Origin of the sequence: Streptomyces sp. NPDC058697 (assembly GCF_042715345.1) — a bacterium.
Lineage (GTDB): Bacteria > Actinomycetota > Actinomycetes > Streptomycetales > Streptomycetaceae > Streptomyces > Streptomyces liliifuscus.
Genome location: NZ_JBHXSU010000019.1, coordinates 1 through 173,529, shown reverse-complemented (window position 1 = coordinate 173,529; position 173,529 = coordinate 1). Strand labels below are relative to the sequence as shown.

Genomic DNA, 173,529 nt, shown 5'->3' with positions numbered 1-173,529 from the left:
GGTTCCCCGCGCCCCTAAAAGATAAAAGCCAGGGGCGCAGCCCCGCTTTTAGGGGCGCGGGGAACTGCGCGCTCAGCCCCCACGCACCCGCGCGTGACGAACCACACGGAACACCCACCCACCCCAGGGGCGCGGGGAACTGCGCGAGCAACCCCCTCCGGACCGTAGGAATTCCTCGGGTCGGCAGGCATAGCGGGGGCCCGTCCGGGACGTCAGTACGGGTGGGAGCGGGGGAGAGCCCGCTGGGGAAGAGAAGGTGACGATGGATGCCCAAGGGCACGAGCGGTTCCGGGAGTTCGTGGAGAACCGGTCATCGGCGCTGCTGAGGACCGCCGTGCTGCTCAGCGGCGGCGACCGCCACGCGGCCGAGGACCTGCTGCAGAACGCGCTGGTCAAGGCCGCAGGCCGATGGCAGCGCATCGACGAGCCGGAGGCGTACGTACGGCAGATCCTGTACCGCCAGCAGGTGAGCCGATGGCGGCTGAAGTGGCGCAGACGGGAGCTGACGGTCGCCGAACCGCCCGAGGGGACGGGCGGCACGGCCACGGCGGACGCCTCCTCCGCGGCCGACCTGCGGATCGTGATGCGCGGAGCGCTGGCGCGGCTGACCGCCCGGCAGCGGACCGTGCTCGTACTGCGCTACTTCGAGGACCTGCCGGAGGCCGACGTGGCCCGGATCCTCGGCTGCTCGGTGGGGACCGTGCGGTCCACCACCCACCGCTCGCTCGCCAGACTGCGGGCGCTCGCGCCGGAACTGGCCGCTCTGGGACCCGCCGACGCGGAACAGAGCCCGTCCCGCGACTTCTCACCGGTGGAGGTACGTCCGTGAACATGGATCAACTGGTGCGTGACGCCCTGCACGAGCAGGCCGCGGACACCATGACCACGCCGCCCGGCTTCGCGGGCCGCGTCCTCGCAGTCCGGCGCCGCCGCCGGACCCGTACGATCGCCGGCGCCGCGGTGGCCACCACGCTCGCCGTCGCCGTCGGGGTGGCGGTACCGATGCTGAGCGGCGGCAAGGACGAGCCCCGGCTGGCCAGCGAGATCAACCGGAGCGACATCATCGCCCACCCGGACCAGTCGCCGCCGCGCGACCTCGTCGCGGCGGGCAACACGGCGCTGGCCGCCTACTTCACGGCCAGGACCGTGAAGGAGACCGAGGACCGGGGCGTCTACCGGCGCATCTACCACCTCCTCGACCAGGAGACCGGCAAGTATGTGAAGACCACCAAGTGGTCCGTCCTCGACGTCGCTCCCGGTATGCGCACCGCCGCCGTCCTGGAGCGGAAGCTGCCGACCGAGCGGATCGGCCTGCTCGACCTGCTCACCGGCGAGGTCGAGCGCTGGATCCCGGTCGACCGCGGCGTCGCGGGAGTCAGGTTCTCGCCCGACGGCAGCAAGCTCGTCGCGACGACGTACGACGAGAACCCCGACCTGCAGACCCGGACGGACTATGACAGCGACGGCGACGGCAAGAAGAACGACTGGATGACGCGGTTCGGCGAGACGAGCCGGACCGGCTTCTACATCCTGGACGTCGACTCCGGCAAGGGCTCCTGGAGCAAGGCCGTCGGCGACGCCGACACCCTCAACGTCCGCCAGGACTTCGCCTTCAGCCACGACGGCACGCTGGTCTACTCCGGGCTCATGATGGAACCCCACATGCAGTACTACAACTTCGAGGGCAACAAGGTCCCCAAGCCCGCGAAGGAGAAGTACCTCCACTGGTCCGTCGAGGCGGGGCTGTCCCCGGACGGCAGGCTCGCCGCCGGTGACTTCGCGGGCGGTATCAAGACCACCGCCTCCGAGATCAACGACCCGGACACCGGCAAGCGGCTCTACAAGATCCCGGGACAGCAGCTGCTCGCCTGGGTCGACAACAAGCGGCTCATCGCCTTCGACATCGCGCCCGGCACGAACGAGTTCCACAACCGGCTCGTGCTCGTCACGATCGGCAGCGACAAGACCGTCCCGCTGAGCGGTTTCCGCAAGGGGAACGACGGTGCGGCGGGGCGCTGGGAACCGGTCTTCGCCGAACGCTGAGCACGCTCCGGTCACACGCCGGCCGAGGCGGCCACCAGCCGCTCGTACGCCGTCCGCAGCCCGTCGGCCGTCTCCCGGCCGGCGGGCCGCAGCGGTGCCCGGACCGGGCCTGCGGGCAGGCCGAGGGCACCCAGCAGGGCCTTCGCCGTCACCGTGCCGGGGAGGCCGGAGCCCATCATCAACTCCGTGAGCGGGATGGTGAGTTGCTGCAGCCGGATCGCCTCGTCCGGGTTGCCGCCGTCGAACGCGTCCAGGACGGCACGGAAGTGACGCGGGGTCACATTCGCCACCGTGCTGATGTATCCGGCACCGCCGATCGCGTACATCGCGAGCACGTACTCGTCGCAGCCCGTGTAGTACGCCAACTCCGAGGCGGCCAGCACCTTCTGGGTGCCGAGCAGGTCGTACGCGCAGTCCTTCACCGCCACGATCCGCGGATGCTCGGCCAGCCGCAGCATCGTCTCCGGCTCGATGCGCGTGCCCGTGCGGCCCGGGATGTCGTACAGCGCGAGCGGCAGTCCTGAGGCGTCCGCGATCGCGCGGAAGTGTGCCTCGACGGCGTCCTGCGGGGGCCTGCTGTAGTACGGCGTGACCACCAACAGGCCGTCCGCGCCCGCCTTTTCGGCCTCCAGCGCGAGCTCGGTGGTGTGGCGGGTGTCGGCCGTCCCGATGCCCGCGACGATCGCGGCACGGTCCCCTACGGCGTCCGCCACCGCCCGCACGAGCGCCGACTTCTCGGTGTCCGTCGTGGTCGGCGACTCCCCGGTCGTCCCGGACAGCACCAGCCCGTCGCAGCCCTCGGAGACCAGCCGGTCGGCCAGCCGCTGCGCACCGTCCAGGTCCAGCAGCCCCTCGTCGGTGAAAGGGGTGATCATCGCGCAGAGGGCGCGGCCGAAGGGCGGGGTACGTCGTGAGGTCATGGAGGTAGTCTCGGCACCCCCATCCTGAAGCTCCACTTAATTCTTCTACGGGATATGGGTAAGCAGTTCTTATCGGTTGCCGCATTCGAGGTGGCAGGGGCGCTCTAGGAACTCGCCCCCGTTTCGGTCACCATGGCGGGGACGGTAGAAGGTCGTCTGTCACGGGAGGCGTCATGAAGCTGGGCAAGGCACTCGCCACCGGAGTCGCGGAGGAGCAGCCGCACCGGGAAGAGGAGGAGCTCCGACTCCCCGAGCAGATCGAGGAGTTGGAGCCCGCGGCCGAAGAGGTTCCGGTCGCGCGATGAGGATGCGGCTCCCCGAGGAACGTCCGGCGGAGCCGCCGACCGGATTCAAGATCGCCCACCCGATGCTGTCCCAGGACGGCACCCGGGCCGGGTTCACCGGTGTGTCGCTGGGCGGCGCGCTGCCGTACGGAGTGCTCGACGAGGCGCACTGCGTCTACGGCCTGCGGCACCGGGCACCGCACCGCCGCTGCGACTGCGGCTTCCACTGCGTGCACGAGCGCACGGCGGCCGAGGCCATGCTGTGCACCGCCGAGCACCGCAGCGCCGTACTCCTCGAAGTGACGGTCCTCGGCGCCTACATCCGCTTCGAGCTCGGTTTCCGGTACGCGCGGCAGCGGGTGCGTACCGCCACGGTCGGCCCCTGCGCGTGCGGCGCCGTCGCCGTGGCGCTGGCCGACGCGGGATGGGGCAGGCCCGGCTGGCGGGGCTTCGCCGCCTCCTGCGCCGGGTGCGTCCGCGGCCGTACGGCGGTGTCGCTCGCGACCTTCGCCCGGCTGGGCGGAGAACGGCTGCGGGTACGGGCCGGGGGCGCCGCCGCACCGGGCGCCGGTGACGGTCTGCCCGAGGGGCTCGGGGTCTCCGAGCTCGTCGCCGAGGCGGCCCTGCTGCAGGCCCGGCTCGACTGGTTCCAGAGTCAGCTGGCCCGACTCGGCGATCACGGGTCCGGACAGGGGTGACAGCGGCCCGGCGGGGTACCCGGGCGTCCCGGACGAAAGGATGGGGACGCCATGACCGGAACCACGGACCGGCGGCCGGGCGAGCAGCACTCGGTCGGTGAACTCGTCGGACAGGCCACCGAACAGCTCTCCGAGCTCGTACGACAGGAAGTGCGGCTCGCGAAGGAGGAGCTGGCGCAGAAGGGCCGGCGCGTGGGACGCGGCGGCGGGCTGCTGGGCGCGGCCGGAGCCGTCGCCTACGTGGGGCTGATGGCCCTGTCGGCGACCGGTGCGGCCGCGCTCTCCCTCGTGCTGCCCGTGTGGGCGGCGGCACTCATCGTCACGGCCGTGCTCTTCGTGGTCGCGGGCGTGCTGGCGAGGACCGGCCGGGCCCAGCTCGGGCGCGCCGCCCCGCCGATGCCCGAGGAGGCGCTCGACAGCGTCCGGGCCGACGTCGACGAGATCAAGGAAAGGGCGCACCGATGAAGGACAGCAACGATCCCGTGGAGCCCGGCGAGGCGGCCGGCAAGGCGGCGGACAAGGCCGCCGGCGGCGCGAAGGGCCCGGACGAGCTGCGACGGCAGATCCAGGAGACCCGGGGGCAACTCGGCGATACCGTCGAGGAGTTGGCCGCCAAGGCCGACGTGAAGGGCCGCGCGCGGGCCCGGGGCGCCGAGCTGAAGGGCAAGGCGTCCGAGACCGGCCACGCCGTGCAGGACAAGGCGGCGCAGGCAGGCCACGCCGTGCAGGACAAGGCGGCGCAGGCAGGCCATGCCGTGCAGGACAAGGCCACCGAGGCCGGCCATGTCGTACAGGACAAGGCTGTTGAGGCCGGTCACGTCGTGCAGGACAAGGCCGTCCAGGCCGGGCACGTGGTGCAGAGCAAGGTCACGCGGGCCGGACACGCCGTCCAGGACAACGTGCCCCGGCCGGTGCGCACGGCCGTGACCAATGCCGTCCAGGCCGGAAAGCGGCACCCCCGGCCCGTACTGATCGCCGGGGCCGGAGCGGTGGTCGCGGCGGGCCTGCTGCTGCGGCGCCACAACGGACACCGCTGATACGCACCCCCGGCTCCGGTCACCGACCGGTGCCGTACGACGAGCGGCGGGGCCGATCCATTCGGCCCCGCCGCTCGGTCGTTTGCCCGTCGTCGCAGGTCGTCTGCCTGGTCGGTTCCGTCCTCGGGGGCGAACCCCCGTCCACGTCACCGGGCTTGACCTGAAGTCCGGTTGAGGTCCGAGGGTGGAGCCGTGGACACCGATCAGCGATCACTGGAGTTCGTGATGACCCGTCGTACCGACGCGCACCCCGCGATGACCCGCTCCGAGGTGGGAGCGTCCTTCTTCAGTACCTGGCGGGTGGGGACGCCCGCGCGGCAGAGGGAGACGGTCGAGGCGGTCGCCGCCACCTGGGAGCGCAGGGCGTGGCCGGCCGAGGGGCTGCTCGGGTACCACGTCTACACCGGGGAGGACGGCACGACCCTGCTGCACCACTCGCAGTGGCGCAGCGAGCAGGACTACGAGGCGTTCGTGAAGGTCCACCGGCAGGAGCGCGTGGACGAGGTCGATGTGGCCGTGCCCGGGATCGAACGGGAGGGGCTCGGCCGCTACCGGCGCCACCGCAGCGGCGCCCAGGAGGCGGAGACCCGGATCCCGGGGTGCATTGTGATCGTCGAGATCGAGTTCGAGGGGCCCGACCCCGACCGGCAACGCGCCTGGGTGGACGCCGTGTTCGAGGCCCTGGAGAGCGAGCCCGAGCTCAGTCCCGGCGGGATCTCCGCCCACTTCCATCTGAGCACCGACGGCACGAAGGTCCTCAACTACGCCGAGTGGGAGACCGCGCAGGCCCACATCGACGCGCTGGCCTCGCCGGGCGGCGGCGTCGGATCCCGTACGCCGCAGTGGGAGCGCGTACAGACGTACCCCGGCCTTAAGCAGTCCACGGTCCGCCGCTACACCCACGCCCTCGGACTCGTCCCCGAGTGATCACCGGCTCGCCGTGGACGAAGGGGCGGGCCGCCACGGAAATTCCCCGGGCACCACCCGACAACAAGAACCGTCTGGACAAAAAAAGTTTTCGGTGAGACGGTGGAGTCATGTTGGACGTGACCGTGATCGAGGACCCGGCGGCAGCCGCCGCCTCGCTGGACCCCATAAGGGGCCGGCTCCTGGCCGAGCTGGCGGCCGGCCCCGCGTCGGCCGCCATGCTGGCCGGCAAGGTCGGACTGCCGAGGCAGAAGGTGAACTACCACCTGAAGGCGCTGGAGCGGCACGGCCTGGTCGAGCTCGCGGGTGAGCGCCGCAAGGGGAACGTCACCGAGCGGCTGATGAGGGCGACCGCCGCGTCGTACGTCATCTCGCCGCTCGCCCTCTCCGCCGTGCAGCCCGATCCGGACCGCTTCCGGGACCAGCTCTCGGCGCGGTGGCTGCTCGCCCTCGGTGCCCGGCTTGTGCGGGACGTCGGCACGCTCATCACGGGCGCCACGAAGGCCCGCAAGCGCCTCGCCACGTACGCGCTGGACGGCGAGGTGCGCTTCGCCTCCGCCGCCGACCGGGCCGCGTTCATCCAGGAGCTGACGGCCGGTGTCGGCGCCCTGATCCGCAAGTACGACTCCGCCGACGCCGAGGGGGGCCGTGACCACCGGATAGTCGTGGCGGTCCATCCCACGGTCAAGCCCGAGACGTCCGGTGCGGCCGGTTCGGCCGGTTCGGCCGACGAGGCCGGCGCATCCGGTACGTCCGAGGGTCCCAAGGCTTCCGAGGCGTCCGCAGCGGCGCCCGAACTCACCGACTGACACGACTAGTTGACGCGCAGGAGCACACCATGTCCAAGGAATTCGAGATCGCCCGCGAGTTCGAGGTCGACGCCACACCGGACCAGGTGTGGGACGCCGTCACCAGCGGCACCGGCGGCTGGCTGTGGCCGATGGAGCCCCCGGAGCCGCGCGAGGGCGGCCGGGGCCCCTGGGGATCCACGGTCACCGCCTGGGACCCGCCGAACAAGTACACCAACCGGCTTGAGGGCGTCGACGAGAACTCCGAGCAGACCCTCAACCAGCTCGACTACACCGTCGAGCCGCGCGACGGCGGCCGGCGCGCCTGGGTGCGGTACGTGCACAGCGGGATCTTCGTCGACGACTGGGACAACCAGTACGACGGGGCGAACAGGCACACCGACTTCTACCTCCACACCCTGCGCGAGTACCTGACGAAGTTCGCGGCCAGGCCTGCCGCCTTCGCCACGTTCGACGGGCCCGAGGCGTCCAAGGGGGCCGACGCCTTCGCCGCCGTGGGCCGGGCCCTCGGCCTCGCGGACGACACCGCCGAGGGCACACGCGTGCAGGCTCAGGGTCCCGACGGCCAGGTCCTGGACGCCGTCGTCGACTTCCGCAACCCGTACTTCATCGGGCTGCGCACCGACGACGCCCTCATCCGCTTCTTCGGACGCAACCACTGGGGCGCGCCCGTCGGCATGAGCGTCCACGACTTCGCCCCGGGCGCCGACGCCAAGCGGAACGAAGCGGCCTGGCAGGGCTGGCTGAACCAGGCCTTCGGAGCCTGACGTTCTACGCGGACACCGGTGAGCCCGGCCCCCCTGACGTGGGGCCGGGCTCACCGGCGTGTTCGTGCGGCGACTACGGGCTTCCTGTGGTGACTACGGGCGGAACCGCAGCACCTGCGGGTCGTGGTCGCTGATCTGGTCGGAGAACTCCGAGTTGATGTGCACGCTGTCGTACGTGAAGTCGCAGTCCTTGCGGATCGACGGGCTGATCAGGATCTGGTCCAGGACCTGGCTGTTGCCCTGGTAGTCATAGCTGTAACGCTCGCTCTTCGGAAGGGACTTGACGGCCGACCACAGGGCGCCGTCGTCCTCCAGGAGCTTCGTCGTCGTCGAGAACTCGAAGTCGTTGATGTCGCCGAGCGTCACGACGTCCGCGTTCTTCTGCTTGGCGAGGATGTCCTTGACGAAGGCGTTCACCGCGGTCGCCTGGAGGTGGCGCTGGGTCTCCGAGCTGCGGGCCGGCGGCTGGAACTGCGAGTGCAGCGACTGGTCGCCGCCCTTCGACGCGAAGTGGTTCGCGATCACGAAGACCGACTTGCCGCGGAAGGTGAACTCGCCCGCGAGCGGCTTGCGGCTGTTCGTCCACGCGGTGTTCGCCGGGTCGATACGGCCCGGCGAGACCGTGAGCTGCGCCTTGCCGTGGACCTTCGTGACGCCGACGGCCGTCGTGGCGTCGCCGCCCGCGCGGTCCACGAACGACACGCGCTCCGGGTTGTAGAGGAACGCCTGACGGATGTTGCCGCCCGGCTCGCCGCCGTCCGCGAGGTTCACCGGGTCGATGGAGCGCCACTCGTACGCCGGGCCGCCCGCGGCGGCGATCGCGTCGATCAGCTTCTGCATCGTCTGGTCGGCGGCGACCGTGCCGTCGTTCTTCGCGCCGTTGTTGTCCTGGATCTCCTCCAGGGACAGGATGTCGGGCGACTGGAGGTTGTCCACGATCGCGGCCGCGTGGGCGGCGAACGTGGCGTCCGTCGGGTCGAGGTTCTCGACGTTGTACGTCGCCACCGCCAGCTCCGAACGCGACTGCCTGCGCGTCGTCTCGCGCTCCAGGCCGCCGGCCTTCACCGTGCCCAGGGTGCGGGCGGTCAGCGTGTAGCCGCCGAACTGGGTGTAGTCGAGCGGGCCTTCGGTGGTGCCCTTGAGCGTGTCACCGACGTTGGCCGTCGGGAACGGCTCGGTGGCGGTCGGGATCAGCGACTGGATCTGCAGCCGGCCGGTGTTCTGCGAGGAGTACGCGCCGTACACCGTGCCACCGCGGCGGTTCGGGTTCTCGTGCGGCTTGACCGTCACCCACAGCTCGGAGAACGGGTCGGTCGCGGTGACCACCCGCGAGGAGCCGATCGCGACGTTCATGCCCTCCAGCGACTCGTAGTAGTCGAGGGCGTACTTCTTCGGCCGCAGCGTCAGACCGTTGACCGAACCGCTCGCCGCCGCGTCGCCCTCGGGCGCGTACGCGTCCGGTACGGAACGGCTGTTGATGACGGTGGCCTTGGGCAGCGCGTTGCCGCTCGACACCACCGTCACCGTCGGCCGGGTGATCTCCGTGACCGACTGGTTGCCGGAGGAGGCGCCGCCCGGCACGAACTCCGTGACCGTGCCCGAGACGGTGACCGAGTCGCCGACGGCGACCTTCGGCGTGGAGCTGGTGAAGACGAAGATGCCCTCACTGGTGGCCGGGTTGTCGTCCGCGGACGGACCCTGGATCCAGAAACCGCGGGACGAACCGTAGGTTCTCGTGCCCGTCACGATGCCGGCCACGTCCGTGACCTGCTGACCCGCGAGCGGGGACGTACGGGTGGAGCCCTGGATGTCGTGGACGGCCACGGCATCCGCGTGGGCGGGCGAGGTGACGACCACAGCGGAGACCGTGGAACAGACGGCGGCGACGGTGAGCGCGGCTATGCGTGCGGAAGACTTGCTCGGCAACGGGATCCCTCCGGGGACATGCGTGGGCGCCGGGACGAGGGTGGCGCGGTGAACGGACGAGGGTGGAGCTGTGGAGCGAGGACGGACGAAAGCAGGGGTTGAGCCGTAACCGGTGGGGCGGTCCGTGACGCGCGTAGAAGCCGCGGCGGACTGCTACTCGCGAGTTTCTACGCGCGTCAATCTCGTGTCTGGCCACGGCACTTGTCAAGGTTTCCTGAGTTAACACTTCTGACAGGTTCATGAACCGGGCGGCATGGGTCCAAATCCGTCTAGGCTGAGGCTGCGTGTCCGGGGCGGCCGGCAGGCGTTTTCCCGGGCGGCCCGCGGGCCTCGTGTACGTCCGAGATGTACGCCCGAACGTTCGTCCTAGGAGAACCAGCCGATGTCAGACAGTTCCCCCCTGCCGCCGGTGCGTCTGCACTCCGAAGCGGAGCTCGCGCGGGACGCCCTCGCCACGCCGCTTCTCTCGCGTGCCGTGCGGCTCGCCCGCTGGGCCGGTCCGGAGACCAGGGTCGGGGCCGGCGGCGAACTCGTCGAGGAACAGCTGCCGGCCGCCGCCGCGGAGCTCCGCCTCGACGGCGGGGACGCCGCGGCCTACGCGAGCGAGGCCTGGCGGGTCGCCGTCGACACCGGGCTCGTCGAGGTCGTGGACGAGGAGGAGGGCACCGTCACCGCGGGCGCCGACCTGGCACTCGTCCTCTCCGGAGCACCGCAGGACGTACTGGGACTGTGGCTCGGCGCCCTGGAGACGGTGCTGGCCGACGCCAGTGTGCCCGACCTCGACGACCTCGTGGAGGCCATGGGCGAGGGCGGCGAGGTCGACTTCTCCCAGCTGGACTGGGATCCGGAGGCCGAGGCGGAGTTCCTCGACGGGGTCCTCGGCAACCTCTACCTGCTGACCTCCAGCGAGGACGGTCCCGGCGACGGCCCGGTGCCGCTGCCCGCGCTCGCCGCCTCGATGATCGTGCCGGACGACATGGGGGAGCCCACCAACGACGTCCTGGAGCAGGTGTCGGACGCGATGATGCGGCTCGACGACCAGTTCCGGCTCCTTGAGCCGATCGGGCTCGTCGACTTCCAGCCCGTCGACGAGGCCCTCATGGCCGACGCCGACGAGGAGCCCGCGGCGCCGGTCGACGACACGGACGTCTCGCGGTACGGGATGGTGCGGCTCACCCCCCTCGGGGTGTACGGGATCCGGGCGCGGCTCCTCGAAGCCGGGTTCGCGGCGCCCGCGGTGGGCGACCTCGCGGACAAGGGGGCGGACGTACTGCTCGACGGCACCTCCGCGTTTCCGCCGGCGGCCGCGCAGGCCGAGACCGAGCAGTGGCTCGACCGGCGTGAACCCCTTGCCGCGGCGCGGGAGTTGCTCGCGGCGGCGAAGGGTTCCGACGCGGGGGCGCCGCTGCGGCGGCTGCGCTGCCAGCAGGCCCTTTCGCTGGTCGGTGCGGAGGCCTCGCCCGCGCTCCGTGAGGTGCTCGACGATGCCGAGCTGGGTGGGCTCGCGCGGGTCTGGCTCACCGAGCGGGGGGCCTCGGACGTGCCCGCGCCTTCCGAGGGGATGGTGTTCTGGCTGACCGTCGACACGATTGCCGCGCAGCTGGCCGCGGAGGGGAATTCCGCGGAGTTGCAGGCGCTTGTCGAGGGGCTTGCGGCGCAGCACGGGTCGTTCTTCGCGGCGGCCTGGCGGGTGGATCACCCTGCTACGCCGGATGTGCTGGAGGCGATGGGGCGGCTGCATCCCGACAAGAAGGTCGCCAAGGAGGCCCGGAAGGCGGCGTTCAAGGCTCGGTCGCAGCAAGGGGGGTAGGGGGGTTTTCTTCGCCCCCGCCGCCCCTACCCATTCCCATCCCCTGGGGCTCCGCCCCAGACCCCGTGGGGTGCGTTTTCGGGCGCGGGCCGTCGTGGGTTGCTCGCGCAGTTCCCCGCGCCCCTAAAGGCCTAAAGACCCAGGGGCGCGGGGAACTGCGCAGTCTTTTGGGGGTTCGGGGGCGGAGCCCCTGAGTCAGTGACGGGAATGGGTAGGGGCGGCGGGGGCGAGGGGAAACCAGGGCGTCAGGGCTCGTCCTCGCCCATGGCCAGGACTCGGACCGGGATGCCCTCCAGTTCGTCGGGGACCACGTCCTCGGGGCGGAGCCGGTCGCGGGGAACCTTGCGGGTGACGAAGACGACGATGACGTCCTCGCCGGACTCCTCGTCGCGCCCACTGCCGACCCCGCTCACATTGGCCAGCGCCATCAGCCGTTCCTCATGGCGGTGGCTTGCCTGACGCGCGTCCACTTCGGCTCGCCTCCCATGGGTCGTACGGGTCCTTGGTATGGAGATTATTCCGGCCAACAGTTCGCATGCGAGGACTGATGGGCCGTACGGGGCGGCATTGCTCCGGACGGGCGGAAGCGGCTGGATCCCGCCGGATCCGGCCGGATCCAGCCGGATTCATGCAAGCGGGCCCTGGGAAGTCGGTCCGCGTTCAACCGGCGTTCAGTCACGGGCGGGACGGTGTGCCCGACAGTCGGGTCCGCCACCCCCACGCGTCACCGCCTCGCCACGGTCACACTCCACCGTCACAGGAGACAGCATGTCGCTCACCCGCAGGGACTTCGCCAGACGATCCGCGATCACCGGTGCCGGTGTCGCCCTGGTCGGCAGCGTCGGCGCACTCGCCACCGCGCCCGGCGCCCTCGCGTCCACGGACACCGAGACCACGGGCGATGCCGACGACGATGCCGACTATGCCGACCACGCCGACCGGCACGGCGGAGCCGTCGGCTACGGCCCGCTGCTGCCCGACCCCAAGGGCGTCCTCGCGCTGCCCGCCGGGTTCCGGTACCGCGTCATCACGTACAGCGGGAAGACCAAGCTGGAGTCGGGCGAGTTCACCCCCTCCAACCACGACGGCACGGCCACCTTCGACGGCCCGCGCGGCACGACCCTCCTCGTCAACAACCACGAGCTGAAGGGCCCGCGCGCCAACTGGAAGTACCCGGTCCCGCTGACCGAGGGCCTCGTCTACGACCCGGCCGCGTCCGGCGGCTGCACGGTCGTCGAGGTGCGTCCGGGCGGCGCGGTCGCCGAGTGGGTCGGCATCGCGGGCACCTCCACGAACTGCGCGGGCGGCAGCACCCCCTGGGGCACCTGGCTCACCTGCGAGGAGAACTCCGACCGCGCCGGCGTCAACGGCATGACCAAGGACCACGGCTACGTCTTCGAGGTCGACCCCTCCGACCGGCGCGCCAACCGCAACCCCAAGCCCCTGAAGTTCTTCGGCCGCTACGACCACGAGGCCGTCGTCATCGACCCCAAGCGCGGCCACGCCTACCTCACCGAGGACGCGGCCGGCCCCAACGGCCTCTTCTACCGCTGGACCCCGCCCAAGGGCTTCCACTACGGCCCCGGCAGGTTCCGTACCCTCGCCGACAACGCGGGCGTGCTCCAGGCGCCCAAGTGCTACGACTCCGGCGGCCGCCCGGTCGACGACCTCTCCCGCGCCACGAAGATCGGCACGGTGTACGGCGTCGACTGGGAGGACGTCCCCGACCGCGACGCGAAGACCGTCGACGTGCGCAAGCAGTTCGGCCCCGGCGAGGTCACCCGCGCCCGCAAGCTCGAAGGCATGTGGTGGGGCGACGGCGGCGCGTACATCGTCTCCTCGTACGCCCGTGAGGAGAGCCCCGTCCAGCACGACGGCCAGGTCTGGTTCTACGACCCCAAGCGCCGCACGCTGACCCTCAAGGTCCTCCTCGGCGTGAACCCCGACCCGTCCAAGGACGGCGCCTTCGACGGCCCCGACAACATCACCGTCTCCCCGTACGGCGGCCTCGTCATCGCCGAGGACGGCGAGGGCGTCTCGCACCTCTTCGGCGCGACCGACAGCGGCCGTACGTACCCCATCGCCCGCAACGACCTCAACATCGGCACCGAGGCGGAGCCCGAGTTCAGCGAGTTCACCGGCGTCACCTTCTCGCCCGACGGAAGGACGCTGTACGCCAACATCCAGGAGCCGGGCATCATGCTGGCGATCACCGGTCCCTGGCGGCGTCAGAAGCGCGGCTGAGCCCCGTCTCGTACGCAAGGCTCCTGGACGTGGAGTAAACCCGTCCCCTTCCGTGTTGTAACACCTATTACAACGTGGGAAACGTGGGAGGGGACGGGAGTCCATGAGCCTTCGTCAGTACGAGTACGCCCTGGCCGTTGCCGAGGAGGGCTCGGTGACGGCGGCGGCGGAGCTGTTGCACGTCGCTCAGCCGTCGGTGTCCCAGCAGATCCGCGGTCTGGAGCGGGAACTCGGCGTGCAGCTCTTCGCCCGCACGCCCACCGGACTGGTGCCCACCGTGGTCGGCCGCGCGTTCCTGCGGGAGGCGGAGGTCGCGGTCAGCGCGTCGCGGAGGGCGAGGGCGACGGCACGGGCCGGTGCCGACGAACTGGTGGGCGAGCTGGTGGTCGCGGCGCAGATGGGCTTCGGCACGCGGCAGCTGCCGGGCGCCCTGGGCACGCTGCGCCGCCGCTTCCCGCGGCTGGAGGTCACCGTCTTCGAGGAGCCGAGCTCCGCCGAGCTGGAGCGGCTGTGCCGCCGTGGCGTGTTGAACCTCGCCCTGATGGCGGCGTGCGAGCGGAGCCCCTCCGAGGCCCATCACCTCGGCGACGAGAAGTTCGTCGTGGTGCTGGGCGCCGGGCACCGGCTGCTCGCCGCGGACCGGGTCGACCTGCGCGAACTGGCGGGGGAGCCGTGGGTGAGGTTCGACCGCGACAGCGCGCTCGACGGCGTGCTGCTGAACGTGCTGCGGAACAACGATCTGACCCCGACCACGGCCGCCCGCGTGTCCCAGACCGCGACGGCCGTGCGCTGGGCCGCCCACGGGCTGGGAGTGACGCTCGTCCCGGCCTCCGCGGTGCCCCACGGCTACGAGCATCTCGTGCGTCCGGTGTTCCCGGTCGTGTCCCAGCCCGTCATCGCCGTGCTCCGGCACGGCGCGGGCCCGGCGGAGACGGCCCTGCTCGACCTCCTGCGCGAGGAGACCTGGTCCGAGTCCGCCTCCTTCTCACCTTCATTCCCACCCTCCGCCGCACCTGTGTCCTGACGGACGAAATTCGTCGGCGTCAGCCCCTGGGGAATTCGCCGCCGTCCATGACGAGATTGCTTCCCGTCATCCAGCTCGCCCGGTCGGACACGAGGAACAGCACCGCGTTGGCGATGTCGTCGGGCTGACCCTCGCGCCCCAGCGGCACCGTGCTGTCGTTCTGGCCCTGCGTCGGGTCCAGGCGCGCCCACTGCTCCCGCGTCAGTTCGCCGCCGGGGGTGGCGGTTCGGCCGGGCGTCACGGTGTTGACCCGGATCCCGGACGGGGCCAGCTCCAGGGCCAGGCCCCGGCTGTAGTTCTCCAGCGCCGCCTTCGCCGCCGTGTAGTGCAGGAACGGGGGCGGCGTGGCGGTGACCGCGGCCGAGGAGACGTGCACGATCACCCCGGAACGCCGTTCCCGCATCCCCGGTACCAGCAGCGAGTCCAGCCGCACCGAGGCCAGGTAGTTCAGGTCGAGCTGGTCCTGCCACTCCTCGTCGGGGATGGCGGAAGTGCTCGCGTACGGTTGCGCCCCGCCCGCGTTGTGGACCAGGACGTCCACCCCACCCAGCACCTCCTGCGCGGCCGCGGCGAGCGTCTCCGCGCCGGCCCGTGTCCGCACGTCGGCCGTCACGAAGGCGGCCCCCTCCGGCACCGTGCTCGTCGTCGACCTGGCGGTCGTGAGCACCTCGGCGCCCGCGTCCAGGAGTTGGCGCACGATGGCCGCTCCTATTCCGCGAGAACCACCTGTGACCAGGGCCCGCTTTCCCTTGAGTTCTTGCGTTCCCGATCCGTTTTCGATCGTGGTCATGCCGCCTGCTCTCTCGATTGTGTATTCGTCCGCTCGGTGAGCATCTCGTCGAGCTGTTTCACCGTACGTTCGGAAAAGAACGAGGAGCAAAGACCAAAAGTGAGCAGCTGCCATAGGGAGTTCCTATGGCAGCCCGCTCACCCCGGCGAACCTCGGGCCCCCTTCGGCTCGGGGACCCTGCCCGGAGGCGACCTGTCCGGTGCGCCCGTACGAAATAATCGTTCGCCCGGCTCGCGGTACGCGCCCTAGAGTGATGAACGTCCAGGTGCGAAGGCAGGACCTACTTCCACTGATAATGGGGCGGCCGCGGGTTCGAGTCCCGTCACCGGTACAACGCGCCGGTGTAGCTCAGGGGTTAGAGCACCTACGTCGGTTCCGCCGGCCTTGAACTCTGGACACCACAACTTCATGCACCTCCCGGTGCGATGGCGGCGGCTACTTCTCTTTCAAAGAATCCAGGCCGCCGCCGACTTGATCTCGGGAGGCGCAGCAAATGGTGTGTGCCCGGTGCGCAGGCTGCGGTTACTTCAGGGATCAGAGGGTTGCGGGTTCAAATCCCGTCATCGACTTCGGGTCGGTGTAGCTCAATCCGGTAGAGCATCCGATTAAGTCCGTCGCCGACTCCCGACCTCGGGCACGCTCCATTTGCTGTGTCTCCCTCCGAAACACCACTGAATTCGGGGGAATTCACCATGGCGCGATTCAACACCAAGGCGGCGAAGGCCCAGGGCACTTCGCGGGTCACCTCGACCGGGCGCGTACTGCGCACGTACGAGGGCGGCCGCGGCCGTGAGCGCGACGCACATTCCGAGCTCTTCCTGCTCGCGATCGCCAACCTCGTCTCGCAGAACACCTTCTACGAGACCGGCGACGCCCGGGACGACCGGTTCGCCGCGCTCGTCCGTGAGCTGGCCGTCGGTGACCCCTCGTGGACGGCGAGCATGCTGGCCTGGCTGCGCGGCGAGGGCAACATGCGGACCGCGTCCATCGTCGGCGCCGCCGAGTATGTCAAGGCGCGCCTCGACGCGGGCGCCACGGACGGCCCGGCGAACCGGCAGGTCGTCGCCTCCGTGCTGCGGCGCCCGGACGAGCCCGGCGAGCTGCTCGCGTACTGGACCGCGCGGTACGGCCGCAACATCCCCAAGCCCGTGAAGCGCGGCATCGCCGACGCCGTACGCCGGCTCTACAGCGGCAAGTCGCTGCTGAAGTACGACACGGCGTCCAAGGGCTACCGCTTCGGCGACATCCTCAACCTCGTGCACGCGGCACCGGACCCGGACAAGCCGTGGCAGGGCGACCTGTTCCAGTACGCGCTCGACCGGCGGCACAACCCGGACACCGCGGTCGTGCCCACGTCGCTGCCCGTCCTGGCGGCCCACCGTGACCTGATGGCACTGCGGCCCGCCAAGCGGCGCAAGGTGGTGACCGGTGCGCACGGCGCGCAGCGCCTCGCGGACGCGGGCATCACCTGGGAGGCGCTGGCCGGCTGGCTGCAGGGCCCGATGGACAAGGCGGCCTGGGAGGCCGTCATCCCGTCCATGGGTTCGATGGCCCTGGTGCGGAACCTGCGCAACTTCGACGAGGCGGGGGTCTCGGACGAGGTGGCCGCCCAGGTGGCCGCCCGGATCAGTGACCCCGCGGAGGTCGCGCGTTCTCGGCAGTTCCCGTTCCGGTACCTCGCCGCGTACCAGCACGCGCCTTCGCTGCGCTGGTCGTACCCGCTGGAGCAGGCGCTCGGTCACTCGCTGGCCAATGTGCCGGCGCTGGGTGGCAGGACGCTTGTGCTCGTCGACCGGTCCGGGTCGATGTTCTTTTCGCGGCTGTCCGACCGCTCGGAGCTCAACCGGGCCGACGCGGCGGCGATCTTCGGCACGGCGCTCGCGCTGCGGGCGGCGGACGCGGATCTCGTCGAGTTCGGCACGAGCAGCAAGCGGGTGAAGTTCCGTCAGGGCGAGTCGGTACTGAAGGTGCTGGAGCGTTTCGGCGACCTCGGCGGGACGGATACGACCGAGGCCGTCCGCAAGCACTACAAGAAGCACGACCGCGTGCTGATCGTCACGGACGAGCAGGCCACGTACAGCCACTACGGCGACCCGACCGAGCAGGTTCCGGCGCATGTTCCCGTCTACACCTGGAACCTCGCCGGATACCGGGCCGGCCACGGGCCGTCCGGCGCGGGGAACCGGCATGTCTTCGGTGGCCTCTCGGACGCCGCCTTCCGGATGGTCCCGCTGCTTGAGGGCGCCCGGGACGCGGAGTGGCCCTGGGCGGCCTGAGGGACGGCAAGGGGTGGGCTCACACTCAGGTGCGAGCCCACCCCGGGCAGGACCATGACCATGAGAGGGGCTGGAGCGTGGAGGAGCGGCAAGGCCCGTACTTCGAGACGTACGACGCCGATTTCGGGCTCAGCGGGCTGACCGAGAGGTTCGCCGACGCCGCGGTGCTCGACGGTGAGGAGGCGGCACTCGGGCTCGTCACGGCGAAGATCGTCGAACACGAGGACAAGACGCCCGTCGACATGTCGGGGATCGAGCGGCTCGGCGAGGACGAGCGACACAGACTCGGGTTCGACGTGTTCCACGACGACTGGGGGTATGCCGAGGAACTCCGTGCGGACCTGCGGAGACTCCTGGAGTCCCCGTTGCCCGACGAGGTACTCCGCGTGGTGTGGTCGGCCGCCACGGGGAACGCGTGGGACCCGGAGGTACATGGGATCGGCATACGGGACTGGCTTGTTCGGGTCGACGAGACGTGCGCGGCGCATCCGCCTCGGTCGATGGTCGGCCGGAAGCCGTCCCCGTCATGGCAGTTCTGGCGTCTTCCCGTCGCGGACGGCGCCGTACGGGACGCGGTCCTGGCGGAGATCCGGTCGTCCGCCGACGAACTCGCCGCTCCCGGTCTGGTGCCGGCGCTGGAGGAGATCGCCGGCCGGGCCGACCTCGATCTCGGGTTCAGGCTCTTCCTGCGGGCGTTGAAGACCGCCTCCGTGCCGGTCGCCGAGGAACGTTTCCACCGGTTCTGTGATCTCGGCGAGCCTTTCGGCTACCACATCGGAGTCATCCATGACGGGCTCACCATCGTGTGGCGGCCCCTGGACGTCGCCCGGCGTCTCTTCGAAGGAGACTTCGGGTTCTCCGAGCTGGCCGGGCAGTTCGACCCGATCTGGGAGCGGGACACCCCGACGGCCGAACTCCTCGGGACGACTGTCACCGCCGACGGATTTCGCACCCCCGGTGTCCAGGCGCTCGTTCTGTGGGAGGACACCGTCCGGCTGCTGCGGTCCCCGCTGTCCACCGGCACGATCACGACCCTCTGGTCGGCCGTGTCGAACGTGCACCCGGACCGCTTCGAATCCGGCGGAAGAGACTGGCTCCGGCGGATCGCCGATGCGTGCGCGGCCCGCCTCTCGGACGTCGCTCCCGCGCACCAGCCTGTCCTGCCGGCCGTGCGAGGCGACCTGGTGGACGCCGTACTGCACGAACTCCGGGAAGCTGCACCCCTGTTGACCGACCAGTCCGCCACGGTGCTGGAGGAGGTCGTCACCCAGGTCGACTCCGACCTGGGGTACCGACTGCTGCTCCGGCTTCTGCACACCGCTTCGGGGTCGCTCACCGCCGAGCAGTACGCCCGCTGCGCAGCGCTCGCCGAACGGTTCGGTTACGGCGAGGACCTTGTTTCGGAGGCGGTGGAGCACCTCGCAGGTCCTTCTGGTCTTGTGTGCCGACCTCTGTGACATCTAACATTTCAATTCATGGGGACCATTCGGCCAGTGCCGCGCACCTTGCTCAGGGACCAGGCCTACGCATCGATCCGGGACGCCATCGTGGCCGGGGAGATCGAGCCCGGCGCCGTGGTGCGCGATGGTGAGCTGGCCGAGCGGCTCGGGTTGTCGCGGGCGCCTGTGCGGGAGGCCTTCTCGCGGCTCGTCGACGAAGGGCTGCTGGAGAGCAAGCCGCAGAGTTATACGCGGGTGACCTCGGTGGTGGTTGGGGAAGTGCGGGATGCGGCTGCCGTCGTCGGGGCCATGCATGAGCTCGTCGTACGGGTCGCCGTGCCTCGGTTGCGGGGGGCGGATGTGAACGCGATGCGCTCTGCCAACGCGCGGTTCGCTCATGCCGTGCGGGCGGGGGATGTGGACGCCGCGCTGCGTGCCGATGACGAGCTGCACGATGTGTTGGTGAGGGCGGGTGGCAACGGGGCTGCCGCGGCCACCATTTCGCGTTATACGCCGTTGATCCGGCGGCTGGAGCGGCGGCGGTTCGGTGAGGGCGGCAACTGCCGTTCCGCCGGGCTGCACGAGCAGCTCATCGAGGCGTGTGCGGATGGTGACGTGGACGAGGCCGTCCGGGTCACCGCGGAGATCTGGCGGGGCCTTGAAGGCCTCGTCGACGGTGAATGAATCCGGGAGGCCTGGTCATGTCCCTTTCCTCGTACGAGCGTTACCCCCTGCTGTTCGGACCTTCGCCCGTTCATCCGCTGGAGCGGTTGACCCGGCATCTTGGCGGGGCCTCGCTGTGGGCCAAGCGGGAGGATTGCAACTCCGGGGTTGCCTATGGGGGGAACAAGACTCGCAAACTGGAGTATCTCGTCGCTGACGCGCTTGCGACGGGGTGCGACACGCTTGTTTCGATCGGGGGCGTGCAGTCCAATCACACTCGGCAGGTTGCCGCTGTCGCCGCGAAGGTTGGGCTCAAGTGTGTGCTTGTTCAGGAGAGTTGGGTGGAGTGGCCCGACTCTGTTTACGACAAGGTCGGGAACATTCTCATCAGCCGGCTTGCCGGGGCCGATGTGCGGCTTGTGCGGGCCGGGTTCGGGATCGGGTTCAAGGAGAGCTGGGAGCTGGCTCTGCGGGAGGTTGAGGAGGGGGGTGGGAAGCCGTACGCCATTCCCGCTGGGGCTTCCGATCATCCGCTGGGCGGGCTGGGGTTTGCTGGATGGGCTTATGAAGTCGCCGAGCAGGAGCGGGAGTTGGGGGTTTTCTTCGACACCGTGGTGGTTTGCTCGGTGACCGGGTCCACTCAGGCGGGGATGGTTGCCGGGTTCGCCTCGCTGGAGGAGAAGGGTGGGCGGTCGCGGCGCGTCATCGGGATCGACGCGTCGGCCGCGCCTGCTCGTACCCGGGAGCAGATTGCCCGGATTGCCCACGGGACGGGGCAACTCATCGGTGTGGAGAAAGAGTTGACCCAGGCGGACGTCGAGCTGGACGAGCGGTACCACGCCGGGACCTATGGCATTCCGGACGAGGCGACTCTCGAAGCGATGCGGCTTGCTGCTCGTACCGAGGGGATGGTGACTGACCCTGTGTATGAAGGGAAGTCGATGGCCGGGATGGTTGATCTCGTGGGGCGGGGGGAGATCGAGGGGGGCTCCACCGTGTTGTACGCGCATCTTGGGGGGCAGCCTGCCTTGAATGCCTACAGCGCGTTGTTCTGAGGTCTTGCGCCGGGGGTTTGTTTGTGGTGAGCGGGGCCGTGCCGGTATGTCACGTTCGCGACTGCCGTGCGTACTGCCCTGGGTTTTGTGGTGGGCGTTTCCAGCGGGAGCCGTACGTCGCGAACGTTGACATACCGGCACGGCCCCGCCCCCTGTGCGTTTGCGGCTGCGGGGGGTTTGGGGGTGTTCCCTCGGTGGGTGTGTCTTGGTGGGCGGTTACAGTGCACCTCGTGCGGGGTGATGAGCGGCTGGGGTCGAGTGGCGGGCAGGCTGGTGGGGGGCGCCGGCGGGCCACCATTCATGACGTTGCCCAGATGGCCGGGGTGTCGCGGCAGACGGTTTCGCGGGCCGTCAATGACAAGGGTGAGATCGATCCGGGCACCAAGGAGCGGGTGCTGGAGGCCGCTCGGGTGTTGGACTATCGGCCCAGCCGGTTCGCTCGGGGGCTGGTGCGGAAGGGGACCGTGACGGTCGGTCTGGTGATTCCGGACCTGATGAATCCGTTCTTTCCCGAGGTGGCCGCCGGGGTGCTTGAGGCTGCCGAGCTGCGTGGGTGGCAGGTTGTTGTTTGGGACTCCCGTACCGATGAGGCTCGGGAGCGGGAGGCGCTCGATGTGCTGTCCCATCAGGCCGATGCCGTTGTCGGGTACTTCAAGAACGAGGACGACGTGCTGGCGCGGCGGCTGGGTGGTGTGCCGTTGGTGCTTCTGGAGCGTGGGCCGCAGCGGACTCGGTTCGGGGCCGTCGGGATTGATGTTGCCGGTGGGATGGAGCAGGGGCTCGCTCATCTGGTCCGGGCCGGGCATCGGATGATCGGGTTTCTGGACGGGGAGCGGAGTGAGGGGCCCGGTGAGCGCCGGGAGGCGTTTCTGCGCGAGGTGCGGCGGCATGGGCTTGCTGTCGACGACAGTTGGGTTGTGTTGTGCCCGGAGCAGAGTGTGGCCGGTGGTGAGGCGGGTGCGGAGCAGTTGCTGCGTGTTCGGCCGGAGGTCACTGGCGTGGTGGGCTTCAACGATCTGATCGCCGTTGGGGCCATGCGTGCCGCTCGGCGTCGGGGGTTGCGGATGCCGGACGATCTGGCCGTTCTGGGCTTTGACGGGCTTTCCCTGGGGGAGTTGGTGGAGCCCGCCCTTACTACCTTGCACATCGACAAGCGGCGGTTGGGGCGGCTGGCCGTCGAGCAGGTGGCTCGGCTGCGGGGTGGCGAGGAGCCGCTGAGCGGTGCGGATGCCTGGGTCATTCCCGAGCTGGTGGTGCGGGCTTCCGCCTGAGTTTCTCCACTGCAACAGATAGCGCTTACGCATGTCTTGACACTCATTTTCGGACGCCTCGATACTCGACGGCAACGTTCACGTGAACGTTCACGGAGCCCGACATCGTTGTCCCTCCCGAAAGTGAGTGCGCGCCTATGCCACACCGAACGATGTCTCGCAGGGGGCTGCTGGGGGCCTCCCTCGGCGCCGCGCTGCTCGGTCTGCCGGGGTGCGGAGCGGGCGATGGCTCGGCCTCCGCGGGCACCGATCACCTGAGCCTCTGGTACTGGAAGGGCTCGCTGAGCGACAAGCTGCTCGCCACCGCTCGGCGTGCCGTGCCCGGTGTGCCGGGGCTGAAGGTGAAGGGCTCTCAGATACCCGACGGGGACATCGACTCGAAGGTCCGTACGAGTCTTGCCGCCCGTGCCTATGTGCCCGATCTGACGGTCGTGAACTCCGACAACCTCGCCACTTTCTTTCCCGACGAGAACGAGTTTCTTGACCTGCGGACGCTGGGTGCCGGAGGTGTACGGGACGAGTATCTCGACTGGAAGTGGAAGGGGTGCTTCGCTCCTTCGGGGCGGATGATCGGCTTCCCTCTTGATGCTGGGCCGACCGCGCTCTACTACCGGCGGGATCTCTTCCGGCGGGCCGGGCTGCCCGACGAGCCGCAAGCCGTTGCCGAGGAGGTCTCCACCTGGGAGAAGTACCTCGCCGCCGGGCGGACGCTCCGGAAGGGGCCCGGCAAGCCGTATCTGGTGAGCAATATCGGCAACGTCTTCCAGCAGGTGCTGCTCCAGAGCCCCAAGCAGTTCGTGGACGCCGACAACCGCTTCATCGGCGACCAGGCACACATCAAACGTGCCTGGGACCTGTCCGTGGAGATACTCCGGCAGGGGCTCAGCGCCCGGATCGTGGACGGCACGCCCGACTACAACGCCGCCATGAGCGGGGGACGCGTCGCCTCGATGACCACGGCGGTGTGGGCCATCAACGGACTGAAGGACACCGCGCCGAAGACGTCCGGGGCCTGGCGGCTGACCACCATGCCGGACGGGCCCGCCAACTACGGCGGCTCGTACGTCACCCTGACCCGCTACTGCCGCGACCCGGAGGGTGCCTTCGCCTTCGTCAAGTGGCTGCTCGGCCCGGCGAACCAGCTCAAGAGCTACCAGGAGATGGCCCTGTTCCCCACCACTCCGGCCGCCTACGCCGACCCCGCGATGCACAAGCCCGACCCCTTCTTCGGCGGTCAGCGGCCCATCGACGTCTTCGGCCCGGCCGCCCAGAAGGCTCCCGTCGTCTACTTCAGCCCGTACGAGGAGACCGCCAACACCCCGTTCTTCCAGGAGCTGACCAACGTGGAAGCGCTCGGCAAGAAGCCCGACCGGGCCTGGCGGGACGCGGTGAACACCGCCGAGACCACGCTGACGCGAATGGGGGTGAGCTGACATGGCCACAGTCGCAGACCCGGCGGAGGCCGGCACGCCCGCGGTCGGCGGCGGAATGCGGGCGGAAGGGCGTCGCTCTCGTGCTACCGCTCCGGGCGGGCGTCGGCGTCATGGGCCGCCTCTTCTCGCCATTTCGCCGTTCTATGTGCTCTTCGCCGTTTTTGGCGCTTTTCCCGTGGTCTTCTCGCTGTATCTGTCCTTTCAGGACTGGGACGGCATCGGTGACATGCGTTTCGTGGGGCTCAAGCAGTACGGCTGGTTGCTTGAGGACTCGGTGTTCTGGCACTCGGTGCTCAACACCTTCGAGATCTGGTTCCTGTCCACGGTGCCGATGCTGTTCCTGGCCCTGGTGCTCGCGTTCCTGCTGCACTCGCAGGTTCGGTTCACCGGCGCGTACCGGGTGGCGTACTTCATCCCCAACGTCACCTCGATGGTCGCCATGACCGTCGTCTTCGGGTCGGTCTTCGCCCAGACGGGCCTCGTCAACTCGGCGCTGAGGATGGTCGGGATGGACGGCGTCGGCTGGCTGTCCTCCGAGTGGGGGATCAAGGTGTCCCTCTCCATCATGATCATCTGGCGGTGGGTCGGCTACAACGCCCTGATCTTTCTGGCGGGTCTCCAGGCCATTCCCACCGAGCACTTCGAGGCCGCCCGCGTCGACGGGGCGAACAGCTGGCAGACCCTCTTCCGGGTCGTGCTGCCGCAGTTGAGGCCGGTGGTCCTCTTCGCCGCGGTCACGTCCACCATCAACGGCCTGCAGATCTTCACCGAGTCCCAGGTGCTGTTCCAGTCGACCGATGTCGGAACCATCGGCGGACCGGGCCAGGAAGGTATGACCGTCGTGCTCTATCTGTGGCAGAAGGCCTTCAAGGACCACCAGTTCGGCTACGGGGCCGCGATGGGCTGGCTCCTCTTCGCGATCATCGCGGTCTTCACCCTCATCAACTGGCGGCTGGTCTCCGGATCCGACCGCGAGGACCGCGCCGGGATCCGGTCACTGCTGCGACGCAAGGGGGCCGCCCGCAATGGCCGTTGACGAGAGGGAGCGGACTACCGGTAGTGCGGGGCTCGCCATCGGCTCCGGCAGTCGGCTCACCCGGATCTGTGTGCGGGTGGTGCTGCTGCTCGGTGTGCTGATCTCGCTGTTCCCCTTCTACTGGCTGGTGGTGATGGCCTCCGGCACCACCCAGGACATCTACAGCTATCCGCCCAAGCTGGTGCCGGGACCGCATCTCCTGGACAACATGGGGCGGGTGCTCGACACCGTCGACTTCTTCGGCTCGCTGTTCAACACCGTCGTCGTCGCCGTGGTCGGGACCGCGCTGGTGCTGTTCTTCGACTCGCTGGCCGCGTTCGCCTTCGCCAAGTACGAGTTCCCGGGCAAGAAGTTCCTCTTCGGCGGCCTGCTGGTCACGTACATGATCCCCGCGCAGCTCTCCCTGGTGCCGCAGTTCGTCACCATGGCGGAGTTCGGCTGGGCCGGCTCACTGAAGGCGCTGATCATTCCCGGTGCGGCCAACGCCTTCGGCATCTTCTGGATGCGCCAGTACGCGCAGAACTCGCTGCCCGACGAACTGCTCGACGCCGGACGGATCGACGGCGCCGGTTTCTTCCGGCTCTACTGGCAGGTCGCGATGCCGTTGTTCCGGCCCGCGCTGGCGTTCCTCGGCATCTTCACCTTCATCAGCATCTGGAACGACTACATCTGGCCGCTGGTCGTCATGATCGACCCGGACCGGGTCACTCTCCAGGTCGCCCTGGCGAACCTCAACGTCCTCTACAACACCGACTACTCTCTGGTGATGGCCGGTGCGTTGATGAGCGTCGTCCCGCTGATCATCGTGTTCCTGATCGGGGCGCGGCACTTCCTCCGGGACCTTGCCGCGGGGGCCACGAAGATGTGATCCGGCCACGGAAGATGTGACCCGGCCACGAACGTGCGGGGCGCCCCCCATCGATGGGGGGCGCCCCGCACGTTCGTGGTGAGGTGCGTTGGTCGACTACAGCGCCTGGGCCGACGGCTTCACCATGCCGCGGACCGTGCGGGACTTGACGAAGTTCCCGAGGGCCGTCATCTCCCACTCGCCGGAGAACTGCTTGATGAGCTTGGCCATCATCACGCCGGTCTGCGGCTCCGCGGTCGTGAGGTCGAAGCGGACCAGCTCCTCGCCCGTGGCGGCGTCCAGGAGGCGGCAGTAGGCCTTGGCGACCTCGGTGAACTTCTGGCCGGAGAAGGAGTTCACCGTGAAGACCAGGCCGGTGACCTCCTGGGGGAGCCGGCCGAGGTCCACGACGATCACCTCGTCGTCACCGCCGCCCTCGCCCGTGAGGTTGTCGCCGGAGTGCTTGATCGCGCCGTTCACGATCGAGAGCTTGCCGAAGTAGCAGCTGTCGATGTGGTTGCGCTGCGGGCCGTAGGCGATCACGGAGGCGTCGAGGTCGATGTCCTTGCCCCGGTACGCAGGCTCCCAGCCCAGGCCCATCTTCACCTGGGAGAGGAACGGGCGGCCGCCCTTGACCAGGGACACGGTCTGGTTCTTCTGGAGGCTTACGCGGCCCTTGTCGAGGTTGATCTTCCCGGCACCCGGGGCCGGGGCGGCAGGTGCCGCCGGGGGCGCGGGCGGGGCCGCCGGAGTGGTGACGGGCGGGGCCGGGGGTGCCACCGGGGTCTGGACCGTGGGGGCCGGCGGGGCGACCGGGGCCGCTGCCGGGGCCGGCGGCTCCTCGACCGTCACGCCGAAGTCCGTGGCGATGCCCGCCAGGCCGTTGGAGTACCCCTGGCCGACCGCTCGGGCCTTCCATGCGCCGTTGCGCAGGTAGACCTCGACGATCACCAGGGCCGTCTCCGAGCCGAGCTGGGGCGGGGTGAAGGAGGCCAGTACGGAGTTGTCGTCGGCGTTGCGGATCGTCGCTGTCGGCTCGACGCCCTGGAAGGTCTGGCCCGCGGCGTCCGGGCTCGCGGTGACGACGATCTTCTCGATGCCCGGGGGCACGGCCGTCGTGTCGACCGTGATCGAGTCGGGGCTGGTGCCGCCGCCGGAGCGGTAGGTCACGCCCTGGCCGGTCGGCTGGTTGTAGAAGATGAAGTCGTCGTCGGAGCGCACCTTGCCGTCGGCGGTGAGCAGCAGGCCCGATACGTCGAGCCGCACCGGGGCGGCGACGTCCACCGTCACGCGGGTGACGGGGAGAGGGATGTTCGAGCCGGGGGTCATAGCTGTCATGCCCCGTGAACGACCGGGCCCGCTTTACCGTTCCCTTACCTGCCCGCCAATTGGGTCAACGCGTGTCTGTGCAGGTCAGAGGTGGTCAGGGGTGGTCTAGCGGCGGTTTCTGGGGTGGTTGCGGGCCGTTCGTTCGTTGCCGCGCTTGTAGTTGCCCGTCCAGCGGGCCATGACCAGTTGGGGGTCGCCGGATTCCACTTCCGCGAGGAACTGGGTGGCCCGGGGGCCGCGGAGGGTTGTGGCGGGGTGGGTGCCGTGTGTGATCGTCACGGTGCCGTCGGGGTGGTGGGCGTAGGCGAAGCCGTTTGGGCGGGGCATGGGGGGATGGTAGGGCGGCGGGGTGGGGTCGGCCCAAGGGTTTTTCGCCCCCGCCGCCCCTACCCATTCCCGTCACTTACTCGGGGGCCAGCCCCCGAACCCCCGCTCCTCAAACGCCGGAGGGGCTGAGATACCCAGGGGCGCGGGGAACTGCGCGACCAGCCCCCACCGGGCCCGCACCCGAAATCGCTGCGGACGGGGTCTGGGGCGGAGCCCCAGGGGACGGGAATGGGTAGGGGCGGCGGGGGCGAAATCCTCCTACGGGACCACCACGATCTTTCGGCCGACGCCCGAGGCGAACTGGTCCAGGGCCTGGGGGTACTGGTCGAGCGGCAGACGGTCGCTGATGAAGATGTCCGGGTCCAGGACACCTGTTGCGAACAGCTCCGCCGCTCGCTCGAAGCTATGGAGAACGGCCATCGAGCCGGTGATGGTGATCTCCTGGTTGTAGATGCGGTACGGGTCGATCGTGACCCGCGTCGCATAGTCGGCCACGCCGAACTGAAGGAACGTACCGGCCTTGGCGACCCGCTCAAGCCCGTCCTGGATCGCCGCCGCGTTGCCGGTCGCGTCGACGACGAGGTCCCACCCCTGAGGCCGGTCCAGTTCGTCGGCCCCGGTGGCGGTCGCGGAGACACCGAGCCGCTCGGCCGTCTCCAGCCGCTGCGGATTGATGTCGACCACGTCGACGCTCGCCGCACCCGTCCGCTTCGCCAGTTCCAGCATCATCAGGCCCATGGTTCCGGAGCCGTAGATCAGGACGTGGGAGCCCAGCCGGGAGTTCAGTACGTCGTAGCCGCGGACGGCGCAGGAGAGGGGCTCGACGAGGGCCGCGTCCTGGGTGCGGATGTGGTCGGGGAGTTTGACGCAGTTCGCCACGGGGGCCACGGCGTACTGGGCCGCGCCGCCTGCCGTGGTGACTCCGATGGCCGCCCACCGTTCGCAGAGGTTGTTGTGGCCCGTACGGCAGAACCGGCACTCGTAGCAGTAGAGCGAGGGGTCCACGGCCACCCGGTCGCCCAGCGACAGCTCGGTGACCTGGGTGCCCACCCCGACCACCTCGCCCGCGAACTCGTGGCCCGGCACGATCGGCAGCTTGGGAGCGAACTCGCCCTGGAGGATGTGCAGGTCGGTGCCGCACAGGCCGCAGGCGGCGACCTCGACGACGACCTCGCGGGGGCCCGGCGTCGGATCCGGGACCTCGGCCACGACGGCACGGCCCACGGACTCGATGACTGCGGCCTTCATTTCACGGCTCCCAACGAAAGGCCCTGGACCAGTTTGTCCTGGGCGGCGAACCCCGCGGCGAGCACCGGCAGGGAGATGACGAGCGACGCGGCGCACACCTTCGCCAGGAACAGGCCCTGGCTGGTGATGAAGCCGGTGAGGAAGACGGGGGCCGTCTCCGCCACCACGCCCGTGAGCACCCGGGCGAACAGCAGCTCGTTCCAGCTGAAGATGAAGCAGATCAGGGCTGTGGCCGCGATGCCCGGCAGGGCGATGGGGGCTACGACCCGGCCGAGGATGGTCGGTAGTTTCGCGCCGTCTATCTGTGCCGCCTCGATGATCGCCACCGGGACTTCGGAGAGGAACGACTGCATCATCCACACCGCGATCGGCAGGTTCATCGAGGTGTAGAGGATGACCAGGAGCCAGATGTTGTCCAGCATTCCCGTGTTCTTCGCGAAGAGGTAGATCGGCAGAAGGCCCGCCACCACCGGGAGCATCTTCGTGGAGAGGAAGAAGAACAGGACGTCCGTCCACTTCTTCACCGGGCGGATGGAGAGTGCGTAGGCCGCGGGGAGGGCCAGCACGAGGACCAGGAGCGTCGACGTCAGCGATGCCACCGTCGAGTTGATCAGTGACGGCCAGGGGCTCGCCCCGCCGCCCGTGCCGAAGAACTCGCGGTAGCCGTCGAGGGTGAGCGCGGCCCCGAAGGACGGCGGGTTGGTCGCCGCGTCCTCCTCGGAGTGGAAGGACGTCAGGGCCATCCAGGCGATGGGCAGGAAGAAGACGATCCCGGCCAGCCAGGCGACCAGGCCGAGGCCCCTTCCCCTGGAGCGGCGGGGGCCGGGGTTGCCGGCTTCGGTACTACGGGGGCGTACACGGATCGCGGTGGCGCTCATGCGCGGCCCACCTCCTCGCGGAACAGGGACGAGACCACGCGCAGCGCGAAGGTCGCGATGATGATCGAGCCGATGACGACCAGGACGCCGGCCGCGGAGGCGAGGCCGTTCTCGTGGGCCTGGTAGAAGCTCTGGTAGACGGTGTAGGGCAGGTTCGCGGTGCCCAGGCCGCCGGATGTGATGGTGAAGACCGCGTCGAAGTTCTGGACGATGTAGATCGAGCCCAGCAGGGCGCCCAGTTCGAGGTAGCGGCGCAGGTGGGGCAGGGTCAGGTAGCGGAAGACCTGCCAGTCGCTCGCGCCGTCCACCTTCGCCGCCTCGATCTGCTGGTGGTCGCGGCTCTGCAGGCCGGCCAGCAGGATCAGCATCATGAAGGGCGTCCACTGCCAGACGAGGGACATCTCGACGGCGAGCAGCGGGGTGTTGGAGATCCAGTCCGGCTGTGGTCCGCCCACATAGTGCAACAACCCATTGAGCAGGCCGTATTCAGGGTTGTAGAGCACATGCTTCCAGAGCAGGGCCGCCGCCACGGGGACCACGAGGAACGGCGCGATCAGGAGCGTACGGACCACTCCGCGGCCCCGGAACTTCCGGTCCAGGAGGAGGGCGAGGCCCAGGCCCAGGATCAGGCTGGCCAGGACGACGGTGACCGTCAGCAGGATGGTCGTCCAGACCGACTTGCGCAGGGCCGCGTCGGTGAGGACCTCGGTGTAGTTGCCGAAGCCCGTGAAGCTCCGGGCGTCCGGGTAGAGGGAGTTCCAGTCGAAGAAGGAGATCACCAGCGTGGCCACGAACGGGAGCTGGGTCACGGCGATCATGAAGATCAGGGCGGGGAGGAGCGGGGCCCGGGTCGCCCAGGCGCGCATGCGGCCCGAGGGACGCTTCTCGGTGCGTACGGATGGTGCGGCTATGGGAGCCGTTGTTGTGGCGGTCATCGTCCCTCGTACTCCTCGGCGATCTCCTCGGCCAGCTTCTGGGACTTGTTCAGGGCCGACTCGACGGACTGGCGTCCGGCGATGGCCGCGCTGATCTCCTGCGAGACCTTGGTGCCGAGATCGGTGAACTCGGGGATGCCGACGAACTGGATGCCGGGTGCGGGCCGCGGCTGCACCCCGGGGTCGGTGGGCCGGGCGCCCTCGATGGCCTCCTTGGTCATCTCCTGGAAGGCGCCGGCCTCCTTGCGGTAGTCGGCGTTGGTGTACGTGGAGGCGCGCTTGCCGGCCGGGACGTTGGACCAGCCGATCTCGTCGCCGACCAGCTGCTCGTACTCCTTGCTGGACGCCCAGGAGACGAACTTCCAGGCCTTGTCGGGGTTCCGGGACGCGTCCTGGATGCCCCAGGCCCAGGTGTAGAGCCAGCCGGAGGACTCGGTCTTCTCGACGGGCGCCGGCACGTAGCCGATCTTGCCCTTGACCGGGGACTTGGCGGACTCCAGGGAGCCGGCCGCGGACGTGGCGTCGTACCACATGGCGACCTTGCCCTGGGTCATGTTGTTGAGGCACTCGGCGAAGCCGGCCTGGGGTGCGCCCGCCTCGCCGTGGTCGCGGACGAGGTCCACGTAGAACTTCACCGCCTGTTCCCACTCGGGGGAATCGAGCCGCGCCTTCCAGCTCTTGTCGAACCAGGTGCCGCCGAAGGTGTTCACGACCGTGGTGAGCGGGGCCATGACCTCGCCCCAGCCGGGCAGGCCGCGCAGACAGATGCCCTTCATGCCCGACTCGGCGCCGTCGGCCTTGGCGGCGAGGTCGGCCACCTGGGTCCAGGTCGGGCGATCGGGCATGGTGAGGCCCTTCGCCTCGAACACGTCCTTGCGGTACATCAGGAAGGACGACTCGCCGTAGAAGGGCTGTCCGTAGAGCTTGCCGTCGTCCGCGGTGAGGGACTGGCGCATGGGCTTGAGGACGTCCTGCTCGTCGTAGGCCGGGTCCTTCGCGACGTACGAGTCCATCTCGTGCAGCCAGTCGTTCTTGGCGTAGATCGGTATCTCGTAGTTGGACAGGGTGGCGACGTCGTACTGACCGGCCTGGTTGGCGAAGTCCTGGCTGATCTTGTCGCGGACGTCGTTCTCCGGCAGCACGGTGAAGTTCACCTTGATGCCGGTCTCCTTGGTGAAGTGGGCGGCGGTGAGCTTCTGCAGCTCCACCATCTGCGGGTTGTTGACCATGAGGACGTTGATGGAGTTGCCACCGGAGCCCGCTCCGCCCGCTCCGGCCCAGCAACCGGAGAGCAGCGGGGCGAGCAGCGTCCCTGCGGCGGCCGCGACGAGCGTCGCGCGCGGCCTCCGTCGGCTCTGGGTTCGCATGGATCGCTCCTGGATTTTTCAGTACATATGGGATGACGCGGGGAGTGTGGTGCCTCTGTAGTGGGTCAGTTGGTTTTTCGAACTCTTTGGGGACTGGGGTGCGGTCTCTGTTTCGGACCCGGATGATCAGACCCGGATGACCTGGGGGCCCTGCATCGAGTAGCGGTGGGCCTCGGACGTGGGCAGGAGGGTGCTGGTGACGATCGCCTCCAGTGCACTGATCTCCGCGAACCGGCAGAAGCTGACAGCGCCGAACTTGGTGTGCACCCCGGCGAACACCGTGCGCCGGGCGGCCCGGATGGCCTGTGACTTGACCTCGCTGACGGCCGGGTCGGGGGTGGTGAGGCCGTGTTCGCGCGAGATGCCGTTGGCGCCGATGAACGCCAGGTCGATGACGAACCCGGCGAGCATCTTCGTCGTCCAGTGGTCGACGGTCGCGAGGGTGCCGGGCCTGACCCGGCCGCCGAGCAGCAGCACCGTCGTGTTGTCGGCCTCGGCGAGCGCTCCCGCAGTGGCCAGGGACGCGGTGACCACGGTCAGCGGCCGGTCCCGGGGGAGCGATTCGGCGATGAGCTGCGGGGTGAACCCCTCGTCGACGAAGACCGTCTCGGCGTCCCCGAGCAGCTCGGCCGCGGCGGCCGCGATCCGGCGCTTCTCGGGCACATGGCTGGTGGCGCGGAAGGCGAGCGTCGTCTCGAAGCCGGCGCTCTCCACCGGATAGGCGCCGCCGTGCGTACGGCGGACGAGTCCGTGGTCCTCCAGGGCGCGCAGATCCCGTCGTACGGTCTCCTTGGCTACGCCCAGCTCGGCGGCGAGCTCGTTCACGTCGACGGCTCCGGTGCGGCGGGCGCTCTTCACGATCTCCCGCTGACGTTCTTCCGCGCTCATGCCCGACACCCGCTCTCCGTGCTCACTGCCCGTTCGGGCCCGGTGGGGCCCATGGGGGAAGTTCTACAGCGGGTGCGCGCCACTGACCAGGTCTGTTGCGGGCCCGATGGCGCCCGTATGTGACCGTAACGAGCGACGGCTGCCCGTGCCGGACCTGCGGTGCAGCGGAATTCGGGCAGTGGGCATGCCCGAAGGGCGGGGCGGGCGGGCCCGTTCGGTGCCCGCTCGGCCCGTGAGGCGGTCCGTGCGCGGTGGCCGGATGTGCCCGGCGGTGGCGGGTGCGGCCGAACGGGAGCCCCGGTACGGACGCGGGTGTCAGTACGGCCAGACCGGCGGGTTGGTCACGAAGTGGCCGCCCAGACGGGTGTGGTCCGGGTTCCGCGGGTCCAGCTCGCCCTGCTCCGCGATCAGCTTGTCGGCGTACTGCTCGGAGTCGTCCTGCGGCTCGTAGCCGAGGCTCCGGGCGGTGGTCAGGTCCCACCACAGGCGGGTGTTCGCGGAGGAGCCGTAGACGACGGTGTGCTCGACGTCCTCGGCGGTCAGGGCCGCGTGGAAGAGGCGGGCTCCGTCGCCGGGGCTCATCCAGACCGACAGCATGCGCACGCTGGTCGGCTCCATGAAGCAGGAGCCGATCCGCACGGAGACGGTCTCCAGGCCGTGCTTGTCCCAGTAGAACTGCGCCAGGTCCTCGCCGAACGACTTCGACAGCCCGTAGAAGGTGTCCGGGCGGCGCGGGGTGTCGATGGGGATGAGCGTGTCCGGGGCGTGCGGCGCCTCGCCCTCGGGGTGCGGGGCGAAGCCGACCGCGTGGTTCGAGGAGGCGAAGACGATGCGCCGGACGCCCTCCTCGCGCGCCGCCTCGTACAGGTTGTACGTGCCCTGGATGTTCGCCTTGAGAATCTTCTCGAAGGTGGACTCCAGGGATATGCCCGCGAGGTGGATGATCGCGTCCACGCCCCGCACGGCCTCGCGCAGGGCCTCCTTGTCGCCGAGGTCCGCGGTGACCGCGCCCGGCTCGCCCTCGATGGGGAGCAGATCCAGGAGCCGCAGCTCGTAGCCGTAGGCGGGCAGCAGCCCTCGCATCAGGGTGCCGAGACCGCCGGCGGCGCCGGTGAGCAGAACGGTGCGGGGAGCGGGCATCCTCGGGTCTCCTTGAATCGGCAGCCGTCACCGTGTACGGCATTCACATCCGTGGACACGCTAGGGATCGTCGACGGATCGCGTCAAGTGTCGCGCGGAGTGGTGGGATCCGCTCCCCTTCCGTGCTCCTTCTGCTCCCTTGTTGCTGCCGCAATGCACGCCGGTCCGCTTGACCGCCCCCAAGAGGGCGCCTTAGCGTGGAAGTGTTCAGGGATATGGACATGGATCAGAAACGTGCACGAGTCGGCGTGTGCGTGCATGCTCATGCTCTAGGGAGAGCCCGTGACGTCAGCCCCCCTTGCCAGTCGACTCAGTATCCCGAGCGGGCCGCTGTTCTTCCCCGTCACCGCGTACGACCGCGACGGGGCCGTCGACCTCGACGTCTACCGCGAGCACGTCCGGCGGGGCGTCGAGGCCGGGGCCGCCGCCGTCTTCGCCTGCTGCGGGACCGGGGAGTTCCACGCGCTCACACCCGAGGAGTTCCAGGAGTGCGTACGGGCGGCCGTCGAGGAGACCGCGGGCCGCGTCCCCGTCGTCGCGGGCGCCGGGTACGGCACCGCGCTCGCCGTGCGGTACGCGCGGCTCGCCGAGGAGGCCGGCGCGGACGGGCTGCTCGCCATGCCGCCCTATCTCGTCGTCGCCGGGCAGGAGGGGCTGCTGCGGCACTACACGGAACTGGCCGCCGCCACCTCCCTCGACGTCATCGTGTACCAGCGGGACAACGCCGTGTTCACGCCCGACACCGTCGTCTCGCTGGCCCGCGCCGAGGGGATCATCGGCCTCAAGGACGGCCTTGGCGACCTCGACCTGATGCAGCGCATCGTGAGCGCCGTGCGGTCCGAGTACCCGGGCGACTTCCTCTACTTCAACGGGCTGCCGACCGCCGAGCTCACCGGCCTCGCCTACCGCGGCATCGGCATCACGCTGTACTCCTCCGCCGTCTTCTGCTTCGCGCCCGAGATCGCCCTCGCCTTCCACCAGGCCCTGGGCTCCGGCGACGACGCCACCGTCAACCGGCTCCTCGACGGCTTCTACCGGCCGCTCGTCGAACTGCGCGCCCAGGGCCGCGGGTACGCAGTCTCGCTGGTCAAGGCGGGCGTACGGCTGCGGGGGCTCGACGTGGGCGAGGTGCGGCCGCCGCTGCACGAGCCGTCCGAGGACCACGTCAAGCAGCTCGCCCAGCTGATCGAGCGGGGCCACGCGCTTCTGGAGGAGGGCAAGTGAAGGCGTCGACCTTCGTCTATCCGTGGGACGTCAACGGCGACCCCGACGCGGCGGCACGCATCGCCGGACTCGGCGTACAGCAGGCGACGCTCGCCTCCGCCTACCACTCCACGCGCGCCCTGACCCCCCGCCACCCCCGGCACCGCATCGTCACCGCACAGCACGCCTCCGCGCTCTACCCGACGGACGCCGCACGATGGCAGGGCCGCAGGATCCGGCCGTACGCCGCCGGGGACTGGGCGCCCGGCGACGCGTACGGGGAGGCCGCGGCGGCTCTCGCGGGGGCGGGGCTCGATGTGCACACCTGGGTGGTGCTCGCACACAACTCCCGTATGGGCGTGGAGTTTCCGGACACCTCGGTGGTCAACGCCTACGGGGACCGCTACTCGTGGGCCCCTTGCATCGCTCAGCCCGACACGCGCGCGTACCTCGTCGATCTGGCCGTCGAGGCGGCGATCCGTCCCGGCGCCTCGGGCACGGAACTGGAGTCCCTCGGCTGGTACGGGCTCCCGCATCTGCACGCCCACGACAAGACGGCCGGCGTGGCACTCGGGGACGCCGGCACGTACCTGATGTCGCTGTGCTTCTGCCCCTCCTGCCGGGACGGATATACGCAACTGGGGCTCGACCCCGACGAGTTGGCGGCCTCGGTCCGGCGTGCCCTGGAGCCCGTGTGGCGGGGCGAGGCTCCCGTCGAGGGCTGGGAGGACGTGGAGAAACTGCTCGGCGCCGAACTCGCGACGGCCACGCGCGCGTGGCGTGACTCGGTCGCCCGGTCCCTCCAGACGGAGGCCGTCCTCGCCGTACGCGCGGCCGCGCCCGAGGGGTTCCAGATCCTGCTGCACGCGGACCCGGTCTCCTACCGCGTCGGTGCGAACGTCGGGGTGGACCCCGGGCACATCCTGTCGGTCGCCGACGGAGTGGTCGTACCGTGCGCCGCCGGGCCCGAGCCGCTGATCCCCTTCGCCGAGCAGGGAGTTGACGGGGCCGTACTGGCGGCCAACTTCACCGTGGTGAGCGGGATGGGCGGCCGTCCCGCGACACTCGTCGAGGACGTGACACGGGCGGTCGGGCTGGGAGCGACCGAAGTGCGGCTGTATCACGCGGGGTTGGCGTCCGACGCGGATCTGTCACTCGTGGCGGAGGCGCTCCGCTGAGAGCGCGGTGACTAGGCTGCGGGTTCGGTGGGGGCTGGGCGCGCCGTTCCCCGCGCCCCTGTCGGGGCGCGATGGCGCAGCCGCAGCAGAGGCGTGACCGTCACCAGTCGTACGAGCCCCAGTGCCGCCAACAGCACGCGATGGTCGACCAGTTCGACCAGGCCCGCGCCCAGCGCCAGCCCCACCGCCGTCGGGGCGAACAGCAGGGTGTTGGCGGTTGCCGTCGTACGGCCCAGCAGGGCGTCCGGGGTTTCGCGCTGGACCGCGGTGAGGGCCGCGATCAGTACGCAGGGGAGGCCGACGCCGACCGCCGCGGCCGAGGCGAGGACCACCGCGTCGTAAGGGAGCGCGCGAGCCGTCACGGCCACGGCGGTGAGCGCGATGCCGTATCCGGCGAACCGGCGTTCGCCCAGGCGGCGCAGGAGCGGGCCTGCGGCCAGGCCGACCGCCACCGAGCCGACGCCCTGGACGACGTACAGGACACCCACGTACGCGGGGGAGTGGCCGAGGCCCTCCACCACCGCGTAGATCAACGCGCCGTTGACGCCCGAGAAGAGCATGGTCGTGGCGCCCGCGAGGACGAGCGGGCGCAGGGTCGGGTGGCGCCACAAGTAGCGGGCGCCTTCGGCCGTTTGGGCGCGCCAGTCGGTCGGGAAGGGGGCCGTGAGCCGCTTCGGCTCGTGTACGCGCAGCAGCGTGTAGAGGCCCGCGGCCAGGGTGAAGGTGACCGCGTCCAGGAGTGCGACGCGGGCGCCCCCGTACGCCGCGTACAGGCCCGCTCCCGCGAGCGGGGCAAGGAGCTTCATGCCCTCGTTGGCCGTCATGCGCAGGCCGTTGAAGTCGCCGAGGAGCTGCTTGTCGACGGCCGTGGCCACCAGGGCCGACTCCGCCGCGTCGTGGACGACACCGGCCGCTCCGTAGACGAGGAGCACGGCGAAGAGGATCCACAGGGTGCCGGGCGAGTTGACCATGAAGAGGGGCAGCAGGAGTGCGGCCAGGCCCAGGTTCGTCCACACCAGCAGGGGCCGGCGGCGGGTGCGGTCCGCGAGGGTGCCGAGGGCCGGGCCGATCAGCGTGGGAGCCCAGAGCGCGAAGACGCAGAGGGCGGCCAGGCCGTCCGAGCCGGTCAGATCCTTCACCCAGATCCCGGACACCAGCCACATCGCCGACGAGCCGAACCCGGAGACCAGCACTCCGCCGAGGTACAGACCCGCGTTGCGGTCTCGCAGGACGCGGGTCACCGCCCATGTCTGTGTCGATGTCGTCATGCCTGGTCATCGTGGGGCTAAGGCCCCGGGCCGGGCATCGGGCAGTCGCCTTAGCGGGGACGCCGCGGGAGCGGCGGCGGGGCCGTCGGGATGAGGAGAAGCCTCGCCGGGAGCCCGCCGGGCTTCAGCCTGGCTCCCGCCCGGCCCAGACGATGAGGACGTTCAGATGGTGAGGACGATCTTGCCCCGGGGATGGCCCTTCTCCAGATGGCGGAGGGCGTCGGCGGCCTCGGCGAGGGGGTACGTACGGTCGATGGCCGGGGTGATCCTGTCCTGCTCGGCGAGGTCCTTGAGCGTCAGCAGGTCCTCGCGGCGCGCGACCGAGATGAGGTTGCGGAGGTTCTGGCCGACGAACGGCGAGAGCATGACGGCCCGCAGCCCGCGGCTCATACCGCCGAAGAAGCCGGTTCCGCCCTCGCCGCCGACGATGACGAGGGTGCCGCGCGGGGTGAGGGCGCGGCGGAGGACGGGCAGGGGGCGAAGGCCCGCGTTGTCGACGATGACGTCGTAGCGGTGCGGGCCGTCGGTGATGTCCTCGCGGGTGTAGTCGATGATGTGCGAGGCGCCCTGGGACCGTACGAAGTCCGCGCCCGTGGGGCCGCAGACGCCGGTGACCTCGGCGCCGTACATCGCGGCGAGCTGGACGGCGTAGCAGCCGACGCCGCCGGAGGCGCCGATGACGAGGACCTTCTGGCCCGGCTGCGGACGGCCCTTGCCGCTCAGGGCCTGGAGGGCGGTCATGCCGGAGACGGGTAGGGCGACGGCCTGTTCGAAGGTGAGGTTGGCCGGTTTGAGGGCGATCTTCGCGGCCGTGGCGCGCGCGTACTGGGCGAACGAGCCCTCGCAGTTGCCGAAGACCTCGTCGCCCGGCTTGAACTCGGTCACCTTCGCCCCGACGGCCTCGACCCGTCCGGCGCCGTCCCAGCCCCGTACCGGGTTCTTGGGCTTACGGAGCCCCAGGGCGACGCGTGCCACGTACGGCCGGCCCGTCATGAGGTGCCACACCTCGGGGCCGACACCGGCCGCGCGCACCTCGACGAGCACCTCGTCGTCGCCGGGCACGGGGCGGTCGATGTCGCGCAGTTCCAGGAGGTCCGCTGATCCGTAGGCATCCTGAACGATCGCCTTCATGGCGTGGCTCCCCTTCACGGTCCCCGGCACCGGATATCCCGGTGACATCCGGTTTCCCGGTGTGCACCGAGCATCTCGACGGCTCGAACGCCTGACCAGACTCCTGAGCATGATCTTGGGAGCGGGAGCGATGAGTTTTCGTACGGCCGACGGTCTACCCACTGAAGACCCCCTGACGAGAGGAGCCCGGCATGGGCGACGGCGGTACCACCCCCACCACCCTTGACCTGGGGCCGCAGGCCCTGATCGTGGCACGCCTCGCGGAGGAGGTGGGCGAGGAACAGCTGGACGCCGTGACACCGTGTCCGGAGTACGCGGTCCGCCATCTGCTCGGGCATCTGACCGGGCTGTCAGCGGCCTTCCGGGACGCCGGGCGCAAGGACCTCGGGGCCACGACGGACACGGACCCCACCTCCCAGCTGCCGGACGTGACGCCCGGCTGGCGCGCCGAACTTCCCAAGGTGCTCGGTGAGTTGGCCGAGGCCTGGCGCGATCCGGCCGCGTGGACGGGCGAGACCCGCGCGGGCGGTGTGGACCTGCCAGGAGAGGTCGCGGGCATCGTCGCCGCCGACGAACTCGTCGTGCACGGCTGGGACCTGGCCCGGGCGACCGGTCAGCCGTACGCCCCGGATGCGGCGGCCCTGCATGCGGCGTACGCGATGCTCGCGCCCTCGGTGGACGATCCGTCGCGCGGAACCATCTTCGGGCCGGTCGTGCCCGTGCCGGAGGGGGCTCCCCTGTTGGACCGGGTGATCGGGCTGAGCGGCCGGGACCCGGGGTGGGCGCCCACCGGCTGACAGGGCACACCATCGCTTCTTTCGCTTCTTTTGTGAGAAGCCTCGAACTTCTTTTGTCAGAAGCGTTGACGAAACACAGGGGCGCTCCTAGTTTCATCGCGTCGTACTTCGTACGTCATATATGAGACGCGATACGCGAGATCAGATACGCGAGCCCTCGATCGCTGGGGGCTCCGTTACCCCGAGAGGCGCGCATGACCTCTGTGCCCACGCCGATCCCCTCCCGCACGCAGTTCGTGCTGGAAGGGATCAAACACCGCATCCTCACCGGGCAGTTGACCCCGGGGCAGGCCCTGGTCGAGACCGAGCTCGCCGCCCAGTTCGGGGTGTCCAAGACCCCGGTGCGCGAGGCGCTCAAGACCCTGGCCGGCACCGGGCTCGTCGTGATGAACCAGTACAAGGGCGTCACGGTGCGCATGGTGGACGCGGACATGGCGCGCGAGGTGTACGACGTGCGGCTGCTCCTTGAACCGGAGGCGCTGCGGCGCTCCGTCCGGCGCGGCTCCTCCCTCGACACGGCGCGCGAGGCGCTCGAACGCGCCGACGCCGCCACCGACACCGCCCAACGCTCCCTCGCCAACCGCGAGTTCCACCGTTCCCTCTACGTCCGCTGCGGCAACCCGCTGCTCGGCCGGATGCTCGACGAGGTCCGGGACCAGGCCGCCCTGGTCTCCGCGGTCGCCTGGGCCGCCAACCCGTCCTGGGAGCGCGAGGCCACCGAGCACCGGGAGATCCTGCGGCTCGCGCTCGACGGTGACTCGGAGGGTGCGGCGCGCGCCCTGCACTCGCACATCGCCTCGTTCGTGCAACGGGCCTTCCCCGAGGCCCAGGGAGAGGGTGAGCAGGAATGACCGCGACCACGAATGCGACCACGACCGCGTTCGAGGCCGGCCGGGCCGCTCTCGCCGACGTGGTGGCGATCCCCGTGACCCCGTTCGCCGAGGACGGCTCCATCGACCAGGAGGTCCACCGCGTCCTGCTGCGCCGGGTGCTCGACGGCGGCGTGCGCATCCTCACGCCCAACGGCAACACCGGTGAGTTCTACGCCCTGAGCCCCGAAGAGCGGCGCACGGTGACGGAGTTGACCATCGAGGAGGCGGGGGACCGGGCGACGATCCTGGTCGGTGTCGGGCACGACGTGCCGACCGCCGTCGCCTCCGCCCGGCACGCCCGTGAGCTCGGGGCGCAGATGGTGATGGTCCATCAGCCCGTCCACCCGTACGTCTCGGAGGGCGGCTGGGTCGACTACCACCGGGCCATCGCGGAGGCGGTCCCCGAGCTGGGTGTCGTCCCGTACATCCGCAACCCGGTGCTCGCCGGCGCCCGGCTCGCCGAACTGGCCGACGCCTGCCCGAACGTCATCGGCGTGAAGTACGCCGTGCCGGACGCGGCCCGCTTCGCCGCGTTCGCGCGGGACGCCGGGCTCGAACGCTTCGTGTGGGTGGCCGGGCTCGCGGAGCCGTACGCGCCCTCGTACTTCTCGGCGGGCGCCACGGGCTTCACCTCGGGGCTTGTGAACGTCGCCCCGGCCGTTTCGCTGAACATGATCGAAGCGCTTCGATCCGGCGACTACGCGGGCGCCATGAAGGTCTGGGAGCAGATCCGCCGCTTCGAGGAGCTGCGCGCGGCCAACAACTCCGCCAACAACGTGACGGTCGTGAAGGAGGCCCTGGCCTCGCTCGGCCTGTGCCGCCGTGAGGTCCGCCCGCCGAGCAAGCAGCTCCCCGAGTCCGAACGTGCCGAGGTCGCCGCCATCGCCGCGGGGTGGTCGATATGACCGACGCCAACCCAGCAGTCCCCGGCGCGACCGGGTCCGGTTCGACAACGCCCTACAGCGATCAATCACCGGACGCGCCAAGGCAGTTGCGCAGCCACCAGTGGTACGGCACCGAGGGACTCCGATCCTTCAGCCACCGCGCCCGCACGCGCCAGCTCGGCTACCTCCCCGAGGAGCACCTCGGCAAGCCGGTCATCGCGATCCTCAACACCTGGTCCGACATCAACCCCTGCCACGTCCACCTCCGCGACCGTGCCCAGGCGGTCAAGCGGGGCGTGTGGCAGGCCGGCGGCTTCCCGCTGGAGTTCCCGGTGTCGACGCTGAGCGAGACCTTCCAGAAGCCGACCCCGATGCTCTACCGCAACATGCTCGCGATGGAGACCGAGGAACTGCTGCGCTCGTACCCGGTGGACGGGGCCGTCCTCATGGGCGGCTGCGACAAGTCGACGCCCGCGCTGCTCATGGGCGCCGCGTCCGTCGACCTGCCGGCGGTCTTCGTGCCCGCCGGGCCCATGCTGCCCGGCCACTGGCGCAACGAGGTCCTCGGCTCCGGCACCGACATGTGGAAGTACTGGGACGACAAGCGCGCCGGGCTCATCGGCGACTGCGAGATGACGGAGCTGGAGAGCGGCCTCGCGCGCTCGCCCGGTCACTGCATGACCATGGGTACGGCGTCCACGCTGACCGCGGCCGCCGAGGCCCTCGGGGTCACGGTCCCGGGTGCCTCCAGCATCCCCGCCGTCGACTCGGGGCACGACCGGATGGCCGCCGCCTCGGGCCTCAGGATCGTCGAACTCGTCCGCATGGACCGGAAGTTGTCCGAGATCCTCACGGCCGATGCCTTCGAGGACGCGGTGACGACGGTCCTCGGGCTCGGCGGCTCCACCAACGCCGTGATCCACCTCATCGCCATGGCCGGACGCGCCGGAGTCCGGCTCACCCTCGACGACTTCGACCGGATCGCCCGTACGGTGCCGGTCCTGGCGAACGTACGGCCCGGCGGCCGGACGTACCTGATGGAGGACTTCCACTTCGCCGGCGGACTGCCCGGGTTCCTGTCGCGGATCACCGATCTGCTGCACCTCGACCGGCCGACCGTCTCGCACGACAGTCTGCGCGAGCAGCTCGCCTCCGCGCAGGTGCACAACGACGACGTCATCCGCACCCGTCAGAACCCCGTCGCCGCCGAGGGAGGCGTCGCCGTCCTGCGCGGCAACCTCTGCCCCGACGGCGCGGTCATCAAGCACATCGCCGCCGAACCGCACCTGCTCAAGCACACCGGTCCCGCGGTCGTCTTCGACGACTACCGGACCATGCAACGCACCATCAACGACCCGGAGTTGGGCATCACGGCCGACACCGTGCTGGTGCTGCGCAACTCCGGACCCAAGGGCGGCCCGGGCATGCCCGAGTACGGGATGCTGCCCATCCCCGACCATCTGCTGAAGCAGGGCGTCCGGGACATGCTGCGGATCTCCGACGCCCGGATGAGTGGCACGAGTTACGGTGCCTGTGTGCTCCACGTGGCGCCCGAGTCGTACATCGGCGGGCCGCTCGCCCTGGTCCGCACCGGCGACACCATCACGCTCGACGTCGAGTCGCGTGCGCTCCAACTCAACGTGGACGACGAGGAGTTGGCGCGGCGCCGGGCGGAGTGGACCGCGCCGCCCGAGCGCTACGAGCGCGGCTACGGCGCGCTCTACAACGAACAGATCACCCAGGCGGACACCGGCTGCGACTTCGCGTTCCTCGCGCGGCCGGGCAAGGTGCAGGACCCGTACGCGGGCTGAGGGGCCGGCCCATCGGCGCTCTCTTCTGTCCGAGATCTCGAACAGTGTACGCGAAGCGCTTCACCAAGCACTGCCTGAATAGCAAGCGCTTCCACAAAAGCGAAGAAACGCACGGAACGAACGGAACGCACGGAACGAGCGCACGGCACCACCCGCACACCCCGAGAACGGAGAACAGTCATGGCCCAAGCCGCAGCCGTGGCGAAAAAGCCCGCGCCACCCCGGCGGCGCCGTGGCTCAGCGACGCCCCGCAGACTCCCGTATCTGCTGATCGCCCCGGCGGGACTGCTGATGCTGGGCTTCATCGCCTACCCGGTGCTCAGCGTCTTCTACTACAGCCTGCAGAACTACAACCCCACCAAGCCGTGGCGGAACGGCTTCGCGGGCTTCGACAACTTCGTGCACGCCTTCACCGAGGACCCGCAGTTCTGGGACACGCTGGTCTTCAGCGCCAAGTGGGTCGTCGTCGAGGTCGGGCTGCAGCTGCTGTTCGGTCTGGCGCTCGCACTGATCGTCAACCAGACCTTCGTGGGCCGCTCGCTCGGCCGCGCCCTGGTCTTCTCGCCCTGGGCCGTGTCCGGTGTGCTCACCTCCGCGATCTGGGTGCTGCTCTACAACTCCCAGACGGGAATCACCCGTTACCTCGCCGACATGGGCATCGGGGACTACGGCACGAGCTGGCTCTCCGACACCTCGACGGTCTTTCCCGCGGCGGTGGTCGCGGACCTCTGGCGGGGCGTTCCCTTCTTCGCGATCCTCATCCTCGCCGACCTCCAGTCAGTCTCGAAGGACCTGTACGAGGCCGCCGAGGTCGACGGCGCAAGCCGCTTCCGGCAGTTCGTGCACATCACGCTGCCGCACCTCAAGGACGCCATCATCCTCTCCACGCTGCTGCGCGCGGTCTGGGAGTTCAACAACGTCGACCTGCTCTACACCCTCACCGGCGGCGGACCCGCGGGCGAGACGACGACACTCCCGCTCTACATCGCCAACACCAGCGTCGACGCACACAACTTCGGCTACGCCTCGGCCCTGACCACGGTCGCGTTCGTGATCCTGCTCTTCTTCTCGATGGTCTATCTGCGGCTGAGCAAGTTCGGAGGCGGGGACAAGTGATCACCAAGGACATCGACACCATCGTTCCGGCCGTGCCCGCACCGGTGGCCGACGAGCCCCCGCAGCGCCCGGGGAGGCGCAGGCGCGCCTGGGACGAGGCCCCGCGCTGGCAGATCTACGTCCCGCTCGGCATCTACCTGCTCTTCACGCTCATCCCCTTCTACTGGATCCTGCTCTTCGCCCTGCGCAAGCCCGGCTCGACCTCGCTCGTGCCCTGGCCCATGACCTTCGAACACTTCGACAAGGTCTGGAACGACCGCAGCTTCGGCACGTACTTCGAGAACAGCGTCTACGTCGGCGTCGCCACGCTCTTCATGACCACGCTCGTCGCACTGGCCGGCGGCTACGCCCTCGCCCGCTTCGACTTCAGGATCAAGCGCGCCTTCATGCTGGCGCTGCTCTGCTCCCAGTTCGTGCCGGGCGCGCTGCTCCTGGTGCCGCTGTTCCAGATCTTCGCCGAGCTCCAGATGATCAACTCGCTGGGCAGCGTCATCATCGCCGAGACGGTCTTCCAACTGCCGCTGTCGATGATCCTGATCAGCGGCTTCATCCGGAACGTGCCGTACTCGCTCGAAGAGGCCGCCTGGGTCGACGGCTGCAACCGCTTCACGGGCTTCAGGGTCGTCGTCCTGCCGCTGCTGCGCCCCGGGTTGATCGCGGTGGGCTCCTTCGCCTTCGTGCACTCCTGGAACCACTTCCTGTTCGCCCTGATGTTCCTCAGCAACCAGGACAAGCAGACGATCCCCGTCGGCCTCAACAGCCTGATGAGCGCCGACAGCGTCGACCTCGGCGCGCTCGCCGCCGGCGGCATCATCGCGGCCGTGCCCGTCGTGATCGTCTTCGCCTTCATCCAGAAGTGGCTGATCACGGGCTTCAGCGCCGGGGCGGTGAAGGGATGAGATCTGTACGCACCTTTCTGCCGGGCACGACAAGAGGGCGCCGCGTCCTCCAAGTCGCCCTCGCCTGCGGGCTGTTGGCCGCACTCGGTGCACCGGCGAACGCCGAGTCGCGGGACATCAGCCGCGACACCCTGCCCGCGAACGACGGCTGGGCCGCCGCCGACGGAGGTACCACGGGGGGTTCCTCCGCGGACGACGCCCATGTCTTCACCGTACGGAACCGGGCCGAGCTGGTGCGCGCCCTCGACGGCGGCAGCGCGACCCCGAAGATCATCAAGATCGCGGGGACGATCGACGCCAACACCGACGACTCCGGGAAGCGGCTGGGCTGCGACGACTACGCGACCGGCGGCTACAGCCTGAGGAAGTACCTGGCCGCGTACGACCCGCGCACCTGGGGCGCCGCCAAGCCGTCCGGCCCGCAGGAGGAGGCCCGCCAGGCCTCGGCGGCGGCCCAGGCCTCGCGCGTGGAGCTCGCCGTCGGCTCCAACACCACCATCGTCGGGCTCGGCGACAGCGCCGTACTCAAGGGCGCGAGCCTCCAGGTCCGCGGTGCCGACAACGTCATCGTCCGCAACCTCGAACTCCGGGACGCCTACGACTGCTTCCCCGTCTGGCAGCCCAACACCGGCGGCCTCGGCGACTGGAAGACGGCGTACGACACGCTGTGGCTGCGCGGCGCCACCCATGTGTGGATCGACCATGTCACGGCGTCCGACGAGGGCCACCCCGACGAGGACGAGCCGACCCACTTCGGCCGCAACTACCTGCGCCACGACGGCCTGTTGGACATCACCAGCGCCTCCGACCTGGTGACCGTCTCCTGGAGCCGGTTCGCCGACCACGACAAGGCGATGCTGATCGGCAGCGGCGACACGGCCACCGGCGACCGGGGCAAGTTGCGCGTCACCCTGCACCACAACGAGTTCGAGTCCGTCGTCCAGCGCGCCCCGCGCGTCCGCTTCGGTCAGGTGCACGTCTACAACAACCGGTACGTCGTCCCGGCCGACGCCCACGACTACCGGTACTCGCTCGGGGTCTCCGTCGAGTCGGCGGTCTACGCGGAGAACAACGCGTTCACCACCCCCGGTCACGTCGAGGCCGCCGACCTGGTGAAGAGCTGGAACGGCACGGCCCTGCACCAGTCGGGCACGCTCTTCAACGGCTTCCCCGTGGACCTGCTGGCCATCTACAACGCCTACAACTCCGGCAGTGAACGCGACCTGACCTCCGACGTCGGCTGGACTCCCACGCTGCACGGCACGGTCGACAGCGCCGCGAAGGCCGACCGCGACGTCGAGCGCGGCGCGGGAGCGGGGAGGGTCCGATGAACGCCGCCACAGGCCCGATGAGCACCGCCACCGGGTCCGGAACCGCTTCGATAGGGCCCATGAACTCTTCCTCCGAGGCCCTGCCCTCGCACGCGTCCCCCCTCCCCGTCGTCCTCGCGGGCGCCCGCGGTCACGGCCACTGGCACCTCGCGAACATCCGCCGCCTCCAGGACAAGGGCCTGGTGCGCCTGGCCGGGATCTGTGAGCTGACTCCGCTCACCGAGGCGGAGCTGGGCGCCTTCACCGCGCCCGGCGAACTCCCCGAGCAGTCCGCCGACTTCGGGGCCCTGCTGGACTCCACGGGTGCCGCGATCGCGGTGATCTGCACGCCGATCCCGACCCACACCGACCTCGCGCTGACGGCCGCCGCCAGGGGCGTACACGTCCTGCTGGAGAAGCCGCCGGCTCCCTCGTACGCCGAGTTCCGCCGGATGGCCGACGGGGTCGCCGCGGCCGGGGTGGTCTGCCAGATCGGCTTCCAGTCGCTGGGCTCGCAGGCCGTGCCCGCGATCCGGGAGCTGGTCGCGCGGGGCACGATCGGCCGGGTGGACGGCATCGGCGGGGCCGGGGCCTGGGCGCGCGCCGAGGAGTACTACCACCGCGCACCCTGGGCCGGGCGGCGCCGGATGAACGGGGCCGACGTCGTCGACGGGGTCCTCACCAACCCTCTCGCGCACGCCGTCGCCACCGCCCTCGCGCTCGACGGAGCCACCCGCGCCGAGGACGTCACCGGCATCGAGACCGAGTTGCTGCGTGCCAACGACATCGAGTCCGACGACACCTCCTGCGTCCGCGTCACCACCGCGGCCGGCCACCGGATCACCGTCGCCGCGACCCTGTGCGCCGAGCACCCCGACGAGCCGTACGTCCTCGTGCACGGCACCAGCGGCCGGATCACCTTCTGGTACAAGCAGGACCGCGTCCTCGTCCAGCGGTCGGGACACGGCCCGCAGGAGATCACGTACGCCAGGACCGACCTGCTGGAGAACCTCGTCGAGCATCTCGAAGGCCGGGCCGGACTGCTGGTCGCGCCGGACTCGACGGGCGCCTTCATGAAGGTCGTTGAAGCGATTCGACAGGCGCCGGACCCCGTCGCGCTGCCCGCCGACGCCTGGTACCTGAAAGCCGACGAGAACCGCCGGGTCGTGCACGGGGTCGACGGACTCGTCGCGGCCGCCGCAGACACCCTCGCCCTCTACTCCGAGCTGGGCGCCTCCTGGGCGCTCCCGAAAGAGGTGAGTACCTGATGAACAACGAGTCGCTGGTCCTGCGTGTCGCGGGCCGCCCGGTCGGCCGTTACATCACCCGGCCCGAGCTTCCGCCGAAGCTGTCGCCGCGTCCGTACTTCCACCCCGTCACCACCCTGGCCGGTACGGCTGTCACGGAACTCAGCCCCGCCGACCACATCCACCACCTCGGCCTCGGTGTCGCCGTTCCCGACGTCGAGGGGTACAACTTCTGGGGCGGTCGCACGTACGTACGCGACCAGGGGCCGACCGAGCTGGACAACCACGGGGCCCAGCGGCACTCCACGTTCCAGCTGCGCGACCCCGACGGCTTCATGGAGGAGCTGCGCTGGATCGCGGCGGGAGCCGAGCTGCTGCGCGAGCGGCGAACAGCCGCGGCGACCGAACTCACCGACACCGCCTGGGCGTTGGACTTCACGTTCTCGCTCACCAACACCACCGCCGAACCCCTGTCGATCGGCAGCCCGGCGACCAACGGCAGGACCGGCGCGGCCTACGGCGGCTTCTTCTGGCGGGCCCGCAAGGAGGCAGAGACGCCCGCGGTGTTCACGGCCGGCACCGAGGGCGAGGAGACCGTGCACGGCACCCGCGCCGACTGGCTGGCGCTCGCGGGCGCCAACTGGACGCTGGTGTTCGCGGGGGCCACCGAGCGGACCCGCCGCGACCCGTGGTTCGTGCGCACCACCGAGTACCCGGGCGTCGGCTCGTCCCTGGCCCATCAGGAACGGCTGCCGATCCCGCCGGGGGAGACCGTCGTACGCCGGGTCGTCACCGTCGTCGCGGACGGCCGCCTCGACCGGGGCGAGGCCGCGGCCCTCGCCCGCAAGGCGGTGAGCCCATGAGCGGCCAGAGCACACCCGCCTTCACCGCCGACCTCGGCGACGGCACGTACCGCAACCCGGTCCTGAACGCCGACTGGTCCGACCCCGACCTCATCCGCGTCGGCGACGACTACTACCTGACCGCCTCCAGCTTCGGCCGCGTACCGGGCCTGCCGCTGCTGCACTCCCGCGACCTCGTCAACTGGACGCTCGTCGGCCACGCCTTACAACTCCTCGAACCGGCACGGGAGTTCAGGAAGCCACGCCACGACCGTGGTGTCTGGGCACCGTCGTTGCGCCATCACGACGACCGCTTCTGGATCTTCTGGGGCGACCCCGACCACGGTATCTACCAGGTCAACGCCCCTGAGATACGCGGCCCTTGGACCCGTCCCCACCTGGTCAAGGCGGGCAAGGGGCTCATCGACGCCTGCCCGCTGTGGGACGAGGAGACCGGCGAGGCGTATCTCGTGCACGCCTGGGCCAAGTCCCGTTCAGGCGTCAAGAACCGGCTCACCGGCCATCGGATGCGGCCCGACGCGACCGGCCTGCTCGACGACGGCAAGGTGATCGTCGACGGCGACCGCATACCCGGCTGGTTCACGCTCGAAGGGCCGAAGCTGTACCGGCACGACGGCTGGTTCTGGATCTTCGCCCCGGCCGGCGGCGTCCGGACCGGCTGGCAGGGCGCGTTGCGCTCCCGCGACTTCTTCGGGCCGTACGAGGAGAGGGTCGTCCTGGAGCAGGGCGACACCGACGTCAACGGCCCCCACCAGGGCGGCTGGGTGCGCACCCCGTCCGGCGAGCACTGGTTCGCGCACTTCCAGGAGAAGGGCGCGTACGGGAGGGTCGTCCACCTCCAGCCGATGCGGTGGGGCACGGACGGCTGGCCGGTCCTCGGGGACGAGGGCGCCCCCGTCGCCGTACACCGCAAGCCCGATCTGCCGCGGCAGCCGCTGTCGGCGCCCGCCACCGACGACGACTTCCCCGGCGGGCGGTTCGGACGGCAGTGGCAGTGGACCGCCAACCCGCAGGACGGCTGGGCGACCCAGCACTCGGGCGACGGCCTGCGGCTGGCCTGCGTACGGACGGTCGACGCGCAGGATCTGCGCAAGTTACCGAACGTGCTCACCCAGCGGCTGCCCGGGACCCCGTGCACCGTCGAGGTCGGGCTGCGGCTCGACGCCGAGGAGCCGGGCGCACGGGCCGGACTCGCCGTACTGGGTGACGCGTTCAGCTGGATCGGGCTCGAACGGGGGGCCGACGGGACGGTCCACCTCGTGCACCGGTTCGCCGAGTCGGTCGCCGAGCGCGAGCGGGACGCAGCGCATCCGCGGCTCGCGCCCGAGGGGCGGGTACGGCTGCGGATCGAGAGCGGCGCCGGGGTGCGCTGCCGGTTCTCCTGCGACCTCGGCAGCGGCTGGGAGCCCTCCGGCCAGGTCTTCGCCGCCACCCCCTGGCGCTGGGTCGGCGCCCTGCTCGGCCTTGTCGCACTCGCGCCGAACGGCGGGGGACACGCCGGGGCGGCCACGTTCACGCAGTTCCGCATCACGGCGCCATCTGCCTGACCGCTTCAAGTCATCACCGTTGTAAGCCTGTTGGGAGCCGCAATGACGCACTTCCGTAGCAGCAAGCGCTTGCCGAGACCGGGGTCCGGGGCAGGGCTCGGGCTGGGGTTCGGGTCCGGTTCCGGTTCCGGTCCTGGCCTCGGCCGGGTCCTGGTCACGGTCATCGCTCTGGTGGCCGTACTGGGGCTCGGGGTCATCGCCCCGGCCGAGGCGGTGTCCGAGAGTGCCGGCCGGACCGACGAGCCGCACGGTTTCGCCTCCCTCGAAGGCGGTACGACGGGAGGCGCCGGCGGCAAGGTCGTCACCGTGACCACCCAGGCCGGCCTGGAGCACTACGCGGCCGCCGAGGAGCCGTACGTCATCCGGGTCGCCGGGACGATCAAGGCCGAGCCGTTCGGCGCGAACGTCGTCGTGGCCTCGGACAAGACCATCATCGGCGTAGGTACGGCCGGGGAGCTCGTCCAGGGCGAGCTGCACCTCACGCCCGGCACCCACAACGTGATCATCCGCAACCTGACGATCCGCGACTCGTACGTCGAGGGCAACTGGGACTGCAAGGACACCGACTTCGACGGCGTCCAGATGGACACCGTCCACCACGTCTGGATCGACCACAACCGCTTCTCGCGGATCTGCGACGGTCAGCTCGACATCCGCAAGGACAGCGAGTACGTCACCGTCTCCTACAACCGCTTCGAGAACAACAACAAGACCTTCGGCATCGGCTGGACGCCGAACGTGAAGACGCAGATCACCATCGACCACAACTGGTTCCGCGGTACGAAGCAGCGCAACCCGTCGGCCGACAACTGCGCCTACGCACACCTCTACAACAACTACATGACCGCCCAGGCGGACCCCGGCGACCCCGTATGGACGTACGGCAACTGGTCGCGCGGCAAGACCAGGATGGTCATCGAGAACAGCTACTACCAGGACGTCCAGCACCCCTACCAGGCCGACGCCACGGCCGAGTTGGTGCAGCGCGGCTCGATCCTGAAGAACACCGGCGGGCGCCAGGAGACGTGGGGCGCGGCCTTCGACCCGCGGGACTTCTACGACTACCGGCTCGACCCGGCGGCGGCCGTCCCCGCGCTCGTGTCCAGGTTCTCCGGCCCGCAGAGGCGACTCGGCGCCGACAACCGGGTGCCACGCGCCCGCCACTGACCTCCACGGCTTTACAACGTCACAGCGACACACCCTCGTTGGATCCAGAAGAAGAGAGCCGATGATGAAGACCAGCATTCACAGGAGCAGCAGAGGCGGGCGCCGCTCGGCAGCCGCCGTCGCCCTGAGCGCGGTGCTCGCGCTGACCGCCACAGCCTGCGGCGACGACGGCAGCGGGGCCGCGGGCGACAAGGGCGCCGACGGCAGCGGCAAGGGCAAGGTCGTCTTCTGGGACAACAACGGCGGTGTCCGCACGGACATCTGGAAGGAGATCATCGCCGACTTCGAGAAGGCGAACCCCGACATCGAGGTCGAGTACGTCGGGATCGCCGCCACCGAGTACCAGTCCAAGGTCGACACCGCTCTCCAGGGCGGCGGGCTGCCGGACGTCGGCGGTGTCGGCGCCGCGATGCTCGCCGGGTTCGCCGCCCAGGACGCGCTGGAGCCGCTGGACGACCGCCTCGGCAAGTCCTCCCTCAACGGCAAGCTCAACGAGGACATGGTCAAGTCGCTGAAGGCCGCCGGCGGCCGGGACGACACGCTGTACTCGATCCCGACCTCCGCCAACAACGGCGTCCTCTACTACCGCACCGACCTGTTCGAGCAGGCGGGCCTGGACGAGCCGACCACCTGGGACACCTTCTACGAGGCCGCCGACAAGCTCACCGACAAGGGCAAGAACGAGTTCGGCTACACCATCCGCGGTGGCGCCGGCTCCATCGCCCAGGCCCTCGACGCGATGTACGGACAGTCCGGCATCACGTCCTTCTGGGACTCCGGCAACGAGAAGACCACGGTCAACGACCCGAAGAACGTGGCGGCCCTGGAGAAGTACGTGGGCCTCTTCAAGAAGGTCACCCCGGCCGCCGACCTCAACAACGACTTCACCAAGATGGTCGCCCAGTGGGACTCCGGCACGATCGGAATGCTCAACCACAACCTGGGCTCCTACCAGGACCATGTGAAGGCGCTCGGCGTCGACAAGTTCCGCGGTGTTCCGCAGCCGGTCGGACCCGGTGGCAAGCGGGTCCAGGTCTCCAACCCCGTCGACGGTCTTGGCCTGTTCAAGAGCTCCAAGAACAAGGACGCCGCCTGGAAGTTCATCGACTTCGCTACCTCGAAGGCGGAGAACTCCAAGTTCAACGAGGCCGCGGGGCAGGTGCCGTCGAACAACGACGCTGCGAAGGACGCGTGGGTCTCCAAGGCAGAGCCCACGAAGCTTGCCGCCGAGGCGCTGAGTGACGGTTCCACGACCATCGTTCAGTTGCCGTACTACCTGCCCGACTGGAACACCATTTCCAAGACGGACAATGAGCCGGCCTTCCAGAAGGTCATGAACGGGTCGATGAGTGCCAAGGAATTCTTGGACACCTTGGCCGATCAGCTCAATGAGGCCCAGACCGAGTGGAACGAGCAGAAGGGCTAGGCGAGCCTGCACTTCTCAGGCTGGGAATTGGATTGACCGTGGGGAACCGCGGGGCCGTTGTGGCTGGTCGCGCAGTTCCCCGCGCCCCTGAAGGGCGCGATTGGGCGCCGCCTCCTGTATCAACCGAAGCTCTTCCATGGCGTTTCCGTAGCTTTTCCATGTCTGAAAGGCACATCGTCGTGTCACTCACCCGCAGACAGGTCACCACCGCGGCGCTTGCCGCCGCTCCCCTCGCCGTCGCGGCAACGGGGCCCGCCACTGCCGCCTCCCCGTCGGGGCGGCCCCGTGAGCGCACTCTCTACATCGCCGGTGATTCCACCGCCGCCCAGAAATACGCCGATGCCGCGCCCGAGACCGGCTGGGGCATGGCGCTTCCGTTCTTTCTGCGGGAGCGGTTGGCTGTCGCCAACCATGCGGTGAACGGGCGCAGTTCGAAGAGTTTCATCGACGAAGGGCGTCTCGACGTCGTTCTCGCCGCGATTCGGCCCGGCGATCTCCTTCTCGTTCAGTTCGGGCACAACGACTCCAAGGTCGCCGATCCCACGCGGTACACCGAGCCGTGGACCACGTATCAGGACTATCTCCGTCAGTACGTCGACGGGGCGCGGGCGCGGGGGGCCCGGCCCGTGCTGGCCACGTCCGCGGAGCGGCGGAAGTTCGATGGTGACGGGAATGCCGTGGGGACCCATGGCGACTATCCCGCGGCCGTTCGGGTCCTCTCCGAGTCGGAGGGGGTGGCGTTGCTCGATATTCAGGCTCTGTCGATTGCGTTGTGGCAGGAGCTTGGTGTCGAGGAGACGAAGAAGTACTTCAACTGGACCGATGTCGAGCAGGACAATACGCATTTCAATCCGCCGGGGGCCGTTGCTGTGGCTCGGATGGTGGGTGCGGAGTTGCTGCGTCGGCGGGTTTTGGTGCGGCGGGATGTTCGGCGGCTTGACGAAGTGATTCCCGAGTCTTGGATCAGTTGGCCCGAGTCTTAGTGCTGCGGGTGAAGGTTCGTTTGTAGGTGCCGGTCGGTTGTGGCTGGTCGCGCAGTTCCCCGCGCCCCTAAAAGCAGGGGCGGTCCTCGCTCTCCCTGTTTGGAAGGAACCCCGCACTCATGCGTAGTCGTATGTGGCATGCCCATGCCATTGCATCCCTTGCTGGATGTACCGTTCTCGTCCTAGGTGTCACCGGGACCGTCGCCCATGCCCAGGCCGCACCCGTCGCCCAGGCCGCTCAAGGGCGTGACCTCGGACGTGAGACCCTCGCCGTCGGTGACGGCTGGGGGTCCGAGGGGACCGGCACCACCGGTGGTTCGACCGCCACCGCCGAGCACGTCTACACCGTCACCAACTGGGCCGAGTTCAAGGCCGCGTTGAAGGCCGGTGGGGACGCGCCGAAGATCATCAAGGTCGAGGGCATGATCGACGCCGTCTCCGAGGGGTGCGAGGCCTTCGTCGCCGGGGGCTACGACCTCCAGCAGTACCTCAAGGACTACGACCCGGCGGTCTGGGGCAACGACGAGGTCGCCAGCGGTCCGCAGGAGGACGCGCGGGTCGCGTCCGCCGCCAAGCAGGACTCGGAGATCAAGGCCAACATCCCCAGCAACACCACCATCGTCGGTGTCGGCAAGAACTCCGGCATCCTCGGCGGCAGCCTCCAGATCAAGGGCGTCTCGAACGTCATCATGCGCAACCTCACCATCGAGGCCCCGCTCGACTGCTTCCCGAAGTGGGACCCGACCGACGACAACAGGACCGGCAACTGGAACTCCGAGTACGACGCCGTGGTCGTCTACGGCACCGATCACGTGTGGATCGACCACAACACGTTCACCGACGGGCGCTACCCCGACAGCGAGCGGCCGGTCTACTTCGGCAAGGTCTTCCAGCAGCACGACGGGCTGACGGACATCGTGCGCGGCGCCAACCACGTGACGGTGTCCTGGAACCGCTTCCAGGATCACGACAAGAACATGCTGATCGGGAACAGCGACAGCACCGCCACCACGGACGCCGGCAAGCTCAAGGTCACCATGCACCACAACCGCTTCGACGGGATCCTTCAGCGCTCTCCGCGTGTGCGGTTCGGACAGGTCGACGTCTACAACAACCACTACGTCGTGACAGAGAACCAGAAGTCCGACTACTACATCTTCGGCGTCGGCATCTCATCGCAGCTCCACGCCAGTGACAACGCGATCTCGCTGCCGGCCGGAGCCGCCGTCGGCAAGGTCCTGAAGAAGTGGAACGAGGCGCCCCTCACCGCCGAGAACAACTACGTCAACGGCAAGCGGACGGACCTCATCGCCGTCCACAACGCGGAGATTCCCGAGGAGACCCTCCAGTCCGGCGCCGGCTGGAAGCCCACCCTCCGTAAGAAGGTCGACCCGCCGCGGGCCGTGCCGGGCATCGTCAACAGCCGCGCCGGTGCCGGAAAGGTCTGCTGACCATGACCCTTCCGGCACCGGTCAGCAGACGGTCGTTCGTCGCGGCGAGCGTGGGGGCCGCGCTCGCACTGGGGCTCTCCTCCCAGGCCCAGGCTCAGGCCCAGGCGCGTGGGCGGTTCCCCTTCGGGCGGTACGGCTCGCCCGTGGCCCGGTTGGACGAGCGCACCCTGTACGTCCACCCCGGTGGCCTCGGCGACCACACCACCGTCCAGGCCGCCGTCACCGCCGCGAGCGGGAGCGGGTACACGCTGGTCATCGCCCCGGGCACGTACAGGGAGACGGTCGGCGTGGGCGTCGCCCGTACGGAGATGACCTGGATCGGGGCCTCGGGTGAGGCCCGTGACGTCGTGGTCGTCTACGACAACGCGGCCGGTACTCCGAAGCCCGGCGGCGGCACGTACGGCACGACCGGGTCGGCGACCACGCTCGTGCAGGCCGACGGGTTCACCGCGCGGGACCTCACCTTCGCCAACGACTGGCTGCGCGCCGACCACCCCGGGATCAGCGGCACCCAGGCCGTCGCCATCAAGGTGCAGGGCGACAGGTCGGCGTTTCTGCGCTGCCGGTTCCTGGGCCACCAGGACACGCTGTTCGCGGACACCACCGCGCTGGGCGCCTTCGACCGGCAGTACTACCGCGACTGCTATGTCGAGGGCGACGTGGACTTCGTGTTCGGGCGGGCGCGGGCCGTCTTCGAGCGATGCCACTTCCACACCCTCGACCGGGACGTCACCTTCACGCCCAAGGGCATGGTGTTCGCCCCGGCCACGGCCCGCGCGAATCCGTACGGCTTCCTCGCCGAGCGGTGCCGGATCACCTCGGGCGCCGAGGACGCCGCGTACAGGATCGCCCGGCCGTGGGTGCCCTCGTACGAGACGACCGCCTGGCCCTCGCTCGTCGTGCGGGACACCTGGCTGGGGCCCGGCATCGACGCGGCGGAGCCCTACATCAACATGCGCGAGGCGTATCCGTGGCAGAGCATGCGGTTCCGCGAGTACGCCAACTCCGGTCCCGGCGCGGTGATTTCGGTGCCCGAGAACCGGCCGCAGCTCACGGACACGGAGGCCGAGTCGCACACCCGGGAGACGTATCTCGGGGACTGGAGCCCTTGCGAGCGCCGCCGCCCCTGAACGACTGCTACCGACCAACAGCCCCTGACGAAAGGTCCCCACACCCATGTCTCGTCGAACCGCTCTGTCCCTGGGCGCAGTTATCGCCCTCGGTGCCGGACTCGCCGTGATCCCCACCCAGGCCCAGGCCGCCACCGTGGTCGTCAGCAACTCCACCGACCTGTCCAACGCCATCAGGAACGCCACCGCGGGCACCACCATCCAGGTGCGCGCCGGCACCTACTACCCGACGGCCACCCTCCAGTCGACCGCCAACGGCACGTCCTCCAGCCGCATTTACCTCCAGCCGTACGGCTCCGAGACCGTGAAGATCGACGGCTCGAACCTCCCCGACGGCGACTGGATCTTCAAGCTGACCGCCGACTACTGGACCGTCTCGGGGATCACCTTCCAGAACTCCCCGGACAGCGCGGTCGTCTGCCAGTCCTGCGCCTCCACCGTCTGGGACAACATCAAGACGATCAACGGCGGCGACTCCGGCTTCACGCTCACCGGGGACAGCACCACCAACAACACCGTCCGGAACATCGACAGTTACGGCCACTACGACGCCGCCACCCACGGTGAGAACGCGGACGGCATCGCCATCAAGTTCGGCTCGGGCAGCGGCAACCTCGTCACCGGGGCGCGCCTCTACAACAACTCGGACGACGGCCTGGACTTCTGGTCGTTCTCGTCGCCGGTCACAGTCGAGCACACCTGGGCCATGGGCAACGGCAGGAACCGCTGGTCGGACTCGGCGTTCGCGGGCGACGGCAACGGCTACAAGCTCGGCGGCGACGGCGAGGTCGTCGCGCACGTCGTCAACAACTCCGCGGCCTGGGACAACGCCGGCAACGGCTTCACCGAGAACAGCAACAAGGGCGCCATCGTCATCAACCGCACGACCGCCTACGCCAACGCCAAGTGGGGCTACTACTTCGCCACCGGCGCCGCCAGGCTCGGCAAGAACCTGGCGGTGAGCAACAGCGGCGGCTCGGTGAGCAAGGGCGCCTCGGTCGTCTCGTCCGGCAACAACTGGGACTCGGGCATCTCGACGCCCGCCTTCCGGTCCACCAGCGCGACGACCACGTACAACGCCCGCCAGTCGAACGGCGCGCTGCCCGTGACCACGTTCCTGACCACGGGCAGCACCACCATCGGCGCGACGATGGACTGAGACGGAATGGACCGAGACCCAGCCGGGGCTAGTGCCGTACCGGCCTGATCGACTCAAGGGTCGGCACCACCGGCAGAATCGTGCCGTCGGCCGCGAACCTCATGCGGTCGACGGTCGTCTCCCTGTGCATGCCGTCCCCGCCCGCCAGGCCGGGCCCGTTCAGGCCGAACCGGTGGTAGACCATGTACCAGTCGTCCGTGCCGGGGGCCTTGACGACCGAGTGGTGGCCCGTGGCGAGGATGCCGTACTCCGGTCGCTTGGAGAGGATCGTGCCCTGCTTGGTCCACGGGCCGAGCGGGGACGGACCGGTCGCGTAGGCGACGTGGTAGTTCTCGCTGCGGGTGTCGTCCTCGGACCACATGAAGTAGTACGTGCCCTTGCGCTTGACCACGAAGGACCCCTCCCGGAAGTTGTCCGGGGTGATGTCCTGGATCTTCGACGCGTCGAACGACACCATGTCGTCGTTCAGCGGGACGACATAACCGCGGCCGTTGCCCCAGTAGAGGTACGACGTCCCGTCGTCGTCCGTGAAGACGGCAGGGTCGATCATCTGGCCCCGCAGCGAACCGCCCTTCGCCACCAGGGGTTTGCCGAGCGCGTCCTTGAAGGGGCCCGCGGGGGAGTCGGCCACCGCCACGCCGATCTGCTGCTCGGCGCAGAAGTAGAAGTAGTACTTGCCGTCGCGCTCGGCGATCGCCGGGGCCCACGCGTTCTTGTCCGCCCAGGACACATCGGGACCCAGGTCGAGGATCTCGCCGTGGTCCTTCCAGTGGACCAGGTCCTTCGACGAGAACGCCTTGAACTTCGTGCCGCTCCAGCCCGGGAAGCCGTCCGTGGTCGGGTAGATCCAGTAACGGCCGTCCAGGTACTGGATGTCGGGGTCCGCGTACAGCCCCGGCAGGACCGGGCTCCGGGTGGGCACGGCCTCGACGGTCCAGGTACGGGTCGTGCCGTCGGCCGAAGTCACCTCGTACTTCTGCGGCTTGCGGAAGTCGCGGCGCGTGCCGGACGCCGGGCTCACCGTGGCGCCCGCGCCGAGCCAGAGCTTCGGGGCGAGCCGTGAGAGGTTCTCGCCCGGCTTCATCGGCAGCACGACCTTGGAGGCCGCCTCGGTGACGATCGCGTACCCCTTCTGGTCCTTCACCGTCGCGTCCACCACCGAGGTACCGCTGACCGGATACGCGGCGAGCAGCCGGTCGTACTCCGCCTGCGTGACCGGCATGACCGTGCCGTGCCGCGGGCTCGCGGGCAGCTGGTAGTTCCTCGACATGGTCCACCGGCCCGAGTCCAGGTCGGTCGTCTCGAACGGCACGTAGCCGCGGCCGCCGTACTCGTCGATGAACAGGTACCACTTCTCCTCGGTGTTGGACTTGAAGACCGTCGGGCCCTCCCCGCGGTCGATCGAGCCACTGCCGATGCAGTCCGAGACGAAGTCGTACGAGGTGTCCGTGAGCGAGGTCGACTTCTCCGCGGTGATGAACTTCGAGCAGGGGCTGGAGGACGCCGGGTCCCGCTCATCCTTCGTATACCGGTAGTAAGTGCCCTTGTTCTTCACGACTGTTGAGTCGATCACCGAGTAGCCGGGGTCGTCCCAGACCTTGGGCGCGCTGAAGGTACGGAAGTCCTTCGTCGTCGCGTACATCATCTTGTTGTACGTCGAGCCGGTGTGGTCCGGGTCGTCGTCGGCGTACAGCTTGGACGCCCAGAAGACGACGAACTCACCGAGCGAGTCGTCCCAATAGGCCTCAGGGGCCCAGGTGTTGCCCGCGCTGTCCGGGGAGACCCTCACCAGGCGCTGGTCGGTCCAGTGGACCAGGTCGGTGGACTCCCAGACCATGATGGACTTGCTGCCGTGCCGCTGGACGTCGTCCCAACTGCCGCTGGAGTTCTGGTACATGCGCAGATCGGTCGCGATCATGTAGAACTTGTCGCCCTTGGGGGAGCGGATCACGAACGGGTCGCGCAGGCCCTTCTCGCCGGTCGTGGACGTGAGGACCGGCTTGCCGCCGTTCAACTCCCGCCAGTGCAACGGGTCGTTGCCACGGCTGAGGGCGTAGCGGATCTGCTCGCCGTCCGCCGTGCCCTCGCCGGTGAAGTAGGCGAAGAGATAGCCGGCGTACTTCTGTTTGGTCACGTGAGGTGCTCCGGACGGTGTTTCGGGCGGGGCCTGGGACTGGGCCGCCGGGCTCGGTGGGGCGGCCGGCAGGCTCAGGAGTAGGGCGAGGAAGGGGATCAGGAGCGTTCGCACGGTGCGGGGGCGCATGACACATCCTGTGGGGGTCTGGTGGATTCTGTTGGGATGGACTGCCCTCGGAGTGTCACCAGTGGCGTACGGGGCCGTCAATCGATGGAAGCGGACCCGGGGCGAGCGAAAGTTTCGATTCGTTTCGCGCGGTCCCGGCAACCTTTTCCGGGCAGGCGGCGACCAGGGATCAGAGGCGGGGCCGAGAAACGAAAGCGGCCCCGGCCCCGCCTCTCCCCCCGTTCCCCAGGAAAGGAACGCCCCCGTGCGTCTCGGCACCGGACGGCACCGCAGGACCGGCACCCTCTCCGTCGCCACGGCGGTGGTCGTCGCCTCCGGGGCGGGAGGCGTCTACCTCGGCCTCTCGCCCGACGGGGCGAGCGCCGCCGGCACGACGGTGACCGTGTCGACCGCTGCGCAGCTGGAGTCCGCGGTCAGGAACGCCGTGGCCGGCACCACCATCCAGGTGCGCGGCGGCACGTACTACCCGACGCGGACCCTCAAGTCGGCCGCGAACGGCACGAGTTCGGCCCGGATCACGCTCAGGGCCGTGGACGGCGAGAAGGTGCGGATCGACGGGGCGAAGCTGGCCGCCGGATCCTCGCTCGCCGGGATCGACGGCGACCACTGGACCGTCCAGGACATCACCTGGCAGAACTCGCCGGCCCTCGGATTCGTCGCCACCTCGTCCGTCGGAGGCGTCTTCGAGAACCTGGTCACCGCGGACAACGGCGACTCCGGGTTCACGCTGCGCGGGGACGGTACGACGGACAACCTCGTGCGGAACCTGCGCAGTTACGGCAACTACGACGCCGCGGGGCACGGCCGGAACGCGGACGGCATCGGCGTGAAGTTCGGCTCCGGCACCGGCAACAGGATCATCGGCGCCCGGCTCTACGACAACTCCGACGACGGCCTGGACCTCTGGCAGTTCTCCAGCCCGGTCACCGTCGCGCACTCGTCGGCGTACGGGAACGGGAAGAACCGCTGGAAGGACCGCGCCTTCGAGGGCGGCGGCCACGGGTTCGAACTCGGCGGAGGCGGTGCTTCGGTCGCTCATGTCCTCGACGACAACGAGGCCCACGGCAACAGCTCTGCCGGGTTCCACGCCCCCGGGGCGTGGTGGCGGCGCTCGCCGACGACGGCACGCCTCCGGCCGGCCCTGCGACGGTGACGTGCGCGGTGTTCCGGTTCCACGCGCCGCCCGTCGGAACTTTTCTTGCGAGTCGTCGTCTACGAGTCGCCGTCGTCGTCGGACGCGTCGCGTGCGAAGTCGCCTGCCACGCCCAGCTGTTGATCCCCGGCCTGCGCGCCGACGGCGTACGTGTCGTCTCCGGCGTCGCGTCCGCCGCGGTCGTGGTCGTACTGGCCTGCGAACACCCACTCGCCCGGCCACACCGTGCGGCCGGACTTGAGTACCCAGGTGTAGACGAGGAAGCCGTCCTTCTCGGCGACGGTCACCCTGAAGTCGTCCTCGGGCGCCGAGCGCCAGGCACCCGCGGAGGTGACCCCACCGGTCTGCTTGACCTTCAACTCGACGGTGAGCGCGGTGAGTTGCTCGCTCGTCTTCACGGTCACATTGCTCTGCGCCCAGAACTCGTTGCTGTGCGGGTCGACCGAGCCGTCCGACCACAGCGGGCCGTCCTCGTTGTCCGCCTTCGCGGGCGGGGCGACCGGCGCGGACCGTGTCGGCTTCGCCGTCGGGGAGCTCGGCGCGCTCGGTTTCTCCGGCGGGGGCGACGACTTGGCCGGGTCCGGCGGGACCGGGGCGCGGCTCGTGGCCTCCGGTGACGGCTCGGGGGTCGGGGAGACCGCGACCGTCTGGTCGGCCGCCTTGTCGTCCTTCACCGCGGACGCGACCGCGTAGCCGCCCACCGCGAGCACTCCGGCGGCGGCAGCCGTGGCGCCGACGACACGGAACCAGCCGAGCGGCGACGACCGCGGGGAGGGGTGCCGGGCACTCTCCGTGCCGGCCATGCCGCGTTCGACACGGGCCAGGATGTGCGCGCGGTCGGGCTCATGCGCCTCGGCCGCGTCCCGCAGCGTGGCGCGCAGCTCCTCGTGCACGTCCTTCATCGTTCCCTCCCTTCGGCTCCGGACGCACGCAGCACCGCCGCCTGCATCCGCCGCGGAGCCTCCTGGGACCCCAGCAACCGCTGCAGTTCCGCCATCCCCTTCGACGTCTGGCTCTTCACCGTACCGACCGAGATTCCGAGGGCGAGCGCGGTGTCCTTCTCCGAGAGGTCGAAAGCATGCCGCAGAACCACGCACGCCCGCTTGCGGAACGGCAGTCTGCGCAGGGCCTCCTGGACATCGACCATGCCCGGTATGTCAGGATTCTCGGTCTTGTCCTCGCGCTGCGACCAGAACAGCGTGATCCGTCTGCGCTCACGCACCGCGCTGCGGATCCGGCTCCTGGCCAGATTGGCGACCACGCCGCGCGCGTACGCCACCGGGTGGTCCGCCGCGCGCACCCGGTCCCAGCGGTGCCACAGCGCGAGCAGCGCGTCCGCCGCCAGATCGTCCGCGGCATCCGACTCGCCCGTCAACAGATGGGCCAGGCGCGCCAGTTCGGCGTAGTGGCGCTCGAAGAAATCGTGGAACTCCACGGAGGCGGCGTCGTCGACGACAGTGCCCACGGGCGACCTCTCCCTGTCGAATCCTGCGCGGAACGCCTGACGGCTCTCACGGGGTACGTGCGTATACGGCCCCTGCGTTGCGGGTGTGAAGGAACGGTGTCCTGTGGGGCGAGATCCGAGAGAGTATCAGGCGCTCGTACAGCGCTTCGAACATCGTGTGGCGGGCCGAACTCGATTCCGTAACACGGGGAAAACCTGAAAACGGTTCAACGAGGGAACAATCCAGCCAGCATCCGCACTCTGAACTCGCAGGTAACGAGGAGCATCAGCCATGTCCGAAACTGAGAAGGTGGCAGACCGGCCGAGCGCCGGACCACCCCCGGCGAACAGCGTCGACCGGTACTTCAAGATCTCCGCCAGGGGCTCCACCTTCGCCCGTGAAGTACGCGGCGGCTTCGCCACGTTCTTCACGATGGCCTACATCCTTGTCCTGAACCCCATCATCCTGGGCAGCGCCAAGGACAAGTTCGGTGACCAGCTCGACCCCGTCCAGCTCGTCACCGCCACCGCACTGGTGGCCGCCGTCATGACGGTCATCATGGGCGTCGGCGGCAATCTGCCGCTGGCGCTCGCCGCCGGGCTCGGCCTCAACGCCGTCGTCGCCTTCCAGATCGCCCCGCTGATGAGCTGGGACGACGCGATGGGCCTGATCGTCCTTGAGGGCCTGCTGATCTGCGTCCTGGTGGTGACGGGTCTGCGCGAGGCCGTCATGCACGCGATACCGCAGCCGCTCAAGCAGGCGATCAGCGTCGGCATCGGCCTGTTCATCGCCTTCATCGGCTTCGTCGACGCCGGGTTCGTCACCCGCATACCCGACGTCGCGAACACCACGGTCCCGGTGCAGCTCGGCGGCACCGGCGCACTGGCCGGCTGGCCGGTCCTGGTCTTCTGTCTCGGCGTGCTGCTGACCATCGGGCTGCTCGCCCGCAAGGTCAAGGGCGCGATCCTGATCAGCATCGTGACCATGACGATCGTCGCGATCATCATCAACGAGATCGCGGACATCACGAGCTGGGGCCTGACCACACCGAAGATCCCCGACGACATCGTGGCCTCGCCCGACTTCGGGCTGCTCGGCGACTTCAGCCTGTTCGGTGCCTTCGGTGAGGCGAGCGTGATCACCGTCGTGCTGCTGGTCTTCACGCTGGTCCTGTCGGACTTCTTCGACACCATGGGCACGGTCGTCGGCATCACCGCCGAGGCCGGACTCCTGGACGAGGAGGGCAAGGTCCCCAACCTCGGCCGCGTCCTGCTCATCGACGGCGCCGCGGCGGTCGCGGGCGGCGCGGCCTCCGCCTCCTCCTCGACCTCGTACATCGAGTCGGCGGCGGGCGTCGGCGAGGGTGCGCGCACGGGCTTCGCGAACCTCGTCACCGGCGGGCTCTTCGCCCTCGCCCTGTTCATGACCCCGCTGCTGACGATCGTCCCGCTCCAGGCGGCGGCCCCCGCGCTCGTCGCGGTGGGCTTCCTGATGATGACCCAGGTCAAGAACATCGACTGGGACCGCTACGAGATCGCCATCCCGGCGTTCCTGACGATCGCCGTGATGCCCTTCACCTACTCGATCACCAACGGCATCGGTGCGGGCTTCCTGGCGTACGTCCTGATCAAGACGGTGCTTGGGAAGGCGAAGGAGGTCCACTGGCTGCTGTGGGGCACGTCGGTGCTGTTCCTGATCTACTTCGCGATCGACCCGATCGAACAGGTTCTGGGCGTGAAGTGACCACCTTCCGGGGGTGATCGGTCGGCCGCGGGTCGTGTGTGGCCGGTCGCGCAGTTCCCCGCGCCCCTAAAAGATTGCGCAGTTCCCCGCGCCCCTTGCCAGGCCCGGGGAACCGCAGGCTTTTAAGGGGCGCGGGGAACTGCGCGACCAGCCCCCACCGGCCCGCACCCGACGAACCGGCCCACAGGAACCGTCAGTTCTGAAGCGCCGCCCGCATCATCGCCTTCGCAACCGGCGCAGCCAGACCATTGCCGCTGACCTCCGACCGAGCCGCATTCGACTGCTCGACCAACACGGCGACAGCCACTTCCTTGCCGCTGGAGTCGTCCTTCGCGTACGACGTGAACCACGCGTACGGCGTCTTGCTGTTGTTCTCGCCGTGCTGCGCCGTACCCGTCTTGCCACCCACCGTCGCCCCGGAGATCTGCGCGTTCGTGCCCGTGCCCTCCTCGACGACCGTCTGCATAGCCGACTGCAGTTGCTCGGCAGTGGACGAGCTGACGATCTCCTTCGAGTCCGTCGAGTCGTCGTAGTTCTCCAGCACGTTGCCGTCCGAGTCGCTGATCTGCGACACCATGTGCGGCGAGACCAGCTTTCCGCCGTTGGCGATGGCGGCCGACACCATGGCCATCTGCAACGGCGTCGCGGTCACGTCGAACTGGCCGATGCCCGTCAGCGCCGTGGACGACTTCTCCATGTCCGACGGATACACGCTCTCGTACGCCCGCACGGGCACGTCCTGCGACTTGTCGTTGAAGCCGAACTTCTCGGCCATCGCCTTCAGCTTGTCCTGGCCCAGGTCGACGGCCATCTTCGCGAAGACGTTGTTGCACGAGTACTGCAGGGCGACACGGATCGTCGCGTTCTCACAGGGCGCGGACTTGCTCTCGTTCTCCAGGACCCTGGTGGTGCCCGGCAGCGTGTACGGGTTCTCGCTGTCGGTCTTCGTGTCCACCGAGGAGTACAGGCCGTCCTCCAGCGCGGCGGCCGCGACGACCAGCTTGAACGTCGAGCCGGGCGGCAGCGGCTGGCGCAGCGCCCGGTTCGTCATCGGCTTCTCCGGGTCCTTGGTCAGCTTCGTCCAGGCGTCGGAGTCGCCGGCGCTGATCACCGAGGGGTCGTACGACGGGGTGGACACGACACCGAGGATCTTGCCCGTCTTCGGGTCGATCGCGACGGCGGCGCCCTTCTTGTCGCCGAGCGCCTCGTACGCGGCCTTCTGCACGGCCGGGTCGATCGTGGTGACCACGTCACCCGGGTCGGCGCGCTTGCCGGTGACCGTGTCGAGGGGGTTTTTCAGGCGGTTGTCCGTGCCGTCGAGCAGATCCTGGTAGATGCCCTCCAGCTGCGTCGCCCCGAACACCTGCGAGCTGTAGCCCGTGACAGCCGAATAGAGGCTGCCGTCGGTGTACGTGCGCTTGTACTTGAGGTCGCCGCCCTTCGTCTGCGCGGAACCGGTGATCGCGTCTCCGGCCACGATGATGTTCCCGAGCGGGTACGCGTACTGCTCGATCGCGTTCCGTCGGTTGTCCTTGCTGTCCGCGAGCGCCTGGCCTTCGTAGAACTGCACCCAGGTCGCCCGGACAAGCAGGGCGAGGACGAGCAGCAGGGTGAAGACGGAGGCGCGCCTGATCGTTTTGTTCATCCCGTTTGAAGGACGACCGGGACCGGGCCGATCGTTCCATTCCGCCCGGATTTCTCATGTGCCGTTCATGAAGCCCGCCTCGTACGCCGCGATCACCGCCTGTGTACGGTCCCGGGTCGCCGTTTTCGCCAGGACGGCCGCCACATGGGTCTTCACCGTCGCGGGCCCGACGCCCATGCGGCCCGCGATCTCGGCGTTGGTCAGCCCGGCGGCCATCAGCCGCAGGACCTCGCTCTCCCGGCCGGTGAGTCTCGCCACCCAGGCCGGCGGTGCCGCCTTCGCCCTCCCGTACTCGGTGGCGAGCGCACGCACCGCCGCGGGGAACAGCAGGCTGTCGCTGTGTGCGACCAGCCGCACGGCCTGGACCAGCGCGTCGGCGTCGGCCCGCTTGAGCAGAAACCCGGACGCTCCGGCGCGCAGCGCCTCGTACACGTACGCGTCGTTCTCGAAGGTGGTCACCACGACGATGCGTGGGGGATCGGGATGCGTCGCCAGGATCTGCTCGGTGGCGCGGATGCCGTCGATCCCGGGCATGCGGACGTCCATGAGGACGACGTCCGGCGTCAGCTCGCGGACGACGGACACGGCTTCGGCGCCCGTCGCCGCCTCGCCGACGACCTCCAGACCGGGCTCGGCCGTCAGGATCGCGCGCAGCGCGGTGCGCACCATGCGCTCGTCGTCGGCGAGGACGATCCGGATGGTCATACGGGTCCTTCCAGGGGGAGTCGTACGTGCAGGCGCCACACCCCGTCCACCGGCCCGCACTCCGTGGTGCCGCCCAGGAGCCGGGCCCGGTCGGCGATGCCGCGCAGACCGTGGCCGCCGCCGGGACGGGGGACCACGGCCGTCGGCGAGGGATTCTCGGCGGTGATGGCCAGCTCCCTGCCGTCGGGGACCACCCTGACCCGGAGGGCCACGGAGGTCCCGGGCCCGGCGTGCTTGAGGGCGTTGCTCAGCGCCTCCTGCACGATGCGGTACGCCTCCCGGGAGACGAGCGGGGGCAGCGCCTCGGGGTCGGCCTCCACGGCGGCGGTCACGCGAAGGCCGCCCGCGCGGGTGCGGCGGAGCAGACCGTCGAGGTCGGCGGCGAGAGTGGGCGAGGGAGCAGTGGGAACGGGGGTCGCGCCGGGGAAGTCCGGCGCCCCGCCGGGGGAGCCGGCATCACGCAACACGCCCAGTACGGCGTCGAGTTCGCCCACCGTGCGGCGCGCGGTGTCCTCGATCGCGGCCAGCGCCTCGCGCACGAACTCCGGGTCGCGGTCCAGGACCCGGCGGGCCGCGCCCGCCTGGAGCGTGACGGCGCTCAGCGCGTGGCCGACGGAGTCGTGCAGCTCGCGGGCCAGCCGGTTGCGTACGGCGAGGTCGGCGGCGCGGGCCTCGGCGGCGGCGAGCCGGTCCTCGGGCGTGGGCCCGAGCAGCTCCGGCGCCCAGCGGGCCAGCAGCGCGCCCGCGCCCGCCGCGCATCCCGCGAGGGCCGCCAGCATCGCCGCACCCGCGACCGGGGAGAGCGCCAACGCCCAGGTGTGGTCGAAGAGTTCGGGCAGATCGAGCCGGGAGTCGCGCAGCCCCGCGTAGAGCGGCAGCACGATCAGCACCACCGCGAAGGGCGGCGTCGCGAGGGACATCCCAGCGATCACCCCGCCGAACCCCAGGTGCAGCGCGAACCACACCGCCGTACGCCCCTTCGCCTGCCGGGTGCGCGCGGGCCCGTCGGCGAGGCGGTCGCCGTCGACCCCGCACAGGGCCCGCACCACGGCCACCGACATCGGCCGGGTCAGCGGGAACAGCCCGGTGACCGCGGCGAGGGGCAGCCCGGCACCGAAGGCGAGCAGCTGGTGGGGCAGCGAACTGAAGAGGTTCTGGGAGTTCGTGAACGGGCCGACGATCAGCTCGCCGACGAAGACGTACGGCATGGCGAGCGCGCCACCGAGGATCAGATGGATCCACCGACGACGCGTCCGCCTCCCGAACAGGCTCCGGACGACCGCGGTCACGTCGACCGCTTCATCAGGGCCGTCGGCTGCTCGGCGACGGTGCGCAACATCCGACGAAACGTCCGCGTCATGCCACCCACGCTCCCGCGCCACCCCACCCGGCCACGTCCTGCGCAACGACGATCCACCTCCGCCGCACGGGGGAGAGGGGGGCACGGCTCAGGCCCCGAAAGGGGCGCGGGGAACTGCGCGACCAGCCACACACAACCCGCACCCGGCAAAGATCCGCAACCCCAACGGCGCCCCACCGAAAAACCGCCGCGCGCTCACCCTTCCAGCGTCAGCACAACCTCGTCGATCTCCTCGCCCCGCGCATTCGCGAACCCCCGGTCCCGCCCGGAGACGCGAAACCCGCACTTCTCCAGCACCCGCAACGACCCCACGTTGTCCGCGGCAGCCCGGGCGGACAACGGACGCTCGGGCACGGCATCGAGCAGCGCCCGCAAGGCGCCCGTGGCGATGCCCCGCCCCCAGTACGCCCTGTCGATCCAGTACGTCACTTCGCGCTCGTCCGGCGGGCCGTACACCGCCGCGCTGCCGACCACGTCCCCGTCGACGAGGACCGTACGGTTGACGACGTCGGACGAGGAGCGGATCCGCTTCCAGTGGGCGTCGAACGCGTCCCGGTCCGTCGGATCCTTCGCGGTGAACGCGGCCATCCGCACCGACTCGGGATCCATCATCAGGCGGAAGAACACGGCCAGATCGCTGTCGTGGACCTCACGGAGCACGACCTCTCCGCCGGATACGCCAGGTGCACCAGGTACGCCAGAAAAGTCGGACATGTCAAAGCCTCCGCGTGGCGAGGGTCAGCCGGTCCCGCGCGTCGAACAGCGCGTCCTTCACCATCTGCTCGTGCGCGGGCGTCAGCCGCGCCACCGGCACCGAGCAGCTGATCGCGTCCCGGGCGGGCGTCCGGTAGGGGATCGCGACGCCGAAGCAGCGCAGCCCGAGCGTGTTCTCCTCGCGGTCCACCGCGAACCCCTGCTCCCGGACCTGGTGCAGCTCCTCGATGAGCTTCTCCCGGTCGGTGATGGTGTGTTCGGTCAGCGCGGGCAGCGTCTCCGGGAGCAGCTTCCGTACCTGCTCGTCGGTGTGTGTGGCGAGCAGCGCCTTGCCGAGCGACGTGGAGTGCGCGGGCAGCCTGCGCCCCACGCGCGTGAAGGGGCGGAGGTAGTGCTGGGACTGGCGGGTCGCGAGGTACACGACGTTCGTGCCGTCGAGGCGCGCCAGGTGGATCGTCTCCGTGGTGTCGTCGGAGAGCCGGTCCAGGGTCGGCCGCGCGGCCGCCACGACCTCGTCGCCGTCGATGTACGACGTACCGACGAGCAGGGCCCGTACGCCGATGCCGTACCGCGTGCCCGTCGCGTCCGTCTCGACCCAGCCGAGCTCGACGAGGGTCCGCAGCAGCATGTAGAGACTGGACTTGGGGTACCCGACGGCCTCCTGCACGGCGGCCAGGGAGTGCATGCCCGGGCGTCCGGCGAAGTACTCGAGCAATTCAACCGTCCGCACCGCGGACTTGACTTGTGCCCCGCCGCCCGTCTCGACTGCCGACATCGCCTTGACCCCCTAGTTGGCCGGGAAATAGTCTCCACAGCATATTCACCACCAGAGACAGCGTTCAGCATATCGAACGCCGCTGGTGAGTGGCACATGTACTGCGGCATTACATCTGGAGGGACCCGCGGTGGCAGCAGCACCAGTCTGGAGTGTCGACCCCCGAACCGGGAAGCAGCGCGAGCAGGTTGCGGTGGAAGCCACAGCCCAGGAGGTGGACGCGGCCGTCCGCGCGGCCCACGCCGCCCGGGGAGCACTCGCCGACCGCACCGTCCGCGCGGCCTTCCTGCGCTCCGCGGCCGACCAGCTCGAAGGCGCCAAGGACCACCTGGTCGAGGCCGCCGACGCGGAGACCGCGCTCGGTCCGGTCCGGCTCACCGGCGAGCTCGCCCGCACCTGCTACCAGTTGCGGGCCTTCGCGGACATCGTCGACGAGGGCGAGTTCCTCGGGGTCGTGATCAACCACCCCGACGACACCGCCACCCCGCCGATCCCGGACCTGCGCCGCTACAAGGTGCCGCTGGGCGTCGTCGCCGTCTACTCGGCCTCGAACTTCCCCTTCGCCTTCTCCGTCCCCGGCGGCGACACCGCGAGCGCGCTCGCCGCGGGCTGCCCGGTCGTCGTCAAGGCGCACCCCGACCACCCGGGCCTGTCCGAGCTGGTCGCGTCCGTCCTGCGCCGGGCCGCCGCCCAGCACGACATCCCGGACGGTGTCCTCGGCCTGGTGCACGGCTTCGACGCGGGCGTCGAGCTGGTCAGGCACCCGCTGGTCACGGCCGCCGGATTCACCGGTTCGGTACGCGGCGGACGCGCCCTCTTCGACGCGGCGGCCGCCCGCCCCGCGCCGATCCCCTTCCACGGCGAGCTGGGTTCCCTGAACCCCGTCGTCATCACCGAGGCCGCGGCCGCCGAGCGCGCCGAGGCGATCGGTACGGGCCTTGCGGGCTCCATGACGCTGGGCGTCGGCCAGTTCTGCGTGAAGCCGGGTCTGGTGCTGGCACCGGCCGGCGCGTCCGGTGACCGCCTGGTCAAGTCCCTCACGGACGCGGTGAGCGACACGGACGCGGGCGTTCTCCTCGACCACCGCATGCGCGACAACTTCGTCGCGGGGGTCGCCGAGCGGGCCGAACTCCCCGACGTGGACGCCCCGGTGACCCCGGGCGCGGGCAGCGAGCACACGGTGAGCCCCGGCTTCCTGACGGTTCCGGCCGGGCGGCTCGCGAGCGAGGGCGAGTACGACCTGCTTCTTGAGGAGTGCTTCGGGCCGGTCACCGTCGTCGCGCGCTACGAGGACGAGGCCGAGGCGAACGCGGTGCTCGCGCGGCTGCCCGGCAACCTCACCGCCACCGTCCACCTCTCCACGGAGGAGACCGCCGGTGAGGGGCGCGGCGCGGAGATCCTCGCCGAGCTGACGCCGCTCGCCGGTCGCGTCCTGGTCAACGCGTGGCCGACCGGTGTCGCCGTCGCGCCCGCCCAGCATCACGGGGGGCCGTACCCGGCGACCACCTCCACGTCCACGTCGGTCGGCGGTACGGCGATCGAGCGGTGGCTGCGGCCGGTCGCGTACCAGAACACGCCGGAGGCGCTGTTGCCTTTGGAGCTCCGCGATGACAATCCGCTGGGGTTGCCGCGGCGGTACGACGGGCGTCTGGAGCGGTAGCGCTCCGCTTGGAGCGCCGTTGGGCCCGTGGCCGGTTTGCGGCTGCGGGCCCGCTGTGGCTGATCGCGCAGTTCCCCGCGCCCCTTACGGGGCGTGGGGGTGGAGCTGACAGACTCGGGGGATGGACTTGGAACTTTCTGAACTTCCCTTTTCTCTTCGGACGTACGGGCCGGACGGGCACTGGTCGTACGAGGACGGGGTGCTCACCGGGTGGGCGGGCGCGCGGCAGGACCGGTTCGTGCCGCCGACCGACGAGGGCCTGGACCCCGCGTCCGACGCCCCCCGGCTGCTCGGGTCGCCGGAGGGGGACTTCCAGCTCATCGCCCGGGTCACGGTCGGTTTCGCCGGGGCCTTCGACGCGGGCGTGCTGTACGTGCATGTGGGCGAGCGGGCCTGGGCCAAGCTCTGCCTGGAGAACTCGCCGGACGTGCCCACCGTCTGCACGGTCGTCACCCGGGGCCACTCCGACGACGCCAACTCCTTCACCGTGGACGGCAGTTCGGTCTGGCTGAGGATCAGCCGCACCGGCCGCGCCTTCGCCTTCCACGCGTCGAAGGACGGCAAGCGCTGGACCTTCGTCCGCCTCTTCACCCTGGCCGACGAGAAGGAGACCGGCGCCGCCCTGATCGGCTTCATGACCCAGTCCCCGATGGGCGAGGGCTGCGTGGTCACCTACGACCACATCGAATACCGCCCGGACTGGCCGGCGGACCTCCGCGACGGCACCTGAGCCCCGGCCCCGTCACAGGCGTCCGACCAGCGGGGCCGTGGGGGATCGGGGAATTCCGGACCGGTTTATTCGGGTGGCTATTCCGGGCTCTTTTCGGGAGCTTATTCAGCACAGCTTCCCGTATTCTTCTGCCCGCTTTCTCCGAACCTAAACGCTAAGATTTCGCGAACGCCAACCTCTTAATTCGGGCAGATCTCGTGGTGATTACATGGCTGTGACGGAACACACAAGGTGCCCGGTTTGTCAGTTGTTGTCGGGATAAAGTGGCGCCTTCCGTCGGGTGCTACGCGGCGTCCGCGCCCGCGTGATAACACAACGGGCGCGTCGACGTAACCCCCTCCGGCGATGCAATTTGAACTTTCGCTGGGTAAATTCAATCCGCATGACCGCCGCACAAGCAGACCTGCAAGCGGAATTCCTGGAAATGCCGGAAGGGCTGCGGATCGACCGTCCGCACGTGGTGGACGGAGCCGCACTCTGGCGCATTGCCAAGGACTCCGGGAACCTCGACCTGAACTCCTCCTACAGCTACCTGCTGTGGTGCCGTGACTTCGCCGGCACCTCCGCGGTGGCGCGCACGGCCGACGGCGAGCCGGTCGCCTTCGTCACCGGCTACATCCGGCCCGAGCGCCCCCACACGCTTCTCGTGTGGCAGGTGGCCGTCGACGCGGAACAGCGCGGACGCGGCCTTGCCGCCGCGCTCCTCGACGGACTGACCCTGCGGATCGCCCGCACACACGAGCTGACCACCGTCGAGACCACCATCACCCCGGGCAACACCGCCTCCGAGCGGCTGTTCACGTCGTACGCCGGACGCCATGGAGCGACCGTCGAGCGCGAGGTCCTGTTCGACACAGCGCACTTCCCCGACGGACCGCACGACCCAGAGGTGCTGTACCGCATCGGCCCCCTGTCGCACTGACGAACCCCCCACGCCTTGAGGAGCAACACCGTGACCATCACCCAGCCCGACCTGAGCGTCTTCGAGACCCTGGAGTCCGAGGTGCGCAGCTACTGCCGTGCCTGGCCCACCGTCTTCGACCGCGCGCAGGGCAGCCGCATGTTCGACGAGGACGGCCATGAGTACCTCGACTTCTTCGCCGGCGCCGGATCACTCAACTACGGGCACAACAACCCCGTACTGAAACGCGCCCTCATCGACTACCTGGAACGCGACGGCGTCACGCACGGTCTCGACATGTCGACGACCGCGAAGCGCGGCTTCCTGGAATCGTTCCAGAACCTGGTGCTGCGGCCCCGCGACCTGCCGTACAAGGTCATGTTCCCGGGCCCGACCGGCACCAACGCCGTCGAGTCCGCGCTGAAGCTGGCCCGGAAGGTCAAGGGGCGGGAGTCGATCGTCTCCTTCACCAACGCCTTCCACGGCATGTCGCTCGGCTCGCTCGCGGTGACCGGCAACGCCTTCAAGCGGGCCGGCGCCGGCATCCCGCTGGTGCACGGCACGCCGATGCCCTTCGACAACTACTTCGAGGGCAAGGTCGAGGACTTCCTCTGGTTCGAGCGGCTCCTTGAGGACCAGGGCTCCGGTCTGAACAAGCCCGCCGCCGTGATCGTCGAGACCGTGCAGGGCGAGGGCGGCATCAACGTCGCCCGCCCGGAGTGGCTGCGTGCCCTCGCCGAGCTGTGCGAGCGCCAGGACATGCTGCTGATCGTCGACGACATCCAGATGGGCTGCGGCCGGACCGGGGCGTTCTTCTCCTTCGAGGAGGCGGGCATCACCCCCGACATCGTCACCGTCTCCAAGTCCATCAGCGGCTACGGACTGCCCATGTCCCTGTGCCTGTTCAAGCCGGAGCTGGACATCTGGGAGCCGGGCGAGCACAACGGCACCTTCCGCGGCAACAACCCCGCGTTCGTGACGGCCGCCGCCGCGCTGGAGACGTACTGGTCCGACGGCCCCGCCATGGAGAAGCAGACCCGCACCCGTGGCGAGCAGGTCGAGGAGGCGTTCATCTCGATCACCGAGGAGAACCTCGCCGACGTCAAGGAGTACCGCGGCCGGGGCCTGGTCTGGGGCATGGAGTTCCACGACAAGGCGCGCGCGGGCCTGATCGCCAGGCGTGCCTTCGAACTCGGCCTGCTCATCGAGACGTCGGGCCCGGAGAGCGAGGTCGTGAAACTCCTCCCGGCGCTCACCATCACCCCCGAGGAGCTGGACGAGGGCCTGCGCATCCTCGCCCGCGCCGTCCGCGAGACGGCCTGAACCACCCTGAACCACAGCGGCCACATCAACCGCACCGATCGCACCCACCGCACATCGGCCTGAAGGAGGCTTCGCAGCACCGTGATAGTCCGTTCGTTCAAGGAGATCGAAGGCACTGACCGACACGTGAAATCGGCGTCGGGTACCTGGGAGAGCAAGCGCATCGTCCTCGCCAAGGAGAGGGTCGGCTTCTCCGTGCACGAGACGATCCTCTACGCGGGTACCGAGACGTCGATGTGGTACGCGAACCACATCGAGGCCGTCGTCTGCGTCGAGGGCGAGGCCGAACTCACCGACGACGAGACCGGCGAGAAGTACACGATCACGCCGGGAACCATGTACCTCCTCGACGGGCACGAGAGGCACACGATGCGGATCAAGGAGGACTTCCGCTGCATCTGTGTCTTCAACCCGCCGGTGACCGGACGGGAGGACCATGACGAGAACGGCGTCTACCCCCTGCTGACCGAGCCCGAGGAGGTCTGAACCGATGACGACCATCACCGACCTGTATCCCAGCCGCGGCACCAGCGAGGTGTCGGTGCCCCGGCAGGACCCGGTCGTCTGGAGCGAGCCCGGCACACCGGGACCGATCCCCGGGGCCGACCTGCAGTCGTACGAGCGCGACGGTTTCCTCGCCGTCGACCAGATCATCGGCGACGACGAGGTCGCGCTCTACCACGCGGAGCTGGAGCGCCTGGTGACGGACCCGGCGATCCGTGCCGACGAGCGCTCGATCGTGGAGCCGAAGTCGCAGGAGATCCGCTCGGTCTTCGAGGTCCACAAGATCAGTGAGATCTTCGCCCAGCTCGTCCGCGACGAACGCGTGGTCGGCCGCGCCCGGCAGATCCTCGGCTCGGACGTGTACGTCCACCAGTCGCGGATCAACGTCAAGCCCGGCTTCGGCGCGAGCGGCTTCTACTGGCACTCGGACTTCGAGACCTGGCACGCCGAGGACGGTCTGCCGAACATGCGGACGGTGTCCGTCTCGATCGCTCTGACGGAGAACCACGACACCAACGGCGGCCTCATGATCATGCCGGGGTCGCACCACACGTTCCTCGGCTGTTCCGGAGCCACGCCGGAGGACAACTACAAGAAGTCGCTGCAGATGCAGGACGCGGGCACGCCCTCCGACGAGGCGCTCACCAAGTTCGCCTCCAAGCACGGCATCAAGCTCTTCACGGGCAAGGCAGGATCGGCCACCTGGTTCGACTGCAACTGCATGCACGGCTCGGGTGACAACATCACGCCGTTCCCGCGCTCGAACGTCTTCATCGTGTTCAACAGCGTGGAGAACACGGCGGTGGAGCCGTTCTCGGCACCGGTGCCCCGGCCCGAGTTCATCGGAGCGAGGGACTTCACCCCGGTGAAGTGACACCCGGTGAAGTGATACCAGGTGAAGTGACCTGCGCCCATGGGTGATCGGCCCGGTTCCAGTCTCGTACGAGACGGGAACCGGGCCAACTGCCTTACAGCGCCGGGTAGTCCGTGTAGCCCTTCGCGTCGCCGCCGAAGAAGGTTGCCCCGTCGGGCTCGTTGAACGGGCCGCCGGTCCGCAGGCGGGCGGGCAGGTCCGGGTTGGCCAGGAACAGCTGGCCGTACGCGACGAGATCGGCGACGCCGTCCTCGACGAGGGTCAGGGACTCCGGCCCGGTCGGCCCCTCGGTGGCCGGGTTCAGGACGAGGGTCCCGCTGAACCGCTTGCGCAGCGCGAGGGTCAGCTCACGCATCTCGACCGCCTCGGTGACGTGCAGATACGCGAGACCCAGCGGCTCCAGCTCGGCCACCAGCGCGGTGTACGTCGGCTCCGGCTCGGGCTCCTTCATGTCGTTGTACGGGTTGCCGGGCGAGAGCCGGATGGCGGTGCGCCCGGCACCGATCTCGTCGGCGACGGCCTTCACGGTCTCGACGGCGAACCGTATGCGGTTCTCGACGGAGCCGCCCCACTCGTCGGTGCGGTGGTTGGAACCGGGGGCGAGGAACTGATGAATCAAGTAGCCGTTGGCGCCGTGCAGTTCGACACCGTCGAAGCCCGCCTCGACGGCGCCCCGCGCGGCGGTCACGAACTCCCCGACGGTGGCGCGGACCTCGTCGCCCGTGAGCTCGCGCGGGGCGATGAAGTCGAGGGGACCCTCGTGCGTGTAGACCTGCCCCTGGGCCGGCACGGGTGACGCGCCGACGTTGACGAGTCCCTCGGGCAGCAGGCTGGGGTGGCCGATCCGGCCCGCGTGCATGAGCTGCGCGAAGATCCGGCCGCCGGCGGCGTGCACGGCGTCGGTCACCTTGCGCCAGGCGGCGATCTGCTCGGCGCTGTGCAGGCCCGGGGTGTCCGGGTAGCCCTGGCCGACCGCGGACGGCTGGATGCCCTCGGTGATGATCAGCCCCGCGGAGGCGCGCTGGGCGTAGTACTCGACGGTGAGGTCGGTGGGGGCGCCGCCCTCGCCCGCCCTGCTGCGGGTCATCGGCGCCATGGCGATGCGGTTGGCGAGGGGTGTGCCGGACAGGTCGATGGGGTCGTACGCAGTGGTCACAACAGCTCCCGGAAAAGATTTATGTGGTCGGCCAATAGTTGAACCGAGAGCCACCTTAAACCATTCCTTGGCCGACCAAGGTAATCTCGGTGGAGGAAGCCCGGAAGACGGTCGGCAGCGGCCGGGAGAGGGCGCGAGAGGGCGTGGGAGGCGGTGGGACGTACGGTGGACAGCACGTCCGCACGAACCGGGGAGTCGAGATGAGTGCCAGCCAGGAGGTCGCGGCCCCGCAGGCCGAGCCTGTCTGTACCGACAAGCTGCCCTCCGCCGCGCGCGGCGGCCCGGTCAGCCACGCCATCTCACGGGTCGCCCGGCTGCACCGCACGACCGCGGCCAGGCTGCTGCGCGGGGCCGGGCTCTACCCCGGGCAGGAGTTCGTGATGATGCACCTGTGGGACCAGGGCCCGGTGCGTCAGTCGGACCTCATCAAGGCGGTCGACCTCGATCCGTCCACGATCACGAAGATGCTCCAGCGCCTGGAGCAGTCCGGGCACGTCACCCGCAGCCCGGATCCGAAGGACCGGCGGGCGGTGCTCGTCGAGGCGACCGAGAAGAGCTGCGGACTGCTCGACGAGGTCACACTCGCCTGGGCCGGCCTTGAGGAACACGCCCTAGCGGGCCTGAGCCCGGCCGAGCGGACCCAGCTCGCCGGTCTCCTCTCCCGGGTCGAGGCGAACCTCTGCACCGAGACGGGCGGCTGCCCCGCCCCGGGCTCGTAGGAGCCGCAGCCAGGACGGCTACGGCTACAGCCAGGACAGCGCGGCCGCCCGCTCCAGTACGTCGCGTACGGCGCCCTCGTCGCCCGCCACTCCTCGCGGCACCTCGTCGGGTGTGTACCGGCCGCCCACGAGCAGGCAGAAGTCCACTGCGTCCAGGACGAGTTCACCCCGGACCGCCTCGTCCTCGGAGCCGAGCACCCACTCGGTGGAACTCTCGCCGGCGGTCACCGCGAACAGCACCGGCGGTGCCGTGGGCCCCAGCGCCATGCCGAGGATGCGGACGGCCAGCCGGACCAGCTGCCACAGATGGGCCTCCGGGGGCGGCGGCACGGCGAGACCGAGCGCGCGGCCGATGTCGTCCGAGTGGATCCACGCCTCGAAGGCACGCACGACGAAGTGGTCGGAGACCGGCAGCCGTACACCCATCAACGTCGTCGCGCGCGCGGCCCGTTCGGGATCCACGGCCTCGGGCGTGGCCAGCAGCGCGGCGGCCCGCGCGGCCCAGGCCGCGACCGTCTTCTGGGGGTCGCGTGTCCGCTCGTACGCGATGACGTCGGCGGTCCGGGTGTTCCAGGCCTCTTCCCACGGGGTGTCCTCGGTGATCCGCGAGGGCGGTGTGTGGGTCTCAAGGCCCAGCCGCACGGCCAGTTGCTCGTCGGCGGCGATCAGATGGCCGACGGTGTCGCGGACGTCCCAGTCGTGCACGACGGGCGTGCCCCACGGCCCGTGGCCGTCCACCTCCCGCAGCAGCGCGCGCAGTCCGGCGACGGCGGCCGCGTACGGGGCCGCGTGCGCGGCGACCCGCGGCACGGCGGGCCGGGACCGCAGGGCGAGGGCCAGCACACCATCCGCTCCGGCCGGAGCGCCGACGGACGCTCTCGCGGAACCGCCGCCCGTCACTCCGGGGGCCGAACCGTTCTGCGAGACCGCGGCCGAACCGTTCCGCGCGGCGGGCGATCCGTTGCCGGCCGCGGCCGACCCCGGTGACACGTCCAGCAGCCGTACGGTCTCGCGGAGCCGTTCCGCCTCCGCCGCGCAGCTCTCGCAGCCGGCCAGGTGCGCCGGTACCGCCTTCTCGTCCGCGGGCTGCAGCGCGCCGAAGGCCCAGGCGGCCAGCAGCTCGGGCACACCGTCGTGGTCATCGGTCACCGGACGCCTCCTTCCCCTGTCGCCATCATGCGCCCCTTTCCCACGCCGGATCCGGCGGCTCGGCCAAAGTCTCGGCCAACTTGCGCAGCGCGGACCGTAAGCGGGTCTTGGCGGTGCCTTCCGGGATGCCGAGCTCGACGGCGGCCTGGCGGTAGGTGCGGCCCGCGAAGTAGGCGAGGTGGACCACCTCCCGCTGCGGCTGCGGGAGTTCGGCCAGCGCGGAGTGCAGCAGCAGCGAGCGCTCGCGGTCGACGACCGCTTCGTCCGGCCCGGGCCCGGTGTCGGGGATGGCGTGCAGCGCGGAGTCGTCCGCCCCGGCGGCCTTGCGGTGCCGGGCCTCGCTGCGCACCCAGTCCACGGCCCGCCGGTGTGCGAGCACGGACAGCCAGGTGCGCAGCGAACCCCGGCGCGCGTCGAACGCGTACGGCCTGCTCCACAGCTGGGCGAAGACCTCCTGCGCCACGTCCTCGGCGGCCGCCGGGCTGTTCGTGACGCGCCCGGCGATCCGCCGCACGAGCCCGCCGTACGCCGCGTAGGCCTCGGACAGCGCGGACTCGTCGCCGTACACCAGCCGCCGATGCAACTCCGCATCCGCGGGCGGCCGTTCGGACTTGTGGAGAGTTGGCTCCACCGGCACCACCACCTCGTGATGCCCTTCCTAGCGTCCCCGAGGACCCCGCGCCAGTGGGTCCGGCAATCAGCCCGACAGGACGTCCAGCAGACGATCGACATCCGCGGCCGTGTTGTACAGGTGGAACGCGGCCCTCAGGTTGCCCGCGCGGTCGGAGACCTCGATCCCCGCCCGGCTCAGCTCCGGCTGCCTGTGGCCGAGTCCTGGCACGGAGACGATCGCAGAGCCCGGCGCCGGAACCGGCTCCTGCCCCAGGCCGGCCAGGCCCGCCCGGAAGCGGTCGGCGAGGGCGAGGTCATGGGCGTGCACGGCCTCCACGCCCAACTCCTCGATCAGCTCCAGCGAGTGACGGGCGCCCGCGTACGAGAAGAGGCTCGGGCTCTCGTCGAACCGCCGCGCGGAGTGGGCGAGTTCCTCGACCGGCCCGTAACAGCTGTCCCAGGGGTGCTCTCCCGCGACCCAGCCCGCGAAGATCGGGTTCAGTCCTCCCAGGTCCTCCGGAACGACCAGGAAAGCCACGCCCCGCGGGCAGACGAGCCACTTGAAGGCGACGGAGGACACATAGTCGTACGCGTCCGCCTCGATGGGCAGCCATCCGGTGGCCTGGGACGCGTCGATGTACGTACGGGCCCCGTGCTCGCGTGCCGCCTCGCGCAGCGCCGGCAGATCGACGATCCGGCCGTCCGCGGACTGCGCGGCGCTGACCGCGACGAGCGCGGTGCCGGGGCGCACCGACTCGGGGATCCGCTCCAGCGGCACCGTGCGCACCTTGAGGTCGCGGCGCATGTGGAAGGGGTTCACCACGGAGGTGAAGTCGGCCTCGGCGGTGAGGACTTCGGCGCCCTCGGGCAGCGAGGCGGCGATCAGTCCGCTGTAGACGGCGACGGACGCCCCGGCCGCGACCCGGCGGTCCGGGACTCCGACGAGGCGGGCGAAGGCGGCGCGGGCCGCCTCCACGTCGGCGAACATGTCCTGCGGCTGCCCGGCCGCCACGGACTCGACGCCGGCCCGCATGGCGTCGACCGCGCGGGCCGGGAGCAGCCCGGTGCTCGCGGTGTTGAGATAGGTGTTCTTCGCGGCGAACTCGGCTCGGACGAGGGTCTCGAAGGTCTCCATGGGACCACTCTGCGGCCCGGGGATCTCCCCGTCCATTGCCGACTTCTACGTGGTCTCGCCAAGCAATGCTTATGGATCCGCCCCGACCTGCGCTTTTGCCGCCCCCGTCAGTTCTGCGGCACCGCGCATCCGTCGGGGCCGCACGCCTCGGCGTCGTCCTGCTGGATCAGCTTCAGCGGCGAATGGCTGCCCCACGCCTGCTCCAGGGCCTGCGCGAAGACCTCGGCGGGCTGGGCGCCGGATACGCCGTACTTCCGGTCGAGGACGAAGAACGGCACGCCGTTCGCGCCCAGCTCGGCCGCCTCGCGCTCGTCGGCGCGGACCTCGTCGGCGTACGCGGCCGGGTCGGCGAGCACCTTGCGGGCCTCGTCGGCGTCGAGCCCGGCGGCCGCGGCCAGCTCCACGAGCCGCCCGTCGTCGCCGAAGACGGACCGCTCCTCGGCGAAGTTCGCCTTGTAGAAGATCTGGATCAGCTCGTCCTGCCGGCCCCGCTCCTTCGCCAGGTGCAGCAGCCGGTGCATGTCGAAGGTGTTGCCGTGGTCGCGGTCCCGCGTGCGGTACTCAAGCCCCTCGGCGGCGGCCTGCGTGCCGAGGTTCTCCTCACCGGCCTGCGCCTGCGCCTCGCTCATGCCGTACTTCTTGGTGAGCATCCTGATCACCGGCTGGATGTCGGTCTTGGCGCGCCCCGGGTCGAGCTCGAAGGAGCGGTGCACCACCTCGATGTCGTCGCGGTGCGGGAAGGCGTCGAGCGCCTTCTCGAAGCGGGCCTTGCCCACGTAGCACCAGGGGCAGGCGATGTCGCTCCAGATCTCGACGCGCATGTGTTCGGCTCTTTCGGCTCGTACGGACGGATACGGAGGTGGCCTCCGGCTTCGGTACGTCAACGTTCGATGGGCTTGGGGCATTCCCGTGCCAGCGGGTTCGTTGTGGCTGATCGCGCAGTTCCCCGCGCCCCTAAAACGGAGCTGCGCCCCTGCTTTTGTCCTTTAGGGGCGCGGGGAACTGCGCGACAAGCCCCCACCGGCCCGCAGGCGAGATCAGACCTCGGTCAACGCCGCGCGCAGCGCGGACAGGCAGGACCGGACGGAGTCCAAGGTCGCCGCGGGGCCGTAGTGGTTGACCCGGATCATCTCCTTGGCCAGGGCACCCCCACCCGCGGCGAGCGGCAACGCCGGGTCGGCGGCCAGCGCCCTGGCCACCACCGCGGAGGCATCGACCCCCACCGGCGTACGCAACGTCGTGGCGACCGGAGCCGCCGCCGAGTCGTCGTACACATACGGCTCGACACCCCCGCCCAGCGTGAGCGCCCCCGCCCGGGTGGCCGCCGCGGCCGCCGCATGGCGGGACATCACCGTGTCGAGCCCCTCCTCCTCGATACGCACTACGCACGCCTCCAGCGCGAGCATCTCCAACTGGGCCGGGGCGTGCAGAAGCGCCCGGCGCCCGGTGTCGATCCAGCGCTCCTTCCAGTCCAGGAGGGAGAGGTAGGAGCGGCGAGGAGCGTGCGGGTTGGCGGACATACGGGCCCAGGCCCGGGAGCTCACCGAGACCGCGGAGACCCCGGCCGGCCCGCCCATCGCCTTCTGGGCGCCGATCACACACAGGTCCACGCCCCACGCGTCCGGCAGCACCGGCTCCGCACCGATCGACGCCACCGCGTCCAGGTAGAACAGGGCACCGTGTGCCCGTACGACCTCGCCGATCTCCGCGACCGGGTTGGTGTTGCCGGTGGCCGCCTCCGCGTGGACGAGGGAGACGAAGTCGATCTCCGGATGCTCGGCGAAGGCCTCCTGGACCTGTGCCGCAGTGACCGCCGTGTGGAAGGGGACGGCGAGGTCGTACACCGTCGCGCCGCAGTCCCTCAGCCAGTCGCCGAACGTCTGCCCGTACGGACCGGTGATCACGTTGAGAGCCGTCGTGCCGGGCCCGGCGGCGCCGCGGATGGCGCCCTCCAGCGGCAGCAGCGCCTCGCCCTGGGTGATCAGCACGTCCTGCCCGGTGGAGAGCAGCCGCGCCACGCGGTCCTCGATCGACGCGAAGTGCGCGGCGCTCAGCGGCGCCAGGTCCAGGAAGGGGTGGGTCACGGCAGTGCTCTCTTCGTTCACGGATGGCGCTGTTCACGGATGGCGCTCACGGGGTAGACGCACACGAGCGTAACGGGCGGTACCCCGCCTGCCCCACCGATGACTTCTGAGGCCGGACGGCTCAATGGCCATGGGAATGGTTTGAGGGCCTCAAACCTTTCCTTATAATCAGAAGCCACAGTTCCCGCACAGGAGGTCAACCCCCGTGAAGATGGTCCTCGGGCGCCGGTCCCGCATCCTGGCCGCCACCACCGCGACGGCCGGGCTGCTGCTCGTCGCCGGCTGTTCTTCGGACGACGACGGGGGCAAGAAGACCACCGCGAACGGGGTCGAGCTGGTGAAGGGCGGGCAGCTCACCACCTGCACGCACCTGCCGTACCCGCCGTTCCAGTCGGAGATCGACGGCAAGGTGCAGGGCTTCGACGTCTCGGTCATCGACCTGGTCGCCAAGGACCTGGGCGTGAAGCAAGTGATCCTCGACCAGCCCTTCGAGAACTTCAAGACCGGCGGGTCCCTCAATGCCGGCCAGTGCGACCTCGCCGCGGCCGGTATGACGATCACCGACGAGCGCAAGAAGAACGTCGACTTCTCCGACCCGTACTTCGAGGCCACCCAGGGCGTCCTCGCCGACAAGAAGAGCGGCATCTCCTCCTTCGCCGACCTCAAGGGCAAGAAGGTCGGCGCCCAGGCGCAGACCACCGGCGAGGAGTACGCGAAGAGCAAGGGCCTCGACCCGGTCTCCTTCGAGTCCTCCGATGCCCTCCTCAACGGCCTGCGCACCGGCCAGGTCAAGGCCGTCGTCATCGACTACCCGGTCGTCCAGGGCTGGCTGAAGGACAAGGCCAACGCGGACGCCTTCGAGGTCGCCGACAACATCAACACCGGTGAGGAGTACGGCTTCACGGTGAAGAAGGGCAACACCAAGCTCGTCGACGCCATCAACAAGGCGCTGGCGGACGCGAAGTCCGACGGCACCTACAAGAAGCTGTACGAGAAGTGGATCGGCCCGTACGACGAGGACGCCGCCTCCGCTTCCCCGTCCGCCGCCTCATGAGTGGCACGGACACCGAAGTCCAGCCCCGCAGAAGCGGTCTGACCAGACGTCAGAAGCGGGCCGTGTCGCGCGGCATCCAGTACGCGGTGTTCGTCGCCGCCCTGGTCGCCCTCGGCGTCACGGCCGACTGGGAGCAGCTACAGAACCAGTTCGCCCAAGTCGACCTGGCCGAGCGGATGTTCCCGGACATCATCACGCTGGCGCTGAAGAACACCGTCCTCTACACGGTGTCCGGCTTCGTCTTCGGCCTCGCCCTCGGCGTGGTCGTCGCGTTGATGCGGCTGTCCTCGGTCGGCCCGTACCGCTGGCTGGCCGGTATCTACATCGAGATCTTCCGCGGGCTGCCCGCCCTGCTGATCTTCATCTTCGTGGGCGTCGCCGTGCCGTTGGCGTTCCCCGGCACGGAGATCCCCGGCGGCACGTACGGAAAGGTCGCCCTCGCGCTCGGCCTCGTCGCGGCCGCCTACATGGCGGAGACGATCCGCGCGGGCATCCAGGCCGTGCCCAAGGGGCAGATGGAGGCGGCCCGTTCGCTGGGCTTCTCGCATGCCCGGGCCATGGTCTCGATCATCATTCCGCAGGCGTTCCGCATCGTGATCCCGCCGCTCACCAACGAGTTGGTGCTCCTCTTCAAGGACTCCTCGCTGGTGCTGTTCCTCGGGGTCACCCTGGAGGAGCGCGAACTCTCCAAGTTCGGCCGCGACCTGGCCAGCGAGACCGCCAACTCGACACCGATCCTGGTGGCGGGCCTGTGCTACCTGCTGGTCACGATCCCGCTCGGTTTCGTCGTACGCCGCCTTGAGGCGAAGGCCGGGGAGGCCACCAAGTGAGCACTACGAGCAGTCCGGCCCTCACGAAGGACGCGAGCGGCACGCCGGAGATCCAGGTCCGCGGCCTGCACAAGTCGTTCGGCGACAACGAGGTGCTGCGCGGCATCGACTTGGAGGTCCGCTCCGGCGAGGTCGTGTGTGTCATCGGCCCGTCCGGCTCCGGCAAGTCCACGCTCCTGCGCTGCGTGAACCTCCTCGAAGAGCCCACCAAGGGCCAGGTCTTCGTCGGCGGCACCGAGGTGACCCACCCCGACGTGGACATCGACGCCGTACGCCGCCGGATCGGCATGGTCTTCCAGCAGTTCAACCTCTTCCCGCACCTGACGGTGACCGAGAACCTCACGCTGCCCCAGCGCCGGGTGCTCGGCCGCGACAAGGAGGCGGCCGCGAAGGTCGCCGCCGAGAACCTCCGGCGGGTCGGCCTCTCCGAGAAGGCGGACGCGTACCCCGCCTCCCTCTCCGGCGGCCAGCAGCAGCGCGTCGCCATCGCCCGCGCGCTCGCCATGGGCCCCGAGGTGATGCTCTTCGACGAGCCCACCTCCGCCCTCGACCCGGAACTCGTCGGCGACGTCCTCGCCGTCATGCGCATGCTCGCCGACGAGGGCATGACCATGATGGTCGTCACCCACGAGATGACCTTCGCCCGCGAGGTGGCCGACCGAGTCGTCTTCATGGACGCCGGCACCATCATCGAGGACGGCCCCCCGACCCAGGTCATCACCAACCCCACCCACGACCGAACCCGCCACTTCCTCTCCCGCCTACTGGACCCGGCAATGGCAGACGTGGAGGAAGAAAACCCGGACCAGCTGGGCAAGCCCCTTTAGGGGCGCGGGGAACTGCGCGACCAGCCACAACCAACCCGCAGCCGCCGAACTAAAGTGCACTCATGAGTGATCAGGCGGTACTGCACGTAAAGGGCCGTGTGCTCGTCGCCCCCGACGACATCCGGGACGAACTCTGGATCGTCGGCGGCAGAATCACCTACGAGCGCCCACAAGGCGCTCGTGACATCCGCACAGTGAACGGCTGGGCCCTGCCCGGACTCGTGGACGCCCACTGCCACGTGGGCCTGGGCCCCAGCGGCCCAGTCGCAGACGACATCGCGGAGAAGCAGGCCCTCACCGACCGCGAGGCCGGCACCCTGCTCATCCGCGACGCGGGCTCGCCCTCCGACACCCGCTGGATCGACGACCGCGCGGACCTCCCGAAGATCATCAGGGCAGGCCGCCACATCGCCCGCACCCGCCGCTACATCCGCGGCTACGCCCACGAGATCGAGCCCGACGACCTCGTCGCGTACGTCGCCCAGGAGGCCCGCCGGGGCGACGGCTGGGTGAAGCTCGTAGGGGACTGGCTCAACCGTGAGACGGGCGACCTCGGCGCCTGCTGGCCCCGCGCCGAGGTCGAGGCGGCGATCGCCGAGGCCCACCGCCTGGGCGCCCGCGTCACCGCGCACTGCTTCGCCGAGGAGTCCCTGCGGGACCTGGTGGAGGCCGGCATCGACTGCATCGAGCACGCCACCGGCCTGACCGAGGACACCATCCCGCTCTTCGCCGAACGCGGCGTCGCCATCGTCCCGACCCTCGTCAACATCGCCACCTTCCCGCAGCTCGCGGCCGGCGGCGAGGCCAAGTTCCCTCAGTGGTCGGCGCACATGCGACGGCTGCACGAGCGTCGCTACGACACCGTGCGCGCCGCGTACGACGCCGGTGTCCCCGTGTACGTCGGCACCGACGCGGGCGGCACGCTCGCGCACGGCCTGGTGGCGGGCGAGGTCGCCGAGCTGGTGACCGCCGGAATCCCGCCGGTCGAGGCGCTGTCGGCGACGGCGTGGGGCGCCCGGGCCTGGCTGGGACGGCCAGGACTGGACGAGGGAGCACCGGCCGACCTCGTCGTGTACGAGGGGGACCCGCGGGCGGACGTACGCGTGCTGGCGGCGCCCCGACGAGTGGTGCTGAACGGCAAGGTCGTCGGCTAGGACCTGTCCGGGGGCGGGCGGCGAGTTGACGGAGCGTAACCGTCCGCCGGGCCCGCTCGTTCTGCACCTTCCGCGCATGCTCCGGCGCGTCAACCGGCGCGTTCGAGCCGGTTCGGGCATCCGGGTGGACATGAGGAACGCGCGTGCCGTGAGATTCGAAGACGCGCACGGAAACTCCACGTATGAGTGAACTCCCGTCAGCTTGCTGACTGTTCACTCTCCGTGCGTAAGGATTCCCGCATCGACGCCGTCGGTGCTGCTCCCCACAGGTCCCCGTGAGCGGAGCGTCCGGCGGCGTCGCGTCTCCAGTTCTGTCTCCCGTGGGGGTCCCACCACCTTGAACAGCAACGCTTTCCGCATGCCCGCACGCATGCCCGCACGCAGGTTCGCCGTCACCGCGGCGGCCACCGTCCTGGCCGCAGGTCCCGCGGTCCTGGCCGGCGCGGGTCCGGCCCAGGCGACCGAGGGCCACGGCCGTGCCAGTGCCGTCGTCCTGCGTACCGGGCTCGACGTCTCCCTGCTCAACAAGTCCGTGAACGTCCCGCTCACGGTCTCGCTCAACGACGTACAGGCACCGCGCAGCGCCGAAAAGACCGCGCTCACCGCCAAGTTGGACGGAGTCGACGGCGGGCGGCCGTTCACCGTACTGGGCGCGGAGGTGGCCCGGTCGAGCGCGAAGGTCTCCGCGAAGAAGGCCGAAGGCTCGGTGAACCTCGCCCATGCGAAGGTGCATGTGCCGGGGCTGCCCCTGCTGTCCCTGATCGAGATCGAGCAGGTCAGCGCGAAGGCGGTCTGCGCGGCGGGTGAGGAGCCGGTCGCCACCGCCAACCCGTTGGGCGCCGTGACGGTCCTCGGCAAGAAGACCACGGTGACCGCCGGTGGCCCGACCGAGGTGAAGGTGCCCGGCGTCGGCGAGGTGCGTCTCGACCTGGCGTCGACCCGCACCACCTCGCGCACGGCCGCCGCCACCGCGCTCCAACTCAAGGTGTCCATCAACCCGTTGAAGCTGAACGTCGCCGAGGTCGAGGGCACGGTCACCCTCGCCGAGGCCACCTGCGAGGCACCGGACGCACCGGACGCACCCGCGTCCGCGGACCCCGTCGAGCCGGCGACCGAGGTGAAGCCGCAGGGCGCGCCCGTCGACGAGGCCAACCTCGCCGAGACCGGCGGCAGTTCGGCGACACCGTACGTCGCCACCGGCGCGGTCGCCCTCCTGGCGGCGGGAGGCGGAGCCGTCGTACTGGCCCGCCGCAAGAGGGGCTGAGCACGCCCTCGACGACCCGGACGCGCGCGCTCGGCGGTCGGATGCGCACGGCGGTCCGGGACGTGCTCGGCCGTCGGACGCGCCCAGCGGCTCGGGTGCGCGAACTCACCAGCGACAAGCAGGAGTTCGCGCGCTCGGTTGCGTCCGGTGCGTCTGCGGGAGGTCAGCGGTCCCGCAGGCTCACTGCCTGGTCCAGTGCCTGGAGGAAGCGGTTGACCGTCGAGCGGTCGCGTACCGCCAGGCGCAGCCAGGTGTCGTCGAGTCCCGGGAAGGTGTCGCCGCGCCGCACGGCGAAGCCCAGGCGGCGCAGCCGGGCGCGGACGGCCGCCGCCCCGGGGAGCCCGATGAGGACGAAGGGGCCCTCGGCGGGCTCCGCGACACGGACGCCGTCGGAGGCGAACTCCCTGAGTCCGGCGACCAGATGGGCCCGGTCGATCGCCGCGCGACGGGCCGCGTGCTCCTGTTCCGCCAGCGCACGCGGAGTCATACAGGCCTCGGCGGCCGCGAGCGCGGGCGTGGACACCGGCCAGAGCGGCTGGGCCCGTTCGAGCTCGGCGATCGTCTCGGGGGAGGCCAGGACGTACCCGATGCGCAGCCCCGCGAGGCCCCATGTCTTGGTGAGGCTGCGCAGCACCACAAGACCCGGCACGTCGGTGCGCCCCGCGAGGGCCTCCCGCTCGTCCGGAACCGCGTCCATGAACGCCTCGTCGACCACCAACGTCCGCCCGGGACGGGCGAGTCCGGCGATCAGGGCGGCCGGGTGGAGGACGGACGTCGGGTTGGTCGGGTTGCCGATCACGACCAGATCCGCGTCCTCGGGGACGGCCGACGGGTCGAGCCGGAAGCCGTCCTCGGCCCGCAGGAGCACCCGGTCCACGGTGTGCCCCGCGTCCCGCAGCGCCGCCTCCGGCTCGGTGAACTGCGGGTGCACGACCACGGGTTGACGGACCTTCAGGGCGCGCGCCAGCAGCACGAAGGCCTCGGCCGCGCCCGCCGTGAGCAGCACCCGCTCCACGGGGAGCCCGTGCCGCGCCGCCACCGCGGCCCGCGCGGCGCGCCCGTCCGGGTAGGCGGCGAGCCCGGACAGGGACTCGGCGATCCGCTCGCGCAGCCAGGCGGGCGGAGTGTCCGCGCGGACGTTCACCGCGAGGTCGACGAGCGCCGATCCGTCGTCGCGCACCTCGGCGTCGCCGTGGTGCCGGAGGTCGTGCGCGTCACCGTGTCCGCCGGAGCCCCGTCCGCCGGTGGCCTGTGCCCCGACGCTCTGCCCGCCGCCGGGGCGGCGGTGCCCGCCCGGGCCGTCTCTGTCGCCCCCGTCAGTGTGCATGGGAGGGTGTGTGGCCGTCGTGATGGTGATGCCCGTGGTGGTGCCCGTCGTGGTGGTGCCCGTCGTCGTCCGGGTGGAAGTGCGGCTGCTGGGGGAGCCCCACCTTGTCCTCGAACCCGGGCAGCGCGATGCGGTAGACGCAGGAGTCGCAGTTCATCCGCAGATCACCCTCGACCGCCTCCCGGTAGCGCTCCATGACCAGGTCGAGCAGCTCCGGCTCCGGCCCGATGACATCGGCGGAGACCACGTCGGTCTCCGGATGCGCGGCCGCCCACCCCTCGGTCTGCTGCCGCACCCGGTTCGGGAGGATACCCGTGAAGAGGAAGTAGGGGAGCACCACGATCCGGCGCGCACCCAGCTTCACACAGCGGTCCAGGCCCGACGGCACGTCCGGCGCGGCCAGCGACACGAACGCCGTCTCCACGCCCGCGTAACCCCGCCCCTCCCACAACAGCCGCGCCGCCTTGTGCACTTCGGCGTTGGCGTCCGGGTCGGTCGAGCCGCGCCCGACGAGCAGGACGGTCACCTCGGCACGGTCCGCGGGGGTCCGCGCCGAACCGCCGAGCGCCTCGTCGAGCCGCCGCTCCAGCACGGTCAGCAACGCCGGGTGCGGGCCCAGCGGACGCCCGTACGTGTACGAGATCCCGGGGTGCCGCTCCTTCTCGCGGCTCAGCGCGGCCGGGATGTCGCCCTTGGCGTGCCCGGCGGACACCAGCATCAGCGGGACGGCCGCGAACCGGCGCACACCCTGCTCGACCAGTTCGGTCACGGCGTCGCCGAGCGGCGGCGGGGAGAGCTCGATGAAGCCGCCCGCGACGGGGAGTCCGGGGTTGTGGCGGCCCAGTTCCCGTACGAAGTCGCGGAAGGCCTCGGCACCCGCGTCGTCCCGGGTGCCGTGTCCGGCGATGAGCAGGGCGGGGGCGGGGGTGGTCACGATTTCTCCTTGGACTTGGACGGTGAACCGGCCCGGGACTCGGCCTCGGGCGCGGGGTGGGACACGGCGTCGGGCATTGGGCGGGAAACAGGGTGGCTTGGGCGGGAAACAGGGTGGTACAGCAGGGCGTTGAGCGCGGCCGCGGCGACCGCCGAGCCGCCCTTCTCGGAGACGTTGCTCACGGCGGGCAGCCCGCTGTCGCGGAGCGCGGCCTTGGACTCGGCCGCGCCGACGAAGCCGACGGGCAGCCCGATGACGAGCGCCGGGGCCGCGTCCAGGGTGAGCAGTTCCTCCAGCGCGGTCGGGGCACAGCCGATCACCCAGAGCGCGCCGGGCCCGACCTGCTCGTAGGCGAGCCGGATCGCGTGGGCCGAGCGGGTCAGCCCCGGACCGGACACGGCGTCCTTGAGACGGCAGACGGTGTCGCGCCGGGTGATGCCGGCCGCGACCATCTCCACGTCCACCACGACGGGCGCCCCGTCGTGCAGCGCCCGGTGGGCCTTCTCAAGGGCGACCTCGTCGGTCACCAGATCGCTCGCGTAGTCGAGGTCGGCCGCGGAGTGGATCACCCGCTCCACGACGGCCCGGGTCAGCGGCGGGAAGTGCGAGGTGTCCAGGCGGGTTCGCAGCCGCCGGAAGGACTCCTCCTCGATGGGGTGCACGATCCGGCTCTCCGGGAACACCCGGCCGACTGCGCTCACTTGGGTTCCTCCTGCCAGCGGTAGCCGCGGGGCGTCACCATGCGGCCGGCGATCTCACGGGTCGCCGTGTTGCCCACGGTCACTACCGTCATCATGTCCACCGTCGCCGGGTCGAGTCCCGCGAGGGTGGTGACACGGCTGGATTCGTCCGGCCGCGAGGCATTGCGTACGACTCCCACGGGCGTCGTCGGCTTCCGGTGCTGGGCGAGGATCGTGAGCGCCTTCGGGAGCTGCCAGTCGCGGCCCCGGCTGCGCGGGTTGTAGAAGGTGACGACGATGTCGGCCTCGGCCGCCGCGCGCACCCGCCGCTCGATGATCTCCCACGGTGTGTGCAGGTCGGAGAGGCTGATCGACACATGGTCGTGGCCCAGCGGCGCGCCCAGGATCGCCCCGGCCGCGAGCGCGGCCGTCACCCCCGGCACCCCGACCACGTCGATGTCGTCGGACGCCTCCGCGAGCGCGGGCGACGCCATCGCGTACACGCCCGCGTCACCGCTGCCGATCAGCGCGACCGCCTGCCCGAGCCGGGCCTCGGCCACGGCGGTCCTGGCCCGCTCCTCCTCGGCCCCGAGCCCCGACTCCAGGATCCGGGTGCCCGGCAGGAGCAGGTCGCGGATCTGGTCGACGTACTGGTCGAGCCCGACGAGCACGGAGGCCCGGCGCAGCTCGTCCTTCGCGCGGGGCGTCAGCAGGTCCCGGGCGCCCGGACCGAGTCCGACCACCGCGAGCCGCCCGCGCCCCGGCCGGCGTACGACCGCGCAGGTCGCCATCGCGGGCCGCGCGGCCGACTTGCGCTTGGGTACGAGGAGTTCGCCGCCGTGCACGAGGGCGGCGGCCTCCGCCACCGACGGGGTGCCGACGGCGGCTAGGGGCGCGTCCGAGGGGTTCGGCACGTCGACCGCCGCCAACTCCTCGGCGCCGTACGTGACTACGGGCACCCCGAGCCGCTCGGCCGCCCCGAGAATGCCGGGCTCCTCCGCCTTGGCGTCCACCGTGGCGAGCTCGGCGACGGACTTCACCGAAAGACCGGCGTCCCGGAGCGCGTCCTGGACGAGCCCGAGCACCTCGTCGACGGGGGCACCCTTGGAGGCGCCGACGCCCACGACGAGCGAGGGCGGCCGGAGGACGACTTCCCGCTCGGCGGGCTCAACATCCCTGTCACTGACGCGAATTGAGTACGCTCCGGTCTCGGCGACCCGAAGCGGCGGAAGCGGCCAGGCCACGTCGGCCTTCAGCGCAACCGCTTCCCCGTCGAGCATGGCCCGGGACACCCCGGCCACATCCCCTTCGACGGGCAGGCCGAGCGTGTCGAGCCCCGGTACTCCCACGGAGTCGGTGGCCGTCGTCACCACAGGCTCGGCACCGAGCAACTCGCCCACCTCGCGGGCGAGTTCATTGGCGCCTCCGCCGTGGCCCCCGACCAGGGACACCGCGAACCGCCCGCCCTCGTCGACGCACACGATCCCGGGGTCGGACGCCTTGTCGACGAGCAGCGGCGCGACGAGCCGCACCACGGCCCCCGTGGCGAGGAAGCACACGAGCTGCTCACACTCCGCGAAGGCCCGCCGTACGGCGTCCCCCACGGGGCCCTCGTACACACGGGTACGGCCCGGCCAGGCCGAGGCCACCCGCCGGCAGCCGGCCGAACCGGCGGCCGTCGCGGAAATCAGGCCGATCACTGAGCAGCTCCTTCACTACGTACCGGAGGCCGGACGCCCCACAGCAGAAAAACGGGGTTGGTCGCCGCGAGCCGGGTGACGTCCCCCGGCAGCGGCGCCAGCCGGGACGACTGCAGCAGTACGCCGTCACAGTCGAGCCCGGCCGCGACCAGCGCGTCCCGGACCGCCGGAACCCGGTCCAGGGCGGCCATCGCCACGACGACCGACCGCCGCGCCCGCCGGGCACAGGCGGTCACGATGGCGGGCAGTTCCCGCCCGCCCCCGCCGATGAACACGGCGTCGGGGTCGGGCAGGTCGGACAGCACGGTCGGCGCGGCGCCGTGCACGGCGGTCACGTCGACCCCGTGCGCGGCGGCGTTGGCGCGCACCCGCTCCACACCGTCCAGGGTCTTCTCCACGGCGGTCACGGCGGCCCCGAGCCGTGCGCACTCCACGGCGACCGAGCCTGAGCCCGCGCCGATGTCCCACACATGCTCACCGAGCCGCGGCCCGAGCCGGGCCAGCGCCAGCGCCCGCACCTCGAACTTGGTGATCATCGAGTCGCGGTGGGCGAACTCACCCTCTTCCAGGGCCCATTGAGCGGGCCCCGGCGACGGCCCCGCGACCGTACGCACGGTGGAGAGGACGCGCGACTCATCGAGACAGAGCACGACACTCACAGCCGGCCCCCAGTCACGGACGGCGGCCTCGGCGGGGGTGACCCGCTCGATGCGTTCGCCGGGGCCGGGGCCGGATACACCACCCGCCCCCAACGCCGAAGCCACCACCAACACCCGCTCACTGCACCGCAGCGCGGCCCCGAGCTCAGCCGGCCCGGACGCCGGGCCGGTCAGTACCGCCACCTTGGGATGGGCCCGGCAGACGTTCACGGCGGTCCGTAGGTCGCGCCCGTGGGCGCTCACGACCACCGCGTCGTCCCAGGTCAGCCCAACCCGCGCGAAGGCGGTCGCGACGGACGACACCCCCGGGTGGACCTCCAGCCGCTCGGCTCCGAAACGCTCCGCGAGCGCCCGGACGATCCCGAAGAACCCGGGATCCCCGGAGGCCAGCACGACAACTCGCCCCTGGTCGGCCGGCTTCTCCAGAAACTGCTCGATCGCGTCGAGGGCAGGCGCGAGCGGACCCAGGACGACCCGCTCGGCGGTGTCCGGGATCGTCGTCGCGGCGGCCAGGTGGCGCCGGCCGCCCACGACGAGCCCAGCCCCGGCCAACGCGGCCCCGGCGTCCGGGGAAAGGGGCGCCCCCGTCCCCGTACCGACGACGGTGATCACGGAGTGACACCCTGTGCGCCCTGCGCACCCCGCGCGCCGCCCTGCGCACCCTGCGTCCGCAGCGCCCTGCGGGCCTCCGGGTCGGCCTTGCGGAAGCCGTGGAAGTGGCCGGGGTGGTAGAGGTGCGAGCGAGTGCCGTGCGCATCCAGGGCGGGGCCGACCAGGAACAGCGTGTGTTTCCAGAGCTTGTGCTCCTTGACGGTCTCCTCCAGCGTGCTGATCGTGCACTTCACGATCAGCTCCTCCGGCCAGGTCGCCTGGTACGCGACCACGACCGGCGTCGACGTCGGATAGCCGCCCTCCAGCAGCTCCCGTACGAGCTGTCCGCTGCGGGCGGCCGAGAGGAACAGCGCCATCGTCGTCCCGTGCCGCGCGAACTCCCGTACTTCTTCGCCCGGCGGCATCGGCGTCTTGCCACCGCCGAGCCGGGTGAGGATCACGGACTGCGCGACCTCGGGGATGGTCAGCTCCCGCTGGGCGAGCGCGGCGACGGCGGAGAAGGAGGAGACGCCGGGCACGATCTCGGTCTCGATGCCGATCTCCGCGCACCGGTCGACCTGTTCCTGGGTGCCGCCCCAGAGCGCGGGGTCGCCGGAGTGGATCCGGGCGACTTTCAGCCCGGTCTCGGCGGCGCGCTCGTACACGGCGACGACGTCCTCCAGCGACATCGTCGCCGAGTCCAGGATCTCGGCTCCCGCGCGTGCGTGTTCGAGGACCTCGGCCTGCACCAGGCTGGCCGCCCAGATCACGACGTCGGCCTCGGCGATGGCGCGCGCGGCACGGAACGTCAACAGGTCGGCGGCACCGGGCCCGGCCCCGACGAAGGTCACCTTGCCGGTGGGGGCATCGGCCATGGGATGGGGTCCTCTCCTACGAATGCTGCGGGTAGCGCGGGTAGCGCGAGTGGTGCGGATGCTGCGGGTGGTGCAGGGGGTTTCGGGGGTGCTTCGGGACATCAGCGCACGGATTCCGCAAGCCGTGAAGACTCGGAAGACCCGAACGTGCGGCGGACGTGCGTGAACACGGGTCGATCGGATAGCAAGGGCCTATGGCGGTGTTCGTCGCGCTCGGCGCGTTCCTCATGACGCTGGCCGGCGGCTGGACGGCGCAACGCGTCACCGACCGCCGCCACCTCGTACTCGGTCTGGCAGGCGGCCTGATGCTGGGCGTCGTCGGCCTGGACCTCCTGCCGGAGGCACTCGACGCGGCGGGCGACGAGATCTTCGGCGTACCGGCCGCGCTGCTGCTGTTCGTGGCGGGCTTCCTGCTGGCCCACCTCGTGGAACGCCTGCTGGCGGTCCGCCAGGCCGCGCACGGCGGGGAGGAACACAACGGCCGCGCGCCCGAAGTCGGGCTGACGGCCGCCGCAGCGATGGTCGGCCACAGCGCGATGGACGGCGTGGCGATCGGCGCGGCCTTCCAGGTCGGTGGCGGCATGGGAGCGGCCGTGGCCGTCGCCGTGATCGCCCACGACTTCGCGGACGGCTTCAACACGTACACGATCACGACCCTGTACGGGAACGCCCGCCGCAAGGCGGTCGCGATGCTGTTCGCGGACGCGGCGGCCCCGGTCGTGGGCGCCGCCTCGACGCTCTTCTTCTCCATCCCCGAGCATCTGCTCGGCGGCTATCTCGGCTTCTTCGGCGGCGCGCTGCTCTATCTCGCCGCCGCCGAGATCCTCCCCGAGGCCCACCACGAACACCCGGCCCGCTCCACACTGCTGTGCACGATCGCGGGGGCGTCCTTCATCTGGCTGGTGGTGGGCATCGCGGAGTGAGGCGCGCCGATACGGCTCTCTGACGGAAGTCACAGCTTGCCGCCGCGTCCACCGTCGCGCCGGGCGGGCGCGATGAGCGTCGAGAGATAGGGCAGCGTGGTGCCGTCCAGCTCGCCCGCGGGCCGAATGGACTCGTCCGGCAGCCCCAACGCCGACCCCCACACGGCGTCGTCGAGCCGCCCGGTCTCCCGCAGCGCCGCGGCGACCTCCTGCGCCAGCCGCCCGAACTTGTACGCGACGACCGTCCCGGGCCCGTTGAGCGCGTCCTTGAGCGCCCCGGCCCCCGCGGTGACGGGCACGAGCGTCAGAGGCTCGGTGCCCTCCGTCAGCACGGCCCCGGACCGGGCGGCGAGATCCTGCATGGCGGTGATACCGGGCACGGTCTCGACGACGGTCCCCGGCACGAGGTGCTCGATGGTCTGCGCGAGATAGGTGAAGGTGGAGTACACGTTCGGATCCCCGATGGTCGCGAAGGCCACGGTCCCGTGCGTACGCAGCAGCCCGGCCACCCGCTCCCCGGCAGCGTCCCAGGCGGCCTCGCGGCGCCCCCGGTCGGACCGCTCGTTGAGCGCGAAGACGACGCGTACGACCTTGTCCTCGGGCACGTAGTGCAGAACGGTGGCCTCGGCGCGCCCAGGCTCACCGCCATCTTTCCCATCAGGCGAGGCCATCACAGGCACGACAACAACGTCGGCGGCCCGAAGGCAGTTGACCCCCTTGACGGTCACGAGCTCGGGATCCCCGGGCCCGACCCCGACCCCGATCAGCCTGCTGTTGCCCATGACCCGACACACCTCTCCACAAACCGACGGGCGACACCGGGCGCCGACGCCCAGTGCGTATGCAGATAACTCGCATGCACGCCCTGCTGTACGAAACCTTCGACCCGCCGAGCCGGAGCACGCAGCCCCCAGGCGGGGGCCACCCCCGCCCCTGGCTCCACGACGGTCCGGTGAAACTCATGCCCGCGCATCCGGCTGCCGGCCTCGGCCAGCACACTGTCGGACACAGCGACGGCGTCCCGATACCCCAGCGTCAGCCGCTCGTCCATCCGCGCCTTCGCGTCGATCACCCCGCACATGGGCAGGCCGTCGAGCTCACGCGAGAGATACAACAGCCCCGCACACTCGGCAGCGACGGGAGCCCCACTCTCAGCAAGCGAGGCAACGGCCTTACGGAGGGGTTCATTGGCGGACAACTCAGGGCCGTACACCTCGGGAAACCCACCCCCGATGACCAACCCCCGCGTCCCTTCGGGCAGTTCCTCATCCCGAAGCGGATCGAAGGTGACGACGTCCGCGCCGGCCGCGGCAAGCAACTCGGCATGCTCGGCGTAGGAAAAACTGAAGGCGGCCCCACCCGCGATGGCAACGAGTGGTGCACCAGGAGGCCTTGCTTGCGGCTCCTTCGAGGCCGTCCCCGGCTCTTCCAGCCCGTCCGGCGTTTGAGGACGAGGCCGTTCAGGCCGATAAGGGGGTCTGGGGGCGGAGCCCCCAGGGTCGGGAACGGGAAGGGGCGGCGGGGGCGAAAAAGCCACAACCTCAGCCGCATCCCAAGCCGCACCCGACAACTCTCCAGCGCTGCGCGCCAGCGCGAACAGCGCATCCAGATCACACCCACCCCGCACCTGCGCAGCCATCGCGGCAACAGCCCCCACCGCTTCAGCCCGCCGCTCGGCGACCGGCACCAGCCCCAGATGCCGAGAAGGCGTCCCCACCTGCTCAACCCGCCGCAGAACACCAAGCACAGGCACCCCGGACGCGTCCAACGCCTCCCGCAGCATCCCCTCATGCCGCTCGGACCCCACCTTGTTGAGGATCACCCCACCGATCCGCACCTCGGGATCCCAGGAGGCGAACCCGTGCACAAGCGCGGCCACGGACCGGGACTGCGAGGAGGCATCCACGACCAACACCACAGGCGCCCGCAGCAACTTCGCCACATGAGCGGTGGAGGCCAACTCCCCTTCCCCCACGGCCCCGTCGAACAGCCCCATCACGCCCTCGACGACGGCGAGATCGCACCCCCGCGCCCCATGGGCGAACAGCGGCGCGACCAACTCCGCCCCGCACAGATAGGCGTCGAGATTCCGCCCCACCCGCCCGGTGGCGAGCGCGTGATACCCGGGATCGATGTAGTCGGGTCCCACCTTGTGCGGGGACACGGCAAGCCCCCGCGAGGCGAACGCGGCCATCAACCCCGTGGCGACGGTGGTCTTGCCGCTGCCCGAGGAGGGCGCGGCAATGACCAGCCGAGGGACGGAAGAACTCACCACTCGATGCCCCTCTGCCCCTTCTGACCGGCGTCCATGGGGTGCTTGACCTTGGACATGTCGGTCACGAGGTCGGCGAGTTCGACGAGCTTCTCGGGAGCGTTGCGCCCGGTGATCACGACATGCTGGGTCCCGGGCCGGTCCCGCAGCACGGAGACGACCTCGTCGACATCGACCCACCCCCAGTGCATGGGATAGGCGAACTCATCAAGCACATAGAGCCGGTACGTCTCAGCGGCCAGATCCCGCTTGACCTGTTCCCACCCCTCGCGCGCCTTCTCCTCGTTGTCCATCTGGGAGTCGCGCTGCACCCACGACCACCCCTCACCCATCTTGTGCCAGTCGACGGCCCCGCCCTCGTCGGATGCCCCGAGCACCCGAAGCGCGTTCTCCTCGCCGACCTTCCACTTCGCGGACTTGACGAACTGGAAGACCCCGATGGGCCAGCCCTGATTCCAGGCCCGCAGCGCGAGCCCGAAGGCGGCGGTGGACTTGCCCTTCCCGATCCCGGTGTGCACGACCACGAGCGGCCGGTTCCGCCGCTGACGAGTCGTCAGCCCGTCGTCGGGCACCACACTCGGCTGTCCCTGCGGCATTACGCGGCCCTCCTGCTGTTGCCCTGAACATCCCTGACGAGCCCTGCGATCGAGTCGGCGCGCAGCTCGTCCAACGTCACGGCCGTACCGCCGAGTTCACCCGCAAGCTGTCCCGCGAGCCCGAGCCGTACGGGCCCGGACTCGCAGTCGACGACCACGGACGCGACCCCGTCGGCGGCGAACAGCCGAGCGGCCCGCCCCGCCAGCGCCACCGGCTCGGGCCCGCCCGTCGCCCTGCCGTCCGTCACCAGGACCACCAACGCCCGCCGAGCCGGATCCCGCAACCGCTCCACCCGCAGCACGTCATGCGCCCGCAGCAACCCGGCGGCGAGCGGCGTGCGCCCGCCGGTGGGCAGCGACTCCAGCCGTACCGCGGCCGCGTCCACCGAGGAGGTGGGCGGCAGCGCGACCTCGCCCGTCGACCCGCGGAAGGTCACGAGCCCCACCTTGTCCCGCCGCTGGTAGGCGTCGAGGAGCAGCGACAGCACGGCCCCCTTGACCGCGCTCATCCGCTGCCGGGCCGCCATCGACCCGGAGGCGTCCACGACGAACAGCACGAGGTTCCCCTCACGCCCCTCCCGCGTGGCCTGCCGCAGATCGTCACGCCGGACCACGAGACCGGGCCCCGACCGCCCGCGTGCCCGCTGATGGGGTGCCGCGGCCTGCACGGTGGCCGCCAAGTGCAGCTTGGTGAGGGCCCCTTGGGGCCGACGCGCCCCGGTGGTCCGCCCGTGCTCGGTCCGCGCCCGCGACCGCCGCCCGGCGGCACCCTCGCCGAGGCCGGGCACGCTCAGCACCTTCGTACGGAAGGGTTCGGCGGCCCGTACGGGAGCCTGCTCGCCCGCGCCGGGCGACGGGGCCTGTCCGTTCTCGGAGGGTTCGCCCTGCGCGGGCACCTCACCGGAACTCTCGGCGCCGCCGTCGTCGCCGCTGTCGGGCCCGTCCTGAGGCGGCTGCCCGCCGCCCCCGTCGGGCCCGTCCGGATCCGGATCCTCGTCGCCGGGGTCGTCCGAACCATCGGAACTGTTGGAACTGTTGGAACCCCCCGAACCGTCGGAGTTGTCCCCGCTCCCGAACTCCTCCAGCGTCTCGTCGAGCTTGTCCTCGTCAAGTCCCGGCGCGTCGAAGGGATTTCGCCGACGCCGGTGCGGCAGCGCGAGCAGCGCGGCCTGCCGTACGTCCTCGGCCAGGACCTCCGTACGACCCGCCCACGCGGCCAGCGTGGTGGCGGTCCGGGCCATCACGATGTCGGCCCGCATGCCGTCCACCTCGAAGGCCGCACAGGTCGCCGCGATCTGCCGCAGCGGCCCGTCGCCGAGCACGACCGACGGCAACAGCTTCCGCGCGGCCGCGATCCGGGCCCGTACCGCCGTCTCCTCGTTGGCCCAGCGCGCCGCGAAGCCGTCCGGATCGTCGTCGTACGCGAGCCGCCGCCGCACGACCTCGACCCGCTGATCGGGCTCGCGCGAGGCGGCCACCTCGACCGTCAGACCGAACCGGTCGAGCAACTGCGGCCGCAGCTCGCCCTCTTCGGGGTTCATGGTCCCCACCAGCAGGAATCGGGCCGCATGCCGTACGGAGACGCCTTCGCGCTCCACGTACGAGGCGCCCATCGCGGCCGCGTCCAACAGCAGGTCGACCAGGTGGTCGTGGAGGAGGTTGACCTCGTCCACGTACAGGATGCCGCGATGCGCGTCGGCCAGCAGGCCGGGCTCGAAGGCCTTCACGCCCTCGGCCAGCGCACGCTCGATGTCCAGCGCGCCCACGAGCCGGTCCTCGGAGGCGCCGACGGGCAACTCGACCATGCGCGCGGGCCGTTGGACCCCCGCGCCCACCTCGTGCGGCCCGTCCGGACACGCCGGGTCGGGCGCCGCGGGCGCACACGAGAAACGGCAGCCGGCGACGACGTCCACCTCGGGCATGAGCGCCGAAAGGGCGCGCACGGCCGTCGACTTGGCGGTGCCTTTCTCGCCGCGTACGAGCACACCGCCGACCGCGGGTGACACGGCGTTCAGGAGCAGCGCGAGCCGCAGGTCGTCCTGCCCGACGACAGCCGTGAACGGAAAGGGGGTACTCACTGGTCGTCGCCCTCCAAGTCGCCTTCGAGCTCCAGGTATGTGGCGCGCAGCCGCTCCAGCGTCTCGGCGTCCGGTTCGGCCCACAGCCCGCGGTCCGCCGCTTCGAGGAGTCGTTCCGTGATGCCGCGCAGGGCCCAGGGGTTGGACTTCTTCATGAAGTCCCGGTTCTCCGCGTCGAAGACGTACTCCGCGCTGAGCTTCTCGTACATCCAGTCGTCCACGACCCCGGCCGTGGCGTCGTACCCGAAGAGGTAGTCGACGGTCGCCGCCATCTCGAAGGCACCCTTGTAGCCGTGGCGCCGCATCGCCGCCATCCAGCGCGGGTTGACCACGCGGGCGCGGAAGACCCGGTGGGTCTCCTCGCCGAGGGTGCGGGTCTTCACCTGGTCGGGGGTGGCGGAGTCGCCGACGTACGCCTCGGGGCTCGCGCCCGTCAGGTGGCGCACCATGGCGACCATGCCGCCGTGGTACTGGAAGTAGTCGTCCGCGTCGACGAGGTCGTGCTCGCGGGTGTCGACGTTCTTGGCGGCCACGGCGATCCGCTTGAACGCGGTCTCCATGTCCCCGCGCGCCGCCCGCCCGTCGAGCCCGCGCCCGTACGCGTAGCCGCCCCACACCGCGTACACCTCGGCGAGGTCGGCGTCGGAGCGCCAGTTGCGCGCGTCGATGAGGGGCAGGAGCCCGGCCCCGTACGCGCCCGGCTTCGAGCCGAAGATACGGGAGGTCGCGCGCCGCCGGTCGCCGTGCTCGGCGGTGTCCTCGTCGGCGTGCGCCCGCACGTAGTTCCGGTCGGCGGGCTCGTCCAGGTCGGCCACCGCCCGTACCGCGTCGTCGATCAGCCCGACCACATGCGGGAACGCGTCCCGGAAGAAGCCGGAGATGCGGACCGTGACGTCGATGCGCGGCCGGCCCAGCTCCTCCAGGCCCACGACCTCGAAGCCGGTGACGCGCCGCGAGGCGTCGTCCCACACCGGCCGACAGCCCAGCAGCGCCAGGATCTCCGCGATGTCGTCGCCCTGCGTGCGCATCGCCGAGGTGCCCCAGACCGTCAGGCCGACGGACTTCGGGTAGTCGCCCGTGTCCTGGAGGTACCGCTGCACGAGCGAGTCCGCGAGCGCCTGTCCGACCTCCCAACTCAGCCTGGACGGGATCGCTTTGGGGTCGACGGAGTAGAAGTTCCGGCCGGTCGGCAGGACGTTCACGAGTCCGCGGGTCGGTGAGCCCGAGGGGCCCGCCGGGACGTAACCGCCGTTCAGGGCAAGGAGGATGTGGTCGATCTCGTCCGTCGTACGGGCAAGCCGCGGCACCACCTCACGGCACGCGAACTCCAACACCGCGACGGCGTCCGGGAGTTCGGTGCCGAGGACCTCGCGTACGAGAGCGGGCACGGCGGCGACATCCCAGGCGCGCTCCTCCATGCCCTCCGCGAACCGGCGGCACAACTGCTCAAGGAGATCGATCGCGTCGGCCGCCGACCGTGAGGGTCCCGGGACCAGATCGCTCAGCTCGACCGGCACCTTCAACGGCGCGCCGGGCTCGCCCAGCAACTCCTTCTCGACCAGCCCGAAATGCTCGGCGAGACAGGCCCGCAGCCCCGGCAGCGCGTTTGCTGTCCCGCCCCACACCTGGGAGGCCCGCAGCACGGCCAGTACAAGGTTCACGCGCGGCTCGGCCTCCGGGCCGCCGCCGAGAATGTGCAGGCCGTCGCGGATCTGCACGTCCTTGATCTCGCACAGATAACCGTCGATGTGCATGACGAACTCGTCGAAGGCGTCATCGTCCGGCTGGTCGTCCACATGCAGGTCGTGGTGCAGCTCGGCCGCCTTGACCAGCGTCCAGATCTGGGCCCGCACGGCCGGGGCCTTCGTCGGGTCCAGGTCGGACACGAGCGCGTACTCGTCGAGGAGTTGCTCCAGCTTCGCCAGATCGCCGTACGTGTCCGCACGGGCCATCGGCGGCACGAGGTGGTCGACGACCGTGGCGTGGCCGCGGCGCTTGGCCTGGGTGCCCTCGCCGGGGTCGTTGACGATGAAGGGGTAGACCAGGGGCAGTTCGCCGAGGACGGCGTCCGGCGCGCAGCCGCCGCTGAGCCCGAGTCCCTTGCCCGGCAGCCATTCCATCGTGCCGTGCTTGCCCATGTGCACCACGGCGTCGGCGCCGAAGCTGTTGTCCAGCCAGCGGTAGGCGGCCATGTAGTGGTGCGACGGCGGCATGTCCGGGTCGTGGTAGATCGCGATCGGGTTCTCGCCGAAACCGCGCGGCGGCTGGATCATCACGACGACGTTCCCGAACTGGAGGGAGGCCAGCACGATGTCGTCGCCGTCCACGTAGAGGTTGCCCGGCGGCTCGCCCCAGGCCTCCAGCATCCCGTTCCGTAGATCAGGGTCGAGCTTGTCGAACCAGGCCCGGTAGTCGGCGAGCGGCACGCGGGCGGGGGCGGACGCGAGCTGCTCCTCGGTCAGCCACTCGACGTCGTGGCCGCCGGCCGCGATGAGCCGGTGGATCAACTCGTCGCCGTTGTCCGGGTATTCGGTCAGGGAGTACCCGGCGTCCCGCAGCGCGTCGAGGACCCGTACCGCCGAGGCGGGGGTGTCGAGGCCGACCGCGTTGCCGACCCGGGAGTGCTTGGTCGGATAGGCGGTGAAGACCAGCGCGAGCTTCTTCTCCGCATTGGGCTTGTGCTTCAACCGGGCGTGGCGCACGGCGATCCCGGCGACCCGCGCGGCCCGCTCGGGGTCGGCGACGTACACCGGAACGTCGTCCGGGCCCTGCTCCTTGAAGGAGAACGGGACCGTGATGAGGCGTCCGTCGAACTCGGGGATCGCGACCTGCATCGCCGCGTCCATGGGGGAGAGGGCGGCGTCGGACCCGGCCCAGGCGGACCGTGACGAGGTGAGGCAGAGCCCTTGCAGGACAGGGACGTTGAGGTCGGCGAGCGCGCCGATGTCCCAGGCCTCCTCGTCACCGCCCGCGGACGCCTGCGAGGCGTGCGTGCCGCCGGCGGCGAGGACCGTGGCGACCAGCGCGTCGGCCTTGCCGAGGATTTCGTAGAGGCCCGTGTCGGCGTCGCGCAGCGAACCGCAGTACACGGCAAGGGCGTTGGCGCCCCGGGCCTCGATCGCGTCGCACAAGGTGTCCACGAAGGCGGTGTTGCCGCTGAGTTGGTGGGCCCGGTAGAAGAGCACGCCCACGGTCGGACGGCCCTCGACGTGCGCGCGCTCGCCGTGGACCCCGAACTCCGGCATCTTCCGCGGCTCTTCGAAGCCCTCGCCCGTCAGCAGCACGGTGTCGGACAGGAAGCGGGCCAGCTCGGTCAGGTTCTCCGGGCCGCCCTCGACGAGATAGCGCAGTGCCTCCGCGACGACACCGGCGGGCACGGACGACTCGGCCATCAGCTCCGCGTCGGGGACGGACTCCCCGCCCAGCAGCACGGTCGGGATGCCGGACGCCTTGAGCGCGGCGAGCCCGTCCTCCCAGGCGCGCTTGCCGCCGAGCAGCCGTACGACGGCGACGTCCGCGCCCCGGACCAGCGCGGGAAGCTCCTCCGCGACATCCACGCGGGTCGGATTGCCGATCCGGTACGCGGCGCCGGCGGCACGCGCCGCCAGCAGATCCGTGTCGGCGGTCGACAACAACAACACTGTGCTCATGCGGGTGCTCCCGGTGGAATGAAGGGCAGTCCTGTCGGCGCGCCGGACTCGATGAGCCGCCACAGCGCGTCCGTGTCCGCGTGTTCCTCGATCAGATCGCCGAGCCGGTCCAGCTGCTCCTCGCGCAGCGACCCGAACGACGTGTCGGCGGCCGGTACGAAGCGGCGCCCCGCGGCGGCCGCCACCTCGCGAAGGAAGGCCCGGCGGAAGCCGTCCGACTCCAGCGAGCCGTGCCAGTGCGTGCCCCAGACCTCGCCGACCCGGCAGCCGTCCAGGAAAGGTTCCCCGCCTGTGACCCGGGCGACCCCGTGATGGATCTCGTACCCCTCGACGGGCTCGCCGAGCGCCACGCCGACCGGCCGGGTCAGGGTCTTCTCCCGTGCGAACCGCACGCGCACGGGGAGGAGTCCGAGCCCGTCCACCTGGCCGGCGTGCGACTCGACGTCGTCGTCGATGTGCTCGCCGAGGATCTGGAAGCCACCGCAGACACCGAGGACGGGACGCCCTTCCGCGGCCCTTCTGGCGAGGGCGTCCGCGAGGCCGCGCTCGCGCAGCCACTCCAGGGCCCTGACCGTGCCGCGGGTGCCGGGCACGATGACCAGGTCGGCGTCGACGAGTTCCTCCGCCCGGTCCACGAACCGCACGACGACGCCCGGTTCGGCGGCCAGCGCGTCTACGTCCGTGAAGTTGGACATCAGCGGGACCGCGCAGACGGCGACTCGCAGGATGTCCTCGCCGACGGGGGAGGAGACCTCGGACTCGCGGACCGAGCCCCTCAGCGAGACCCGGAGCCCGTCCTCCTCGTCGATGCCGAGACCGTGCTGGAAGGGCAGGACCCCGTACGTACGACGCCCGGTGAGGTTGTTGAGCATGTCGAGACCGGGCTCCAGCAGGGACACGTCCCCGCGGAACTTGTTGACGAGGAACCCGGCGACGAACTCCTGGTCCTCGGGCGAGAGCAGCGCCACGGTCCCGAAGAAGGAGGCGAAGACACCCCCGCGGTCGATGTCGCCGACGACGAGCACGGGCAGCCGCGCGTTGCGCGCGATGCCCATGTTCACGATGTCCGTCCGCCGCAGATTGATCTCGGCGGGACTGCCCGCCCCCTCACAGATCACCGCGTCATACGTGCCCCGCAACTCGGCGAGGCACTCCAGGACCGTCCCGAGGAGCTGTTCCTGACGCCCGCCGTGATAGCCGCGGGCACTCATCTCCCCGACAGGTTTGCCCATGAGGACGACCTGACTGCTCCGGTCGCTGCCCGGCTTGAGCAGTACGGGATTCATGAGCGCGGTGGGCTCCACGCGCGCGGCCTGCGCCTGCATGGCCTGCGCCCGCCCGATCTCGGCGCCCTCCCGCGTGACGAACGAGTTGAGCGACATGTTCTGCGCCTTGAAAGGTGCGACTTTGACGCCCTGCCGCACCAGCCACCGGCAGATCCCGGCGGTGACGACGCTCTTGCCGGCGTCGGAGGTGGTACCGGCGACGAGCAGCCCGCCACCCGTTCCCCCGCTCGTTCCCCGGCTCATGAGGTACGCCCCTTCGAGCGAAGGCCGTTGACGAGCAGCCGTCCGGCGACACTCACGCCGAGCGCGAGCCAGCCCACGCGCCGCGAGAGCCGCACGGCCCGCTCGATGTCCCCGACCTCCACGGCCCGCCCCTCACCATTGAGTACGGGCCGGTGCTCGACCCGTCCCGCGTACGAGAGCGTCCCGCCCAGCCGCACGCCGAGCGCCCCCGCGAACGAGGCCTCGACGGGCCCGGCGTTGGGGCTCGGATGCTTGACGGCATCCGCACGCCAGGCGCGTACGGCCCCGCGCGGATCACTTCCCGCGGCGGCGGCGAGGACGGCGGTCAGCCGCGCCCCCGGCCACCCCGCGACGTCGTCGAGCCGCGCGGAAGCCCACCCGTACCGCCGGTACTTGGCGGACCTGTGCCCGACCATCGCGTCGAGCGTGTTCACGGCACGGAATCCGACCAGCCCCGGCACACCGGCCGCGGCACCCCACACGAGGGCGCCCACCACGGCGTCGGAGGTGTTCTCGGCGACGGACTCCACGACGGCCCGGGCGATCCCGTCGGCGTCCAGCGCTTGCGGATCCCGCCCGCAGAGATGAGGCAGCCGCTCCCGGGCCACCTCGATGTCCCCGGCGGCGAGCGCCCCGCCGATGGCCCGGGCCTCCCGCCCGAGCGAGGTCCCGCCGACAACGGACCAGGTGGCGGCGGCGGTCAGGGCGACGGACGCGGCACGAGAGGGACGTACGGAACGCCCGGCGAGCGCGGCGAGCGAGGTGGCGCCACCCACACACACGGCGGTGTGCAGCGCGCCCCACCCCCGGTGGTCCCGCCACAGCACCCGCTCCACGGCTCCCGCGGCCCGTCCGAACGCGGCGACCGGATGCCCCCGGCGGGGATCGCCGAGCAGCAGGTCACCGAGAAGGCCGGCGGCGGCGCCGTACGCGAAGACGCGATCGGCACGCATCGGTTCAGCCGACCGTCAGATCGGGCACAACCGTCGCTGGAAAGGCACTTGGGCAGCCGGGCATGGCGATTTGTCCTCACTCAGGGTGTCCGCGCCCTGGTTCGACGAGACCGACGGCGAGAGTTCCTGGCTCCCGGGGTATCGATTCCCCGGTAACAGTGGCGGGACCGCGCCGGATTCGCACCGGCTTCCTCTCCTGCCGCCGTACATGGCTCCGGCAGTCCACCACGCCCACGAACACCCGTCAACTTGCTGTTGACCTGCGACGGGAGAGTGTGCTGAGGCCCACATCGCCGCTCACGCGGACACGACTGCGCCCCGCCGACCGAGGGGTCGACGGGGCGCAGTCGTGCGTGACGGAGGTGCCGTACGCGTCAGGCGACGATCAGAGAGATGCCGTACGCCACCGCTGCCGCGCACGCGGCGAAGCAGGCGTACGCGCCGGTGACCGCGAGGGTCGCGGTGCCGCCCTGGGCGGAGGCCGACTCGCGCTTGGAGAGGCCGACGATGCCGAGGGTGAAGAGGCCCACGAGGGCGACGGTGACGATGAGGCTGACTCCGAAGACGGAGCCGAGGGCTGCCCAGTCGATCTTCATGCTGTGGGTTCCTTACACCGTGGCCGTACGGACGGGCTCGGTGGCGTCCGGGCCCGGGATGGTGGTCTTGAGGTCGTCGGCCGCGGCGACCGTGCCCGTCGGCGGCGGGGTGACGGCGGCGATGGCGGTGGTCACGACGCCCGCGGGCTCGCCGCTGACGTCGTTCACGTTGTCGACGGTGACGGGCTGGCGGCGGGAGAGCGTCCAGATGACCGCCGAGCCCGCGATCAGCAGCGCGCCGGTGAGGACGATGCCCCAGGTGCCCTGCTTGGTGAGGAACTCGGCGCCCGCGCCGACCAGTCCGGCGGCGGGGAGCGTGAGGCCCCAGGCGACGAACATCCGGGTCGCGGTCGACCAGCGGACGACGCCGCCCTTGCGGCCGAGGCCTGAACCCATCACGGCGCCGGAACAGGACTGGGTGGTGGAGAGCGAGAAGCCGAGGTGCGAGGAGGCCAGGATGACCGTCGCGGCGCTGGTCTGGGCGGCGAAGCCCTGCGGCGGCGCGAGGTCGGTGAGGCCCTTGCCCATGGTGCGGATGATGCGCCAGCCGCCCAGGTAGGTGCCGAGCGCGATGGCGATACCGGCCGAGACGATGACCCACATGGGGGGATTCGACCCGGGCGCGAGCACACCGCCGGTGACCAGGGCGAGCGTGATGATGCCCATGGTCTTCTGCGCGTCGTTCGTGCCGTGGGCCAGCGAGACCAGGCCCGCGGAGGTGATCTGACCCGCGCGGTAGCCCTTGGAGGTCGCCTGCTCACCGGCCTTGTCGCTGATGCGGTACGTCAGCCGGGTGGCGAGCATCGCGGCGAGTCCGGCCACCAGCGGCGCGGCGATCGCGGGGAGCAGGACCTTGGTGACGACGGTCGAACCGTTCACCGACGACCAGCCGGCCGACATGACCGCGGCACCGATCAGGCCGCCGAACAGTGCGTGGGAGGAACTGGAGGGCAGACCCAGGAGCCAGGTCAGCAGATTCCACAGAATGGCGCCGACGAGCGCCGCGAAGATCACTTCGGTGCGGATGCCCTCTTCGTTGATGATGCCGCCGGAGATCGTCTTGGCGACCTCCACGGAGAGGAACGCACCGACGAGGTTCAGCACGGCGGACATGGCCACCGCCGTCTTGGGCTTCAGGGCACCTGTCGAGATGGTCGTCGCCATCGCGTTGGCCGTGTCGTGGAAACCGTTCGTGAAATCGAACACGAGAGCGGTAACGATCACGATTCCGAGTAGGAGCGTGATGTGTTCCATTTACCCAGGCTTCTCTTGGATGTCAGTGGCACGGGGACCGTAGGTAACCTGGATGAACGGAAGATGAACTGAGATGGGCTTCAGGGTGTCTCAATAGAGGTGCCGCCACTCCATTTGTGTCGGAGCGGCGGCAAGAGGTCTCGAACAGAGGCGGAATTCAGGGGTCCGCTACCCCTACTGTCCCCTCGCGAACGCCCTGAGCTGGTTCAGGGATCCGTTGAAGAGATTCTGGTCACCCGGCAGGCTCCCGCCGTTGTCGTACTGCCAGAAGGTCCAGAAGTTCCAGCCGGACGGCAGTGACCCCGCCGTCGAGCTGTAGCGGGCCAGCCACAGCGGATGGTTCGCGGCGAACGCGGCGCTGTTGCCCGTGCACATCTTCCACCAGTTGTAGTTGGTGTAGATCACCGGCCGCCGGCCCGTCTGCCGCTTCACCTCGTTGCTGAAGGCCTTGATCCAGCTCACCATCTTGCTCTTGCTCAGGCCGTAGCACTTCTTCTTGCCGTACGGGTTGTACTCGATGTCCAGCGCGGGCGGCAGCGTCCAGCCGTCCGCGCGCCAGCCGCCGCCGTTGCGCACGAAGTACGCGGCCTGTGCCGTCCCCGAGGACTTGTGCGGCAGCGCGAAGTGGTACGCCCCGCGGATGATGCCCGCGCCGCGTGCCCCGTTGTACTGCTGGTTGTAGTACGGATTGCGGTACGTGTGCGATTCGGTGGCCTTCACATAGACGAACTTGGCGCCTTTGCTCTTCGCGCTCGACCAGTTGACGTTCTTCTGGTGCGAGGACACGTCGTGGCCCTTGGGCTTGGCGGCCGCCGAGGCCGGCACCTCCGCGAGAGCGGTGCCGCCGAGCGCCAGCGTCGCCACGGAGGCGGCGACGAACCGGGCGCGCTGAAGGGACGGTTTGCGATCACGAGCCATGTTTCCCCCCGGAATGGCGACGTGCACGAAAAATCTCCCAGAGGCTACTGGAAGATCCTTGGAAGCCCGTCGCATGCCGGTCATTCGCTCCCGGCAGGCGATTCATGCCCTTGTGCGACCTTTCGGATGCGCCGGTTCAGCCCTAAAGTGCCCCGCCCGCCCCGGGGTTGAGCTGCGCGGCTGGCAGGATCGCCGCATGGCTGAGCAGCGGCGGGACACGGGAGACGGACGGGACGCGGGGGAGCGGGACGCGCCCCCGGCGCGGGAGGCGCTGGAACGGGCATGGGACGACATCGTGGCGACGGCCCGCCGGACGGCGGACGAGGGTCTGGTCGTCGGCACCTCGGGCAACGTCTCGGTACGCGTGGGCGACACCGTCCTGGTCACGCCGAGCGGAGTCCCGTACGACCGGCTGGCCCCCGAGGACCTCTGCGGGGTCTCCCTCGGCGGCCGGCAGGTGCTCGGTTCGCTCGTTCCGACAAGCGAACTGCCCATGCATCTGGCGGTCTACCGCGTCACGGACGCGCGGGCGATCGTCCACACCCACGCGGTGCACGCCACGGCCGTCTCGACCCTCGTCGCGGAGCTGCCGCTCATCCACTACATGGCCGCCGCGCTCGGCGGTCCCGTCCGCGTGGCCCCCTACGCCACCTACGGCACGGAAAAGTTGGCCGAGAACATGCTCCGGGCCCTCCGGGACCGCACCGCCTGTCTCCTTCAGAACCACGGCACCCTCACATACGGAGCCACTCTCCTCCAGGCCTACGACCGCACGGCCCAACTGGAGTGGATGTGCCGCCTCTGGCTGACCGCCTCGTCCCTCCCCGGCCACACACCGACGCTGCTGACCCGCGAGCAGGTGACGGAGGTGGCGGAACGCCTTGAGGGGTACGGCCAGGGACGGTGACGGGGGCACGCCCACGGGGGGTGGGCGTGGGGGGCGTGCGTGGGGGTGGGTGTGTGTGTGTGTGTGTGTGGCGTGCGTGGGGGGCGTGGGGGTGGCTGGGCGTCGGCGGGGCCGAGGTCGGGGCGGTGACGCTGGCTGGGCGGGGAGGGGCGCTGATGGGGCGGGGCGGTGACGGGCTTGGCGGTGGCGGTGGCGGTGGCGGTGATGGGGCTTGGCGTTGGCGGGGCTGGGGTGCTGCCTGGGCGTGGCCGCCGGCCCTGACCGGGTGGGCTGCCGTGCCTGATGTCCGCCGCAACGGCGCGCAGCCGACGCCACCATCCCGGCGGTGCCGATCTCGCCGATCCGGCGGATCCCATCGATCCCACCGATCCCACCGAACCGTGGTGATCCCACCGAACCCACGGATTCCGACGGCCCCCTTCCACCCCCCACTCCGCCGAGCCGCACCGGAACACTCCTGCCCCGCTCCACTGGCCGACAGCGGGCTCCGTCAGGAGACTGGACCCGTGCGCACCGTGAATCCGACGGCAGCAGCCGTCACCGTCGCCATAGCCGGCGCAGCCACCGTCGCCGCCACGGTGGCGGCCGGCCGCTTCGCCAGCGACGCCGCTCTCAAGGCGCCGCCGGGCAAACCGCTGCCCACCGAACCCCGCCTCACCGTGCACTCCACGGCAGCGGGGCAGGTCACCCTGACCCGCGCCCTGGCCTCACAGCGCCCGGGCCTGTACGGCCTCGGCGGCGACGGCAGCCACGCGGTCGTCGGCCCGCTCCTGAACGCCGCCCCGCACTCCGCCGACACAGTCGTACGCCGTCTGGAACGCGTCACGCACGGCACCCTGGAAGCCGGGGACAAGGTGTGGTTCACCCCGGGCGTGCACATCGGCAACCCGGGCGCCGCCCTCGGCCTCGACCACGCCGACGTGGACGTCCCCGGCGAACTCGGAGCCCTGCCCGCCTGGTTCGTGCCCGCCGCCCGCGACACCTGGGTGATCACCGTGCACGGCCTCGGCGCCACCCGCGAACACCCCATGAACGTCATGGAGTTCCTGCACCGCCAGCAGTTCCCCGTCCTCGACCTCGCCTACCGCGGGGACCTCGGCGCGCCCCGCCCTCCCGACGGCCTGAACCACCTCGGCGAGACCGAGTGGCGCGACCTGGACGCGGCCATCCGCTACGCCGTGCGCTACGGCGCCGAACGGGTCGTCCTGCACGGCTGGTCGACCGGCGCCACCATGGCCCTGCGCGCCGCGGCCCACTCGGCCATGCGCGACAGGATCTCCGGCCTCGTCCTGGACTCGCCCGTACTCAGCTGGGAGACCACGCTGCGCGCCCTCGCCACGGCCCGCCGCACCCCCGGCGCCCTGCTGCCGCTGGCCGTCCGCGCGGCCCAGGGCCGCACAGGGCTGCACGGCGACCGCATCGAGGGCGCCGCCGACCCCGAACGGCTCAAGGTGCCGATTCTCGTCCTGCACGGCCCGGACGACACGGTCGCCCCCTGGGGCCCTTCACGCCGCCTCGCCGAGCGCCGCCCCGACCTAGTCACCCTGCACACGGTCCGGGGCGCCCCGCACGGCGCCATGTGGAACGCCGACCCGGCCGGCTACGAAGAGGCCCTCCGCCGCTTTCTCACCCCCCTGATGTAGCGACCTCGTCCAGCGACCGCGTTAAGCGAACTTCATCCGGAGCCTCCACGCAGAGCCGTCAGCGAGAGTCTTCGTCCAGCGACCTCATCTCCTGACGCGGCCCCTTCCCCGCCCGCTGCCGGGGCGCTCGTTCCACCCGGTCCCGGACGTTCCGTTTAACTCCGTACCACCTACCCGTTCACGCCCCCGGAGCGCCCGCGGGGACCGGTGCGCAGACCGCCCCTGTGGCCCCTTGTGGCATTCCGTTTGGGTTTTCGGACCGTCAACCGGAAGACTGCCCCCGTGACGTCCCGTATCCCGCGCGACTCCAGGCTCCGACTCGTCCGCCCGCGAACCCTGGCCGCCGCCCCCCGAGCGATGACCCAGAGGCCCACGCGCCGACCCGCACCCCGCCCGCCGGAAGGCACACCGGCACCCGCGGAACTCGCCCGCATGGCGCGTGCCGTACTCGCCGGCGCGGCCCGCGTCGCCCGGTGGGCCGACGCCGTCCTGAGCCCGGCCAAGGGCCGCGAGGGCACCGCTTCCCGCGGCACCCCCGAGGGCACCGGCACACTCTCCGACGCGACCGCCCAACGTGCCGCCGACGATCTGGCCCTGACCCCGGCTCAGGTCCGCGCGGACTGGGACACCGCACGTCTCGCGGGTCTCGTCGAGGTGCACGGCGGCATCGCGCGCCCCGGCTGGCGGCTGCGCGCCTGGAACCGCGACGACAGCGCCGTGCTGCGCGGCTGGGTCGCCCTCTTCGACGCCTGGTCGATCGCCCACCCCGGCCCCGACGGACGCGAGCCCGCCGCCGTCGCCGAGGTCGTCTCCGCGATGCCCCAGGTCCTCTCCTTCCTCCAGCTGTCCGCGGGTCCCGTCCCCGTACCGCAACTCCTCGACCTGCTCGAACAGCGCGTCACGGAACTGCGCACCGAGCGCTGCGAGATCCCCTACGGCCCGCAGCCCGAGCCCGTCGAGAGCCCCGCCGAGGACACCCCGCTGGCCCCCCTCCTCGACTGGGCGCTGCACGCGATCGCCGACGTGGGAGCCCTCACCTGCGCCGATGGCCAGGCCACGCTCACCCCGCTCGGCAGCTGGGCGGTCTGGGTCAAGCTGGAGCAGATCTGCGTCGCCGCGCAGAGCCCCGCCGGGAACATCGAGCAGGGCGCCGAGGACATGCTCCGCGGCTGCGCCCAGCTCCGCCCGAACGCGGCCCGTGCCGAGTACCGCGCCTGGCTCGCTGCCCGGACCGTCGGCGGCGCCGTCACCGAACTCCTCGACGCCGCCCGCGGTGAGGACGCCCTCCTGCGCGGACTCGCCTTCGAGGCCCTGCGCGTCGTCGGAGCCCCCGCCGAGCCCGATGTCCGCTCCGTGTCCGACGAGACCCATCTGCGGCCGTACGCCCTGCTGTGGCTCGCCGAGCACGACGGGCACGACCCCGAGGACGCCCACGAGGTGCTGACCCGCGAGGAGGCCACCTGGCTGTGGGTCGACACGGCCGCGGCCGTCGCCGACCATGGCGAGGCCCCGCTTCTCGTACGGCACTTGGAGTCCGCCGTGCAGCCGACCGTGCCTTCGCTGCTCGACGAGGTGCGGGCGGTCGGGCATCCGCGGACCGTGCAGGTGCTGGTCGCGCTTGCCGCCGCCCATCCCGATCCGGCGCTCGCCAAGGCCGTGCGGCGGGCCGCGTTCCAGGTCCACACCGGGGGGAGCTGAGCGCTCCGCGGGGGGTGCGTGATTCGGCTACGGGCCGGCCGTGGCTGGTCGCGCAGTTCCCCGCGCCCCTTACGGGGCCCAGGGCGCGGGCGGGACCAGTGGTCTCAGGCCGTTATCTCCGGGGCGTATGTGCCGAAGCTCCAGATGTTGCCCTCGATGTCGCGGGCCATGTAGTCCCGGGAGCCGTAGTCCTGGTCTGTCGGGGGCATCAGGATCTCCGCGCCGTGGGCGACGGCCTGTTGGTGGTGTGCGTCGATGTCGTCCACGACGACGTACACCCCGGTGTGCGTCGAGCCCTTCATGGCCTCGTCGAAGCGGCCGCCGGTGCCTCGGGAGCCGAGCATCACCGCGCCGTTGCCCTGCACCAGCTCGGCGTGCAGGACCTTGCCGTCCTCGCCCTCGTACACCGAGGCCTCGCTGAAGCCGAAGGCCTCCGTGAGCTGTTTGATCGCCGCCTTCGCGTCCGTGTACAGCAGTGTCGGGTAGATGCTCGGGCGCCCGCCGTCCGTGCCTGCCATGCCGATCACTCCCTCTGGTCCCGGTGCCGGAACATCGCCTGAATGTGACCTGCTCCACAGTCTTGCACCCGGCACTGACAACGCCCTGCCGAGCCGGATCCGAGCGGCCCCGACGGGGATTGGCTGGTCACCGCCACCTCCCACAGAGCCGTCCGCTGGCACCGGGCCCTGCCGGGCGCCGCCGACTGGCTCGCGGTCCACGGCGGTGCCGGAGTGCTGCGGACCCTCGACCTCGACCGGGGGATGCTCGCCGTCGTCACTGCGCGGCGCGTCGAGGACGGTGACCTGCGCTGGGTGGTGCCCGCCCGCAGGGGCTGCGTCTTCGCACCCGTGCGGGCGGTACGGCGCGAAGCGGTGCTCCTGGTCGCGCAGCCCTGCCCGGGAAGGGCCTGGACCGACCAGCTGATCGCGGTGGACGGTCGCGGCCGGATCACCCCGCACCGCACCCCGCCGGGGCAATGAGCGTCACACTTCCGAACACCCGCACGCAGAAAAAGTGGTTGCACCGCCCCGTTAGACTTGGCCCATGGCCATTCTCCTCGCGCACTAGACGGCGTGAACGATCCCAGCCGCCCACCCCGTCATCAACCCTGCCCAGGAGTCTGTCCGTGATTTCCGCCTCCGGTGTCGAGCTCCGTGCCGGCGCCCGCGTCCTCATCGAGTCCGCGACCTTCCGCATCACCAAGGGCGACCGCATCGGCCTGGTCGGCCGCAACGGCGCCGGCAAGACGACCCTCACCAAGGTCCTCGCAGGCGAGGGCGTCCCCGCCGGAGGCACCGTCACCCGCTCCGGCGAGGTCGGCTATCTCCCGCAGGACCCGCGCACCGGCGATCTCGACATGCTGGCCAGCGACCGCGTCCTGTCCGCACGCGGCCTGGACACCCTGATCCGCAAGATGCGCGAGAACGAACAGCGCATCGCGAACGGCTCGGGCGCCACCCGCGAGAAGGCGATGCGCCAGTACGAGCGCCAGGAGACGGAGTTCCTCACCAAGGGCGGATACGCCGCCGAGGCCGAGGCCGCCACCATCGCCGCCGCGCTCAACCTGCCCGACCGGGTGCTCGGCCAGCCCCTCCATACGCTCTCCGGCGGTCAGCGCCGCCGTATCGAGCTGGCCCGCATCCTCTTCTCGGACGCGGACACCCTGCTCCTCGACGAGCCGACGAACCACCTCGACGCCGACTCGATCGTCTGGCTGCGCGACTACCTCAAGACCTACCGCGGCGGCTTCATCGTGATCTCCCACGACGTCGACCTGGTCGAGACGGTCGTCAACAAGGTGTTCTATCTGGACGCCAACCGCGCCCAGATCGACGTCTACAACATGGGCTGGAAGCTCTACCAGCAGCAGCGCGAGGCCGACGAGAAGCGCCGCAAGCGCGAGCGGCAGAACGCCGAGAAGAAAGCCTCCGCGCTCCACTCGCAGGCCGACAAGATGCGCGCCAAGGCCACCAAGACCGTCGCCGCCCAGAACATGGCCAAGCGCGCGGACAAGCTCCTCGCGGGCCTTGAGGCCGAGCGGAAGTCCGACAAGGTCGCCAAGCTGCGCTTCCCCGAGCCGTCCCCCTGCGGCAAGACCCCGCTGATGGCCGAGGGCCTGTCGAAGTCGTACGGCTCGCTGGAGATCTTCACCGATGTCGACCTGGCCATCGACAAGGGCTCCCGCGTAGTCATCCTCGGTCTGAACGGCGCCGGCAAGACGACCCTGCTCCGCCTCCTCGGCGGCGCCGAGAAGCCCGACACCGGCCAGGTCATAGAGGGTCACGGCCTCAAGCTCGGCTACTACGCACAGGAGCACGAGACCCTCGACCCCGAGCGCACGGTCCTGGAGAACATGCGCTCCGCGGCCCCCGACCTGGACCTGGTCGAGGTCCGCAAGACGCTCGGCTCGTTCCTGTTCTCGGGCGACGACGTGGACAAGCCGGCCGGGGTCCTCTCCGGCGGCGAGAAGACCCGTCTCGCGCTCGCCACCCTCGTGGTGTCGTCCGCGAACGTCCTCCTCCTCGACGAGCCGACGAACAACCTCGACCCGGCCAGCCGCGAGGAGATCCTCGGCGCCCTGCGCACCTACAAGGGCGCCGTCGTCCTCGTCACCCACGACGAGGGCGCCGTCGAGGCGCTCCAGCCGGAGCGGATCATCCTGCTGCCCGACGGCGTCGAGGACCTGTGGGGGTCCGACTACGCGGATCTGGTGGCCCTCGCCTGAGCCCGGCACTGAGCCCGGAACGGTCGGCACTGGGCCCGGAACGGCCCGCGGAAGCCGTCACCGGTGCTTGATCGAACCACTGATCCACTGCGTATGGATCATTCGGCTTATCCGTGATCCATCATCTGTGTGAGATCTCCTCGTACCGAGGTGTGTCCTACATCGATTTTCCGGCCGGGCCCCGCATTCCCAAGGGTCCGGCCGTCGCACGCCGCTGACCTGGCACTTCGTGGATGAACCCGTTCGGCCGTACGGACAGGCGCGCGCGGAATCCCGTATTCCGCTCATGGTGACGGGCTTCCATGACCCAAAGCTTGTGGCACCGACCTTGCCGAATGGGTGGCCAGGAAGCTCTTGAGGGGTGATCATGAGAAGTCCAGAGCGCACTTCCCATGAGGAGGCACGGGTGGCCGAGACTCTGAAGAAGGGCAGCCGGGTAACCGGCGCCGCGCGCGACAAGCTCGCGGCAGACCTGAAGAAGAAGTACGACTCCGGTGCGAGCATCCGGGCGCTGGCCGAGGAGACCGGCCGCTCGTATGGCTTCGTACACCGGATGCTCAGTGAGTCGGGCGTCACGCTCCGTGGGCGTGGCGGAGCGACGCGGGGCAAGAAGGCCGCGTCGGCCTGACGCCGGGCGGCTCCTCGTTCTCCGATGGTGGCCACCCGGTCGGTCGATTGACCGCCCGGGTGGTTACTGTGCAGTCACTTAAGGGTGTGCTCCTACGGCACCCGCTCTGACCGCACACATCGGAGGCGCCCCATGGCTTCGTTCGACCCGCTGCTCGACAAGGACGGCGTACGGCTCACCGTCGACGACGCGATCGCCACGGTGACGCTGGCCAACCCGGCCAAGCGCAACGCGCAGAGCCCCGCTCTGTGGCGGGCACTGGCCGAGGCGGGGCAGTTGCTGCCGGGCACCGTCCGTGTCGTCCTGCTGCGCGCCGAAGGCAAGTCCTTCTCCGCGGGGCTCGACAGGCAGGCGTTCACGCCCGAGGGGTTCGACGGCGAGCCGTCCTTCATCGATCTCGCGCGTCGTTCCGACGCCGAGCTCGACGCTGCCATCGCCGAATACCAGGAGGGTTTCACCTGGTGGCGACGGAGCGACATCGTGTCCATCGCCGCCGTGCAGGGGCATGCCATCGGGGCGGGCTTCCAGCTCGCACTCGCCTGTGACCTGCGCGTCGTCGCGGACGACGTGCAGTTCGCCATGCGCGAGACCAGCCTCGGGCTCGTGCCCGACCTGACGGGTACGCATCCGCTGGTGGGGCTCGTCGGGTACGCGCGAGCGCTGGAGATCTGTGCGACCGGGCGGTTCGTGCACGCCGAGGAGGCGCAGCGGACCGGGCTCGCGAGTATCGCCGTGCCCGCCGATCAGCTCGACGATGCCGCGCGTGATCTTGCGGGGGCGTTGTTGGCCGCGCCTCGGGATGCGCTGATCGAGACCAAGGCGTTGTTGCAGGGGGCGGTGCAGCGTACGTATGAGGATCAGCGGGTTGCCGAGCGGGCGGCTCAGGGGCGGCGGTTGAGGGACCTCGCGGGTGTGGGTGACTGAGGTCGTTCCGAGCGTGCGGGTGCGTGGGGGCTGAGTGCGCAGTTCCCCGCGCCCCTAAAGGCCTGGGGTCACCGCTGTTACCAAGGCAGCCACTGATGGGTGATCCGGTAGCGCCTCGGTGGCCCTTGTGCGGACTGCTCTCGCCACGTCCAGCGTGCGTGTGGACGCCCCAGCCTCGAAATCCACGCGGACATGGCGGCGGGGGAGGGACGCGGTGCCGGGGCGGGGTGCGATGTGGATCGCGGCCAAGTGGGTGACGCCGGGGACGGATCGTACGGCGGTGGCCACACGGGACCCGTCGGCGTCCAGCCGGAGGTCGGGGTCCCCAGAGCGTCCGTCGGACTCGGACTCGTCCTCGTCCGCCGTGCCCGGAGCCTCCTCCAGCAGGCCCGTCACCCGTAGGTCCACCTCCGTGACCGTCAGGCCCAGACGGTCCGTCGCCGCTGAGGTGAGCGCCGTTCGCAGGCGGGACGCGGTTGCCGGGAGAGGTTCCGCCGGTGTGGCCGCGAAATCCGCCGTGATGCGCAGGGGGCCCGGAGGCAGCGCGCTCGGCGGGGGCGGGACGGCCGGCTCCGGGGTGTTGTCCGGGTCGGTGAGGGCGAGGCGTACGGCGGTGAGGCGTACGCCCGGCACGTTGCGGGCCGCACGGCGCAGTACCGCGGTGGCCGCCGCCTCGGTGATCCACGCGCCGTCGTGCGGGCCCCCGAGGGGCAGCAGTCTGCCGAGGCCGAGCTGGTTTCTGACCGCCTGGGTCCATCGGTCCGCCGTCATTGCTCCAGCCTGCCGCATCCCCGGCGCGCGACCGGGCAACCCCACTTAGTGTGGGAAGGAGGCCAACCGAAAGGGACGTACGGCGATGAGCGACACGACTCAGCGGAACCGGCCGGAGACCCCCGAGGTCGAGCAGCCGGACGCGCAGCTCCGGAAGACCAGTGTGACCAAGCGTGGCGGTGGGGATCCGGCCACCCGGGGGCGTACCACCATCGCCGACGGCGTGGTCGAGAAGATCGCCGGGCTCGCCGCCCGTGACGTTCTCGGCGTGCACGCGATGGGCAGCGGTATCTCGCGGACCTTCGGCGCGGTGCGCGACCGGGTCCCCGGCGGCGGTTCGAAGTCCGCCACACGCGGTGTGAAGGCCGAGGTGGGCGAGGTGCAGACCGCGCTCGACCTGGAGATCGTCGTCGACTACGGCGTGTCCATCGCCGACGTCGCCCGTGACGTACGGGAGAACGTCATCGCGGCCGTCGAGCGTATGACCGGGCTTGAGGTTGTCGAGGTCAACATCGCGGTCAGTGACGTCAAACTGCCGGAGGAAGAGGACGAGGAACCGGAGTCCAGGCTCCAGTGACGCGGTGCCGGTGATCCGTCGGTGCTCGCCGGTGACCTGCCCCTGTCCGTCAGTGACCTGCTGAGGAGTGCACCATGAGCTGGGCCGTGATCGGCATGATCGCCGGAATGGCGCTGGGCTTCGCCGGGTACTTCGGCGGGTTCGGTGCCTTCCTTCTGGTGGCGGCGCTGGGCGCCATCGGCTTCGTCGTGGGCCGGTTCCTCGAAGGGGACCTGGACCCCGCCGACTTCTTCCGCACCCGCGGTACCCGCGACGACCGGCGGCGGTGACGCGCGTGTCCGGTGAGTCCACCGCGGCCGGGGAGGCCGGTGAGCCCGCCGGGCCCCGCGCGGTCGTCCGGCCCGGCAGCCCCGGCCGGACCGTCGCGGCGGCCGACCGGGGCGCACTCCGGATCGCCGACCGGGTCGTCGCGAAGATCGCCGCACACGCGGCGCGCGAGGCCCTCGGCGTGCTGCCGCCCGACGCCGTGCCCCCGCACGCAACCGTGATCGTCCACCACGAAGTCGCCCGTGTCAGGGTCAGTCTCGAACTCGACTATCCCTCCGACATCGGTGGCCAGTGCGCTGCCGTGCGTCACCAAGTGGTTCAGCGGGTAGAGGCGTTGGCGGGAATGGAAGTGCCCGAGGTCGGCGTCCAGGTGGAGCGGCTGCACTCGGCGCAGACGCGCGGCGCGGCACAGGGGAGGACGCAATGAGCGAGTCGCAGGGCTCCGAGAGCACGCAGCACCTGCCCGTCATCGAGAAGGCGGTCGAGAGCGAACTCGGCCAGTCCGCCTCCGCGGCGGACTACAAACCCCTGCCCGTCCTCGAAGAGGCCGACGACGCGGAAGGCCGCTTCTGGTCGGCCCGCCGCGTCCCCGCGGGCATCCTCGCGCTGCTGCTCGTGGCGGGCGCGGGCCTCCTGCTGTACGACGTCGCCGCGGTCCGCGCCGACCGGCCCGCCATGCACTGGCGCAGGTCCCTGGCCCACGAACTCGCCGAGCGCCCCCTCGACGACACCTGGGTCCTCGTCGGCGCGGCCGTCGCGACGGCCCTCGGCGTCTGGCTGCTCGTGCTCGCCGCGACACCGGGCCTGCGGGACGTCCTGCCGATGCGCCGCGCCCACACCGACGTACGGGCCGGTCTCCACCGGGGCGCCGCCGCCATGGTGCTGCGCGACCGGGCCATGGAGGTGTCCGGCGTGCGGTCGGTGCGGGTCCGGGTGGGGCGCAGGAAGGTCGACGTCCGCGCGGTGTCGCACTTCCGTGAACTCGACGACGTACGCGCCGATCTGGACGCCACGCTCGCCGACGGCATCAGGGGGCTCGGGCTCGCCCGGCGACCCGCGCTGTCGGTGCATGTCGCGCGGCCGGGACGGAAGGGATGAGCTCGATGCTGAGGATCGTGAACAGGGTGCTGCTGGGCCTCGCGGGCCTGCTCCTCGTCGTGTTCGGCGGCTCCGCGCTGGCCGTCGGCCTCGGCGCGGACCCGCCCTCGTGGTGGATCCACGACGGAGAGCACGACGTGCTGCTGAGCGACGCGGACCGGGCGCGGTGGCGCGACGACGGCTGGTGGTGGCCCACGGTCATCGCCGTACTTGCCGTGACCGTGCTGCTCGCCCTGTGGTGGCTCACGGCCGTACTGCGGCGGCGCCGGCTCGCCGAGGTGCTCGTCGACACCGGCGACGGCGAGGGCGCGCTGCTGCGGGGCCGGGCCCTGGAGGGCGTACTGGCCGGAGAGGCGGGCGCGTTGGACGGGGTCGAGCGGGCCCAGGTGTCACTCACCGGACGCCGCACGGTCCCCGAGGCACGCGTCCAGCTCCTCCTGGAACCCCACGCCGACCCCGGCGACGCCCTCCACCGCCTGACCACAGAGGCCCTGGCCCACGCGAGAGACTCGGCAGGCCTGGCATCCCTCCCGGCGGAGGTCCGCCTGCGGGGGGTCAAGCACGGCGCGGAACGGGTCAACTAGCCCGCGCCCCTGACGCCCCTGAAAGCAGGGAGGCGCAGCCTCCCGCTTTCCAGGGGCGCGGGGAACTGCGCGACAAGCCCCCACGCACCCGCAGCCACACAACAACCCCGCCGTTCAGAACCCGTGCCGAGCCCCACCATCAACAGGCACCATGATCCCCGTCAGATAAGAGGCAGCCGGAGACAACAAGAACGCGGCCGTCCGACCGAACTCCTCAGGCGTCCCGTACCGCCGCAACGGAATCCGCGCCTCGTTCGCGGCCCGCGCCGCCTCCGGATCCGGCGCGTACCCGTCCAGCTCGCGCACGCGATCCGTGTCGATCCGGGCAGGCAGCACCCCGACCACCCGGATCCCCCGCGGCCCGAGCTCGTCGGAGAGCGACTTGGCGAACCCCGCGAGACCGGGGCGCAGACCGTTGGAGATGGTCAGCCCAGGGATCGGCTCGTGCACCGAACCGGAGAGCACGAAGCCGATGACCCCGCCCTCGCCGAGCTCCGCGGCGGCCGCACGGGCCAGCCGGACCGCGCCCAGGAAGACGGACTCGAACGCCGACTGCCACTGCTCGTCCGTGTTGTCGGCGACGAACCCGGGCGGCGGGCCTCCGACGCTGACCAGGATGCCGTCGAAACCGCCGAAGCGCTCGCGAGCCGCCGCGATCAGGCTCTGCGGGGCGCTCGGGTCGGAGTTGTCCACGGCCACGCCGTGCGCGTTCGGGCCGAGCGCCGTCGCGGCCTCGGCCACCGTCTTCTCGTCGCGCCCGGTGATGATCACCTTCGCGCCGTCGCCGACGAGCTCACGCGCGGAGGCGTGGCCCAGGCCGCGCGTTGCTCCGGTGACGACGTAGACGCGGTCCTTCAGTCCAAGATCCATGGCCCTATCCTGCCCCCTCCTCATCCGGCCCTCCAGCCCCTCCCCGGTCCCCTTCCCCACCGAACAGGGCGAGGGCGGTGCCCACCAGGCCGATGTGGCTGAACGCCTGCGGGAAGTTGCCGAGCTGGTGGCCGGCCACGGGGTCGTACTCCTCGGCCAGCAGCCCCACGTCGTTGCGGAGCGCGACGAGCCGCTCGAACAGGTCGAGGGCCTCCTTCGTACGGCCCGTCAGGTGCAGCGCGTCCGCGAGCCAGAACGAACAGACGATGAACGAGCCCTCGTTGCCCGGCAGCCCGTCGATGGCCGTCGGGTCCGAGTCGTACCGGCGCACCAGGCCGTCGCGCGTGAGCTCCGCCCGGACCGCGTCCACCGTGCCGACCACCCGAGGATCGTCCGGCGGCAGGAAGCCGAGGCGGGGGATCAGCAACAGCGCGGCGTCCAGTTCGCGGGAGCCGTACGACTGCGTGAAGGTGTTGCGCTCCGGGTCGTAGCCGCGCTCGCACACCTCGCGGTGGACCTCGTCGCGCATCGCGCGCCAGCGGTCCACGTCGCCGCTCAGGTCCGGGTTCTCCTCCATTGTGCGGACCGTGCGGTCGGCGGCCACCCAGGCCATCACCTTCGAGTGCACGAAGTGGCGGCGCGGACCCCGGACCTCCCACAGCCCCTCGTCCGGTTCGCGCCACGCCGACCACAGGAAGTCCATCAGCGCCTGGCGCAGCCGCCACACGTGCGGCTTGGCGGGCAGTCCCGCGTGCTGCGCGAGAGTGAGCGAGTCGATCACCTCGCCGTACACGTCGAGCTGCGACTGCCGTACGGCATCGTTGCCGATCCGGACCGGCGCCGAGCCGCGGAAACCGGGCAGCCACGCCAGCTCGAACTCGGGGATCCGCCGCTCGCCCGCAAGTCCGTACATGATCTGCAGCTCCGCGGGGTCACCCGCGACCGCGCGCAGCAGCCAGTCGCGCCAGGCCGCCGCCTCCTCCTGGTAGCCGCACGCGAGCAGCGCGCCCAGGGTGAGCGTGGAGTCGCGCAGCCAGCAGTAGCGGTAGTCCCAGTTGCGTACGCCGCCGATCTCCTCGGGCAGTGACGTCGTCGGCGCGGCGACGATGCCGCCGCTGGGCGCGTAGGTGAGCGCCTTGAGCGTGATCAGGGAGCGGACGACGGCGTCCCGGTGCGGTCCGTCGTAGCGGCAGCGGGCCACCCACGCCCGCCAGTCGGAGAGGCTCGCGGCCAGCGCCTCGTACGGGTCGACGCGGGCGGGTCGCGGTTCGTGCGAGGGGTGCCAGGTCAGTACGAAGGCGACCCGCTCGCCCTCGGCGACCTCGAACTCCGAGTGCGTACCGAAGTCCTTGCCCCAGGTGCGCACCTCGGGCTCGGTGCGCAGCCACACCGAGTCCGGGCCCGCGACCGCCACCCGGTGGCCGTCGGACCTGCGCATCCACGGCACGATCGAGCCGTGGTCGAAGCGCAGCCGCAGTGTGCTGCGCACGGTGACCCGGCCCTTGACGCCTTCGACGATCCGTACGACGTCGGGGGCGCGGTCGCGCTGTGGCATCAGGTCGGTGACGCGTACCGTGCCGTCCTCGGTCTCCCACTCGGTGTCGAGTACGAGGGAGTCGGTGCGGTAGGCGCGCCGGGTGCAGACGTCCGCCCCCTTCGGCGCGATGCGCCAGTGGCCGTTCTCCTCGTCCCCGAGCAGTTTCGCGAAACAGGCCGCCGAGTCGAACCGGGGGAGACAGAGCCAGTCGATCGACCCGTCCCGTCCGACGAGGGCGGCGGTCTGGTGGTCGCCGATGAGGGCGTAGTCCTCGATGGATGGGTGCACTGTTGCCGGGTTCCCGGCGTTTATGGCGATCAACCCCGGCGAGGGATTGTTGTGCGGGTGCGGGTCGGTGGGGGCTGGGCGCGCAGTTCCCCGCGCCCCTGAAGGGGCGCCCCTTCACTCAGACCGTGGCCGGTTCTGCCTTCGGCTCTGTTTGTGCGGCGGCTGCCTCTGTCAGGTCTCGGCGTTCTCGGCGGACCAGGATGACCCAGCCGACGGGGACGCCCGCGGCGAAGAGCCACCACTGGATGGCGTACGCCATGTGGGGGCCGATGCCGCTGTGGTCGGGCTCCGGGATCAGTTCGGGGGTGTCGTTCTTCGGCTCCGGCGCGGTCAGCTCGACGTAGCCGCCGAGGACCTGCTTGCCGAGCGACTTCGCCTGCTGCTCGCTGTTGATCAGCATGACCATGCGGTCGGGGAGGCCGCGGACGTCCTTGATGCCGCTGTCGGCGGTCGTCTCGTCGGCCATCAGCCGGCCCGTGACGGTGGTCTCGCCCTTCGCGGGCGCGGGCACCTTCGGGAACTCGGTCTGCGCGCCGTCCGCGGGGATCCAGCCGCGGTTGACCATGAGGACCTTGCCGTCGTCCAGGACGAACGGGGTCAGTACGTGGAAGCCGACCTCTTCGTCGGAGTTGGTGCGGCGGCGGACGACGACCTCGTCCGTGGTGTCGAAGGTGCCCTTCGCGGTCACCCGGCGGTACAGGTCGTCACGCTCGATCGCCTTGCCCGGCGCGGTGAGCGACTCGGCGGGGACCGGCTTCGCGGACAGCGAGTCCGAGATCACCTTGTTCAGTGCGACCTTGTGCTCGTGCCGGTGCAGCTGCCAGAAGCCCAGCTCGATCATCGTCGGGATGAGCGCGAGCATGATGAGGGTGAGGATCACCCACTGCCGGGACAACAGGAAGCGGTACACCCCACGACCGTACAACTCGGTCATGGGGTGCTGAGCGGGAGGGGGTGGCTTGGAGGCGTGTGGTCGGGACAGGGCGGTTCAGACCTTGTCGATGATCCCCACCCGCCCCTCGGCGCGGGCGCAGTGGGCCCCGCAGTACCAGTGGCCCTCGACCTCGACGCCCTGGCCGATGATCTGGACGCGACAGTGCTCGCAGATGGGCGCCATGCGGTGGATGGCGCAGGAGAAGCAGTCGAAGACGTGCACCGCACCCTGTGCGTGCACCTCGAACGTCATGCCGTAGTCGTTTCCGCAGACCTCACAACGTGCCATGCGCCACAGGGTGGGCCGCCGGGGCGTCACGGGCGAGCGGTCGCCGGGCGAGTCGCTTCCCAATCACCCGTACGACCGGATGCCCGCGCCCCCGGCGTGCGCCCCCTACGGCAGACACTCCGCACCGCAGACGCTCCGCACGGCAGACGCTCCGTCACACCTTCGACGCCGGCTCCACGTCCCGCAGCAGCTGGCCGAACGCCGCCTCGTCGATGACCGGGGTGCCGAACTGGCGGGCCTTGACGACCTTGGACGTACCGGAGTCCGGGTCGTTCGTCACGAGGAGGCTGGTGAGCCGGGACAGGCTCGTCGCGACATGCAGTCCGGCCTCGACGGCGCGGTCCTCCAGGAGGTCGCGCTCGACCGAGGTGTCCCCGGAGAAGGCGATGCGCATGCCCTGCTTGAGCTGCTTGCCCGGTTCGTACCGCCCCGGGTTGGGATACGGGCAGGCGGGCCGCTTGCGCGAGGGGTGCCAACTCCCGGACGGATAGCCCCCCGACGAGTACCCGCCGGAGGAGTAGCCCCCGGACTGCCGGCCGATCCGCGGCGCCGCCCGGTCCGTCCACTCCGTCAGCGGCCGGCATTCGAGCAGCGGCAGCCGTACGCCCTCGCGCGCGGCGGCCCGCAGGCTCGGCCGGAACGCCTCGGCCAGCACACGCGCGTCGTCCAGCGCGTGGTGCGCGCGCTGCTGTACGACGCCGAAGTGCGCCGCGAGCGACTCCAGCTTGTGGTTGGCCAGCGGCAGTCCCAGCTCCTTGGACAGCGCGATGGTGCACAGCCGCTGACGGACCGGCGCCTCGCGCTCCGCGCGCGCGTACTCCCGCGCGATCATCGACCAGTCGAACACCGCGTTGTGCGCGACGAGGACGCGGCCGTCGAGCCGGGACGCGAACTCCTCGGCGATCTCCGGGAACAGGGGCGCCCCTTCGAGCACGTCACTCGTCAGACCGTGGATCCACACAGGGCCCGGGTCCCGCTCCGGGTTGACCATCGTGTACCAGTGGTCCTCGACCTCGCCGCGCGCGTCCAGCCGGTAGACCGCGGCCGACACTATGCGGTCGTCGCGGGCCAGTCCTGTGGTCTCCACGTCGACGACCGCGTACCCCTGCGGATAGGCGGCCGGCCACGGGGTGGTGGACGGTGCGGTCTGATGGTCTTCGAGCATGGTCACTGAGGATAAGGGGCGCGACTGACAGTCCTGTCCCCGGAGTCCGGGCCCGGGCCGGTTCCGGAGTCCGACTCCCCGTCACGAGCCCCCGCCAACAGCCCGGCCACCAGCGCCTTCACGGAGAGGGTGAACAGCTTCTCCGTGTCGATGGCCCGCGCGAGGGTGCGGGCGAGCGCCGGGTCCTCCTCCGCCGTACGCGCCCCCCACAGCTCCTCCTCGCCGGGGTGCTGCACCGGGGCACGCTCACGGTTGCGCTCGACCAGTACGTGCCCGACGACCTGGAACTGCACGGCCCGTACGACATCGGCGGCACGGGCCCCGCGCAGTCCAGCCGCGTGCACCTCGTGCGCCAGGGCCTGCTGTGCGGGCAGGAACATCCGTTCCGTCAGGCCGCGTTCGTGCACCATCGCGACGAGGTGCGGATGGTCGCGCAGCCGCCGGCGCAGGGCGCGTGCCACGGACACGATGCGCCCCGCCGGGGTGCGCCCGGCGGGCCGGATCTCGCCCAGCTCGGAGACAGTGCGCTCGACGAGCGCGTCGAGCAGCGACTCGCGGTTGCCGACGTGCCAGTAGATCGAGGTCACCGCCGTGCCCAGCTCGGCGGCGAGCTTCCGCATCGTCAGCGCCTGGGGACCATGCTGCTTCACCAGGTCCGCGGCGGCGGCCAGGACCTCCTCGCGGGTCAGTGCCGGTCTTGCCATGACGCCCCCAAATCCCTGTGGCGCACGAGTATTTACCCTTCGCGAGGTCTGCTGTAACTGTGTTACAGGTGACGGCCCATCAGAGAAGGACGGTCGGAGAAGGGCGGTACGACATGGCACGCGTACGGTACGGCGCGCGGACCGAGGCGGAGATCGGCGCCGCGCGCACCGCGAGCTCCCGGCTCCCCGACATCTGGTCCACCGGTGTGGTGGCCCTCTGGGAGAGCGACCCGGACGCGGTCGCGGCGGTCCTGCCGCCACCGCTCAAACCCACCGGGCGGCCCCTGGTCCGGGTGAACATCAGCAAGGTCGATCTGCCCGGATACCCCCTGGGCGCGGGCTCGTTCGCGGTCGCCGCCGCGCACGACGGGGTCGAGGGCTGGTATCCGCTCGTCATGCCGATGACCCACGAGCGTGCCCTCATCGGCGGACGCGAGGTCTTCGGGGAGCCCAAGAAGCTCGGCGAGGTGACGGTCGAGCGTGACGGTCTCGTCGTACGGGCTGCCCTCGCGCGGCACGGCATCGAGTTCGTGGAGGTGCGCGGCGCGGTCAGCGGGGCACTGCCCCTGCCGGCGCCGACACAGAAGACCGACTTCTACTTCAAGTTCCTTCCGGCGGTGGACGGTTCGGGCTTCGACGCCGACCCCGTACTCGTGCACTGCGTGCGCAACGAGAAGGTGCGCAGGCTGGAGCGGATCACCGGTGACGTCGTCCTCCGGGAGTCCATGTACGACCCGGTCGCCGACCTCCCCGTACGCGAACTCGTCGGGATCACCCTCGGCGAGAAGACGACCGACCAGAAGGGCAGGGTCGTCGAACGGGTCAGCGGGCAGGCCCTGTTGCCGTACATCCACCAGCGCTACGACGACCCGCAGCAGATTCTCGACGGGCCGCCCGAGGGGAGCACCTGAATGGAACTCAGGGCGGGACAGGTCGCCGTCGTCACCGGAGCCGCGAGCGGCATCGGACTGGCCATGGCACGGCGGTTCGCGGCCGAGGGGCTGAAGGTCGTCCTCGCCGACGTCGAGGAGGGCGCCCTGGAGAAGGCCGCCGCGGGACTGCGCGAGGACGGGGCCGTGGTGCACGCGCGCGTGGTCGACGTCGGCCAGCGCGAGGAGGTCGTCGCGCTCGCCGAAGAGGCGTACGAGAGGTTCGGTGCCGTGCACGTCCTGTGCAACAACGCCGGAGTCGGCTCGGGCGCCGAGGGCCGCATGTGGGAGCACGACCCGAACGACTGGAAGTGGGCGTTCGCGGTCAACGTCTGGGGCGTCTTCCACGGCGTCCAGGCCTTCGTACCGCGGATGCTGGCGGGCGGCGAGCCGGGCCATGTCGTCAACACCTCGTCCGGCGACGGCGGCATCGCGCCCCTGCCCACCGCCTCCGTGTACGCCGTCACCAAGGCGGCCGTCGTGACGATGACCGAGTCGCTGTACGCGCACCTGAGGGCCGAGCACGCGCGCGTGGGGGCCTCCGTGCTCTTCCCGGGGCCCCACATGCTCCGTACCGGACTGTGGGAGTCGCACCGCAACCGGCCCGACCGGTACGCGAAGCAGAAGCCTCGCAGGACCCCCTACCGCAGCCTCGACCAGTGGGAGGCCGCGATGAGGGAGGCGGGGAAGGACGTGCGGTTCACGCCGGTCGAGGAGGTCGCCGACTTCGTGGCGGACGGCATCCGGGCGGACCGCTTCTGGCTGCTGCCCGACAGCGAGCACAGCGACGCGCAGATCCGGGCGCGCTCGCGGTCGATGCTCGACCGCGCCGACCCGGCGTACCTGGAGAACTTCATTCTGGACTGAGGACCGGACGGACCACTGAGGACCGGACTGAGGAGCCGCACATGGCCTCGACGACAGAGCCCTACCTGATCATCTCCTCCGACTGCCACGCCGGGCTGCCCACCGAGGAGTACCGGCCCTATCTGGACGCCCGTTTCCACCGGGACTTCGACGAGTTCCTCGCGGGCCGCGACCGCCGCCGCGAGGAGATGACACGGCTCGGCATCCGCAACGAGGCGTTCGCGAGCAAGTGGTTCCAGGACAACGAGGAGGGCCTGCGCGGCGGTTGGGACTCCGCGCAGCGGCTCAAGGAGCTGGACTGCGACGGAGTGGCGGCGGAGGTCGTCTTCCCCGACGCCGACGCGGTCGACAGCCAGACGGCCGCGCCCTTCGGAGTGGGCCTCGGCCTCTCCGGCGACCAGGACCCGGAGTTGGGAATGGCGGGCGCGCAGGCGCACAACCGCTGGCTGGCCGACTTCGTGGGCGAGAACCCCGAACGCCACTGCGGAGTCGCCCTGTTGCCCGTCACGGCCCCCGTCGAGCGGGTCGTCGCCGAGGTGTACCGCGCCAAGGAGTCGGGCCTCGGCGCCCTCATGATCCCCTCCATGTGGGTCGACAAGGAGCCGTACCACGACCGCCGTTACGACCCCGTGTGGGCCGCGGCGGCGGAGTGCGCCATGCCGGTCATGACGCACTCCGGGGCGGCGCCCCGCCACGAGTACGGCGACCACCTCGGGATCTATGTGAGCGAGGTGACCTGGTGGCCGGCCAGGCCGCTGTGGTTCCTGCTCTGGTCCGGTGTGTTCGAGCGCCACCCCGGGCTCAGGTTCGGTGTGGCGGAGTCGGGTTGCTGGTGGCTGCCGAACCTCCTGTGGTTCATGGACCGGCTCTACCTGGGCGCGCACGGCGGAAAGAAGCTGTCCCCCTTCGCGGAGCTGACGCGCCCGCCGCACGAGTACCTGGACCGCCAGGTCTTCATCTGCGCGACGAACACCAAGCGCCGCGAACTCGCCCAGCGGTACGAGATCGGCGTCGACAACATCCTCTGGGGCAGCGACTTCCCGCATCCCGAGGGGACATGGCCCGACACGCGCGCGTGGCTGTCGCGCACCTTCCACGACATCCCGGTGGCGGAGACGCGCCGCATGCTGGGCCTGGCGGCTGCGGAGGTCTTCGGCTTCGACACCGGGAAACTGGCCCCGCTCGCGCGGCGCATCGGCCCGACCCCGGCCGAACTCGGCCAGTCCGAGGACCAGTCGGCCGTCGAGGCGTCCTGGGCGCGCTCGCGCGAGGTGGGCCGGCACTGGCTGACGGACCATGACTTCCCGGCCCTGGGGGTGACCCCGTGAACGCCGGGAACGCGAACCCCGTGGGCGAGAACCTGGTGAGCGACGACCGCTACACCGTCATCTCGGCCGACTGCCACGCGGGAGCCGATCTCCTCGACTACAAGCCGTACTTGGCGGGTCGGTTCCACGAGGAGTTCGACGCCTGGGCGGCCACGTACGTCAATCCGTACGAGGACCTGATGGCCGACACGGCCGACAAGAACTGGAACTCGGAGCGGCGGCTCGCGGAGCTGGAGCAGGACGGGATCGTCGCCGAGGTCGTCTTCCCGAACACCATCCCGCCGTTCTTCCCCTCGGGTTCGCTGATGGCGCCCGCGCCGACGGCCGAGGAGTTCGAGCGGCGCTGGGCGGGACTGCGGGCCCACAACCGCTGGCTGGCGGACTTCTGTTCGGCCGCCCCGGGCCGGCGGGCGGGTGTCTTCCAGATCCTTCTGAACGACGTCGAGGAGGCGGTGAAGGAGATCAGGTGGGCGGTCGGCGCGGGGCTGCGGGGCGGCCTGCTGCTGCCCGGCACGCCACCGGGCAGCGGGCTGCCCGAGCTGTACTCGTCGGCGTACGACCCGATCTGGACGGTCTGCGAGGAACTGGGCGTGCCCGTGAACCACCACGCGGGCTCGGCCTCCCCGCCGCTCGGCGAGGAGCCCGCGGCCCGGGCCGTCTTCATGGTGGAGACGACATGGTTCTCGCACCGCGCGCTCTGGCACCTGATCTTCGGGGGCGCCTTCCGCCGCCATCCCGGTCTGAAACTCGTGCTGACCGAGCAGGGTTCGGGCTGGATACCCGGGGTGCTCGACATGCTGGACTACTACCATGGACGGCTGGTCGCGGCGGCGACGAAGGCGTCCACGGCCGAGTCCAAGTTCGGTGCCGGGCTTGCCGCTTCGATGGGCAAGGGCCCCTCGGAGGTCTGGCGGGACAACTGCTTCGTCGGCGCCAGTTTCATGCGCCCGCACGAGGTGCCGCTCCGCGACCGCATCGGCCTCGACAAGATCATGTGGGGCAGTGACTACCCGCACGACGAGGGCACGTACCCGTACTCCCGCGAGGGCCTGCGGATCGCGTACGCGGGCCTTCCCCGCGCGGAGATCGCCGCGATGGTCGGCGGCAACGCGGCCCGCGTGTACGGCTTCGACCTCGGCCTCCTCGACCCCATCGCGGCGAAGGCCGGCCCGACCGCCCAGGAGATCGCCGAACCACTGGGGGAGCCGCCGGCCGACGCGACGAGTCCGGTGTTCGCGCGGGGAGGGTCGGTACGGGTCTGGTGACGTCCCGGGTGCGATGCTCCCGCATGTGACGGAACCGACGCATGACGAGGCCCATGACGAGGCCCATGACGAGGCCCACGGCGGGGCGCTGGGCGAGCGGCTGAACTGGCTGCGGGCGGCCGTTCTCGGTGCCAACGACGGCATCGTGTCCACCGCGGGCCTCGTCGTCGGTGTGGCCGGGGCGACGGACGACCGCGCGGCCCTGCTGACGGCGGGCCTCGCGGGTCTGCTCGCCGGCTCCATGTCGATGGCCGCGGGGGAGTACGTCTCCGTCTCCACCCAGCGGGACTCGGAGAAGGCCGCCCTCGCCGCGGAGAGACGGGAGCTGCGGGACCAGCCGGAGGCGGAACTGGAGGAGCTCACCGAACTGCTGGAAGAACGGGGACTCTCGCGGGACGTGGCCCTGGAGGCGGCGCAACAGCTCACGGAACGGGACGCGCTGAAGGCCCACGCGCGCGTGGAGCTCGGCATCGACCCGGACCAACTGGCGAACCCGTGGCACGCGGCCTGGGCCAGCTTCCTGGCATTCACCGCCGGGGCGCTGCTCCCGCTGCTGGCGATGGTGCTGCCTCCCGCCTCCTGGCGCCTGGCGGTCACCGTGGTCTCGGTCCTCGCCGCCCTTGTCCTGACCGGCTGGGCCAGCGCCCGCCTGGGCGCAGCGGACCCGGGCCGGGCGGTGCTGCGGAACGCGGCCGGCGGGGCGTTGGCGATGGCGGTCACCTATGGGGCGGGGGCATTGCTGGGCGCGGCGGGGGTGTGATGGTCATGACCTGGGGTCGAGGCGCTCGCACAGGGGGCCGGGCCGCACGGCTCCTTGGTGGAGATCGCCAAGAAGCAAGCGCATACCGCCGGTAATACTTGTGGGTAACAACGTCTAGCCGCGGTCCACCAGCGGTTCTACGGTGCTTGCATGCCGAACCTGCCCGATGTCGTGCTGTGGTCGATACCCGCGTTTGTGCTGCTCACCGTGATCGAGGTGGTGAGCGTCCGGATCCATCCGGACGAGGATGCCGCGGGGTACGAGACGAAGGACGCCGCCACGAGTGTCGGCATGGGTCTGGGGAGTCTGGCCTTCGACCTTCTGTGGAAGATCCCGATCGTCGCCGTCTACACGGCGATATATGAGCTGACACCACTGCGCGTGCCCGTCCTGTGGTGGACCGTGCCACTGATGTTGCTGGCGCAGGACTTCTTCTACTACTGGTCGCACCGCGGACATCACGTGATCCGGATCCTCTGGGCCTGTCACGTCGTGCACCACTCCAGCCGGAAGTTCAACCTCACCACCGCGCTGCGCCAGCCCTGGACGACCTGGACCGTGTGGCCGTTCTACGTCCCGCTCATCGCGCTCGGCGTCCATCCGGCCGCGCTCGCGTTCTGCTCGTCGGTGAACCTCGTGTACCAGTTCTGGATCCACACCGAGCGCATCGACAAGCTGCCCCGGGCCTTCGAGTTCGTCTTCAACACGCCCTCGCATCACCGCGTCCACCACGCCTCCCAGGGCGGCTATCTGGACCGTAACTTCGGCGGGATCCTGATCGTCTGGGACCGGCTCTTCGGGTCGTTCGTCCCTGAGACCGAGCGGCCGGTGTACGGGCTGACCAAGAACATCGACACGTACAACCCGATCCGGGTCGCCACCCACGAGTACGCCGCCATCGCCAGGGACCTGCGGGCCGCGGGGAGTTGGCGGGAGCGGGCCGGGCGGATGTTCGGGGGGCCGGGGTGGCAGCCGGTGCCGTCGTCCGCGGCGGCTTCGGAGCGAGCCACCTCTTCGGAGAAGGCCATCGCGTCCCAGGAGACGCCCCTCGCGTCCCACGAGGAGCCCCTGGCATCCCAGGAGAAGCCCGTCACGGAGCCGGAGCCCGCCGCGTGAACGCGCGCCACGCGCGCGTGCTGCTCGGCGCCCTCGGCCTGGTGACGGTCGTGGATCTCGTCTCCCTGGCCGCCGGGTACGAGACCGGCCACACGGCGGCCAAGCCCCTCCTGATGCCCCTGCTCGCCCTCTACGCGCGCGTGTGCGGCGGACCCCGGCTCCTCGTCGCCGCGCTGCTCTTCGGGTGGGGCGGAGACGTCCTGCTCCTGTTCGACGCCGAGCCGGCCTTCCTCGCCGGGATGGCGTCCTTCGCGGCGGGCCATGTCTGCTACCTGCTGCTCTTCCGGCAGACCACAGCACTCGCCGGGAAACAGCCTCCACGCGCGCGTGGCACCTGGCTCACGGCAGCCGCGTACGCCCTCGCCCTCGTCACCACGGTCGTCCTCCTGTGGCCGGGTCTCCCGGCCGACCTCCGCGTCCCCGTCGCCGGCTACAGCCTGCTGCTGACCGCGATGGCGTACAGGGCCACGCGGCTCGGGCTTCTCGCGGGCGTCGGCGGGGCGCTGTTCATGCTTTCGGACACCCTCATCGCGACCGGCGTCGCCGACTGGCCACAGCTTCCGCGGCCCGACTTCTGGATCATGATCACGTACATCGCGGCACAGTATCTGCTGGCCAGAGGGGTGCTGGGGGCCCTCGGCGCGCAGCCCGCACGCCCGGCGACGTACCGTGAGAGGCGCACCCTCACCACCTGAGCAGGAAGCAGGATCCAGCCATGCGCGCCACCACCATCCACGCCCCGTTCGACATGCGGGTGGAGGACGTGCCCGACCCGGTGGTGCGGAATCCGGGTGACGCCGTGGTGCGGGTGCTGCGCTCCTGCGTCTGCGGCAGCGACCTGTGGGCGTACCGCGGAGAGTCGGCGCGGCGGCCGGGCCAGCGGATCGGGCACGAGTTCCTCGGGATCGTCGAGGAGACCGGTACCGAGGTGACCGGAGTCAGGCGCGGCGACCTCGTCGTCGCGCCCTTCATGTGGTCCGACGGCGTGTGCGACCACTGCCGCGAAGGGCTCACCACGTCCTGCGAGCACGGCGGTTTCTGGGGCTCGGTCGGGTCCGACGGCGGGCAGGGCGAGGCCGTGCGCGTCCCGTTCGCCGACGGCACGCTCGTCGCGCTGCCCGCCGAGGCCGCCTCCGACGACCGTCTGCTGGCCGCCCTTCTGACGCTCTCCGACGTCATGGGGACCGGCCACCACGCGGCACTCGGCGCGGGCGCCCGCGCGGGAGCCACGGTCGCCGTCGTGGGTGACGGCGCAGTGGGCCTGTGCGCCGTGCTGGCGGCCAAGCGGCTCGGCGCCGACCGGATCGTCGCGCTGGGCCGCCACGAGGCCCGTACGGACATCGCACGGCGTTTCGGAGCCACCGACGTCGTCGCCGAGCGCGGGGACGCGGCCGTCGAGGCGATACGCGAACTCACCCGCGGCCAGGGCGCGCACGCCGTCGTCGAGGCCGTCGGGACGGAACAGTCCATGCGGACCGCCGTGAACATCACCCGTGACGGCGGTGCGATCGGCTTCGTCGGCGTTCCGCACGGCAGCGGCACCGGCCTCGACCTGAGCGTCATGTTCGACCGGAACATCGCCCTGCGCGGCGGGGTCGCGCCCGTCCGCACGTACATCCCGGAGCTGCTGCCCGACGTCCTCGACGGGACCATCGACCCGTCGCCCGTCTTCGACCTGACCGTCGGTCTGGAAGGCGTGCCGGGCGGCTACAAGGCGATGGATGAGCGCACCGCGCTCAAGGTCATGGTCGCCAACTGACCCGTCGGCCCGCGGAAAGGGTCACCAGCGGATCGGCACCGGCACCGCGGTGAGCACCGCCGAGACCGCGACCACCATGCCCAGGACCACGACCTCCGCGCGCGCGGGGGAGTAGGCGGTGAGCGGATCGGCCGCCCGGCGCAGCCGGTGGCGGGCCCACAGGGCGAGGACGGCGACGGCGACCACGAGGAGCACCTTGGCGAGCAGGGTGCGTCCGTACGCCGTCGTCGTCAGCTGTTCCAGGACCGTGCCGGGCGGCATCCTGCGCAAGGTGCTGCACACGCCCGTCGCGGTGATCGCGGCGAGCAGAACGGCCGCCACGCGCGCGTAGAGGCCCAACAACGCGACGCCCTCCCCAGGGGCCGTGTTCCGCCACCGGTGGAGCGTGCGCAGGACATACAGCAGCCCGCCCGCCCACAGGGCCGCGCACGTCACATGAACGAGTGTCAGACCGGAGCCGATCAGCGGGCTCTGCTCCGTGGTGGGGTGGGCGCGCAGCGCCTCCGCGACGGCGACCGCCGCCAGCGGCCACACCTGGTTGCCCGGGCGGCGCGACAGGGCGCACAGGCCCATCACGACGAACGCGTTGACCTCCAGCAGCGCGAGCGCGCCGTCCCGGGTCTGGTAGAGACCGCCGATGTCCATGTCGGAGAGGCTGCGCGGCACCAGGTTGCCGGTGGCCACCACCGAGGCGAGACCGAGCGCGGCGACGAAACCGGCGGCGGCCGCGGCCGGGGCCCAGCTGCGTGGCGCGTCCTCCATCGGCGCGCCCGGCACCCTGCGGGCCAGCCGGGCGACGAACAGCTCGCCCGCCGAGACGCACACCGCGGCGAACAGGACCGTCCGCAGGAGCGCGATCCCGCGTATGCCGGGAGCGGAGGCCTCTCCCGTGCCGCGCAGCGCGGTGGGCGGCCCGAGGAACGGGATCAGCGCGGCCAGGGCCACCAGGACGAGGACGGCGACGGAACGCCGCACGACGGCCGCGCTCACCCGGGGCGCGCCCGCCTCGCCACCCGTGTCGGCAGTCGGTCTTATCGAACTCACCTCAAGATCTTCACCAGCCGTCCAGGTCCGGGCAAGTCCTGGCAAACAACTGGCGGAACGGTATTCCGCTCACGCACACGACATTCCGCCCATCCATACGCGCCCGACCGCCCACCCGACTCAGACCCAGCGCGGCGAATCCGCACCCCAGCGCCCCGGCGGCCGCGACCAGTCGCCCGGCCCGCCCACGAAGGAGACCGGCGGCACGGCGTACCGCAGCCGCCCCAGCGCACTGTCCGCCTCCGCGAGCCAGGGCGCCGGATCGCCGTACCAGGCCCCGGCCGAGCGGGAATCGCTGTACACCGGTGAGCCGGAACCGCCGTACGAGCCCTCACGCGAGCCGGAGGCGTTAGCCGTCGCCTGACCCGACCCGGAGGCGTCAGTCGTCGACCCACCCGAGCCGCAGGCGTCCCCCGTAACCCCACCCCGCTCAGCCCCGCCCATCAGCCAGGCAGCCGTCCGAGCCAACGCCGGCCGGACGAACCGTGTCCCGCCCTCGTCCAGCCCCTCCGTGACCGCGCGCAGTACCCCGGCCGCCAGCAGATACCCCGTGCCGTGGTCGAGAGCCTGCGCGGGCAGTGCGCCGGGCTTCTCCCCGGATCCTTCAAGGGCCGCGATGCCGGTTGCCACCTGCACCAGGCTGTCGAACCCCCGCCGCCCGCCCCACGGCCCGTACGCTCCCCACGCCGACAACTGCCCCACCACGATTCCAGGCCGCCGCTCGGCCAGCGCCTCCGCGGAGAGCCCGAACCGGTCCAGGGCGCCCGGGCGGTAACCGGTCACGACCACGTCCGCCGAGGTGAGCAGTTCCTCGAAGACCTGCCGGTCGTGGCGGCCCGCCGTCAGGTCCAGCGTGGCGGACCGCTTCCCGAAGCCGGTGTCCGTGTGCTGGTCGGCGAGTTCGGGCAGCCCCGGCGGGTCGACGCGCAGGACGTCCGCGCCGAGCAGCGCCAGGGTCCGGGTCGCGACGGGCCCGGCGATGACCCGGGTGAGGTCGAGCACGCGCAGCCCCGCGGCGGGTAACAGCGGGTCGCCCGCGAGCGGCGGAAGACTCCGCGGGACGGCCGAGCCCAGCCGTCCGCGCTCGACGAGCGGCTGCCCGGCGACCGCTGCCCCCTGCTCGTGCCGTGCCCATTCCTCCGGGGTGCGCAGCGCGACGGCGAGGCCCCCGGCCGCGTACACCGCGCTCTCCACCTCCACGGACGGCCGCTCAGCCAGGCACGCGGCCACGGCCTCCACCGAGGCGTCGTCCGGCAGTCCCAGGGCGCCCAGCAGCCGCGCCCGGTGATGCGGGTAGTTCGCATGCGTGCGCACCCACCCGTCCGCCGTGCGCCAGAACCGCGACAGGGGCGCGAAGGTGACCGGCGCCCGCCCGTCGACGAGGAGATGCCGCTCGCTCACGAACGCCGTGGCGACGGCCCCGTCGTCGACGCGCACATCGGGCACGTCGACGAGCCCGGCCCGCCGCGCGCCCAGCTCGGCGGCGGCCAGCGCGCACGCGCCCACGCAGGCCCGCGCCAACTCCCGTACGGGCAGCCGTGCTTCCAGCGCGCCGGACCGTACGACGGTCGACAACCGTGGGACCAGCGCGGGATCCCCGCCCAGCGCGGCCCACGCGAACTCCGTGGTCGGTGCGTCGGAATGCGTCATACAGGCACTATGCAGGGTGTACGCGATCAACATGGGACGCGGTGTCCGGCCTGGGGCACGGCGTCCGGCAGGGGATGCGCCGCCCCGGACGCGCGAGAGCCGGGCGGCCCGTGGGCCACCCGGCTCGACTTCCTGATGGGGGATCAGCCCCCTTCAGGGATGCGCTACTTCGTCACCGCGTCCAGCGCGTCGGCGGTGCCCCAGCCGTAGAAGCCGTTGTAGTTCTTCGGCCCCTCGCAGATCGCGTCGACCTTGCCGTCGCCGTCGATGTCGTACGGCTTGGTGCACGGCGTGGCGTCGGCCTCCGCGTACAGCAGTGCCTTCACCTTGGCCGCCGAGGCGTGCGGGTGCGTCGACTTGATGAGCGCGGCGACGCCCGCGACGTGCGGGGACGCCATCGACGTACCGGCCATGTAGCCCCAGCTGCCGCCGGGCAGCGGGCCGAGGATCAGGCCGCTGGTGGCAGGCGGGGCCGGGGTCTGGAAGCGTGTCGAGTCGCCGCCGGGGGCAGCGATGTCGATGACGCCCAGGCCGTGGTTGGAGAAGGACGACTTGATGCCCTTCGCGCCGGTCGCCGCGACCGTGACGACACCCGGCAACTGGGTCGGGATGTCAAGACATTCCGACGGGTCGATGACGCGCTCCGAAGGAGTCGAGTCGTTCGGCGAGACCGGGTCGGTGATCTCGTCCGCGGAGAGGTCGTAGTTCTCGTTGCCCGCCGCCGCGACGTTGACCGTGCCCTTCTTCTCCGCGTACTTCGTCGCCCGGCTGATGGCCTCGACCAGCGCCTTCTGGTCCGGGTCGTTCTTGCAGTTGAAGTACCACGGGTCGGTGTAATAGCTGTTGTTCGTGACGTCCACGCCGTGCGTGGCCGCCCACATGAAGCCGCAGACGACGGCCTCCGTGTAGAAGAAGCCGGCCGTCGTGGAGACCTTGATGCCGGACACCTTCACGCCCGGCGCGACGCCCGTGACACCGATGCCGTTCTTGGCGGCCGCGATCTCGCCCGCGACATGCGTGCCGTGCGGGCTCTCGGCGGCGCTCGGCCGCCAGGCACCGTCGGTCGTGTCCGGCTTGCCCGACACGCAGTTGACCGAGGCGTCGCGGTCGAAGTTCGGCGCGATGTCGGGGTGCGTGTCGTCGACGCCGGTGTCGATCACGGCGACGGTGACCTTCTTGCTGCCGAGCGTCTTCTCGTGCGCCTTGTCCGCCTTGATGGCGGGCAGATCCCACTGCAGCGGCTCCAACGGGTCCTGCCCGGCCGCCGCCTCGACGTCCGCGACCTGCTCCGAGGTGAGCACCTTGGGGGTGCCGACGTCGGTCGTGGACTGCGCGGGCAGCGGCGCCGTGCGCGTCGAGCCCGCCGATTCCACTCCGCGCACCTTGCGGATGGTCTTGGCGAAGTCGGCGTTCGACGAGTGGACGACGATCACGCCGATCTTGTCGTACGACGTCACGATCGTGCCGCCGGCCCGGGCGATGGCCTTCTTCACCTGGGAGGAAGGACCGTGCCCGGCGCGGACGTTGACGACGTAGCTCAGCGGGGTGGCCTCCGCCGAGATCTTCGCCGCCGCGTCGGCGACACCGGCCGTGTCGGGGGCCGGGGCCGCCGAGGCGCTGACGTTCGGCAGGAAGGCGAGAGCCGTCGCCAGGGCCATACCCAGCGGGATGGCTATGACGCGGCGGGAGCGCGTCTGAGGCGCTGTCATGCTGTCTCCAGTTCGTTTCGCGAATACGTGCGGGCCGTGCGGGAAGTCCCGGGAAACGCGGACTACTTGACCGCCTTCAGCGCGTTCACGATGCCGAAGCCGTAGAAGCCGTTGACACGCTTGCCGCCCTCACAGTTGGCGTCCTGCGTGCCGTTGCCGTCCTGGTCGTACGAGTCCGGGCAGCCCGGGTTGTCGGCCTGGGCCTTCAGCAGCGCCTGCAGCTGGGCCGGGCTCGCCCACGGGTGCTCGGACTTCAGCAGCGCGGCGACACCCGCGGCGTGCGGCGAGGCCATCGAGGTGCCCTGCAGGAAGCCGTACTGGTTGTTCGGCATCGTGGAGAGGATGCGGCCGTTCTTCGACGGGGTGTCCGGGATCTGGTACAGCCGGTCACCACCGGGCGCGGCGACGTCGACGACGCCCTTGCCGTACGTGGAGTAGTACGACTTGAGGTTCTGCACGCCCGTCGCGCTCACCGTGACGATGCCCGGGAGCTGGGTCGGTACGTCGAAGCACTCGTGCGGGTCGATCGTGCGCGTGACCGGGGTCGAGTCGTCGGGGCTCGTGTCGTCGACGATCGCGTCCGAGTCCAGGTCGTGGTTGGAGTTGCCGGCCGAGGCGAGGTGCAGGGTGCCCTTCTTCGTGGCGTACTGCTGGGCCCGGTTGACCGCGTCGACGATCGCCTTCTGGTCGGGGTCGTCCATGCAGTTGTAGAGCCACGGGTCCACGTAGTAGCTGTTGTTCGTGATCTCCACGCCGTGGTCGGCGGCGAACACGAAGGCGCAGACGACGCTCTCCGGGTAGAAGAGCCCGTTGTCCGGGTCGCTGACCTTGATGCCGGAGACCTTCACGCCGGGCGCGACACCGGCCACACCGATGCCGTTGCGGGCGGCGGCGATCTCACCGGCGACATGCGTGCCGTGGTAGTCCTCGGCCGTGTACGGACGCCAGGCGCCCTCACTCGTGTCGGCCACGCCGCCCACGCAGTTGGCGGACTGCTTGGCGGAGAAGTTCGGGGCCAGGTCCGGGTGCGTGTCGTCGACACCCGTGTCGATCACGGCGACCGTGACCTTCTTGCTGCCCGGGTTGATCTTGGCTGCCTTGTCGGCGCCTATCGCGCGCAGGTCCCACTGGTCGGCCTCAAGAGGCTCGCTCGCGGGAGTGGCCGCGGCCTTCACCTTGGCGGCCTCGGCGGCCGACAGATAGTCGGCGGCGCCCTCGTCCGTCGTCCCCGCCGCAGTCAGCGGCGTCGTGCGGGTGGCACCGGCGGACTGCACACCGCGCGCGGTGCGGATCTGCGGGCCGAACTCCGGGTTGGCGGAGTGGACGACTATGACGCCTATCTTGCTGTACGTGGTGACGACCGTGCCGCCGGCCTTGGCTATCGCCTTCTTCACCGACTCGATCGTGCGACGGTCGGTCTTCGTGTTGACCACGTACGCGAGGTTCGGGCCGTCCGCCGCCGTGACGGCGGGAGCCGACTGCGGGGCGGCCGCCGTGGCGACGCCCGGAATGAAACCGAGCGAGGCGGTGAGCGACAGAACAACGGGCACGGCGAGCGCGAGACGGCGTCTGGAACGCAGATGAGCCATGGGATCTCCACATCATCCGGAAACGGAACCGGCCCGAACACAGGTGGTGCCCGGGCAGGTACATGACGGGGTGGTGCAGGCCCGAAGCTATCTCCCGTCGTCCCTGGCCAGCAATGACTTACGGGGATGTCTTCCGAAACGTCGGCCGCCACTTCCGAAAGAAGTGCCGCGAGTTGAACCGCTCCTTGCGCGGCTCCGTGACGTTGAGCAGGGAGCACGAGCACGATCGAGCCCCCTGTCGGATCACGTCCGGGGCACCTGACATCGCACCCGGCCCACGTGATCCACATCACCGTGAGGTCAGAAATCAGCCATGTCCGTACCCAGCCCGTCCCCCGATCCCCAAAGACCCCCGTCCAACGTCGTAACCGCACCCGCAACGCGAGGAGACTCCGTGGCCACCGACGCACCGCCCCCCTCGAAAGCCGAGCCTCATCTCCCCACCACCGAGGAGTTCGTAGAGGTACAGGAGAGCGCTGAGTTCGGTGAACTGCGCCGCGCCCACCGCTCCTTCGCCTTCCCGCTGACCATCGGCTTCATCAGCTGGTACCTGCTGTACGTCCTGCTGTCGATCTACGCGGACGACTTCATGGGCACCAAGCTCGTCGGCAACTTCAACGTCGCCTTCGTCCTGGGCCTCGCCCAGTTCCTCACCACATTCCTCATCGCCTGGTGGTACGAGCGGCACTCCTCCAGCAAGCTCGACCCCAAGGCCGAGGCGATCAAGTCCCGGATGGAGGGCGGCGCATGAGCCCCGCGATCACTCAGGTCCAACTCGCGCAGGCGCACCTCGCGGCAGGGGAGGCCAGCGAACACCGGCCGCTGATCATCTCCCTGTTCGCGGTCTTCGTCGTCGCCACCCTCGTCATCACCGTCTGGGCGGGCCGGCAGACCAAGGACGCCGCCGACTTCTACGCGGGCGGCCGTCAGTTCAGCGCCTTCCAGAACGGCCTAGCGGTCTCCGGCGACTACATGTCCGCCGCCTCGTTCCTCGGCATCGCCGGCGCCATCGCCCTCTTCGGATACGACGGCTTCCTGTACTCCATCGGCTTCCTGGTCGCCTGGCTGGTGGCCCTGCTCCTGGTCGCCGAGCCACTGCGCAACTCCGGCCGGTACACGATGGGCGACGTCCTCGCGTACCGCATGCGCCAGCGCCCGGTGCGTACGGCGGCCGGCACCTCCACGATCGTCGTCTCGATCTTCTACCTGCTGGCGCAGATGGCGGGCGCGGGCGTCCTCGTCTCGCTGCTGCTCGGCATCACCAGCGACGCGGGGAAGGTCGGCATCGTCGCCCTGGTCGGCGTCCTGATGATCGTGTACGTGACCATCGGCGGCATGAAGGGCACCACCTGGGTCCAGATGGTCAAGGCCGTGCTGCTCATCAGCGGCACCCTGCTCATCACCTTCCTGGTGCTGCTCAAGTTCGACTTCAACGTCTCCGACCTGCTCGGCTCGGCGGCCAAGAACAGCGGACAGGGCGCGGCCTTCCTGGAGCCGGGCCTGAAGTACGGCCTCACGACCACCTCCAGCATCGACTTCATCTCGCTGGGCATCGCCCTCGTGCTGGGCACCGCGGGCCTGCCGCACATCCTGATCCGCTTCTACACGGTGCCCAACGCCAAGGCCGCGCGTAAGTCCGTGAACTGGGCGATCGGCATCATCGGCGGCTTCTACCTGATGACCATCGCGCTCGGCTTCGGCGCGGCGGCCCTCATCTCGAAACAGGAGATCGTCGAATCCAACCCGGCCGGCAACACGGCCGCGCCACTGCTCGCACTGCATCTGGGCGGCGTCGACTCGGCCTGGGGAGCGATCCTGCTCGCCACGATCTCCGCGGTGGCCTTCGCCACCATCCTTGCGGTGGTCGCCGGTCTGACCCTGGCCTCGTCCTCGTCGTTCGCCCACGACATCTACGCGAACGTCATCAGGAAGGGCAACGCCACCGAGAAGGAGGAGATCAACGCCGCCCGGTACGCCACCATCGGTATCGGCGTCGTCTCCATCGGCCTCGGTGCCCTGGCCCGTGACCTCAACGTCGCCGGTCTGGTCGCCCTCGCCTTCGCGGTCGCGGCCTCCGCCAACCTGCCGACGATCCTCTACAGCCTCTTCTGGAAGCGGTTCACCACCCAGGGCGCGCTGTGGTCGATCTACGGAGGCCTCACCACGGCGGTCGGCCTGGTGCTCTTCTCGCCGGTCGTCTCGGGCAAGGCCACCTCGATGTTCCCGGACGTCGACTTCCACTGGTTCCCGCTGGAGAACCCGGGCATTATCTCGATCCCCGTCGGCTTCCTGCTGGGCTTCCTCGGCACCCTCCTGTCCAAGGAGGAGCCCGACGCCGGCAAGTACGCCGAACTGGAGGTCCGCTCCCTCACCGGTACCGGAGCGCACTGACCGTCCCGCCCAGCGGCCGCGTCGTAGATCCCTACGACGCGGCCGCGGTGCGTCTCGTGGGATCAGGGCCCGACTCGTTGTCGGTCCCGTCACGTAGGCTCGCTGGTATCGGATCGACTGATCGACCGGATGTCTCTGCCGAGATCCGTACGGAAAGAGCTAGAGGGAGGGGGCCCACGTGCTCATCGACACCTACGGCCGAGTGGCCACCGATCTGCGTGTCTCGCTGACCGACCGGTGCAACCTCCGCTGCACGTACTGCATGCCCGAGGAAGGCCTGCAATGGCTGGCCAAGCCCGACCTGCTCACGGACGACGAGATAGTCCGCCTCATCGACCTGGCCGTCACCCGGCTGGGCATCACCGAGGTCCGCTTCACCGGCGGCGAGCCCCTGCTGCGCCCCGGCCTCGTCGGCATCGTGGAGCGCGTGGCCGCCCTTGATCCCCGCCCGCAGATGTCCCTGACGACGAACGGCATCGGCCTCAAGCGCACCGCGACCGCCCTGAAGGCGGCCGGCCTGGACCGGGTCAACGTCTCGCTGGACACGCTGCGCCCCGACGTCTTCAAGACCCTCACCCGCCGTGACCGCCACAAGGACGTCATCGAGGGCCTCGAAGCCGCCCGCGCGGCGGACCTGACGCCGGTCAAGGTCAACTCCGTACTGATGCCGGGACTGAACGAGAACGAGGCGCCCGACCTGCTCGCCTGGGCCGTGGAGAACGACTACGAACTGCGGTTCATCGAGCAGATGCCCCTGGACGCGCAGCACGGTTGGAAGCGCGACGGCATGGTCACCGCCGGTGACATCCTCACCTCACTGCGTACGCGCTTCGAGCTCACCGAGGAGGGGTCCGAGGAGCGGGGTTCGGCACCCGCCGAGCGGTGGGTCGTGGACGGGGGCCCGCACCGCGTCGGTGTGATCGCCTCCGTGACGCGCCCGTTCTGCTCGGCCTGCGACCGTACGCGGCTGACGGCCGACGGCCAGGTCCGCACCTGCCTGTTCGCGCGCGAGGAGACCGACCTGAGGGCCGCACTGCGCTCGGACGCGACCGACGAGGAGATAGCCCGTATCTGGCGGCTCGCCATGTGGGGCAAGAAGGCGGGGGCGGGCCTGGACGACCCGACGTTCGTCCAGCCGGACCGGCCCATGTCGGCGATCGGTGGCTGATCGCTCAGCCCTCTAAGGGGACTCCGGGGACTCCCAGTCCTCCAGGAGTACGACGTCCTTCAGGAAGCCTCGTACGCCCAGGAACTGGGACAGGTGCTCGCGGTGTTCCTCGCACGCGAGCCAGGTCTTGCGGCGCTCCGGCGTGTGCAGTTTGGGGTTGTTCCAGGCGAGGACCCAGACCGCGTCGGCCCGGCAGCCCTTCGCCGAACAGATGGGGGTGGAGGGCGAGGACGGGTCGGAACCGGGAACGTTCAGAATCACGTCTCGACCCTACGTCAGCGGTGTCGGACGACCCTTCCGGGTGCTGTCGAGGGGCCGTGAACGCGGCTCCGAAAAAGGCGACGCCGAGCAGCCACGGGGGGAGCTGCCCGGCGTCGGTCTGTCGCTCCGACGGGGGATGCGGAGCGCGTACGAAGTATGTCACGGGTAACCCGCTGCCCGGCACCGGAACAACATGATTGATCTGAGCTTTTCTTGAGCTTGGTACGGTCCTGAATTCCGGCCCCGAAGGATCGTTCGTGGTCAGGTCCGCTCGTGCGGCTCGTCCCGCAGGCGGGCCCCAGGATCGGTCACGAGGTCTTCCGGGACGGATTCCGCGGCGTCGTCCGCACGGGGTGCCGCGAGCATCGGACGGGTCGGCGCGGTCACGAACGTGGACGGCAGCGAGGGCGCGTTCTCCCGGCCCGCGTTGGCGATCACCACGGCGACGTAGGGGAGCAGGATGCCGAGCGCCAGGGCAACGACGGCGACGTGCCGTTCGACGTTCCAGAGGGTGGCCGCGAGGATCACCGAGAGCGTGCGGACGGACATCGAGATGATGTAACGGCGCTGCCTGCCGCGTACATCGTCGGCGAGGCCCTGCCTGGCTCCGGTGATCCGGAAGACCTCGACCTCGCTCTGCTTCCGCATCACGTTCCACCACCCGCCTGTGTCGGACGCTCCCCTGGCCCGTACAGCCTCCACGTTACGCCGCGGCTGCGTCGCCTACGAGACCGGGGCAGGTCCGGTTTCGGCGGGGGAGGGCTGCGCCGTACCGCGTATGGCCGTGCCCGACATGCGCCGTATGGCGGACAGGCCGAGACTGGGCGTAATGCTCACGTAGAGCCGTATAGGAGGCAGCCATGGGCTGGTTGTGGGCGATCATCGTGGGATTCGTGCTCGGCCTGCTGGCCAAGGCGATCATTCCGGGCAAGCAGCACAGCCCGCTCTGGCTCACCACGATCTTCGGGATCATCGGCGCGATCGTCGGCAACGCGATCGCCCGCGGCTTCGGCATCGACGAGACCCGAGGCATCGACTGGGGCCGCCACGCCCTCCAACTAGGCGCCGCGATCGTCATCGTCTTCCTCGGCGACATGCTCTACACAGCAATGCGAGGCAACAAACAGAGAGCCTGAACGAGGGCGCCCCTTTGACGGGGGCGCCCCCTTGTTTTTAGGGGCGCGGGGAACTGCGCGACAAGCCCCCACGCACCCGCACACTCCAAACGATCGCCACGTGCCCCTACCTACGGAGCCAACTCCACGGCGGCAAGGTTCTTCTTGCCCCGCCGCAGCACCAGCCACCGCCCGTGCAACAACTCCTCCTTGCCGGGAACGGCATCCTCGGAAGCCACCTTCGCGTTGTTCACGTAGGCACCCCCCTCCTTCACCGTCCGCCGCGCAGCGGACTTGCTGGCCACAAGACCCACCTCGGCGAAGAGGTCCACCACCGGACCCAGCTCGGCGACCTGGATGTGCGGCACCTCGGAGAGCGCCGCGCTCAGCGTCGCCGCGTCGAGGTCACCCAGCTCACCCTGACCGAACAGCGCCCGCGACGCGGCGACCACGGCGGCCGTCTGCTCGCCGCCGTGCACCAGCGTCGTCAGCTCCTCGGCGAGGGCACGCTGCGCGGCCCGGGCCTGCGGACGCTCCTCGGTGAGCTTCTCCAGCTCCTCGATCTCCTCGTGCGACTTGAAGCTGAAGATCCGCAGGAACTTGGAGACGTCCCGGTCGTCCGCGTTCAGCCAGAACTGGTAGAACGCGTACGGCGTCGTCATCTCCGGGTCCAGCCACACCGTGCCGGACTCCGTCTTGCCGAACTTGGTGCCGTCCGCCTTGGTGATCAGCGGCGTGCCCAGCGCGTGCACCACGGCCTGCGGATCGACCCGGTGGATCAGGTCGGTGCCCGAGGTGAGGTTGCCCCACTGGTCGCTGCCGCCGGTCTGCAGCGTGCAGCCGTACCTCCGGTAGAGCTCCAGGAAGTCCATGCCCTGCAGGATCTGGTAGCTGAACTCCGTGTAGCTGATGCCCGCGTCGGAGTTGAGCCGCCGGGAGACGGCCTCCTTCGCGATCATCTTGTTGACCCGGAAGTGCTTGCCCACATCACGCAGGAACTCGATGGCCGACAGGCCCTGCGTCCAGTCCAGGTTGTTGACCATCACCGCGGCGTTCGGACCCTCGAAGTCCAGCAGCGGCTGGATCTGGGCGCGCAGCCGCTCGACCCACTGGGCCACGACGTCCGGCGCGTTCAGCGTGCGCTCCGAGTTCGGCTTCGGGTCGCCGATCAGGCCCGTGGCGCCCCCGACCAGGCCCAGCGGGCGGTTGCCCGCCTGCTGGATCCGGCGCATCGTGAGGATCTGCACGAGGTTGCCGAGGTGCAGGCTGGGCGCGGTCGGGTCGAAGCCGCAATAGAACGTGACGGGACCGTCCGCGAACGCCTTGTGCAATGCGTCCTCGTCAGTGGAGAGGGCGAGCAGCCCGCGCCACTTCAGCTCGTCGACGATGTCCGTCACGGTTCTCGTGTCTCCTTGGATGATCTTCGGGCAGTCGGAAGGACGGCCGACTGCGAGGCTATCGAGGTTATACGCCCTGACTGACAGAGCTCATATTGAAGTCGGGCACCCGCAGGGCAGGCATCGCGGCCCTGGTGAACCAGTCGCTCCACTCGCGCGGCAGCGTCTTCTCCGTGCGCCCGGCCTCGGTCGCCCGCCCCAGCAGGCTCACCGGCGACTCGTTGAACCGGAAGTTGTTCACCTCGCCGACGACCTGGCCGTTCTCGACGAGGTAGACGCCGTCCCGGGTGAGCCCGGTCAGCAGCAGCGTCGCCGGGTCGACCTCGCGGATGTACCAGAGGCAGGTCAGCAGCAGACCCCGCTCGGTCGCGGCGACCATGTCCTCCAGGGACTTGTCCTCGCCGCCGTCCAGGACGATGTTGCCGATGCCGGGGGCCACCGGGAGACCGGTCAGGCCGGCGCTGTGCCGGGTGCTCGTCAGATGCCGCAGCTCGCCCTCGCTGACCCACTCCGTGGGGCGGAGCGGCAGCCCGTTGTCGAAGACGGAGGCGTCGTCGCCGGAGGAGTGCGCGAGCACGAAGGGTGCGGACTCCAGGCCCGGCTCGTTCGGGTCGCTGCGCAGGGTCAGCGGCAGGTCGGTGAGCTTCTCGCCGACGCGCGTCCCGCCGCCGGGCTTGCTGAACACCGTCCGGCCCTCGGCCGCGTCCCGGGCCGCCGCCGACCACATCTGGTAGATCAGCAGGTCCGCGACCGCGGTCGGCGGCAGCAGCGTCTCGTACCGGCCCGCGGGCAGCTCGACGCGCCGCTCGGCCCAGCCCAGCCGGGTGGCCAGCTCCGCGTCGAGCGCCGCCGGATCCACGTCCTTGAAGTCCCGCGTGGAGCGGCCGGCCCACGCCGAGCGCGTACGGTCCGGCGACTTGGCGTTCAACTCCAGCGTTCCGTTGGGCTGGTCGTGCCGCAGGCGCAGCCCCGTGGACGTACCGAGGTAGCTGGAGACGAGCTCGTGGTTGGCGAAGCCGTACAGTTCGCGTCCGCCCGCACGCGCGCGTGCGAACGATTCGCCGAGGGCCGGGGCGAAGTCCGCGAAGACCGCCGAGGAGGTCTCGGCGGGCGTGTCCGTGAAGTCGGGGGAGACGGGCACGCCCTCGACGAGCGGCTGCGCGTCCTCCGCCGGGCCCGCGCCGCGCGCCGCCGCCTCGGCGGCCCGCACCAGCGGCTCCAGCTCGTCCGCGGTCACGGCCGCGCGCGACACGACCCCGGACGCGGTGCCCTCGCGGCCGTCCACGGTCGCGACGACGGTCAGCGTGCGCCCGCGCGTGACACCGTTCGTGGTGAGCGCGTTGCCGGCCCAGCGCAGGTTCGCCGTCGAGTGCTCGTCGGCGATCACGACACAGCCGTCGGCCCGGGACAGTTCGATGGCGCGCTCGACGATCTCGTGCGGCTTGTTCGTACGAGGACTCATCGACCGGCCTCCTGCGTGGTGTTGAGGATGTTGACGCCCTTGAAGAGGGCCGACGGGCAGCCGTGCGAGACCGCCGCGACCTGGCCCGGCTGGGCCTTGCCGCAGTTGAAGGCGCCGCCCAGGACGTAGGTCTGCGGGCCGCCGACCGACGCCATCGAGCCCCAGAAGTCCGTGGTCGTCGCCTGATAGGCCACGTCCCGCAGCTGGCCCGTGATCCGCCCGTTCTCGATCCTGAAGAACCGCTGGCCGGTGAACTGGAAGTTGTAGCGCTGCATGTCGATCGACCACGACCGGTCGCCGACGACGTAGATCCCGCGGTCGACGCTCCCGATCAGGTCCTCGGTGGACATCCCGGCGGGATCGGGCTGCAGCGACACGTTCGCCATGCGCTGTACGGGCACATGGCCGGGGGAGTCGGCGTACGCGCACCCGTTGGACCGCTCGAAGCCGGTCAGCTTCGCGATCCTGCGGTCCAGCTGGTAGCCGACGAGCGTCCCGTCCTTCACCAGGTCCCAGGACTGCCCGGCCACGCCCTCGTCGTCGTACCCGATGGTCGCGAGCCCGTGCTCGGCGGTGCGGTCCCCGGTGACGTTCATCAGCCCGGAGCCGTACCGCAGCTTGCCCAGCTGGTCGAAGGTGGCGAAGGAGGTCCCGGCGTACGCCGCCTCGTAACCGAGCGCGCGGTCCAGCTCGGTGGCGTGGCCGATGGACTCGTGGATGGTCAGCCACAGGTTGGACGGGTCGACGACCAGGTCGTACACCCCCGCCTCGACGCTCGGCGCCCGCATCTTCTCGGCGAGCAGCTCCGGGATCCGCGCGAGCTCCGAATCCCAGTCCCAGCCGGTGCCCGTGAGGTACTCCCAGCCGCGCCCGACGGGCGGCGCGATCGTGCGCATCGAGTCGAACTCGCCGCTCGACTCGTCGACGGCGACGGCGGTCAGCTGGGGGTGCAGCCGGACCCGCTGCTGAGTCGTCACCGTCCCCGCCGTGTCCGCGTAGAACTTGTTCTCGTGCACCGTCAGCAGTGAGGCGTCCACATGACTGACACCCTGCGCCGCGAGCAGCCGCGCGCTCCAGTCGGCGAGCAGCCCTGACTTCTCCTCGTCCGGCACGGAGAAGGGATCGATCTCGTACGAGGAGATCCAGGTCTTCTCCGCGTGCACCGGCTCGTCCGCGAGCTCCACTCGCTCGTCCGAACCCGCCGCCTTGATCACCTGGGCGGACAGCTTCGCCATCGCCACGGCCTGCGACGCCACCTTCGCGGCGGAGTCCATCGTCAGATCCACACCCGACGCGAACCCCCAGGTCCCGCCGTGCACCACACGCACCGCGTAGCCCAGATCCGTGGTGTCCGAGGACCCGGCGGGCTTCGCGTCCCGCAACCGCCAGGCCGCGCTGCGCACCCGCTCGAACCGGAAGTCCGCATGGTCGGCGCCCAGCGCCCTGGCCCGCGCGAGCGCCGCGTCGGCCAGGGCCCTCAGCGGCAGTGCCGTGAAGGCTTCGTCGATGGAATGAGGCACGGAGGTCTCCCTGCTGTCGTCGCCTGTCGCTCCGATCATGTCGCGCGGGCGCGCCGGGGGCCACAACTTTCTGTAGGGATCCGACAGCGAGTCCGGTACGTCACTGTCGGCGCCCGATTCTCCGTACAGGGGACGGTGCCGATAGGTTTTCGAGGTACCAGACCGGCTATCGAAAGGGTGATCCGTTGAGCCGCTCGGTTCTCGTCACCGGAGGAAACCGGGGCATCGGCCTCGCCATCGCCCGCGCTTTCGCCGACGCGGGCGACAAGGTCGCGATCACATACCGCTCGGGCGAGCCCCCGGAGGGCTTCCTCGCAGTCAAGTGCGACATCACCGACAGCGATCAGGTGGATCAGGCCTACAAGGAGATCGAGGCCGAGCACGGCCCGGTCGAGGTGCTCGTGGCCAACGCCGGCGTCACCAAGGACCAGCTGCTGATGCGGATGTCCGAGGACGACTTCACCTCCGTCCTGGACACCAACCTGACGGGCGCCTTCCGGGTCGTGAAGCGCGCCAACCGCGCCATGCTGCGGGCCAGGAAGGGCCGCGTCGTCCTGATCTCGTCGGTCGTCGGGCTGTACGGCGGTCCGGGCCAGGCCAACTACGCCGCCTCCAAGGCCGGCCTCGTCGGCTTCGCGCGCTCGCTCGCCCGTGAGCTGGGCTCGCGCAACATCACCTTCAACGTCGTCGCGCCCGGCTTCGTCGACACCGACATGACCAAGGTGCTCACCGACGAGCAGCGCGAGGGCATCGTGAAGCAGGTGCCGCTCGGCCGGTACGCGCAGCCCGAGGAGATCGCCGCAACGGTGCGGTTCCTCGCCTCGGACGACGCCTCGTACATCACTGGAGCCGTCATCCCTGTAGACGGCGGACTGGGAATGGGTCACTGATCACATGAGTGGAATTCTCGAGGGCAAGCGCGTCCTGATCACCGGTGTGCTGATGGAGTCCTCCATCGCCTTCCACGCCGCGAAGCTGGCCCAGGAGCAGGGCGCAGAGATCATCCTGACCGCGTTCCCGCGGCCCACACTGACCGAGCGCATCGCCAGGAAGCTTCCCAAGCCCACCAAGGTCATCGAGCTCGACGTCAGCAACGACGAGCACCTGGCGCGGCTGGCCGACCTGGTCGCCGAGGAGCTGGGCGGCCTGGACGGCGTCGTGCACTCCATCGGCTTCGCCCCGCAGGACGCCCTCGGCGGCAACTTCCTCAACACGCCGTTCGAGTCCGTGGCCACCGCCATGCACGTCTCGGCGTTCTCCCTGAAGTCGCTGACCATGGCCTGCCTGCCGCTGATGCAGAACGGCGGCTCGGTCGTCGGCCTCACCTTCGACGCGCAGTACGCCTGGCCGCAGTACGACTGGATGGGCCCGGCCAAGGCCGCCCTTGAGGCCACCAGCCGCTACATGGCGCGTGACCTGGGCAAGCAGAACATCCGCTGCAACCTCATCTCCGCGGGCCCCATCGGCTCCATGGCCGCCAAGTCCATCCCGGGCTTCAGCGACCTGGCCGCCGTGTGGGACAGCCGTTCGCCCCTGGAGTGGGACCTCAAGGACCCCGACCCGGCCGGCCGCGGCATCGTCGCCCTGCTCAGCGACTGGTTCCCGAAGACCACCGGCGAGATCATCCACGTCGACGGCGGTCTGCACGCGATCGGCGCGTAAACGTTCCACGTAAGCGTTTACGCGAACGTTTACGTATCCGCCTTCGTACGGCGCTTCGTACGGCTTCGACGCCCCGTTTCCCGCAGCGCGCGGGGAGCGGGGCGTCACCCGTTCGGCCCTGTCGGCCGGGCGTGCGGACCGGTGACTGCGCACCCTGGAGTAGGAGTTCCCCCCTCCCGAAATGCCCTCCCGAGCCCGGCCGAGGAGGTCCCCTTGTGTGCCTCTCCCAGCGCTTCGCCCCGCTGCTCGCTGCCCTGACGCTCCTGCTGGCGCTGCCCTGCGGCGCCGCCTCGCACACCACGAAAACAGCGCCCCACGCGCGCGTGCCCGTGGAGGAGAGGCCCTTCGGGTCGGCGTGCCGGACCGCCGTCGACGGCTCGTATGTGACGGCGTACTGCCACAACCCGTACCCGGAGCCCGATCACGTCCGTCTGCACATCGAGTGCGACCCGTGGTGGGACATCGACACGGACGGGGCCTCGGTCGAGGCCGGACCCGCGCAGACCGTACGGCTGACCGGCCGCTGCTGGAAGGAAGTCCGCTCTGCGTGGGTCAGCCACCAGCGATGACGACGGGCTTGTTCCTACGGAGGTGGCAATCGGTTCCCCGCCGCGCGGGGATGGCGTCGGGCCTCGCCACGAATGGATGGCGTCGGGCCTCGTCACGGGGCGATGACTGCGGACTTCTTCACACCGAGGCCGCGCCGGGTTTCTCCACGGCGGGTCGGCCCGGGCGGCACAGGAAGGGATAGCCGGCGGCCTCCGTGGCGGCCGTCTCCGCGTCGCCCGCACGGATGGCGTCCACCAGGCGCGTGTGGTCCATGTACGTCTCGGGCGTCAGCTCCTCGCCCACGTCCTCGCGCAGCCAGTCGCGCACGACCTCGCCCAGGTCCGCGTACATCGCCGTCATGACGTCGTTGTGGGACGCGGCGACCACGGCCAGGTGGAAGGTCGTGTCGGCGGTCACGAAGGCCTCCGCGTCGCCCGACTCCCAGGCCTCCTCCCGGCGTACGAGGAGGGCGTCCAGCTGCTTCAGATCGCGCTCCGTGCGTCGCTCGGCGGCCAGCTTCGCGGCGCTCGACTCCAGCGTGGAGCGCAGCTCGGCGATGTGCCGGGGGTCGGCGTCCGCGAAGCGGCGGTGCATCACGCCCGCCAGCTCACTGGTTGCCACGACGTATGTGCCCGAGCCCTGGCGGATGTCGAGCAGGCCGTTGTGCGCGAGCGCACGGACGGCCTCGCGGACCGTGTTCCGGGCGACCCCCAGCTGCTCGACCAGCTCCGGCTCGGTGGGGATGCGGGAGCCCACCGGCCACTCGCCAGAGGTGATCTGGTTCCGCAGCTCGGCGATGACCTGCTCGGACAGTGCCGATCGGCGGGGGTGGCTCAGCGGCATGACGGTCCTTCGCGCCAGGGGGTGCACCGGGAGGACGCACCGGGATGCGTGTCAGGGGATTGTGCCCCAGGTGTGCACCAGGGGATTGGACAACCAATCATCCCATGATTCTATGATGGCTGGCATGACTGGCGAGGAAACCCGGACGGCGATGGCCCCACCGATACGCAGCTCCGCGCAGGACGCGGAGCTCCAACCGCCCGCCGCGCGCGCGTGGATGACGCGTGTGGTGATCATCGGCATCGTCCTCACCGCCCTCAACCTGCGCCCCGCCATCACCAGCCTCGGCGCCCTCCTCGAAGAGGTGCGCGACGGACTCGGCATGAGCGGCAGCTTCGCCGGGCTCCTCACCTCCGTACCTCCGCTGTGCTTCGCCGTCTTCGGAGTCATGGCACCGCGCCTCGCCCGCCGCTTCGGACCCGCCGCCGTGGTCTGCGCCGGCATGGTCGCGATCGCCGCGGGACTGGCGATCCGGCCCTTCGCCGGGAACACGGCCGGCTTCCTGGTCGCCAGCGCCCTCGCCCTGATGGGCATCGCGGTCAGTAACGTCCTGATGCCGGTGATCGTCAAGCGCTGGTTCCCGGACCGGGTCGGCTCCATGACCGGCCTCTACTCCATGGCCCTCGCCCTCGGCACCGCCGCCGCGGCCGCCGTCACCGTGCCCATGACCCGCTCCCTGGGCGGCAGTTGGCATGCGGGGCTCGCCGTCTGGGCGGGGCTCGCGGCCGTCGCCGTACTGCCGTGGATTCCACTCGTACGGGCCCGGGGCACGGCCCTGTCCGCGGACGCCGCTCCGGCCTCGGCTCCGGCCCCTTCGGCCCCTCCCGCTCCGGCCCGTGACGCCTCCTCGGCCTCCGCGGGGGGTCAGGAGCCCGCTCCGCTGCGGATCACCCGGAGCCGTACCGCCTGGGCGCTGGCCGTCTTCTTCGGGCTCCAGGCCACCGCCGCGTACATCACGATGGGCTGGATGGCGCAGATCTTCCGGGACGCGGGTGTCCCGGCGGGCACGGCCGGACTGCTGCTCGCCGTCACCATGGTGATGGGCGTACCGCTGGCCTTCGTCATCCCGAGGCTTGCCACGCGTCTGCCCCACCAGGGGCCGATCGTGGTGGCCCTCGGGGTCTGCGGCCTCGTCGGCTACGCGGGCCTCTACCTCGCACCGGCGGGCGGTGCCTGGGCGTGGGCGCTGCTGCTCGGCATCGCCAACTGCGCGTTCCCGCTGGCCCTCACCATGGTCGGCATGCGGGCCAGGACCGGAGCGGGGGTCGCGCAGCTCTCCGCCTTCGCGCAGAGCACCGGGTACCTCATCTCGATCCCCGGCCCGCTCCTGGTCGGCGTGCTCTACCAGCACAGCGGCGGCTGGGGGTTCCCGATCGCGCTCATGGCGGGCCTGATGATCCCGCAGATCGTGGTGGGCATCCTGGCCGGCCGCGACCGCACGGTGGAGGACGAGGCCGCGCGTCGGCGGTGACCGTCGGGGCGGGGCGGGCCCTGGTGACCGGGCCTGTGACCTCGCCGCGTCGCCACCCGCGTGCGGACCTCACTCGCGCGCCGATACCCACGTAGGCACGCCACCCGTGCGCACCCACCGCGTGCGCACCCGACCCGCGCGCCGACGCCCGTGACCGGACCCCACCCGTGAGCGGGCGGCCGAGGGGTGCGAAACTGGTGCCATGCCCGTGCTCGACCCGAATCCCCAGAACGGCCAGAAGAAGATGCTGCTCGTCTTCGGCGCGTTCCTCCTCATCTTCGTGATCATCGGCGTCATCGCGTCGATCGCCTCGCCCTGACCCGTCGGAAGCCCGCCACGGGCCCGCCTGCGTGAAGCCTCCGCGACGCGATGGTGGGGCTAGCCCCACCATCCCCTAGGGGGTGAGTGTCAGGGTCAAGTGGGTGGATCTCCGGATGGGTTGAGGGCTCCGGAGTCCGTAACTTCGAGATGTGACCGCGAGGACGCGGACCACGGACCACTCGAAGCCCCACGGAGGCGGCATGTCGGCCCCAACGCACATCCCGCCCCACCCGGCGACCAGGCGTGGCGTCGAGACCCGGCTCCCCTGGTGGGCCCTCGTCCTCCCCGCGCTCGCCTTCGCCGCACTGCTCCTGCTGATACTGAACCCCGCCGACGCCCACGCGGCAGGCGGCGACCCGGCGGTCGGCCGGCTCTTCGAGCAGGTCCAGCAGATCGTGCTGCACCAGGGCTCCTGAGCTCCCGGCACACCACGCCGGGGCAGCGAGTCAACTCCCTGCGCCCCATGGCGTGTTTCGTGCGAAGCTGGGAACCATGAGCGTCGCAGAACCCCGCAGGATTGTCCTTTTCCGGCATGCGAAAGCCGACTGGCCCGAGGTCTCCGATCATGAGCGGCCGCTCGCTGAGCGGGGCCGCAAGGACGCCGCCGTCGCCGGACGCAGGCTGGCCGACACCGGCATCCCCTTCGATCTGGCCCTCTGCTCCACCGCGACCCGGACCCGCGAGACATGGAAACTCGCCGTCCACGAGCTCCCCCATCGGCCGAAAACGGTCTATGAGGAGCGGCTCTACGAGGTCTCCCCCGGCGAGCTGATCGCCGTCCTCAACGAAACCCCCGACGATGTGCAGAACGCACTCCTGATCGGCCACAACCCCGGCGTGCAGGGTCTCGCCGACATTCTGGCCGGCCAGTCAGAGGGCGACGCGCAGGAGCGGATGGGCCGCCTGGGCTTCCCCGCGGCCGCCTTCGCCGTGCTCTCCTTCACCGGTTCCTGGAAGGCCCTGGAGCCGGGTGTGGCCACGCTGCTCGACTACTGGGCGCCGTCGGAGTAGACCCGGCCGTTCCAGTAACACCTCTCGCGTCTCATGTCTCACGTGGACGGGGCCCGGCACCATCACGGTGCCGGGCCCCGTCCACGTCGTGGGCGCGCTCAGCTCGCCGGAAGCAGCCGGAACCACCGGAAGCGGCCTGAACCAGCTGCCCTGACGCGCGAACTCAGTCCACGTGCATGTCCGCCGCCTCGACCTCTTCCCGTGTCACGCCCAGCAGGTACAGGACCGTGTCCAGGAAGGGGAAGTTCACCGCGGTGTGCGCGGCCTGGCGCACCACCGGCTTGGCGTTGAAGGCGACCCCGAGACCGGCCGCGTTGAGCATGTCCAGGTCGTTGGCGCCGTCGCCGATCGCCACGGTCTGGGCGAGCGGCACCCCCGCCTCCGCGGCGAACCGGCGCAGCAGCCGCGCCTTGCCCGCCCGGTCCACGATCTCGCCGGTGACCTTGCCCGTCAGCTTCCCGTCGACGATCTCCAGGGTGTTGGCCTGGGCGAAGTCCAGCCCAAGACGCTCCTTGAGGTCGTCCGTGACCTGCGTGAACCCGCCCGAGACGACACCGACTTGGAAGCCGAGCCGCTTCAGCGTACGGATCAGTGTGCGCGCCCCCGGCGTGAGCCGTACCTCGCTGCGCACCTTGTCCACCACGGAGGCGTCGAGCCCCTTGAGCAGGGCCACGCGCGCGTGCAGCGACTGCTCGAAGTCCAGCTCCCCGCGCATCGCGGCCGCCGTCACCTCGGCGACCTCGTCCTCGCAGCCGGCGTGCGCGGCGAAGAGCTCGATGACCTCGTCCTGGATGAGCGTGGAGTCCACGTCCATGACCACCAGGCGCTGCGCCCGCCGGTGCAGCCCCGCCGCGACCACCGCGATGTCGACGCCCAGGGCCGCCGCCTCGGTCACCAGCGCGGTCCGCAGCTCCTCCGGCTCCGTACCGGACACGGCGAACTCGACCGCCGTCACGGGGTACTTGGCCAGCCGGAAGATACGGTCGATGTTGCCGCCGGTACCCGTGATCCGGGCGGCGATCGCGGCCGCGGACTCCGCGGTGAGCGGGTGTCCGAGCACGGTCACCAACGACCTGCCGTGCCCGCGCGGCCGGTTGTCGCCGAGGCCGGAGATGATCTCGGCCTGCAGGCTCATCGAGTCCGCCCAGCTGTGCACCGTGGCGCGCAGGTCGCCCTCCAGGCCGGCCGGCGGATGCGTCACGAGCGCGCACAGCACAATCCGGCCACGGGTGACGACCTGCTCGATGTCGACCACGTCGACCGAGTAGGCGGCGAGGGTGTCGAAGAGCCCGGCGGTGATTCCGGGCCGGTCCTTGCCGAAGATCTTGACGAGGAGAGTGGGGACTTCAGCGGTTTGTGATGCGCTCATGGTGTTTCCACCGTATCCGGCACTCTGTGCCGCACGCGCCCGAGGTCCGCCTGACGGACAGGGAACAGTAGGTGTCGCCGAGGTGTCCCCGGTCTTCACGAGCCGTGGCGCCCGCACGCCACGGCCCGGATCAGCGCCGTCCGAGCCGCCGGTCAGCCTCGTCCGGACCGCCGGTCAGCGCCGTCCTGGCGGTTTCCCGGACGGAGGCGGCGGCTCGTCGGGCGGGGGAGGCGGCGGCCCGTCCTGCGACGACCGGGGCCGGCGCCGCTGCCCCGGCGCCGGCGGCGGTGTGAACGGCCCGGCCACCGTGGGAGCGCCGTACACGTCGTTCGGCGGCCGGGCACCCGGCGGCCGCGCACCTGGTGGCCACCCGCCCGGACCCTGCCCGCCCGGATCTCGTCCGCCCGCATCCCGTCCGTCCGGATCCCGCCCCCCGGGAGGTTGCCCGCCGGGGGGCTGGGCCCCGGGTGACCGTCGGCCAGGGGACTGCGCGCCAGGGGGCCGGGGCCCGGAAGGCGGCGGCCCCGAGGACCGGTTCCGGTTGCCGGGGGACTGGGGCCCGGGCGGCGGAACGCCGGGCCGCCGCCCGGGCCCGGGCTCCCGCAGCTCGTCGGGCAGCCGTAGATACGGGTTCGTGTCGGGGTTCGCCGGCCGGTACGGGCTACCGGGGTTGTAGGGCCCGCTCTCCCCGCCGACCTCCGCGAACGGCGGAGCGGAGGCCGGGGCGCCCGGGGCGCCCAAGTCACCGCCGCCTACGTTGCCGGCGCCCACGTCACCCAGTGCCAGCGGTGCCGCGCGCCGCCCCGCGGCCCCGGTGGCGCACGCGAGCAGCGCCCCCACGGTCCCCGCGCCCGCGCCCCACAGCGCCCCGAGCAGCAGCGCCATGCCCAGATGCCCGTGCAGCTCTATCCCCGCGTCGAACGCGTCGATGCCCAGCACAGCCATCGAGGCGTCCACCGACACGTCCGTCAGCCAGGCGAGCAGGGGCATCGCGAGCGCGGTCACGATCCCCAGCCGCAGCGCGCAGCGCCCCGCGAAACCGAGGACACCCCGCTCCCGTACGTACGGAGTACGCACCGCGGTCAGTACGCCCGCGTAGAGCATCATCAGTGCTGCCGCGACCCCCAACAGCCAGACCCGGCTGTCCAGTTCGGCCAGCCGCCCCAGTGAGACGGACTGGTCGTCGGAAGCGCTCAGCAACTTGTCGAGGGGGTCGGGCAGGAACTGGACGAGCGGTCCCGACGCGCTTCCGTCCCACGGCACGAAGAGCCCGATCGGGATGCCCAGCCACACCCCGTTGGGCGCCCCGACCAGCGCGGCGCCGGCGATCCGCTTCGGATTGTCGTCCCCGATCGCCGCGTACGCGGCCGCCGAGAGCCCGGCGAGGACCGCCACCAGCAACACCGTGACCAGCGCGGACGCGGCAGGACGCACCAGACGGTGCACCGCGGTCAGGCCGCGCGGCAGCGGAGTCCGGCGCGAGGCGAGCAGCGCGATCGCCAGGACGCCGAGCACCCAGCCCAGGCCGCCCAGCAGCGTCGGCACGGTCTCGACCGTGAAGCCCACCTTGGCGTTCGCGTCCGCGAGATCCCCGAGCCGGTCGGGCAGCAGTCCGCCGATGTCACCGAGCCCGGGCACGTCCACCTCGTCGGGCAGCCCGCCGCCCGGCAGCGAATCGAGCCCGAGCGAACCGCCGTCGATGGTGATGACGTCGTGCCCCGCCCAGGCCAGACCGCCGAGCATCGCCACGAAGAGCGCCGCCACGGCGCCCGCGCGCGCGAAGAGTTCGGCCGGCTCGATGACCACCCCGGCCCCGCGCAGTGACCGTAAGAAGAACCAGGACAGCAGCAGCGCACCCGTCAGACTCACGCCCAGTGGCGTGATCTGGAGGGCGGTGTCGGCCTGCGCGCCCTCAAGTCCGAAGGCCGACACGTCGCCGGACGGTGTCACCGACCCACCCGCCCCGAGCGCCACGACCGCCGCGGTCATCGTCCCGAGCGAGCCGGACGCGTCCGCGCCGAGCAGATGCAGCCCCAGCGCCGCCACGCCGGCCATGCCGATCAAGGCCCAGCTCACGGCGGCGATCGAGGCCAGCACCACATCACCCCACGGCACACGCCTGCCGTGTCCCACGGTTCCGTCGCTCATCGTCAGCCCCCCGACTCCGCGCCGCGATGGTTCCACCGCGGTGTCCCCCTCGCGTGGGATTACCACTCTCCGGGCCGGTTTCAACCCAGTCAACGGAAACGGACAAGCCGCCCGTACGCGGTCTTCACAAGGCCCGACTTTCGGTCAGAGGGGTCCTACTGAAATAGTTCCCCACGATGTTCGACATCCCTAGACTCCCTGTGATGGGGGAACTTCGGGGGACAACTCAGTGGGGCATGGAGTGCCGGAACTCGTACTGGAATTGAATGGACGGACCTGGACGCTCGATGCGTCCAGGCCATACACCCTCGGACGTGATCCGCAGGGGGACATCGTGCTCGACGACGCCAGGGTCTCCTGGCGTCACGCCACGATCAGCTGGGGCGGCCGCAGTTGGGTCATCGAGGACCACGGCAGCACCAACGGCACATTCGTGCAGGGGCAGCGGATCCATCAGATGGAGATCGGCCCCGGCTCGGCCGTGCACCTCGGCAACGCGACCGACGGCCCGCGGCTGAGCCTGGGGGGCGCCGCGGCCGCCGCCGCACCGCAGGCACAGCCCCAGCAGCAGCCGTACGCCGCGCAGGGCGCGCCCGCGGCCGGCTGGGCGCAACAGGCTCCGCAGGCGCAGCAGCACGCGCCGGAGCAGGGCCGGCAGCAGCCGCAGCAGGGCGCGCACATTCCGCCGCAGCAAGGATCCGGTGGGGGCGCGGGGGCGCCGCCGGTCTACGGCGACCGCAGCCCCACCACGTTCCACCAGTTCTCGCTCGGCCGTGTGATGCGCATCGGCCGTGCCCTGGAGAACGAGCTGGTCGTCTCCGACCTGCAGGTCTCGCGTCACCACGCGGAGTTCCACGCGACGCCGGACGGCCGCTACGAGATCCGCGACCTCGGCTCGCACAACGGCACGTACGTCAACGGTATGCCGATCGCCAAGGGCGGCTCCGCGCTGCTCGGACCGAACGACATCGTCGGCGTCGGCCACTCGACGTTCCGCCTGGTCGGCGACCGGCTGGAAGAGTTCGTCGACACCGGTGAGGTCTCGTTCTCGGCCCGCCATCTGACGGTGACGGTCGACGGCGGCAAGCAGATCCTCAAGGACGTCTCCTTCGGCGTCCCGGAGAAGTCGCTCGTCGCGGTCATCGGCCCGTCGGGCTCCGGCAAGTCGACGCTCCTGAAGGCGCTCACGGGCTACCGCCCCGCCAACGAGGGTGACGTCCTCTACGACAACCGGAACCTCTACAAGCAGTTCGCCGAGCTGCGGCAGCGCATCGGTCTGGTCCCGCAGGACGACATCCTGCACAAGGAACTGACCGTCAAGAAGGCCCTCAAGTACGCGGCCAAACTGCGCTTCCCCGCGGACACCACGACGCAGGAGCGCGACGCCCGTATCGACGAGGTGCTGCGCGAGCTCAAGCTGGACGTCCACAAGGAGAAGAAGGTCACCTCCCTCTCCGGTGGCCAGCGCAAGCGCGTCTCGGTGGCCCTGGAGCTGCTGACCAAGCCGTCGCTGATCTTCCTGGACGAGCCGACCTCCGGCCTCGACCCGGGCATGGACCGCGATGTCATGCAGCTGCTGCGCGGCCTCGCCGACGACGGCCGTACGGTCCTCGTCGTCACGCACTCGGTGGCCGAGCTGGCCATCTGCGACAAGCTTCTGGTCATGGCGCCCGGCGGCTCGGTGGCCTATTTCGGTCCGCCCGAGGAGGCCCTGAACTTCTTCGGCTACGACACTTGGGCCGATGTTTTCTCCGCCTTCGAGAACTACCGCGACTACGACTGGGCGGGCCGCTGGAAGGGCTCGCAGCACTACCAGATGTACGCCGCGGACATCGACGCGGTGGCTCCGCAGTCCGTAGACATGCCGTCCGCCCAGGCGATGCGCCCGCCCAAGCCACAGGGCTGGGGCTCACAGCTGATGACCCTGATCCGCCGCTACACGTCGGTGATCGCCTCCGACAAGGGCTTCCTGGCGCTGACGGTGATCCTGCCCGCGGTGCTCGGCGCGGTGAGCCTGCTCATCGAGCCCGACAAGACGCTGCTGGTGAACAAGCAGCTGGGGCCGAACGGCCTGCCCATCCCGAACAGCACGGCCGCCACGGTGCTGCTGATCCTCGCGGTCGGCGCCTGCTTCGCGGGCGCCGCCAACTCGGTCCGTGAGCTGATCAAGGAACGGGTCATCTACGAGCGGGAGCGTGCGACCGGCCTGTCGCGCTCGGCGTATCTGATGTCCAAGGTGATCGTCCTGGGCGTGATCACCATGCTCCAGGGTGCGCTGGTCGGCGCGATCGGCTTCATGAGCCGGACGATCCCCGACGAGGGCCTGATCCTCGGTGGCGCGGTCGCGGTCGAGCTCTCCCTGCCGATCATGGCGCTGGGCTTCACCTCGATGATGTTCGGCCTGGTCATCTCCTCGCTGGTGAAGACCGCCGAGAAGACCATGCCGCTGCTGGTCATGTTCGCGATCATCCAGGTCGTCTTCACCGGCTGTCTGTTCCCGCTGGCCGGGGCCCTGGGCGTCAACGAGTTCTCGTATCTGATGCCGTCGCGCTGGGCGGTCGGCGCCGCCGGTACCACGCTCGACTTCAACAGGATCAACCCGCACAACACGACCGACTCGGACCCGCTCTGGGACCACGAGGCACTGACCTGGGCACTGGACATGGCCGCGCTGTTCGCGCTCGCCGCCGTCTGCGCCTTCCTCGTGGCGCGCTTCCTGCGCCGCCACGAGCCCGAGGTCATGCGCAAGTAGCCGGACCGTTCGAGCCGGACCGCTCAAGCAGGACGGCTCAAGCAGACACGCGAAGGGCGGCGCCCCATTGGGGGTGCCGCCCTTTTCGGCGTACTCGTCAGAGGTCCGCGCAAACCTCAGTACGCGCTGTTGACGTTGTCGATCGAGCCGTACCGGTCGGCAGCGTAGTTGGCGGCGGCGGTGATGTTGGCGACCGGGTCGTACTGGCTCTTGGGCGTGCCGGCGACGTGGTACGCGTCGAACGTCGGCTTGATGACCTGCAGCAGACCGATGGACGGGACACCGTTGATCGCGTTGATGTCCCAGTTGTTGATGGCGTTCGGGTCGCCCGCGGACTCCCGGATGATGTTGCGGTGCAGGCCGTCGTACGTACCCGGGATGCCGCGCTTCTTCATGATGTCCAGCGACTCGCGGATCCAGCCGTCCAGGTTGTTCGGGTAGGTCTTTGCGGCGGCAGCCTTGACGGCGGCACGCTTGGCGGACCGGCTCGCGGCCTCCTTCGCCTTGCGGGCGTCCTCGGCCTTCTTCTTCGCGGCGGCCTCCGCGGCCTTCTTGGCGGCCGCGGCGTCGGCGGCCTTCTTCTTCGCGGCGGCGGCCTGGGCGTCGGCCAGCTGTCCGCTGAGTCCGGCCGTGGCGGGCTTGAGCTGTTCCGCGGAGAAGGCGACCGGAGCGGCGGCGACCGAGTCGGCGCTGGCCTGCTGGGTGTTCCCCGGCGCGAGCGAGAGCGCGACGGCCGCAGCGCCGAGCGTGGCGACACCGGCGATGGAGAGCTTGTGGGTCTTGGTCAGCGCGCGGCTATGACCAGGAGTGTTGTTCTGCTTGGGCATGGCTGATGGACCTCTTCGAATAGCGCGGAGGTCGCTCTCGGCCCGATGGGGACAAGGTGTTTCCGGGACAAGCGCCGTGGGTAAGAACCCGCGCCGCCGAGCGACCGGTGGCCATTCTTAGCGGTCGCAATTTCCTGTGGCAAAGGTGTGACGTACGAACCTGAGTAGTGGAGCCAGGAAGGGCAAATCGGGGCAGACTGACACGTCTGCCCCGCTCACCGGGAGTCCCTTTGTCTCCTAGCTCCCTTCGTACGTGATGTGCGCCCTATGTGCGGGCTCACATCGACCCCGGTCCCGTCTCACCGGCAGTTGCTGGCGCAATGCACTGTGTGAGGAGCCTCCTCCGGGAGGATGAGGTGCACGTCGCCGAACTCGTGCCACAGGTAGCGGCCCCGCAGCGCCGCCTCGTACCCACGGTCGATGGCGGCCCTCCCCGCGACGGCCTCCAGCATCAGCAGATGCGAGGCCTCGGGCTCGTGCAGCCCGGTGAGCAGCCCGTCGACGACCCGCACCCCGCGCTCCGGGGTCACCACGAGACCGGTCCAGCCCTCCGCCGCCCGCACCACCCCGTCGGCACCGGTCGCCGACTCCACCGCCCGTACGGCCGTCGTCCCCACGGCGACGACCCTGCCGTCTCCCGCCCGGGCCGCGTTGATCAGCCGCGCCGAGGTCTCCGGTACCGCGAAACGCTCCGGGTACGGCGGCTCATGCGCCTCGGCCGAGGCGACCCCGGTGTGCAGCGTGACGGGCGCGAACTGCACACCCCGGCTCACCAGCGCCGCCACCAGCCGCGCGGTGAAGGGCCGCGCCGCGCTCGGCATCTCCGCACTGCCCGCCCCGTCGGCCGTCGGCAGCGCGAACACCGTCTGGTACGCGGACAGCGGCTGGTCCCGCTCCGTATAGGAGTAGCGAATGGGCCTCCCGTGCCGGCCCAGCAACCCCAGGACGTCGGCCTCCGGCCTCAGGACCTCCCGCCCAGGGCCCTCCGGCTCCGGCACCCGTCCGCCCGATTCCGACACCCGCCCCCACCACAACCGCCGGCTCCGCCCCGTGAGGGGCTCCTCAACGACAAGCCGTACGCCCCCGGGGAGACGCACCTCTGTTCCCGCGGGCCCACCCGCACGCGCGCGCGTAGTGCCGCTCCCGTCGGGATCCCGCACCTCCACGGCCCAGCGCCCGTCGTCCCCCCGCGTGGAGAAATGCACCACCACGCGCGCGTGCCCGATCCGCCCGTCCACCGCGGCCGCCAGCGTCGGTGACGTGTTCACGATGAGCAGGTCCCCGGCTCTCAGCAGACACGGCAGCTCCGCGAACCCGTGATGCGACACTTCCGTACCGCACGAGACGAGCAGCCGCACCGCGTCACGGTCGAGCCCCTGGCCCCGCTGCTCGGCGGGCACCCGGGCCGACAGCTCCTCCGGCACCCGAAGGGCCGTCGTCATCGCTGCTCCAGCAGCGCCGGGGCCCCATAGCGCCCGCTCGCCGGACGCTTCTCGAGCAGCCGTAGAAAGGCCGGTACGACACTGACCGGCTCGGGCCGCGGATCCTCGTCGTCCGGCACGGCCGCCGCGTACAGATCGGTCCCCATGTCGCCCGGGTCGACCGCCCAGACCCGCAGCCCGGGCTCCTCCTCCCCGAGCACCGCCGACAGGTGGTCCAGCGCCGCCTTGGAGGCCCCGTAGCCGCCCCAGGTCTCGTACGCCTCGGCCGCGGCGTCCGAGCTGACATCGATCACCGCGCCCGTGGGGGACTCCCGCAGCAGCGGCAGCGCCTCCTGGATCAGACCGAGCGCCGCGACCACGTTGACCTCCAGGGCCCGCCGCAGCCCGTCCAGGGCCAGCGCGTCGAGACGTACGAGCGGTTCGGCGCCCAGTGTGCTCGCGTTGTTCACCAGGAGATCGACGCCTCCGAGCCCCCGAGCCGCCGCCACCAGCCCCGCCCGATGAGCACCGTCCGTGACGTCCCCGGGCAGCGCCTCCACCCGTGTCCCGTACTTGGCGAGGGCGGCGGCCGTCTCCTGGAGGACTCCCGCCGTTCTGGCGTCGAGCACCAGATCCCAGCCGCGCTCCGCCAGGGCCTCGGCGAGTGCGCGCCCCAGCCCCTTCGAAGCCCCCGTGATGATCGCTACCGGCATGACTTCCGTCCCCTCGTCCCATGGCCGCCGCTCCCGGCGAGTGCCTCCAACGTAGGAACCGGACCGTCCCCGCCGCCTCGTGCGCGGGCCGCAATGCGCAGGGGCCCTTTGGCCTAGGCCCAGCGGCCCAGGGAAGGCCGCCACTGGTCGGATACGCACTGTCACACCCCGCCGGTACCGTGAGGTCATGAGCAAAGGACCCCGCTCGGGCCTGTCCGCGGTGAGCACCGCGCTGCTGGCCATGAGCCGACACCTGGAGGTGCGCGACGTCCTCAAGACGATCGTCGCCTCGGCCCGCGAATTGCTCGACGCGCAGTACGCGGCACTGGGGGTCCCCGACGACCACGGAGGCTTCGCCCAGTTCGTCGTCGACGGCGTCAGCGACGCCCAGTGGAAGGCCATCGGCCCGCTCCCGCGCCAGCACGGCATCCTCGCCGCGATGCTGCACGAGGCCCGCCCCGAGCGCCTCGCCGACGTGCGCGAGGACCCCCGCTTCGAGGGCTGGCCCTCCGCCCACCCCGACATGTCCGACTTCCTGGGCCTGCCCATCCGCGACGGCGACGAGGTCATGGGCGCCCTGTTCCTGGCAAACAAGAACTGCCCCAAGCCGGAAGGCGGTTGCGGCTTCACGGAGGACGACGAGGAACTCCTCACGATCCTCGCCCAGCACGCCGCGATCGCCCTCACGAACGCCCGGCTGTACGAGCGGAGCCGCGAACTCACCATCGCCGAGGAGCGCTCCCGCCTCGCCCACGAACTGCACGACGCCGTCAGCCAGAAGCTGTTCTCCCTGCGCCTCACCGCCCAGGCCGCCGCGGCCCTGGTCGACCGCGACCCGGCCCGCGCCAAGGGTGAACTCCAGCAGGTGGCCGCCCTGGCCGCCGAGGCCGCCGACGAACTGCGCGCGGCCGTCGTCGAGTTGCGCCCCGCCGCACTCGACGAGGACGGACTGGTCGCCACGCTGCGCACCCAGATACAGGTCCTCGACCGCGCCCACTCCGCGCGCGTGACCTTCGACAGCTGCGGTGTCCGCGCACTGCCCGCGGCCCAGGAGGAGGCCATGCTGCGCGTCGCCCAGGAGGCGCTGCACAACGCGCTGCGGCACTCCGGCGCCGCCCGCGTCGACGTCACCCTGGAGCGGCACGGGCCTGGCGCCGTCCTGCGCGTCATCGACGACGGCAGCGGATTCGAACCCAGGGCGACGCGCCGCGCGGGACGCCACCTCGGCCTGGTGTCCATGCGCGACCGGACCAACGGCGTCGGAGGCACGCTCACCGTGGAATCGGCGCCCGGAAAGGGCACCACGATCGAGATGGAGGTCCCTGGTGGCTGACGCAATCAAGGTGCTGCTCGTCGACGACCACCAAGTGGTCCGCCGGGGTCTGCGCACCTTCCTCGAAGTACAGGACGACATCGAGGTCGTGGGAGAGGCGTCCGACGGCGCCGAAGGGGTCGCCCGCGCCGAGGAGTTGAAACCCGACGTCGTCCTCATGGACGTCAAGATGCCGGGCATGGACGGAGTGGAGGCCCTGCGCAAGCTCCGCGGACTCGACAACCCCGCGCGCGTGCTCATCGTCACCAGCTTCACCGAGCAGCGCACGGTGATCCCGGCCCTGCGCGCGGGCGCCGCCGGGTACGTCTACAAGGACGTGGACCCCGACGCCCTCGCCGGAGCCATCCGCTCGGTGCACGCCGGACACATCCTGCTCCAGCCCGAGGTGGCCGGCGCGCTGCTGTCCCAGGAGGAGACCAACTACGGGCAGGGGAGGGGAAGTTCACTCACCGAGCGAGAGCGCGAGGTGCTCGGCCTGATCGCCGACGGCCGTTCCAACCGCGAGATCGCCCGCGCGCTCGTCCTCTCCGAGAAGACCGTCAAGACGCACGTCTCGAACATCCTGATGAAACTCGACCTCGCCGACCGTACGCAGGCCGCGCTGTGGGCCGTACGCCATGGTGTGACCGGCTGATGACCTGCTGATCCACCCGGCGGCGGCTTTCCGGGCAGCGCTACGGACGGCAACACGGAGGGTTCCGTTCCGGGCTGAGATTCATACCGTCGTGGGAATGTCCCCCGGATGGCGCATCCTTCTTGGATCTCCGCCGTTCTCCAGTGCGTGCTGCGGCGCTTTGCCGCAGTGGTTCACAAGGAGAGGGCTCAAGAAGTGAAGAACCTGAAGAAGGCCGCAGCCGTCACGATGGTGGCCGGTGGCCTGGTTGCCGCCGGTGCCGGTTTCGCCTCCGCCACCGATGGTGCGCACGCCGTCGGCAAGGCCGTGGGCTCGCCGGGTGTCGCCTCGGGCAACCTCGTCCAGGTCCCGGTCCACGTCCCGGTGAACGCGGTCGGCAACACCGTGAACGTTGTCGGCATCCTGAACCCGGCGTTCGGCAACGACGGCTTCAACGGCTGACGTCCACGCCTCGGGTCACCAGTGACCACCGGCCTTCCAGGCACACCTGGGGGGCCGGTCCGCGTTTCGGCATTCGGCCGATGTGCGACTGCGGGTACGCGGGGGCTGGCCGCCTCCAGAAAGCAGGGCCGCCTCTTTTCAGGGGCGCGGGGAACTGCGCGACCAGCCACGACGCACCCGCAGCCGCCCAACGACACTCCCCCTCCGAGTCAGTGGGCGCCCCTCACCGAACCCCCCGCTCCCGTTCCTCCACGAACGCGTTGTACGCCGCCACCTGAGCCCGTCGAGCCGTCCGCTCGACCGGCCGCAGCGCTTCGGAGCGCGCGGCCATCTCGGACGCGCTCACAGCCCCACCGTGCCCGTTCTCATGGGCGACGGAGATGAGCAGCCCGACCCGCTGGGCCAGCTCCAACACCCGTACCGCACGCGGCGGATACCCGGGGGCGAGCACCTCACGACCCCGCTCGGCCCGAGCCCGGTACGCGTCGATCGCCGCCTCGGCGACCGGACCCGACCCGGCGACATCGAGCCGCGACAACATCTCCGTGGCATCGCGCAGCGCCTCCGCGAGCTCCCGCTCCGCCTCGCCGAGGGACGGCACATCGGCCGGCGGCGCCTCACGCACGGGCAGGCAGTGCCAGACCACCTCGACGTGGACATCACCGTCGGGACCGGCCTCGTACACCTCGGGTACGAGCCCCAGCGCGGACCCGTGGCAGACCACCGCCTCCTCCGCATCGAGGGCGCGGGCGTTGAAGTCGGGCGGCCCGCTCAGCCCGAGCGGATGCCCGGGCGCGGGCAGCGCGACCCGCAGGCCGGTCACCCCGAGCGCGCGCAGCCGCCCCAGGGCGAGAGTGAGTCCGACGGGCGCGGTCTCACCGGGCAGCCCCTCGACCCGGTGCACCGCGTCCTCGCCGACGATGGCGACGACCGCGTCGTCCGGTGAGACAAAACCGGCCAACAGGGCGTTTCCCCATGCTGCCAGCCGTCCTGAGCGTGGTTCCGAATGCATGGCTCCCACCCTAAGGACCGGCCGATGGATTGGACGGGTCGACCGGTGGCGTAGGTTTTCCCTGGGGGCTGCGTCCACAGACGTCAGCGACGGCCGAGACTGCAATGGGAGACAGCGCGCTCATGAGCGATGTTCTGGAGCTTGAGGACGTATCCGTGGTCCGAGAGGGCCGGGCTCTGGTGGACCAGGTCTCCTGGTCGGTCAAGGAGGGCGAGCGCTGGGTCATCCTCGGTCCCAACGGCGCCGGAAAAACGACCCTTCTGAACCTCGCGTCCAGCTACCTCTACCCCAGCCAGGGCACCGCCACCATCCTCGGCGAGACCCTCGGCAAGGTCGACGTCTTCGAGCTGCGCCCGCGCATCGGCATGGCCGGCATCGCCATGGCGGAGAAGCTCCCCAAGCGCCAGACCGTCCTGCAGACCGTCCTCACCGCCGCCTACGGCATGACGGCCGGCTGGCACGAGGACTACGAGGACATCGACGAGCAGCGCGCCCGCGCCTTCCTCGACCGCCTCGGCATGACCGAGTTCGTCGACCGCAAGTTCGGCACGCTCTCCGAGGGCGAGCGCAAGCGCACCCTCATCGCCCGCGCGCTGATGACCGACCCCGAGCTCCTCCTCCTCGACGAGCCCGCCGCCGGTCTCGACCTCGGCGGCCGCGAGGACCTCGTACGCCGTCTCGGCCGCCTCGCCCGCGACCCCATCGCCCCCTCCATGCTCATGGTCACGCACCACGTCGAGGAGATCGCCCCGGGCTTCACCCACGTTCTGATGATCCGTCAGGGCAAGGTGCTGGCCGCGGGCCCCCTGGAGCTCGAACTCACCTCGCGCAACCTGTCGTTGTGCTTCGGCCTCCCGCTCGTCGTCGAACAGGTCGGTGAGCGCTGGACCGCTCAGGGCCTGCCCATGTCCTGAACCCGGGAACACCTGCCCCAACTTGATCGGCGCCCTGTCGGGGACAGGACCCGCGGACCTACCATGACCACGTGGACGACATCGACGCATGGGTGTGGTGGCTGATCGCCGCGGTCGGGCTCGGAATCCCGCTCGTCGTGACCGCGATGCCGGAGTTCGGAATGCTCGCCGTCGGCGCCGTCGCGGGCGCCGTGACCGCAGGGCTCGGAGGCGGTGTGGTCATCCAGGTGGTGGTCTTCGCCGCCGTCTCGGTCGCGCTCATCGCGGTCGTACGCCCCGTCGCCGCCCGACATCGCTCCCAGCGGCCCCAACTCGCCACGGGCATCGACGCCTTGAAGGGCAAACAGGCCGTCGTCCTGGAGAGAGTCGACGGTTCGGGTGGCCGGATCAAGCTCGCCGGAGAGGTCTGGTCCGCGCGCGCCCTCGACACCGGACGCGCCTACGAAGTAGGCCAGGAAGTGGACGTCGTGGAGATCGAAGGGGCCACAGCGATCGTCATGTGACTCCCGCGACGTCCAGTGAACGGAACGTCGCACGTGGCGAGTTGTGGTCTGACACACTCGTCCAGCAAGATCTTCGACAATCACAAGATCTTCCGGAAGCACCTAGGCGGAGAAGGGTACGGGGACCACGATGGAACCGATCATCATCGTCCTGATCATTCTGGTGGTGTTGGTCTTCATCGCATTGATCAAGACCATCCAGGTGATCCCACAGGCCAGCGCGGCCATCGTCGAGCGGTTCGGCCGCTACACGCGCACGCTCAACGCCGGCCTCAACATCGTCGTCCCGTTCATCGACTCCATCCGCAACCGCATCGACCTCCGTGAACAGGTCGTGCCGTTCCCGCCCCAGCCGGTGATCACCCAGGACAACCTGGTCGTGAACATCGACACCGTCATCTACTACCAGGTGACCGACGCCCGCGCCGCCACGTACGAGGTCGCCAGCTACATCCAGGCGATCGAGCAGCTCACCGTCACCACGCTCCGCAACATCATCGGTGGCATGGACCTGGAGCGGACCCTGACCTCCCGTGAGGAGATCAACGCGGCCCTGCGCGGAGTCCTCGACGAGGCAACCGGCAAGTGGGGCATCCGCGTCAACCGCGTCGAGCTCAAGGCGATCGAGCCGCCCACCTCCATCCAGGACTCGATGGAGAAGCAGATGCGCGCCGACCGTGACAAGCGCGCCGCGATCCTCACCGCCGAAGGTATCCGCCAGTCGCAGATCCTCACCGCCGAGGGCGAGAAGCAGTCCGCGATCCTGCGCGCCGAAGGTGAGGCCCGGGCCGCCGCACTGCGCGCAGAGGGCGAGGCCCAGGCCATCCGTACGGTCTTCGAGTCCATCCACGCCGGAGACGCGGACCAGAAGCTCCTCGCCTACCAGTACCTCCAGATGCTCCCGAAGATCGCCGAAGGCGACGCCAACAAGCTCTGGATCGTCCCCAGCGAGATCGGCGACGCCCTCAAGGGCCTCAGCGGCGCCATGGGCAACTTCGGCCCGATGGGCGGCATGGGCGGAGGCGGCGGCCAGGGAGGCAACGCCCCGACGGAACGCCGAGAAAAGCCGTCCGTCACGGACTGACAGACAGACACAGAGGGGCTCACCTCGTACGAGGTGAGCCCCTCCTGCTTGCGGGCGGGCGGAACAGCCTGCTTGCGGGCGCGGGGAACGGTCTGTTCGGGGGCGCGGGGAACGGCGCAATCTTTTGTCTTTCAGGGGCGCGGGGAACTGCGCGACCAGCCACGACGCACCCGCGCCCAACGAAGCACCTGAACCCCACCCCACTCTGAGGACCGTTCAGGCAGCCGGCTGCGCAAGCCACTCAGGCAAAGCCTCAAGATCATCGCGCCCCAGCGCAAGCAACATCGCATCGGCCGGCGTCGGCTCGAACGGCTGCCGCAACAGCGGCATCCCCGCCTGATCCGGCGTACGCGCGGCCTTGCGATGGTTGTCCTCCGCGCACGAGGCAACCGTGTTCAGCCAGGAGTCCTGACCACCCTGCGCCCGAGGCACGACGTGGTCCACGGTCGTCGCCCGACGACCGCAGTACGCGCACCTGTGCCGGTCACGCACCAGCACACCCCGCCTCGACCACGGCGCTTGTCTTCGGAACGGCACCCGTACATAACGGCACAGCCTGATCACCCGGGGCGCCGGTATATCGAGCGCGGCTCCGCGCATACGCAGTTCGGGGTGGGCCTGCTCGACAACGGCCTTGTCCTGCAGCACCAGAACGACGGCTCGATTCAACGTCACCGTCGACAGCGGCTCAAAGCTCGCATTCAGCACCAGCGTGTCCCGCATCAAGCCCACCTCCCATGCGCACCGGCCCACCGCCTGGCGGGCTTGGATCAACTCTGGCCGGGCACGCCGAGATGGACAACGCAATAAAAACTGCCCGCCCCTGATCAATTCCATGACCAGGGGCGGGCAAACGTTCAGTGAACGCTCAGCTGTCCGCGGGAGCCGCGTATTCGGCGACGATCTGCGTCCGCGCCAGCGTGTGGAACCGGAGGTTGAAGCCCACGACAGCCGGAGAGGCGTCCGAGTCCGGACCGAGCTTCTCCTGGTCCACCGCGTACACCGTGAACACGTACCGGTGCGCCGGGTCCCCGGCGGGCGGCGCTGCGCCTCCGAAGTCCTTCGACCCGTAGTCGTTGCGCACCTGCACGGCGCCCTCGGGCAGTCCCTCGAACTTCCCCGTGCCCGCGCCCGTCGGCAATTCCACCACCGAGGCCGGAATGTCGAACACGACCCAGTGCCAGAAGCCGCTCCCCGTAGGGGCGTCCGGATCGAAGCAAGTCACGGCGAAACTCTTGGTCTCCGGCGGGAAGCCCTCCCAGCCCAGCTGCGGCGAGGTGTTCCCGGCCGCGTAGACCTGAGCGTCCTTCAGCGTCGCGCCCGGCTCGACGTCCTCACTCGTGACCGTGAACGACGGTACGACGGGATGGAAGTCGTGGGGAAGCGGCGGCCTCTTGGGCTCGGTCACCTCGGCACCTCCTGATCGGTTCCTGATCCTTGGAAACTCTCGCCCGAGCCTAGAACCAGTTCCGCTTGCTACCGACCTCCGACAGCCACTGGTTGAGATACGCGGTCCAGTCGGTCCCCTGGAAGTCGTTGAGCCCCACCTTGAAGGAGCGGAACGTGTCGCTGCCCTCACTGAAGAGACCCGGCTTCTTGTCCATCTCCAGTACGACGTCCATCTCACGGTCGTCCGCGACGAAGCTGAGCTCGACCTGGTTGAGACCGCGGTACTGCTGCGGCGGGAAGAACTCGATCTCCTGGTAGAACGGCAGCTTCTGCCGCGTACCGCGGATGTGGCCGCGCTCCAGGTCGGCGTTCTTGAAGCGGAAGCCCAGCTGGATGAACGCGTCCAGGAGCGCCTGCTGCGCCGGCAGCGGGTGCACGCTGATCGGGTCCAGGTCACCGGAGTCCACCGCGCGCGCAATCTCCAGCTCCGTGGTCACACCGACGTTCATCCCGCGCAGCGGCTGCCCGGAGATGGTCGTGATCGGCGTCTCCCACGGGATCTCGAGCCCGAACGGCACCGCGTGCACCCCGCCCGCCTGCAGCTCGAAGGCACCGCCGAGCCGCAGCTTCGTGAACTCGACGTCCTGCTTGTACTCCTGGTCGTCATGGCCCTCGACCTCGACCCGGGCCTGCAGACCGACCGACAGACCCTCGATCGCCTGGTTCACGGACCCGCCCTGGATCCGCACCTCACCCTGGACGACGCCGCCGGGAACGACGTTGACCTCGGTCAGCACCGTCTCGACCGAAGCCCCACCGGCCCCCAGGCTCGCGAGCAGCCGCTTGAACCCCATGTCTTTTCCTCCTCGGGCAACGCCCCGTTGTTGTTCTGTCCGGATCGGATCCTTGATCCATACAAACGCGATCCAGCCGTGTCCGGTTCCGCGCACTCACCCTGGCAAGACGCACGCTCCCTGACCACCCCGCACGCAGTCACACCTCTGCACTACGCTCGTACGCCATGATCGCGGCCCCTGACCGTACGCCCCTCACCCGGGAGTTCTTCGACCGACCCGTACTGGAGGTCGCCCCCGACCTTCTGGGGCGCGTGCTCGTGCGCACCACCCCGGACGGTCCGATCGAACTCCGCCTCACGGAGGTCGAGGCATACGACGGTCCGAACGATCCCGGCTCCCACGCCTATCGCGGCCCCACGGCCCGCAACGGCGTGATGTTCGGTCCGCCCGGGTACGTGTACGTCTACTTCACCTACGGCATGTGGCACTGCATGAACCTGGTGTGCGGCCCGGAGGGCAGGGCGAGCGCGGTCCTGCTCCGCGCCGGCGAGATCACCGAAGGCGCCGAGCTGGCTCGCAAACGTCGACTTTCGGCCCGAAATGACAGAGAACTGGCCAAAGGTCCGGCCCGCCTGGCCACGGCCCTCGGGATCGACCGGGCTCTCGACGGTACGGACGCGTGCGCCACCGAGCGTTCACCCCTGAGCCTTCTCACAGGCACTCCGGTGCCCTCCGACCAGGTACGCAACGGTCCACGTACCGGTGTGTCCGGCGACGGGGGCGTCCACCCGTGGCGCTTCTGGGCCGACAACGACCCGACGGTGAGCCCTTATCGGGCCCACACCCCCCGTCGTCGCCGAACTTGACTCTCCCCTGGGGGGTCCGTAATGTAGCCCGAGCCGCTGAACCGGGTACGGCGTTCAGTCAGCAGTCGGAAGCGGCCAACCCACTACCTACGACTTCCTCTGAGCGAGGGCGAATTCGGCGTGTCTGCATGCCTGAATTCAAGCTTGCGGAACTCGATTATGAGTTGCTGAGGGAATCGGCTAACGTAGTGAATGTCGAAAGGCCGCGAGGCCAAAAGGCAAATCCCACCGACTGGGAATCACGGCCCGAAAGGGTCTGATAGAGTCGAAAACGCAAGACCGAAGGGAAGCCCGGAGGAAAGCCCGAGAGGGTGAGTACAAAGGAAGCGTCCGTTCCTTGAGAACTCAACAGCGTGCCAAAAAT

The 173,529-nt window shown here is 70.4% G+C and carries 162 protein-coding genes, 1 pseudogene and 1 riboswitch; of the genes and pseudogenes, 92 read left to right on the top strand and 71 right to left on the bottom strand.

The window, feature by feature from the left end; translation table 11 throughout:
- Positions 1-262: 262 nt before the first annotated feature.
- Both ACFWXQ_RS34405 and ACFWXQ_RS34400 read left to right on the top strand, forming a co-directional pair.
- The gene (locus tag ACFWXQ_RS34405) at positions 263-829 is read left to right on the top strand and encodes a SigE family RNA polymerase sigma factor (protein ID WP_383954154.1); all 567 of its coding nucleotides are present in this window, start codon (positions 263-265) and stop codon (positions 827-829) included.
- Positions 826-2,043, top strand: coding sequence for a WD40 repeat domain-containing protein (locus ACFWXQ_RS34400; RefSeq protein ID WP_383954156.1), 1,218 nt, complete (start codon positions 826-828; stop codon positions 2,041-2,043). Before ACFWXQ_RS34405 ends, ACFWXQ_RS34400 begins: the two co-directional genes overlap by 4 nt.
- 11 nt (positions 2,044-2,054) lie before the next feature.
- Here ACFWXQ_RS34400 and dapA read toward each other — a convergent pair whose 3' ends face one another.
- Positions 2,055-2,963, bottom strand: a complete 909-nt coding sequence (gene dapA, locus ACFWXQ_RS34395; RefSeq protein WP_383954158.1) for a 4-hydroxy-tetrahydrodipicolinate synthase — start codon at positions 2,961-2,963, stop codon at positions 2,055-2,057.
- Between the two features lie 173 nt (positions 2,964-3,136).
- Between dapA and ACFWXQ_RS34390 the strand changes: the two genes are divergently transcribed.
- The 7 genes from ACFWXQ_RS34390 to ACFWXQ_RS34360 all read left to right on the top strand — a co-directional run bounded on the left by ACFWXQ_RS34390 (position 3,137) and on the right by ACFWXQ_RS34360 (position 7,485).
- A complete protein-coding gene (locus ACFWXQ_RS34390) occupies positions 3,137-3,268 on the top strand; it encodes a hypothetical protein (protein ID WP_383954160.1) in 132 nt (43 codons plus the stop codon).
- A complete protein-coding gene (locus ACFWXQ_RS34385) occupies positions 3,265-3,945 on the top strand; it encodes a hypothetical protein (protein WP_383954162.1) in 681 nt (226 codons plus the stop codon). The genes ACFWXQ_RS34390 and ACFWXQ_RS34385 overlap by 4 nt, the downstream gene beginning before the upstream one ends.
- A 51-nt stretch (positions 3,946-3,996) precedes the next feature.
- A complete protein-coding gene (locus ACFWXQ_RS34380; protein ID WP_383954164.1) occupies positions 3,997-4,410 on the top strand; it encodes a phage holin family protein in 414 nt (137 codons plus the stop codon).
- Positions 4,407-4,982, top strand: a complete 576-nt coding sequence (locus tag ACFWXQ_RS34375) for a DUF3618 domain-containing protein (protein WP_383954166.1) — start codon at positions 4,407-4,409, stop codon at positions 4,980-4,982. The genes ACFWXQ_RS34380 and ACFWXQ_RS34375 overlap by 4 nt, the downstream gene beginning before the upstream one ends.
- Before the next feature lie 225 nt (positions 4,983-5,207).
- Entirely contained in the window at positions 5,208-5,909 is a 702-nt protein-coding gene (locus ACFWXQ_RS34370; RefSeq protein ID WP_383954176.1) for an antibiotic biosynthesis monooxygenase, read from the top strand.
- A 110-nt stretch (positions 5,910-6,019) separates the two neighbouring features.
- Positions 6,020-6,718 carry an ArsR/SmtB family transcription factor gene (locus ACFWXQ_RS34365; RefSeq protein ID WP_383954168.1) on the top strand — a complete coding sequence of 233 codons (699 nt, stop codon included), beginning with the start codon at positions 6,020-6,022 and terminating at the stop codon, positions 6,716-6,718.
- Between the two features lie 29 nt (positions 6,719-6,747).
- Entirely contained in the window at positions 6,748-7,485 is a 738-nt protein-coding gene (locus ACFWXQ_RS34360) for an SRPBCC domain-containing protein (protein ID WP_383954170.1), read from the top strand.
- A gap of 93 nt (positions 7,486-7,578) precedes the next feature.
- On the opposite strand, the gene ACFWXQ_RS34355 is transcribed toward ACFWXQ_RS34360, so the two are convergent.
- A complete protein-coding gene (locus ACFWXQ_RS34355) occupies positions 7,579-9,411 on the bottom strand; it encodes an endonuclease/exonuclease/phosphatase family protein (protein WP_383954172.1) in 1,833 nt (610 codons plus the stop codon).
- 382 nt (positions 9,412-9,793) lie between these two features.
- On the opposite strand from ACFWXQ_RS34355, the gene ACFWXQ_RS34350 reads away from it, so the two are divergent.
- Positions 9,794-11,221 carry a hypothetical protein gene (locus ACFWXQ_RS34350; protein WP_383954174.1) on the top strand — a complete coding sequence of 476 codons (1,428 nt, stop codon included), beginning with the start codon at positions 9,794-9,796 and terminating at the stop codon, positions 11,219-11,221.
- Positions 11,222-11,466: 245 nt separating this feature from the next.
- On the opposite strand, the gene ACFWXQ_RS34345 is transcribed toward ACFWXQ_RS34350, so the two are convergent.
- Entirely contained in the window at positions 11,467-11,649 is a 183-nt protein-coding gene (locus ACFWXQ_RS34345; protein ID WP_200399042.1) for a hypothetical protein, read from the bottom strand.
- Between the two features lie 340 nt (positions 11,650-11,989).
- Here ACFWXQ_RS34345 and ACFWXQ_RS34340 point away from each other — a divergent pair, with 340 nt between their 5' ends.
- Positions 11,990-13,465 (top strand): alkaline phosphatase PhoX, encoded by a 1,476-nt coding sequence (locus ACFWXQ_RS34340; protein ID WP_383954785.1) that lies wholly within the window; start codon positions 11,990-11,992, stop codon positions 13,463-13,465.
- Between the two features lie 103 nt (positions 13,466-13,568).
- On the top strand, positions 13,569-14,489 hold the full coding sequence (locus ACFWXQ_RS34335; RefSeq protein ID WP_383954787.1) for a LysR family transcriptional regulator: 921 nt from the start codon (positions 13,569-13,571) through the stop codon (positions 14,487-14,489).
- Between the two features lie 19 nt (positions 14,490-14,508).
- Here the strand turns inward: ACFWXQ_RS34335 and ACFWXQ_RS34330 are convergent, their stop codons facing one another.
- Complete coding sequence (locus ACFWXQ_RS34330) at positions 14,509-15,279, bottom strand: SDR family oxidoreductase (RefSeq protein WP_383954789.1); 771 nt, start codon at positions 15,277-15,279, stop codon at positions 14,509-14,511.
- 692 nt (positions 15,280-15,971) lie between these two features.
- Here ACFWXQ_RS34330 and ACFWXQ_RS34325 point away from each other — a divergent pair.
- From ACFWXQ_RS34325 to ACFWXQ_RS34290, 8 genes are all read left to right on the top strand, one after another.
- Positions 15,972-17,555: a TROVE domain-containing protein gene (locus ACFWXQ_RS34325; protein WP_383954791.1), complete on the top strand. Its 1,584-nt coding sequence runs from the start codon at positions 15,972-15,974 to the stop codon at positions 17,553-17,555.
- 77 nt (positions 17,556-17,632) lie between these two features.
- Positions 17,633-19,012, top strand: a complete 1,380-nt coding sequence (locus ACFWXQ_RS34320) for a hypothetical protein (protein WP_383954793.1) — start codon at positions 17,633-17,635, stop codon at positions 19,010-19,012.
- 18 nt (positions 19,013-19,030) lie between these two features.
- Positions 19,031-19,678 (top strand): GntR family transcriptional regulator, encoded by a 648-nt coding sequence (locus tag ACFWXQ_RS34315; RefSeq protein ID WP_383954795.1) that lies wholly within the window; start codon positions 19,031-19,033, stop codon positions 19,676-19,678.
- A 17-nt stretch (positions 19,679-19,695) separates the two neighbouring features.
- Positions 19,696-20,712 (top strand): 1-aminocyclopropane-1-carboxylate deaminase, encoded by a 1,017-nt coding sequence (locus ACFWXQ_RS34310; protein ID WP_383954797.1) that lies wholly within the window; start codon positions 19,696-19,698, stop codon positions 20,710-20,712.
- A gap of 230 nt (positions 20,713-20,942) precedes the next feature.
- Positions 20,943-21,983, top strand: coding sequence for a LacI family DNA-binding transcriptional regulator (locus ACFWXQ_RS34305; protein WP_383956770.1), 1,041 nt, complete (start codon positions 20,943-20,945; stop codon positions 21,981-21,983).
- Between the two features lie 152 nt (positions 21,984-22,135).
- Complete coding sequence (locus tag ACFWXQ_RS34300) at positions 22,136-23,416, top strand: ABC transporter substrate-binding protein (RefSeq protein WP_383956767.1); 1,281 nt, start codon at positions 22,136-22,138, stop codon at positions 23,414-23,416.
- 1 nt (position 23,417) lies between these two features.
- Entirely contained in the window at positions 23,418-24,452 is a 1,035-nt protein-coding gene (locus ACFWXQ_RS34295) for a carbohydrate ABC transporter permease (RefSeq protein WP_383956764.1), read from the top strand.
- Positions 24,442-25,320, top strand: a complete 879-nt coding sequence (locus tag ACFWXQ_RS34290) for a carbohydrate ABC transporter permease (protein ID WP_383956761.1) — start codon at positions 24,442-24,444, stop codon at positions 25,318-25,320. Before ACFWXQ_RS34295 ends, ACFWXQ_RS34290 begins: the two co-directional genes overlap by 11 nt.
- 96 nt (positions 25,321-25,416) lie before the next feature.
- On the opposite strand, the gene ACFWXQ_RS34285 is transcribed toward ACFWXQ_RS34290, so the two are convergent.
- The 8 genes from ACFWXQ_RS34285 to ACFWXQ_RS34250 all read right to left on the bottom strand — a co-directional run bounded on the left by ACFWXQ_RS34285 (position 25,417) and on the right by ACFWXQ_RS34250 (position 33,411).
- Positions 25,417-26,628 carry a TerD family protein gene (locus tag ACFWXQ_RS34285; protein ID WP_383944567.1) on the bottom strand — a complete coding sequence of 404 codons (1,212 nt, stop codon included), beginning with the start codon at positions 26,626-26,628 and terminating at the stop codon, positions 25,417-25,419.
- A gap of 105 nt (positions 26,629-26,733) precedes the next feature.
- Positions 26,734-26,955 carry a hypothetical protein gene (locus ACFWXQ_RS34280; protein ID WP_383944504.1) on the bottom strand — a complete coding sequence of 74 codons (222 nt, stop codon included), beginning with the start codon at positions 26,953-26,955 and terminating at the stop codon, positions 26,734-26,736.
- Between the two features lie 258 nt (positions 26,956-27,213).
- Entirely contained in the window at positions 27,214-28,203 is a 990-nt protein-coding gene (locus ACFWXQ_RS34275) for a zinc-dependent alcohol dehydrogenase family protein (protein WP_383944507.1), read from the bottom strand.
- Positions 28,200-29,081 (bottom strand): carbohydrate ABC transporter permease, encoded by an 882-nt coding sequence (locus tag ACFWXQ_RS34270; protein ID WP_383944510.1) that lies wholly within the window; start codon positions 29,079-29,081, stop codon positions 28,200-28,202. The genes ACFWXQ_RS34275 and ACFWXQ_RS34270 overlap by 4 nt, the downstream gene beginning before the upstream one ends.
- Positions 29,078-30,016 (bottom strand): carbohydrate ABC transporter permease, encoded by a 939-nt coding sequence (locus tag ACFWXQ_RS34265; protein WP_307525834.1) that lies wholly within the window; start codon positions 30,014-30,016, stop codon positions 29,078-29,080. The genes ACFWXQ_RS34270 and ACFWXQ_RS34265 overlap by 4 nt, the downstream gene beginning before the upstream one ends.
- Entirely contained in the window at positions 30,013-31,383 is a 1,371-nt protein-coding gene (locus ACFWXQ_RS34260) for an ABC transporter substrate-binding protein (protein WP_383944515.1), read from the bottom strand. Before ACFWXQ_RS34260 ends, ACFWXQ_RS34265 begins: the two co-directional genes overlap by 4 nt.
- Positions 31,384-31,509: 126 nt before the next feature.
- Entirely contained in the window at positions 31,510-32,280 is a 771-nt protein-coding gene (locus ACFWXQ_RS34255) for a DeoR/GlpR family DNA-binding transcription regulator (protein ID WP_143637268.1), read from the bottom strand.
- Positions 32,281-32,586: 306 nt separating this feature from the next.
- Positions 32,587-33,411, bottom strand: a complete 825-nt coding sequence (locus ACFWXQ_RS34250) for an NAD-dependent epimerase/dehydratase family protein (RefSeq protein WP_383944518.1) — start codon at positions 33,409-33,411, stop codon at positions 32,587-32,589.
- Positions 33,412-33,693: 282 nt separating this feature from the next.
- Between ACFWXQ_RS34250 and ACFWXQ_RS34245 the strand changes: the two genes are divergently transcribed.
- Positions 33,694-34,635: a 5-dehydro-4-deoxyglucarate dehydratase gene (locus ACFWXQ_RS34245; protein ID WP_383944521.1), complete on the top strand. Its 942-nt coding sequence runs from the start codon at positions 33,694-33,696 to the stop codon at positions 34,633-34,635.
- Positions 34,632-35,792 carry a hypothetical protein gene (locus ACFWXQ_RS34240; protein ID WP_383944524.1) on the top strand — a complete coding sequence of 387 codons (1,161 nt, stop codon included), beginning with the start codon at positions 34,632-34,634 and terminating at the stop codon, positions 35,790-35,792. Before ACFWXQ_RS34245 ends, ACFWXQ_RS34240 begins: the two co-directional genes overlap by 4 nt.
- Before the next feature lie 11 nt (positions 35,793-35,803).
- Here the strand turns inward: ACFWXQ_RS34240 and ACFWXQ_RS34235 are convergent, their stop codons facing one another.
- Both ACFWXQ_RS34235 and ACFWXQ_RS34230 read right to left on the bottom strand, forming a co-directional pair.
- The gene (locus ACFWXQ_RS34235; protein ID WP_383944527.1) at positions 35,804-37,060 is read right to left on the bottom strand and encodes an MFS transporter; all 1,257 of its coding nucleotides are present in this window, start codon (positions 37,058-37,060) and stop codon (positions 35,804-35,806) included.
- A gap of 162 nt (positions 37,061-37,222) precedes the next feature.
- Positions 37,223-38,191, bottom strand: a complete 969-nt coding sequence (locus ACFWXQ_RS34230; protein ID WP_383944530.1) for an NAD(P)-dependent alcohol dehydrogenase — start codon at positions 38,189-38,191, stop codon at positions 37,223-37,225.
- 191 nt (positions 38,192-38,382) lie between these two features.
- On the opposite strand from ACFWXQ_RS34230, the gene ACFWXQ_RS34225 reads away from it, so the two are divergent.
- The 16 genes from ACFWXQ_RS34225 (at position 38,383) to ACFWXQ_RS34150 (ending at position 56,853) form a co-directional block, all read left to right on the top strand.
- Positions 38,383-38,988, top strand: coding sequence for a TIGR03086 family metal-binding protein (locus ACFWXQ_RS34225; RefSeq protein ID WP_383944532.1), 606 nt, complete (start codon positions 38,383-38,385; stop codon positions 38,986-38,988).
- Between the two features lie 194 nt (positions 38,989-39,182).
- A complete protein-coding gene (locus ACFWXQ_RS34220) occupies positions 39,183-39,839 on the top strand; it encodes a GntR family transcriptional regulator (protein WP_383944535.1) in 657 nt (218 codons plus the stop codon).
- Complete coding sequence (locus ACFWXQ_RS34215) at positions 39,836-40,765, top strand: dihydrodipicolinate synthase family protein (RefSeq protein WP_383944537.1); 930 nt, start codon at positions 39,836-39,838, stop codon at positions 40,763-40,765. Before ACFWXQ_RS34220 ends, ACFWXQ_RS34215 begins: the two co-directional genes overlap by 4 nt.
- Entirely contained in the window at positions 40,762-42,555 is a 1,794-nt protein-coding gene (gene araD, locus ACFWXQ_RS34210) for an L-arabinonate dehydratase (protein ID WP_383944540.1), read from the top strand. Before ACFWXQ_RS34215 ends, araD begins: the two co-directional genes overlap by 4 nt.
- 180 nt (positions 42,556-42,735) lie before the next feature.
- Positions 42,736-43,671, top strand: a complete 936-nt coding sequence (locus tag ACFWXQ_RS34205) for a carbohydrate ABC transporter permease (RefSeq protein WP_055616478.1) — start codon at positions 42,736-42,738, stop codon at positions 43,669-43,671.
- Positions 43,671-44,570 carry a carbohydrate ABC transporter permease gene (locus ACFWXQ_RS34200; protein ID WP_383944570.1) on the top strand — a complete coding sequence of 300 codons (900 nt, stop codon included), beginning with the start codon at positions 43,671-43,673 and terminating at the stop codon, positions 44,568-44,570. Before ACFWXQ_RS34205 ends, ACFWXQ_RS34200 begins: the two co-directional genes overlap by 1 nt.
- Complete coding sequence (locus tag ACFWXQ_RS34195; RefSeq protein WP_383944543.1) at positions 44,567-45,901, top strand: polysaccharide lyase family 1 protein; 1,335 nt, start codon at positions 44,567-44,569, stop codon at positions 45,899-45,901. Before ACFWXQ_RS34200 ends, ACFWXQ_RS34195 begins: the two co-directional genes overlap by 4 nt.
- 59 nt (positions 45,902-45,960) lie before the next feature.
- On the top strand, positions 45,961-47,148 hold the full coding sequence (locus ACFWXQ_RS34190) for a Gfo/Idh/MocA family protein (RefSeq protein WP_383944545.1): 1,188 nt from the start codon (positions 45,961-45,963) through the stop codon (positions 47,146-47,148).
- Positions 47,148-47,990, top strand: a complete 843-nt coding sequence (locus ACFWXQ_RS34185) for a PmoA family protein (protein ID WP_383944547.1) — start codon at positions 47,148-47,150, stop codon at positions 47,988-47,990. The genes ACFWXQ_RS34190 and ACFWXQ_RS34185 overlap by 1 nt, the downstream gene beginning before the upstream one ends.
- On the top strand, positions 47,987-49,537 hold the full coding sequence (locus ACFWXQ_RS34180) for a family 43 glycosylhydrolase (RefSeq protein WP_383944550.1): 1,551 nt from the start codon (positions 47,987-47,989) through the stop codon (positions 49,535-49,537). Before ACFWXQ_RS34185 ends, ACFWXQ_RS34180 begins: the two co-directional genes overlap by 4 nt.
- Positions 49,538-49,579: 42 nt before the next feature.
- Positions 49,580-50,704: a polysaccharide lyase family 1 protein gene (locus ACFWXQ_RS34175; protein ID WP_383944553.1), complete on the top strand. Its 1,125-nt coding sequence runs from the start codon at positions 49,580-49,582 to the stop codon at positions 50,702-50,704.
- 64 nt (positions 50,705-50,768) lie between these two features.
- Entirely contained in the window at positions 50,769-52,130 is a 1,362-nt protein-coding gene (locus ACFWXQ_RS34170) for an ABC transporter substrate-binding protein (protein WP_383944573.1), read from the top strand.
- A gap of 179 nt (positions 52,131-52,309) precedes the next feature.
- Positions 52,310-53,113 carry a rhamnogalacturonan acetylesterase gene (locus ACFWXQ_RS34165; protein WP_383944576.1) on the top strand — a complete coding sequence of 268 codons (804 nt, stop codon included), beginning with the start codon at positions 52,310-52,312 and terminating at the stop codon, positions 53,111-53,113.
- A 119-nt stretch (positions 53,114-53,232) separates the two neighbouring features.
- On the top strand, positions 53,233-54,564 hold the full coding sequence (locus tag ACFWXQ_RS34160) for a polysaccharide lyase family 1 protein (RefSeq protein WP_383944556.1): 1,332 nt from the start codon (positions 53,233-53,235) through the stop codon (positions 54,562-54,564).
- Between the two features lie 2 nt (positions 54,565-54,566).
- A complete protein-coding gene (locus tag ACFWXQ_RS34155; RefSeq protein WP_383944559.1) occupies positions 54,567-55,694 on the top strand; it encodes a pectinesterase family protein in 1,128 nt (375 codons plus the stop codon).
- 46 nt (positions 55,695-55,740) lie between these two features.
- Positions 55,741-56,853 carry a right-handed parallel beta-helix repeat-containing protein gene (locus ACFWXQ_RS34150; protein WP_383944562.1) on the top strand — a complete coding sequence of 371 codons (1,113 nt, stop codon included), beginning with the start codon at positions 55,741-55,743 and terminating at the stop codon, positions 56,851-56,853.
- A 28-nt stretch (positions 56,854-56,881) separates the two neighbouring features.
- On the opposite strand, the gene ACFWXQ_RS34145 is transcribed toward ACFWXQ_RS34150, so the two are convergent.
- On the bottom strand, positions 56,882-59,116 hold the full coding sequence (locus ACFWXQ_RS34145) for a family 43 glycosylhydrolase (RefSeq protein ID WP_383944565.1): 2,235 nt from the start codon (positions 59,114-59,116) through the stop codon (positions 56,882-56,884).
- A gap of 244 nt (positions 59,117-59,360) precedes the next feature.
- Here ACFWXQ_RS34145 and ACFWXQ_RS34140 point away from each other — a divergent pair.
- Positions 59,361-60,200, top strand: a pseudogene (locus tag ACFWXQ_RS34140) (right-handed parallel beta-helix repeat-containing protein); the annotation flags it as partial.
- Positions 60,201-60,328: 128 nt separating this feature from the next.
- On the opposite strand, the gene ACFWXQ_RS34135 reads toward ACFWXQ_RS34140, so the two are convergent.
- Both ACFWXQ_RS34135 and ACFWXQ_RS34130 read right to left on the bottom strand, forming a co-directional pair.
- On the bottom strand, positions 60,329-61,171 hold the full coding sequence (locus tag ACFWXQ_RS34135; protein ID WP_386269910.1) for a hypothetical protein: 843 nt from the start codon (positions 61,169-61,171) through the stop codon (positions 60,329-60,331).
- Complete coding sequence (locus ACFWXQ_RS34130; protein WP_383957268.1) at positions 61,168-61,734, bottom strand: SigE family RNA polymerase sigma factor; 567 nt, start codon at positions 61,732-61,734, stop codon at positions 61,168-61,170. Before ACFWXQ_RS34130 ends, ACFWXQ_RS34135 begins: the two co-directional genes overlap by 4 nt.
- Positions 61,735-62,005: 271 nt before the next feature.
- Between ACFWXQ_RS34130 and ACFWXQ_RS34125 the strand changes: the two genes are divergently transcribed.
- Complete coding sequence (locus ACFWXQ_RS34125) at positions 62,006-63,457, top strand: NCS2 family permease (RefSeq protein ID WP_383957270.1); 1,452 nt, start codon at positions 62,006-62,008, stop codon at positions 63,455-63,457.
- Positions 63,458-63,650: 193 nt separating this feature from the next.
- On the opposite strand, the gene ACFWXQ_RS34120 is transcribed toward ACFWXQ_RS34125, so the two are convergent.
- The 5 genes from ACFWXQ_RS34120 to ACFWXQ_RS34100 form a co-directional block, all read right to left on the bottom strand.
- On the bottom strand, positions 63,651-65,102 hold the full coding sequence (locus ACFWXQ_RS34120) for a peptidoglycan D,D-transpeptidase FtsI family protein (RefSeq protein ID WP_383939600.1): 1,452 nt from the start codon (positions 65,100-65,102) through the stop codon (positions 63,651-63,653).
- A 54-nt stretch (positions 65,103-65,156) separates the two neighbouring features.
- Entirely contained in the window at positions 65,157-65,807 is a 651-nt protein-coding gene (locus ACFWXQ_RS34115) for a response regulator (RefSeq protein ID WP_383939603.1), read from the bottom strand.
- Positions 65,804-67,096, bottom strand: a complete 1,293-nt coding sequence (locus ACFWXQ_RS34110) for a sensor histidine kinase (RefSeq protein WP_383939605.1) — start codon at positions 67,094-67,096, stop codon at positions 65,804-65,806. Before ACFWXQ_RS34110 ends, ACFWXQ_RS34115 begins: the two co-directional genes overlap by 4 nt.
- A 266-nt stretch (positions 67,097-67,362) precedes the next feature.
- A complete protein-coding gene (locus ACFWXQ_RS34105; RefSeq protein ID WP_383939608.1) occupies positions 67,363-67,881 on the bottom strand; it encodes a GNAT family N-acetyltransferase in 519 nt (172 codons plus the stop codon).
- Between the two features lies 1 nt (position 67,882).
- On the bottom strand, positions 67,883-68,656 hold the full coding sequence (locus ACFWXQ_RS34100) for an IclR family transcriptional regulator (RefSeq protein WP_055616458.1): 774 nt from the start codon (positions 68,654-68,656) through the stop codon (positions 67,883-67,885).
- Positions 68,657-68,786: 130 nt separating this feature from the next.
- On the opposite strand from ACFWXQ_RS34100, the gene ACFWXQ_RS34095 reads away from it, so the two are divergent.
- From ACFWXQ_RS34095 to thpD, 6 genes are all read left to right on the top strand, one after another.
- Positions 68,787-70,316 (top strand): aldehyde dehydrogenase (NADP(+)), encoded by a 1,530-nt coding sequence (locus ACFWXQ_RS34095; RefSeq protein WP_383939613.1) that lies wholly within the window; start codon positions 68,787-68,789, stop codon positions 70,314-70,316.
- A gap of 121 nt (positions 70,317-70,437) precedes the next feature.
- The gene (locus ACFWXQ_RS34090) at positions 70,438-71,046 is read left to right on the top strand and encodes a DUF1349 domain-containing protein (RefSeq protein ID WP_383939617.1); all 609 of its coding nucleotides are present in this window, start codon (positions 70,438-70,440) and stop codon (positions 71,044-71,046) included.
- A gap of 382 nt (positions 71,047-71,428) precedes the next feature.
- Positions 71,429-71,968 carry a diaminobutyrate acetyltransferase gene (ectA, locus tag ACFWXQ_RS34085; protein ID WP_190230211.1) on the top strand — a complete coding sequence of 180 codons (540 nt, stop codon included), beginning with the start codon at positions 71,429-71,431 and terminating at the stop codon, positions 71,966-71,968.
- Positions 71,969-71,998: 30 nt separating this feature from the next.
- Positions 71,999-73,270 (top strand): diaminobutyrate--2-oxoglutarate transaminase, encoded by a 1,272-nt coding sequence (gene ectB, locus ACFWXQ_RS34080; RefSeq protein WP_383939620.1) that lies wholly within the window; start codon positions 71,999-72,001, stop codon positions 73,268-73,270.
- Between the two features lie 81 nt (positions 73,271-73,351).
- Positions 73,352-73,756 carry an ectoine synthase gene (locus tag ACFWXQ_RS34075; RefSeq protein ID WP_200399089.1) on the top strand — a complete coding sequence of 135 codons (405 nt, stop codon included), beginning with the start codon at positions 73,352-73,354 and terminating at the stop codon, positions 73,754-73,756.
- A gap of 4 nt (positions 73,757-73,760) precedes the next feature.
- Positions 73,761-74,648: an ectoine hydroxylase gene (thpD, locus tag ACFWXQ_RS34070; protein WP_383939623.1), complete on the top strand. Its 888-nt coding sequence runs from the start codon at positions 73,761-73,763 to the stop codon at positions 74,646-74,648.
- A gap of 94 nt (positions 74,649-74,742) precedes the next feature.
- Here thpD and ACFWXQ_RS34065 read toward each other — a convergent pair whose 3' ends face one another.
- Positions 74,743-75,804 carry an alkene reductase gene (locus tag ACFWXQ_RS34065; RefSeq protein WP_383939626.1) on the bottom strand — a complete coding sequence of 354 codons (1,062 nt, stop codon included), beginning with the start codon at positions 75,802-75,804 and terminating at the stop codon, positions 74,743-74,745.
- A 200-nt stretch (positions 75,805-76,004) separates the two neighbouring features.
- Here ACFWXQ_RS34065 and ACFWXQ_RS34060 point away from each other — a divergent pair, with 200 nt between their 5' ends.
- Entirely contained in the window at positions 76,005-76,523 is a 519-nt protein-coding gene (locus tag ACFWXQ_RS34060; RefSeq protein ID WP_383939629.1) for a MarR family winged helix-turn-helix transcriptional regulator, read from the top strand.
- Between the two features lie 24 nt (positions 76,524-76,547).
- Here the strand turns inward: ACFWXQ_RS34060 and ACFWXQ_RS34055 are convergent, their stop codons facing one another.
- The 5 genes from ACFWXQ_RS34055 to ACFWXQ_RS34035 form a co-directional block, all read right to left on the bottom strand.
- A complete protein-coding gene (locus ACFWXQ_RS34055) occupies positions 76,548-77,672 on the bottom strand; it encodes a maleylpyruvate isomerase family mycothiol-dependent enzyme (RefSeq protein ID WP_383939632.1) in 1,125 nt (374 codons plus the stop codon).
- A 25-nt stretch (positions 77,673-77,697) separates the two neighbouring features.
- Positions 77,698-78,315, bottom strand: a complete 618-nt coding sequence (locus tag ACFWXQ_RS34050) for an RNA polymerase sigma factor (protein WP_055616448.1) — start codon at positions 78,313-78,315, stop codon at positions 77,698-77,700.
- A 54-nt stretch (positions 78,316-78,369) separates the two neighbouring features.
- Positions 78,370-79,419, bottom strand: a complete 1,050-nt coding sequence (locus ACFWXQ_RS34045; RefSeq protein WP_383939635.1) for an aminotransferase class V-fold PLP-dependent enzyme — start codon at positions 79,417-79,419, stop codon at positions 78,370-78,372.
- Positions 79,420-79,526: 107 nt separating this feature from the next.
- Positions 79,527-80,240: a DsbA family oxidoreductase gene (locus ACFWXQ_RS34040; protein WP_383939639.1), complete on the bottom strand. Its 714-nt coding sequence runs from the start codon at positions 80,238-80,240 to the stop codon at positions 79,527-79,529.
- A 216-nt stretch (positions 80,241-80,456) separates the two neighbouring features.
- Positions 80,457-81,524 carry a pyridoxal-phosphate-dependent aminotransferase family protein gene (locus ACFWXQ_RS34035; RefSeq protein WP_383939642.1) on the bottom strand — a complete coding sequence of 356 codons (1,068 nt, stop codon included), beginning with the start codon at positions 81,522-81,524 and terminating at the stop codon, positions 80,457-80,459.
- 184 nt (positions 81,525-81,708) lie between these two features.
- Between ACFWXQ_RS34035 and ACFWXQ_RS34030 the strand changes: the two genes are divergently transcribed.
- From ACFWXQ_RS34030 to ACFWXQ_RS34010, 5 genes are all read left to right on the top strand, one after another.
- A complete protein-coding gene (locus ACFWXQ_RS34030) occupies positions 81,709-82,557 on the top strand; it encodes a transporter substrate-binding domain-containing protein (RefSeq protein WP_383939645.1) in 849 nt (282 codons plus the stop codon).
- On the top strand, positions 82,554-83,387 hold the full coding sequence (locus ACFWXQ_RS34025; protein ID WP_383939648.1) for an amino acid ABC transporter permease: 834 nt from the start codon (positions 82,554-82,556) through the stop codon (positions 83,385-83,387). Before ACFWXQ_RS34030 ends, ACFWXQ_RS34025 begins: the two co-directional genes overlap by 4 nt.
- The gene (locus ACFWXQ_RS34020; RefSeq protein ID WP_383939651.1) at positions 83,384-84,214 is read left to right on the top strand and encodes an amino acid ABC transporter ATP-binding protein; all 831 of its coding nucleotides are present in this window, start codon (positions 83,384-83,386) and stop codon (positions 84,212-84,214) included. Before ACFWXQ_RS34025 ends, ACFWXQ_RS34020 begins: the two co-directional genes overlap by 4 nt.
- A 62-nt stretch (positions 84,215-84,276) precedes the next feature.
- The gene (locus tag ACFWXQ_RS34015; RefSeq protein ID WP_383939654.1) at positions 84,277-85,368 is read left to right on the top strand and encodes an amidohydrolase family protein; all 1,092 of its coding nucleotides are present in this window, start codon (positions 84,277-84,279) and stop codon (positions 85,366-85,368) included.
- A gap of 337 nt (positions 85,369-85,705) precedes the next feature.
- Positions 85,706-86,632: an SCO1860 family LAETG-anchored protein gene (locus ACFWXQ_RS34010; protein ID WP_383939657.1), complete on the top strand. Its 927-nt coding sequence runs from the start codon at positions 85,706-85,708 to the stop codon at positions 86,630-86,632.
- A gap of 163 nt (positions 86,633-86,795) precedes the next feature.
- Here ACFWXQ_RS34010 and cobC read toward each other — a convergent pair whose 3' ends face one another.
- From cobC to cobM, 6 genes are read right to left on the bottom strand one after another with little or no spacing between them, the layout of a single operon-like run.
- Entirely contained in the window at positions 86,796-87,959 is a 1,164-nt protein-coding gene (gene cobC, locus ACFWXQ_RS34005; protein WP_383939660.1) for an Rv2231c family pyridoxal phosphate-dependent protein CobC, read from the bottom strand.
- Complete coding sequence (locus tag ACFWXQ_RS34000) at positions 87,949-88,893, bottom strand: sirohydrochlorin chelatase (RefSeq protein WP_383939663.1); 945 nt, start codon at positions 88,891-88,893, stop codon at positions 87,949-87,951. Before ACFWXQ_RS34000 ends, cobC begins: the two co-directional genes overlap by 11 nt.
- Positions 88,890-89,594, bottom strand: coding sequence for a precorrin-8X methylmutase (locus ACFWXQ_RS33995; protein ID WP_386269896.1), 705 nt, complete (start codon positions 89,592-89,594; stop codon positions 88,890-88,892). Before ACFWXQ_RS33995 ends, ACFWXQ_RS34000 begins: the two co-directional genes overlap by 4 nt.
- The gene (cobJ, locus tag ACFWXQ_RS33990) at positions 89,591-91,273 is read right to left on the bottom strand and encodes a precorrin-3B C(17)-methyltransferase (protein ID WP_383939670.1); all 1,683 of its coding nucleotides are present in this window, start codon (positions 91,271-91,273) and stop codon (positions 89,591-89,593) included. Before cobJ ends, ACFWXQ_RS33995 begins: the two co-directional genes overlap by 4 nt.
- On the bottom strand, positions 91,270-92,544 hold the full coding sequence (gene cbiE / locus ACFWXQ_RS33985; RefSeq protein ID WP_383939672.1) for a precorrin-6y C5,15-methyltransferase (decarboxylating) subunit CbiE: 1,275 nt from the start codon (positions 92,542-92,544) through the stop codon (positions 91,270-91,272). Before cbiE ends, cobJ begins: the two co-directional genes overlap by 4 nt.
- Entirely contained in the window at positions 92,541-93,398 is an 858-nt protein-coding gene (gene cobM, locus ACFWXQ_RS33980; RefSeq protein ID WP_383395622.1) for a precorrin-4 C(11)-methyltransferase, read from the bottom strand. The genes cbiE and cobM overlap by 4 nt, the downstream gene beginning before the upstream one ends.
- Before the next feature lie 194 nt (positions 93,399-93,592).
- Here cobM and ACFWXQ_RS33975 point away from each other — a divergent pair, with 194 nt between their 5' ends.
- Complete coding sequence (locus ACFWXQ_RS33975; RefSeq protein WP_362082266.1) at positions 93,593-94,321, top strand: ZIP family metal transporter; 729 nt, start codon at positions 93,593-93,595, stop codon at positions 94,319-94,321.
- A gap of 29 nt (positions 94,322-94,350) precedes the next feature.
- Here the strand turns inward: ACFWXQ_RS33975 and cobI are convergent, their stop codons facing one another.
- The 10 genes from cobI to ACFWXQ_RS33925 all read right to left on the bottom strand — a co-directional run bounded on the left by cobI (position 94,351) and on the right by ACFWXQ_RS33925 (position 108,167).
- Complete coding sequence (gene cobI, locus ACFWXQ_RS33970; protein WP_383939677.1) at positions 94,351-95,103, bottom strand: precorrin-2 C(20)-methyltransferase; 753 nt, start codon at positions 95,101-95,103, stop codon at positions 94,351-94,353.
- Positions 95,085-96,593: a cobyrinate a,c-diamide synthase gene (locus ACFWXQ_RS33965; RefSeq protein ID WP_383939680.1), complete on the bottom strand. Its 1,509-nt coding sequence runs from the start codon at positions 96,591-96,593 to the stop codon at positions 95,085-95,087. Before ACFWXQ_RS33965 ends, cobI begins: the two co-directional genes overlap by 19 nt.
- On the bottom strand, positions 96,590-97,189 hold the full coding sequence (cobO, locus tag ACFWXQ_RS33960) for a cob(I)yrinic acid a,c-diamide adenosyltransferase (protein ID WP_200399107.1): 600 nt from the start codon (positions 97,187-97,189) through the stop codon (positions 96,590-96,592). The genes ACFWXQ_RS33965 and cobO overlap by 4 nt, the downstream gene beginning before the upstream one ends.
- Positions 97,189-99,267 (bottom strand): putative cobaltochelatase, encoded by a 2,079-nt coding sequence (locus ACFWXQ_RS33955; RefSeq protein ID WP_383939683.1) that lies wholly within the window; start codon positions 99,265-99,267, stop codon positions 97,189-97,191. Before ACFWXQ_RS33955 ends, cobO begins: the two co-directional genes overlap by 1 nt.
- Entirely contained in the window at positions 99,264-102,917 is a 3,654-nt protein-coding gene (gene cobN / locus ACFWXQ_RS33950) for a cobaltochelatase subunit CobN (protein ID WP_383939685.1), read from the bottom strand. Before cobN ends, ACFWXQ_RS33955 begins: the two co-directional genes overlap by 4 nt.
- A complete protein-coding gene (locus ACFWXQ_RS33945) occupies positions 102,914-104,446 on the bottom strand; it encodes a cobyric acid synthase (protein ID WP_383939688.1) in 1,533 nt (510 codons plus the stop codon). The genes cobN and ACFWXQ_RS33945 overlap by 4 nt, the downstream gene beginning before the upstream one ends.
- Positions 104,443-105,399, bottom strand: coding sequence for a cobalamin biosynthesis protein (locus tag ACFWXQ_RS33940; protein ID WP_383939690.1), 957 nt, complete (start codon positions 105,397-105,399; stop codon positions 104,443-104,445). The genes ACFWXQ_RS33945 and ACFWXQ_RS33940 overlap by 4 nt, the downstream gene beginning before the upstream one ends.
- 97 nt (positions 105,400-105,496) lie before the next feature.
- Positions 105,497-105,633, bottom strand: a riboswitch (cobalamin riboswitch).
- Positions 105,634-105,773: 140 nt separating this feature from the next.
- Positions 105,774-105,995, bottom strand: a complete 222-nt coding sequence (locus tag ACFWXQ_RS33935; RefSeq protein WP_383939693.1) for a hypothetical protein — start codon at positions 105,993-105,995, stop codon at positions 105,774-105,776.
- A 12-nt stretch (positions 105,996-106,007) separates the two neighbouring features.
- Positions 106,008-107,249: an anion permease gene (locus tag ACFWXQ_RS33930; protein ID WP_383939696.1), complete on the bottom strand. Its 1,242-nt coding sequence runs from the start codon at positions 107,247-107,249 to the stop codon at positions 106,008-106,010.
- A gap of 174 nt (positions 107,250-107,423) precedes the next feature.
- Positions 107,424-108,167, bottom strand: a complete 744-nt coding sequence (locus ACFWXQ_RS33925) for a lysozyme (RefSeq protein ID WP_383939699.1) — start codon at positions 108,165-108,167, stop codon at positions 107,424-107,426.
- Between the two features lie 196 nt (positions 108,168-108,363).
- Here ACFWXQ_RS33925 and ACFWXQ_RS33920 point away from each other — a divergent pair, with 196 nt between their 5' ends.
- From ACFWXQ_RS33920 to ACFWXQ_RS33910, 3 genes are all read left to right on the top strand, one after another.
- Positions 108,364-109,074, top strand: a complete 711-nt coding sequence (locus ACFWXQ_RS33920; protein WP_383939702.1) for a class II aldolase/adducin family protein — start codon at positions 108,364-108,366, stop codon at positions 109,072-109,074.
- 506 nt (positions 109,075-109,580) lie between these two features.
- Positions 109,581-110,717: an alpha/beta hydrolase gene (locus ACFWXQ_RS33915; protein ID WP_383939705.1), complete on the top strand. Its 1,137-nt coding sequence runs from the start codon at positions 109,581-109,583 to the stop codon at positions 110,715-110,717.
- A 282-nt stretch (positions 110,718-110,999) separates the two neighbouring features.
- On the top strand, positions 111,000-112,415 hold the full coding sequence (locus tag ACFWXQ_RS33910; RefSeq protein ID WP_383939708.1) for a hypothetical protein: 1,416 nt from the start codon (positions 111,000-111,002) through the stop codon (positions 112,413-112,415).
- 104 nt (positions 112,416-112,519) lie between these two features.
- Here ACFWXQ_RS33910 and ACFWXQ_RS33905 read toward each other — a convergent pair whose 3' ends face one another.
- Positions 112,520-112,933, bottom strand: a complete 414-nt coding sequence (locus ACFWXQ_RS33905; protein ID WP_055616248.1) for a VOC family protein — start codon at positions 112,931-112,933, stop codon at positions 112,520-112,522.
- A 213-nt stretch (positions 112,934-113,146) separates the two neighbouring features.
- Between ACFWXQ_RS33905 and ACFWXQ_RS33900 the strand changes: the two genes are divergently transcribed.
- The 4 genes from ACFWXQ_RS33900 to ACFWXQ_RS33885 all read left to right on the top strand — a co-directional run bounded on the left by ACFWXQ_RS33900 (position 113,147) and on the right by ACFWXQ_RS33885 (position 116,692).
- Entirely contained in the window at positions 113,147-113,395 is a 249-nt protein-coding gene (locus tag ACFWXQ_RS33900) for a hypothetical protein (protein WP_383939711.1), read from the top strand.
- 146 nt (positions 113,396-113,541) lie between these two features.
- Positions 113,542-115,140, top strand: coding sequence for an ABC-F family ATP-binding cassette domain-containing protein (locus tag ACFWXQ_RS33895; RefSeq protein ID WP_383939714.1), 1,599 nt, complete (start codon positions 113,542-113,544; stop codon positions 115,138-115,140).
- Between the two features lie 406 nt (positions 115,141-115,546).
- Complete coding sequence (locus ACFWXQ_RS33890; RefSeq protein WP_006123601.1) at positions 115,547-115,768, top strand: helix-turn-helix domain-containing protein; 222 nt, start codon at positions 115,547-115,549, stop codon at positions 115,766-115,768.
- Between the two features lie 132 nt (positions 115,769-115,900).
- Positions 115,901-116,692 (top strand): enoyl-CoA hydratase/isomerase family protein, encoded by a 792-nt coding sequence (locus tag ACFWXQ_RS33885; protein WP_383945741.1) that lies wholly within the window; start codon positions 115,901-115,903, stop codon positions 116,690-116,692.
- Positions 116,693-116,746: 54 nt separating this feature from the next.
- Here the strand turns inward: ACFWXQ_RS33885 and ACFWXQ_RS33880 are convergent, their stop codons facing one another.
- Complete coding sequence (locus ACFWXQ_RS33880; RefSeq protein WP_383945743.1) at positions 116,747-117,463, bottom strand: nucleopolyhedrovirus P10 family protein; 717 nt, start codon at positions 117,461-117,463, stop codon at positions 116,747-116,749.
- An 85-nt stretch (positions 117,464-117,548) separates the two neighbouring features.
- Between ACFWXQ_RS33880 and ACFWXQ_RS33875 the strand changes: the two genes are divergently transcribed.
- The 5 genes from ACFWXQ_RS33875 to amaP all read left to right on the top strand — a co-directional run bounded on the left by ACFWXQ_RS33875 (position 117,549) and on the right by amaP (position 119,989).
- A complete protein-coding gene (locus tag ACFWXQ_RS33875) occupies positions 117,549-118,040 on the top strand; it encodes an Asp23/Gls24 family envelope stress response protein (RefSeq protein WP_383945746.1) in 492 nt (163 codons plus the stop codon).
- Between the two features lie 74 nt (positions 118,041-118,114).
- On the top strand, positions 118,115-118,309 hold the full coding sequence (locus ACFWXQ_RS33870; RefSeq protein ID WP_383945749.1) for a hypothetical protein: 195 nt from the start codon (positions 118,115-118,117) through the stop codon (positions 118,307-118,309).
- Positions 118,306-118,734, top strand: a complete 429-nt coding sequence (locus ACFWXQ_RS33865; RefSeq protein ID WP_383945752.1) for a hypothetical protein — start codon at positions 118,306-118,308, stop codon at positions 118,732-118,734. The genes ACFWXQ_RS33870 and ACFWXQ_RS33865 overlap by 4 nt, the downstream gene beginning before the upstream one ends.
- Positions 118,731-119,405, top strand: coding sequence for a DUF6286 domain-containing protein (locus ACFWXQ_RS33860; protein ID WP_383945755.1), 675 nt, complete (start codon positions 118,731-118,733; stop codon positions 119,403-119,405). The genes ACFWXQ_RS33865 and ACFWXQ_RS33860 overlap by 4 nt, the downstream gene beginning before the upstream one ends.
- A complete protein-coding gene (amaP, locus tag ACFWXQ_RS33855; RefSeq protein ID WP_383945758.1) occupies positions 119,402-119,989 on the top strand; it encodes an alkaline shock response membrane anchor protein AmaP in 588 nt (195 codons plus the stop codon). The genes ACFWXQ_RS33860 and amaP overlap by 4 nt, the downstream gene beginning before the upstream one ends.
- A gap of 114 nt (positions 119,990-120,103) precedes the next feature.
- Here the strand turns inward: amaP and ACFWXQ_RS33850 are convergent, their stop codons facing one another.
- From ACFWXQ_RS33850 to ACFWXQ_RS33825, 6 genes are all read right to left on the bottom strand, one after another.
- Positions 120,104-120,859 carry an SDR family oxidoreductase gene (locus ACFWXQ_RS33850; protein WP_383945761.1) on the bottom strand — a complete coding sequence of 252 codons (756 nt, stop codon included), beginning with the start codon at positions 120,857-120,859 and terminating at the stop codon, positions 120,104-120,106.
- A gap of 4 nt (positions 120,860-120,863) precedes the next feature.
- The gene (locus ACFWXQ_RS33845) at positions 120,864-122,684 is read right to left on the bottom strand and encodes a glycoside hydrolase family 15 protein (protein ID WP_383945764.1); all 1,821 of its coding nucleotides are present in this window, start codon (positions 122,682-122,684) and stop codon (positions 120,864-120,866) included.
- Between the two features lie 118 nt (positions 122,685-122,802).
- Positions 122,803-123,594, bottom strand: a complete 792-nt coding sequence (locus ACFWXQ_RS33840) for an SURF1 family protein (protein ID WP_383945766.1) — start codon at positions 123,592-123,594, stop codon at positions 122,803-122,805.
- 78 nt (positions 123,595-123,672) lie between these two features.
- Positions 123,673-123,906, bottom strand: coding sequence for a hypothetical protein (locus tag ACFWXQ_RS33835; protein WP_143637050.1), 234 nt, complete (start codon positions 123,904-123,906; stop codon positions 123,673-123,675).
- Positions 123,907-124,060: 154 nt separating this feature from the next.
- The gene (locus tag ACFWXQ_RS33830) at positions 124,061-125,071 is read right to left on the bottom strand and encodes a DEDDh family exonuclease (protein WP_383945769.1); all 1,011 of its coding nucleotides are present in this window, start codon (positions 125,069-125,071) and stop codon (positions 124,061-124,063) included.
- A 2-nt stretch (positions 125,072-125,073) separates the two neighbouring features.
- On the bottom strand, positions 125,074-125,775 hold the full coding sequence (locus ACFWXQ_RS33825) for a TetR/AcrR family transcriptional regulator (RefSeq protein WP_383945773.1): 702 nt from the start codon (positions 125,773-125,775) through the stop codon (positions 125,074-125,076).
- 113 nt (positions 125,776-125,888) lie between these two features.
- Between ACFWXQ_RS33825 and ACFWXQ_RS33820 the strand changes: the two genes are divergently transcribed.
- The 8 genes from ACFWXQ_RS33820 (at position 125,889) to ACFWXQ_RS33785 (ending at position 133,799) form a co-directional block, all read left to right on the top strand.
- Positions 125,889-126,686, top strand: coding sequence for an acetoacetate decarboxylase family protein (locus ACFWXQ_RS33820; RefSeq protein ID WP_383945776.1), 798 nt, complete (start codon positions 125,889-125,891; stop codon positions 126,684-126,686).
- Positions 126,687-127,571: an SDR family NAD(P)-dependent oxidoreductase gene (locus tag ACFWXQ_RS33815; RefSeq protein ID WP_383945779.1), complete on the top strand. Its 885-nt coding sequence runs from the start codon at positions 126,687-126,689 to the stop codon at positions 127,569-127,571.
- 41 nt (positions 127,572-127,612) lie between these two features.
- Positions 127,613-128,899, top strand: coding sequence for an amidohydrolase family protein (locus ACFWXQ_RS33810; RefSeq protein WP_383945782.1), 1,287 nt, complete (start codon positions 127,613-127,615; stop codon positions 128,897-128,899).
- Positions 128,896-130,164 carry an amidohydrolase family protein gene (locus ACFWXQ_RS33805; RefSeq protein ID WP_383945786.1) on the top strand — a complete coding sequence of 423 codons (1,269 nt, stop codon included), beginning with the start codon at positions 128,896-128,898 and terminating at the stop codon, positions 130,162-130,164. Before ACFWXQ_RS33810 ends, ACFWXQ_RS33805 begins: the two co-directional genes overlap by 4 nt.
- A 25-nt stretch (positions 130,165-130,189) precedes the next feature.
- Positions 130,190-130,924: a VIT family protein gene (locus tag ACFWXQ_RS33800; RefSeq protein WP_383945789.1), complete on the top strand. Its 735-nt coding sequence runs from the start codon at positions 130,190-130,192 to the stop codon at positions 130,922-130,924.
- Between the two features lie 150 nt (positions 130,925-131,074).
- Positions 131,075-132,040, top strand: a complete 966-nt coding sequence (locus ACFWXQ_RS33795) for a sterol desaturase family protein (RefSeq protein ID WP_383945792.1) — start codon at positions 131,075-131,077, stop codon at positions 132,038-132,040.
- On the top strand, positions 132,037-132,735 hold the full coding sequence (locus tag ACFWXQ_RS33790) for a lysoplasmalogenase (protein WP_383945795.1): 699 nt from the start codon (positions 132,037-132,039) through the stop codon (positions 132,733-132,735). Before ACFWXQ_RS33795 ends, ACFWXQ_RS33790 begins: the two co-directional genes overlap by 4 nt.
- Positions 132,736-132,755: 20 nt before the next feature.
- Positions 132,756-133,799, top strand: a complete 1,044-nt coding sequence (locus ACFWXQ_RS33785) for a zinc-dependent alcohol dehydrogenase family protein (RefSeq protein WP_383945798.1) — start codon at positions 132,756-132,758, stop codon at positions 133,797-133,799.
- Between the two features lie 21 nt (positions 133,800-133,820).
- Here the strand turns inward: ACFWXQ_RS33785 and ACFWXQ_RS33780 are convergent, their stop codons facing one another.
- The 4 genes from ACFWXQ_RS33780 to ACFWXQ_RS33765 form a co-directional block, all read right to left on the bottom strand.
- The gene (locus tag ACFWXQ_RS33780) at positions 133,821-134,843 is read right to left on the bottom strand and encodes a CopD family protein (protein WP_383945800.1); all 1,023 of its coding nucleotides are present in this window, start codon (positions 134,841-134,843) and stop codon (positions 133,821-133,823) included.
- 120 nt (positions 134,844-134,963) lie between these two features.
- Positions 134,964-136,493, bottom strand: a complete 1,530-nt coding sequence (locus tag ACFWXQ_RS33775; RefSeq protein ID WP_383945803.1) for a CoA transferase — start codon at positions 136,491-136,493, stop codon at positions 134,964-134,966.
- A gap of 164 nt (positions 136,494-136,657) precedes the next feature.
- Positions 136,658-138,202 (bottom strand): S8 family serine peptidase, encoded by a 1,545-nt coding sequence (locus ACFWXQ_RS33770; RefSeq protein WP_383945806.1) that lies wholly within the window; start codon positions 138,200-138,202, stop codon positions 136,658-136,660.
- Between the two features lie 62 nt (positions 138,203-138,264).
- The gene (locus ACFWXQ_RS33765) at positions 138,265-139,791 is read right to left on the bottom strand and encodes a S8 family serine peptidase (protein WP_383945809.1); all 1,527 of its coding nucleotides are present in this window, start codon (positions 139,789-139,791) and stop codon (positions 138,265-138,267) included.
- Positions 139,792-140,185: 394 nt separating this feature from the next.
- Between ACFWXQ_RS33765 and ACFWXQ_RS33760 the strand changes: the two genes are divergently transcribed.
- The 3 genes from ACFWXQ_RS33760 (at position 140,186) to moaA (ending at position 143,350) form a co-directional block, all read left to right on the top strand.
- A complete protein-coding gene (locus ACFWXQ_RS33760; RefSeq protein ID WP_383945812.1) occupies positions 140,186-140,542 on the top strand; it encodes a DUF485 domain-containing protein in 357 nt (118 codons plus the stop codon).
- Positions 140,539-142,182 (top strand): cation acetate symporter, encoded by a 1,644-nt coding sequence (locus ACFWXQ_RS33755; RefSeq protein ID WP_383945814.1) that lies wholly within the window; start codon positions 140,539-140,541, stop codon positions 142,180-142,182. Before ACFWXQ_RS33760 ends, ACFWXQ_RS33755 begins: the two co-directional genes overlap by 4 nt.
- A 178-nt stretch (positions 142,183-142,360) precedes the next feature.
- The gene (moaA, locus tag ACFWXQ_RS33750; RefSeq protein WP_383945817.1) at positions 142,361-143,350 is read left to right on the top strand and encodes a GTP 3',8-cyclase MoaA; all 990 of its coding nucleotides are present in this window, start codon (positions 142,361-142,363) and stop codon (positions 143,348-143,350) included.
- 12 nt (positions 143,351-143,362) lie between these two features.
- Here moaA and ACFWXQ_RS33745 read toward each other — a convergent pair whose 3' ends face one another.
- Both ACFWXQ_RS33745 and ACFWXQ_RS33740 read right to left on the bottom strand, forming a co-directional pair.
- On the bottom strand, positions 143,363-143,611 hold the full coding sequence (locus ACFWXQ_RS33745; protein ID WP_383945820.1) for a hypothetical protein: 249 nt from the start codon (positions 143,609-143,611) through the stop codon (positions 143,363-143,365).
- A gap of 261 nt (positions 143,612-143,872) precedes the next feature.
- Positions 143,873-144,259 (bottom strand): DUF3099 domain-containing protein, encoded by a 387-nt coding sequence (locus ACFWXQ_RS33740; protein ID WP_383945823.1) that lies wholly within the window; start codon positions 144,257-144,259, stop codon positions 143,873-143,875.
- 212 nt (positions 144,260-144,471) lie between these two features.
- Here ACFWXQ_RS33740 and ACFWXQ_RS33735 point away from each other — a divergent pair, with 212 nt between their 5' ends.
- Positions 144,472-144,747: a GlsB/YeaQ/YmgE family stress response membrane protein gene (locus ACFWXQ_RS33735; protein WP_362082161.1), complete on the top strand. Its 276-nt coding sequence runs from the start codon at positions 144,472-144,474 to the stop codon at positions 144,745-144,747.
- A gap of 110 nt (positions 144,748-144,857) precedes the next feature.
- On the opposite strand, the gene tyrS is transcribed toward ACFWXQ_RS33735, so the two are convergent.
- The 3 genes from tyrS to ACFWXQ_RS33720 all read right to left on the bottom strand — a co-directional run bounded on the left by tyrS (position 144,858) and on the right by ACFWXQ_RS33720 (position 149,144).
- On the bottom strand, positions 144,858-146,123 hold the full coding sequence (gene tyrS, locus ACFWXQ_RS33730; protein WP_383945826.1) for a tyrosine--tRNA ligase: 1,266 nt from the start codon (positions 146,121-146,123) through the stop codon (positions 144,858-144,860).
- A gap of 67 nt (positions 146,124-146,190) precedes the next feature.
- Entirely contained in the window at positions 146,191-147,585 is a 1,395-nt protein-coding gene (locus ACFWXQ_RS33725) for a metallopeptidase TldD-related protein (RefSeq protein ID WP_386269869.1), read from the bottom strand.
- A complete protein-coding gene (locus ACFWXQ_RS33720) occupies positions 147,582-149,144 on the bottom strand; it encodes a TldD/PmbA family protein (protein WP_383955269.1) in 1,563 nt (520 codons plus the stop codon). Before ACFWXQ_RS33720 ends, ACFWXQ_RS33725 begins: the two co-directional genes overlap by 4 nt.
- 146 nt (positions 149,145-149,290) lie before the next feature.
- On the opposite strand from ACFWXQ_RS33720, the gene fabG reads away from it, so the two are divergent.
- The 3 genes from fabG to ACFWXQ_RS33705 all read left to right on the top strand — a co-directional run bounded on the left by fabG (position 149,291) and on the right by ACFWXQ_RS33705 (position 151,336).
- Entirely contained in the window at positions 149,291-149,995 is a 705-nt protein-coding gene (fabG, locus tag ACFWXQ_RS33715) for a 3-oxoacyl-[acyl-carrier-protein] reductase (RefSeq protein WP_383955266.1), read from the top strand.
- Between the two features lie 4 nt (positions 149,996-149,999).
- On the top strand, positions 150,000-150,767 hold the full coding sequence (fabI, locus tag ACFWXQ_RS33710; RefSeq protein WP_143636993.1) for an enoyl-ACP reductase FabI: 768 nt from the start codon (positions 150,000-150,002) through the stop codon (positions 150,765-150,767).
- A 215-nt stretch (positions 150,768-150,982) separates the two neighbouring features.
- Positions 150,983-151,336: a hypothetical protein gene (locus ACFWXQ_RS33705; protein ID WP_383955262.1), complete on the top strand. Its 354-nt coding sequence runs from the start codon at positions 150,983-150,985 to the stop codon at positions 151,334-151,336.
- A gap of 118 nt (positions 151,337-151,454) precedes the next feature.
- Here the strand turns inward: ACFWXQ_RS33705 and ACFWXQ_RS33700 are convergent, their stop codons facing one another.
- The gene (locus tag ACFWXQ_RS33700) at positions 151,455-152,159 is read right to left on the bottom strand and encodes a FadR/GntR family transcriptional regulator (protein ID WP_383955259.1); all 705 of its coding nucleotides are present in this window, start codon (positions 152,157-152,159) and stop codon (positions 151,455-151,457) included.
- Between the two features lie 112 nt (positions 152,160-152,271).
- Here ACFWXQ_RS33700 and ACFWXQ_RS33695 point away from each other — a divergent pair, with 112 nt between their 5' ends.
- The 4 genes from ACFWXQ_RS33695 (at position 152,272) to ACFWXQ_RS33680 (ending at position 154,962) form a co-directional block, all read left to right on the top strand.
- Positions 152,272-153,630 carry a CynX/NimT family MFS transporter gene (locus ACFWXQ_RS33695; RefSeq protein WP_383955256.1) on the top strand — a complete coding sequence of 453 codons (1,359 nt, stop codon included), beginning with the start codon at positions 152,272-152,274 and terminating at the stop codon, positions 153,628-153,630.
- Positions 153,631-153,832: 202 nt separating this feature from the next.
- The gene (locus ACFWXQ_RS33690) at positions 153,833-153,949 is read left to right on the top strand and encodes an SGM_5486 family transporter-associated protein (protein WP_107102519.1); all 117 of its coding nucleotides are present in this window, start codon (positions 153,833-153,835) and stop codon (positions 153,947-153,949) included.
- A 202-nt stretch (positions 153,950-154,151) separates the two neighbouring features.
- The gene (locus ACFWXQ_RS33685; protein WP_200399152.1) at positions 154,152-154,367 is read left to right on the top strand and encodes a hypothetical protein; all 216 of its coding nucleotides are present in this window, start codon (positions 154,152-154,154) and stop codon (positions 154,365-154,367) included.
- 76 nt (positions 154,368-154,443) lie between these two features.
- Complete coding sequence (locus ACFWXQ_RS33680; protein ID WP_359726119.1) at positions 154,444-154,962, top strand: histidine phosphatase family protein; 519 nt, start codon at positions 154,444-154,446, stop codon at positions 154,960-154,962.
- 163 nt (positions 154,963-155,125) lie between these two features.
- On the opposite strand, the gene serB is transcribed toward ACFWXQ_RS33680, so the two are convergent.
- Positions 155,126-156,331 (bottom strand): phosphoserine phosphatase SerB, encoded by a 1,206-nt coding sequence (serB, locus tag ACFWXQ_RS33675; RefSeq protein ID WP_383952580.1) that lies wholly within the window; start codon positions 156,329-156,331, stop codon positions 155,126-155,128.
- 174 nt (positions 156,332-156,505) lie between these two features.
- Positions 156,506-158,479 (bottom strand): streptophobe family protein, encoded by a 1,974-nt coding sequence (locus tag ACFWXQ_RS33670; protein ID WP_383952578.1) that lies wholly within the window; start codon positions 158,477-158,479, stop codon positions 156,506-156,508.
- A 241-nt stretch (positions 158,480-158,720) separates the two neighbouring features.
- On the opposite strand from ACFWXQ_RS33670, the gene ACFWXQ_RS33665 reads away from it, so the two are divergent.
- A complete protein-coding gene (locus ACFWXQ_RS33665) occupies positions 158,721-161,231 on the top strand; it encodes an FHA domain-containing protein (RefSeq protein ID WP_383952576.1) in 2,511 nt (836 codons plus the stop codon).
- Between the two features lie 116 nt (positions 161,232-161,347).
- On the opposite strand, the gene ACFWXQ_RS33660 is transcribed toward ACFWXQ_RS33665, so the two are convergent.
- From ACFWXQ_RS33660 to ACFWXQ_RS33650, 3 genes are all read right to left on the bottom strand, one after another.
- Positions 161,348-162,058 (bottom strand): transglycosylase SLT domain-containing protein, encoded by a 711-nt coding sequence (locus ACFWXQ_RS33660; protein WP_383952574.1) that lies wholly within the window; start codon positions 162,056-162,058, stop codon positions 161,348-161,350.
- A 299-nt stretch (positions 162,059-162,357) separates the two neighbouring features.
- Positions 162,358-163,500 carry an S-adenosylmethionine:tRNA ribosyltransferase-isomerase gene (locus ACFWXQ_RS33655; RefSeq protein ID WP_383952572.1) on the bottom strand — a complete coding sequence of 381 codons (1,143 nt, stop codon included), beginning with the start codon at positions 163,498-163,500 and terminating at the stop codon, positions 162,358-162,360.
- On the bottom strand, positions 163,497-164,192 hold the full coding sequence (locus tag ACFWXQ_RS33650) for an SDR family NAD(P)-dependent oxidoreductase (RefSeq protein ID WP_383952570.1): 696 nt from the start codon (positions 164,190-164,192) through the stop codon (positions 163,497-163,499). The genes ACFWXQ_RS33655 and ACFWXQ_RS33650 overlap by 4 nt, the downstream gene beginning before the upstream one ends.
- Before the next feature lie 187 nt (positions 164,193-164,379).
- On the opposite strand from ACFWXQ_RS33650, the gene ACFWXQ_RS33645 reads away from it, so the two are divergent.
- From ACFWXQ_RS33645 to chpE, 3 genes are all read left to right on the top strand, one after another.
- Positions 164,380-165,525 carry a GAF domain-containing sensor histidine kinase gene (locus ACFWXQ_RS33645; protein ID WP_383952568.1) on the top strand — a complete coding sequence of 382 codons (1,146 nt, stop codon included), beginning with the start codon at positions 164,380-164,382 and terminating at the stop codon, positions 165,523-165,525.
- Positions 165,518-166,159, top strand: a complete 642-nt coding sequence (locus ACFWXQ_RS33640) for a response regulator transcription factor (RefSeq protein WP_359851799.1) — start codon at positions 165,518-165,520, stop codon at positions 166,157-166,159. Before ACFWXQ_RS33645 ends, ACFWXQ_RS33640 begins: the two co-directional genes overlap by 8 nt.
- 195 nt (positions 166,160-166,354) lie before the next feature.
- Positions 166,355-166,600: a chaplin ChpE gene (gene chpE / locus ACFWXQ_RS33635; RefSeq protein ID WP_200399161.1), complete on the top strand. Its 246-nt coding sequence runs from the start codon at positions 166,355-166,357 to the stop codon at positions 166,598-166,600.
- A gap of 223 nt (positions 166,601-166,823) precedes the next feature.
- Here the strand turns inward: chpE and ACFWXQ_RS33630 are convergent, their stop codons facing one another.
- Positions 166,824-167,612, bottom strand: a complete 789-nt coding sequence (locus ACFWXQ_RS33630) for a hypothetical protein (RefSeq protein WP_383952565.1) — start codon at positions 167,610-167,612, stop codon at positions 166,824-166,826.
- Positions 167,613-167,734: 122 nt separating this feature from the next.
- Here ACFWXQ_RS33630 and ACFWXQ_RS33625 point away from each other — a divergent pair, with 122 nt between their 5' ends.
- The 3 genes from ACFWXQ_RS33625 (at position 167,735) to ACFWXQ_RS33615 (ending at position 170,113) form a co-directional block, all read left to right on the top strand.
- A complete protein-coding gene (locus ACFWXQ_RS33625) occupies positions 167,735-168,526 on the top strand; it encodes an ABC transporter ATP-binding protein (RefSeq protein ID WP_383952563.1) in 792 nt (263 codons plus the stop codon).
- Between the two features lie 71 nt (positions 168,527-168,597).
- On the top strand, positions 168,598-169,029 hold the full coding sequence (locus ACFWXQ_RS33620; RefSeq protein ID WP_383952561.1) for an NfeD family protein: 432 nt from the start codon (positions 168,598-168,600) through the stop codon (positions 169,027-169,029).
- 130 nt (positions 169,030-169,159) lie between these two features.
- Entirely contained in the window at positions 169,160-170,113 is a 954-nt protein-coding gene (locus ACFWXQ_RS33615) for an SPFH domain-containing protein (RefSeq protein WP_383952559.1), read from the top strand.
- Between the two features lie 216 nt (positions 170,114-170,329).
- Here ACFWXQ_RS33615 and ACFWXQ_RS33610 read toward each other — a convergent pair whose 3' ends face one another.
- The 3 genes from ACFWXQ_RS33610 to ACFWXQ_RS33600 form a co-directional block, all read right to left on the bottom strand.
- On the bottom strand, positions 170,330-170,836 hold the full coding sequence (locus ACFWXQ_RS33610; RefSeq protein ID WP_055615424.1) for an HNH endonuclease: 507 nt from the start codon (positions 170,834-170,836) through the stop codon (positions 170,330-170,332).
- Positions 170,837-170,981: 145 nt separating this feature from the next.
- Complete coding sequence (locus tag ACFWXQ_RS33605) at positions 170,982-171,521, bottom strand: YbhB/YbcL family Raf kinase inhibitor-like protein (RefSeq protein ID WP_383957109.1); 540 nt, start codon at positions 171,519-171,521, stop codon at positions 170,982-170,984.
- A 49-nt stretch (positions 171,522-171,570) separates the two neighbouring features.
- On the bottom strand, positions 171,571-172,356 hold the full coding sequence (locus ACFWXQ_RS33600; protein ID WP_055615426.1) for a sporulation protein: 786 nt from the start codon (positions 172,354-172,356) through the stop codon (positions 171,571-171,573).
- A gap of 167 nt (positions 172,357-172,523) precedes the next feature.
- Here ACFWXQ_RS33600 and ACFWXQ_RS33595 point away from each other — a divergent pair, with 167 nt between their 5' ends.
- Positions 172,524-173,165, top strand: coding sequence for a DNA-3-methyladenine glycosylase (locus ACFWXQ_RS33595; protein ID WP_383957113.1), 642 nt, complete (start codon positions 172,524-172,526; stop codon positions 173,163-173,165).
- Positions 173,166-173,529: the final 364 nt, after the last annotated feature.

Coding starts and splice junctions, on each gene's coding strand:
- ACFWXQ_RS33930 (WP_383939696.1), bottom strand. CDS start 107,249: ATGGAACACATCACGCTCCTACTCGGAATCGTGATCGTTACCGCTCTC.
- araD (WP_383944540.1), top strand. CDS start 40,762: ATGACCGACGCCAACCCAGCAGTCCCCGGCGCGACCGGGTCCGGTTCG.
- fabI (WP_143636993.1), top strand. CDS start 150,000: ATGAGTGGAATTCTCGAGGGCAAGCGCGTCCTGATCACCGGTGTGCTG.
- ACFWXQ_RS34025 (WP_383939648.1), top strand. CDS start 82,554: ATGAGTGGCACGGACACCGAAGTCCAGCCCCGCAGAAGCGGTCTGACC.
- dapA (WP_383954158.1), bottom strand. CDS start 2,963: ATGACCTCACGACGTACCCCGCCCTTCGGCCGCGCCCTCTGCGCGATG.
- ACFWXQ_RS34350 (WP_383954174.1), top strand. CDS start 9,794: ATGTCAGACAGTTCCCCCCTGCCGCCGGTGCGTCTGCACTCCGAAGCG.
- ACFWXQ_RS34150 (WP_383944562.1), top strand. CDS start 55,741: ATGTCTCGTCGAACCGCTCTGTCCCTGGGCGCAGTTATCGCCCTCGGT.
- ACFWXQ_RS33685 (WP_200399152.1), top strand. CDS start 154,152: ATGTCGGCCCCAACGCACATCCCGCCCCACCCGGCGACCAGGCGTGGC.
- ACFWXQ_RS33700 (WP_383955259.1), bottom strand. CDS start 152,159: ATGCCGCTGAGCCACCCCCGCCGATCGGCACTGTCCGAGCAGGTCATC.
- ACFWXQ_RS33815 (WP_383945779.1), top strand. CDS start 126,687: ATGGAACTCAGGGCGGGACAGGTCGCCGTCGTCACCGGAGCCGCGAGC.
- ACFWXQ_RS33880 (WP_383945743.1), bottom strand. CDS start 117,463: ATGACGGCGGACCGATGGACCCAGGCGGTCAGAAACCAGCTCGGCCTC.
- ACFWXQ_RS34135 (WP_386269910.1), bottom strand. CDS start 61,171: ATGAAGGACGTGCACGAGGAGCTGCGCGCCACGCTGCGGGACGCGGCC.
- ACFWXQ_RS34375 (WP_383954166.1), top strand. CDS start 4,407: ATGAAGGACAGCAACGATCCCGTGGAGCCCGGCGAGGCGGCCGGCAAG.
- ACFWXQ_RS33850 (WP_383945761.1), bottom strand. CDS start 120,859: ATGGATCTTGGACTGAAGGACCGCGTCTACGTCGTCACCGGAGCAACG.
- ACFWXQ_RS33615 (WP_383952559.1), top strand. CDS start 169,160: ATGGAACCGATCATCATCGTCCTGATCATTCTGGTGGTGTTGGTCTTC.
- ACFWXQ_RS33670 (WP_383952578.1), bottom strand. CDS start 158,479: ATGAGCGACGGAACCGTGGGACACGGCAGGCGTGTGCCGTGGGGTGAT.
- ACFWXQ_RS33765 (WP_383945809.1), bottom strand. CDS start 139,791: ATGGCTCATCTGCGTTCCAGACGCCGTCTCGCGCTCGCCGTGCCCGTT.
- ACFWXQ_RS34360 (WP_383954170.1), top strand. CDS start 6,748: ATGTCCAAGGAATTCGAGATCGCCCGCGAGTTCGAGGTCGACGCCACA.
- ACFWXQ_RS34340 (WP_383954785.1), top strand. CDS start 11,990: ATGTCGCTCACCCGCAGGGACTTCGCCAGACGATCCGCGATCACCGGT.
- ACFWXQ_RS33755 (WP_383945814.1), top strand. CDS start 140,539: ATGAGCCCCGCGATCACTCAGGTCCAACTCGCGCAGGCGCACCTCGCG.
- ACFWXQ_RS34170 (WP_383944573.1), top strand. CDS start 50,769: ATGAAGACCAGCATTCACAGGAGCAGCAGAGGCGGGCGCCGCTCGGCA.
- ACFWXQ_RS34325 (WP_383954791.1), top strand. CDS start 15,972: ATGGCGCGATTCAACACCAAGGCGGCGAAGGCCCAGGGCACTTCGCGG.
- ACFWXQ_RS34385 (WP_383954162.1), top strand. CDS start 3,265: ATGAGGATGCGGCTCCCCGAGGAACGTCCGGCGGAGCCGCCGACCGGA.
- ACFWXQ_RS33905 (WP_055616248.1), bottom strand. CDS start 112,933: ATGGCAGGCACGGACGGCGGGCGCCCGAGCATCTACCCGACACTGCTG.
- ACFWXQ_RS33610 (WP_055615424.1), bottom strand. CDS start 170,836: ATGCGGGACACGCTGGTGCTGAATGCGAGCTTTGAGCCGCTGTCGACG.
- ACFWXQ_RS33725 (WP_386269869.1), bottom strand. CDS start 147,585: ATGAGTCCTCGTACGAACAAGCCGCACGAGATCGTCGAGCGCGCCATC.
- ACFWXQ_RS33775 (WP_383945803.1), bottom strand. CDS start 136,493: ATGACGCATTCCGACGCACCGACCACGGAGTTCGCGTGGGCCGCGCTG.
- ACFWXQ_RS33885 (WP_383945741.1), top strand. CDS start 115,901: ATGGCTTCGTTCGACCCGCTGCTCGACAAGGACGGCGTACGGCTCACC.
- ACFWXQ_RS33690 (WP_107102519.1), top strand. CDS start 153,833: ATGCCCGTGCTCGACCCGAATCCCCAGAACGGCCAGAAGAAGATGCTG.
- ACFWXQ_RS34235 (WP_383944527.1), bottom strand. CDS start 37,060: ATGACGACATCGACACAGACATGGGCGGTGACCCGCGTCCTGCGAGAC.
- ACFWXQ_RS34145 (WP_383944565.1), bottom strand. CDS start 59,116: ATGCGCCCCCGCACCGTGCGAACGCTCCTGATCCCCTTCCTCGCCCTA.
- ACFWXQ_RS34300 (WP_383956767.1), top strand. CDS start 22,136: ATGTCTCGCAGGGGGCTGCTGGGGGCCTCCCTCGGCGCCGCGCTGCTC.
- ACFWXQ_RS34190 (WP_383944545.1), top strand. CDS start 45,961: ATGAACTCTTCCTCCGAGGCCCTGCCCTCGCACGCGTCCCCCCTCCCC.
- cobM (WP_383395622.1), bottom strand. CDS start 93,398: ATGGCCGATGCCCCCACCGGCAAGGTGACCTTCGTCGGGGCCGGGCCC.
- ACFWXQ_RS34100 (WP_055616458.1), bottom strand. CDS start 68,656: ATGTCGGCAGTCGAGACGGGCGGCGGGGCACAAGTCAAGTCCGCGGTG.
- ACFWXQ_RS33975 (WP_362082266.1), top strand. CDS start 93,593: ATGGCGGTGTTCGTCGCGCTCGGCGCGTTCCTCATGACGCTGGCCGGC.
- ACFWXQ_RS34090 (WP_383939617.1), top strand. CDS start 70,438: ATGGACTTGGAACTTTCTGAACTTCCCTTTTCTCTTCGGACGTACGGG.
- ACFWXQ_RS34125 (WP_383957270.1), top strand. CDS start 62,006: ATGTCCGAAACTGAGAAGGTGGCAGACCGGCCGAGCGCCGGACCACCC.
- ACFWXQ_RS33660 (WP_383952574.1), bottom strand. CDS start 162,058: ATGCCCAAGCAGAACAACACTCCTGGTCATAGCCGCGCGCTGACCAAG.
- ACFWXQ_RS33735 (WP_362082161.1), top strand. CDS start 144,472: ATGGGCTGGTTGTGGGCGATCATCGTGGGATTCGTGCTCGGCCTGCTG.
- ACFWXQ_RS33830 (WP_383945769.1), bottom strand. CDS start 125,071: ATGCTCGAAGACCATCAGACCGCACCGTCCACCACCCCGTGGCCGGCC.
- ACFWXQ_RS33630 (WP_383952565.1), bottom strand. CDS start 167,612: ATGCATTCGGAACCACGCTCAGGACGGCTGGCAGCATGGGGAAACGCC.
- ACFWXQ_RS33935 (WP_383939693.1), bottom strand. CDS start 105,995: ATGAAGATCGACTGGGCAGCCCTCGGCTCCGTCTTCGGAGTCAGCCTC.
- ACFWXQ_RS34370 (WP_383954176.1), top strand. CDS start 5,208: ATGACCCGTCGTACCGACGCGCACCCCGCGATGACCCGCTCCGAGGTG.
- amaP (WP_383945758.1), top strand. CDS start 119,402: ATGAGCTCGATGCTGAGGATCGTGAACAGGGTGCTGCTGGGCCTCGCG.
- ACFWXQ_RS33600 (WP_055615426.1), bottom strand. CDS start 172,356: ATGGGGTTCAAGCGGCTGCTCGCGAGCCTGGGGGCCGGTGGGGCTTCG.
- ACFWXQ_RS33695 (WP_383955256.1), top strand. CDS start 152,272: ATGATGGCTGGCATGACTGGCGAGGAAACCCGGACGGCGATGGCCCCA.
- ACFWXQ_RS34260 (WP_383944515.1), bottom strand. CDS start 31,383: ATGCGAACCCAGAGCCGACGGAGGCCGCGCGCGACGCTCGTCGCGGCC.
- cobO (WP_200399107.1), bottom strand. CDS start 97,189: ATGCCGCAGGGACAGCCGAGTGTGGTGCCCGACGACGGGCTGACGACT.
- ACFWXQ_RS33595 (WP_383957113.1), top strand. CDS start 172,524: ATGATCGCGGCCCCTGACCGTACGCCCCTCACCCGGGAGTTCTTCGAC.
- ACFWXQ_RS33645 (WP_383952568.1), top strand. CDS start 164,380: ATGAGCAAAGGACCCCGCTCGGGCCTGTCCGCGGTGAGCACCGCGCTG.
- ACFWXQ_RS34115 (WP_383939603.1), bottom strand. CDS start 65,807: ATGACCATCCGGATCGTCCTCGCCGACGACGAGCGCATGGTGCGCACC.
- ACFWXQ_RS33870 (WP_383945749.1), top strand. CDS start 118,115: ATGAGCTGGGCCGTGATCGGCATGATCGCCGGAATGGCGCTGGGCTTC.
- ACFWXQ_RS33820 (WP_383945776.1), top strand. CDS start 125,889: ATGGCACGCGTACGGTACGGCGCGCGGACCGAGGCGGAGATCGGCGCC.
- ACFWXQ_RS33655 (WP_383952572.1), bottom strand. CDS start 163,500: ATGACGACGGCCCTTCGGGTGCCGGAGGAGCTGTCGGCCCGGGTGCCC.
- ACFWXQ_RS34045 (WP_383939635.1), bottom strand. CDS start 79,419: ATGGAGACCTTCGAGACCCTCGTCCGAGCCGAGTTCGCCGCGAAGAAC.
- ACFWXQ_RS34185 (WP_383944547.1), top strand. CDS start 47,148: ATGAACAACGAGTCGCTGGTCCTGCGTGTCGCGGGCCGCCCGGTCGGC.
- ACFWXQ_RS34120 (WP_383939600.1), bottom strand. CDS start 65,102: ATGAACAAAACGATCAGGCGCGCCTCCGTCTTCACCCTGCTGCTCGTC.
- ACFWXQ_RS34205 (WP_055616478.1), top strand. CDS start 42,736: ATGGCCCAAGCCGCAGCCGTGGCGAAAAAGCCCGCGCCACCCCGGCGG.
- ACFWXQ_RS33945 (WP_383939688.1), bottom strand. CDS start 104,446: ATGAGCCGGGGAACGAGCGGGGGAACGGGTGGCGGGCTGCTCGTCGCC.
- ACFWXQ_RS34265 (WP_307525834.1), bottom strand. CDS start 30,016: ATGACCGCCACAACAACGGCTCCCATAGCCGCACCATCCGTACGCACC.
- ACFWXQ_RS34180 (WP_383944550.1), top strand. CDS start 47,987: ATGAGCGGCCAGAGCACACCCGCCTTCACCGCCGACCTCGGCGACGGC.
- ACFWXQ_RS33920 (WP_383939702.1), top strand. CDS start 108,364: ATGGCTGAGCAGCGGCGGGACACGGGAGACGGACGGGACGCGGGGGAG.
- ACFWXQ_RS34275 (WP_383944507.1), bottom strand. CDS start 28,203: ATGAAGGCCGCAGTCATCGAGTCCGTGGGCCGTGCCGTCGTGGCCGAG.
- ACFWXQ_RS34215 (WP_383944537.1), top strand. CDS start 39,836: ATGACCGCGACCACGAATGCGACCACGACCGCGTTCGAGGCCGGCCGG.
- ACFWXQ_RS34220 (WP_383944535.1), top strand. CDS start 39,183: ATGACCTCTGTGCCCACGCCGATCCCCTCCCGCACGCAGTTCGTGCTG.
- cobI (WP_383939677.1), bottom strand. CDS start 95,103: ATGGGCAACAGCAGGCTGATCGGGGTCGGGGTCGGGCCCGGGGATCCC.
- ACFWXQ_RS34040 (WP_383939639.1), bottom strand. CDS start 80,240: ATGCGCGTCGAGATCTGGAGCGACATCGCCTGCCCCTGGTGCTACGTG.
- cobC (WP_383939660.1), bottom strand. CDS start 87,959: ATGCACACTGACGGGGGCGACAGAGACGGCCCGGGCGGGCACCGCCGC.
- ACFWXQ_RS34280 (WP_383944504.1), bottom strand. CDS start 26,955: ATGCCCCGCCCAAACGGCTTCGCCTACGCCCACCACCCCGACGGCACC.
- ACFWXQ_RS34155 (WP_383944559.1), top strand. CDS start 54,567: ATGACCCTTCCGGCACCGGTCAGCAGACGGTCGTTCGTCGCGGCGAGC.
- ACFWXQ_RS33680 (WP_359726119.1), top strand. CDS start 154,444: ATGAGCGTCGCAGAACCCCGCAGGATTGTCCTTTTCCGGCATGCGAAA.
- ACFWXQ_RS34060 (WP_383939629.1), top strand. CDS start 76,005: ATGAGTGCCAGCCAGGAGGTCGCGGCCCCGCAGGCCGAGCCTGTCTGT.
- ACFWXQ_RS33720 (WP_383955269.1), bottom strand. CDS start 149,144: ATGATCGGAGCGACAGGCGACGACAGCAGGGAGACCTCCGTGCCTCAT.
- ACFWXQ_RS34270 (WP_383944510.1), bottom strand. CDS start 29,081: ATGAGCGCCACCGCGATCCGTGTACGCCCCCGTAGTACCGAAGCCGGC.
- ACFWXQ_RS34330 (WP_383954789.1), bottom strand. CDS start 15,279: ATGACCACGATCGAAAACGGATCGGGAACGCAAGAACTCAAGGGAAAG.
- serB (WP_383952580.1), bottom strand. CDS start 156,331: ATGAGCGCATCACAAACCGCTGAAGTCCCCACTCTCCTCGTCAAGATC.
- ACFWXQ_RS34295 (WP_383956764.1), top strand. CDS start 23,418: ATGGCCACAGTCGCAGACCCGGCGGAGGCCGGCACGCCCGCGGTCGGC.
- ACFWXQ_RS33825 (WP_383945773.1), bottom strand. CDS start 125,775: ATGGCAAGACCGGCACTGACCCGCGAGGAGGTCCTGGCCGCCGCCGCG.
- ACFWXQ_RS33810 (WP_383945782.1), top strand. CDS start 127,613: ATGGCCTCGACGACAGAGCCCTACCTGATCATCTCCTCCGACTGCCAC.
- ACFWXQ_RS34175 (WP_383944553.1), top strand. CDS start 49,580: ATGACGCACTTCCGTAGCAGCAAGCGCTTGCCGAGACCGGGGTCCGGG.
- ACFWXQ_RS33770 (WP_383945806.1), bottom strand. CDS start 138,202: ATGACAGCGCCTCAGACGCGCTCCCGCCGCGTCATAGCCATCCCGCTG.
- ACFWXQ_RS34315 (WP_383954795.1), top strand. CDS start 19,031: ATGGGGACCATTCGGCCAGTGCCGCGCACCTTGCTCAGGGACCAGGCC.
- ACFWXQ_RS34365 (WP_383954168.1), top strand. CDS start 6,020: ATGTTGGACGTGACCGTGATCGAGGACCCGGCGGCAGCCGCCGCCTCG.
- ACFWXQ_RS34285 (WP_383944567.1), bottom strand. CDS start 26,628: ATGACCCCCGGCTCGAACATCCCTCTCCCCGTCACCCGCGTGACGGTG.
- ACFWXQ_RS33625 (WP_383952563.1), top strand. CDS start 167,735: ATGAGCGATGTTCTGGAGCTTGAGGACGTATCCGTGGTCCGAGAGGGC.
- ACFWXQ_RS33785 (WP_383945798.1), top strand. CDS start 132,756: ATGCGCGCCACCACCATCCACGCCCCGTTCGACATGCGGGTGGAGGAC.
- ACFWXQ_RS33875 (WP_383945746.1), top strand. CDS start 117,549: ATGAGCGACACGACTCAGCGGAACCGGCCGGAGACCCCCGAGGTCGAG.
- ACFWXQ_RS34225 (WP_383944532.1), top strand. CDS start 38,383: ATGGGCGACGGCGGTACCACCCCCACCACCCTTGACCTGGGGCCGCAG.
- ACFWXQ_RS34230 (WP_383944530.1), bottom strand. CDS start 38,191: ATGAAGGCGATCGTTCAGGATGCCTACGGATCAGCGGACCTCCTGGAA.
- ACFWXQ_RS33925 (WP_383939699.1), bottom strand. CDS start 108,167: ATGGCTCGTGATCGCAAACCGTCCCTTCAGCGCGCCCGGTTCGTCGCC.
- ACFWXQ_RS33940 (WP_383939690.1), bottom strand. CDS start 105,399: ATGCGTGCCGATCGCGTCTTCGCGTACGGCGCCGCCGCCGGCCTTCTC.
- ACFWXQ_RS33650 (WP_383952570.1), bottom strand. CDS start 164,192: ATGCCGGTAGCGATCATCACGGGGGCTTCGAAGGGGCTGGGGCGCGCA.
- ACFWXQ_RS34310 (WP_383954797.1), top strand. CDS start 19,696: ATGTCCCTTTCCTCGTACGAGCGTTACCCCCTGCTGTTCGGACCTTCG.
- ACFWXQ_RS34195 (WP_383944543.1), top strand. CDS start 44,567: ATGAGATCTGTACGCACCTTTCTGCCGGGCACGACAAGAGGGCGCCGC.
- ACFWXQ_RS34405 (WP_383954154.1), top strand. CDS start 263: ATGGATGCCCAAGGGCACGAGCGGTTCCGGGAGTTCGTGGAGAACCGG.
- ACFWXQ_RS33835 (WP_143637050.1), bottom strand. CDS start 123,906: ATGGCACGTTGTGAGGTCTGCGGAAACGACTACGGCATGACGTTCGAG.
- ACFWXQ_RS33740 (WP_383945823.1), bottom strand. CDS start 144,259: ATGCGGAAGCAGAGCGAGGTCGAGGTCTTCCGGATCACCGGAGCCAGG.
- ACFWXQ_RS34160 (WP_383944556.1), top strand. CDS start 53,233: ATGCGTAGTCGTATGTGGCATGCCCATGCCATTGCATCCCTTGCTGGA.
- ACFWXQ_RS34345 (WP_200399042.1), bottom strand. CDS start 11,649: ATGGCGCTGGCCAATGTGAGCGGGGTCGGCAGTGGGCGCGACGAGGAG.
- ACFWXQ_RS33795 (WP_383945792.1), top strand. CDS start 131,075: ATGCCGAACCTGCCCGATGTCGTGCTGTGGTCGATACCCGCGTTTGTG.
- ACFWXQ_RS34105 (WP_383939608.1), bottom strand. CDS start 67,881: ATGTCCGACTTTTCTGGCGTACCTGGTGCACCTGGCGTATCCGGCGGA.
- ACFWXQ_RS34290 (WP_383956761.1), top strand. CDS start 24,442: ATGGCCGTTGACGAGAGGGAGCGGACTACCGGTAGTGCGGGGCTCGCC.
- cobN (WP_383939685.1), bottom strand. CDS start 102,917: ATGAGCACAGTGTTGTTGTTGTCGACCGCCGACACGGATCTGCTGGCG.
- thpD (WP_383939623.1), top strand. CDS start 73,761: ATGACGACCATCACCGACCTGTATCCCAGCCGCGGCACCAGCGAGGTG.
- ACFWXQ_RS34015 (WP_383939654.1), top strand. CDS start 84,277: ATGAGTGATCAGGCGGTACTGCACGTAAAGGGCCGTGTGCTCGTCGCC.
- ACFWXQ_RS34335 (WP_383954787.1), top strand. CDS start 13,569: ATGAGCCTTCGTCAGTACGAGTACGCCCTGGCCGTTGCCGAGGAGGGC.
- ACFWXQ_RS34250 (WP_383944518.1), bottom strand. CDS start 33,411: ATGCCCGCTCCCCGCACCGTTCTGCTCACCGGCGCCGCCGGCGGTCTC.
- ectA (WP_190230211.1), top strand. CDS start 71,429: ATGACCGCCGCACAAGCAGACCTGCAAGCGGAATTCCTGGAAATGCCG.
- ACFWXQ_RS33860 (WP_383945755.1), top strand. CDS start 118,731: ATGAGCGAGTCGCAGGGCTCCGAGAGCACGCAGCACCTGCCCGTCATC.
- ACFWXQ_RS34380 (WP_383954164.1), top strand. CDS start 3,997: ATGACCGGAACCACGGACCGGCGGCCGGGCGAGCAGCACTCGGTCGGT.
- ACFWXQ_RS34390 (WP_383954160.1), top strand. CDS start 3,137: ATGAAGCTGGGCAAGGCACTCGCCACCGGAGTCGCGGAGGAGCAGCCG.